General features: G+C 58.9%; 155 protein-coding genes and 12 pseudogenes (1 of these 167 only partly in view). 97 read left to right on the top strand and 70 right to left on the bottom strand.

The window, feature by feature from the left end; translation table 11 throughout:
- Positions 1 to 333: 333 nt before the first annotated feature.
- The gene (locus tag QA648_RS32065; protein ID WP_260304584.1) at positions 334 to 699 is read right to left on the bottom strand and encodes a DUF488 family protein; all 366 of its coding nucleotides are present in this window, start codon (positions 697 to 699) and stop codon (positions 334 to 336) included.
- A gap of 202 nt (positions 700 to 901) precedes the next feature.
- Here QA648_RS32065 and QA648_RS32060 point away from each other — a divergent pair, with 202 nt between their 5' ends.
- Positions 902 to 1,051, top strand: coding sequence for an entericidin (locus QA648_RS32060; protein WP_104827804.1), 150 nt, complete (start codon positions 902 to 904; stop codon positions 1,049 to 1,051).
- 134 nt (positions 1,052 to 1,185) lie between these two features.
- Positions 1,186 to 1,902, top strand: a complete 717-nt coding sequence (locus tag QA648_RS32055; RefSeq protein WP_283052996.1) for a hypothetical protein — start codon at positions 1,186 to 1,188, stop codon at positions 1,900 to 1,902.
- On the opposite strand, the gene QA648_RS32050 is transcribed toward QA648_RS32055, so the two are convergent.
- Positions 1,840 to 2,700 carry a tetratricopeptide repeat protein gene (locus tag QA648_RS32050; protein WP_283052994.1) on the bottom strand — a complete coding sequence of 287 codons (861 nt, stop codon included), beginning with the start codon at positions 2,698 to 2,700 and terminating at the stop codon, positions 1,840 to 1,842. The genes QA648_RS32055 and QA648_RS32050 overlap by 63 nt on opposite strands.
- Before the next feature lie 220 nt (positions 2,701 to 2,920).
- Here QA648_RS32050 and ftsZ point away from each other — a divergent pair.
- A pseudogene (gene ftsZ, locus QA648_RS32045) lies at positions 2,921 to 3,874 on the top strand (cell division protein FtsZ); the annotation flags it as partial.
- Positions 3,875 to 4,065: 191 nt separating this feature from the next.
- A complete protein-coding gene (locus QA648_RS32040) occupies positions 4,066 to 4,281 on the top strand; it encodes a hypothetical protein (RefSeq protein ID WP_260304580.1) in 216 nt (71 codons plus the stop codon).
- A 34-nt stretch (positions 4,282 to 4,315) separates the two neighbouring features.
- Here QA648_RS32040 and QA648_RS32035 read toward each other — a convergent pair whose 3' ends face one another.
- Positions 4,316 to 4,906, bottom strand: a complete 591-nt coding sequence (locus QA648_RS32035) for a YigZ family protein (RefSeq protein WP_104828001.1) — start codon at positions 4,904 to 4,906, stop codon at positions 4,316 to 4,318.
- 323 nt (positions 4,907 to 5,229) lie between these two features.
- Positions 5,230 to 5,838 (bottom strand): TetR-like C-terminal domain-containing protein, encoded by a 609-nt coding sequence (locus tag QA648_RS32030; RefSeq protein WP_283052993.1) that lies wholly within the window; start codon positions 5,836 to 5,838, stop codon positions 5,230 to 5,232.
- 110 nt (positions 5,839 to 5,948) lie between these two features.
- Between QA648_RS32030 and QA648_RS32025 the strand changes: the two genes are divergently transcribed.
- The 4 genes and pseudogenes from QA648_RS32025 to repC form a co-directional block, all read left to right on the top strand.
- Positions 5,949 to 6,638 carry a PspA/IM30 family protein gene (locus QA648_RS32025; RefSeq protein WP_104827798.1) on the top strand — a complete coding sequence of 230 codons (690 nt, stop codon included), beginning with the start codon at positions 5,949 to 5,951 and terminating at the stop codon, positions 6,636 to 6,638.
- A 37-nt stretch (positions 6,639 to 6,675) separates the two neighbouring features.
- Positions 6,676 to 6,957, top strand: coding sequence for a YiaA/YiaB family inner membrane protein (locus QA648_RS32020; RefSeq protein WP_104827797.1), 282 nt, complete (start codon positions 6,676 to 6,678; stop codon positions 6,955 to 6,957).
- Between the two features lie 90 nt (positions 6,958 to 7,047).
- On the top strand, positions 7,048 to 10,443 hold the full coding sequence (locus tag QA648_RS32015) for an acyl-[ACP]--phospholipid O-acyltransferase (protein ID WP_283052990.1): 3,396 nt from the start codon (positions 7,048 to 7,050) through the stop codon (positions 10,441 to 10,443).
- Between the two features lie 79 nt (positions 10,444 to 10,522).
- A pseudogene (gene repC / locus QA648_RS32010) lies at positions 10,523 to 10,675 on the top strand (replication initiation protein RepC); the annotation flags it as partial.
- Here repC and QA648_RS32005 read toward each other — a convergent pair.
- The 15 genes from QA648_RS32005 to QA648_RS31935 form a co-directional block, all read right to left on the bottom strand.
- On the bottom strand, positions 10,672 to 11,556 hold the full coding sequence (locus QA648_RS32005; RefSeq protein WP_283052989.1) for an MBL fold metallo-hydrolase: 885 nt from the start codon (positions 11,554 to 11,556) through the stop codon (positions 10,672 to 10,674). The pseudogene repC and the gene QA648_RS32005 overlap by 4 nt on opposite strands.
- A gap of 202 nt (positions 11,557 to 11,758) precedes the next feature.
- Positions 11,759 to 12,997 carry a phosphoglycerate dehydrogenase gene (gene serA / locus QA648_RS32000; protein ID WP_283052988.1) on the bottom strand — a complete coding sequence of 413 codons (1,239 nt, stop codon included), beginning with the start codon at positions 12,995 to 12,997 and terminating at the stop codon, positions 11,759 to 11,761.
- Positions 12,998 to 13,258: 261 nt separating this feature from the next.
- Complete coding sequence (locus tag QA648_RS31995) at positions 13,259 to 13,897, bottom strand: YcxB family protein (protein ID WP_283052987.1); 639 nt, start codon at positions 13,895 to 13,897, stop codon at positions 13,259 to 13,261.
- A 417-nt stretch (positions 13,898 to 14,314) separates the two neighbouring features.
- Positions 14,315 to 15,685: an MATE family efflux transporter gene (locus QA648_RS31990; protein WP_283052985.1), complete on the bottom strand. Its 1,371-nt coding sequence runs from the start codon at positions 15,683 to 15,685 to the stop codon at positions 14,315 to 14,317.
- Between the two features lie 92 nt (positions 15,686 to 15,777).
- Positions 15,778 to 16,581, bottom strand: coding sequence for a MoaF C-terminal domain-containing protein (locus QA648_RS31985; protein ID WP_283052983.1), 804 nt, complete (start codon positions 16,579 to 16,581; stop codon positions 15,778 to 15,780).
- A 38-nt stretch (positions 16,582 to 16,619) separates the two neighbouring features.
- Positions 16,620 to 18,257 carry an ABC transporter ATP-binding protein gene (locus tag QA648_RS31980; protein WP_283052981.1) on the bottom strand — a complete coding sequence of 546 codons (1,638 nt, stop codon included), beginning with the start codon at positions 18,255 to 18,257 and terminating at the stop codon, positions 16,620 to 16,622.
- Between the two features lie 20 nt (positions 18,258 to 18,277).
- Positions 18,278 to 19,174, bottom strand: coding sequence for an SMP-30/gluconolactonase/LRE family protein (locus tag QA648_RS31975; protein ID WP_283052980.1), 897 nt, complete (start codon positions 19,172 to 19,174; stop codon positions 18,278 to 18,280).
- 11 nt (positions 19,175 to 19,185) lie between these two features.
- Positions 19,186 to 20,082 carry an SMP-30/gluconolactonase/LRE family protein gene (locus tag QA648_RS31970; RefSeq protein WP_158704621.1) on the bottom strand — a complete coding sequence of 299 codons (897 nt, stop codon included), beginning with the start codon at positions 20,080 to 20,082 and terminating at the stop codon, positions 19,186 to 19,188.
- Complete coding sequence (locus QA648_RS31965) at positions 20,079 to 20,933, bottom strand: ABC transporter permease (protein ID WP_104827788.1); 855 nt, start codon at positions 20,931 to 20,933, stop codon at positions 20,079 to 20,081. The genes QA648_RS31970 and QA648_RS31965 overlap by 4 nt, the downstream gene beginning before the upstream one ends.
- A complete protein-coding gene (locus tag QA648_RS31960; RefSeq protein WP_245464135.1) occupies positions 20,930 to 21,946 on the bottom strand; it encodes an ABC transporter permease in 1,017 nt (338 codons plus the stop codon). The genes QA648_RS31965 and QA648_RS31960 overlap by 4 nt, the downstream gene beginning before the upstream one ends.
- Before the next feature lie 5 nt (positions 21,947 to 21,951).
- Entirely contained in the window at positions 21,952 to 22,548 is a 597-nt protein-coding gene (locus QA648_RS31955) for an isochorismatase family cysteine hydrolase (RefSeq protein ID WP_260304572.1), read from the bottom strand.
- Positions 22,549 to 22,556: 8 nt separating this feature from the next.
- Positions 22,557 to 23,384, bottom strand: a complete 828-nt coding sequence (locus QA648_RS31950; protein ID WP_283052976.1) for an SMP-30/gluconolactonase/LRE family protein — start codon at positions 23,382 to 23,384, stop codon at positions 22,557 to 22,559.
- Between the two features lie 52 nt (positions 23,385 to 23,436).
- Positions 23,437 to 23,733 carry a hypothetical protein gene (locus QA648_RS31945; protein ID WP_158704619.1) on the bottom strand — a complete coding sequence of 99 codons (297 nt, stop codon included), beginning with the start codon at positions 23,731 to 23,733 and terminating at the stop codon, positions 23,437 to 23,439.
- A 1-nt stretch (position 23,734) separates the two neighbouring features.
- Positions 23,735 to 24,511, bottom strand: a complete 777-nt coding sequence (locus QA648_RS31940; RefSeq protein WP_104827784.1) for an SDR family oxidoreductase — start codon at positions 24,509 to 24,511, stop codon at positions 23,735 to 23,737.
- A complete protein-coding gene (locus tag QA648_RS31935; RefSeq protein ID WP_283052972.1) occupies positions 24,508 to 26,079 on the bottom strand; it encodes an ABC transporter substrate-binding protein in 1,572 nt (523 codons plus the stop codon). Before QA648_RS31935 ends, QA648_RS31940 begins: the two co-directional genes overlap by 4 nt.
- A 414-nt stretch (positions 26,080 to 26,493) precedes the next feature.
- On the opposite strand from QA648_RS31935, the gene QA648_RS31930 reads away from it, so the two are divergent.
- The 18 genes from QA648_RS31930 (at position 26,494) to nuoG (ending at position 46,648) form a co-directional block, all read left to right on the top strand.
- Positions 26,494 to 27,498: a helix-turn-helix domain-containing protein gene (locus tag QA648_RS31930; RefSeq protein ID WP_283052971.1), complete on the top strand. Its 1,005-nt coding sequence runs from the start codon at positions 26,494 to 26,496 to the stop codon at positions 27,496 to 27,498.
- Between the two features lie 353 nt (positions 27,499 to 27,851).
- Complete coding sequence (locus QA648_RS31925; RefSeq protein WP_283052970.1) at positions 27,852 to 28,934, top strand: substrate-binding domain-containing protein; 1,083 nt, start codon at positions 27,852 to 27,854, stop codon at positions 28,932 to 28,934.
- A gap of 80 nt (positions 28,935 to 29,014) precedes the next feature.
- Positions 29,015 to 31,270 (top strand): ABC transporter permease, encoded by a 2,256-nt coding sequence (locus tag QA648_RS31920; protein ID WP_283052969.1) that lies wholly within the window; start codon positions 29,015 to 29,017, stop codon positions 31,268 to 31,270.
- Positions 31,263 to 32,045 carry an ATP-binding cassette domain-containing protein gene (locus QA648_RS31915; RefSeq protein WP_283052968.1) on the top strand — a complete coding sequence of 261 codons (783 nt, stop codon included), beginning with the start codon at positions 31,263 to 31,265 and terminating at the stop codon, positions 32,043 to 32,045. The genes QA648_RS31920 and QA648_RS31915 overlap by 8 nt, the downstream gene beginning before the upstream one ends.
- A 189-nt stretch (positions 32,046 to 32,234) precedes the next feature.
- Positions 32,235 to 32,735, top strand: a complete 501-nt coding sequence (locus QA648_RS31910; protein ID WP_283052967.1) for an NADH-quinone oxidoreductase subunit J — start codon at positions 32,235 to 32,237, stop codon at positions 32,733 to 32,735.
- Positions 32,735 to 33,037, top strand: coding sequence for an NADH-quinone oxidoreductase subunit NuoK (gene nuoK, locus QA648_RS31905; protein WP_104827778.1), 303 nt, complete (start codon positions 32,735 to 32,737; stop codon positions 33,035 to 33,037). The genes QA648_RS31910 and nuoK overlap by 1 nt, the downstream gene beginning before the upstream one ends.
- Before the next feature lie 4 nt (positions 33,038 to 33,041).
- Entirely contained in the window at positions 33,042 to 34,505 is a 1,464-nt protein-coding gene (locus QA648_RS31900) for a monovalent cation/H+ antiporter subunit D family protein (RefSeq protein WP_283052966.1), read from the top strand.
- Positions 34,502 to 34,756, top strand: a complete 255-nt coding sequence (locus QA648_RS31895; RefSeq protein ID WP_283052964.1) for a hypothetical protein — start codon at positions 34,502 to 34,504, stop codon at positions 34,754 to 34,756. Before QA648_RS31900 ends, QA648_RS31895 begins: the two co-directional genes overlap by 4 nt.
- Positions 34,749 to 36,524 (top strand): Na(+)/H(+) antiporter subunit D, encoded by a 1,776-nt coding sequence (locus QA648_RS31890; protein WP_283052962.1) that lies wholly within the window; start codon positions 34,749 to 34,751, stop codon positions 36,522 to 36,524. Before QA648_RS31895 ends, QA648_RS31890 begins: the two co-directional genes overlap by 8 nt.
- Before the next feature lie 8 nt (positions 36,525 to 36,532).
- Positions 36,533 to 38,008: an NADH-quinone oxidoreductase subunit M gene (locus QA648_RS31885; protein ID WP_283052960.1), complete on the top strand. Its 1,476-nt coding sequence runs from the start codon at positions 36,533 to 36,535 to the stop codon at positions 38,006 to 38,008.
- Positions 38,005 to 39,444: an NADH-quinone oxidoreductase subunit N gene (locus tag QA648_RS31880; RefSeq protein ID WP_283052959.1), complete on the top strand. Its 1,440-nt coding sequence runs from the start codon at positions 38,005 to 38,007 to the stop codon at positions 39,442 to 39,444. The genes QA648_RS31885 and QA648_RS31880 overlap by 4 nt, the downstream gene beginning before the upstream one ends.
- 150 nt (positions 39,445 to 39,594) lie before the next feature.
- Positions 39,595 to 39,960: an NADH-quinone oxidoreductase subunit A gene (locus QA648_RS31875; RefSeq protein WP_104827772.1), complete on the top strand. Its 366-nt coding sequence runs from the start codon at positions 39,595 to 39,597 to the stop codon at positions 39,958 to 39,960.
- The gene (nuoB, locus tag QA648_RS31870) at positions 39,948 to 40,451 is read left to right on the top strand and encodes an NADH-quinone oxidoreductase subunit NuoB (protein WP_283052957.1); all 504 of its coding nucleotides are present in this window, start codon (positions 39,948 to 39,950) and stop codon (positions 40,449 to 40,451) included. The genes QA648_RS31875 and nuoB overlap by 13 nt, the downstream gene beginning before the upstream one ends.
- Positions 40,448 to 41,011, top strand: coding sequence for an NADH-quinone oxidoreductase subunit C (locus QA648_RS31865; protein WP_104827770.1), 564 nt, complete (start codon positions 40,448 to 40,450; stop codon positions 41,009 to 41,011). Before nuoB ends, QA648_RS31865 begins: the two co-directional genes overlap by 4 nt.
- Before the next feature lies 1 nt (position 41,012).
- Positions 41,013 to 42,227 (top strand): NADH dehydrogenase (quinone) subunit D, encoded by a 1,215-nt coding sequence (nuoD, locus tag QA648_RS31860; RefSeq protein ID WP_104827769.1) that lies wholly within the window; start codon positions 41,013 to 41,015, stop codon positions 42,225 to 42,227.
- A gap of 16 nt (positions 42,228 to 42,243) precedes the next feature.
- Positions 42,244 to 42,756 (top strand): NADH-quinone oxidoreductase subunit NuoE, encoded by a 513-nt coding sequence (nuoE, locus tag QA648_RS31855; protein ID WP_104827768.1) that lies wholly within the window; start codon positions 42,244 to 42,246, stop codon positions 42,754 to 42,756.
- A 2-nt stretch (positions 42,757 to 42,758) separates the two neighbouring features.
- A complete protein-coding gene (gene nuoF, locus QA648_RS31850; protein WP_283052955.1) occupies positions 42,759 to 44,024 on the top strand; it encodes an NADH-quinone oxidoreductase subunit NuoF in 1,266 nt (421 codons plus the stop codon).
- A gap of 32 nt (positions 44,025 to 44,056) precedes the next feature.
- Positions 44,057 to 46,648, top strand: a complete 2,592-nt coding sequence (gene nuoG, locus QA648_RS31845) for an NADH-quinone oxidoreductase subunit NuoG (protein WP_283052954.1) — start codon at positions 44,057 to 44,059, stop codon at positions 46,646 to 46,648.
- A gap of 50 nt (positions 46,649 to 46,698) precedes the next feature.
- Here the strand turns inward: nuoG and QA648_RS31840 are convergent, their stop codons facing one another.
- The 3 genes from QA648_RS31840 to nuoH are packed head-to-tail and all read right to left on the bottom strand — an operon-like array spanning position 46,699 to position 48,766.
- A complete protein-coding gene (locus QA648_RS31840) occupies positions 46,699 to 47,139 on the bottom strand; it encodes a CBS domain-containing protein (RefSeq protein WP_104827765.1) in 441 nt (146 codons plus the stop codon).
- 43 nt (positions 47,140 to 47,182) lie between these two features.
- Positions 47,183 to 47,749, bottom strand: coding sequence for an NADH-quinone oxidoreductase subunit I (locus tag QA648_RS31835; protein WP_104827764.1), 567 nt, complete (start codon positions 47,747 to 47,749; stop codon positions 47,183 to 47,185).
- A gap of 30 nt (positions 47,750 to 47,779) precedes the next feature.
- Positions 47,780 to 48,766, bottom strand: a complete 987-nt coding sequence (gene nuoH / locus QA648_RS31830) for an NADH-quinone oxidoreductase subunit NuoH (protein WP_104827763.1) — start codon at positions 48,764 to 48,766, stop codon at positions 47,780 to 47,782.
- A 153-nt stretch (positions 48,767 to 48,919) separates the two neighbouring features.
- On the opposite strand from nuoH, the pseudogene QA648_RS31825 reads away from it, so the two are divergent.
- Positions 48,920 to 49,138: pseudogene (locus QA648_RS31825) on the top strand (acetyl-CoA hydrolase/transferase C-terminal domain-containing protein); the annotation flags it as partial.
- A gap of 83 nt (positions 49,139 to 49,221) precedes the next feature.
- Here QA648_RS31825 and QA648_RS31820 read toward each other — a convergent pair.
- Positions 49,222 to 49,947 (bottom strand): GntR family transcriptional regulator, encoded by a 726-nt coding sequence (locus QA648_RS31820; protein ID WP_283052950.1) that lies wholly within the window; start codon positions 49,945 to 49,947, stop codon positions 49,222 to 49,224.
- Between the two features lie 96 nt (positions 49,948 to 50,043).
- Here QA648_RS31820 and QA648_RS31815 point away from each other — a divergent pair, with 96 nt between their 5' ends.
- From QA648_RS31815 to QA648_RS31805, 3 genes are all read left to right on the top strand, one after another.
- Positions 50,044 to 51,123, top strand: a complete 1,080-nt coding sequence (locus QA648_RS31815) for an amidohydrolase family protein (protein WP_283052949.1) — start codon at positions 50,044 to 50,046, stop codon at positions 51,121 to 51,123.
- Positions 51,120 to 52,013: a VOC family protein gene (locus QA648_RS31810; RefSeq protein ID WP_283052743.1), complete on the top strand. Its 894-nt coding sequence runs from the start codon at positions 51,120 to 51,122 to the stop codon at positions 52,011 to 52,013. The genes QA648_RS31815 and QA648_RS31810 overlap by 4 nt, the downstream gene beginning before the upstream one ends.
- Before the next feature lie 315 nt (positions 52,014 to 52,328).
- Positions 52,329 to 52,724 (top strand): VOC family protein, encoded by a 396-nt coding sequence (locus QA648_RS31805; protein WP_283052948.1) that lies wholly within the window; start codon positions 52,329 to 52,331, stop codon positions 52,722 to 52,724.
- On the opposite strand, the gene QA648_RS31800 is transcribed toward QA648_RS31805, so the two are convergent.
- Entirely contained in the window at positions 52,721 to 54,634 is a 1,914-nt protein-coding gene (locus tag QA648_RS31800) for a sigma-54-dependent Fis family transcriptional regulator (protein ID WP_283052946.1), read from the bottom strand. The genes QA648_RS31805 and QA648_RS31800 overlap by 4 nt on opposite strands.
- Before the next feature lie 228 nt (positions 54,635 to 54,862).
- Between QA648_RS31800 and QA648_RS31795 the strand changes: the two genes are divergently transcribed.
- Both QA648_RS31795 and QA648_RS31790 read left to right on the top strand, forming a co-directional pair.
- Positions 54,863 to 55,915 (top strand): NAD(P)-dependent alcohol dehydrogenase, encoded by a 1,053-nt coding sequence (locus tag QA648_RS31795; RefSeq protein ID WP_283052944.1) that lies wholly within the window; start codon positions 54,863 to 54,865, stop codon positions 55,913 to 55,915.
- Between the two features lie 103 nt (positions 55,916 to 56,018).
- A complete protein-coding gene (locus tag QA648_RS31790) occupies positions 56,019 to 56,312 on the top strand; it encodes a ribbon-helix-helix domain-containing protein (RefSeq protein ID WP_349254310.1) in 294 nt (97 codons plus the stop codon).
- 75 nt (positions 56,313 to 56,387) lie between these two features.
- Here the strand turns inward: QA648_RS31790 and QA648_RS31785 are convergent, their stop codons facing one another.
- Positions 56,388 to 56,564, bottom strand: coding sequence for a hypothetical protein (locus QA648_RS31785; protein ID WP_260304561.1), 177 nt, complete (start codon positions 56,562 to 56,564; stop codon positions 56,388 to 56,390).
- A 30-nt stretch (positions 56,565 to 56,594) separates the two neighbouring features.
- Positions 56,595 to 57,176, bottom strand: coding sequence for a hypothetical protein (locus QA648_RS31780; RefSeq protein ID WP_283052943.1), 582 nt, complete (start codon positions 57,174 to 57,176; stop codon positions 56,595 to 56,597).
- A gap of 199 nt (positions 57,177 to 57,375) precedes the next feature.
- Between QA648_RS31780 and QA648_RS31775 the strand changes: the two genes are divergently transcribed.
- The 7 genes from QA648_RS31775 (at position 57,376) to QA648_RS31745 (ending at position 63,881) form a co-directional block, all read left to right on the top strand.
- Entirely contained in the window at positions 57,376 to 57,594 is a 219-nt protein-coding gene (locus QA648_RS31775; protein ID WP_283054342.1) for a hypothetical protein, read from the top strand.
- A gap of 96 nt (positions 57,595 to 57,690) precedes the next feature.
- Positions 57,691 to 58,776: a 2Fe-2S iron-sulfur cluster binding domain-containing protein gene (locus QA648_RS31770; protein ID WP_260304556.1), complete on the top strand. Its 1,086-nt coding sequence runs from the start codon at positions 57,691 to 57,693 to the stop codon at positions 58,774 to 58,776.
- Between the two features lie 55 nt (positions 58,777 to 58,831).
- Entirely contained in the window at positions 58,832 to 59,890 is a 1,059-nt protein-coding gene (locus QA648_RS31765) for an aromatic/alkene monooxygenase hydroxylase subunit beta (protein ID WP_283052942.1), read from the top strand.
- Positions 59,891 to 59,906: 16 nt separating this feature from the next.
- The gene (locus tag QA648_RS31760; RefSeq protein ID WP_260304554.1) at positions 59,907 to 60,275 is read left to right on the top strand and encodes an MmoB/DmpM family protein; all 369 of its coding nucleotides are present in this window, start codon (positions 59,907 to 59,909) and stop codon (positions 60,273 to 60,275) included.
- A gap of 73 nt (positions 60,276 to 60,348) precedes the next feature.
- Entirely contained in the window at positions 60,349 to 61,371 is a 1,023-nt protein-coding gene (locus tag QA648_RS31755) for an amidohydrolase family protein (protein WP_260304553.1), read from the top strand.
- Between the two features lie 5 nt (positions 61,372 to 61,376).
- Positions 61,377 to 62,180, top strand: coding sequence for an iron-sulfur cluster assembly protein (locus QA648_RS31750; RefSeq protein WP_283052940.1), 804 nt, complete (start codon positions 61,377 to 61,379; stop codon positions 62,178 to 62,180).
- A 69-nt stretch (positions 62,181 to 62,249) separates the two neighbouring features.
- The gene (locus QA648_RS31745; RefSeq protein ID WP_283052938.1) at positions 62,250 to 63,881 is read left to right on the top strand and encodes a molecular chaperone GroEL; all 1,632 of its coding nucleotides are present in this window, start codon (positions 62,250 to 62,252) and stop codon (positions 63,879 to 63,881) included.
- Positions 63,882 to 64,032: 151 nt separating this feature from the next.
- Here QA648_RS31745 and QA648_RS31740 read toward each other — a convergent pair whose 3' ends face one another.
- From QA648_RS31740 to QA648_RS31725, 4 genes and pseudogenes are all read right to left on the bottom strand, one after another.
- Positions 64,033 to 65,865, bottom strand: a complete 1,833-nt coding sequence (locus QA648_RS31740; protein WP_283052937.1) for a sigma 54-interacting transcriptional regulator — start codon at positions 65,863 to 65,865, stop codon at positions 64,033 to 64,035.
- Positions 65,866 to 66,187: 322 nt separating this feature from the next.
- Positions 66,188 to 66,670, bottom strand: a complete 483-nt coding sequence (locus QA648_RS31735; protein ID WP_260304549.1) for a hypothetical protein — start codon at positions 66,668 to 66,670, stop codon at positions 66,188 to 66,190.
- 191 nt (positions 66,671 to 66,861) lie between these two features.
- Positions 66,862 to 67,178, bottom strand: a pseudogene (locus tag QA648_RS31730) (transposase); the annotation flags it as partial.
- A 124-nt stretch (positions 67,179 to 67,302) separates the two neighbouring features.
- Positions 67,303 to 67,422 (bottom strand): annotated as a pseudogene (locus QA648_RS31725) (IS630 family transposase); the annotation flags it as partial.
- A gap of 91 nt (positions 67,423 to 67,513) precedes the next feature.
- Here QA648_RS31725 and QA648_RS31720 point away from each other — a divergent pair.
- Positions 67,514 to 67,885, top strand: a pseudogene (locus QA648_RS31720) (acetolactate synthase large subunit); the annotation flags it as partial.
- Positions 67,886 to 67,887: 2 nt separating this feature from the next.
- On the opposite strand, the pseudogene QA648_RS31715 reads toward QA648_RS31720, so the two are convergent.
- Positions 67,888 to 68,017: pseudogene (locus QA648_RS31715) on the bottom strand (recombinase family protein); the annotation flags it as partial.
- A 415-nt stretch (positions 68,018 to 68,432) separates the two neighbouring features.
- Here QA648_RS31715 and QA648_RS31705 point away from each other — a divergent pair.
- The 3 genes from QA648_RS31705 to QA648_RS31695 all read left to right on the top strand — a co-directional run bounded on the left by QA648_RS31705 (position 68,433) and on the right by QA648_RS31695 (position 71,004).
- Positions 68,433 to 70,199 (top strand): rhomboid family intramembrane serine protease, encoded by a 1,767-nt coding sequence (locus QA648_RS31705; protein ID WP_260304548.1) that lies wholly within the window; start codon positions 68,433 to 68,435, stop codon positions 70,197 to 70,199.
- 245 nt (positions 70,200 to 70,444) lie between these two features.
- Positions 70,445 to 70,696 (top strand): antitoxin, encoded by a 252-nt coding sequence (locus tag QA648_RS31700; protein ID WP_260304546.1) that lies wholly within the window; start codon positions 70,445 to 70,447, stop codon positions 70,694 to 70,696.
- Positions 70,693 to 71,004: a type II toxin-antitoxin system RelE/ParE family toxin gene (locus tag QA648_RS31695; RefSeq protein ID WP_260304545.1), complete on the top strand. Its 312-nt coding sequence runs from the start codon at positions 70,693 to 70,695 to the stop codon at positions 71,002 to 71,004. The genes QA648_RS31700 and QA648_RS31695 overlap by 4 nt, the downstream gene beginning before the upstream one ends.
- Before the next feature lie 433 nt (positions 71,005 to 71,437).
- On the opposite strand, the gene QA648_RS31690 is transcribed toward QA648_RS31695, so the two are convergent.
- The 3 genes and pseudogenes from QA648_RS31690 to QA648_RS31680 all read right to left on the bottom strand — a co-directional run bounded on the left by QA648_RS31690 (position 71,438) and on the right by QA648_RS31680 (position 75,114).
- Positions 71,438 to 72,703 carry a glycerate kinase gene (locus QA648_RS31690; RefSeq protein ID WP_260304543.1) on the bottom strand — a complete coding sequence of 422 codons (1,266 nt, stop codon included), beginning with the start codon at positions 72,701 to 72,703 and terminating at the stop codon, positions 71,438 to 71,440.
- A complete protein-coding gene (locus tag QA648_RS31685; RefSeq protein WP_260304542.1) occupies positions 72,700 to 73,794 on the bottom strand; it encodes a tartrate dehydrogenase in 1,095 nt (364 codons plus the stop codon). Before QA648_RS31685 ends, QA648_RS31690 begins: the two co-directional genes overlap by 4 nt.
- Before the next feature lie 22 nt (positions 73,795 to 73,816).
- A pseudogene (locus tag QA648_RS31680) lies at positions 73,817 to 75,114 on the bottom strand (MFS transporter).
- Between the two features lie 129 nt (positions 75,115 to 75,243).
- Between QA648_RS31680 and QA648_RS31675 the strand changes: the two are divergent.
- Positions 75,244 to 76,158 (top strand): LysR family transcriptional regulator, encoded by a 915-nt coding sequence (locus QA648_RS31675; protein WP_260304540.1) that lies wholly within the window; start codon positions 75,244 to 75,246, stop codon positions 76,156 to 76,158.
- A gap of 80 nt (positions 76,159 to 76,238) precedes the next feature.
- On the opposite strand, the gene QA648_RS31670 is transcribed toward QA648_RS31675, so the two are convergent.
- The 7 genes from QA648_RS31670 to QA648_RS31635 all read right to left on the bottom strand — a co-directional run bounded on the left by QA648_RS31670 (position 76,239) and on the right by QA648_RS31635 (position 83,747).
- Positions 76,239 to 76,973: an SDR family oxidoreductase gene (locus QA648_RS31670; RefSeq protein WP_260305271.1), complete on the bottom strand. Its 735-nt coding sequence runs from the start codon at positions 76,971 to 76,973 to the stop codon at positions 76,239 to 76,241.
- Positions 76,970 to 77,701, bottom strand: a complete 732-nt coding sequence (locus QA648_RS31665) for an SDR family oxidoreductase (RefSeq protein ID WP_260304539.1) — start codon at positions 77,699 to 77,701, stop codon at positions 76,970 to 76,972. Before QA648_RS31665 ends, QA648_RS31670 begins: the two co-directional genes overlap by 4 nt.
- Before the next feature lie 20 nt (positions 77,702 to 77,721).
- Positions 77,722 to 78,825: a mandelate racemase/muconate lactonizing enzyme family protein gene (locus tag QA648_RS31660; protein WP_260304538.1), complete on the bottom strand. Its 1,104-nt coding sequence runs from the start codon at positions 78,823 to 78,825 to the stop codon at positions 77,722 to 77,724.
- Positions 78,826 to 78,864: 39 nt separating this feature from the next.
- Positions 78,865 to 79,416 (bottom strand): TetR/AcrR family transcriptional regulator, encoded by a 552-nt coding sequence (locus tag QA648_RS31655; protein ID WP_260304537.1) that lies wholly within the window; start codon positions 79,414 to 79,416, stop codon positions 78,865 to 78,867.
- A gap of 877 nt (positions 79,417 to 80,293) precedes the next feature.
- Entirely contained in the window at positions 80,294 to 81,319 is a 1,026-nt protein-coding gene (locus tag QA648_RS31645; protein ID WP_283052931.1) for a betaine/proline/choline family ABC transporter ATP-binding protein, read from the bottom strand.
- Positions 81,320 to 81,329: 10 nt separating this feature from the next.
- A complete protein-coding gene (locus QA648_RS31640) occupies positions 81,330 to 82,295 on the bottom strand; it encodes an ABC transporter permease subunit (RefSeq protein WP_260304534.1) in 966 nt (321 codons plus the stop codon).
- A gap of 501 nt (positions 82,296 to 82,796) precedes the next feature.
- On the bottom strand, positions 82,797 to 83,747 hold the full coding sequence (locus QA648_RS31635) for a LysR substrate-binding domain-containing protein (protein WP_260304533.1): 951 nt from the start codon (positions 83,745 to 83,747) through the stop codon (positions 82,797 to 82,799).
- Between the two features lie 192 nt (positions 83,748 to 83,939).
- On the opposite strand from QA648_RS31635, the gene QA648_RS31630 reads away from it, so the two are divergent.
- The 7 genes from QA648_RS31630 (at position 83,940) to QA648_RS31600 (ending at position 92,382) form a co-directional block, all read left to right on the top strand.
- Positions 83,940 to 85,490, top strand: coding sequence for a trimethylamine methyltransferase family protein (locus QA648_RS31630; protein WP_283052928.1), 1,551 nt, complete (start codon positions 83,940 to 83,942; stop codon positions 85,488 to 85,490).
- A 40-nt stretch (positions 85,491 to 85,530) separates the two neighbouring features.
- Positions 85,531 to 86,661 carry a helix-turn-helix domain-containing protein gene (locus tag QA648_RS31625; protein ID WP_283052926.1) on the top strand — a complete coding sequence of 377 codons (1,131 nt, stop codon included), beginning with the start codon at positions 85,531 to 85,533 and terminating at the stop codon, positions 86,659 to 86,661.
- A gap of 214 nt (positions 86,662 to 86,875) precedes the next feature.
- Positions 86,876 to 87,853, top strand: a complete 978-nt coding sequence (proX, locus tag QA648_RS31620; RefSeq protein ID WP_260304530.1) for a glycine betaine/L-proline ABC transporter substrate-binding protein ProX — start codon at positions 86,876 to 86,878, stop codon at positions 87,851 to 87,853.
- Between the two features lie 108 nt (positions 87,854 to 87,961).
- Entirely contained in the window at positions 87,962 to 88,621 is a 660-nt protein-coding gene (locus tag QA648_RS31615; protein ID WP_260305270.1) for a GntR family transcriptional regulator, read from the top strand.
- Positions 88,618 to 89,529 carry a dihydrodipicolinate synthase family protein gene (locus tag QA648_RS31610; protein ID WP_283052924.1) on the top strand — a complete coding sequence of 304 codons (912 nt, stop codon included), beginning with the start codon at positions 88,618 to 88,620 and terminating at the stop codon, positions 89,527 to 89,529. The genes QA648_RS31615 and QA648_RS31610 overlap by 4 nt, the downstream gene beginning before the upstream one ends.
- Positions 89,522 to 91,039 (top strand): aldehyde dehydrogenase, encoded by a 1,518-nt coding sequence (locus QA648_RS31605; RefSeq protein ID WP_260304528.1) that lies wholly within the window; start codon positions 89,522 to 89,524, stop codon positions 91,037 to 91,039. The genes QA648_RS31610 and QA648_RS31605 overlap by 8 nt, the downstream gene beginning before the upstream one ends.
- Positions 91,036 to 92,382 carry an FAD-binding oxidoreductase gene (locus QA648_RS31600; RefSeq protein WP_283052921.1) on the top strand — a complete coding sequence of 449 codons (1,347 nt, stop codon included), beginning with the start codon at positions 91,036 to 91,038 and terminating at the stop codon, positions 92,380 to 92,382. The genes QA648_RS31605 and QA648_RS31600 overlap by 4 nt, the downstream gene beginning before the upstream one ends.
- 494 nt (positions 92,383 to 92,876) lie before the next feature.
- On the opposite strand, the gene QA648_RS31595 is transcribed toward QA648_RS31600, so the two are convergent.
- From QA648_RS31595 to QA648_RS31585, 3 genes are all read right to left on the bottom strand, one after another.
- Positions 92,877 to 93,290 carry a curlin gene (locus QA648_RS31595; RefSeq protein ID WP_283052920.1) on the bottom strand — a complete coding sequence of 138 codons (414 nt, stop codon included), beginning with the start codon at positions 93,288 to 93,290 and terminating at the stop codon, positions 92,877 to 92,879.
- 174 nt (positions 93,291 to 93,464) lie between these two features.
- Positions 93,465 to 93,863, bottom strand: a complete 399-nt coding sequence (gene csgH, locus QA648_RS31590; protein WP_283052918.1) for a curli-like amyloid fiber formation chaperone CsgH — start codon at positions 93,861 to 93,863, stop codon at positions 93,465 to 93,467.
- A 65-nt stretch (positions 93,864 to 93,928) separates the two neighbouring features.
- A complete protein-coding gene (locus tag QA648_RS31585) occupies positions 93,929 to 94,366 on the bottom strand; it encodes a curlin (protein WP_283052916.1) in 438 nt (145 codons plus the stop codon).
- A gap of 83 nt (positions 94,367 to 94,449) precedes the next feature.
- Here QA648_RS31585 and QA648_RS31580 point away from each other — a divergent pair, with 83 nt between their 5' ends.
- The gene (locus QA648_RS31580; protein WP_283054321.1) at positions 94,450 to 94,728 is read left to right on the top strand and encodes a DUF1778 domain-containing protein; all 279 of its coding nucleotides are present in this window, start codon (positions 94,450 to 94,452) and stop codon (positions 94,726 to 94,728) included.
- On the top strand, positions 94,725 to 95,219 hold the full coding sequence (locus QA648_RS31575; protein WP_283052914.1) for a GNAT family N-acetyltransferase: 495 nt from the start codon (positions 94,725 to 94,727) through the stop codon (positions 95,217 to 95,219). The genes QA648_RS31580 and QA648_RS31575 overlap by 4 nt, the downstream gene beginning before the upstream one ends.
- A gap of 485 nt (positions 95,220 to 95,704) precedes the next feature.
- Here QA648_RS31575 and QA648_RS31570 read toward each other — a convergent pair whose 3' ends face one another.
- Positions 95,705 to 96,631, bottom strand: a complete 927-nt coding sequence (locus QA648_RS31570) for a hypothetical protein (RefSeq protein WP_283052913.1) — start codon at positions 96,629 to 96,631, stop codon at positions 95,705 to 95,707.
- Positions 96,632 to 96,932: 301 nt separating this feature from the next.
- Between QA648_RS31570 and QA648_RS31565 the strand changes: the two genes are divergently transcribed.
- From QA648_RS31565 to QA648_RS31550, 4 genes are all read left to right on the top strand, one after another.
- Positions 96,933 to 98,558, top strand: a complete 1,626-nt coding sequence (locus QA648_RS31565) for a winged helix-turn-helix domain-containing protein (RefSeq protein WP_283052912.1) — start codon at positions 96,933 to 96,935, stop codon at positions 98,556 to 98,558.
- Positions 98,559 to 98,861: 303 nt separating this feature from the next.
- The gene (locus QA648_RS31560) at positions 98,862 to 100,673 is read left to right on the top strand and encodes a ShlB/FhaC/HecB family hemolysin secretion/activation protein (RefSeq protein WP_283052910.1); all 1,812 of its coding nucleotides are present in this window, start codon (positions 98,862 to 98,864) and stop codon (positions 100,671 to 100,673) included.
- Between the two features lie 10 nt (positions 100,674 to 100,683).
- Positions 100,684 to 108,048 carry an MBG domain-containing protein gene (locus QA648_RS31555; RefSeq protein ID WP_283052909.1) on the top strand — a complete coding sequence of 2,455 codons (7,365 nt, stop codon included), beginning with the start codon at positions 100,684 to 100,686 and terminating at the stop codon, positions 108,046 to 108,048.
- A 95-nt stretch (positions 108,049 to 108,143) separates the two neighbouring features.
- A complete protein-coding gene (locus QA648_RS31550; RefSeq protein ID WP_260304518.1) occupies positions 108,144 to 108,680 on the top strand; it encodes an invasion associated locus B family protein in 537 nt (178 codons plus the stop codon).
- Between the two features lie 273 nt (positions 108,681 to 108,953).
- Here QA648_RS31550 and QA648_RS31545 read toward each other — a convergent pair whose 3' ends face one another.
- Together QA648_RS31545 and QA648_RS31540 are read right to left on the bottom strand one after the other, a co-directional pair.
- The gene (locus tag QA648_RS31545) at positions 108,954 to 110,138 is read right to left on the bottom strand and encodes an IS481 family transposase (protein WP_283052908.1); all 1,185 of its coding nucleotides are present in this window, start codon (positions 110,136 to 110,138) and stop codon (positions 108,954 to 108,956) included.
- 150 nt (positions 110,139 to 110,288) lie between these two features.
- Entirely contained in the window at positions 110,289 to 113,234 is a 2,946-nt protein-coding gene (locus QA648_RS31540; protein ID WP_283052906.1) for an EAL domain-containing protein, read from the bottom strand.
- A 1,237-nt stretch (positions 113,235 to 114,471) separates the two neighbouring features.
- Here QA648_RS31540 and QA648_RS31535 point away from each other — a divergent pair.
- Positions 114,472 to 116,682, top strand: coding sequence for a GGDEF and EAL domain-containing protein (locus tag QA648_RS31535; protein WP_283054320.1), 2,211 nt, complete (start codon positions 114,472 to 114,474; stop codon positions 116,680 to 116,682).
- Positions 116,683 to 116,958: 276 nt separating this feature from the next.
- Here the strand turns inward: QA648_RS31535 and QA648_RS31530 are convergent, their stop codons facing one another.
- Positions 116,959 to 117,828 (bottom strand): substrate-binding domain-containing protein, encoded by an 870-nt coding sequence (locus tag QA648_RS31530; protein ID WP_260304514.1) that lies wholly within the window; start codon positions 117,826 to 117,828, stop codon positions 116,959 to 116,961.
- 612 nt (positions 117,829 to 118,440) lie between these two features.
- Here QA648_RS31530 and QA648_RS31525 point away from each other — a divergent pair.
- The 7 genes from QA648_RS31525 (at position 118,441) to QA648_RS31495 (ending at position 125,342) form a co-directional block, all read left to right on the top strand.
- A complete protein-coding gene (locus QA648_RS31525) occupies positions 118,441 to 119,415 on the top strand; it encodes an AraC family transcriptional regulator (protein WP_260304512.1) in 975 nt (324 codons plus the stop codon).
- 697 nt (positions 119,416 to 120,112) lie between these two features.
- Positions 120,113 to 120,250: a hypothetical protein gene (locus QA648_RS31520; RefSeq protein WP_260304511.1), complete on the top strand. Its 138-nt coding sequence runs from the start codon at positions 120,113 to 120,115 to the stop codon at positions 120,248 to 120,250.
- Between the two features lie 274 nt (positions 120,251 to 120,524).
- Complete coding sequence (locus QA648_RS31515) at positions 120,525 to 121,013, top strand: hypothetical protein (protein WP_283052902.1); 489 nt, start codon at positions 120,525 to 120,527, stop codon at positions 121,011 to 121,013.
- 30 nt (positions 121,014 to 121,043) lie between these two features.
- Positions 121,044 to 121,646: a hypothetical protein gene (locus QA648_RS31510; RefSeq protein WP_283052900.1), complete on the top strand. Its 603-nt coding sequence runs from the start codon at positions 121,044 to 121,046 to the stop codon at positions 121,644 to 121,646.
- A gap of 117 nt (positions 121,647 to 121,763) precedes the next feature.
- A complete protein-coding gene (locus tag QA648_RS31505; protein ID WP_283052898.1) occupies positions 121,764 to 122,039 on the top strand; it encodes a hypothetical protein in 276 nt (91 codons plus the stop codon).
- Positions 122,040 to 122,449: 410 nt separating this feature from the next.
- Positions 122,450 to 123,322, top strand: a complete 873-nt coding sequence (locus QA648_RS31500) for an undecaprenyl-diphosphate phosphatase (RefSeq protein ID WP_283052897.1) — start codon at positions 122,450 to 122,452, stop codon at positions 123,320 to 123,322.
- A 592-nt stretch (positions 123,323 to 123,914) separates the two neighbouring features.
- Positions 123,915 to 125,342, top strand: coding sequence for a diguanylate cyclase (locus QA648_RS31495; protein ID WP_283052895.1), 1,428 nt, complete (start codon positions 123,915 to 123,917; stop codon positions 125,340 to 125,342).
- Between the two features lie 535 nt (positions 125,343 to 125,877).
- Here the strand turns inward: QA648_RS31495 and QA648_RS31490 are convergent.
- On the bottom strand, positions 125,878 to 126,510 hold the full coding sequence (locus QA648_RS31490) for a TetR/AcrR family transcriptional regulator (RefSeq protein ID WP_283052893.1): 633 nt from the start codon (positions 126,508 to 126,510) through the stop codon (positions 125,878 to 125,880).
- 203 nt (positions 126,511 to 126,713) lie between these two features.
- On the opposite strand from QA648_RS31490, the gene QA648_RS31485 reads away from it, so the two are divergent.
- The 4 genes from QA648_RS31485 (at position 126,714) to QA648_RS31470 (ending at position 130,094) form a co-directional block, all read left to right on the top strand.
- On the top strand, positions 126,714 to 127,172 hold the full coding sequence (locus QA648_RS31485) for an SRPBCC family protein (protein ID WP_283052891.1): 459 nt from the start codon (positions 126,714 to 126,716) through the stop codon (positions 127,170 to 127,172).
- 437 nt (positions 127,173 to 127,609) lie between these two features.
- Positions 127,610 to 128,425, top strand: a complete 816-nt coding sequence (locus QA648_RS31480) for an MBL fold metallo-hydrolase (RefSeq protein ID WP_283052889.1) — start codon at positions 127,610 to 127,612, stop codon at positions 128,423 to 128,425.
- Positions 128,426 to 128,856: 431 nt separating this feature from the next.
- On the top strand, positions 128,857 to 129,606 hold the full coding sequence (locus QA648_RS31475) for an SDR family oxidoreductase (RefSeq protein ID WP_283052888.1): 750 nt from the start codon (positions 128,857 to 128,859) through the stop codon (positions 129,604 to 129,606).
- Between the two features lie 104 nt (positions 129,607 to 129,710).
- Positions 129,711 to 130,094 carry a DoxX family protein gene (locus QA648_RS31470; RefSeq protein WP_283052887.1) on the top strand — a complete coding sequence of 128 codons (384 nt, stop codon included), beginning with the start codon at positions 129,711 to 129,713 and terminating at the stop codon, positions 130,092 to 130,094.
- A 60-nt stretch (positions 130,095 to 130,154) separates the two neighbouring features.
- On the opposite strand, the pseudogene QA648_RS31465 reads toward QA648_RS31470, so the two are convergent.
- A pseudogene (locus QA648_RS31465) lies at positions 130,155 to 130,361 on the bottom strand (carboxymuconolactone decarboxylase family protein); the annotation flags it as partial.
- A gap of 263 nt (positions 130,362 to 130,624) precedes the next feature.
- A complete protein-coding gene (locus QA648_RS31460; RefSeq protein ID WP_283052886.1) occupies positions 130,625 to 130,960 on the bottom strand; it encodes a hypothetical protein in 336 nt (111 codons plus the stop codon).
- 95 nt (positions 130,961 to 131,055) lie between these two features.
- On the opposite strand from QA648_RS31460, the gene QA648_RS31455 reads away from it, so the two are divergent.
- Positions 131,056 to 131,837 (top strand): IS5 family transposase gene (locus QA648_RS31455; protein WP_283052884.1). Its coding sequence is split into 2 segments (ribosomal slippage): positions 131,056 to 131,380 and positions 131,380 to 131,837, totalling 783 coding nucleotides; the frame shifts between segments, so codons are not numbered across the junction.
- Positions 131,838 to 132,000: 163 nt separating this feature from the next.
- Here QA648_RS31455 and QA648_RS31450 read toward each other — a convergent pair.
- Positions 132,001 to 132,243, bottom strand: a pseudogene (locus QA648_RS31450) (nitrilotriacetate monooxygenase); the annotation flags it as partial.
- A gap of 258 nt (positions 132,244 to 132,501) precedes the next feature.
- On the opposite strand from QA648_RS31450, the gene QA648_RS31445 reads away from it, so the two are divergent.
- The 3 genes from QA648_RS31445 to QA648_RS31435 are packed head-to-tail and all read left to right on the top strand — an operon-like array spanning position 132,502 to position 135,046.
- Complete coding sequence (locus QA648_RS31445) at positions 132,502 to 133,455, top strand: sulfonate ABC transporter substrate-binding protein (RefSeq protein ID WP_283052882.1); 954 nt, start codon at positions 132,502 to 132,504, stop codon at positions 133,453 to 133,455.
- Complete coding sequence (locus tag QA648_RS31440) at positions 133,455 to 134,291, top strand: ABC transporter permease subunit (RefSeq protein WP_283052880.1); 837 nt, start codon at positions 133,455 to 133,457, stop codon at positions 134,289 to 134,291. The genes QA648_RS31445 and QA648_RS31440 overlap by 1 nt, the downstream gene beginning before the upstream one ends.
- The gene (locus QA648_RS31435) at positions 134,288 to 135,046 is read left to right on the top strand and encodes an ATP-binding cassette domain-containing protein (RefSeq protein WP_283052879.1); all 759 of its coding nucleotides are present in this window, start codon (positions 134,288 to 134,290) and stop codon (positions 135,044 to 135,046) included. Before QA648_RS31440 ends, QA648_RS31435 begins: the two co-directional genes overlap by 4 nt.
- A 76-nt stretch (positions 135,047 to 135,122) precedes the next feature.
- Here QA648_RS31435 and QA648_RS31430 read toward each other — a convergent pair whose 3' ends face one another.
- Positions 135,123 to 135,968: a VOC family protein gene (locus QA648_RS31430; protein WP_283052878.1), complete on the bottom strand. Its 846-nt coding sequence runs from the start codon at positions 135,966 to 135,968 to the stop codon at positions 135,123 to 135,125.
- A 469-nt stretch (positions 135,969 to 136,437) separates the two neighbouring features.
- On the opposite strand from QA648_RS31430, the gene QA648_RS31425 reads away from it, so the two are divergent.
- From QA648_RS31425 to QA648_RS31370, 12 genes and pseudogenes are all read left to right on the top strand, one after another.
- Positions 136,438 to 138,063 carry a TIGR04028 family ABC transporter substrate-binding protein gene (locus QA648_RS31425; RefSeq protein WP_283052877.1) on the top strand — a complete coding sequence of 542 codons (1,626 nt, stop codon included), beginning with the start codon at positions 136,438 to 136,440 and terminating at the stop codon, positions 138,061 to 138,063.
- 60 nt (positions 138,064 to 138,123) lie between these two features.
- Positions 138,124 to 139,065, top strand: a complete 942-nt coding sequence (locus QA648_RS31420; RefSeq protein WP_104825383.1) for an ABC transporter permease — start codon at positions 138,124 to 138,126, stop codon at positions 139,063 to 139,065.
- Positions 139,065 to 139,982: an ABC transporter permease gene (locus QA648_RS31415; RefSeq protein WP_283052875.1), complete on the top strand. Its 918-nt coding sequence runs from the start codon at positions 139,065 to 139,067 to the stop codon at positions 139,980 to 139,982. The genes QA648_RS31420 and QA648_RS31415 overlap by 1 nt, the downstream gene beginning before the upstream one ends.
- Positions 139,979 to 141,658: an ABC transporter ATP-binding protein gene (locus QA648_RS31410; RefSeq protein WP_283052874.1), complete on the top strand. Its 1,680-nt coding sequence runs from the start codon at positions 139,979 to 139,981 to the stop codon at positions 141,656 to 141,658. The genes QA648_RS31415 and QA648_RS31410 overlap by 4 nt, the downstream gene beginning before the upstream one ends.
- Positions 141,659 to 141,662: 4 nt before the next feature.
- Positions 141,663 to 142,712 (top strand): putative FMN-dependent luciferase-like monooxygenase, encoded by a 1,050-nt coding sequence (locus QA648_RS31405; RefSeq protein ID WP_283052871.1) that lies wholly within the window; start codon positions 141,663 to 141,665, stop codon positions 142,710 to 142,712.
- Positions 142,713 to 142,741: 29 nt separating this feature from the next.
- A complete protein-coding gene (locus tag QA648_RS31400; protein ID WP_283052870.1) occupies positions 142,742 to 143,371 on the top strand; it encodes a CMD domain protein in 630 nt (209 codons plus the stop codon).
- Between the two features lie 23 nt (positions 143,372 to 143,394).
- Positions 143,395 to 143,997, top strand: a complete 603-nt coding sequence (locus QA648_RS31395) for an alkylhydroperoxidase domain protein (RefSeq protein WP_104825388.1) — start codon at positions 143,395 to 143,397, stop codon at positions 143,995 to 143,997.
- A gap of 44 nt (positions 143,998 to 144,041) precedes the next feature.
- A pseudogene (locus QA648_RS31390) lies at positions 144,042 to 144,199 on the top strand (transposase); the annotation flags it as partial.
- Between the two features lie 293 nt (positions 144,200 to 144,492).
- Entirely contained in the window at positions 144,493 to 146,046 is a 1,554-nt protein-coding gene (locus QA648_RS31385) for an ABC transporter substrate-binding protein (protein ID WP_283054319.1), read from the top strand.
- Positions 146,027 to 146,977, top strand: coding sequence for an ABC transporter permease (locus tag QA648_RS31380; protein WP_283052868.1), 951 nt, complete (start codon positions 146,027 to 146,029; stop codon positions 146,975 to 146,977). The genes QA648_RS31385 and QA648_RS31380 overlap by 20 nt, the downstream gene beginning before the upstream one ends.
- A complete protein-coding gene (locus tag QA648_RS31375) occupies positions 146,974 to 147,849 on the top strand; it encodes an ABC transporter permease (protein WP_283052866.1) in 876 nt (291 codons plus the stop codon). Before QA648_RS31380 ends, QA648_RS31375 begins: the two co-directional genes overlap by 4 nt.
- Entirely contained in the window at positions 147,846 to 149,564 is a 1,719-nt protein-coding gene (locus QA648_RS31370) for an ABC transporter ATP-binding protein (RefSeq protein WP_283052865.1), read from the top strand. The genes QA648_RS31375 and QA648_RS31370 overlap by 4 nt, the downstream gene beginning before the upstream one ends.
- 205 nt (positions 149,565 to 149,769) lie before the next feature.
- On the opposite strand, the gene QA648_RS31365 is transcribed toward QA648_RS31370, so the two are convergent.
- The 6 genes from QA648_RS31365 to QA648_RS31340 all read right to left on the bottom strand — a co-directional run bounded on the left by QA648_RS31365 (position 149,770) and on the right by QA648_RS31340 (position 157,416).
- Positions 149,770 to 151,095 carry an NtaA/DmoA family FMN-dependent monooxygenase gene (locus QA648_RS31365; protein WP_283052864.1) on the bottom strand — a complete coding sequence of 442 codons (1,326 nt, stop codon included), beginning with the start codon at positions 151,093 to 151,095 and terminating at the stop codon, positions 149,770 to 149,772.
- Positions 151,096 to 151,115: 20 nt separating this feature from the next.
- On the bottom strand, positions 151,116 to 152,807 hold the full coding sequence (locus QA648_RS31360; RefSeq protein WP_283052863.1) for an ABC transporter ATP-binding protein: 1,692 nt from the start codon (positions 152,805 to 152,807) through the stop codon (positions 151,116 to 151,118).
- Positions 152,804 to 153,595, bottom strand: a complete 792-nt coding sequence (locus QA648_RS31355) for an ABC transporter permease (protein WP_283052862.1) — start codon at positions 153,593 to 153,595, stop codon at positions 152,804 to 152,806. Before QA648_RS31355 ends, QA648_RS31360 begins: the two co-directional genes overlap by 4 nt.
- A gap of 74 nt (positions 153,596 to 153,669) precedes the next feature.
- On the bottom strand, positions 153,670 to 154,686 hold the full coding sequence (locus QA648_RS31350) for an ABC transporter permease (RefSeq protein WP_283052859.1): 1,017 nt from the start codon (positions 154,684 to 154,686) through the stop codon (positions 153,670 to 153,672).
- Positions 154,687 to 154,747: 61 nt separating this feature from the next.
- Positions 154,748 to 156,370, bottom strand: coding sequence for an ABC transporter substrate-binding protein (locus tag QA648_RS31345; protein WP_283052858.1), 1,623 nt, complete (start codon positions 156,368 to 156,370; stop codon positions 154,748 to 154,750).
- 44 nt (positions 156,371 to 156,414) lie between these two features.
- Entirely contained in the window at positions 156,415 to 157,416 is a 1,002-nt protein-coding gene (locus tag QA648_RS31340; protein ID WP_283052856.1) for an MsnO8 family LLM class oxidoreductase, read from the bottom strand.
- Positions 157,417 to 157,661: 245 nt separating this feature from the next.
- Here QA648_RS31340 and QA648_RS31335 point away from each other — a divergent pair, with 245 nt between their 5' ends.
- The 5 genes from QA648_RS31335 (at position 157,662) to QA648_RS31315 (ending at position 163,081) form a co-directional block, all read left to right on the top strand.
- A complete protein-coding gene (locus QA648_RS31335; protein WP_283052854.1) occupies positions 157,662 to 158,288 on the top strand; it encodes a GNAT family N-acetyltransferase in 627 nt (208 codons plus the stop codon).
- A 92-nt stretch (positions 158,289 to 158,380) separates the two neighbouring features.
- Complete coding sequence (locus QA648_RS31330) at positions 158,381 to 159,388, top strand: LLM class flavin-dependent oxidoreductase (RefSeq protein WP_283052852.1); 1,008 nt, start codon at positions 158,381 to 158,383, stop codon at positions 159,386 to 159,388.
- 18 nt (positions 159,389 to 159,406) lie between these two features.
- A complete protein-coding gene (locus QA648_RS31325) occupies positions 159,407 to 160,720 on the top strand; it encodes an LLM class flavin-dependent oxidoreductase (protein WP_283052851.1) in 1,314 nt (437 codons plus the stop codon).
- Between the two features lie 162 nt (positions 160,721 to 160,882).
- Positions 160,883 to 161,602 (top strand): gamma-glutamylcyclotransferase, encoded by a 720-nt coding sequence (locus QA648_RS31320; protein WP_283052850.1) that lies wholly within the window; start codon positions 160,883 to 160,885, stop codon positions 161,600 to 161,602.
- A gap of 126 nt (positions 161,603 to 161,728) precedes the next feature.
- Positions 161,729 to 163,081: an FAD/NAD(P)-binding protein gene (locus QA648_RS31315; RefSeq protein WP_283052849.1), complete on the top strand. Its 1,353-nt coding sequence runs from the start codon at positions 161,729 to 161,731 to the stop codon at positions 163,079 to 163,081.
- 7 nt (positions 163,082 to 163,088) lie between these two features.
- Here QA648_RS31315 and QA648_RS31310 read toward each other — a convergent pair.
- The 10 genes and pseudogenes from QA648_RS31310 to QA648_RS31265 all read right to left on the bottom strand — a co-directional run.
- Positions 163,089 to 163,263 (bottom strand): annotated as a pseudogene (locus QA648_RS31310) (alkanesulfonate monooxygenase); the annotation flags it as partial.
- A 33-nt stretch (positions 163,264 to 163,296) separates the two neighbouring features.
- Positions 163,297 to 164,493, bottom strand: coding sequence for an MFS transporter (locus QA648_RS31305; protein ID WP_283052848.1), 1,197 nt, complete (start codon positions 164,491 to 164,493; stop codon positions 163,297 to 163,299).
- Between the two features lie 84 nt (positions 164,494 to 164,577).
- Entirely contained in the window at positions 164,578 to 165,993 is a 1,416-nt protein-coding gene (gene chrA / locus QA648_RS31300) for a chromate efflux transporter (RefSeq protein WP_283052847.1), read from the bottom strand.
- A gap of 16 nt (positions 165,994 to 166,009) precedes the next feature.
- Positions 166,010 to 166,993, bottom strand: a complete 984-nt coding sequence (locus QA648_RS31295) for a chromate resistance protein ChrB domain-containing protein (RefSeq protein WP_283052846.1) — start codon at positions 166,991 to 166,993, stop codon at positions 166,010 to 166,012.
- A gap of 581 nt (positions 166,994 to 167,574) precedes the next feature.
- Positions 167,575 to 168,267 carry an amino acid ABC transporter permease gene (locus tag QA648_RS31290; protein ID WP_283052845.1) on the bottom strand — a complete coding sequence of 231 codons (693 nt, stop codon included), beginning with the start codon at positions 168,265 to 168,267 and terminating at the stop codon, positions 167,575 to 167,577.
- 19 nt (positions 168,268 to 168,286) lie between these two features.
- Positions 168,287 to 168,994, bottom strand: coding sequence for an amino acid ABC transporter permease (locus tag QA648_RS31285; protein ID WP_283052844.1), 708 nt, complete (start codon positions 168,992 to 168,994; stop codon positions 168,287 to 168,289).
- A gap of 56 nt (positions 168,995 to 169,050) precedes the next feature.
- Positions 169,051 to 169,869 carry an amino acid ABC transporter substrate-binding protein gene (locus tag QA648_RS31280; protein WP_283052842.1) on the bottom strand — a complete coding sequence of 273 codons (819 nt, stop codon included), beginning with the start codon at positions 169,867 to 169,869 and terminating at the stop codon, positions 169,051 to 169,053.
- 14 nt (positions 169,870 to 169,883) lie between these two features.
- Positions 169,884 to 170,624: an amino acid ABC transporter ATP-binding protein gene (locus tag QA648_RS31275; protein ID WP_283052840.1), complete on the bottom strand. Its 741-nt coding sequence runs from the start codon at positions 170,622 to 170,624 to the stop codon at positions 169,884 to 169,886.
- An 8-nt stretch (positions 170,625 to 170,632) separates the two neighbouring features.
- On the bottom strand, positions 170,633 to 172,102 hold the full coding sequence (locus tag QA648_RS31270; protein WP_283052838.1) for an NAD(P)/FAD-dependent oxidoreductase: 1,470 nt from the start codon (positions 172,100 to 172,102) through the stop codon (positions 170,633 to 170,635).
- On the bottom strand, positions 172,099 to 173,097 hold the full coding sequence (locus tag QA648_RS31265) for a LysR family transcriptional regulator (RefSeq protein WP_283052836.1): 999 nt from the start codon (positions 173,095 to 173,097) through the stop codon (positions 172,099 to 172,101). Before QA648_RS31265 ends, QA648_RS31270 begins: the two co-directional genes overlap by 4 nt.
- Before the next feature lie 145 nt (positions 173,098 to 173,242).
- Here QA648_RS31265 and QA648_RS31260 point away from each other — a divergent pair, with 145 nt between their 5' ends.
- Both QA648_RS31260 and QA648_RS31255 read left to right on the top strand, forming a co-directional pair.
- The gene (locus QA648_RS31260; RefSeq protein WP_283052834.1) at positions 173,243 to 173,725 is read left to right on the top strand and encodes a hypothetical protein; all 483 of its coding nucleotides are present in this window, start codon (positions 173,243 to 173,245) and stop codon (positions 173,723 to 173,725) included.
- On the top strand, positions 173,722 to 174,297 hold the full coding sequence (locus QA648_RS31255; RefSeq protein ID WP_283052833.1) for a peroxidase-related enzyme: 576 nt from the start codon (positions 173,722 to 173,724) through the stop codon (positions 174,295 to 174,297). The genes QA648_RS31260 and QA648_RS31255 overlap by 4 nt, the downstream gene beginning before the upstream one ends.
- Before the next feature lie 874 nt (positions 174,298 to 175,171).
- On the opposite strand, the gene mgrA is transcribed toward QA648_RS31255, so the two are convergent.
- On the bottom strand, positions 175,172 to 176,215 hold the full coding sequence (gene mgrA, locus QA648_RS31250; RefSeq protein ID WP_283052831.1) for an L-glyceraldehyde 3-phosphate reductase: 1,044 nt from the start codon (positions 176,213 to 176,215) through the stop codon (positions 175,172 to 175,174).
- Positions 176,216 to 177,166: 951 nt separating this feature from the next.
- Between mgrA and QA648_RS31245 the strand changes: the two genes are divergently transcribed.
- The 5 genes in view from QA648_RS31245 to QA648_RS31225 are tightly spaced (at most 27 nt apart) and all read left to right on the top strand, a layout consistent with a single transcriptional unit that may run on beyond the window.
- Entirely contained in the window at positions 177,167 to 177,970 is an 804-nt protein-coding gene (locus QA648_RS31245) for a MetQ/NlpA family ABC transporter substrate-binding protein (RefSeq protein ID WP_283054318.1), read from the top strand.
- Positions 177,958 to 179,118, top strand: coding sequence for an ATP-binding cassette domain-containing protein (locus QA648_RS31240; RefSeq protein WP_283052829.1), 1,161 nt, complete (start codon positions 177,958 to 177,960; stop codon positions 179,116 to 179,118). The genes QA648_RS31245 and QA648_RS31240 overlap by 13 nt, the downstream gene beginning before the upstream one ends.
- A complete protein-coding gene (locus QA648_RS31235) occupies positions 179,099 to 179,752 on the top strand; it encodes a methionine ABC transporter permease (RefSeq protein WP_283052827.1) in 654 nt (217 codons plus the stop codon). The genes QA648_RS31240 and QA648_RS31235 overlap by 20 nt, the downstream gene beginning before the upstream one ends.
- A gap of 27 nt (positions 179,753 to 179,779) precedes the next feature.
- Positions 179,780 to 181,039: an SfnB family sulfur acquisition oxidoreductase gene (locus QA648_RS31230; protein WP_283052825.1), complete on the top strand. Its 1,260-nt coding sequence runs from the start codon at positions 179,780 to 179,782 to the stop codon at positions 181,037 to 181,039.
- An 11-nt stretch (positions 181,040 to 181,050) separates the two neighbouring features.
- Positions 181,051 to 181,329, top strand: the 5' end (the start) of a protein-coding gene (locus QA648_RS31225; RefSeq protein WP_283052823.1) for an SfnB family sulfur acquisition oxidoreductase. The gene runs 960 nt beyond the window's last position; only the first 279 of its 1,239 coding nucleotides appear in the window; it begins with the start codon at positions 181,051 to 181,053; its stop codon lies beyond the right edge, outside the window.

Here is a 181,329-nt window from a genome sequence, read left to right as displayed (position 1 = left end):
CTGTCCCTCTTGGCGGCCTACACTCGTTCTATCGGCCGCCACCCGCTAACAAAGGCCATGATTCTGTGTTTTCGTCCAGCAAAATAAGGTTAGAGCAATCCTAACGCCGTTTCCCGGCTAAACAACGAATCACGATTCTCCCTGTTTTCTCCATCGGTTAGCCGCATTGCCCGATGAAGCGCCCATCTTGATTAGCGCTTTGGCATAAAGAGAAATGGTTGCGTTCGAGCGACCGAATTCGCCTTCGAGCCTCCAAACATTATGATGAGTCGCGACTCATTTTCGTGTCGATCGACCGCTAACATTCCTCGTTTCCTGTTTAAACCGCGCTGGTCACGAGCCCCGATCTTCCAAGGTCTTCAGAAACTCCAGAAGCACCACTGCATGGTTGTGAACCGGATCCTTCGCGCCATACAGCAGTGTCACCGGTCCATCCTCAAAATGAAGCAATGCCTGCACCGCCGGATTCGACGCCAGTTCCTGCCGGTATCTTTCCCGAAAGTCCATGAACCGCTCCGGCCTGTGATCAAACCACTTCCGGAGCTCCGGCGATGGAGCCACTTCCTTGATCCAGTCGCTCAGTTCCGCATCTTTCTTGGATAGACCGCGTGGCCACAACCGATCGACAAGCACCCTGCGACCGTCTTCGTTCGAGGGTTCGTCATATACCCGTTTCAGTTTCAGAAGCGAATGAGCCATTCCGAAAGCCCTCGCTATTTCAGAGCCTATTGCCGATTACATAGCCCGCAACCATCACACCGGCAATCCGAGATGCTGCCATCTTCATACCCTCCACGTCCGTTGAGAATCGACCCCTATGCGAGTTTCGGATCGGCCTTCCTTGAAAAGAAAAGATGCGCGGTTAAATTGAATCCATACCATTCCATGGGGAGATTTAACGATGCTCAAAGTCTCACTCGCCACTGCAATGCTGGTCCTGTTGACGCTATCGTCTTGCGCAAACACGGTAAAGGGAATGGCGAAGGATGCAAAAGAAACCGGCCAGGCGATGGATTCGAGTACGCATCGGGTGCTGAAGGCATCGAACTAGCCTAGTTCTCTGACGCCGGCCGCAAATTGCTCTGCGGGAACGAGCGCACGGCCGTGTATCAATGCGAAGATTCCCATGATAGCGTCCCCCAACTCGTCGGTCTTGACCGGCGGACAGCACTGGAGGCGGGCGCAATGCGTATTATTTTCCGATGTGACCCGGCCTTGGCCGAATATCTGCCGCGTCCCGTCCTTGCTCGCAGTGCGCTGCCGGACTGGCTGCGCACTATGCCCAACACCGCCTATTCGGCAATTCACGGTCGCGACGTGCGCACTTTGAAGCAGTGCCCTCCCGTGGTCGATGCGATGGCGTATGGCTTCACGATACTTTTGCCGTGCGATGTGCTTGTGGATAAGGGTGCCTTTTCCTGGAATTGGGATATTCCGTCGCCAACCACCGAGCGACATCCTCGATCGCCGCTCAGTTTTCATACGCCTGGGCAATTGACCGGCAGCCCGTTTGAAATCGCCGGGCAGGCGGCGGTCAAATTCAACAGTTTCTGGACAATCCAGCTCGATGATGGCTGGTCGCTCTTTGCAACACATCCCATCAACCGTGCCGATCTTCCCTTTCGGCTTGTCACAGGCCTTGTGGATTCCGACCGGTTTACTGACGGCGGGATCAATTTCCCGGCAATTTGGACTGAACCTGAATTCTCGGGGATCCTGGCCCGCGGAACGCCGGTCGCACAGTGTTTTGCGGTTCCACGCAGCATGCCCGAACTTGTTTTTGAGGAGTTGGATGAGCAACGGCAGGAAGCGTATACGCAGACGGTTGCCACCGTGCTTTCAACACCGGGCGTCTACCGCAAGCGATTTCGGGCCAAGCGCGGTCGCTCCGCTAACCAATGATTGACGCAGAACCTCCTCGTCGAGCCACAGCCGACCGCACGGCGCCGAGGTAAGAGCCATGGCAATGACGCCAAACGTGGATGCGTCCAGCGCATAAGCCGTCGAGAAGGCCGCCATCGCCTCGTCCATTCTGCCCGCCTCTTGCAATACGACACCCAAGTTGACGGCCGCCTCCGGCGCATCTGCGTTCATTTCGAGCACACGTTGGTAAGCCTCGGCTGCGCCAACCAGGTTCTGCAGATCGTGCCGCACGAGTGCTAACTCAAACCAAATTTTTGGATGGTCTTCGAGGGCAACGGCGCGTTCGAGCAGTTGCTCTGCTTCAACGAGGGCGCCACGTTCTCTCGCTAGCGAACTGAGCCGATTCAAAGCTTCCAGGGATGTCGGCTTGGCATTGAGAACCATGCTCCAAGCATCGCGTGCAGCCGACTTGTTGCCCATCTGGTCGAAAATTCGGGCTTTCTCGACAAAAATCTCTAGCCGGACTTCCAGGCTTGCCGCTTTCTCAAGCTGCATCAATGCCGCTTCCAGTTTATGCTCTGCTCGATAAATTTTACCGGCGAGAATGAGGGCGGGGGCGTTCCTTGGTTGAGCTGCAAGACTCTTCTCTATTTTTTCCCGAGCACCGGAAAAATCTTCTTCTGCAAACAGAATGGCTGCCAAAAGATGAGAGAGCGACGGATCCGATGGAAACTGATTTAAACCGGCTTCGCAAAGCTGCTTTGCCAGCTCACGATTGCTCTCATTGAACGCCGCTATCGCGTTCGCAATGATCGCCAAACGCTCACTTTCTTTCATGCGCAAGCCATCCAGATGCTCCCGACCGCAATACCCCGTATCGCCATGACGGAGTTATCCGCCGCCGATATCGAGCCGTCAATTGTGGAATTTCATCCGCCCGATTGCGCTCAAACGGTCGGCCTTTGCCCTGTCAACGCCTTGTTGCGCTTCTACGATGAACCGCGACTCGCTGTTCGAAGCGATAAACGTGCGACCAAGATGGATGAGGGAAGTAAACATGACGGACGCCAAGAGCGGCATCTCTGGCCTAAGGCCAAACATTACTGTCATTGGCGTAGGCGGTGGCGGCGGAAACGCGATCAATAACATGATTGCTGAAAATCTGGCGGGTGTGGACTTCATCGCGGCAAACACGGACGCCCAGGTCCTCGCGACATCGAAGGCAGCTCGCCGCATCCAGCTCGGAGCAAATGTAACCGAAGGTCTCGGTGCAGGTTCGCTGCCGGAAGTTGGCCGCGCGGCTGCCGAGGAATCGATCGATGAGATCATGGATCATCTGAGCGGTTCGCACATGTGCTTCGTCACCGCCGGAATGGGCGGCGGAACGGGGACGGGTGCGGCGCCGGTGATCGCACAAGCTGCCCGTTCGGCTGGCATCCTAACCGTCGGCGTGGTCACCAAGCCGTTTTCGTTCGAGGGCAATCGCCGCATGAAGACAGCGGAGCTCGGCATCGAGGCGCTGCAGCAGGCAGCCGATACCGTCATCGTAATTCCCAATCAGAATTTGTTTCGCATAGCCGATGCAAAGACCACTTTCGCGGATGCCTTCATGACCGCCGATCGCGTGCTTTATTCCGGCGTTGGATGCATCACCGATCTCATCGTCAAGGAAGGCCTGATCAACCTTGATTTCGCTGACGTGAAATCGGTCATGCGAGGTATGGGCCGAGCTATGATGGGCACGGGCGAAGCGACCGGGGAAAACCGTGCGATGAGAGCGGCCGAGGCGGCAATCGCGAATCCGTTGCTGAACGACGTTTCAATGAGAGGTGCGAAGGGTGTTTTAGTCTCGATCTCCGGCGGCTCGGATATGACGCTCTTTGAGGTGGACGAGGCAGCGAGCCGCATTCGCGACGAAGTGGAAGGCGATGCGGAAATCGTCATCGGTGCGATCTTCGACCGCAATCTCGACGGTAGGTTCCGCCTCTCTGTTGTGGCGACCGGATTGGATGGCCGCAGAATGCTTGAACCGATGGACGCCTTTGTTCGGGATTTGGATCCGAAGCATACGCTACAGTAGCATGCGAGATTTTCGATGGGGCGGGAGAGAATTGAACGCCGAGGTGCCGGTCGGTCGCTTCGGCAGGCGACGGTCCTGCGAGGTGATGCTAGGATCAGGGCGGCAAAGATAAGGGAACTGAGATGCGCAAGTTTAACGTTATCGTCGCGAACGAAATCGAAGCTGATACCGCCGAAGAGGCCGCCCTGCTCATGTACCAGGAGCTGACGAAAGGGCAGCCACCGCTTCATTTTTCGGTCATGGATGACTCAAACTCCACTACCAGCATAACGCTGGATCGTGAAAAGGCAGATGAATTTGCCAGCATCGACCATACCGCAGACCCCGGCAACTGGTAACGAGATAGGTTCAAGAGGAGCGATCGAATTAAGATCAGTCGTCCATACGAAGCGACGAGCGCCCGTTTGTAAGATCATTTATGAGTTGTGCGACGGCTTGGACATCCTCTTGAGGCAATTGGATTGTCGCGTCGCAACCTTCGTCGGTGAAGTGCTGTTCGACAATGCGAACCTGATCGAGCGAGGCGAGGCGTGCCTTTACGAGAGCCAGATCGCTAAACTGAATTTTCGCTTGTCCGGCGATCATCGGCGTAAAAGCGATGAGCTTCGCTGCCCGCAGGCAGGCTGCGGCGCTCCCGCCATAGGCTCGCACGAGACCTCCCGTCCCAAGCAGAACGCCGCCGAACCATCTGGAAACGACCAGAATCACACGGTCAACTGACTGCCCGTCGATTGCAGCCAATATCGGCTTTCCGGCTGTCCCGCTCGGCTCGCCATCATCCGAAAAGCGGTAGGCTTGTCCGATGCGCCAGGCCCAGCAATTGTGATTGGCCCCTGTTGCTGTGGCGACGGTCTGAAGAGCCAGTTTCGCGGTCTCCTCGGTATCGACCGGGATTGCGACGGCGCGAAACGTGCTCTTCTTGATGATCTGTTCGAAACTGCACTGCTCTTCAAGGCGAAACATCTTAATCCCAGCGATATGGAGTGCGGTGCTTGGTTCCAAATCCATCGCAGGAACCATGTGCAGCAACCATAGTTTCTCCATAAATGATGGAGGCGCAAATGTATCGCGATTTAAATGGGTTCTATGGAGGAGGAGGGAGCCCTCGGAAGCCGGAAAGAAAGCCTCCGCACTTGACGCCGGGTCAGCAGAAATTGCTGATGTGGGCGCTCGGACTTGAACTCCTGCTCCTATTTTTAGCCCCGATCGGCGGCGTCTCTGTTGTCAGCGCGTTACTGTACATAGCGCGATGATCGGGCACGCCATTCCCAATCCCCTGGCATGCTTTAGCCCTGCCTTGCCGCGGCTCCGGCCGCGACTGTCAAGATAAAGTCGTCGAGCTCCCGTTCCAGGCTTTCGACCGGCAGGCCGACGAACCGCCCTTCGAGGCTGATGCTGACGACGCCGTGAACGGCGCCGAACAAGGTTCGCGCACGGATGGCGCGCGCCGTCTCCGACATGGTCGGCTGCAGTTCGGCAAGCGGCTCGGCAATGATGCCCATCAAAAACATGTGCTCTTCCAGATGCCATTCGGGGCTCGGACGATTATCCGGCGGCCGATGGTCGAAGAGCGCCTTCCATAGATTGCGATGAGCGACCGCGAACCGCAGATAACCGCGTGCGAGGTTGCGCAGGCGGTCCGTCGGCGTGTGATCCTTGACCTCCGCCAGCGTCAGCGAGGCTTCAAGCGCCTTCAGCGTCGACGAATTGACGTGAATGACGAGATCGTCGAGATCGGCAAAGACCGTATAGAGACCTCCAAGAGCGCAGCCGACATCCTGCGTGACGTCGCGTGCCCTGAGGTTGGAAAGGCCGTCGGCCGCGATGCGATTTCGCGCCGCCTCGATCAGCCGCAACCTCAGATCCTCGCGCTTTTCCAGGGTTTTTCTCGCCATTAACCATTCCAATCCGATTTTTGAACGTCGTTCAAAATTATTCTTGAACGTCGTTCACGATTCTGGCATACATCGTTTCATGAACATCGTTCATAAACGGGAGACGACAAATGTTCAATTCAATTCTGACGCTCATCCGCGGCCGGGCCTACGATGCGGAGCAGGCGTTCATCGATCGCAATGCCGTGCCGCTGCTTGCGCAGCAGATCCGCGACGCGGCGAGCGCCATCCAGTCGGCGCGGCGAGCAGTGGCGGTTGCCATTGCGCAGAATGAGCAGGAAAAGAGCCAGCACATGGCGATCACCGCGCGCATCGCGGATCTGGAAACCCGGGCCATTGCCGCCCTGCAGAAGGGCAGTGACGAGCTTGCCCGGGAAGCGGCAGAAGCGATTGCCCAGCTCGAGGCCGAGCGCGATGCCTCCGAGAAGGCGCAGGCGCAATTCATCCAGACGATCGGTAAGCTCAAGGCAACCGTCCGCGCATCGGAAGCGCGTCTGCAGCAATTGCAGCGTGGCGAGCGGCTGGCTCGTGCCACCGAACAGACACAGAAGCTTAATGCCGTTAGCGACGCCGCCGCTGGCCTGGTTACGCTCGACGAGGCCGAGGAAACGCTTGCCCGCCTCCAGGCCTATCAAAATCGCTGCGAGATCACCGCATCGGCCATGAAGGAAATGGACGCCGCGAGCCGGCCCGAAATCGTCATCGAAAAACTCGCCAGCGCCGGCTTCGGCGCACCGCTTGGCCCCTCGGCCGATGGCGTGCTCGCCCGCCTTCGCGAACGCATGAATTCAGCAGCCTGAAACCAAACACATCAAACACATAAGAGAGGATACGATCATGAACGACAGCTTCCAGAAACACTCCCAGGCTTGGGTCAGCTTTTCCTACATCTCCTTCGGCGCCGCCGCCTTCATGCTGTTCGTCGGTCTCTACATGATGCCGATCGATCTCTGGGGCAAAGGCTATCTCGCCATGGGCATCCTGATGCTGGTGCAGACGGCGGTCAACGTGACCAAGACGATCCGCGACAATGCCGAGGCTGACAGGCTGATCCGCAAGGTAGAGGATGCCCGCACGGAAAAGCTGCTGGTTAAGTTCAATCGTGACGGTCAGGACTAAACTTTATTAACGACGCCGCAGAGTTGTATCCGCGCTCAACCTTTGCGTAATAACTCTGTGGCGTCTTGTTGGCTGAATGAGGGGTACGCCATGCAAAAGCACTTAATGAGATCGAGGAAGTTCGCGCCGCTGTTTTGGACGCAGTTCCTCACCGCTTTCAACGATAATTTTCTCAAGCAGACTCTGGTTTTTGTCATTCTAGCGCAGATGGCGACGGAGGGTGCGGCGCTGGTGACGCTTGCCGGCGGCATCTTCATCGTGCCGTTCCTGCTCTTGTCGGCGATTGCCGGCGAACTCGCCGACAAATATGACAAGGCGAAGATGGCTGAGCTTCTGAAGCGATGTGAGCTTGGCGTGGCAGCGATATCCGTCGTCGGCATCGGCTTCTCGTCCATCTGGATCCTGATGCTCGCCCTTTTCGGCTTTGGCGTCATCTCCTCGCTCTTCGGGCCGATCAAATACGGCATCCTGCCGGATCATCTGGAAAGCCGGGATCTTCCCAAGGCCAATGCCTGGATCGAGGGCGGCACTTTCATCGCCATTCTCACGGGCACCATGGTTGCGGCAGTCGCCTTCCGCGAGGGCGAGAATGTCTGGATCTTCGGCCCGATGATGATGGGGCTTTCCATCCTCTGCTGGTTTGCTGCACGCATGATCCCCTCGACCGGTTCCAAGGCGCCGGATCTGGTCGTCGACACCAATGTCGTGCGTTCCAGCTACAGGCTCGTGAACGAACTTCGCGCCGATAGCCGCATCTGGCGCGCCTCGTTGATGAACTGCTGGTTCTGGTTCGTCGGCTCGTTCATCATGTCGATGCTGCCGGTCATGGTGACCGACATTCTCGGCGGCTCGGAAATTGTCGTCCCTGCTTATCTGGCGATCTTTGCCATCTCCGTTGCCATCGGCTCGGCCATCGCCGGCTGGATGGCTGCAGGCCGCATCGTGCTGCTGCCGGCGCCCGTGGGCATGCTGATTGTTGCGCTCTTCGGTCTCGATCTCGCCTGGAACCTGTGGGGCCTTCAGTCGACCGCCCATGCCGAAACCATTCTTGCCTTCTTCGCCGGGCCGAAGACCATTCGCGTTGCCATCGACCTCGCCGGCATGGCGATCGGTGGTGCCTTCCTGGCCGTTCCGACTTTCTCGGCCATGCAGAGCTGGGCACATGAGGATCGCCGCGCCCGTGTCATCGGCGCATCGAATGTCCTGTCCGCTCTCTTTATTGCCGTTGGCTTGGCGCTCGTCGCTGTCCTGCAGGCTATCGGCCTGTCTGTTCCGGTCATCATTCTCAGCATCTCCGTGCTTAACATCGCGATCGCCTGGGTCATGCTGAAAATGCTGCCGACCAACGCCTTCCGCGATCTCATCTCCATCATCTTCCGCGCCTTCATGCGGCTGGAAGTCGAAGGTCTTGAAAACATCCGCAAGGCCGGCCCGGCGCCGATCATCGCGCTCAACCATGTGAGCCTGCTCGACGGTGCTCTGGCGCTTGCCATCACCGAGGAAGAGCCTGTCTTTGCGATCGACTATGCCTTCGCCAAGAAATGGTGGGTGCGGCCGCTTTTGACGAAGTGCAAATTCCTGCCGCTCGACCCGACGAAGCCGATGGCGACGCGCTCGCTGATCAAGGTGATCCAGGATGGCAGCCCGGTCGGCATCTTCCCCGAGGGTCGCCTGACCGTCACCGGCACGCTGATGAAGGTCTATGACGGCGCGGCCATGGTCGCAGACAAGACCGGCGCGATGATCGTGCCCGTTCGCATCGATGGCCTGGAAAAGAGCTACGCCTCCTATCTGACCTCGAGTCACGTTCGTCGCCGTCTCTTCCCCAAGGTCAAGGTGACGATCCTTGAGCCGGTCAAGCTCGACGTTCCGGCAGAACTCAAGGGCAGGAAACGGCGCATCGCGGCCGGTGCCGCTCTCTATCAGATCATGTCGACGCTGATGTTCCGCACCGCCGACACCGACAACACCGTCCTCGGCCGCGTCATCGAAAGCGCCCATGAATATGGCGGCAAGAAGCTCGCCGTCGAAGATCCGATTGCCGGCAAGCTGTCCTATGCCAAGCTCCTGACCGGTGCTGCGGTGCTGGGCGCGAAGTTCCGGAAGATGTTCCCGAACGAGAAGACGCTCGGCGTCATGCTGCCGAACGCCAATGGCACGGCCGCGACCGTCCTCGGCGTCATGTCGGCGGGCAAGGTTCCGGCCATGCTGAATTTTACGGCCGGCGCTACGAACATCCTGTCGGCCTGCCGGACGGCAGAGGTCAAGCATGTGCTCTGCTCACGCGCTTTCATCACCCAGGCCAAGCTCGGCCCGGTGGTCGAGGAACTCGAAAAGCACGTGACGTTCGTGTGGCTGGACGAACTGCGCACGCAGGTCACCTCGCTCGACAAGATCGTCGGCCTCGTCCGCAAGTACCGGCCGCTGGTCAAGCGCAGTGCCGATGATCCGGCCGTTATCCTCTTTACCTCCGGTTCTGAAGGTGCGCCGAAGGGCGTGGTGCTCAGCCACCGCAATATCCTCTCGAACGCAGCCCAGGCGGCCTCGCGCATCGACTTCCACCCCGGCGACAAGGTGTTCAACATTCTGCCGATGTTCCATTCCTTCGGCCTGACGGCGGGCACGATCCTGCCGCTGGTTTCGGGCGTGCCGGTGTTCTTCTATCCGTCGCCGCTGCACTACCGCATCGTGCCGGAGCTGATTTACGTCTCGAACGCCACCATCGTCTTCGGCACGGATACGTTCCTGAACGGCTATGCGCGCACCGCTCATCCTTACGACCTCCGGTCGATCCGCTACATCTTCTCGGGCGCCGAGCCGGTGAAGGCGTCGACCCGCGAGGTCTATATGGAGAAATTCGGCCTGCGTATCCTGGAAGGCTATGGCGTGACCGAGGCAGCCCCAGTGATCTCGCTGAATACGCCGATGTACAACCGCACGGGAACGGTCGGCAAGATCATGCCGGGGATGGAATGGAAGCTCGATCCGGTTCCCGGCATCGACGAGGGCGGCCGTCTTCTTATTCGCGGCGCCAATGTGATGGCCGGCTACCTGCGCGCCGACAATCCCGGCGTCCTCGAGCCGCTGCGGGAGGGCTGGCACGATACCGGCGACATCGTCACCATCGATGAGGACGGTTTCGTCAAGATCCGCGGCCGGGCCAAGCGCTTTGCCAAGATTGGCGGCGAAATGATCTCGCTTGCCGCCGTGGAGACCCTTGCCGCGCAGCTCTGGCCTGGTGCTCTCAGCGTCGTATCGGCTATACCGGACGCGAAGAAAGGCGAGCGTCTTATCCTGCTGACCGATGCGCCGGATGCGAACCGAAGCGATTTCCTGGCATTCGCTAAATCGAAGGGCGCCACGGAAATGATGGTCCCTGCCGAAGTCACCGTCGGCAAGGTGCCGGTACTCGGCTCTGGCAAGATCGATTTCGTGACGGCGCGCGCCGTGGCGATGGAAGGACTGTCGCAGTCGCAAGCGGCGTGAGTTTCGTACCTGGGCAGCAAAGCGGTCGGTGGTTAACGCCTGCAATGCGCCCGGGCCGAAAACCGCGACCGCGGTGACGAGGGCAGGGCACATCAACAATGCGGGTGGTTATTTGCGTAACTTCACCCGCAAAGCGGAACGAGGCGAGTTTTCGCTTGGACCGATGTTGATGGTGTGTTTCAGGTTCCTGCTTAATCGAGCGGATAGGCCGACAAAAGCCTATCCGCACTAAATGAACGCAAACGTGGCTTTTCGCGCTTCGACAGCCGCGCGAAGGTTCGATTTGTGGCAGTTCTCGTAGAAGACGACGGTCTCCGCCGGCATCGCAGCCGGGACGTTGACAAAATCCTGTAGTCGTAGGCCGGGTCGCTCGTTTAGAGCCGGATCAGCCAAGTGTTCATCAGCTAGTTCGGCGACGCGGTCGCGCAATGCTGCGAAGTAGGAAAGGTTTTCGTCCACGATAGCAGGTGCAGAGGTTTGGCCGTGCGCGAGGACAACGTGATTTGCCTTCAAATCACGGATCCGCTTCAACGACGAGCAAAGCGCACGTAGGTCAGCCGGAGCTTTGCTCCAAACTTCCGGAATCGGCGTCTCGACTGCGTCGACGGCCAGGCAGACACCGATCTCGGGAATCCACACAGACACATGATCGGGAGCGTGGCCGGGCGTATGAATGAGCTCCAGCGTGAGATCCCCGCCATGAAGCGTCATCTCCTCGCCCGCAAAGGTGATATTGGGGGTGATGATCTCGATATCATGGAACCGCGCGCTTTCCTGCATCTTGTCGCTGAGAGTTTGTCGGGATGACGGATCACGCAACCGCTCGAGTGCTTTGGCATGCGCGACGATCGGCACTCCGCCGGGGAGTGCCGCATTGCCCCAGAAATGATCCCAGTCCATATGGGAGTTGACGACAACGAGCGGTCGATCTTGCAAATGTCCGCCAAGCAGTTTGAGTGCCCTCGCACAGAGGGCCGGGGTCGCCAGCGTGTCAATCAGAACATTGAATCTCTCGGTGCGGACGAAGACGCTGTCGACTTCGTCCGCTGCTCTGATAATGGCGATGCGATCGTCGAGATCGGGATAAGAACACAATTCAACGGTGATATCCATCAAGGGCAGCTTTCAGTGGTTTTCGGCATAAGGCCTGTCGAAAGATCGCAATGCCGCGCCAGAGCGCATATCACTGTTCTTCCACACTATCGGCTTTTCTTAAGTGACGGGACTCGCCCCTTGCGTGAATCTTAGCCTGATTGGGTCGCTGGCGACAAAGCTCTCTCAGAAACACCTAGAGAATGCCAATTTCCCACCGGCGTCAGTAAACCAATCGAGCTCGTATCGTCCCCGGAATCTGGCGAAGCGCGTCAAGTATGTCATCCGGCGTCTCGCCAACGTCCTCGACTTCAATGACCACGTAACCCGTTTCGCCGTAGGTCTGCAGGAACTCACCGACGATATTCAGTCCACGGGACGAAAAAATCGTATTCAGATTGTTCAGGATGCCAGGGCGATTTTCATGAACATGGATGAAACGCGTTCCATTTGGACGTGGCGGCAATTGAACCTGGGGAAAATTGACCGCGCCCAGCGTCGAGCCGACGTCGGAATACTCGACAAGCTTCCTGGAGACTTCCCTTCCAATGCGCTCCTGGGCTTCTTCGGTCGACCCGCCGATGTGCGGAGTGAGAATGACATTATCCAAGCCTTGCAGCGGCGTTTCGAAGCGCTCGCTATTTGATGCCGGCTCCTTCGGGAACACATCCACAGCCGCACCCGCGAGATGTCCTTCTTTCAAAACCTTGGCAAGCGCTTCGAGATCCACCACGGTCCCGCGCGAATTGTTGATGAAAATGGCTCCCTTTTTCATCCTGCGCAGTTCGGCTTCAGTGATCATGTTTTGCGTCGAACTGGTTTCCGGAACATGCATCGTCACATAATCCGAGATTTCGAGAAGCTCGCCGAGCGTTGCCATCGACTCTGAATTGCCGTGGCGAAGCTTATCTGAAGGATCGAAATAGCGCACGATCATGCCCATGCTTTCCGCAAGGACGCTAAGTTGCGACCCAATGTTGCCGTAGCCGACGATGCCCAGCGTTTTCCCGCGCACCTCACGACTGCCTACGGCCGATTTTTCCCACCCACCTTTGTGGGCGGATGCTGAACGCGGGAAAATCTGCCTCGTCAGCATGATGATTTCGCCGATCACAAGCTCTGCAACCGAGCGCGTATTCGAATAAGGCGCGTTGAATACGGGGATTCCGCGTCGACGCGCTGCATTCAGATCGACCTGATTTGTCCCCACGGAAAAACAACCGACGGCGATAAGCTTTTTGGCGGATCTGAAAATTTCGTCTGTCAGATGTGTGCGTGAACGAATTCCGATAATATGCGCATCGGCTATATGACTTTTGAGATCCTTGTCATCCAGAGCCTTCGGCAAATGCGTGAGATTGACGTAGCCGGACGACGAAAAGTAGTCCACGGCGCTCTGACTGATGCCCTCAAGCAGAAGTACGGAAATCCGATCGCGCGGAAGAGAAAGATGTCGGGTCATTTGAATTGCCTTCGATTGTCGCATTCGATTAAGCCGAGGTCGCTTGTCGGCCAGAGAAACGCACAGATATGGCAACATGCTTTAGCGACCATCCGGCGGACAGCGCAAGAACAAACTCAACCATATTTGGCGGCAAAGGACCACGCCCATGGTCGACGACTTTTGGGGAATCGGCTCATAACCGATCGAAGATGAGAAAGCACGTTCGGCGATGTTTTGCGAGCGAGCGCAAGTGTTGTCGCCGCCCGAGGCTGCGTTCCTTCAATCGGGAAGATTGGCCCGTCCGCCAGCGCCGAGTCTGGCGAGAACTGGCGGCGAGGCGATCGGACGCCTGGACCACTTCAAAATATAGTCGCGGAAATGCTGTCGTTCCTCTGCGGAAGCGAAAATGCGATCAGGCCAGACATGCGCCCATGTCTTGGACATCCAGAAATAAAAAGTGCCATCTTCTTCCTCGATCGCGCGGAGCGACGGCCACGGGCAGCTCAGCGTCTGACCGTTCGCTGTAAAGCGGATACCTTCCTGATCCACCCATGCCTCGACCGGTACGCCCGCGCCGCCATTTTTGACCAGCCTTCGACGATACATGGCGCGCAGCAGCCCGCGCGCCGGCTTGATCAGGACGACCGTTGCCAGAGCGCATAGAGCCACCGTCGCGGCGACTACCAAGACAAACCGCACCACGTTGCCGGAGCGCCAGCTATCGTAGCTTGTGATGAGAGCGACGAACAGCGCAATGAACGAGATGGCAAGCACGGAAGACCGCAGTGGCAGTAGCTGGCGCGTCGTGTGCTGAATCGCCAGATGATCATCCAGGGTTAGTTCAAACACCTTATGGAAACCCGGCTCACGGCTTGCCGGCCAGATTTTGGGAACCGAAGTGCGGGGAATCTCAGACATAAGATGACCTATTGCAGAGTGGAGACTTCTTTTCCTGACACACATGGCCGAGGTGGATCGTGCAATGCGGGGTAGCAGAGCGACCATCTCTTGCTCGGATTATTTCGACAAGCCCCTGGTTAAATACGCGGGCTATTTTTGTCACGGAAACCGAACCGCGAAAGTCTTAATTTTCATCAATACCTATTTAGAAACCTACAGCCGATAGACTCCCTGCCGTCTGAGTTAATATGGAAACGCGGAGTGACATGCTGATTGGCTACATGCGCGTCTCGACCGGCGAGCAGAATCTCGATCTCGCCGGCGCGATCCCTTTCCAATCCAGTCAATGAGGTTCAGGTACTCGTCACAGCCGTGGCAGCAAACAACTAATACTTGTCTGCTCCGGGCGCGGCCGTAGTTTACTCAGCCAGCCCTTCATCGAGGTCGCCGAGCAAGTATCGCGAAGCGAACGATCAGCGAAACGGCGGCAGCACCGAGACCGGCGACGAAACCAAACCATATCCCAATGCCGCCTAAGCCGAGCGGGAATGCGAGGACGTAGGCGCCGAGGAAGCCTATACCCCAATAGCTGGCGATTGCGAGTGTCATCGGCACGACCGAATCCTTCAGGCCGCGAGTGAGACCCGCCGCGACCGTTTGCAGGCCGTCGAACAGTTGAAAGGCGCCCGCAAGCGTGATGAAGGGTATTGCCAGCTCGACAACCTTCCCGGCGTCGGGCGCGGATGCATCGATGAAAAATCCCGCGAGAAGCCGTGCTTGCGAAAGCAGCAGGCTACCGCTTAGCAATGCGAATAGCGCTGCCATGGCGAGTGCGGTGATCCCGGTCCTGATGATGGCGCTGCGGTCGGCGCGGCCCGCTGCCAATCCAACTCTGACGGTTGCGGCCTGCGAGAGGCCGAGCGGGACCATGAACGCAATGGCGGCCAATTGCATGGCGACGCCATGTGCGGCGAGTTGAAGTGTGTCGATCCAGCCGATCATGATGGCTGCTACGGAAAACAGGCTCATTTCCGACAGGATCATCATGCTGATGGGTATGCCGTGGCGGAGCACTTCCGCGAGCGCTGGCCAATTCGGCGTGAGCATCTCCTTGTGAAGCGCAAATTTCCTGCACTCCGGAACAAGTGCGATGTAAATGGCGAGACAGAGTGCGAACAGCACTTCCACTGCAACGGCAACCCAGGCCACACCCTTCAGGCCGTATGCGGGAAAGCCAAAATGGCCAAGCGCAAATGTGTAGCCAAAGATCGCGTTGAAGACGACACATATGAGGTTGACGTAGAAGATGATGCGTGTCCTGCCCATGACACTCAAGAACGACTTCAGCACCATGAACGCCAATGCAGGTGCAACGCCGAAGCCCATGATCGTCAGATAGGACGCAGCCTTCGCGACCACGTCAGGCTTCTGTCCCATCCAGAGCAAGACGGGCTCGCAAAACAAAAATAACGGCAAAACCAAAACGGAATAGGCCAGCGAGGCCCATACTGCCATGCGGATAAAGCGGCGCGCGCCATCCCTGTCTCCGCGTCCAATGCCTTGGGCGACGAGCGGCAGGATTGCGATCGAAAACCCTGAGCCAAAGTACAGGATCACGAAGAAGTATTGGATCGACAGCACGATGCCGGCCAGGTCCATTGCACCCAGACGACCGACAATCATGACATCCGTCGTATTGATGGCAAGCTGCGCCAATTGTGCGCCGATGAGAGGCAGGCCGAGGCGGAGCGTTCCGGAAAAGTGTTCGCTCCAACTTTGCCGGTGCGCATTGTTCGATTGATCCATGTCTAACCGCCTCGCTCGCCGTGACGTCGGACGACGCGCGGCTGCCCCCTTGCTGCTCTTTTGATTTCGGCAGGCGCCGTCGGCATGTTCGGCTACGGAGCGAGCGCCGCCGGTTTCACAAGCGGTTCGGGATAGTTTGTCTGGCTGAGGATCATTCCGTACGCGCCGAAGGTGAAATGGGTGATCTCGTTCGTCGCAGGATCCCGCCCGAGTGCCGCGCAGTACGAACGCAGCCCGGAAAAGTCCAGTACCATGCCAGCGGCCATGACCATCACTTTCTCGGAAAATGTGAGGAGATAGATGTCTTCCCGCAGCCTGAACATCTGGCAAGGATCGATGTCGGCCTTCGGATATTCCTCACCTTTGAGGCAGTGCCACGCGTACCATTCGGCGTTGAGGTATATATGTTCGTAAACGTCGTCCTCGCTGTAGATCCACATCGCGCGACGACCAAACAGATCGCTCGTTTGCGCAATCTTTTCCCCCTGCAGCGCCTGGTCGGCGACCCTGCCGAGCGTGACGGTCTGAATGACGGCCGGTTCATTGCCGATTTTTTCACCCACGACGTTCTGAATGAAGACGACTTCGCCGGAACGGAGATCAGCGACAAAGCTCATCGATGTGCGAAGATCGTCCGCATGCTGGAAGGCAATGAGAAACAGATCATCGGCGACCCTCTGTGCTTCATAGGTTTCGTCGCGCTTGACGGCCGCTCCCCGCGAGCTCCAACGCATCTTCTCCGCATCGACGAACTCGAAAGAAAAATCCTGGCCGTTGCTCAGTTCGAGATCGATCTTTCGCCCGGCAAGCTCGGCGCTGCGCTCAGCTTTGTTGGCAGTAAAATTCGCACCAAGGCCGAGGGCATTGTCGGACTGCGGCATTACCTGTTCGTTCATCGCAATGTTCCTTTACGGGATGTGAATGTTTGGCAGGCCTATCCGGCAGTCAGCGCCGACTTTCCCCATCGTTCCTGCGAAATGGTGGAAATAGACAGCGTGTTCGCGAGTAGGGACCGGGTGTAAGGATGGCTTGGTCGTGTCAGCACATCCTCAGTCATGCCAATTTCCGCGGTCCTGCCCTTGTCCAGGACCAGAACCCGATCCGCAAGATTGCGAACGACCGCCAGATTATGGGTGACGAAAACCATCGCCAGCCCTTCCTCGTCCCGAAGCCTGGTCAAGAGATCGAGTATGGCTTCCTGTACAACGACGTCGAGAGCGGAGGTGATCTCATCGCAAACGAGGACTTTGGGCTTGCAGATCAGCGCGCGTGCTATGCAGACACGCTGACGTTCGCCACCGGAAAGACGATCCGGCCGTAGATTCGCTTGATCCGCGCGAAGCCCGACTTTCGACAGCACTTCAACAATGGCGTCCCGCCGCCTTCCCCGATCGCCTTCAACGAGGTCATAGGCTGCCCCGATGCTCTCGCCGACCGTCCTCCGCGGATTTAAGGCGGAAAACGGGGACTGAAAGACGTATTGCAGCTCCCGCCGCGCTTGCAGAGAACGTTGACGGGCGCGTGCTGGCAGGGCGATGCCTTCAAGCTCTACCAAACCGTTCTGTTGCACGTGCTGCCCGACGATGCTCTTCGAGAGGGTGCTTTTTCCCGAACCCGATTCGCCGACAACGGCCAGGCACTCGCCCGCATGGACATCGAAAGTGACTCCGGTCAGCACCGAGATCGTGCCGTAGTGCGCCGCAAGGTCAACGACCCTCAACACCGGTCTTGCGGACGCATCACCGCCCGGCCGAATGTTCCTGTGCGGTCCGGTGAGTGCGACATCCGGGGCGGCGGCCAAGAGCTCGAGGCTATAGATATGTGCCGGCGCCTTGAAAAACGGGCCTGCCGCTTTCTCCTCCACGATCTTTCCATCGCGCATAACGACGATGCGGTCGGCTATCGCTGCGACCACAGAGAGGTCGTGCGTCACATAGAGGGCGCCGATGCCATGATCCGTGCAAAGCCGGCGCACGAGCTTCAGCACGACTGCCTGGGTCGCAACGTCAAGGCCTGTCGTCGGCTCGTCGAGCACCAGTACCGCTGGTTCCAGCAGCATGGCGATGGCTATGCCGAGACGCTGAAGCTGGCCGCCGGAAACCTGATGCGGAAAGCGGGCAAGAAATTCCTCGTGGGTGGGAAGGCCAACTTCACCGAGGATCTCGGTTGCCCGGATTCGTGCCGTCCTGCGATCCCAGCCGTGACACAGGGCGACATCGATCATCTGATCGAGGATACGGATGGCCGGATTGAACGCAGAGGCCGGGTCCTGCGCAACATAGGCAATGATCTTTCCGCGAACCGATAGGAGGGATTGCGGTGTCTGAGAGAGAATATCGATCCCTTCGACGCATACGTGACCGGATGCGATCGTTGCGCCGGTGCGGGTGTGTGCCAGGAGGGCGGTGCTGACTGTCGTCTTGCCCGATCCCGATTCTCCAATCAGGCATAGGATTTCGCCGGGCGAGATCTCAAAATTGACGTTCGAGACAATTTGCCGACCGTCCTTCAGCGCGACGCAGAGATTGGTCACCTTTGCGCGGGAAGCCCTTGCTGGATCTTGGTCCGCCATCGTCAGCTCCTCTTCCACGATCATTGCAATGTGATCGCGCCGCGCGCGGTCGAAGCGCCCAGCCGTCCGGTGTGGAGCCTCAGCAGTTGGCCGACCATGTTGTCCGCATCGGCAGCCCGGAAGGCGGCGATCAAGAGACCGTCGCCGTCGAATGCGAGATGCATCGGGTGGCCAGGGACTGGATGGGATATCAGGCTGCTTCCGTCCGGGGCGACTTCATCGATCGAACTGGAACCGAAGGAAGCGATCCAAAGCGTCCCGTCCTCGCCGACGCGGATGCCGTGCGGCGTGTGGCCTTCAGGCAATTGAAAGACGTCTTCGATCCTTCCGTCCTTGCGCAGGCGACGAACCCTGTCCGAATAAGCTTCCGTCCAGACGACGGCCCCATCCGCCTCGACCACAAGTCCGCAAGGGAATGTGCATCCCGTATTGACGAGAAGTTCCGCGCTGCCGTCCGGATTGATCGCGAAAATCCGGCCTTCGCCTTTCCGGTTCTCCTTCTCCCACTCCCAAATGTGGGAGTCCGCGACATAAAGCCGGCCGTCCGGTCCGAAAGCGATATCATGAGGAGAAACAAGAGGCACTCCGGCAACCTCGGTCAGGATGGTTTCGGCTTGATCCTGACCAGGCGATATCTTCTGTATGCAGGGTGCGATCTGGTCATCCGCCGCCCAGAAATTGCCGAGGACACCGCCCGTATGGGCGAGATAGAATGCGTCGTCGCTACCGCGAAGGATGGCAATCGGGCCACTTGTGACCCTGGAAATAACCTCCCGCCCACTCCGCAGCGAATAAGCGACGATCTCGCCAGTCATTACGTCGACCGTGAGGAAGCGTCCATCTTTCAGGGTGTCGCCGCCCTGCGGCATCTCACCGAAGTTCCGCTCCAGGATATGAACCGTGTTTTGATCGCTCATTTTGGTGTTCCTCATAACCTCATGAAGCCGCGCGTCATCGGCATGCCCTTGGCATCGACGCGCATGCGAAGTAAGCGGCCCGGTCGCAGCGAGTCCTCATCGCCGGGATCGACCGGCGATCCGAAATCGGTAACGTAGAGCCAGTCATCGACAAACGTGCAATTGACGGGTACGCCGCCGACTTCGATTTCCCTGAGCGTCCTGCCGTCGCGCGAAAGGACCGCGACAAGCCCTGCTTCGAACGTCGTGATCCAGAGATTTCCCTCGCTATCGATGGCAACACCCTCGGGGGTCTGGCCGGCGGGCAGGCGAGCGACGACTTCGCGTCGGCCATCGGGACGCAATCGTCCGATCACCCTCGTGTAGGATTCGAGCCAGATGATCGACCCGTCCGCTTCGCAGCCGATGCCGTTTGCGAAAACAGGTCCGAGATCAATGATCTTCTCGGCCAAGCCATCCGCGCTTACGGCGTGGATGGCGCTCGATTGTGTCGGATTGTCCGGTTCCCAGAGGCCGGAATCGGTGAAATACAACCGTCCGTCCCGTCCCCAGACCAGATCGTTGGGTGCGAAATATGGCTCGCCATTTGATGCCGAGCAAACCGACTGCACGACAGCGCCATCCGGCGAAATTCGTTGTATCGAAGGCATCTGCGGCCGCGGAAGGGCATGGCCGCCGTAATTGGCTCCACTTTGGGTGACATAGATCCAACCGTCGGAGCCGAGCGTGGAGCCGTAGGGAGCGCCACCTGTGGCGGCAAGCGTTACAACGGCTCGATCCGGATACCATACGCAAACCCGGCCGCTATCGGCCTCGACGAACAGGATACCGCCATCCCGCAAGACATCGGGACCTTCCGGATGGCCAAGGCCCTCAGCCAGAATTTCGATTTCCACGACCGCTGTCACAGCACGTCTCCGATACCGAGTATGTCGCTGACGGCATCCGTCAGTGAATTCACTGCCAGCGCGAAGAAGGCGATCATTGCGATCGGTGCGATAGTTCCCCACGGGGCGATCATCAGGCCGCTTCGGTTCTCGTTGACCATCAGGCCCCAATCGGCATTCGGCGGCTGAATGCCGAAACCGAGGAAGCTCAATCCCGCGATGATGCCGATGGACCAGGTCAGGAGCGCTCCGAATTGGACGATCAGCGGCGTTGTGACGTTGGGCAGGACTTCCTTGAGCAGAATTTTGTAGCGAGGCATCCCCACGAGCTCCGCCCAGGCGACATATTCCTGATGGATGACAGACAGCGCCACGCCGCGGCTAAGCCGCGTCACCGTCGGAAGCCAGCCTATGGCGACGACCACGACGATCAACGACGGATCGTGGCCGAGCATGGACAGAAACAATATGACGAGGACGATCAAGGGAAACGCCAGCAGAATGTCGTTAAACCAGCCAACTGCCGTGTCGACGAGCCCGCCTGCATAGGCCGCGAACAAGCCGAGGGCGGCACCGAAGACGATCGCGATGAGGCTTGCCAGCGTGGACATCCAGACAACCGACCGGCCTCCGCACAGAATTCGCGAGAATATGTCTTGCCCGAGGTAGTCGGTCCCGAGCCAGACACCGACGCCTGCCACGTCGAAGGGTATTCCGACAATATCAGATGGCTCGTGGGGTGCGAACAAAGGTCCGAGATATGCGATCGCCAGCAACAGAAACGTCGCCACAGCCGCACGGCGTACCCGCCCCGAGGCAAGCAGTTTCCGACAGAATCCGGTTCCGGTCGCGTCGTAGGATGGATTACTCATTTGCTCCACTCGATGGTTCGCAGGCGGGGTGTGAGCAGGATCGTCAGCAGATCCGCGACGATGTTGAAGATGACGACGCCGGTGGCGAAGATCAGGGTCACGGCCTGCAGGACCGGCAGGTCACGAAAGCGGACCGCATCATTCAGCAACCCTCCGAGACCGGGATAGTTGTAGATGTATTCGATGACGACAACGCCACCGAGGAGATAGCTGAGCATCAGGGCGCTTCCCTGCACCATCGGCACCAGGGCATTCGGAAGCGCATGCCGCCACACCACTCGCCGTTCGTTGATGCCGCGCAGCCGCGCCTGGACCACATATTCCGATTCAAGCGCCTCGATCATCGCGGCCCGCATTTGGCGTATGAGATAGGGCGCGGTGATCAGCACGCCGGTCAGCACGGGCAAGACGAGCTTGTAGGGATGTCCGAAGCCGTTTTGCCCCGGTGGAATCAGAGAAACGGCGGGAAAGATCTGGAAGACGAGCGTGGCGAGCGAAATCAGCAATATGGTGCCGATCACGAAATCCGGCAGCGCCATGAGGCTGAGAAAAACCAGCATTAGCGATCTGTCCACAATGCGGTTGCGCCAGACCGCCATTGCGACGCCCACAGCGATGGAAAGCGGAATGAGAATTGCCGCTGAGAAGATGAGAAGAGCCAGAGAATTGAGAAGCCGGGCTCCGATCAAGGAGACGACAGGCTGCTTTGCCGCAATCGAAACGCCAAGATCGCCCGTCAGGAGGCCGCCAAGCCAAGAGACGTATTGAACTGGCAACGGACGGTTCAGCCCGAGCTGTTCCCTCAGATTGGCCAGGAGTTCGGGTGTCGCCTGCCGGCCCAGAATGGTCTGTGCCGGATCCGAGGGCAACGCCTGGGTGGCTACAAAAATCAGAATGGAAACGACAAAAAGAACGAGGACGCCGCTCAACATCCTCCGGAACAGCCATTTGAGCTGTGCCGCTGCGTCTGAACTCGCCGGCATGCTTACGGTTCTTGCTTCGGCGTCAGACATTGGCTTCATCGCAGCGCACCAATCACCTCGTCGCAGGTCGCTATTTCGGCAAGCATGGACAGGCCGCCGCTCAATGCGATCTCGTGCATTTCAGCGCTTTGCGATGCTGTGCCATCACTGGCGATGATTACGCGATACCCGAGATCGCTCCCGTAGCGCGCGGTCGATTCGACCGAAAGATTAGTCCATGCGCCAGTCAAGACGAGGGTGTCGATCCCCATCGCCCTCAGCGTCTGGTCGAGATCGGTGCCGGCGAAAGCGCCCGCCCGCTGCTTCTCGATGACGATATCGCTAGGGCCTACCGAAAGCTCCGGCAGCATCTCCAGTCCAGGGGCGCCCGGCTGAAGATCGGGATCATCGGCGATCTCCCGAAACAGCGCGCTCATCATGCCGCGTGCCCTCAGGCCCCGTGGCCTGCGATGATGAATGAAGACGACGGCGACGTCTTTCTTGTTTGCTGCGTCACGCAGAGCGACAATATTGGCGACCAAATTCTGCTCGGTCGCGTGAGGTTGTGCATTTCCCTCCGGGCCGACGATGCAGACGTGCATGTCCAGAATGATCAGTGCCGTGCTGGCTGCGTCAATGTCTTGCAAACGCATGACTTTCCTCACATGTCGATCGTTGAGCGAAAAGCCGGCCAGGGGCGGGCATCGCATTGCACCGCTTGAATACGGCCGAGAAATTGTGGAGCCGGCTGGCTTTCGTCGAATGGCCCCAAGTCGGCAACGTAAAGTCGTCCGCCATGAAGTGTTCCGTTCAGCGGCAAACCACCGGTTGGAATGAAGCCGATGATTTCGCCGTTTGGCGTGATGATATCGAAGCCCGCGGCTTCCAGGGCAGCGACCCAGAAATTGCCATTCTCGTCGATTTTGAGCGACTCCGGCGTATGGCCGGGAGGCAAGGTGCAAACCTCAGCCGGCGAGCCTCCCTTTTTCATGCGCATGATCCGCCGAGTATAACATTCCGCCCAATAAACGGTCCCGTCCCCGGCAAGTGCGATTCCGCTCGGGAACACATGGCCGGTGTCGAGGATCAATTCGGCATGCCCGCGTGGCGAAATGGCAATGATGGCACCGGGTTCCGTATCTCCGTCGGGAGCCCATGTCCCTGAATCTGTCATATACAAGGATCCGTCCGGACCCCACGCCAGATCGTGAGGGGCAAGTAGAGGCCGTCCCCCCACTTCGCGGCAGATTTCCGTCACCTTGCCAGTGGACATGTCAAGGCATTCTAGTGCCGGTGGGCGTTGATGGTCGGCGCGCCAATCACCCGCCTGTCCGCCATTCTGCGTGAAATAGACCTGCAGGTCGCTTCCGAGCAGCACCGCATTTGGTCCTCCGCCGCAGCGATAAAGCTCGGACAGTCGTCCCGAGGCGCTGCACAGCATAAGACGGGACCTGTATGTTTCCGCGAAAATCACGGTGCCGTCGTCCATGACGTCAGGTCCTTGAGGATGCCCGAGCGACTCCGCAATCGTAGCCGCAAGTTCAGGCATCGACAGGCACTCCTGTTTCCATCGAAATGATTTCGACCTTGTCGTACCATTCCTCGAGCAGCGGATGGTTTTCGTCCACGGCCTCAAGCGATGCCGCGTCAGTCCACAAAACGACGTCGAGAAACGTGCCATCGGCCATCTGATAGAAGGCGTTGGAAATGAAGCCGGGTGTCTTTTCCCTCAAATCGCTGCAGAAGCGCGGGCGCATGGCCAGGATCGCGTCGGCCATGCCCTCTTTCGGGCGAATATGCACGACTTCGACCAGGCCGGTTTTCTCTGATGCTGTCATTTCATCCATCGATTACGTGGTTCATGATAGTTTGACCGCCATCCACCGTGATGGTCGATCCGGTGAGGAAGTCCGGGGCGTCCACCACCAGGAACCGGACCACTTTCGCAACTTCGTCAGGGTTAGCCGCGCGTGCCTGAGGGTTCATGACCGAGAGTGCGCCGGGGGGCAGGGATTCCACGAACTCTCCGATCATGGGCGTGTGAATCCAGCCCGGGGCGACAGAGTTCGCAACGATGCCGTCGGAGGACAGGTCGACTGCAAGGGACCGCACGAGCGCGTCGACGCCCGCTTTCGCCGCGCAATAATGCGCAAGACCCGGATCGGCGACACGCGCGCTGATCGAGGAGATGAACACCATGCGCCCATGCGTACCGGCGGCGAGAAAGGCCTTTGTCGAAGCCATGGCGATCAAGGCCGCGCCGCGAAGCACGGTGGCGTTCATGTCGTCCCAATCCTGCAACTTCATATCTTTGAAATTGGCGACATGAAGGGCAGCCGCTGCACTGACAACAGCGTCCAGACGGCCGTAAGCGCTTGCCGCGCGAACGAAAACCGCATCGACATCGGACGAGTTGGCGACGCTGCCGCTGACCGTTTCTATTTCCGCGTCGGCGACCGTGCTGAGGATGGAGTGCGCCGCCTCATCGAGTGTGCGTTGACGCCGGCCGTTGATGACAAGCCGATATCCGGCCAAGGCGAGTGACCTAGCACAAGCAAGGCCGATGCCGCTTCCGCCACCTGTCACGATCGCTACGGGCTTCCCGGTCCTCGTCATTGCTCTTCAATCCAGAGATCTGCGGACCGGTAGGTGGAGAAACCGGACACATCAGGTGCGATTCCAGCCACACCACGAGTGAAGTCGACTGAATTTTGGAAGCCCCAGATAATCGTGCCACCTTTTTGGTATTGGATTTCCTGCATACGATGGGCCATCGATGTCCGCTTTGCATCGTCTGCTTCAGCAAGCGCCTTGTAGAACAGGCCGGAGAATTCCTCGTCATTGAAATGCGAGAGATTGAGGCTCGAAGTCGGACCGTCCGCCTGCATCAGTGTGACGAAATAATTGTAGGGCGGCTGAAGGTTCGGAGAAAAGCTCCACTTTCCATACTGATCGCCATAGAATGCGGCGGAATCCACCTTGTTCAGCTTCACGTCGACGCCTGCCGATCGCGCCTGCGCAGCGTATAGTTCGGTCGAGGTGAGCACGCCGGAGCCGAGATCGCTGGTCGTCAATTCGACTTGAAGATTTTCGAATCCAGCCTGCTTGAGCAGGAACTTCGCCTTATCGGGATCGTGCTGACGCTGCGGCAAATCCTTATTGAACAAGGGATCAAGAGGCGCATAGAGATCGTTAGCGATGCGGCCTTCGCCCAGATAGGCACCCTTAACCATGGCATCGCGATCAACGAGCAGTTTGAGTGCTTCGCGAACCCGCACATCGTCATAGGGCTTCTGGTCGACCCGCACGTTGAGTGGGATAAAGCTGACTGTCTCGCTGCGATTAATCTGGAGGCTGGTGTCCGCAGCGAGGACGCGGATCAACGGGAAGGATACGAAATCGGCCATGTTGATCTGGCCACCTTGCAAGGCATTGATCCTTGCGGTTTCGTCGTTGAAATTGACATGCGTAATGCCGTCCACATAGGGACGTCCATCGCGCCAGTAGTTCTCGTTCCGCACCATGACGGATTGCTGGCCCGGCACAAAGCTTTGCAGTTTGAATGGACCGGTCCCGACTGGCTTTGCGAGGTCGAAGTCCGTCGGGACGATCGGTAAGGCAAGTGATGCGGCCTCCGGAAAACAAATCATGCCGGATTTGAGCTTGAAGCGCACCGTGCGCTCGTCGAGCTTCTTCGTTTCCTTCAGATCGAGCGTTGCCAGCAGACCGCCATATATGGCTCCCGTCGCCGGATCGAGGCAGCGCTGGGCACTGTAGATGACATCGTCGGCGCTCAGCGTCTTGCCGTGATGGAACTGAATTCCTTTCTTGAGACGGATTGTCCATTCGTCCAGCGTTGCGTTCGGTTCGCCCGATTCAATCAGCCACGGATCGATCGTATAAGCCGCGGAAGCCGACCATAAGGTCTCGTAAAGTGCCGTGAACCGCGCGTAGTCCGCCGCCGAAAGCACCTTGAACGGATCGAGTGAATCGCCGGCGCTGCCGCCCTGAATACCGTGGATCAGCATGCCGCCGCGCTTTGGCGTTGCGGCCCGGGCCTCTGTGACAAGCGGATTTCCAAAATGATCGACGAAGGAGGTCCCGCCGGCGAGGGCAGCGCCCGCTAACGCCCCGGCTTTCAAGAAGTCGCGGCGCCCGTAATTCCCAGTCAAAAAATTCTTCATTTCCTCTCCCCCATATTATTCTCCCTCCCCGGAGAATGCCGGCTCTATGCCGGCCCTCGACTATATACGTCACATGGCGTTGACCGCCTTCCTCGTCCGGCGCGCAGGACCGATGCACCGTATTTTCAAACAGCAGGCAAGCTGCCGCACAACGGCACGAGCGCGTCGGCTATGGATTGACCCGGATTTGCCTTGAATGCGGCTCGTTTCTCACGACTTGCGAGCGCGTTATTTGTCTCGCTTGCGCGTGCCGAATGGGGTTTCATTACGGCTATTTAAGACCAATCGTTTCATGTAAGCTTGGTCAAAAGTGACGGAAAATGCGGACTGTAGCGACAGATCGTGTTTTCAGTGGGCATGTTGACCCAAATGCGGTCGCGGACCGACTGGTACGATAAACAGGATGTGCACATAATGTCGGACATCGGGGCTTTCGAAGCGGATTTGCGCAAGATGTGCGGCTACTTCGTCCTTTTGAGTGCCCGCAACAAAAAGGCTGAGGGCCAGGTATCGATCGAGATCGGCGCAGGCATCAGCTTCGTGGAGGTGTGCTCCAATCTCCAGCAGGCGTCGAGAAGTCGGCGGGAGATAAACCTCGATTTCAGAGATGATTTCTTCCTCGTCATTCAGCGGGAAGGCAATGCTTTGGTAAGCCAGCATGAATTGTCTCACTGGCTGCAACCCGGGGACATGGTTCTCGTCGATAGCCTCGAACCTTCGGAATTCACCTTCTTCGGGGAATTCAACAAGCTCTGCTTTGTCATGTTGCCTCGCGGCGATGTCTTGGGCAAGGCGTTAGGCGGATCGGTGGTCGGTGGAAATTTTCTTCCACGGCTGGATCCGATCAACGGCGCGATTTCTGCAATGCTTCAGAAAATGAGGCAGACGACATCATCGGAAAACGGGCTCGATAGCCTGCTGCGTGATGCCCTTCTTAGCGTTTTGACCATCATGCTTCGCGAGACGCCAGACCGCGAGCAGGAGTACAAGAGCCCTGCGGGCAATGGCATGGATCACGCTCTCAGAATAAGCCGGCAATATATCAATAGCCGCTATCGTGATCCCGACTTCAAGATAAGGGAAATGGCAGACACGCTACGCCTGTCGATGCGGCAGGTTCAACGTAGCTTCGCCTCGTTGGGAACGACGCCGACGAAGTATTTGCTGATAAAGCGGCTCGAGCATGCCAGAAAGGAAATAGACCAGATTATCGCGGGAAGGCGAGTCGAGCTCATATCCACAATTGCCTTCGAGGCCGGCTTCTCGGATCTATCCTACTTTCAGCGAACATTCCGAAGAGCGTTCGGAAATACGCCACGGGACTACCTCTCTGGTATAGCCGAAAGGGTTCATATCGATCTGGACGCCTCCCTCAACCATGATGGATCGGGTTCAGTTAAAGTCACATTGGTCGCGTGAGGGACCAGCGAGTTGCTGTTGGCGGCATACGAACCCAAACGAGCCTTCGCGCAGCGGCGAACTCCGCTCGGATTCTTCGGCTTGGGCTCGCCCGTCAGATCATAAATCGGATCGGGGAACGCGGTCGGAACTGACCCGCCGGAATCTTCTCCAGGCTTGCCGACCTGTCGAATTCCGCGAAAAACGATCATCGGGTGTTTTTGGGGCGAACAAATTCGCCAATACGATGAGTTGACCGTTTACTTGCATCAGAATTGCGAAGAATATTAGCAAATGGGAAAAAGCCTTCGGCCCCATTCCCGATAAATTGCGCTCGAACGGCTTTTCTCCCTCGGTTCAAGGGAGGACCAATCATGAGGCGGATTTTGCTGTACACGGTATCGGCCGCGGCACTATCACTTGTCATCTCGCATGCATTTGCGCAGTCCGGCAGCGTCGAGAAGGCGGTTGGCGGCTACAATTTCGCTGAAGCCGCCAAGGAAGATCCCGGCACGAAGAATTTCCATTCGGCTGATGGTCATTTGACCTTCGCAATTGTAACGCACACAGCGGGCAACGGCTTTTTTGACCCTGTCTATGTCGGCGCGACCGTTGCCGGCAACATGATCGGGGCTAAGATATTGCTGCTGGGTTCGGAATCGCCCGTGGACGATCCCGCCCGCGAGATCGAGATCCTCAACCAGATCGTTCAAGATCCGACCATTGACGGGATTATCATGACGACGCCGCAGGTCGGCGCCTATAATGATATCGTCAAGGCTGCCGAAGCGGCTGGTATCCCAGTTGCCACAACCAACTCGTTCGATGCGAATCTCCTGGACCGGAGCAGCATAAGCCATACCGGTCAGGATGCGTCGGCGGCGGCAATCGGCGGCGAGGCGCTCGCAAAATGCGTGCTCGCAAGCGGAGCGACCAGCGGCTCGATTGTCCTGCCGTCCTCCACTGCGATGGGCAACATCGAGGTGAACAATCGCGTGACCGCCGCTTTCAACGCCATCGTCAAGACGCTGAAGGACGCCGGCAAGCTCGACGCCTTCAAGGTTGACGCGGGTCCGGAGAATGTCGGCATCGACACCAACCCGAACGATCCGGTCAACGCACTTGTTTCGCTGTTCGAGTCCCGCGGCGACGTAGTCGGCGCCTTCACAGCCAACAACGTCTTTACGCCACCGCTCGTCAAGGCAGTGGCTCAGATGGGGCGAACCGGCAAGTTCTGTAGTTTTGGTTTCGATCTCGGCCCGGCGCAGCAGGAAGGTATTGCCGCTGGAAATCTGACCGGCTCGCTGGGACAGCAACCTTTCCTGCAGGGCTTCTGGCCTGTCATGCAGCTCTATCTGCAAATTGATCGTGGCATCGCGGCCGCCAATCTCGACACGCGAGCCCAACTCGTGACGAAGGACACGGTCGCAAAGGTTGGCAAGCGCTTCGAAAACTAAACCGCTCGAAGCATCTGGAGAATGCGGGAGGGCACAAGCCCTCCCGCAACGCGGGTGGCAAGGATTGGTCGGTAGAAATCATGGCGCTTACTGCGACGACATCGCTGGGCCGTGCGCCACCTCAGCTCGCTGGTGGCTGGGAGGTCGGGCTGCTGATCTTCCTTGCGTTGCTCTATCTTGGCGGCACTCTCGTCAATCCGGCGTTTTTCGGATCAACCGAAGCCCTGCATGCGCTTCTCCGTGACACTTCCCGTGTGGGAATCATCGCGGTAGGAATGACGTTTGTGATCGCCAACAGGGATCTCGATCTTTCGGTCGGATCGACATATGGCCTGGTCGCTGTCGTCTTTGCCAGACTCTTTGCCCCGAACTTTCTCGATTTCAGCGTTACGACGTCGGTGATCCTCTGTGTGCTGCTGGGCACGGCCATTGGCCTGATCAACGGCGCGCTTGTTACGATCCTGAAGGTACCTGCGTTCATAGCGACATTGACAATGCTTTTCATTGGTCGTGGCTTCGTGCTTGCGTTCACGCATGGACAGGCGATCTACTATTCCGACAAGGCGAAAGACCATCCGCTGCTCTTCCACCTGGGGGAGACGAATGCTTTGGGGTTCAACAACCAGATTGCGATCTTCTTCCTCATCGCTGCCATCGGGGCCTATGTGCTTGCCGGGACCCGCTGGGGTTACGAGACTTTCGCCACCGGGGGAAACGAACAAGCGGCAGTCTATGCCGGCATTCGCACGCGCTGGGTGCGCATTCGCGCATATCTGCTCTCGTCGCTTTGCGCCACACTTGCCGCTCTCCTGTCGGCCGCGCAGGACAAGGGCGTGACGCCTCTCTACGGCGTAAGCTGGGAGCTCACCGTCATAGCATCCGTCATTATTGGTGGTGCGTCGATCCTTGGCGGGCGCGGGCGGGTCATCGGATCGTGCCTTGGCACTGCGGTCGTCGTCCTGATCGACAAGGTCTTGCGTGAAGGCTGGCCGATCACGCGGACTGTCGTTATCGACGGTGAAAGCATTGCGGTCGGCGCCAAGTTCACGCTGTCCGCGGGTGCGGTGCTGGTTTTTCTAGGTCTGCTTCTTGTTATCGCCGTGCTTGTCGAGCCTATCCTCATTCGCCGGCAGATCGCGGGCCGGCTTTGGGCGTGGCTTCGCGGTAGGCCGCCGCCGCCCGCTTATGAAATGGGTGGCGTGGCACTTGAGGGAGTCCAGACCAAGGGAGCTATGGCGACCGATACGGCACTGTCTGCGACGGGGCTCGGCAAATTTCTCGCCCGACGCGACGCTCTCGCGATTATCCTCACAGTCGTGTTGTGGCTGACAGGCCTCGCGTTAAGGCCGGATTACTGGTGGTACCTGTCCAACACCTTTGCCATCCTGCTCAACTACACGGAGCTGGCAATCATTACAGTCGGGCTCACCTACGTCATCGCAGCCGGCGACATCGATCTCTCCGTCGGCGCGGTGCTTGCCCTGGCCGGCAGCACCGCAGCCTATTTCTTGAAGGTGCTGGGTGCCGATCCGCTCACCGCAGTTACGATGGCCTTGCTGGTGGGGATGGTCGCCGGACTCGTCAACGCCGTCGTGACAGTCGGCTTCAAACTCCCCGCCTTCATAGCCACGCTCGGCATGTTTTACATTGCGCGCGGCATGGCCGCCTGGTTTGTCGCCGGACAACAACTGACCGGCTGGCCGGAAGGTTACAATCTTCTTGGTCGAAAAATGAATGACGTTCTCCTCCATTTCGGCCTTACGTTGCCGCCGGGGATAATTCGCACGGTGGCTGAGGTTGTTAGCGTCCAGACGATCTGGATGTTTTTCGTTGCCATTATCGCCGGCATCGTGCTTGCCTACACACCGTTCGGGCTGAAGGTCTGTGCCACCGGCGGCAATGTCCGTGCCGCTGCCTACGCCGGCATCAACACGAACCGGGTACGCTTCATCTCCCTTTTTCTGGCCGCGCTCTGCGCAACGATGGCCGGCATTATCAACGTCGCATACTTCCGCAGCTTCAATCCGGTCGCCGGCCAGTTCCGTGAGCTTGACGCCATAGCTTCGGTCATCATTGGCGGCGGATCAATCTTCGGCGGTTATGGCACGGTGATCGGTTCGCTGGCGGGCGCGGCTGTTATCACGCTCGTTCGGGCGCTCCTTCAGCTCAACGTTCAGGGGTTCAGCATGCCGCAGCACTGGATCAATGTCTTCATCGGCGTCATCCTCATTGTCGCGGTGCTGATCGATATATGGGTGCGCCAAGCCAATATCTTCGGACGCTTGCGGGCGCGCCTCGCAAGGGGTCCGCGAACAGAGGAAGGCATCCATGGCTGACGAGATACCACTACAGCCGATTGTGGAAATGCGAGGCGTCGAAAAAGCCTTTGGAGCTGTGCAGGCGCTACGCAAAGTCGACCTGGTGCTCTATCCCGGGGAAATTCTTGGCCTGGTCGGTGACAACTCGGCCGGCAAATCCACTCTCATGAAAATCCTGACCGGTGCCTATCAACGGGATGCGGGTGAAATCCTTGTTGCCGGGCAAGCGGTGCACTTCAAGAGCCCGCACGAGAGCCGCGATGTCGGCATCGAAATGATCTATCAGGACTTCGCGCTTTGCGGGAATATGGACGTCGGTCAAAACATCTTTCTTGGCCGTTGGCCGCTCAAGGGCCCCTTCGTCAACCGCCGGAAGATGTATGCGGAAGCCGATGGCGTGCTGAAACGGCTCAAAGTCGACGTCAACTCCGTCTATCAAAAGGTTGAGAGCCTGTCGGGCGGCCGTCAGCAATCCGTGGCGATTGCCCGGGCGATCTCGTTCGACCCGCGCGTCGTAATTCTCGACGAGCCGACCGCCAACCTTTCCGTGATGGCGACCGAACGGCTGCTCGAAACCATGCTCGAGTTGAAGAAACAAGGCGTTGCTCAGATCATCATCTCGCACCGCCTGGTCGATATTTTCGCTGTGGGTGATCGCGTTATGGTCCTCAAGCGCGGTGAATATGTCGGCGACCGCTACATCAAAAACACTGACGAGCACGAAGTCTTGGAGATAATTGTTTCCGGCACGCGGGAGACTGCGCTGACAGCCGATGAGGCAAGAAATACCTGATCGGCCACCTTATAGACCTTCGGAGGTGTTTTCATCACATTCGGACCGGCTTGGTTGCTCCGCTAGCGACAACAATCTTGTGAAAAACCTAATACTAGGGCACAATTTGTGAATGCACCTGAAGTGCGGAGCTAACTCGAATCCGGCCATCTCGCGCCGAGTGAGAGCTCGCGTGGGAGGGTCGCGTCGATGGATCAGGGGTTCTTTCTTCTGTTCGCTACGGTGTCCGTGATCGCGGCCCTGATGGTCGTCGTGGCGCGCAATCCGGTTCACAGCGCATTGGCGCTGATGGCGTGTTTCCTGCAGGTTTCCGCAATTTTCGTCTTGCTCGGGGCGCCGTTGCTCGCGGCCATCCAGATCTTCGTCTATGTCGGCGCGATCATGGTCCTGTTCCTATTCGTGATCATGATGATTGATGTGCGCGAAGCGGTGTTGCAGCGGTTCTTGCCGGGTGGCAATCTGCCGGCTCTGGTGCTGCTCGTTCTGCTTGGCGTCGAGATGCTCGTGCTGGTTCTCCGGAGCCCGCGCTTTTCGGCCACGGAGCCCGTCGTTGCGCGTGGCGGCGATGAGATTAGGCAGCTCAGCACGACACTTTTTTCCGACTATCTCCTGCCGTTTGAAGTCGCCTCTGTCATTCTGCTGGCGGCACTGATTGGGGCTATCGTTCTGGCGCGGAAGGAGTCGAGCTGATGGTTCCGCTCTGGTGGTATATTTTGCTCGCAGTGATCCTCTTCGTGATCGGAGCAGCGGGCGTGCTGCTCAGGCGCAATATTCTGGTCGTGCTGATGTCGCTGGAACTGCTGCTCAACTCGGTCAACATCAACTTCATCGCTTTTGGACGTCAATACGACGATTTCCGCGGGCAGATCTTCGCGATCTTCGTCATCGCAATTACCGCGGCGGAGGTTGCCGTCGCCCTCGGCATCTTGGTCGCCCTTGTGAGGAACAAATCCACCCTCAAGGTCGACGACGTTACCATGATGAAAGGATAGCGGCTTGGACCCGGTGATATCGATCCGGCCACTGCTTGCCGTCGCCGTCCCAGGCCTGGCGGCCCTAACAATTCTGCTTCTGAACAACCGCGAGAAACTCCGCGATATCGTATCGCCAATAGCAGCAATTGTTCTGTTTGCGATTGTCGCTTCAATGGCGCCGACGGTGCTGGCGGGCGGGACCGTCGACTTGCGCCTGTTCGAGATCCTGCCGGGGGTCGAGTTCGCTTTCCGGGCCGACGCGCTCGGCATGGTGTTCGCCACTATCTCGTCGCTTTTATGGATCGTGGCCGCATTCTATTCCATCGGCTATATGCGGCACTTGAACGAACATGCGCAGACCCGCTTCTTCGCCTGCTTCGCCACCAGCCTCGCGGCGGCTGTCGGGGGTGCCTTCGCCGCCAATCTGTTCACCTTGGTCATCTTCTACGAGGTGCTCAGCCTCGTTACCTATCCGCTCGTCTATCACCACGAGGATGAAGAGGGGTGGAGGGGTGCCCACAAGTACCTCGTCTATTTGATGGGCGCCTCGAAAAGCGTGCTGCTCGCCGCGCTGGCACTGACCTACTCCATTGCGGGATCGCTCGATTTTAAGGAGGGCGGGCTGTTGGCGGGCGTCAACGCCTCGGCTGCGCTGCTGACGGTCGTCTATTTCTGCTATCTCTTCGGCTTCGCCAAGGCCGCGGTGATGCCGATGCACGCCTGGCTGCCTGCCGCGATGGTGGCGCCGACGCCGGTCAGCGCGCTCTTGCATGCCGTGGCCGTGGTCAAGATGGGCGTGTTTTGCCTGCTGCGGGTGGTGTTCCATGTCTTTGGCGTCAAGCTGGTCGGGGAGCTCGGCCTCGGCATCGCCACGGCCTATCTGGTCTCGTTCACGATCCTCATGGCGTCGATCTATGCCCTGACGCGGGACGACCTTAAGGCGAGGCTCGCCTATTCGACAGTTAGCCAGCTCTCCTACATCGTGTTGGGTGCGGTTCTGCTGTCGCCGGTCGCGATGGTTGGCGGCATTATCCACATGGCTGCCCACGCATTCTCAAAGATCACGCTGTTTTTCTGCGCGGGGTCGATCTATTGCGCGTCCGGTAAGCGCAACATCAGCGATATGGCGGGCATCGGCCGCAGGTTGCCGTGGACGATGGGTGCATTTTTCATCGCTTCGCTGAGCATGATCGGGATACCGCCGACCGCGGGCTTCATCAGCAAGTGGTATCTGACTTTGGGGTCCGTGGAGGCAGGGCAGATCGCGTTCCTGGCCGTGCTCCTGGTGAGCTCGATCCTGAATGCCGCCTACTTCCTGCCAGTCAGCTATGCCGCCTTTTTCGGGGCGGAGGCGGAGGAAAACCCGGCGACGATCCGTGAAATCCCTATGGTCACGATCCCGCTCGTCGCGACCGCCATCCTGTCGGTGCTGATGGGCATCTTTCCCGGCTATTTCCTCACACTGGCGGACGGAGTGGTCAAATGATCAAGCGTGTCATCGACTTCTTTGGTGACGAGGAATATGCGAGGCGCCGGCGCCGGCTATTCTATCTCGTGCTCATTCTGATCGTCGCGGCTGACTTTCTGGTCTCTCACGAACACGCCGAATATCTGTGGGACCACCTGCCTGGCTGGTCCGCCGTCTACGGCTTTGGCTCCTGCATACTGATCATCTTCGTTTCCAAGTTTCTCGGCCATCGGGCCGGGCTGATGCGGCGCGAGGATTATTATGACTGAATTTATCCATCCGGCTCTGCTCTTCATTCTCGGCGCTCTACCGATCCCGTTCCTCAGCGGGTCGATCCGCAAGGCCTATTTGCTCGTAATCCCGGCGCTTGCGATCCTCGCCGTGCTGGCGATGCAGCCGGGTAGCTATGGCGAGATGCGGTTCATCGGGCAGGAAATCCTGATCGCGAAGGTCGACAAGCTGAGCATCGTCTTCGCCACCGTCTTCACCATCATGGCGCTGATCGGCATGGTCTATGCGCTGCACCTGACGGATGCTGGTCAGCACGTGGCGGCCTTCATCTATGTTGGCGGGGCGCTCGGCGTGGTGTTCGCCGGTGATTACCTGACCCTCTACATGTTCTGGGAGGCCATGGCATTCGCTTCCGCCTACCTGGTCTTCGCGCAGCGCGGCGGGCCGGCGATCCGGGCAGGGTTCCGGTATCTCATGGTTCATATCACCGGCGGTGTCGTTCTGCTCGGCGGCATCATCCTCCATGGCCTCGCCACCGGCTCGCTGCTCTTTGGTCCGATGGAGCGGGGGGCGATCGACGGTGGAATGGGCGTGGGCGCCTATCTGATCCTCGTCGGTTTCATTCTCAACGCGGCGGTGCCGCCACTCAATGCCTGGCTGACCGATGCCTATCCGGAAGCGACCGTCACCGGGGCGGTGTTCATGAGCGCCTTCACCACCAAGACCGCCGTCTATGTCCTGGCGCGGGCGTTTCCAGGCACCGAGCTTCTTGTTTGGCTCGGCACGGCAATGGCGCTTTACGGTGTCATCTACGCAGTGCTGGAGAATGACTGCCGCCGGCTTCTGGCCTATCACATCGTCAGCCAGGTGGGCTACATGGTGGCGGGCATCGGCATCGGGACGGAGATGGCCGTGAATGGGGCCACCAGCCACGCCTTCGCGCATATCCTCTACAAGGCCCTGCTCTTCATGGGAGCCGGCGCAGTGATCTATGTTACCGGGCGGCGCAAGCTCACCGAGCTTGGCGGCCTCTACAAGAGCATGCCGCTTACCGTGGCACTCTACATGGTCGGCGCTTTCGCGATCTCGGCATTTCCGTTCTTCTCGGGTTTTGTGACCAAATCGATGGTGATAGCCGCCGCTGGAGCGGATCATCGGGCGCTGGTGGTGCTGGCGCTGACGATGGCGTCGTCTGGAACGTTCCTGCACACCGGGCTCAAACTGCCGTATTACATGTTTTTCGGCACGGATCGGAAAATCGAGGCGCGGGAACCGCCACGCAACATGCTGGTTGCAATGGCCATGGCGGCAGTGCTCTGCATTGGGATCGGAGTGTTCCCCCAGCCGCTTTATGCGCTGCTGCCTTATCCGGTCGACTTCGAACCCTACACCGGCCTCCACGTTACTGAGAGCCTTGGCCTGCTGATGTTCACCGCCCTGGGATTCGTGCTGTTCCTCAAGGCGCTCAATCCCGAGAACACGATCAGCATCGATACCGATTGGTTCTATCGCAAGGGCGCGCGGCTCTTCATGTGGCTCGCCGAAAAACCGGTGGCGCGCTACGAGAAGGCGGTGAGCGACGTGTCCGAGACCGCAGCGCTGCCCTTCCTGCATGGAGCGGCGCGATCGGGACTGCAGATCGATCTCACCGGGGTGGACGCCGCCGTGAACGGCGTTGCTCACTCGATTCTGCGTGGCGGCGGGGCGCTGCGGCGGCTCCAGACCGGGGTCGTCACCCATTACGCGCTGGCGATGATCGTCGGTGTGATCGCAGCTACCGTCGTCTTCGCCGTGGTGTGGCGGTAGGGGGTGCGATGGGTTTCCCGCTTCTTAGCCTGATCGTATTCACGCCCGCCGCGGGTGCTGCGGTTCTGATGTTTCTGCGCAGCGACGAAGCAGCGCGCTGGATGGCGCTTGCCGTCACCATTCTCGACCTTGCTCTCTGCATCGTCATGCTTGCGAACTTTGACACCACCAGCCACGCGATGCAGTTCACCGAGACGCGCCTGTGGGTGCCCGCACTCGGGATCACCTATGCACTTGGCATCGACGGAATCAGCGCGCTCTTCGTGTTCCTGACTGCGCTGTTGGGCTCAGTCTGCGTACTCGCCTCGTGGGTCGCGATCGACCGCAAGGTAAAGGGGTTCATGGCCAGTCTCCTGGTCATGCAGGCTCTTATGTTGGGGGTGTTCTGCGCGCTCGACCTCTTCTTGTTCTACGTCTTCTGGGAGGCCATGCTGATCCCGATGTATTTGATCATCGGCGTCTGGGGTGGTGACGGCCGGGTCTATGCAGCGTTCAAATTCTTCCTCTACACGCTGGCGGGCAGCCTTCTGTTCCTGATCGGTGTCATCGTGCTCTATCTCCAGGGCGGCAAGACCTTCGACATCCTTGCGCTCACAGCACAGGATTTGCCGTTCCGGCTCCAGTCGTGGGTATTCTTCGCCTTCCTGATCGCCTTCGCGGTCAAAGTGCCGATGGTCCCGGTTCATACTTGGCTGCCGGACGCTCATGTGCAGGCGCCGACGGCGGGCAGCATCATCCTTGCCGGCGTGCTCTTGAAGATGGGCGCCTATGGATTCCTGCGGTTCTCGCTGCCGATGCTGCCGCAGGCGTCGGTGTATTATGGGCCGCTGATGCTGGGGCTTTCGGCGCTTGCGATCGTCTATGGCGGGTTGCTGGCGCTGGCGCAGGACGATCTGAAGAAGCTGGTGGCCTATTCCAGCATCAGCCACATGGGCTTCGTGACGCTGGGAATTTTTTCGCTGAATCTCCGCGGGCTCGAGGGCGGCATTCTGCAAATGTTCAATCATGGCATAACGACGGGTGCGTTGTTCCTGTTCGTCGGCCTGATCTACGAGCGGACACATACCCGCAGCATCGCGGATTATGGCGGGCTGATGAAGGTGGCGCCCGTTTACACCGCATTCCTTGGGCTGTTCACCCTGTCATCGATGGCACTCCCGGGAACGAATTCATTCGTGGGAGAGTTGCTGGTGTTGTCGGGTGGGTTTGCGGTCAACCTGGCGGCCGGCGGGGCCGCCGTTTTGGGTGCATTGCTGGGTGCGGCCTATCTCCTTGGCATGTATGGGAAAGTCGCGCTCGGTCCGCCCAGCGTCGGCCTCCGGTTCAAGATACGCGATGTGAATGCCCGCGAAGTGGCTGCTATCTTGCCGCTTGCCGTCTTCGTTCTTTGGGTCGGGCTCTACCCGAAACCTTTTCTCAACATCATAGACGTGTCGGTAAAGCATCTGCTGGCGCACGTACACGGTGAGGGGAATGGCCAATGACCGACGCCGCGCTTTTTCAATCGATCCTGGCGAGCATACCCGAGATCTTGGTGGTCACCGGAGCCTGCGTCCTGCTGATCCTGGGACAGTTTGTGCGAAAGGAGCAGGAATATTTCCTTGTCTGGGCTTCCGTCACGGTCGTGCTGATCGCCGCCCTGGCAACACTCATGCTGGCGAGCGAGGTGCGGCCGGCCTATGCAGGCATGTTCATCGCCGACCGCTTCGCGGTCTTTTTCAAGTTCGTGTTCTACCTAGCCACTATCCTGACATTCCTCCTTTCACGAAAATATGCCGATATCGAAGGGATCGGCAGCAGCGAATACTATGTCCTGCTGCTCTTCGCGCTTTCGGGAATGATGATCATGGCCTCGGCGACCGATCTCCTGTCGATCTATGTGGGGCTCGAACTGATGGTGCTTTGCACCTATGTGCTGACCGGGTTCCTGCGCCAGCAGCGTCGGTCGAACGAAGCGGCGCTTAAATATGTGATCCTCGGCTCGGTCTCGACCGGGATTTTCCTTTTCGGCGTTTCCCTTGTCTATGGGCTCACCGGCACGACGCAGCTAGACGGGATGGCTGCGGCAGTGACCGGTAATCCGCTTGACCCCGGATTACTGCTGGCGGTGGTTTTCATCGTCGCGGGGCTGGTCTTCAAAGTCGGCGCGGTCCCGTTCCATATGTGGGTGCCGGACGTTTACGAAGGCGCGCCGACGACGATCACGGCTTTCATGTCGGTTGGCCCCAAGGCTGCGGGGTTCGCGGTGATCCTGCGCGTGTTCCTCAATCCGCTCGTTGCAGCCTCGAATGTTTGGATCATCGTTGCGGTCATTGCGGTGGCGACGATGGCGCTCGGCAGTTTCGTGGCGCTGGTGCAGGATAATTTCAAGCGCCTCCTGGCCTATTCCAGCATCGCCCATGCCGGGTTCGCGATTTTTGGCGTGGCGGCAGGCGGCCCGGACGGCATCGCCAGCGTGATGCTCTACCTATTGATTTATTCTTTCATGAATCTCGGCATCTTCGGCACCGTCATCATGATGCGGAATGGCGATTTTTCGGGCGAAGTCATCGAAGACTATGCGGGTTTGGCCAAGTCGCATCCGGGGCTGGCACTTCTGATGCTGCTCTATCTCTTCTCGCTGGCCGGCATTCCGCCCACGGCCGGGTTCTTCGCCAAGTTCTACGTGCTGGTCGCGCTCGTCGAGCGAGGTTTCGTCATGCTGGCGGTGATCGCAGTGCTGCTGAGCGCCGTTGCCGCCTACTTCTACATCCGCATCGTCATGGTGATCTATATGCGCGAGCCAGGGAGGGCCTTCGCCCCGGCGCTGACGCCATTGGTGCGCGCCACGCTCGCCTTCACCGCCGCCGGTACAATCGGTATCGGCCTATTTCCATCGTGGTTTCTGAGGCTTGCCCAGCATTCGGTGTTTGGCGGTTGATCAATTGGATTTGCAATGACCCGCCCGACGGAATAAACTGACAATTCAAGAAAGGATTGCCCAAGCCGCTTTCCGGAGCGACGCTTACCGGTCCAAACGAGGTCGGTTTGCCGAGGAAAGCCTCCAAGTGGGTAACCGGTGCAGTGTGCTATGACTGCAATGGAATTCTTGCCGGTTCTTTTCATGGTCGCCGGAGTCGTTCTGGTGGCGGGGCTGACGCTTTTCGTCTCCTCGCTACTGCGCCCATCCAATCCCTATCCCGCGAAGAACATGCCCTATGAATGTGGGATGGACGCGGCGGGGGAGGCGGCCGGTGGCCGTTTCAGGGTGCCGTTTTTTATTCTTGCCATCCTGCTGGTCGTCTTCGATGTCGAAGCAATGTTCCTCTTTCCCTGGGCTGTCGTCCTGAAAGAGATCGGGCTGGTCGGCTATGTCGAGATGTTCGTCTTCATGTTGCTGCTTCTTGTGGGCTTCGCCTACGCCTGGCTGAAGGGAGCGCTGGAATGGGAGGCGTAAACAATGCGATCCGCGACAGCGTGCTTTTCACAACGGCCGACAGCATTATTAGCTGGGGTCGAAGGTCGGCGCTGTGGCCTGAGACTTTCGGAATTGCCTGCTGCGCCATCGAGATGATTTCGGCGGGTTGCGCTCGCTATGATCTTGACCGCTTCGGCGTGGTGTTCCGCCCGTCGCCTCGACAGTCCGATGTGATGATCATCGCCGGTACGGTGACCCGGAAATTCGCGCCCGTCGTGCGGCGGCTTTATGACCAGATGCCGGAACCGCGCTGGGTGATCGCAATGGGTACCTGCGCTATTTCAGGCGGGGTCTACAACACCTACGCCGTGGTGCAGGGGTCGGAAACCTTCGTGCCCGTCGACGTGCATGTGCCCGGCTGTCCACCGCGGCCGGAGGCGCTGATGCATGGCTTCCTCCTGCTTCAGGAGAAGATCAAGAGGTCCCGCGCGCTGGCCGGAACGCCCCTGGACCGGGTTGCAACGTCATGAGCGTGAAGCAGCCTCTCAATCCCGCCCTGATCATGGAGCGTTTCGGAGAAGCAATCGAGGATCTCGGCGTCGCCCACGGCATTCATGCCTTTGCTGTCCCACCTGCCGCGATCGTCGAGTTCTGCCGATTCCTGAAAGAACATCCGGCGCTGCAGTTCAATTTTCTTTCGGACATCTGCGGAGTCGATCATTATCCCGAAACACCGCGGTTCGAAGCGGTTTACCACCTCTATTCGCTATCCAACAGGTGGCGAGTTCGCATCAAATGCCGGCTTGGCGACCCACCGCAGCTTCCCTCGGTCACAGGCGTCTGGCGCACGGCCAACTGGCATGAGCGCGAGGCCTGGGACATGTATGGCATCAGGTTCGAGGGGCATCCCGACCTGCGCCGGATCTACATGTGGGAGGGCTTCGCGGGCTTCCCCCAGCGCAAGGATTTTCCCCTGCGCGGATACAAGGACAAGCTGAATCCCTTTGGTGCCGAAGGCCCACCGCCAACGCAGCCGGACCTCGCCACCAGGGACATTCCACAGGGGGTCCGTTCTACGCCGGAAAGTTGAGATGACCGAAGTCACCGAGCTCAGCAGGCCAGAGGGCGAAGCGCTCAATACCAGGGAAGTGCTTCTCAATCTCGGCCCGCAGCACCCCAGCACTCATGGGGTTCTCAGACTTGTCCTTGAGCTGGATGGCGAGTGCGTCGAGCGCGTAGACCCGCATATCGGCTACCTCCATCGCGGGACCGAAAAGCTGGCGGAGAGCTTCACCTATACCCAGATTTTCCCGCTGACGGATCGGCTCGACTATCTCTGCCCGCCCTCGAACAATCTGGCCTTTGCACTGGCGGTGGAGAAACTCCTCGGCATAGAAGCACCGTTCAGGGCGCAGTATGTCCGCGTGATGATGGCCGAGCTGGCGCGGATATCCGGTCATCTCCTGATCACTGGCGCGTTGCCGATGGACCTCGGCGCCATGACCGCGCTCCTTTACGCCATGCGCGAACGCGAAATGATCATGGACCTGATGGAAATGATTACCGGTGCACGCATGCACACCTCCTTCTGCAGGGTCGGCGGGTTGCGCGAGGACCTGCCTGACGGCTTCCTGCCCAAGATCAGGGAGTTCTGCGACATCTTCCCGAACCGTATCCGCGACTATGAGCGGTTGCTCGAGAAAAATAGGGTGTTCCTCAAGCGCACCGAAGGAGTTGGCGTGATCTCCGCCGAGGACGCTATCGATCTCGGCTTGAGTGGCCCGAACCTGCGCGCTTCCGGAGTCGACTGGGACATCCGGCGCGACGAACCCTATGAAATTTATGACCGGCTCGATTTCAACGTCATCACCCGCAGCGAGGGCGATTGTTACGCACGCTGGAGGTGTCGGGTCGATGAGATGCGCGAAAGCATCCGGATTATCGAGCAATGCATCGAGCAGATGCCCGAGGGGCCGTTCCAGATCGACATGCCGACCATCGCCTTCCCGATGGATAAGGATCGGGTGCACTGTTCGATGGAGGCGCTCATCCAGCATTTCGACCTGTCTGCTTACGGCTTCAAGGTGCCGAAGGGCGAGGTCTATTCGGCGATCGAAGCGCCGAAGGGCGAACTCGGCTTCTACATCATCAGCGACGGGTCACCAAAGCCATTCCGCATGAAGGTGCGAGCACCCTCCTTCGTCAACCTTCAGGCACTTTTCGGGGTCACCAACGCTCGTTACCTGGCGGACATGATCGCCGTGCTGGGCAGCCTCGACCCCGTGATGGCGGAGGTGGACAAGTAGCAGGGATTTGGACGCAATGACCATGCGCGAAAAGATCGAAGAGGCGGCAGTGCGGTATCCCGACCGGCGCTCGGCGATCATGCCCGCGCTTCTGATTGCCCAGAGGGAACATGGCCATCTGCCAGGCTCTGTGTTGGAAGAGGTTGCAGACATTCTCGGGGTCGAGCGGATCTGGGTCTACGAACTGGCGACCTTCTACACCCACTTCCATACCGAGCCGGTGGGGATTTTCCACCTGCAGCTCTGCGACAATGTCTCCTGCATGCTGTGCGGATCCGAGAGCCTGCTGACGCATCTGGAAACGGTGCTGGGAATCAAAAAGGGCGACACCACCCCGGACGGGCTGTTCACGCTTTCGACCGTCGAATGCCTTGGCGCTTGTGAAATGGCTCCGACGATGCAGGTCGGCGACGACTATCACGGAAACCTCGACATCGCGCGGATCGATGCACTCTTGGACCGCCTTCGGGCGACAGCCGAGCGGGCAGCGAGCATTGAGCATGCCTCTGTGCGACCGCCGGGAGCGTAGCCATGTTCGAGCAGGTTCTACTCAAAAATGTCGGAATGCCCGAAGGCCATTTGCTCTCGACCTACGAGGCTGGCGGTGGCTACCAGGCGCTGGCAAAGGTGCTGCGCGAGTCCGCGCCCGACGAGATCGTCGAACTCGTCAAGAAGTCCAACCTGCGTGGTCGCGGCGGTGCAGGATTCCCTACGGGCATGAAATGGAGCTTCGTGCCGAAGCGGGCCGATAAGCCGAAATATCTGTGCTGCAACGCCGATGAAGGCGAACCGGGTACCTTCAAGGACCGGATCATCATGGAGCGTGACCCGCATCAGCTCATCGAGGGGCTGGCAATTAGCGCTTACGCAATTGGAGCCGAGATCGCCTATGTTTATGTTCGCGGAGAATATGTAACGGCGATACGGCGCCTGGAGCAGGCGATCGCCGAGGCTCATGAAAAGCATTATCTCGGAAGGGGCATTCTGGGGTCGGACTTCAGTTTCACCGTACACATTCACTGCGGCGCAGGCGCTTATATCTGCGGCGAGGAGACTGCGATGCTCGAGTCGCTCGAGGGCAAGCGGGCTCAGCCGCGATTGAAACCGCCATTTCCGGCTGTGGCCGGGCTCTATGCCAGCCCGACCGTTATCAACAATGTCGAGACGCTGGTTTGCGTGCCGCATATTGTTATGCGAGGGCCTGATTGGTTCCGCAGCATCGGCCCGGAGAAGAGCCCCGGCCCGAAGCTCTATTGCCTCAGCGGACAGGTGCGCAAACCCGGCCTCTTCGAGTTGCCGATGGGCATCCCGCTTCGCGAACTGGTCGAGGAGCACGCCGGTGGCGCGCTGCCCGGGCGCAAGATTAAGGCGGTGATCCCCGGCGGCGTTTCTGCGCCGCTGATCCCGGAAAGGGGTCTGGACGTTGGAATGGACTTTGACTCGCTGGCGGCTGTCGGCTCGATGCTAGGCTCGGCCGGGGTGATCGTGATCGACGACTCGACCTGCGTGGTCAAGGTCGCCACCAGGATCATCGAGTTCTTCCACCATGAGTCCTGCGGCAAGTGTACCCCTTGCCGCGAGGGGCTGAACTGGGTGGTGAAGGTGCTGCGCCGGCTTGAGGCCGGGGAGGGCGCACCGGGCGACCTGGAACAGTTAAAGGCACTCTGCAAGGGCATTTTCGGCAATACGTTCTGTGCGCTCGGCGACGGCGCGGCCATGGGGCTGAGGGCGGCGCTGCAGCATTTCGAGCCTGAATTCGTCGCCCATATAGAGGAGCGGAGGTGTCCGTTTCACTGAGCAGAGCGTTGGGTGAGACGCGTGAGGAAGCCATGGTTAGCATTACGATCGACACACAAACGCTGGAAGTTGAGGCTGGCTCGACCGTGCTGCAGGCCGCCCAGCGTTTGGGCATCGATATCCCGACCTTCTGCTATCTGAAGCGCCTGCCGGCGCTGGCCTCCTGCCGCATGTGTCTGGTGGAGATCGAGGGGCTGCGGCGGCTGCAGCCGTCCTGCGCCACCGCGGTCACCGACGGCATGGTGGTACGGACGACCACGCCGCTCATTGAGGAAACGCGCTCTTCGATGCTCGACATGCTGCTCGCCAACCACCCTCTCGATTGCCCGATCTGCGACAAGGGCGGCGAATGCGAGCTTCAGAACATGGTGATGGCCTACGGGCCCCGTGAAAGTGGATTCCGCGATGAAAAGCGTGTGTTCCACTCCAAGGACATCCGCCTCAGCCCCGTGATCATCATGAACGTCAACCGCTGCATCCAGTGCCAGCGCTGCGTCCGGATGTGTGAGGAGGTCGTCGGCGCGGTCGCGCTCGGAACCGTCGAAAAAGGCATGGATACCGCCGTCACCGGTTTCGAGGGTAGCCTCGCGAGTTGCGATCAGTGCGGCAATTGCATCGAGGTCTGCCCGGTCGGCGCGCTGATGAGCTTCCCCTATCGCTATAAGGCGCGGCCCTGGGATCTGGTTGAAACCGATACTGTCTGCCCGCATTGCGGCACCGGTTGCCAGCTAACGGTGGGCACGCGCAAGGGCGAGTTCATGCGGGTGCGCTCGAAGTGGGATCAGGGGCTCAACCGCGAAACGCTCTGCGTGCGAGGACGCTTCGGTCTGGATTTCGTCTCGAGCAGAGACCGGATCAAGCGGCCGATGATCCGTCGCGATGGCGCCCTGGTCCCGGTTTCCTGGGACGAGGCGGGGGACTATCTGCGCCGGCGGTTGTCGGACGTCGAGAGTAAGGCTGCCGGCGGGCTGGCCTCGCCGCGTTTGCCGAATGAAGTGCTTTATCAATTCCAGAAGCTGATGCGGACGGTGTTCCGGACCAACAACATTGATTGTTCAACGCGCTGGTCCACGCCCTTCGATATACTCGGCCCGTTGGCGGCAAGCTTCTACAGCCGCGCACCGTTCGAGGAAATGATCGGCAATGACTGCGTGCTGATCGTTGGCGGCAACGTCACCGAAGAGAACCCGGTTACCGAATACCTGCTGCGGGATGGCGCGCGGCGACGCCATACCGGATTGCTGATGCTTTCGGTGCGGCCATCCCGTTTGGACGCCGATGCCCGGGTGGTCGTTCGCGTTCCCCCAGGCGGAGAACCGGCGAGCCTCGCGGCGGTGGTCGCCGGGCTCTTGGCAGCGGCCGACCAGACTTTGCAGCGTGACGCTTTGGCCGACATCAGCGCAAAAATTGGTAGATCGGCGGCGAGTACCGGAAATGACCGGCCGGATCACCTCGTCGAAGCCCTCAATAACGGCGGCAGCGTCAGCGTGCTCGTCAGCGTTGAGCTGCTGAGATCACCCGAAGCGCGCGCTACGCTGCAACAGCTCAACAACCTGCTGCGAGTTCTCCGCATGCTCGGCAAGAGCCCTGCGATGCAGTTCCTCTTCGACCGCGCCAACCAGATGGGCGCCTGGGATATGGGGGTTTTGCCGGCGGCTCTGCCGGGGTTACAGGCGATCCATGATGACGCAGCGCGAGCCACACTCGCACGGAGCTGGGGGACCGAAATCCCGTCTGAATCCGGCGCGGGTCTCGACGCCATGTTGGAGCTCTGCGTCAGTGGGGAGATGGGCGCACTTTACATAGCCGGAGCCGATCCTCTGATCGCTTATCCCGACAGGGATTTCGTGACCCGGGCGCTTGGCGCCGCCGATCTGCTGATCGTGCAGGACACTTTCCTCACGGATACTGCGGGGTTGGCAGAGGTCGTCCTACCCGCGGCAGGTTACGGCGAAGAAACCGGCACCTTCACCAATAATGAAGGCCGGACTCAAACGGTCCGCAAATTTCGCGAACCCGCCTTCGAAGCGCGAGGCAATCTGGCGATCTTCGACTTCGTCGCGGCGCTTCGCAACCAAGCTTTGCGGCCATCGATACAAGGCGAAATTTTTGCCGAGATTACCCAATTGGTTCCCGCCTATCAGGGGCTGACACAGGCGGGGCTTGGCGCCGATGGCGCATTCACCAAGGCAGTCCCCGCAATACCGGCCGGCGAGTTCTTCGCGTCACCACCGGCGCCGAAAGCAGCCGACCGGCTCATGCTCATCACCGGAGACTGCCTATTCCACAACGGGTATCTCTCCGAGCGCTCGGAAATCCTGAATACGGTCGCAGATGACCCTTATGTCGAGATGAGCGCGCAGGATGCCGCTCAACTCGGCCTTTCGGATCTTGATCAGGTCACCGTGCGATCTGCTCGGGGCGAGTTGACGGCGAAGCTCAAGGTCAACAGGCGCTTTCCCGAAGGGCTCGTATTCATTCCCGAAAACTACAGAGCTCTGCGCCTCAACGCATTGATGCGGCGGGGCGAATATCCATGCCCCGTCGACGTTCGAAAGGCGTACGCGACCTTCGCGATTCCCACGGTCGTCGACGGAGACGCAAAATCCAATAGCTTGCGCTGAGGGCTCCTACTGCCAGCCTGGTCCCGCGTCTCTATATCAGGCCGGCATCATCAGTGATAACCGGTTCCGGCAATATAATCATGCAGTGCCTGCTCGTTGCGCAGCGATTCATCGAGCCGGTGCTTGACCACGTCGCCGATGCTCACCACCCCGACAGGGCTGCCGCCCTCCATGACCAACACATGGCGCGTGCGTCGTTTGGTCATAAGCGCCATCACAAAGGGCAGCAAATCCTGTGTCGAACAGGTCGCCACCCTGCGGTTCATGATGTCGGCAACCCGCATCATCGGAGCCTCGGTTCCGTATTCAGCCACCGCATTGCAGCAGTCCCGCTCCGACAGCGTACCCAGGCATTCCCCCGGTTTGCGGCCGACGACCACGAAGCCGATGTTGTTTTCCCTAAACAATCGCAGGACCTCCAACATGGGCCGATCTGGCCTGATCGAGATGAGCTCGGGCGATTTGGTTTTCAAGATTTGGCAAACAAGCATCTGAGCCTCCTGTCTGCGCGCTCCGGCTTGCCCGCGGGCGCGCTCATGTTCGCCGGATATTTCGCCACCAGTTGTAACCCTGCGGATCGTTCGTCTCGACCCGAACGTCCTGTCCGGCGTTCAGGCGCGCAGCGACCACGCCGCCGCCGGTTGTCGCCTTGCCCGGCTTGCCGAGCAGATCCTCGCGTCCGATCACCAGGTCACGGGAGGAAAAACTAGAGAATTCGTACTGCTGGCCAAGCGCGATCGCATCCGCGGGGCAGGCATCCTCGCAAAGCCCGCAAAACAGGCACCGGGCCGTGTCGATCTCGAATTTTGCCGGGTGCCGATTGCCCTTCGCATCCTCGTAGGGGACGACTTCGATGCAGTCGCAGGGACAAATCCGGGCGCAGAGTTCGCAGGCCACGCATTTGATCTCACCCTCGTCGTCGCGCGTCAGGAAGTGGTGCCCACGATAACGCGAGTAGGGCAGCCATTTTTCCTTGTCAGGATATTGCATGGTTACGGATCTGGAGAACATGTAGCCGAAGGTCAAAGCCAAGCCGCCCGCCAGATCGGCGAAGAATGCCCAGCCGATCCATGTTCCAAGTCTGTCCTGTGCGCGCGACATTGTCGCCTCGCTGCGGAGCCGCCGTGGCCCCTAAAAGAAAGCGATACCACTTATGATTATGTTCGCGATCGACAGAGGAAGCAAGACTTTCCATCCGATCGCCATCAGTTGATCATAGCGGTAACGGGGGAAAGTGAAGCGGAACCACATAAACAAATAGACGACGAACGCGACCTTGAGCAGAAACCAGAGGAGTGGCGGCAAGGGGAGTAATATGCCGTTCCAGCCGCCCAAGAATAGGATCACCACCAGGACGGACACCAGCAAGACGATGGCATATTCGCTGACCATGAAGAACGCAAAGCGGATGCCGCTGTATTCGGTATGGAACCCGGCCCCTAGATCGCCTTCCGCTTCCGCCAAATCGAAGGGAATGCGCTGCGCTTCGGCCAGGCCGGCGACGAAGAACACGAAGAAGCCGATCGGTTGATAGACGATGTTCCAAACATCGGCTTGCGCTCGCACGATCTCAAGCAGACTCATGGATTGCGCCAGCATCACCACGCCGATAACCGAGAACCCCATCGGGATCTCATAGCTGATCATCTGCGCGCATGTCCTGAGACTGCCGAGGACTGCATATTTGCTGTTGGCGGCCCAGCCGCCGAAGATGACGCCATAGACCTCGATCCCGATCACCGCGAAGACGAACAGGATCGCCACATTCATGTTGGAGACGTAGAGCGTGATCTTGGTGCCGAGGACCGAGACGGTTTCGCCGAACGGGATCGCGACGAACACCACAAAGGGTGGGACAAGTGCCAGTATTGGCGCCAGTTTGAACAGAAAGCGATCGGCCTCGGCCGGGATATGGTCCTCTTTGGTGAAGAGCTTGATCCCATCCGCCATCGGCTGGAGCAGCCCGTGCCACCCCACGCGCATCGGGCCCATCCGCTGCTGCATGTGCCCGGCAATCTTGCGTTCCAGCCAGGTCAGCGGCAAGGGCAGCAGTAAAAGGATCGCAATGAGAAACGCGACCTTGAAGATGATCAGGCCAAGGGCGACAATAAGTTCCATATCCGCGGCTACTTATTCACGGGTTGAAACGCGATCGGACTTCGGCTCGACTATCAATCGAGCACGCTACGCACTTGTCACCCTACAGAATACAACGGCGAAGCACCTCACACAATTGCCGTCCACCGATGGCGGCTGTGACGGCAAAAACCTGGCCCGCTGCCGCGCATCGTTCCGGCACTGATCGGGCCGGTAACCACATCGCGCAACAATACGCATATCGTCGTCACGGAATATGGATGGACGAACCTCAAGGGCAAGTCCGTAGCCGAGCGAGCAAGGGCACTGATTACGCTGGCCCGGGCAGCCCATGGTGCAGGGTTTTATGCTGATACCGTGTTGAATTCACGAAGCTTTGACAGCCAGCGTTGAGACGAGAAATCCGTCGGTTCGGGTACCCTTCAAGAGCCCGGTTTTTGTTATCCCGTTACCTGCCGAGCTCTTTCATGACGGGATCAGGCTACTCTGCCTCGCGGGTCAGAGCTCACTGTTTCAGCTTCAAGATCAACGCGGATGATCTCTGCCGTCTTCTCATAATGTTGCTGCAATAGCCGCTCAGCTTCAGCGGTATCTCGATCAAGCACGGCTTTCAGGATACGAGCATGCTCGTCGCTGACCTTGCGGACCCGAAAGGCCTTGCGAATTGAAAGGGCTCGATAGCGGTAAAGCCGGTCAGCAAGCTGTTCGCAAAAGCCGATCAGAGGCTTCGATCCGCAGCCGCCAATGAGAAGCGCATGAAAGGCGCGATGGAACCTTTCCCATTCCGGATTGTCTTCAAAATGTTCCGGATTGAGCGAGCGCGGAGTGCGCTCCAGCCGGTGATGCGCCACCAGAAGCGCCTCCTCCCACTCGGGCGTTGCGTTCGCCATGGATTCGCGCAGCGCCAGCCCCTCCACCCAGCAACGCGTTTTCGTCAGTTCGTGTAATTCATCCAGACTGATCGGTTTCACGAAGAAGCCGCGCTGTTCCTTTCCAATGACGAGATCCTCCGTCGTCAGGCGGTTCAGTGCCTCGCGCAATGGCGTCTGGCCGGCATCGTAATGCTCGATCAGAAAGCGCAATTGCAGCTTCCGGCCGGGCTCCAGTCGCGTTGAGAGAATATCGGCCTTTAGCCGCTCATAGATGCTGGTTGCCAATGTCGCGGGGCTTTCGGCCCCTTTCTTCAGCAGGTTGACGTTCATGGTGCTCTCTGGCTTGCAAATCGCTTTTTATATACACGATGAAGCGTCCGCGCGAAATTTATAAATTTTTGCTTTACGCAGAAAAGTTTGTACATTATGAGGGGTGCTGATGAGGGAGGATCCAATGAGCGGAGCGGAAAAGGAGCGCCGGGCGCCTTTTCGAGTGGCTGCACCTGCCGTGGCATCGATATCCATTGCCATGTGGTGCCTGCACGTTTTCCAGCTCTGGCCAACGGTGTGACAGTTCGCGGTTGGCCATCGATGGTGGCCGCGGACGCGTGTCATGCGACTGTCGTCATCGATGACAAGCCATACCGCACGGTCAGCGATGCCTGCTGGGTTGCTGAAAGACGGCTGGAGGAGATGGACAGGACCGGCATTCGGATTCAGGCACTTTCGCCCATGCCGGAACTCTTCGGCTACTGGATCGAAACAAGCGCTGCCTGCGACCTGGTCCGACACGTCAATGATTCGATCGCCGCGATTGTTACCGAAGGAGAGGGGCGCTTTGTCGGACTTGGGGGTGTTCCCCTTCAGGATATCGATCTTGCCATCCTCGAATTGCATCGCATCGTCGGCGAACTCGGCTTTCGCGGTGTTGAGATCGGCAGCAACGTCAATGGTGTCACGATCGGCGATCCGCGTTTTCATTCATTCTTTGCGGAAGCCGAGAAGCTTGGCGCCGCCGTGTTCGTACATGCGGTGCGTCCGACCGGTATGGACAGGCTGTTTGGGCCGGCTCCGCTTCAGCAGGTGCTCGGCTACCCGACGGATCTCGGATTGGCAGCCGCATCCGTGATTACCGGCGGGCTGCTTCAGAAATTCCCGAAACTGCGGATCGCCTTTAGTCACGGCGGCGGCACGTTCGCTTCGCTGCTGCCGCGGCTGGAGCAAGGTTATTCGGCTTTCCCGGCCCTCAATGAGACCATGCCGGATAGGCCTGCGGTGCAGGCACGGCGGCTCTACGTGGACTCGCTGGTCTTCGATGCGGACATGCTGCGCCGCTTGGTTTCTATTTTCGGCGAGGAGCGCGTGCTGCTCGGCACCGACTATCCCTTTAATTTCCGAGAGAACGAGCCTGTTACTCGCATCGAGGAAGCGTTCGCGGATGCAGGTTTGCGCGAGCGCCTGACATTTGGGAATGCGCAAGCCTTCCTGGCTCTGGAGATCCTATGACCGAATTTCCTGTTACCGCTCTGCGCAGCGTGGAACTGGGTACGCCCGATCTTGCGGCGTCGGTCGATTTCTACACCCGCGTGTGGGGGCTGGATGTCGTTGCCGGGGTGGGGAACAAGGTTTTCCTAGCGGCAACGGGCGATGATTTTCATGTGCTGGAATTGAAGCAAAGCGACCGCTCGGAATTGCGCAAGATCAGCTTTCGCGTGAGTACGCCCGAAGAATTGAGATCGCTCTTCGCAAAAACAGTTACTGCAGGCTGCGCAGTCCTGCGCGAAATCGGGCCCGCCGATGCGCCCTCTGGCGGCGAGCGTTTCGTCATCCGCGAGCCACAAGGTTCGGTTCTGGAATTTGTGTACGGCGACCACCGCAAGCAAGGGCATGTGGTCCCCAATCGGCCCGGGCGGCTTGCCCATGTGAATATCAACAGCGCTCAGATCGAGGCGCTTTCGGAATTCTACCGCGATGTTCTTGGTTTCCGCTTGACCGACCGATCGAAGCTTATGGCCTTCCTGCGTTGCAACGACGACCATCATGCGGTCGTGCTGGCTGAAGCACCGGCAAATGGGCTGAATCATGTCGCCTTCCTGATGCCCGATCTCGAATCCGTCATGCGAGGCTCGGGCCGCGTCGTCGATCACGGCTATCCGATCGGCTGGGGCGTCGGCCGGCATGGGCCGGGCGACAACGTCTTCGCCTATTTTGTCGATCCGCAGGGCGTGGTGATCGAATACACCGCGGAAGTCCTGCAGGTGGATGACAGCTACCGAGCCCGAGGTCCGGAGGAATGGGTCTGGCCGCCCGGTCGGACCGACCACTGGGGCATTGCGCCTCCAAAGAGCGACGCCTGCAAGAAGGCGCAGATTTCCATCGGATTTTCCGGCGCCTGATGCGCCCAGTAGACACCGAGTTCGAGCGCGCTTCTTCAGCACGTTTCGTTGCGCCTTCGACGGTCGCGGATATCTGGTCAAGCGCGGCGAGTTGGCGGGCCGCTTCGATGCCGACCTCGAAGGCGGTCGAATGGATCATGTGCGGCATCTTTGTGAAGCGATCTTGTCAGACATTGTTGATTGTCCGAAACCAGCAACTATAGCCGGATACCACCAACCTAGAGGCTTTTCATGTAAGCCATTGCAGCAATCGTGACAAAGTGTGCTCAGCTTGGTCGCGGAACCCCTTAGGGACGATGCTAAAGGTGCAGCGCAATGGCCAAGATGATCCACTCGATGGTCCGGGTGTTAGACGAAAAGCGATCGGTCGAATTCTACCGGCAGGCTTTTAGCCTTGCGGTCGTCGATCGGCTTGATTTTGAAACATTCACGCTCATCTATCTCAGCAACCTCGATACCCCGTTCGAATTGGAGCTAACGGTCAACAAAGGCCGCACAGAGCCATATTCGCTCGGCGACGGTTATGGGCACCTTGCGGTTTCCGTCGCGGATGCGGATGCCGAGCATCTGCGGCTAACCTCGCTCGGACTCCATCCCGGCAGGCTCGTTGACCTCGATCAAGACGGAAGGAAGATGGCACGCTTCTTTTTCATCAGCGATCCGGACGGCTACAAGATTGAAGTTCTGCAGCGGGCCGGGCGTTATCTCTAAGATGCGGCGGGACGACCGGCCAAGCCTTCGAACTCACCGCCGTTTGTCCCTACATGCTTGTAGACAGTCGTTCGGGACACGCCTAGCTCGCGGGCCGTCCGCGAAACGTTCTCACCGGTCCTCTGGTATACGGCGCGGATTTCCTGGCACTTGGTTCGGCTGAGCGGCCGGCCGCGACATTCCTCACAGCAATCCCAAAGGGAGTTTACGACCGGCTCGGCCTCGTCGAAACAACCTTCATCGATATAGTCAGCGCGCCGCCGCAGCAGTGCCCGCCGCAGCACGGTCTTCAGTTCGCGGATATTGCCCGGCCACTGCCGTCGCGACAATGCCACGATCGCTGCATCGGTCACTGGCGTGCCGGGCGCCATGCTGCCCATCAGGAAGCGAACAACGCTGCCGAAATCGGTCCGCGAACGCAGCGGCGGCAGGCGGATATGGAAGCTGTTGAGGCGATAATATAGATCAGCGCGAAACTGCCGCTGCGCCACCATGTTCTCCAGGTCGCGGTTGGTGGCGGAGACGATCTGCACGTCCACCTTCTGCGTCTTCTGCCCGCCAACGGCACGGATTTCCATGCTGTCGAGAAACCTTAGCAGCGAGGTCTGTGCGGCAATCGGAATGTCGGCGACCTCGTCCAGGAACAGCGTGCCGCGGTCGGCAGTTCGCGCCAACCCAGGCGAGCCCTCGGTGCGCGCGTTGGTAAAGGCGCCGCCCTCATGCCCGAATATTTCCGCGATGAATAGATCTTCCGGCACCGCGCCGCAGTTGACCGCAACGAATTCGCCCTTGCGGCCACTCAACCGATGGACATGCCGGGCCATCAGCTCCTTGCCCGTGCCGGTTTCGCCGGCAATATGCACAGGCATGCAGAGCGCCGCGGCTTCGGCAAGTTCAATGAGCGAGCGCTTGATCTGGGGATCGTCGACAACGAAATCTGGTGCATCCTCCTGCCTTAGCAAGACAGGCACCGTCGGAGAGGGGCGTTTTTCGATCGCCGTCCGGCGTTCGCCGATCTGGCGGCAAACCATGAAGACGACACTGCCTGCCCGATCGCGGAGACGGATGACACCTCCGTTCAGCAGGCCGTCTATCGCTGTGCCGAACCCTGCTTCGAACAAACCATCGAACCGATTTCCAGGGGTGGCAGGCAGCCCCGCAAGCAGAGATTTGCCCGGCCGATTGATCGATAGCACTTCGCCATCGAGTGAAACAGAAAGCAGCCCCGCCGACAGCGTGTCGAGATATTCCGCGCGTGGATGGAAGGCCAGGACGAAGCTCTTGGCACTATCCTGGTAGATCAGGCCGTTTTCGATCTGGGCGGCGGCCATCCGCACCAACGCGTGCGTGTGTTCCTGTCGCGCCTCGTGCGCGCAGGAAGCGTCGAGCAGCCCGAGGATTTCTCCAGCGGAATTGAAGATCGGCGCGGCCATGCAGCTTAGGTGCCCGTGGCAGGCAAAATAATGTTCGCGGCCGTAGATTGCTACCGGCTTGCCAGTCATGCCGGCCAGTCCGAGCGCATTGGTACCGCGCTCGCTCTCGTTCCACATGCTGCCGGGGATGATCGACCGTCCGGCCGAGCTATCGGCAAATTGCTGATCACTGATCGTATCGAGCACGATGCCATCGGCATCGCCGAGCGCGATCATGAAATTCGAGCCGGCGATCTGCGAATAGAGAAGCTGCATTTCGGCGAGTGCCAACAGCCGCATCGCCGCATTAGCCTCGCGCCGTCGCTTCACGTCGGCAAGGGCGACGACGCTTTGCCGCGGTCGACCACGAGGATCGAGATCGGCGTCGCGGCAGCGCTGCCAGCTATCGGCAACGATCGGCTGCAAAGTGCCGGCTGGAACTCTGTCGCCCCTCTCCAGCGCACTGCGCGCGCGGTCCATTCCGGAAAGGTGCTGCATGTCTCCTCCTCATGCATCATTTGGTACAAGGTATCAGTACCGAACCGGACCGCGCAATAGACAGAAACTGTACAGTTACACTGTCCATATCGTTCAGCCGGTGAACACCAGCGCCGGTCAATTGACCGCTTATGTCTATGACAACGCTATGAATTCTTATCTGGCACAGCACTTGCTGATCGTTCTTCTGCAGCGGGCATTGGTCCCGACGGTGGAGGAGACAACGATATGAAGGCGCAAGTTCTAACCAGGTATGACGACAACCTGACGGCCGATCAATGGGTTTCACTACAGGAGGTTGCCGATCCGGTCATCAGCAAGTCGACCGACGTTATTGTCCGTATTGGGGGAGCGGGTGTCTGCCGCACTGACCTCCACATCATCGAGGGTGTCTGGCGGCCGCATATGGATCCCGCTGGCGACAATCTCCTTCCGCTGATCATGGGTCATGAGAATGCCGGCTGGGTGGAGGCGATTGGCAAGGAAGTCGAGGGCATCAAAGTCGGCGATCCGGTCATCGTTCATCCCAAGATTTCCGGCGGCACTTGCCTCGCATGCCGCCGAGGTTTCGATATGCATGGGCCCGGAAAATTCCCAGGACTTGATTGCAATGGCGGTTATTCCGAATACCTCTGCACGTCGGAGCGCAACATCGTGCCTCTTCCCAAGACACTGTCGCCAAAGGAGGTCGCGCCCTATGCGGATGCCGGTCTCACCGCCTATCGCGCCGTAAAAAAGGCGACACGACATCTGTTGCCAGGCGAAAGCTGCGTCGTGATCGGCGCTGGCGGTCTTGGTCACATTGGCATCCAATGCCTCAAGGCCATGTGCGCTGCAGATGTAGTCGTGGTCGACAAATCGGAGGCTTCGCTGGCGCTGGCCGACAAGATTGGAGCAGACAAGATCGTCAAGGCAGACGGCAACGAGGTGGAGGCCGTGCTGCAACTGACCAATGGCCAGGGCGCCGAGGCGGTAATCGATTTCGTCGGTGAACGAGGAACAACGACCAAGGGCCTCGCAATGACCCGGCCGATGGGTAGCTACTATGTCGTCGGCTACGGCGAGGAGATCCGCGTGCCGACCGTCGACATGGTGATCACCGAGAAAAACATTGTCGGCAATCTGGTTGGTACGTGGGCAGAACTTGTCGAGTTGATGGCGCTCGCTGACCGAGGCCTGGTCGACTTGACGACGGTCGAATATCGCCTTGCCAATGCCAATCAGGCCCTTAAGGACCTGCATAATGGCAAAATCCATGGCCGGGCTGTGCTCATTCCCTAGCCTCTGACCCCGACTGACCGCCACAATGGTGGCAGATGCTGGTGTGCCCCCGCGCTTTTGCGGGGGAGCCTTTTCGTAAACAATGCAAAGGGAGGAGGGCGCCATGATGTGCAGGGTATTAAAAGCGCAGAGCCCGCAGCGATTCTTGAAAGTCAGCCGGTCGGTCCGGATCTCCGGGCACTCAACAAGCGTACGGCTTGAGGCCGCATTCTGGCAGGTTCTCGAGGACATCGCGAAAATGGAGGGGCTTTCAACGTCCAAACTTATATCCGTGCTCTACAACGAAGCGCTGGAGTTGCATGGGGACATGTCCAATCTCGCCTCGATGCTGCGCACAGTCTGTCTGATCTATCGGGAAGAACGCCGTACGGAGATCGCCGTGCCTCATATCACGTGATGAAAGCTATCAGCCGCAAGCGGCACGCTGCGACTGACATATATATTTCTTGGCCGAGTGGGAAAATATTCGTGCTCAGTTGACTTTCTTTTCAGTGTCGGCGCGGCCTTCGGCGATCCAGCGTGCACCCAGCACCAGCGCACCCATGCTGAATTCTTTGCCATGTGCGGCAACCATTTCCTCGGAGAGCTTCGCAATTCTCTCGAAAAAAGCGTCCTTGCTTTTTTCTTCAATGGTGAGCTTTCTTTGCATGATATCCTCCATTTTCTGTTTGAGTGGCAGCTATTTGAAGAACTGGTTAGGGAAGGTGATGATCGCGGCATTGCCGAGCGCGTCGCCCATGCCAAGCTGTTTGCCATCAGCACTCCATTGAAGTGCAGTGACCGATCCGCCCGTGTCCCGGATCACCAGTTCGTCGGGAGAGCCGATCTTGGCGATGACGATCTTGCCGTTCGCATAACCTGCTGCTACGAGCTTCTTGAATGGGTGAGAAGCAACGGCGTCCACCATCACGAAGCCCGGATGCCCGGTAGCCAGTGCTCCTGTCGAGCTGTTCGAAAGAGGCGGTGTGTCCATTGACCATCCGGCAATGCGATAGGCTCCGGATGCGAAAACTGCGTTTGCGGATTGGCTCCAGTCCAGTGTGCGGATCGGACCGGGGAAATCGCTGAGTATGGCATCACCGCCAGAGGCTATGTCGACCAGGCAAAATCCGCCGGTCTCCAGGCCGCATGCCAACCACCTGTTGTCTGCGCTCCATATCAGCGAAATTGGCCGGGCTGAGAGCGGAATTTCCCGAAATGGCCGCAGGTCGTCCTCCGCGTGGCGAACATTGAGGCTGGTGGCAGCCGCAAGCGCGATCATGCATCCATCGTTCGAAATGGATACCATTTCGCTTATAGGATCGCTGAGAGCGGCTTCTCTGATTGAATCTGTCCTCTTCCATTGTAGGCGCAGCCGATTGGGGAGGACCGCGGCCGTCAGCCCTGTCGACCGGCAATAATCAAAAGCAATGATTGGGCTTTTATCCGCGACTTTTGCCGAAATCTCGCCGGATCGATTGATGCGCAACAGGTCGCCCTTTGCCGTCAAGACCAGCGTTTCACCGCCATCAAAGGCTGTGAGCCTGCCGCCATCGCGAATTCGGGTATTGATCAGGGGCGAGGGCCGCGGCCACATACTGCAATCCCCGCTGACGCTTCTGCGCGAAATGTCGCCGGAGGCCCGCGAACAGCACCTCGCCGAGTACCGTGCCGGCTTCACCATCACGCCCTTTAACTAAGGCGTAGAGCCGCGGGGGCCGGTCCCGGCCTCCGCGACATTCCGGGAAAAGCACGTTTCCCTTCAAGGAAACACGCGGGAATTGGAGGTTGCGTCAATGGCTGAAGCTCAAAAGCTACATCAGCAGGCACACACGGTTCGTCTCGAGCCGGTCGGTGTCGAATTCGAGGTCGAGAACGGCGAAACAGTTCTGAACGCAGCGTTTCGCCAGGGTATCGCTTTGCCGCACGGCTGCAAGGAAGGGCAATGTTCGGCGTGCAAATGCGTCCTGCTCGACGGCGAGGTCGACATGCTCAAATACTCGACATTCGCGCTCAACGACATGGAAAGGGATTCCGGACACATTCTGCTGTGCCGGTCGATCGCCTATTCCGACATGGAAGTCGAGCTCCTGAACTATGACGAGGAGGTTCTCGCAAAGTCGATTGCCGTCAAGACATTCAAGGGCCAGATCACGCATATCGAGAAACTGACCCACGATATCAGAGGCATCGAAATCGAACTCGGTTCCCCAATCAAGTTTTGGGCGGGACAGTATGTCGACATCACAGTCACCACGGAAGAGGGGGAGACGATTACGCGCTCGTTCTCCATGGCAAATACGCCGAGCGAAACCAAAAAACTCTCCTTTATTATCAAAAAATACCCCGCAGGAAAATTCTCCGGCGAGCTCGATTCCGGAGGTATCCGGGTCGGAGCCGATGTCACCGTCGTCGGACCCTATGGAACCTGCTTTCGACGAGAAGACCGACAAGGACCACTAGTGCTGGTGGGGGCGGGATCGGGAATGTCGCCCGTCTGGTCGATCCTCAATGATCACCTTCTAAGCGGTGAGAAACGCCCGGTCTATTTCTTCTATGGTGCGAGGACGGAGGATGACCTTTTCCACCTCGACAGGATCGGTGAGTTGGTGCGTCGTTATCCCGAAGTCACTTTCATCCCGGTGCTTTCGCATGCCGGCGAGAACAGCGGCTGGGGTGGCGAGCGTGGCTTTGTTCACCAAAGCGTGGATGCCAAACTCAAGGAACTGGCAATTGACGGCCAAGGCGATGTCTATGCCTGCGGCCCGCCGCCGATGATCGACGCTCTGCAGCCGGTGCTTTTCATGAACGGCTTCGAGTCCGAGCGCATTTTCTTCGACAAATTTACGACTTCGTCCGGGGGAGGAACTCCGAGCCATTGAGGGCTGGACGAAGAAGAAACAGCAATAGTGCAACTGCAACAAGGGAGTGAGGACTATGCCAGCATTATCGAGTTCAGTGGGGTCGGGCGCAGCCGGAGCGGCAATCTTTGCTGATTCCGATAGCCGGAAATACCGCTATTTCGATCCAAAGGGACAGCGCGCCACACATTACGAGGATGTCACCGTCGACGTCCAACCGGATCCGGAGCGCTATCTGATCCAGAATTGGATCATCTCCTTCGCAAACGGCAAGGGTGCCTATGTCAAGGACAATACGGCAGCGCAGAGCTCCAATTGGCATGCGTTCCGGGCGCCCGATCAGGAGTGGGAACGCACACACTATCAGCGTCAATCGAAGATCGAAACGATGGTGCAGAGCGTGATTTCCAACGCCCGCCGAGCCGGTGCGCCGAAGACGTTTGACAAAGTGTGGATCAAAGTTCTCCAGGCCCATCTCGGAGCCTGGAAACATGCCGAATTCGGGCTCGGCACCTCGCTCATGCAGGCGCAGCGCTATGGCTACACCCAGATGATCAACAACGCCACGCTGACCAACTCGTCCTACAAGCTCCGGCTTGCCCAGGACATCACGCTCTATCTGGCCGAAATCGGCATGGATATTCCTGGTTGGGACGACGAACTCGGCAAGAAGCATTGGCTCGAGGACACTGTCTGGCAAGGCACGCGCGAAGCCATCGAGACAATCATGGGTACTACTGACTATCTCGAACAATATTTCGCGATCAACATCATCTTCGAACCCTTGGTCGGGGAACTGTTTCGCTCAGGTTTTCTAATGCAGGCAGCTGCGGCAAACCATGATTTTATCACCCCACCGGTGATTTCGGCTGCCGAGGCTGACTATGAGCGCAATCTCGCTAATACGATCGATCTGATCTACCTGCTGGCCAACGATGAAAAGCACGGCGTGGCAAACCGCAAGCTTTTCCAGGGCTGGGTCACCAAGCACGGCGCCCTGGCCGACAAGGCCGCACTTGGCCTTCAGCCGATCTGGTCCATGCCGCATTCCAAGCCGGTTTCGTTTCCCGACGTCAGTGCGCAGTCCCAAGAGCGGATTGGCCAGATCCTCGACGAACTCGGCCTCAAGCGCTAACACAGGAGATTTCAACATGTCATCAGTAGCCCGCGACGCGTCTCAATCGAACATCTTCAAATCGATGAAGGACATCACCTTCGAACAGACGATTTCCCACCAGTGTGGCGTCACCATGAATGACTCGGTCGAAGCCCGCGCCATTGCAGAATTCATGAGCAAGAAACCCGGCGTTACCGTTACTTACGCGCCGGCGATGATCCGCATCGACGGCAACGGCAAGCTAATTTTCAGAATGGACGAGATCAGCGAATATCTCGGCCGCGAAATGACTGCGGAAATCTTCGAGGTCAATACGTCTACCCACTACGGGCGGATGGTCCGCATCGATGACAATGAGGTCATCCTGTTCGGCGATATGGACGAGGTCTTCGAGTACATCTGACGAAGCCCAGCGTCGGCGCGCCGACGGAGTGGCGCGCCGGAATGTTCAATCATTTGCAGCGGAGGGAACAACAATGTTCAAGACACCGGAAGGCAAGGAAATATTCGTCGTCGATGGGCATACCCATTTCTGGGACGGCAGCCCTGAGAACCAGCGCAACATCCATGGCAAGCAGTTCGTCGAATGCTTCTACGGCTATCACACGGCGCTCAGTCCCAAAGAGCAACTATGGGAAAAAAGCAAGTTCGAGAAATACAGCGCCGACGATCTCTATAGGGATCTGTTCATCAACGGTCCGGATGATGTCGCCATCGTTCAATCGACGTATCTCAAAGATTTCTACAAGAACGGTTTCAATACCATCGAGCGCAACGCCGAGATGGCCAAGCGCTATCCCGAACGCTTCATCGTCAACGGCTCTTTCGACCCACGCGATGGAGAGAAGGCGCTGGAGTATATCCACTGGATGAAGGAAACCTACGACATCAAGGGCGTGAAAATGTACACGGCCGAGTGGAATGGCGCTTCAAAAGGCTGGAAGCTCAATGATCCCGAGGCCTATCGCTGTTTCGAACTTTGCGAAAAGCTTGGGATCAAGAATATCCATGTTCACAAGGGACCGACCATCATCCCGCTCAACAAGGATGCTTTCGACGTCCATGATGTCGACTATGCTGCGACCGACTTCCAGAATCTCAATTGGATCGTCGAACATTGCGGACTGCCCCGGCTGGACGATTTCTGTTGGATCGCGGTGCAGGAAACCAATGTCTATGGCGGTCTCGCGGTCGCGCTTCCCTTCATTCATTCACGACCGCGCTACTTCGCTGAAGTGATTTCCGAGCTGCTTTTCTGGGCCGGTCCGGAAAAAATCCTATTCGGATCCGATTACGCGATCTGGACGCCGCGTTGGTTGGTCGAAAAATTCTGGGCATTCGAACTGCCGGATGACATCAGGAAAGAAAGAGGTGTCGACCTTACACCAGAGATCAAGGAGAAGATCCTGGGTCTTAATGCTGCGCGCATTTATGACATCGACATCGAAGCCAAGAAGGTCGCACTCGCCAGTTCGCCGTTCAGCGTTGCGGCGGAGTAGAGGCCATGAGCGCGGCCAAATTGTTGGAAAGTCGCCAGAGGGAACTCTGGCGGCGCCTCGAAGGGGTCAACGATCCCGAATTGGATGAACCCGTGACGGATATGGGCTTCATCGAGCGCGCGGAGATTGCGGCCGATGGTCGTGTGGAGGTCGGGTTCCGGCTGCCCACATACTGGTGTTCGCCAAATTTTGCCTTCCTGATGCTAGACGATGTCAGGACCGCGCTGGACGCACTATCGTGGTCTCCGGAATATGGGTTGACCCTACATGACCATATGTTTGCAGAAGAGGTGAACAAGGGCATTCTGGAGGGTAAGAGCTTTGCGGAGATTTTCGGATCGCTCGCGGAGAAGACGGACCTCGAGGATCTGCGTGAGAAGTTCCGGCTCAAGGCCTTCAAGCGCCGTCAGGAAGCGATAATCCTCGATCTTCGCAGCAGCGGGATGGCGGATAGTGAAATCGCCGGCATGACGCTTTCCGTTTTCGATACCCTCGGCTTCGGCAGCGAAGACGTGCTGAAGCGGAGGCTGCGTTATCGGCACGCTCTTTTCTTGCGGTGGCCGGCCCTGCATCCGCGCGACCCGGTAATTCTGAGCTATGACGGCGGTCGGGTTACGACGGAGACATTGCCCGTTCATCTGGCCGACCTTCGAAGTGTCCGGATCAACATGGAGTTCAACGGTGCACTTTGCCGCGGGCTCAAGCATACTCGCTACAAGGAAGTGGAGATAGTCGATGGTGAACCGACGCTGGTCGACTTCATCTTGAACCGGGTTCCCGCTCCCGCAGTGCGCGCCGATACCCCGTAATTGAAAGCAACGGCCTTCCCGAAAGAGGCCCCAAATCAACAAACCGCCCGTCAGGCGGAAGGAGGAGTCATGCCGAAATTGATGTTGCACAATTCCGAAGCGCGCCGTGCGCTTGCCCGGGGCGTCGCTAAGTTGGCGGCCGCCGTGGAGCCCACTTTAGGGCCAAGAGGTATGAACGCAATGATAGACCGGCCACTGGGTACGCCGATGGTCACTCGCGATGGCGTCAGTATCGCGTCCGAAATCGAGCTACACGATCGTTTCGAGAACATGGGCGCACAGATCGTGCGTGAAGTCTCGATGCAGACCAACGAGATTGCGGGTGATGGCACCACGACGGCCATCGTGCTTGCCAATGCGCTCGTTCAGGGTGGCATTCACGCCAATGAGCGCGGCGCAAGATCGGTCGATCTTTGCAAGGGGATCGATCTTGCGGTTGAGACGGTGGTCGAGGCCCTGAAGGCCGGCGCCAAGCCTGCAAAGGGTAACGACACGCTTACCGCGGTCGCCAACATCGCCGCCACTGACCCGAAACTCGGCGCACTGGTTGCTGAAGCCTATGAGCGCGTCGGCACGGATGGCATTATCACCACCGATTTCAGCGTTACGACAGAAACCACACTGGATGTCGTCGAAGGCATGTCCTTCGAGCGTGGCTATCTTTCGCACCATATGGTTACCAACCAGGCAAAGATGGAGGCGGTGCTCGAACGTCCGCTAATCCTCCTCACCGACCTTAAGATTCGCGAACCATCTGCTCTAGATGCAGCGCGCCTTATTGCGGACAAGACGGGTCGGCCACTGCTCATCGTTGCGGAAGAAGTCTCGCCGGACGTCGTCGTGACATTGCTCGGCAAGCAGGGGCCAGGGAAATATCTCGTGGTCCATCCGCCGGAATATGGCCACTGGCGCAAGGCGATGCTGGAGGATGTCGCCATCCTCACCGGCGGGCGGGTGATAGCGCGCGATCTCGGCGGGCGGATCGAGGACGTGACTACAGAAGATCTCGGCTCGGCTGAACGCGTCATAACAAGCTCGACCTATACGACGATCGTTCGCGGAGGCGGTGATCCTTCTGCAATTGTCGCCCGCCGGGCGCAAGTACAGCGGCAGTTCGAGGTCGCACCGCCCAATATCGAACAGGACAAGCTGCGGGAACGTCTGGCCAAACTTTCGGGTGGCACGGCGGTACTTTATGCTGGCGGAGTTACCCCGGTAGAACAGAAGAGAACGATCCAGTTGATCGAGGACTCTCTGCATGCAGTGCGTGCCGCGGCTGAAGAGGGCGTGGTGGCCGGTGGCGGATCGGCTCTTGCCCAAATATCGTCCGTGCTCAATGCCCCGCTTGCGACCGTGGATCATGATGTCGCAGAGGGTATTCGGCTCGTGCAGTCGGTGTTGACACGGCCGCTATGGCGGATAGCGACAAACGCCGGTGGCGATCCCGATACCATTATTGCCGAAGTTACCCGGATCAACAGCGGTCACGGCTTCAATGCGTCGATCGGCAAATATGAGAACATGATTGACGCAGGCATCGTCGACCCGGTCCGCGTGACCTACACCGCACTTAGAAACGCAGCCTCTGTCGCGAAGCTGATCCTGACGACGGAGACGCTCATCGGCGATCTCGCCGAGAATGAAGATCCGACCGCCGGCCCGGCTCTCGGCGGTGGCGCGGAGAAGCTTGGCCGCGCGTAGAGCGGAGGGGGCGACCGGTTGCCGGGAACAACAAAAATGTCCGGCAACCGGCGTGATAGTGTTCAATCAGTTGAAGGAAAAGACGTTCGCACCCACATTGCGAATACCAGGGGGTTTATAGCTCCGCACTGGATAAATTTGGGCTGCCGTGTCACATGAAGCCGCGCTTGATCCCAAATTGCTCCAGCTTGCGGTAAAGCGTCGGGCGCGACACGCCGAGCCGCCGAGCCACCTTGCTGAGATTGCCGTGTTCCGCCGCCAGTGCGTTCCGAATTGCTTGCCGCTCTGCTTCCTCGAAGCTTAAGACGGGCACTTCCGCTCGCGGCAGCGCATCCGTTGCCGACAGGACGTCGATATGATCTCGTGTCCGCTCGACCATATCTGAGGGCAGGTCTTTGAGGTCGACGAAACCGTTGCTTGAAAGCAGATGCAGGCGCTCGACAAGATTTCGCAGCTCACGGACATTGCCCGGCCAGCGATAGGCGAGCAACGAATCAAGTGCATCGTTTGAAAAGCGCAGCGGCGCAGTTCCCTTACGGTGGGCGAGCTTTCGATTGAAATGCTCGATGAGCAACAGGCTGTCACTGCCCCGTTCCCTGAGGGGAGGAACATGAATCGACACCGTGCTGATCCGGTAAAAGAGATCTCTGCGAAACCGACCGGCTGCTACTTCTTCCTTAAGGTCCCGGTTGGTTGAGGCGACGACCCGTACATCGACCGGCCGCGAACGGCTGTCTCCAAGACGGTACACGACCCTTTCCTCAAGCACGCGCAACAGGAACGGCTGGATATCCAGCGGCATCTCGCCGATTTCATCGAGGCTGAGAATGCCGCCATTGGCGAGCTCGAAGACGCCTGGCTTGCCATCTCGAGAAGCGCCGGTGAAAGCGCCACTAACATGACCGAACAACTCGCTGCCGAACAATTCCTTGGTAACGGCACCGCAGTTGAGCGCGATAAACGGGTTGTTCGACGATTTGCGGCTTCCTGCGTGAATGAGCCGGGCAAAAAGCTCTTTACCAACGCCGGTTTCGCCTTCGATCAGGAGCGATGTTACTCCTTCGGCTTCGCTGACCCGACAGGCGATATCGATGGCTGCCAGCAACGCCTCGCTTTCACCAACGATAAGCGCGGATTCGTCCTTGAGCCGTTGAGTTCTGCTTTCCCTACCGATCTCGGCCGCTCTGCCGCCCTTGGCCTTGGCAAAGACCAGCGCCGCACCGCGCACTGCTCCGTCCAGCTCCAAGGGGCAAACATTACACGACTGCATGTCCTGTGGGATCGAACCTGCGACGCGATCCAGGAAACCGGAGTTTGTCAACTCCGGCAACCGACAGCTTAGGGCTTCCTGACGAATAGTGTCGCCAAACTGCTTGCTATCCGCAATCGGTATGTTGTTGCTGTAAATTGCGCGTCCATGGCGATCGATGATCATCACCGCATCAGTTGAATGGTAGCTGCCGACAGAGGCGATGAACGCTTCGAGAAGCCGCATCCGCTCTTCATTCTGGGAGTCCGCGAGTGCGCGCTCGATTTCTCGAGCCGCTGCTGCGACGAGAGCGATATTGTGTGGCCGGAAGATATCGGGGTGTCCCGAAAGGTCGACGACACCCATGACTTTTCCATCGAAAGGATCGCGGATCGGCGCGCCTGCACAGGTCCAGGCCTTGATCCCGGCGCAGAAATGTTCTGCGGCATGAACGAACACGGGCTCGCCGGTCCACAGAGCGGTGCCGATGCCATTGGTTCCAACGACGTCTTCGGTCCATTTGCCGCCCACCCCGAGATGAATGTCCATTCCGTCATAGATAGTCTTTTTGTCGCCGATCGCCTGGATCAGTACGCCCTTGCTGTCGGCAAGCATCAGCATAGCGCCGGTTCCGTCCAGCAGTCTTCCCATTGCCGAAAACGGTCGGGCGGCGGCCGCCAGAAGTTCGAAATTGCTTCGTGCGAGCGCCTCGACAGCATCTTTGTCTGTCTCCAAAGGCGCTTCGTTTTGTTGCGCATCAATGCCGCCGTTTGCGCAACGGTGCCAGGACTCGTGAATCGTCGATCTCACAGGTAATGAGGAGGAGGCAGGTTCGGAGCGGCCTTCGAGCAACGCTTCCCACGCCCGCATGGTTACCCGCTCGTCATAGTCTGCGTATAGCGTCAAGTCGGCAGCAATGAGTCGATCCCCGCTGGACGATTGAGCCATGGCGGAATTTCTCCGCGTGTATGAATCTTGTTTCATGTGGCTACCACATTCCTCGCTCTAGCGATTCGACACCACCTCGGCCCTTGCAAGCAGCATATGCCGTTCGTCGTTACGCCTCGGAAGGAATATTGAGCCGAAGACCGATATCGGCTGCCAGATCCGCGCTGTCATAAGCGGGACCAAGCGCGACACCATCGATATCAGCAAGTGCTTCGATCATTGTCTCGTCCAGCGGGGCAATGAAACCGTTGTCGGTAGTCGCTAGCGCAAACATCTTCAGACCGCGGCGCTCGCGCAGCTCTCCGATATAGTGCAGTTGCAGTCCGGAGCTGACGTCGACGGCGATCACACGACCGTTAGGCGTGATCCTGATTTTGGGTTCAGGTTCAGGAGCCGGTTTCGCAGAACCACCGATATGGATAATCAATCCCTCAGCCTGCGGCGCCAGTTTAGGCTTCTTCGATTCCGAATAATGGCCACCGCTGATCTGGTCCGCGAGTTTTGTGATCACATGTTGATTTTGCTGTATCAGGTGCTTGATGCGTGCGTCCTCCCGACGCGGACCGTCCTGCTTCGAAAAGATTTCGACCATGAACCCTCCCAGATCCTGTCTCAATGCGCTTTCGCTAGTCCTATGGCAGTGTGTAGCACTTTTCCGCAGATGCAATAGGGAAGATTACAGGAGCTTTGGGCAGGTGCGGTGGTAGCCCGCTGTGGCAACGCGTAGGGTTGCTGTCGCACAGCTCCCATCCAAGGTCTCCAAATAAATCGCGTCTTGTACGAATGAAGTATGATGGCGAGTTTTCGGGCAACGGCGACATGGGCCTTTTTCATTCCGCTGCGCTAGGCCAGTCGTAATCCCCACGCTTTCAGCGACACCATTTCTTTGTCCGATGCAGTAGTACTGCCGCGGCTTCGAACAGGTAGGTTCGTAAAAGTCTGTCACCCCATTTCGATGTCTTGCCGTTTAGGTCAGTCTCGCCTGATTGCTTTCGTCTTGGGGTCAGACCGAGATAGGCTCCAACGGTTGCGGCTGACCGGAAACGGGTCGCGTCATCGATGGTGTGCCTGAAGGACGGAGAAGCTACAAAAGGTCCAAGGTTATGAAATGGCTTTGACTTGTATTTTGCGCCGATGCTGCCGTGGGCCCTTCATCGAAAGGCAAATATTGAGTTGTTGTTCAAACCAATATCTGCCGTAAAGACCGATCGTGGCGACCCGGACTGCGGAAGAAATCCATCTTATGGCAATGCCGCCCTGCGCCGCCGCCGATCGCGCCGACATGTCATCACGTGACGCTGCCAGAACACGGCTGCGAAGATCATCGCTGAAAGCACGGGTCATATCGCCTCCGACCAAATCACCACTCAGGCAATCGAATTAGAAATCAATTACTAATGGAATCTCAATTCCGATTCCGCGTTCAAGACGCGCTCTAAAGCTGCCGATCGCGAGTGACGCGGCCCTCAATCGCGCATCCGCGCCCATCACAGCGGCGAAACACCCGCTATTCATGCTTGGGGCCGCGGCCTCGCGCCGCCGCTCGACGTCGGACATCGCACAGTTCGTCATCTGCACCGGCATCCCGTTCTTCACGATGCAGATGGGCAAGGGAACGGTTCCAGGCGGAACGGAGCTTTACACGGGCACCGCCGCCTTGTCGGAGCGGGATTATGTCCATGAGGCGATCGAACAGGCTGATCTCATCATCACCATCGGCCATGACACGATCGAGAAACCGCCCTTCATCATGGGTAAGGGCGGTCTGAACGTCGTGCATGTCGGATATCAGCCAGCGACCGTCGAACTGCCGAGCTCGGCGCAAAGATCGGCCACCTTCGTTTCGGGCTTGCCCATTGCCGCCTGAGCGAGCCCGCAATTTCGCGGGTGTCATTTTGAAGGGCGCTCCGCGTTTTCGACCGCGAGCACGGGCTATTGCGTCTTCTTATATCTCTCATAAGTAGCAAATCCTATATTGTCATTGAGCAAAATGCGCGTACAGATATTGATATTGCGTGCGTTGTGATCGAAGCGGAGTTCTCGCTTAGGTTTTAAACTGCGGCAATCGAAAATGGATTTACTTTTGGATATTTCAGCAAAATGCAGATGAACACTGCCGATCACGAATGTGCAGCGCGTGCAGAACCTTGTCTTTCCCGTGACCGCCCGGCTTGACGCCAGCACCATGAGCCTCGAAGGCGATATCGTGCCGCTCTCACCCGGCAGGGCAGCGACCGCCGAGATCAAGACCGGCAAGCGCCGTATAGTCGAATATCTGTTTTGCCCATCGTCGAGGTCACCTTGCAGGCGATGCAGGAGCGATAGAACGCTTTTGAGGAGGTATATCACCGAACATGCATAACCAAGACACAATCTCGCTTGAGAGCTTCTCTGCGGACCCACAAGTGCGGCGAAAAATGGAGTTTGCCTACGATAAGGGTAGGCTCCTATGGCTTGTTTTTTTGGCGCAGGTGATCGCCGTCGCTGTTGCCGGTGGTCCCCTTCTACCCGATAGGCCTGGGCATCCGCACCTCAGTGCTATTTTCTGTTGGCCACTTGCAGCGCTTATCAGCCTTCTAGGGCTCGTCCTGCTCGTCAAAGCTGCTCGGGGCAAACCAGGTCTCATCGCATCGCCGGACGGGATCTACATCGAAACCCATGCCGACGAAACGATCCCGTGGCGATCCGTTCGTGACATCCGCAGATATCAACGCAAACGTGCCGATCAACTCTATGTCGATCTGGATCCGATTGCGGCACGAACCTTGACGAGGCGCGGGCTTATGCGCTGGCTGCCCAGAGCTTTACAAGGGCGAGCTACCCCGGCTGTCGTCTCCTTGAAGCTGCTTCGAGCTGATCCGGATTGGGTATACGCTCAATGCCTTGAATTTCTTGCCAAAAATCGTGAACAGCAGGCGCTGACGGATGGAGGTGTAACTTCCCCGCCGGAAGACCATGCGGCGCCGGTCTTTGACCTGAAAGGACGCCCGTTCTTCACCTACGCCCTTATCGCCGTTCTGGTCGGCATCTACGTTGCTGAGCTAAAGTTCGGCGTTGTGCCGGAAAAACAATATGCGCCAAGCACCCAAACACTGTTGGTCCTCGGCGGGACGTTTCGTCAACGGATTCTACAATATGGTGAGTGGTGGCGGTTGGTGACGGCTTCCTTGCTGCACGGCAACATCCTCCATCTCGCATTCAATTGCTTTGCCTTGTGGCGCGCCGGAATCTTGCTCGAGCGATTGATCGGCTGGCGCTGGTTTGCCGCACTCTTTTGCCTGAGTGCAGTCGGAGGGTCTACGGCATCGCTCCTGATGAACCCTGCAAACATGGTCGGTGTCGGAGCATCCGGCGGCATCATCGGCTTGTTTGCTGCCGTGATCGTCGCAAGCTTCCATTTTCCGGCGGGTCCGCTACCAGAAATTTTGCGGATGGGCGCTGTACAGATCCTCGTACCCTCCATTCTTCCCCTTGTCGGCCAGACTGCTGATGGCATGCATATCGATTATGCGGCCCATCTTGGCGGAGCACTCGCCGGGGGCATTGTTTCGCTCGGCCTGCTCAAGGCTTGGCCAAACAACCGACCTCATCCACGCTTCGGTGTCGTGGCACTCATCAGCAGTGTTGCATTTGCAACGATTGCTCTTGGGTCGATCTGGCCTGTCAGTCAGCTGCGTGCTGGATACCTTGGGGACCCTTTCGTGCAATATTTTCAGGGGCAGTATCAACGGGCAGCAGACGATTTCGTAGCAAGGATTAAACTGAACCCGGACGCTACGCCATATTACCATCTCTGGCGCTTCCTTGCGCAAACACGGGGTAATGACAGCCAAGCAGCATCGGATCTCCGCATGGCGGCCGGCAAGCTGGATCAAAGCAAGTGGCCCTATCCGGTCTATAAGCTTTTCCTTGGAGAATTCACGCCGGAAGAAGTCACCGCAAAGGCCACAAACAACGACAGTCTTTGTGAAGCTACATTCTACGTTGGCGAATGGCACCTGCTGCGTGGGGAGAGTGCCGAGGCTATTCCAAAGTTCAACGCGGCCCTGCTCTCATGTCCGAAAACATTCATGGAGTATGAGGGTGCGCAAGGTGAACTGCTGCAACTTAGCCGACATTGAGAGCATGTGCGGATTTAATGATGCAATCGCCACTTTATATCGCATCAAGGCGCATAGGCGGATCGGCATCTTTTTCGCGATTGAGACAGCAGACCCATTCGGACAGAGGAAAAGCCCGCTTCGCTCAAAACTCGCAAAACTCCACAGCGGCATATCAAGCGACATTAGGAAGATAAGGAGCATCGCGGCGGCCATATACCCACATATGTGTTAATGTGGGTTTTCTCTGTTCGGGAGCGTTTTAGATGAGCCGATTGACAATCGACATAACTGACCAGCAACATCAAAGCCTAAAGGCGCTCGCCGCTTTGCAGGGCAAGACAATCAAGCAGTACGTGCTTGAGCGCCTCTTTCCCGGTGACACAGATGGAGAACGAGCCTGGGAGGAGTTGAAGACGTTGATGAACACGCGCATCAATGACGGGCTCGCCGGAAAATTGTCGACCAAGACCGTAGGTGAGATCCTCGACGAGGAGATTGCCGAGGGTCGTGCTTGAGGGCCTACATTCTTACCGCAGAGGCGGAATCGGATCTACGTTCGGTAATCCGCCATACACGTGCGCAATGGGGTGCCGCTCAGGTACGCCGTTACGTCTCAGATTTGGAGCGAGGTATCGCAAACCTGGCCGAGGGCAAAGGTCCTTTCAAGGATATGAGCGCGCTTCATCCGGCGTTACGAATGGCGCGGTGCGAACATCACTACGTCTTTTGTCTGCTTCGCGAGGATGCGCCCGCCTTGATCGTGGCGATTTTTCATGAACGAATGGATCTTATGCAGCGTTTGGCTCGTCGTCTGAACGAATGATATTTGGATGAAGGCGAGATTGCGTGAGCGCAAAGTCAATAGATCATTATTGTCGGGTAGTTAAGCGGGATCGCCAGTTCTGATCCCTTCAAGGCGCCCGAGACGATCTAAGATGCATCACCCGAGTAATGCTTAGGTTTTGTATGTGGCAGCCGCCATGTTGCATGCGACTTACTGACCAAAGTATAAACCAAGATATTGGCAAATGGCCCGATTTGTCGCTTCAGAAGCGCTACTCGTCTATCAGGCCATCAAACACTTCCAACATCGATGCGCAGAGGTCCTCGGCACATGTCGTCTAGACGCCATGTGCCTTTCATATGGATTGGGTATCCTTAGCGGTTGCCTGCAGTCGGTGGGATTTTCAGAGCTGGGTCGCCTCGACCGTCGCGACGATCTTGGCTCGGCGAGCGCTTCGAATGACATAACGGTTTCATCCGATTAGAATTGCCCGAATGTCGTTGACATTCGTAAGTGTTGGGCCCGTGATAACGAGGTCACCGATCGCATTGAACGCCGTATAGCTGTCATGTCGCGCAAGAGCCGAGCGAGGATTGATGCCGGCCTGGCGCATGCGGACTATGGTGTCGGGTGATATGATTGCTCCTGCTGCGTCCTCGACGCCATCTATCCCGTCAGTATCGCCGGCAATCGCCCAGACGTTCTCAGCCCCATTCAGGCCGATGGCGAGGCTGAGCAGGAATTCCGTGTTACGGCCTCCGCGGCCCGATGAATCGGCGGCAAGCGATACGGACGTTTCTCCTCCAGAAAGAAGCACGGCGGGTCCTGCGATCGGCAGTCCCTTCTTGCGCGCCGAAAGTGCAATGCCCGCGAAGACGGTGCCGGCCTCCTTGGCCTCTCCCTGCACGGCGTCCCCTAACACGAGTGGTCGAAGTCCGGCAGTGCGGGCCTCATTCGCCGCAGCTTCCAGCGCCACGGATGGGGACGCAATCAGCCGGACTTCCGAGTTCATTGGGCCTGGATACGCGTAACCTCCCCGGTCCAGCAGGTCCTGTGCAGCGGCGGGGAGTGCCAGGCGATAGCGCGAAACGATCTCCCTCGCATCCTCCACCGTCGTTTCGTTGGCGACCGTTGGACCGGAGGCGATTTCCGATGGATCATCCCCCGGCACATCGGAGATGAGCAATGTGACAACACGGGCCGGATAGGCGACCTGTGCGAGGCGTCCGCCCTTGATGCCGGAAAGCTGCTTGCGGACGGTATTCATCTCCGAAATGGTCGCGCCGCTGGCAAGCAGTGCCTGGTTGACGATTTTCTTGTCCGCCAGTGTCATGTCGCCTGCCGGCGAGACCATCAGTGACGATCCTCCCCCCGAGATGAGGGCGACGACCAGGTCGTCCGGCCCAAGGTCTCGCACGCATCCCAGGATGCGCATGGCGGCTTCGACGCTCATTTCATCCGGAACCGGATGGGATGCCTGGATGATGTCGATGCGGCCGGCCGGCACTGCATGGCCGTAGCGGGTGACAACAATGCCGGACAAATCGACGTCCGACCAAGCGATGTCCAATGCCGCGGCCATTGCAGCGGATGCCTTACCGGCGCCGACGACGATGCAGCGGCCGCTCGGGCGCTCGGGAAGATGCCGCGCAACAACCTTTACCGGATCGGCGCTCGCGACCGCTGCGTCGAACATTCGGCGCAGCGCGCTTCGGGCGGACGTATCGTCCCAGCTCATTCTGCAGCAGCCATCTTCAGGATGTTAGAGCCGGCAATGGCCGCGCAGACGGCATCCGTAACCTGCTGCGTCGTGGCGGTTCCGCCGACGTCGGGGGTGAGGATGCCGGCTTCGGTTACCCGTTCGACCGCGCCAAGCAGCCTTGTGGCGGCCTCCCGCTCGCCGAGATGTTCCAGCATCTGGGCCGCAGTCCAGAAGGTTGCGATCGGATTGGCGATGCCCTTGCCGGTGATATCGAAGGCCGATCCGTGGATAGGTTCAAACATCGACGGGAAACGGCGTTCCGGATCGATATTGCCGGTGGGGGCGACGCCGAGCGAACCTGCAAGCGCGCCTGCAAGGTCCGAAAGGATGTCGGCATGAAGGTTGGTCGCGACGATCGTATCGAGGCTCTGCGGCTTGAGCGTCATGCGCACCGTCATGGCATCGACCAGCATCTTGTCCCAGGTGACGTCCGGAAATTCCTTTGACACTTCCGCGGCGATCTCGTCCCACATGACCATACCGTGGCGCTGTGCGTTCGATTTGGTTACGACGGTCAGCAGCTTGCGGGAGCGGGACTGGGCGAGCTTGAACGCGTATCGCATGATGCGGGTGACGCCGACACGGGTGAATATTGCAACTTCGGTTCCCACTTCCTCAGGCAGGCCTCTGTGAGCACGCCCGCCATGGCCGGAATATTCGCCTTCGGAGTTTTCGCGCACGATGACCCAGTCCAGATCGCCCGGCCCGCAATTGCGCAGCGGCGGGGTGATGCCAGGCAGAATCTTGGTCGGGCGAACGTTGGCATATTGATCGAAGCCCTGGCAGATCGGCAGCCGCAAGCCCCAGAGCGTGATGTGGTCCGGCACATCCGGTGCACCAACGGCGCCGAAGTAGATCGCATCGAACTTCTTCAGCGTATCAAGTCCGTCAGCCGGCATCATGACGCCGTGCTTCTTGTAATAGTCCGAGCCCCAATCGAAGGTCTCGGCGTGGATCTTGAAGTCGCCGCTGCGCTTTTCCAGTGCTTCCAGAACCTGCAATCCTGCTGCGATTACTTCCGGGCCGATACCATCGGCGGGAATGGCTGCAATCTTGTATTCACGCATGGTATTTCTCCAGTTCTATATTTCAGTGTTGAACGGATGCCTTGCGTCCGGCCTCGCGGGCTGCGCCGCGCGCGAGAAGCAGGGTGACGACTGCCGAGACCACGAGCAGCGCGGCGACAAAAAAGAGGCCGCCGGCGAAGCTTCCGGTCGTGTCCTTGATCCAGCCGATCATCGACGGACCAACAAAGCCACCAAGGTTGCCGATCGAGTTGATCGTTGCAATACCCGCGGCTGCGGCCGGTCCGGACAGGAAGAGGGTCGGCATGCTCCAAAGAGGCGGCTTGGAGGCGCTGATGCCGATATTGACAAACGTCAGGGCGACAAGGACGGTAAATACGCTCGCAGCACCGGTTGCAAAGGCAAGCCCGGCAGCTGCGAGAAGGCAGGCCCCGACCACATGCCAGGTGCGCTCGCCGGTCCGGTCGGAATTGCGAGCCCAAAGGATCATGCCGATGACGGCGAAGATGGCCGGAATGGCGTTCATCAGGCCAACCTGGAAGGAGGAAAGTCCGAAACTCTTGATGATCTGCGGCCCCCAGATGCCCAGCGTGTAGAGCCCTGCGGACGTGCCGAAGTAAACCAGCGACAGTGCCAGCACGCGCAGGTCTGCCAAGCCTGCCCAGATGCTGTGGCTGGCCTTCGGCTTGCCGGCCTGTTCCTGCTCCATCGATTTGACCAACCAGGCGCGCTCGTCTTCCGAAAGCCATTTTGCCTTTTCCGGTCGGTCGGTGAGGTAGAAGAGGACAATGACGCCGAAGACGAGGGCCGGAATGGCTTCGATGATGAACATCCACTGCCAGCCGGCGAGGCCTAAGATGCCATGCATCTCAAGCAGCGCACCAGAAATCGGCGAGCCGATTGCGGTGGATAGCGGCGCGGCGGCCATGAACATCGCCGTCACCGCCGCACGGCGACGGGCCGGAAACCAGTAGCTAAGATAAAGAATGATACCGGGGAAGAAGCCTGCTTCAGCAACGCCGAGAAGAAAACGGAGAGCATAGAAGCTCGTCGTGCCCTGAACGAGCGCCATGGCACCGGATACGATGCCCCAGGTGATCATCACTCGGGCGATCCAGATCCGTGCCCCGACCTTGTTCAGGATCAGGTTCGAAGGAATCTCGAACAGGAAATAGCCAAGGAAGAAGATGCCGGCACCAACGCCGAATACGGTCGAAGAAAATCCGAGATCCTGGTTCATCGTCAGCGACGCAAAGCCGATGTTCACGCGATCGATGAAGGCTATGAGATAAAGGACCATGATGAATGGCACGATGCGCAGGTAATCTTGCGCAATACGCGCCCTTCCAGCTCGCTCGACATAGCAAGCTCCTCCCTTGTTCGAGTGATGCAGATGCGCGTCCTCTCGCGCATTGGGCCGACGCTATTTCCTTCTTTCCCAAGAGCCAATGCTCATATAATTATATAAATAAATGAAATAATGAGGGGACGATGGAACTGGAGCAGTTGAGGTGTTTCGTGGCAGCGGCGGAGGAGCTGCATTTCGGTCGTGCCGCACAGAAGGCTGGCATGTTGCCTGCGTCGCTCAGCCGGCACATCCGGTTGCTTGAAGAATCGCTCGGCGTACCGCTGTTCAGCAGAACGACCCGCAGCGTCGGATTGACCGAGGATGGCATCTTGCTGTTGCAGGAGGTGAGGCCCATCCTTGCCCGCCTCGAAAAGGTGGCCGAGAAATTCCGGAGCGCGCGTCATCAGCCGGCGTCCGTCCTGCGCATCGGTGCGATCGACAGCGCCGCGGCAGGTCTCGTCCCGCTGCTTCTCCAGGATTTTCGAGAGCGGTCACCGAACACCGTTACGCAGCTTGTGGAAGATAAGTCGATCCGGCTCATTCCGAAGCTGCTGGCCGGCCGGCTGGACCTCGTATTGATCAGGCCAAGGGAGGGGCTTAGCCGCAGCTTGGCCGTACAGCCACTGCTCTTCGAAACGGCGGTGGTGGCGTTACCTGCCGATAGCCCTCTTGCAGAGAGAAGCGAGATTTCTATCGAGGATCTGGCGGGTGAGCCGCTGATTGTTCCTGAGCGGCGCTCGAGACCACACAGTCATGACCTGACGATGGGGCTGTTCACCGAGCTTGGAATGCGTCCACGCATCGCACAGATTGCCGACGAAAAGCAGACAATCATCAATCTCGTCGCCGCGGGTATAGGCTCCGCCATCGTGCCACGTTGGACATCCAAGCTGGCCGTCACTGGTGTCAGCTATGTCCCTCTGGCCAGGAATGCCGATTTTCCGATGCATAAGCTTCCGTTGGCAGTCGCCTGGATGAAGGCGGTGAGGGACCCGGCACGCGATATCATGGTAGAACTCTTGCACCAGAACATGGCTCGTTACATCGAGTTCGCGTGAGTTGCGCGATCCGCGAAAAAGAAAGCACCCTAGAGTTTGGTTGCTGAACATCTCTGCCGCGCGTGCCATCCGGCATGCGCTCAGGGTAGACTGAGCTTTGCCATGCGGCCACCATCGATGGTCCAGACCTGACCTGTGACGAAGTCCGCTTCCGGCGAGGCAAGCCAAGACACGAGGGCGGCCACTTCTTCCGGCTTTCCTGTCCGTCCGACGGGATGGATTCGCCCGATTTCGCGGCGGAAAGCCTGCGGATCAGGCATGCTCTCGATGAAACCGACGTTGAGTTCCGTATCGATCCAGCCCGGCGCAACCGCATTGCAGCGAATGCCCTCGGCCCCGTGATCAATCGCGATTGCGCGCGTCAGGCCGTGGAGCCCCGCCTTGGAGGCGCAATAGGCCGCGTGCTTCGGGTTCGACCCCAGACCCTCGATCGAGCCGATATTGACGATGGCGCCCTTCGAAGTTCTAAGATGCGGCAGGGCGGCCTTGATCAGCATGAAGGGCGTGGTGAGATTGACGGCGATGTTCCGCTCCCAATCAGCCAGCGTCATGTCCTCCGCGAGGGCCTCTTGCATCATGCCCGCATTGTTGACGAGCACATCCAGCCGCCCAGCGTTTTTGACCACGCTTTCAACCGCCTTGCCCGCGCTGGCTGGATCGGCGAAATCGACCGGAAAGCTTTCGAATTCCTGGTCTTCGCCACGTTGCGCGGTAAAGACCCGCGCACCCTCATCCTGCAATCTCCGGGCAATCGCCTGACCGATGCCTGAACGGCCACCGGTGACCAGCGCAACCTTTCCTTCGAAACGCATCAGCCCACCGCCTTTCCGCCGTTCACCTCGACCACCGTGCCGCAGAGGTAACGGGCGGCGTCCGAAGCGAGGAAGAGCACGACATCGGCAATATCCTCCGGTTCGGCGATGCGGCCAAGCGGCACGGTCTTCCCAAGTTCGGCAACCGCCGTATCCGGATCGAAGCCGCGCTTAATGAAGCCGGTGCGCAGCATCGGCGTGTTGACCTCATTCGGGCAAACTGCATTGATACGGATGTTCTGGTGGGCGTGGTCCATGCCCATGCATTGGGTGAGCGAGGCGATGGCCGCCTTTGTCATGCAATAGACGGCGTGGTTCGGGCCGGGGCGAAGACCCCAGCACGAAGCGGTGTTGATGATCGCCCCGCCGCCGCGAGCGGCCAAAAGTGGGATTGCCGCACGACTTATCCGGAATGGCGCCTGCATATTGACACCAACGGAGAGGTCCCAATCGGCATCCGTGGTTTCGGTCACCTTGCCACGGGTGATGACACCGGCATTGTTGACGACGATATCGAGGCCGCCGAGCGCATCGAAGGCGGCCTGTGGCAAGCCGTCGGCATAGGATGCCTCCAGCAGGTTGCCCGGCAGGTAGGCATCCGCCTCGACTGCGGACACATCGCGATCAGCTACGGCCACCCGGGCGCCCTCGGCGCGAAGCTGCTTGACGATAGCGGCGCCAATACCGCCGGCAGCGCCGGTGACAAGAGCCAATTTGCCTGAAAATCTCATGTTACCCTCCAGGTCTTAGTTTAAAAGCTGGCGACTGGGTTGCCGAAGACGCCTTCTTCCGGCGTCACGCCAAGACCAGGACCCTTCGGCAGAGCGATATGGCCACCCTCAATCCGAACGCCATTTTTGGTATCGTAGTGGCCCTCTATGTATGGGGAAGCGATCCACACTCCTTCGCAATTCCTGGGGTTGATCGTTGCGCCTGCCTGCGCGCAGGCAGCATTCATGATATCCCCACCCCAGGCGTCATCGCAGGTATGCGGAAGGTTGCGGGCGGCGCAGATATCTCGGAAGGTCGCGAAATTGTGCAGTCCGCCGATGCGCGTCACCTTCATGCCGAAGCCGTCGACGAGTCCGGTGCCGACAGCCGTGATGACGGTTGCGAGATTCACGCTGTTTTCATCCATGTAGATGCCATGGTGCACCTGCGGCCGGATTTTCTGCAGGTCTTCAATCGTGTTGCACGGCTGCTCCATGATGAAGGGAATGTCCGGGCATTCACGGCTGATGCGCAACGCATCACGTGTGGTCCAGCCGCGATTGGCATCGACTGCAAGGCGCATACCCGATTTTCCGATGACTTCCCAAACCTTACGGACTACTTCGATATCGACTTCCACCGGCCGGCCACCCACCTTGACCTGAATACGGGGATAGCCCTCCTCCATCTTCTCGCGGGCGATGCGGGCAATGTCATCCGGCGTGCCTACTCCGGTCGCATAATACGACGGAACCTTGTCGGTGGCAGCGCCACCGAGCAGCTGGGCCACACTCAAACCCAGCTTCTTGCCGATCAGGTCGTGGGCCGCCATGTCGATGGCTGCCTTGGCGTAGTTATGGCCATTCAGCAGGCTGTCCATCTTGCGCTGAAGTGCAAGCGGCCAGACATCCGAGCCGACGAGTCCCGGAGCCATTTCCGTGAGTGCCGCGACGGCACCGGCGGCATGAGATTCCGCATATGTCGGGCCGACTGGGCAGGTCTCGCCCCAGCCCACAGTATCGTCCACACCGACGAGCCGGACAAGCGTCGTCTTCAACGCCCAGACCTGGGCATTCGCCATGGTATAGGGTCCGTTCTTCACGGGTAGATCATGGCTATAGATATGAATTTCTTTAATCTTCATGTTTGCCTCCCAATGGGGTTAGAATTCGTGGACAAGAGTTCAGGCGATACCTTCAGCCGCCAGTGCCGCTTTCGCCGCTCGCAGCGCCGCTGCCGTCGCTCGGTCTCGTCCGTGCAAGCGCGCGGTCTGTGTCATGCCTTCGTGAAGCAGGAAAAGCGTTTCGGCGAGCTGATCGATGTCTTTGTCAGGAGCGATGGTTTGAAGACGAATGCGAAATTCATCTGCAAGCCGTTCCTTATGGTCCAAGACCACGTCGCGAATTGGGGCGCTGTCGGGATGTTCCGCTAAAGCATTCAAAAACAGACAGCCTGTATTCGCTACTTCGCGCAACCAGTCACCAAGCCGAACGATTGGGTGTAGGACGTGGTCTACGCCGCTCTCGGGTCCGCCCGCGAGCCAGTCGAAGTACGCTTTATCGCGATACTCCAGCGCACCAACCACCATCGCTTCGCGGCTCGGAAAATACTTGTAGAGCGTGCGCAAAGACACATCGGCTCCCGCCCGCAACGCTTCAACGCCTTGCTCGGCAAAACCCATCTCTGCAAATTGGCGGTCGAGGTCGCTGGCGATTTTTTCTTTTCTCGATGTCATAAGAAAAATGGTAGAGCGATCGTTCTACCCATGCGGATTGGAAAGCGACCATGGACGGGACGGAAAGCGACGTGACCGTGTGTCGCTTTGCGATATCGGTGCCCGAAAAGGCAAAGCCGCACGCTGGACCGGCAACGGGCACGGGTTGATCTAAATTGCATCGCGTAAAGCGAACAGCGGCTCAAACTCTGTCGCAGCCTTCGGGTGACGAACCGTTCTCGAACATATTGACATAGAGTTATTTGCGTCGTGAGAAGTCGACGCAGTAATGTGCATCATGGAAGTCACGCGCCAACTGATCGCGTCCGAAAGCCATTAGTGCACAAAACTGTTTCCAATTGCTCGCACGGGGTCCAGTTGCAGCAATCCTCTGGGTTAACGTTGCGGTGGGACGAGCCGGAGGTATGACTCATTGGTGTGCGTCGGTTCGGCCATAGCACGGACAGTACGATGGAGAGCAGCTGACGGTGCCTCTGTCGTGTCATCAAGCGTGAACTCGTCAATGAGCTCGCGAAGTTTGGCAGCCTCGTTTGCCAGTGAGCTGGAGGCTGCATTGGACTCTTCCACCATCGCCGCATTTTGTTGCGTAGCCACCACCGATCCGGTGTTCAGAGCGAGTGGGAAAAAATTTTGAAACTGCAATGTCATGCGCGGCTGAAGAAAACAGAGGATTTTCTAGCGAAATCAGAATGTTGAGAAATGCGAAGCCCCGCAGGCGAGCTTTCCGAAGTTACTTAATCCGCCGCATTGCCGTGATGTACGAGCCGATAAAAAAAGCCGGCAATGAGCCTGTCATTGCCAGCGAAGCGCTTGCCGGGAACTAGGAATGATCCGACAAGTGGGAACGCCTTGGGAGCGCCTAGTAGCTTGATTAAAGTCAGCCGCCAATCGCATTCAAAAGATCATATCTCGAAATTTGGCCGACTGGTTGTTCTCCGTTTGTGACAGTGATCACGCCGTCGTGCTCTTTGGCGATCTGCAGAATTTTCGATAGCTTGTCGGTTGCGAGCACGGACGGACCCAAACCTGAGGATGACTGCGCATCCGTGAAGGGTCGCATTACTTTTCCAGCCGAAACCAGCTCCAAGCGGGAGATTCCCTTCACGAAGTCCGCGACGTAGTCATCAGCGGGCTCGGTGACAATCTCCTCTGCGGTGCCGACCTGCACGAACCGTCCATCCTTCATGATAGCAATGTGGGTCCCCAATCTGATTGCCTCATCGAGGTCGTGGGTGATGAACACGGTCGTCTTCTTGAGCACCTTCGACAGATCGAGGAACTGCTCCTGCAATTGCCGTCTGATGAGAGGATCGAGCGCCGAAAATGGCTCATCCATCAGCAATATTTCCGGATCGGCGGCCATGGCGCGAGCAAGACCGACGCGTTGCTTCATGCCACCCGACAATTCGTCTGGAAAGCGGTCGCCCCAACCATCAAGGCTCACGAGCTTGAGTTTTTCTAATGCGACCTGGTGCCGTTCGTCCCGGCTCATCCCACGCAGTTCAAGACTCAGCGCGACGTTGTCGATCACGGTCCGATGTGGGAGCAGCGCCATATTCTGGAAGACCATTCCCACGCTTTCGGACCGCAATTGCCTCAGTTGCGGTCCTTGGAGAGCGTTGACGTCTTGGTTGGCTACGCGAATGACGCCAGCCGTCGGCTCGACGAGACGATTGATGTGGCGAACAAGCGTTGACTTTCCGGATCCGGAAAGCCCCATGATGCAGAAAATCTCTCCTCTGCCCACAGTGAAGGAGACGTCTGCGACGCCGACAACGCAACCATATCGCTCCAGAATATCCTTCTTGCTCAGCCCATGGTCATTGACGGCCTTGTAGGCATCTTTCGATTTCTCGCCGAAAATCTTCCAGACATTGCTACATTCGATAACTGCATCGGTCATTAGCACCACCTCAGTTCTTGATGGCCGACGATTGCGGCAGGTCCTGACCCGTATGGGCGTGGGAGGTTTTCATGAAGGACCGGACGAGCCCGACCGGCCCCCGCGTGAGCCATTCACCTTTTTTTCGCGGTTTGGCGAGCGCTTGCGTCAAACGGTCCAACACAATCGCCAAAGCGACAATCCCGAGGCCGCCGACCGTCGCGATGCCAATATCGAGACGTCCGATGCCGCGCAGCACCATCTGGCCAAGGCCTTGGACGGCGATCATCGAAGCGATGACGACCATCGACAGCGACATCATCAGTGTCTGGTTGACACCTGCCATGATCGTCGGCAGGGCGAGCGGCAATTGCGCTTTCCAGAGCAGCTGAGATTCCGTCGCACCGAATGCGCGCATCGCTTCGACCACATCAGGCGGGACTTGCTTCATACCAAGATATGTCAATCTGATAACCGGTGCGACCGCGAAGATGACGGTGACGATGACTCCCGGCACATTGCCGATCCCGAAGAGCATCACGACGGGCACCAGGTAGACGAAAGCCGGGATCGTCTGCATCCCGTCGAGCAGGGGCCGGAGGATCGCATAGAGCGTATCGGAGCGCGACGCCCATATACCGAGCGGAAGACCAATGACGATGGAGAAGAGCAGCGAGGTCAGAACGATGGCCAAGGTGAGCATCGTCTCGGGCCATACGCCGATGAAGCCTACGAAGATCAAGGTGACCGTCAATGCGATAGCCAGCCGGAAGCCGGCAATTTGCCAGGCGACCAGCATGACCACGACAACAACAAAAGTGGGCGGCACGGTGCTCAACGTGGTTGCGAAGGACTGCAGCATCGAGTCGATGGGAGTCTTCACGGCCTGGAAGAAGGGGCGGTAATTGTCCACCAGCCATCTGAGGCCAACAGTCATCCAGTCAGCAAGTGGAAGCTTACTACAAGCAAACGGATCGAGAATTCCGCATTCAGCCATCTGTTCCCTCATTTAGTTCGTTATTTGATTATCAGTTTAATTATCACATCGTTGGCTGATTACCCGGCGCAAAAAAGTAGCGTCCCAGGTGACTTTATTTCGACAGCCAATTCTTGGGAGGTCGCATCTTCGGCACTCGGCGGTGAAGACTACGACGAAACTGACCCTAATCACCGCTAACGATGCGGATCTTCCCGTTACACGCAGAGGCGTCGGGGAATTTGGTATCGTTTCCTACAAAAGCGGCGGCCGATCGTGCCGCCTACGAATGCATCATGGGTTGCCACTGCACCGAAGCAACAACGCCAATCTAGTCACCGCGAAAGTGCCCAAAAAGCAGCCGCGCACTCGCGGACGCCAGCTCCAAAGTCTGTCCAAAGATTCACGTCAAGATCGCCGGCCGGCAGGTCAAAGGAGACATTGCGACGCCGCGCCGCGTAGATAAGGTCATCAAGTTCGGTCCTTCGCATCACTACGGCGCCGGACAAGGCGAAGTCCGGCTCACCAGTTATGTCTTTTGGCCGATTTTAAGTCGTCCATGACGATATTGCGCTCCTGCTCAGCCATTTCCAGAAGCCAGTCTCGAAGGACAATAGCTGCAGTCGATAGCTCGCGGTTGTTGTTGGTAGTCAGGTAATAGGCACCTGGCGCTGGGATAGATAATTCGGTGAGCCTCACCAACTTTCCCTCCTCGAGCAGATGACGGACAAGGCGCCCCCATCCAACTGCGACACCCTGGTCTGCCATGGCGGCCTGTATGGCAACAAAGAACTTCCCAAATCGCCGTCCGGCACTCAGCGAGTGCGGAATGCCCGCTCGCAGTAGTACCTCTTCCCATCCAGCCCAATCGGGATCAACCCAATCAACATGCAAATGTGGCAGCTCCGCGAGTTCGCGCGCGGTGGCGCCCTCGTGGGCGGCGGCGAAGGCGGGCCCACAGACAGGATAGATCGTGTCGTCGAACAGCAGTTCTGCGGTTTCGTCGAGCCACGCACCGAAGCCGTAGCGTATCCGAAGATCGACCTCGGCTCTGCGATAGTCCTTTGCGTCGTCCGAAATGAGATGATCTACCGCGATTTCGGGGTGCCGCCGCCAGAAATCAGCCATTCTGGGGATCAGCCACATGGTGGCGAACGCGTCGCTGCAGGCGATCGTCACATTTCGGGCCCGATCGCGTCGTTTGATCGAACGGACCATCTCCGAAGCCTTGGAAAATCCGTTGGCCAAGACGCCGTAGAGTTCCTCGCCGGCATGGGTGAGAGCAACACCTTTTCCGTTTCGAATAAACAGCGGAACTCCTATTTCCTCTTCGATCGTCTTGATCTGGCGACTGACAGCACCCGGCGTCACGTTCAATTCGCTAGCGGCCAGCTTGAAACTAAGATGACGCGCAGACGCCTCGAACACAGCCAGTGTGGTGAGTGATGGAAGGTCATAAAACCTGCGAACCATGTGCCCACCTCCTTCCAAAGGCAGAGAAGAGTCGCGACGCTAGCATAATAGTCAACTGACACGTGAGACTTTTGCATTTGGTCATTCCAAGAGCCTCGGTCATCATTCGATTTCGTGTGCGGCGTTGAGCTTCCCGTACATAATAGTCAAGAATTCCGAACACAAGAGTACATTATTGGGAGGGCAAGCGTTATGAACGTGCAATCCACTGGGGCAAGAAGAGGCGGCCGGGACGCTCGCCGGGCGCTGTGGACTACTCCGAAATTCCAAATGCTTCCCACATTGAGGCGCGGGCTTCCGAACATTGAGCCGATGGACGAGGAGCAGATCGAGCGCATTCATAACGCTTCAATGGACATCCTCGAAGAGGTGGGCGTTGTGTTTCGCGACCCAATTGCCCTTGAGGATTGGAAGCGCGCTGGCGCCGACGTGCGGGGCGAACGGGTTCATCTTGACCGCGCACTCGTCATGGAACTCATAAAGACGATTCCCTCCGAGATCAAATATTACGCCCGGAATCCGGAGAACAATGTCGACCTCGGCGGCAAGAAGTCGATCTTCGTGCCAATGACGGGTGCACCCTATATGCGGGACCTCGACGATGTCCGCCGTGGCCCGACGATCGCCGACCTTGGGACGTTCCACAAACTAGCACACATGATGCCCGCGCTGCACTCGTCCGCGCATCACATTGTTGAACCGATGGATATCGTGGTGGCGCATCGTCATCTCCACATCACCTATTCGTCGATGAAGTATTCGGACAAGATGTTCATGGGCATGACGACATCGCCCAAGAACGCCGAAGACGTGCTTGATATGTGTGCCATCCTATTCGGCGCGGATTTCATGGAAACGCATGCCGTCGCCACCGGCAACTGCAACGGCAACTCGCCGCTTGTCTGGGACCAGACCATGCTTGGCGCCATGCGAGCGTTCAATCGCCGCAACCAGCCGGTTCTCTGCTCTCCATTTGTTCTGGGAGGCGCGAACACCCCTGCTTCGACGGCTGCGGCCGTTGCCCAGCTCAACGCCGAAGCGCTTTCTGCGCTAGCCTACACTCAAGTTGTGCGCAAAGGATGCCCTGCGATCTACGGGCACTACCTCTCGACGGTTTCGATGCAGTCCGGTGCGCCGATGGCCGGAACGCCCGAGATTTCGCTGATGAATTTCATGATTGGCCAGATGGCGCGGCACTATAATGTCCCGTGGCGCACGTCAAACCTGTTGGGCGGCGCCAAGATGTTCGATGCCCAGTCGGGCTACGAGAGCGCGATGACGATGATGGCGGTGCTGATGTCGGGTGCGAACTATATCTGGCATTCGGCAGGCTGGAACGAGGCAGGGATGCATTGCTCGATAGCGAAGTTCATGGTCGATTCCGAGGTCTGCGCCATGGGTTATCGCATGGCTGAAGGCATCAAGTGGGATGACTTTGACGAAGCGTTGTCGGCCGTTCGAGATGTCGGGCCGGGCGGTCACTATCTCGGCCACCCACACACCCAGGCGAACTTCGAAAAGGCGTTCTTCATTCCGAAACTGTTCGACAACAATTCCATCGAACAATGGGTGGCGGACGGCTCAAAGGACATCAAGCAGCGCGCACTGGAGCAGGCCCGTTATCTGCTGTCGGAATACCAGGAACCGAAGCTTGAGGAATCCGTCGACGAAGCATTGCGCGCCTATATCGACCGCCGCAGCCGCGAAATCCCGGCGGTCGACGCACTTAACGAGGATCATTGACTACTTCGGACAGCGGCCGCTTTCGGAAGGGAACTCAAACATGAGATCAATATCGGAGTGGGCGGGCGATGGAGCCATAAACGTGGCGGGCCAGGCGACCATAGCACCCCTTCCGGCTGCTAGAAACTCACGCGACACGGCTACGATCGCGGTGCTTCTATTCCCCGGCTTCTCATTGCTCAGCCTATCCTCGTTTCTCGCGCCGTTCGAAAAGGCCAACGCGATTTTGGAACGGCAGAGGTTCCGCTGGGTCTTCGCCAGCAAATCGGGGATTTCCGAAACCTCCAGCCTCGGCGTCTCGATGCCGACCCAATTTCGGTTCGCCGACGTCATGCCCAAAATGACATCGTCCCCTCGCACGGAAATGGTTGTCATGATCGCGGACGGGATCAGCCAACTCATGCCGTGCGCAGAGCTATCCGGTGCGGTGCGCCTATGTATCCGCCAAAACATTCCGGTGGTCGCTCTCGGAACGGCCACGTGGCTGCTCGCCGAGATGGGGGCGCTGAACAACACTGAGTGCACTATTCATTGGGAGCAATTGGCCGCATTTTCGGAGACATTCAACGGACCCAAGGTGAGTGACGCCATCTATACCGGAGATGGCGGGATATGGAGCTGTGCGGGAGAAACCTCAGCTTTTGATCTCGCAATAGCGCTTCTTGAGCATACACTTGGCACATACCTTACGGTCGACGTCTGCAAACGCAATGTCTCGGATGGAGCGAGAGACCGGACGCAGCGGCAGACGGGTTGGTCTCCTTGGGCCGCCTATTGCGCAAGCGACAAACTGCCTCAAGCGGTCGCGCTGATGGAGGGGAGCTTGGACGAGCCGCTTTCGCTTCAACAGATCGCAGATACCCTGACGATTTCTAGGCGACAGCTGGAGCGCTTGTTCGAAACCTATCTTGGTACCTCTCCACATAAATATTACCTGACATTACGCCTAGATCGAGCGAGACAGCTCATAGAAGCCACCAGCAAACCGATCGTCGACATCGCGGTGGCATGCGGCTTTGTTTCAGCCACTCACTTTTCTAAATGCTTCCGCATTCAGCATGGGCGCAGCCCTCAGCAAACCAGGCTCGAACGCATGAAGAAGGTGCTGCCAGCGAAGGAGACTAGGCATCGCAGTGCGCGTCGAATCCCTGCCGCGCGAAACGCTCCATAGTATTAGTGGCCGCCGTCTTTTTCTAAAACAATGCAAGGAGATCAGTGCATTAAAGTCACCTGACGGTCTACTTTTTTGCGGCGTTGCATTCGAAAAACATGTGTTACCAATCAGACCATTCCTCGGGAGGAAGAACTGAGATGCAGGGCTAAAGACGCTCAGCGCTGCGCGGTTTTGGATGGTCGAGCGTTAATCAAAAGAGGGAACTGGCATCATGAAAATCAAGACGATCGCCGCCTTGGCGGCCGCATCATTCTTAACGATTACAAGCGCGGCATCCGCGGCCGATAAGGTCATGCCAGCATGGTCGGGCATCACCGAAGAACTCTTTCAGACCTATGTCGTGTCGGAGGGGCTGAAGCAACTAGGCTACGACGTGGCCGAACCGACACAAACTCAGGTGCAGCTCGCTCATGTGGCGGTCGCGAACGGTGATCTCACATTCTATGCAGCGCACTGGGAACCCTTGCATGAGGCCTATTGGAAAGAAGGCGGCGGCGATGACAAACTCGTGCGCCTCGGCAAGCTTACGAGCAATAGCCTTCAAGGCTATTTGATCGACAAGAAGACCGCCGACGCCACCGGCATCAAGTATCTCGAGGATCTGAAGGACCCCGAGAAGGCCAAGCTGTTCGATACCAACGGCAACGGAAAGGCCGATCTCTATGGCTGCGAGCCCGGCTGGGGCTGTGAGCGGGTCATCGAACACCAGCTCGACGCCTACGGGCTCCGTGACACCGTCGAGCATCAGCAGGGCGGCTATTTCACGATCATCCCTGACGCGATCGAGCGGATCAAGGAAGGTAAGCCTACGCTTTATTACACCTGGACGCCGCTATGGGTGTCGGCCGTGCTGCGGCCGGGCAAGGAGGTCGTCTGGCTCAACGTCAAAAAGACCGAGCTTCCCGATGGTAAGACGGATAACACCACGGTGCCTGGCCTTGGGAATCTCGGTTTCCCGGTGAACGACCAAATGGTCATCGCGAATACGGCATTCGTCAAAGCGAACCCTTCGGCGAAGAAATGGTTTGAACTCGTGAAGATTCCGATCGAAGACATCAATGCCGAAAACAAGCTTGTGAACGACGGGGAGAAGTCGAACGGGCAGATCATGAAACACACCACTGATTGGATCGCCGCCCATAAGTCCGATTGGGATAAGTGGATCGCCGAGGCCAAGGCGGCAAAATGATCCATCTAAGAGCTGCTGGGTTTGACTCAGCAGCTCTTTTCAGTGGAGTCTTCAGTGAAGAGTGGCAAGAACGATCTCTACGGCGATTTGAAGCGCCAGATCCTGACGATGGAGCTGGATCCTGACGCCGATCTTGATGAGGTGAGCCTCAGCGTGCGTTACGGCCTTTCCCGCACCCCGGTTCGCGACATCTTCCGGCGGCTGGCGGGGGAGGGCTATATCGATATTCGCGAGAACCGCGGGGCTCGGGTCATTCCGATGAACCATGCGACGCTCAGGAACTTCTTTCTGGTTGCGCCGATGATTTACGCGGCGATCGGCCGCCTCGCGGTACAGAACTTCAAGCCGGCCCAGCTTGCCGATCTGAAGGAGACGCAGGAGCGTTTTCGCCAGGCCAGCGTGGACATGGACGCGTTTACGATGGTTCTCGAGAACAATCGTTTCCACGAAATCTTCGGCGAGATGTCGGCCAACGTCTATCTGCAGCCGAGCCTCGGCCGGCTCCTGATCGACCATGCGCGCATCGGGCACACCTTCTTCCGTCCGAGAAATCAGGACATGCGGCGCCGCCTGCAGGTGGCGGTCGAGCACCATGACAGCTTCATCGAGGCCTTGAGCGCTCACGACGAAGACGCCGTCGTCGACCTGGTCTTCGAGCATTGGGAACTGTCCCGCGAGAACATGGAAATGTTCATCGCGCCACAAGGACTTAAGTCGGACGCCATGATCGGCGGTCCGAGCGTGCAATCATTGGAGAAACTGCCGTGAAGTTTGAAGGTATCTACACGCCTGCGATCACGCCGCTGAGCTCGGACGGGCAGATCGACCGGGCCGGGTTTGCTGCGGTCCTGGAATCCCTGATCGATGCCGGCGTGCATGGCATCATCGTCGGCGGATCGACGGGCGAATATTATGCCCAGAGCAGCCAGGAACGTTTCGAGCTCGGCGCATATGCCAAGGAGGTGATCGGCAACCGGTTGCCGCTGATCATCGGCACCGGCGCGACGCGCACCGAAGATTCGGTCGAATACGCCAAGGCGGCCAAGGACATCGGCGCCGATGCGATCCTGGTGTCGTCGCCTCCTTATGCCCTGCCGACCGAGCGCGAAAACGCCGTTCATGCGCTGACCGTCGACCGCGCCGCCAACCTGCCGATCATGCTCTACAACTATCCCGCCCGCATGGGTGTGATGATGGGCGAGGAGTATTTCTCCCGCGTCGGCAAATCCAAGAACGTGGTGGCGATCAAGGAAAGCTCCGGCGACATGGGCAACCTGCATCGGCTCGCCCGCAAGTTTCCGCACATCGCGCTGTCCTGCGGCTGGGATGACCAGGCGCTCGAATTCTTCGCCTGGGGCGCTAGGAGCTGGGTCTGCGCCGGCTCCAATTTCCTACCGCGCGAACATGTCGCGCTCTATGAGGCCTGTGTCATCGAGAAGAACTTCGACAAGGGCCGGGCGATCATGGCGGCGATGCTGCCGCTGATGGATTTCCTCGAGACCGGCAAGTTCGTCCAGTCGATCAAGCACGGCTGCGAGATCATCGGCCTGAAAGCCGGTCCGGTCCGCGCGCCGCTGCGCGGACTGAACTCCGAAGAGAAAAGAACCCTTGAGACCGTTGTGTCCACCTTGAAGCGCACGGTCGCCCAGATCACCTCGGGAGCCAATCATGCATGAACCCTTGACCGCAGCCGAATACAAGGCAATCGCCGCCGGCCTTCAGTTCCCGACCAATGCCTTCATCGATGGCAGCTTCCGTCCGGCCAATTCCGGCAAGACGTTCAAGACGACCAATCCGGCGACCGGCGAACTTCTGGCGGACGTTGCCGCCTGTGATGCAAGCGATGTCGATTACGCCGTCCTCAAGGCAAGAGAGGCGTTCGAGGATGGCCGCTGGCGGCAACTGTCGCCCGGCGAGCGCAAGGCGACGCTGATCAAGTTCGCCAAGCTGCTGGAAGACAACCGCCATGAACTGGCGGTGATGGAAAGCCTCGACAGCGGCAAGCCGGTTCGCGAATGCCAGACCGTCGACGTGCCCGATACCATCCACACCCTTCGCTGGCACGCCGAGGCAATCGACAAGCTCTATGACAACACCAATCCGGTCGGCCCGAATGCGCTGGCGATGGTGGTGCGCGAGCCGATCGGTGTCGTCGGCTGCGTCCTGCCCTGGAACTTCCCGCTTTTGATGCTCGCCTGGAAGATCGGCCCGGCATTGGCTGCCGGTTGCTCGGTCGTCGTCAAGCCGGCGCAGGAGACGACGCTGACGACGCTGCGGGTTGCCGAACTTGCGCATGAAGCCGGCATCCCGGCCGGTGTCTTCAATGTCGTCACCGGCAGCGGCCGGGAGGTCGGCGAGCCGCTCGGCCTGCACATGGATGTCGACATGGTGGCCTTCACCGGCTCGACGCCGACCGGCCGGCGCTTCCTGCATTATTCCGCCGATTCCAACCTGAAGAAGGTCGTGCTCGAATGCGGCGGCAAGAACCCGGCCGTGGTGCTGGAGGATGCAGAGGATCTCGATCTCGTCGCCGAGCAGGTGGTGAATGGCGCCTTCTGGAACATGGGCGAAAACTGCAGCGCCAGTTCCCGCCTCATCGTCCATGCCAAGATCAAGGACGAGCTTTTGAAGCGCATCGGTGCCTATATGCGCGAGTGGAAGACGGGCGATCCGCTCGATCCGGAAAACCGCGTCGGTGCTCTCGTCAGCAAGAACCACTATGAGAAGGTCACCTCCTTCCTCGACGACGTCAAAAGCGAGAAGCTGACGATCGCCCATGGCGGCGAAACGCATGGCGGCATCTTCGTCGAGCCGACGGTGGTCGACGGCGTTACCTCCTCCAGCCGGCTGTTCAAGGAAGAGATCTTCGGGCCGATCCTGTCGGTGACGACCTTCAACACGCTGGCCGAGGCGGTCGCCCTTGCCAACGACACCAATTATGGCCTGACGGCATCGGTCTATACCGGCAGCCTGAAGCATGCGATCCGCCTGTCGCGCGACATCCGGGCCGGCCTCGTCACGGTCAACTGCTTCGGCGAAGGCGACGCGACGACCCCGTTCGGCGGCTACAAGGAATCCGGCTTCGGCGGCCGCGACAAGTCGATCTTCGCACACGACAACTATTGCGAACTCAAGACCATCTGGATCGACATCTCCGATCGCTCCGTCGACGAGACCATCCGATGATTGAGAAGACGGTAAAGCGGCTTCCCGCGGAGAACGGCGTGTCGGGGTGGACTGCGATCAGCAAGCGCACCTTCCCCGTCCGCGTTCTCGAGGGCAATGTCACCGCCGATTGGGTGATCATCGGTGCAGGATTTGCCGGGCTGTCAGCGGCCCGGCGCCTTACACAAGTCAGGCCTGGCGACAAGGTCGTCGTACTCGATGCGCGGGAGGTCGCCGTGAATACCGCGGGACGAAACTCCGGCTTCATGATCGACGTCCCGCATAATCTTTCATCCGGAGAATATGCCAGTGGTGGTGCCGACGCCTCCAGAGTGGAAATGGCACAGAACCGGTTCGCCATCGGTTTTGCGGCTGACATAGCCGAAGAGTTTGGCATGTCGGCCGAGACGTTCAATAGATCGGGCAAGATCAATGCAGCCGCGACTGAGCGCGGGATGAAGCTCAATGAGAGCTTCGGGCACTCTCTGAAAGCCAATGGCGAGCCGCATACCTTCCTCGATGCGGTCGAAATGCGCGAACTTGCGGGAACCTCGTATTACCAAGGGGGCCTCTTCACGCCGGGTGCGGTAACGATCCAGCCTGCCGATTACATCCGGGGACTCGCAGCCGGTCTCGCGACCAAGGTCGATCTCTTCGAAAATTCACCCGTGACGTCGCTGAAACGGCAAAACGGGGTTTGGACGGCGACCTCGTCGCGGGGCACCGTCACGGCACCAAACGTCATCCTCGGCGTCAATGGCCATATCGAGGATTTTGGGCATTTCAGCCGGCGATTGATGCATATCTTCGCCTACGCATCGATGACCGCCCCCTTTCCGGCGGACCAGCAAGGTTGCGTTGTTTCGGGCCGAGACCGGTGGGCGCTGCTACCTGCAGATTCCATGGGGGCGACCCTCAGAAAATTCACCATGGACGGCCAATCGCGCATCGTCATCCGCACCAAATATACCTATGAGACCACCATCACGGCATCGCAGTCCCGCATGATGAAGATGGCCAAAGGCCATCGCCGCGCTTTCGACGCTAGATTCCCCGGTCTTACGGGATTGCCTTTCGAACACACCTGGTCCGGCCGTCTATGCCTGAGCCGGAACCATGCGCCCGCGTTCGGAGAGATAGAGGAAGGGCTGTATTCCGCCTGTTGCGAGAACGGTCTCGGTACGGTGAAAAGCACGCTGGCGGGTATCATGGTGGTCGATCTTGCCACCAGGAATATTTCGCCCGAACTTCGCCAGTTCATGGACAATCCAGCGCCCTCGAAGATTCCGCCGGAGCCATTCGCTTGGCTCGGCATCAATGGGGTGATCCGCTACCAGGAATTCCGTGCAGGCCGCGAAGGATGAGGCCGGACGTCTGAAGTCGGTATCGTGAGCAAGAATAGGACGCCTCTGAGCTTCGCGGCAGACGGTGGTTGACCCTGTGAGGACGGCACTACGGAAGCCCATAAACTCAACGCTCACATGACTTTTTTCTGCGCGCTACTACGGCTCTGGAGTTCTGCAAGTCGATGAAGAATAGTTGGTATATCCGCGCAAGGAGGAGGTAATGACGACCACAGACAAAAAAGACGGCGTGGTGACAGGGACGGCCGGAGGTGTTGATTTCCGCGCAGAACTGAGCCGGTTTTTCCACCGAAAAGTGAGCCACCTCTAAGTATGGTTTTCTGATCAGGGTTTGGTCAAGGGGTTGGCTTTTTCGCAGGGTAAAGGTCTTGCCGATCCGTCGTCTGAAGGCAGGAATTGTCTGCGAGGAGGGCTTTTATCTGAATTACGGGCAAGCCTTGTCCAGGCGTTGATGAAACAACGTGACATCGCCTTCGGGACTGTTGTGAACTGCCTTACCAGCCATAGCTGAAGGTAGCGCCACTGCCGTTATCCCCATCCTGCACCACGTCGGTTTCAGTATTTCGCCCATACTGGAAAATGCCATAGGCATTGTTGTTGCCATTCTGCCGTAAGGTTGCGGAATGACCATTGCCCCGTTGCTGGATGAAGCCGAGGTTGCCACGGCCAACCTGGGCAATGCCAGCGGCGTTACTCCGGCCCAGCTGCCGGATGTCGGCGTCTTTCAGGCCGCGGTAGAGCGAATAGACGCGCAGCCCGGTTGAGAAAAGACCCGCGTCCTCGGCATTGTCCGGCGCGAGGTTGAACGAGATCCGGCCGCCGGCATAGGCTGGTACAGACAAGGCTACTTGCCCCAGGCTTGCGGCAAGAAGAGTGACGGTAAGGATCGTAAGCACGTTGCGGGTCATCTTGATCTCCATTTGCCGGCTGCCTTAGCCGATGATCAACTTTCGCATCTTTAAGCTGAACTCAGTCGGAATTGCCCGTTCAGTTATCGTTCAGTCGTTGCGGCCTGATCGAAAGCAAAAAGGGCGCCAGAAACCGGCGCCCTTTTGAAGAGATCTGCAGGGTGTGGAGGCCGATCAGTTGCCGTGGATCTGCTTCGTGCAACTGAAACTCTTATCCCCGATCACGATATCCAGTGTCGCCTTGTATTCGGTTCCCTTGGAGCCGAGCGAGACGGAGCTGAGGGTTGCCGCATGTCCCCCCGTCGCATCAAAGTCGCCGCTCTGATTGATCGTAGAGCTTCCGTCATCTCCTGATTTCTCGACATGGAAGGTGTAAGTCCCGCCGACATGCTTGTCGGCGTGGACGAGCGCATCCAGTCTCACCATACCTGCTCCAGGTGTTGCTTTGATTTCGCAAAGCTGCTCCTCGTCAGATTGGTTGGCAGTCGTCACGGCCGCAACGGCGCCGACGGGAAGCAGGACCAGCGCGACAATCGCCATCAGGCGGCGTGGATGTGTGACGCTATTTGGCATGGGTCGTCTCCCCTAATGGTCTGCTGTTGCGATCTTGACCTCATTTTGCGTCATCGCGCGGCCGCTTACGGGCAGGCCTGGACGAAGGCCGCGACATTGCCGTTGCCACCCTGACTGACATTGGCGCTGCAGCCACGACCGACCTGGACACCAGCCGCGATGTTGCCATTGCCGTCCTGGGTAAGGATGGTCGTGTGGTTGGAACCAAACTGGCCGATACCGGCCACGTTGCGGTCGCCGTTCTGATAGGTGGCGCCATAGTTGTCATTGCCTTCCTGACCGACAGCCGAAAGGTTATGACGCCCATATTGATGGCCGATAATCCGGTTGTAGCCACCGTTCTGGTAGGTTCTGATCCGGTTTCCGTACCCTTCCTGCGCGCCACCGGCAGAGTTCGACCAGCCATATTGTTCGATACGCACATCGTTGGCCATGGCGGGAGCTGCGGCGGTGAGGCCAACGAGTGCGACGAGTGCGGTTGCAATGAAAGACGTGCGGATCATGACTGTGTTTCCTCAGGCGGATAGGACCGCGGTTGAACGTCTTTCTTCTAGACGCCCGCGTTGGAACGGAAGCTGAAGGCACCATTCAGTCGGGGTTCATTCGCAAAGATCGGAGCCCGCTGAAACCGCGGACGACCCGCAACTTGATTGATCGCGCCGCTGAGTTGCTCGGTAAGACGCGCACGGATTTCATTTTGGAGGCGTCCGAACGCCGTGCCGAAGAGATGCTGCCCGACCGCACTATCTTCACGGTAAGCCCCGAAATCTATGCCGAATACCTTGCCCGGCTCGATGCGCCTGCGCAGCTCAATGAGCGTCTAACACGCACCATGTCGACTAAAGCGCCATGGGATGAGGCGTGACCCTCAGCGCACCGGCACCCCTAGCCGATCATCATGAGCTGGCCGAATTCAATTCCGGCGTCCCTGAACTGGACGACTGGCTGCGTCGCCGCGCCCGTTCCAATCAAGCAGGCGGGGCGCGGACCTTCGTCGTGTGCGAGGGAAGCCGCGTTATCGCCTATTACGCGCTCGCCTCCGGCGCGGTAAGACAGCCGGAAGCACCTGGCCGTTTTCGGCGCAATATGCCTGATCCAATCCCGGTCGCTGTGCTTGGACGCCTCGCCATTGATCAATCCTACCAGGGGCGTGGTTTTGGCAGGGCATTGGTGCGCGACGCGGGCCTGCGCCTGCTCAATGCCGCTGAAATACTAGGCATCCGAGGCGTGCTGGTTCCTGCGATTTCAGATGACGCACGAGCCTTCTATGAGGCTGTCGGCTTCCTGTCTTTTCCGTCCGACCCCATGATGCGGATGGTCGGATTGCCCGACCTCAACAATGCACTGAACCCCTAAGCGGAACTCATCAATAATTTCGGTTGAGTGCATTCCATCTCGCATCTAAACCGCTGAAATTGCGGCAGAACGTCCCGACATGAAATGAGGCGCCGTGAGTTCTGATCTCTTCAAGGTGATATATCTGTTCTGCTGTCGCGGCTGCCACCGATCTCGGTCTTTCGGGTGAATGTACAGGCCACCTCAGTTCGAATATTCGCCCTAGATGAACACGATCCGTCGCCTTCCAATATTGTTCGGATTGCGCTGGCAGTGCTTGCTTTTCAGTTCGTCGCCTCGTTCAAAACGCACCAGAAGCTCGTTCTACGGATGCTGCCCCCGCGAGTTCGTAACACCCATTCCAAGTGCGGCGCGAGCCATCCTGCGTTGGATTGGCAACAAAATCGTTGTGCGTGGCGCGCCGTTACCTCTGATGTCGCTGGATATACGTCTGGCGTTGGAGATACAGCACACCTCAGGCACCGAAAAGAGAAGCTCTGCCGAGACTATGAAAAAACGGCACAATCCTCGTCGTTCATTTTTGACGCTCGCCCTTCGATCTCTGCGAATGCCTCTTGGAAGATGATGAGCTTGTGCGCCTGCGCCATCGCGTATTCCGTATAGAAACCTTCCGAAATCCAGATGCGCGAGCGCCCGCGACGGCCATTCCAGCCTAAGCCGCCGATCGATTCCGCTTCGGCGAACTTCCGGCTGGTATGCGCCCGTGAAAGCGCCAGGAAATCGGCGAGATGCGTGATCGATCTGACATCCGTGAGGTAACCGCCAGGCTGCGATGCGTGTCGGTCGATGCCTGCGACAAGCCGGTCCATCAAATGCCCACCTGCATCGCTCCAGGCGAAGATCCGGTAGAGCGGCCCGGGCATTCGTATCTCAGGGCTCGCCAAGAGGCGATCTCCTATAGCCGGCACGAGGAGAGGAAGCAGCCGTTCGGGCGCGCTGCGAAAGCGGATGCTCCTATCCCCCCCGTCGATACAGTCGAGAGCGGCAAGATGCACCTCATACCACCCGCCGAGCACCGGCAGTGCTTCGGGTGCAGGCACCACTTCCCCCGCGCGGCTCCCTTCGAGCGCCGGAAGGACCAGACGGTACTTCAGGATTTCGTCGAAAAAGGCATAGGCGGTGTTGCGGCTGGAAATGTTGTGCTGGACGGCGAGATGCCCAATAACCCGCCGCGACACGCCCGGTCCGCCTACTTCTGCGGCGCGAAAATGCCGTGTGAGCGCCGCCTGGGAGAGCAGCCATCGCTGCTGCGAGGCGAACTGCGCCGATGAACGCGGCGCGGCCACGTGGCTTGCGACGAAATTCTGAGCCAGCAACCCGATCGCATCGTCAAAGGCTTCCGCCGCCATCAAACGGTCGATCCCGCTCGCTTCCGGCAGAAGGCGGAAGCGCCGCTCAAGCATGGACGTCATCGCAAGCCACTCGAGCGATATAGAGCCATGACAGACAGATCTGCACTCTCTTCTTTTTATCAGGCACGGTCATTCCCCGGTCACAAGCCGCCACCCTGCGACCCGTTCGACAGATAGCCGGGATGGCGGCGCAACGTCCTGAAGGCAGGCCGGAGGAATTCTGAAATTTTCTGATTCTTTTCTGAAATTGCCCGCCGGCACTGGCCGCGCCAGGCCGTCCCCACACGCCCGACCCTACCGGTTGACGGATCCGCCGGGTGCTCATTATGGTGCGCCGTGTTGCGAAAGGCGTGGGGGGCACTTGTTCTTATTTTCGGGCTTCGTTCTGGATCCGGACCGTGCCGAATTGCGCGCGCCCGACGGGTCCGTGACCCGGCTGCGCCCAAAAGCCTTCGAACTGCTGAAACTGTTCGTTGCCAACAGCCATCGCGTGCTCGGCAAGCAGGACTTGATGGAAGCCGTCTGGCCCGGCATCCATGTCGGCGAGGACAGCCTCTTCCAGTGCATCCGCGAAATCCGCACCGCGCTCGGTGATAGCGAGCGGCAGATGATCAAGCTGGTCTCGGGCCGAGGCTATCTCTTCGCCCTCGAGGTCACCAACGGACAGGGGCACGAGAAGGCGGCGCCGCAGCTCCCGCAAGCGGGAAACCGGCCGAGCACAAGGCCACGCCGGAGACTTCGCGCCGCGATGCTCGCCAGCCTCGGCGTTCTAGTTGTAGCGCTCCTCATTCTCTTCAGCCGTTCCCTTCTTTTCCAACCATCCCGGCCTGTGCTGGAAGTACTGCCGATTACTGATGCCGCCGGTAGTCCCGAGGGTGTCGCGCTCTCCCGCAACATCACCGCCGAGCTGATCGGCGGCCTTTCCAAGATCGAAGGCATCGATCTCGTCGTAAACGAGGGATCGAACACGCGTGCCACCTACAGGGTGCAAGCTGATCTCAGCAAAACTGCACAATCCTGGACCATTCAGGCGCGCCTTATCAATGTCGTCAGCGGTGAGATCCAAACAGTCGCCGAGATATCGGTGAACGCGGGGGAAACAGATCCACAACGTCTCCAGTCCCGCCTTGCGGCGGGCGTCGGCTATGCGCTGGCCGTCCGGATGAACAATCTTGCTCAACCGGACAGTACGCATAGGACAGGCGCGGATATCGCGATCCAGCAGGCCGTCGCGTCGATCAACCAGACGACGCGCGAGCGTTTCGCAACGGCACGGGAGATTCTTGAGAAGTATCGCGCCGCCGATCCTGAAAACGTCGACCTGCGAGTGGCGCTTGTCGGCCTGCATCTGCGCGCTGTGCAAATGGGCTGGTATAGCGCCGCCGAAAGCGCCGCCGCCGAAACCGATGCCCGCGCCTTGCTGGAAGATGCTTTACGGTCGCGACCGCAATCCATACCCGTGCTGGGCGCATACTGCCGCTTCCTGACGGCGACCAACCAGTTCGCCGAAAGTCTTGTCGCCTGCGCGCGCGAGCTGACGCTCAATCCCTGGGACGGCGCGGCGCTCTATCAGATCGGTCTCGCAGAGGTCCAACTCGGCCGCTTCGACGATGGACTGCGGACATTCACCGAGGCCGACCGCTTCGATACGCCGGCGGTCTCCCGCTGGACCTGGCTGCTCGGGGCTGGCTGGGCGAACCTGCTGCTCGATCGCAACGCAGAAGCAATCGGATTGCTGGAACGCTCGATTGCCATCACTCCTGGCTCCGGCCGCTCCTACATGCTGCTAGCGACCGCCTACCGGCGCCTTGGCCGCAAGAAGGAGGCATGGGAAGCGTTGCTGAAAGGCATGGCGCTACGTCCCGACTTCACCGTCCGCACTCTCCCCTTGTCGAGTCACAACGCGAGCGACACCTACCTCAACGCCACCCAGGCCATTCTGCGAACGCTCGTCGAAATCGGCCTGCCGACCGGCGACCCTCGATAGACGCCAAATACCACTTGGCACTCAAGCCGCTACGGCGGCAACGCTCTGCAAGCGACCCCTGCGTGATCGCATAGGTTCCGACGTTGTTCGGCAGCAGTCGGTTCAAGCACCCCCTGACGCGTAGTGAATCGCGGATGCCTGTTCACGGGCAGTCAAAAATGGACGCAGACAATCGCGGAGAATTTTTCTAGCTCTTGCGCGGAAGAGGTTCCCTCGAACGGCCAGTTCTCGCGATTGCAGGCAAAGTAGCCGCTTCACGGGCGGATAAAGCATGCGGGGGAAACAGGTAGGTCGGGGCTAAATTTGATTTCGAGATATGACGATGCGCGGCGGGCCGCGCTGCTCGCCGGAGCGGCGATCATGCTGTTTTCGGTGGGACCGGTTCTGGCGCAGACCGCCTCGCAGGTGACGCCGCAGACGTTCGAACCACAATTGCAGAAGCAAGCGCGCGGTATCGTGATTCCCGAAGGCGCGGGGCAGACCGCACCCTCCGGTGCGGAAAAGCTCAATGTTCATATCGGGAGTGTCGTCATCGAGGGCGGTCTGCCGGCGCTGGCGGAAGACGCGGTGAAGCTAAAGGCGGAACTTGCCGGCAAGACGGTCACCGCTGCCGATCTCTTCGCCGCCACGACCCGTTTGCAGGCAGTCTATGCCGCAAAAGGTTATCCGTTGGTGCGCGTGCTCCTGCCGGCGCAACGCCTGGTGAACGGCGCGACCTTGCGCATCGCCGTCATCGACGGCTTCCTGGAAAGGATCGACACTTCGCATCTGCCGGACAACATCCGTGAACGCGTCGCGAAGCTGCTGGCGCCCCTGGTAGGTAAGAGAAGCATCACCAATGCCGAGATCGAACGACGCGTGCTGCTGGCCGGCGACCTGCCGGGCGCCGTGCTGCGCTCTACTCTTTCCAGGGGGACGACGGCTGGCGGCAGTGTGCTGACGATCGAGGCCCGTTACAAGCCGGTGCTCTTTTCCCTCAACACGGACAACCGGCAGTCGGACCAGCTCGGCAAATACAATACGGGCATGGGCATCGACTTCAATTCGGTGTTCGGTTTCGGGGAACTCATCTATCTGCGCGCCTCCGGCGCACCGCGCTTCGATGGCGACACCGGCTTCTTCTCGGGGTCGCCGCGCAACCGCATGCTGGCCGGCGGCGTCACCGTACCGCTCGGCAATGACGGACTGAGCCTCAATCTGGAGGCGACGGCCTCGCGCACCGCGCCGGAAGCCGAGGCCGGCAGCAATGCCTTCCAGTCGGACTTCACCCGCTATTCCGCCAGGCTCAACTACCCGCTGATACGGTCGCGCAACCTGACGCTCAACCTGACCGGCGCATTCGACGCGCAGGACGAGGAGCTGAGCGCCATCAATCTTGGCGGCGTCGCTCTGTCAAAGGACCGGTTGCGCATCCTGCGCACCGGGGCGGACATTTCTTGGTATGTATTCGGTGATTCGCTGTTCTCGGCCGGGCTGACCGGCTCCTTCGGCATCAATGGGCTGGGTGCGCGCAGTGCTGCGGACGCTGCCGCCAGCGATACGCCGCTGTCGCGGCAGGGTGCCGACGACGATTTCCAGAAGCTCGAACTCACGCTTGGCTATCGCCAGCCGGTCGCCGAACACCTGACCTTCGATCTGGGCGCCACGGCGCAGACCTCCTTTGGCCAACCGCTGCTCAATTCCGAGCAGATCGGGCTTGCCTCGACCACCGGCCTTTCGACGTTCCCGTCCGGCCTGATGCAGGGCGATGACGGCTTCGTCGTCCGCGCCGAGGCGCAGTTTCCGTTCACGATGCCGTTCAGCCTGCCGTTCGCGCTTCCCGCTTTCCCGGCACAGCAGGGGACAGGCTTGCCGGCGGACGGAGCGTCAAGCGGCGCCTTCCTCGTCTCACCCTATCTGTTCGGCGCCTATGGCGGTGTGCTCCTGCACGACCCCACCGCGCTGGAAACAGCCTGGACGCAAGGGGCGTCCTATGGGGCGGGCCTGCGTCTCGGCGCCGCCGAGCAGGCGAGCTTCAATTCCACGACCCTCAGCCTCGAATACGGCCGCACCGAGCGCTTCGGTGATGGTTCGAACGACAATCGCTTCACGCTCTCGGCAGCGTTCCAGTTCTAGGACCATCGCCATGCTGCACGTCAAAGACCGCCGCTCCATCGTCCGTCCCGTCCGCACGAGGACCAGGCTCATCGCCCTTCTTGCCTCCACGGCACTGGTCGGGGCCAATCCGGCCTTCACCCAGTCCTTGCCGACGGGCGGAAGCGTCGCGGCGGGCAGTGCGACGATCGGCACGCCATCAAACGGCACGCTGACGATCAACCAGACGAGCGCCAATGCCGTCGTCAACTGGCAGAACTTCAATATCGGCCAGGGCAACGGCGTCACCTTCGTCCAGCCGAATGCTTCCTCGGCCATCCTCAACCGCGTCACCGGCTCGACCACGACGACGATTGCCGGCAGCCTCACCGCCAACGGGCAGGTTTATCTGGTCAACCCCAACGGCATTGCCATCACGCCAACGGGGACCGTCAATACCGGCGCATTCGTCGCCTCAACGCTCGGCATCTCCGACGACGACTTCATGGCCGGCAAGCGGACGTTTACCGGCAATGGTGCATCCAGTTCCGTGGCCAATGCGGGCACGATCACCATCAATCGTGGCGGCTATCTCGCCTTGATCGGCGGCTCGGTCGAGAACTCCGGCGTGATCACTGTGCCGATGGGCAAGGCGGCGCTTGGCTCGGGCGAGCAGGCGACGCTTGATCTGGCCGGTGACGGCTTCCTGCAGGTGGCGATCCCGACAGCGGCCGCGGGGACGAAAGCGCTCGTCTCCAACACTGGCAAGATCTCCGCCAATGGCGGTACGGTGCAGCTTTCGGCCGCCGCCGCCAGGGATATGGCGCGCCAGGCGGTCAATATGTCCGGCACGATCGAAGCCAAGGGTGTTTCCGGCACGAGCGGCGACATCACGCTCACCGGCGGCGACGGCGAGGTGGCTGTCTCCGGTGCGCTCGATGCCGGCAATGCCGCCGGCACGGGCGGCAAGGTCACCGTCACGGGCCGGTCGATCAAGCTCGCTTCTGCAAAGGTGAATGCTTCCGGCAAGACCGGCGGCGGCATCGTCAATATCGGCGGCGGGCGGCAGGGCGGCGGCACCTTGAAGCACGCCGAGACGCTGTCAGTCGACGCCAACACCACCATCAATGCCGATGCGGTCACGACCGGCAATGGCGGCAATGTCGTCTTGTGGTCGGATAATCTCACCAGCTTCGCCGGCACCATCACCGCCCGCGGCGGTTCGCTCTCTGGCAATGGCGGCAATGCGGAAGTCTCCGGTAAGGCGCTACTCTCCTATACCGGCTTTACCGATCTTTCCGCCGCCAACGGTTCCTTCGGCGACCTCCTGCTCGATCCGTACAACGTGACGATCTCGACGGCGACGGACAGCAATTCCTCTGGCTTCATGGCTAGCGGCAATGACAGTGTCATCAATGTCAACACGCTGACCAATGCGCTTCAGACGGCGAATGTTACGGTATCGACCGGCGGAGCGGGCTCTGCCGGCTCGCAGGCCGGCAACATCACCATCGCAACACCGCTGGCCTGGAGCGCCAATCTCCTCCAGCTCAATGCCGCTCACTCGATCAACATCGATGCGACCGTCACGGTCGGCGGCACTGGCGCGCTTATGCTGAACACCAATGTCGGAGGAGGGGCGGGCGGCACGGTCGACTTTGGACTGTCGGCGACGGGCTTTGCCGGCCGCATCGACTTCACCGGCACGCCGGGCTCGCAAGCGCTGTTCCTCAATGGCGCACAGCAGACGCTCGTTTATTCAGCCGCGGATCTGCTGAACGTTAGCACAGCAAACTCGGGCAGTTTCGCCCTCGCTAGTAACCTTGATCTTGCGGCAATACCTTTTACCGATGCACCGATCCCAACTTTCAGCGGCAGCTTCGATGGCCTCGGCCATACGATCTCCAACCTGACGATCAACAGCACGACCAATAATGCGGCCGTCGGCCTGTTCGGCACGGTCACGGGCGGCACGATCCGCAATATCGGCCTTGTAGGCGGTTCCGTCAGCGGCGTAGGCATCTCGCCCCAATACCCTAATCCCGTGGCGACGGATGGCGCGCTGGTCGGTCTTCTGACGACGGTCAGCAATGGTACGCAAGCCTCGGTCGTCAATTCGTTTGCCTCGACCAATGTGAGCGGTGGAACGAGCGCCAACGTCGGCGGCCTTGTCGGCGCGACATTGAGCAACGGCGCTCCGGTTACGATCGCCAATTCCTACGCGACGGGCACGGTGGCGGCGGGATCGCAGGGCCTCGCCGGCGGTCTCGTCGGACAGAACTATGCCAAAGCGGGTTCCGCCACGATCACTGGCTCCTACGCGACAGGCACGGTGACGACGGGAAGCCTCGGTTCCGCCGGTGGCCTCGCGGGCTATAATTATGCCAACTCCGATACCGCTGCGATCACCGGTTCCTACGCGACCGGGACCGTCACCGGTGACGCGAACGCCACGCTCGGCGGCCTGGTGGGTCAGAACTTCGCCTACATAAACATGACAGCTTCCATTGCCTCGTCTTACGCGACCGGAACCGTCGGCTCGACGGCGGGACTAATAGCAGCCGGTGGCCTGGTCGGAGTGAACAGCGCTTCGACCAACGCCTCCGCACTGATCGACAACGCGTTCGCGACCGGTGCGGTCTACGGCGGCAGCGCGGCGGGCGGCCTGGTCGGACAAAATTACGCGTTCACGTCCGCTAACGCTTCAATCACCAATGCCTACGCGACCGGTGCAGTGTCCAGCGTGGCATACGGCCAGGCCGGCGGCCTTGTCGGAATGCTTCAGGCCTACGGCGGGACGGCAAGCATCAGCAATGTCTATGCGACGGGCTCGGTCACGGCACCGACCCAATATTTTCAGACCTATGCGGGCGGGTTGATCGGCTGGACCTATCCGCAGAACGGTGGCACGATCTCGGTCAGCAACGCCTATTGGGACACGTCGACGAGTGGCATCGCCGGCAATGGCATCGGCAATGATGGCGCCGGCCAGCAAGGGAATGTAAGCGGGCTTGCTACGTCGGGTCTCCAGACGGCGGGCATCAACCTCGGCTCCGCCTTCGCCGGCGGCACGAATGGCCTGTATCCCTATCTCACCAGTATCTTCCAGAACGGAGTTCAGGCGATCTCTGGCACCGCCTATATCGACAACCAGGTGACACCCGCCGCCTCCGGCCTGAACGGCGCGGTCACCGTGACCGGTCTTGCCAACGGCAGTCGCTTTGGGTCGGCCTCAACAGGCGCCAACGGGTACTATTACATCTTTGGTGCTGCGGGTACCTTTGCGCCCGGCAATGCGCTCATCACCTATACGACTGCCAACCCTGGAACCGGCGCGACCAACTCTGCGGCCTTCGCTACCGCATCCAACCAGCCTGCTCAAACCGGGTTCAATCTCCTCGGCAACACGCTGTCGGGCTCGACGGTTTCGACGCTTTATTCAACCGCTGGCATCACGAAAGACGCCGCCATAGCGGCGAGCGGTAATGATGCAGGCGCCACCGCCGCCATCAACGGTACGTCCAACCTTCTGATCAACGCGCTTGGCACCAGTTTCACGATGGATCAGGCAATGACGATAGGCTCGCTGACCGTGGCGACAGCGAGCGGATCGCCATTGACGGTCGCCAGCCCGCTCACGTTGACGGCAGGTAGCAGTCTCCGCCTGCTCTCAGGCGGCGCGCTCACGATCAATGCTCCGATCACGGTAAAGGGCGCGGGCTCCGTCGCGCTTGCCTACGACAGCTCGTCAGCCAGCAATCTCTCGTTCGGTCTGACCGGCTCCGGCTTCACCGGGAACCTCACCTATCTGAACGCCGATGGCACACTCGCCACATCGAACCAGGGCGGCTCGCTCACCGTCAATGGCGCGGTCTATTCGCTTCTCTACTCGATGGCGGATGTGGCCAACATCACGTCGGTCGGTCTGGCCGGGCAATATGCACTCGCCAACAGTCTCGATGCGTCGGGCGCCACATATACAGATGCGCTGATTGGTCCAAACAACCTCAACTATTTCACCGGCGCGTTCGAGGGCCTTGGCCATACGATCAACAATCTGACGATCTCCAAGAGTGCTGACGGCGCAGGGCTATTCGGTTACAGCAGCGGCCTCATTCAGGACATCGGATTGGTCAACGTCTCGGTCGCCAATACGAATCCCTTTGGACGTTACGTCGGCGGCCTTGTCGGATACCAGTCCGGCAACACCATCAACAACGCCTATGTCACCGGCTGGGTGAGTGGCGGCAGCAACGCCGGCGGTCTCGTCGGTTATCTGAACGGGGGCGCGATCAACAGCGCCTATTCCTCCGCCGCTGTCAGCGGGACCGCAAATGTGGGCGGCCTCGCCGGATTTGTGAACGGCGGTGCCGTCTATAAAGCTTACGCGACGGGCACTGTTGTCGACACGGGCAACAGCGCCGGCGGCCTTATCGGTGGGACCGACTCGTCCTCTCATGGAGTCACGATCACCAACGTCTACGCCACGGGCGCCGTCATTGGCGGCAATAGCGTCGGCGGACTCATCGGGTTCTTATATGGGACGCTGCGCAATGCCTATTCGACCGGCGCGGTCAGCGGCGGCACCGCCGGCGGCCTTGTCGGATATGCCTATGGCGGCTCGATAGCCAATACCTATTGGGACACACAAACGAGCGGGACGACCACGGGTATCGCAAACGATTCCGCTGGGGTATCGGGCAATGTGACCGGCCTCACGACGGCGCAATTGCAGGATGGTTCCTCGAGCACCGGGCTTGGCTCGTCATTCACCGTCTCGCCCGGCCTTTACGCATATCTCACCCCGTTCTATGCCAACGGCGTCCAGGCTATCTCCGGCATCGCCTACCAGAACAGCGGCACGACCGCGCTCGCCTCGGGGGCGGGCGGTGCGGGCCTCGTCAATGTGCGCGTCGGAAATGGCGCGGTGCAGACAGTTACGACGGGGGCGAACGGCTATTACTATGCAATCGTCGCCAATGGCACGATCGATACGACCAACGGCACCGACGTACTGGCCTATACGACCGCCAACGCGATAACGGGTGCGGCCGATGGGGCAACGTTCCGCACGGCGCTTGGTACCGTCAACAATGTCGATGTTTCGGGCGGCTGGCGACGTGACACGACCGCCCTCGGTACGCTGTCGGCGCTTGACGCAGCCTATGCCAACGCGACTGCCGGCACGACGGCATCTGGCCTCGCATTCGCCAATCGCTCCATCTTTGCGGTGAACGATTTCGCCGTCGATACGGCACTTTCGGTCAGCGGCACGGTCAACCTGTCGAGCCCCGGGAATGTCACTCAAACCGCCGCCATTTCCGCCAATACGTTGATGCTGCAGGGGGCAGGCAACACGTTCACGCTCACGAACAACGGCAATCAGTTCAGCCAATTCGCCGCATCCGGCGGAGCTATCGACATCTACGACGCCAGCTCTTTGACGGTTGCGGCGAACGTCAGTGATGCCTGCAACTGCCTCGTCACAGGTGTGACCGGCGATCAGATCAAGATCGCGACGGCGGGCGACCTGACGATCGCATCTGGCGCCGCGATTTCCGGCAGCTCCCCTACGCTCGTGGCCGGTGGTGCCTTCATCAACAATGCCGGATCAAGTGCGGTCGCAGCCACATCCGGCCGCTGGCTGATCTATTCCGCCAACCCGACTGGCGACACGTTCGATGGGCTTGACAGCGGCAACACGGCCGTTTGGAATACAGCGGCTGGTGACGCGGTGTCGGCGACAGGTAATCGCTACGTCTTTGACTATCACCCGACTTTGACCGTGGCAGCTGTCGATTCAAGCAAGACGTATGGCGACGTCGCGACGCTGCCGAATGCCACGATCACCGGCCTGGATGCGGGCGTAACCGGGGCCTATCTTGGCGATACACTTTCAGATGTCGTCTCGGGATCGGCCAGCGTTACCTCGGCCGGCGTGGCATCGTCAGCGAGCGTCGGAACCTTTGATATCATCGCCGCGCAGGGCTCGCTCGCGTCGAGCGGCTATGGCTTCAACTTTGTCAACGGTAGCCTCAGCGTTAACCAGCGCGCGATCACGGTCACGGCGGATGGCATTTCCAGGACCTATGGCGATGCCAATCCGGCGCTGACCTATACCGTCGGTGGGGCGGGCCTCGTCAATAACGACACGCTCGCCGGGTCGCTTTCGACCTCGGCAGGGCAGTATTCGAATGTGGGCAGCTACGGGATCACCATCGGTAGCCTCGGCAATGCCAATTACGCGATTACCTATAATGCCGCCAATCTGACGATCACCCCGCGTGCGCTGACGGTGACGGCCGATGCGCTGTCGAAAGCCTATGGTGACACTAGTCCGACGCTGACCTATTCGGCGACGGGCCTTGTCAACAACGACGCGCTCTCCGGATCGCTTTCGACCACTGCAGGGCAATATGCCAATGTCGGCGCCTATGCGATCACACAAGGATCGCTGGTCAATGCCAACTACGCCATCAGCTATACAGGTGCCAACCTTACCGTGAATGCGCGTGCGCTGACGGTGACGGCAGATGCGGTGTCGAAGACCTACGGCGATGCCAACCCGGCGCTGACCTATACGGCGACAGGCCTTGTCAACAACGACACGCTCTCGGGATCGCTGTCGACTTCAGCGGGGCAGTATTCGAACGTGGGTGCTTATGCGATCGCCCAGGGGACGCTCGTGGCTTCCAGCAACTACGCCCTGACCTATGCCGGCGCCAACTTGAGCGTGAACCAACGGGCGCTGACGGTGACGGCGGATGCGCAGTCGAAGACCTACGGCGATGCAAACCCGACGCTGAGCTACACGGCGACGGGCCTCGTCAACAACGACACGCTCTCCGGATCGCTTTCGACCATGGCGGGGCAATATGCCAATGTCGGCGCCTACGCGATCACGCAAGGGTCGCTGGCAAACGCCAACTACGCCATCAGCTACACGGGCGCAGACCTCACCGTCAACCAACGCGCCATCACGGTCGCCGCCGATTCTCTCAGCCGCCGCTATGGCCTCGCCAATCCGGCGCTCACCTACACGGTCGGGGGTGCGAGCCTGGTCAACGGCGACAGGCTTTCAGGAAGACTCGCTACCTTGGCGACGAGCCTCAGTGCGCCGGGCGCCTATGCGATCACCCAAGGGATGTTGGCCGCGTCCGCCAACTACAGTATGACCTTCCTTCCCGGTGTGTTGACAGTGGAGCAGGCAGCCAACCCTGAACCCGGCACGACGGCGAGTTCCGTCACGATGGCCTTCGATGTGGGCCGCTTCGCACCGCTCCCCCCGGCGCAATCCGACAATACCGAAACTGCCGATGGCAGCCACGTTCTGTTCGCTGACCCGCGCTTGGACGGAACGGTCATCTGCCTCGACAATAGTAGCTGTATCTCGGTTCCGGCGGGGACAAGACATTAACCCTGCCGACCTTCGCAGGCCGCCGATCCCGGACCATTGGCGGCCCCAAACCGTGCTCAAAGGCGATTTGCCTCTAAACCATAGGGCTTGTTAGAATGACTTCATTCCGTTTTCTTTTGCTGAAACGTTCGTGCCTGACGGCGGCGCTCGTTCTCGTCGCCGGTACCGCGATTGCAGCGCCCCTCCCGGGCGGGGCCAGCTCGCTCGTCGAGACCTACGATGATTGGGGCGTCGTGTGCCAGATGCAGGCCAATGCTCCGTCCTGCCTCGTCAGACAGGTCCAAACCAACAACCAGACCAAGCAGACCGTCCTGGCGGTCGAGATCGGCAAGGCCCCCGACGGCAAGTTCCGGGGCACACTGGTGCTGCCGCTCGGGCTGGCGCTGCCCCAGGGCGCTCAGTTGAAGATCGACGATGCCGCGCTCGGCAATATTCTGCCGTTCTCGACCTGCCTGCCGCAAGGCTGCCTCGTACCGCTGACCTTCGAGGCAGACACGATTGCAAAGCTCAGGGCCGGCAAGGCCCTCAACGTCACCGTCTCCGCCGCCAGCCCGGCCCAACCGCTGGCGCTGGCCGTCTCCCTGAAGGGCCTTGCCGGCGCACTCAATCGCATCGCGGACCTCACCAAGTAAAACCTCCCGCTCTCCGGCGGGAAACGACTTTCCAAGCATACGGAAACCCAGAGGCACAAGAGGTCCGTTACCCGTGCCGGCCATAGCCTCTGGGACATTGCCACGGACCTCGGCGTGGGGGCGCCGGGCCGGCAGGGATCGATTAAGCTTTCGTTGTGTTTCAGCTACTTGAGTGCTGATTGGAAGCAACGGAAAGTGTAGTCCTTGGTTCGATTCCTCTTCAAGAGCTTACATCGAGCTGTCCATACCGAAGAGATAGGTAACAGTTTGTCCCTAAGAGATGGGTGACAACCTCGTGCCGAACGGGTTGTCGATGGTTTGCAAGGTCCTCTGTTCCAGGTCGATATATCCCAGATCATAATGCATGAAGCTGACGAGCCAAATGCCGTCGTCGACTTCTTTGATGCCGAGTTTTTGTCCTGCCATAACGGTCGAGATATTGATCTTCTTGCGGTGCATGCAGATGCGGCCGCAGTTGGTGACGAGCGCATCCCTGTCGTGGAAGGGGTAATTGATCTCCGGCAGGCCCTCATAGGATCTCGATGATGAGACGAGGCGGCCCGGCGTTCTCATGTTCAGTGCCTCGTGCGGCCGTTCGGTATTGAATTCGCTGACGAATGCATCGAAGCGGGCCTGCTGCTGCAGGATGTTTCTGGCGGGCGGACGGGTAGCCTCTTTCTTCAGCGTCAGGTGCATACGCTCGTGCCGGCCGTTGTCTTGCGGATGGCCTGGCCTGATGCGTTCGAGCACGATGCCGAGTCTCAGCCACCAAACGGACAGCTTGGACAGATTGTAGAGGCCGTTGGGCGAGGCAAACGGCAAGCCGTTGTCGCTGCGGATGGCGAGCGGCAGGCCGCGCTCGGCAAACAGCCGGCAGAAGGCCTCGAACACGCCCTGCTCGCGCGTTGATTCAAAGGCTTCGCAGGCAAGAAGGAAACGCGAGGCCTGGTCGGTCACCGTCAGCGGGTAACAGTATCCGCCATTGCCAAGTTTGAACTCGCCCTTGAAGTCGGCGCACCACAGATCGTTCGGCATGAGCGCCTGGGATAAGGCCGTTCCCTCGGCTCGATGGCGTTGCCGCTTGCGGGCATGAGCGACCAGCCCGTGCCGGTCGAGAATGGCATGCACCGTGCTTTTGGCGGGCACACGTATATCGCCGGCAAGCTTCCTGACCAATAACTCGCGGATCTTACGCGCACCCCAATGCGGCTTGTCCTTCTTGAGCCGCACGATCATCGCCTCGACCGGCTCGGGCAACTGATTGGCATAGCGCACCGGCCGACGTGACCGATCCGTCAGTGCCTCCAACCCCTCGTCCTTGTAACGGTTGAAGATCTTGTAACCGGTCTTGCGCGAGATGCCGAACGCACGGCACACATCGCTCATGCCTTCGCCCTCAAGCAGACGGGCGACAAATCGAAGACGTTCCTCCATAACCGAAGTCTCTCTCCACGGCATCAACACCTCCCGCAAAGCGAAAAGTGTCACCCATGTCTCCGGTACAAAACGTCACCTATCTCTCAGGTCGGGCAAGCGACGACAAGGGATCCTCCACCGAGACAAAAGAAATTGCCGCCAGTCTTTACATGGACTTGTAAAGCCTACGGATCATGCAGGTGAACGGTGCTCAAAATACTTCGCGAAGTCTTGGAGCGGAACCGGCTTGCCGAACAGATAGCCTTGCCCGATTTCGCAGCCGAATTCGTTTAGACTATCAGCTTGCCCACTCGTCTCGATGCCTTCGGCCACGGTGGTCATTCCAAGCGCATCGGCGATCGACGTGAATGCTTTTATCAGCTCTCTGCTGCGATGATCTTTGGCCATTTGGGCGACGAAAGAACGATCAATCTTCAGAACGTCAATGGGAAAACGACTGAGATAAGCAAGCGCCGAATGGCCGGTTCCAAAATCGTCAATGGCAATACTTAGCCCCATCGTCCGCAGCTTTTCCAGAGTCGCTTGGACACTGGCCTCGTCATCAAGCAGCAAGCTTTCGGTGATTTCACATTCCAACCATTCCGCTCGGCAACCCGTCTGCGTCAAGGCGAGTTCAATCTGTTTTGCAAGGTCGTTCTGCTTAAATTGCCGAGGCGAAAAATTGATGGCGATTTTCAGTGGCTTACTGCGCTTGGAGTTCCAGTCGATAGCCGTTTGCGCGGCTGCTCGAATAACCCAGTCGCCAATCTCGATTATCGTCCCATTTTCCTCAGCGATGGTGATGAAGGAATTGGGCATCAAGAGTCCGAACTCAGGATGCCACCAGCGCAGTAATGCCTCGGCACCGATAATTTCGCCGGACGAGAGGTTCACCTTTGGCTGATAATAGAGTTCCAGCTCATTATTGGCACATGCGGTGTGCAAGGCATTACCGAGCTTCACTCGCAGTCTTGCCTGCACGGTAAATGCTTCATCGTAATACTGAAAATTGTTCCTGCCTCTTGCTTTTGCCTCATACAGGGCGGCGTCGGCGTGAGCAAAGAGATCGCGAGGGGAGGCGCCATCGTCCGGGTAGCATGCTATTCCTAGACTGCCCGACACTAGCATATCGCGGCCGTCAAAATGGAAAGGCCGGGCTATTGCCGTCAACAACCGGTTGGTGATTTCTGTTACATCTTGGCGACGTCTTACATCCTGCAGAAAAATCGCGAACTCGTCGCCGCCAAGGCGGGCAAAATTGTCGGAATGCCGCAGCTCGGCCGAGAGACGCCGGGCGACCTCGCAGAGGAGCTGATCACCTGCCGCATGGCCGAGCGTATCGTTCACGTCCTTGAAATTGTCGAGATCCAGTATGATGAGCGCGAATTGCTCCTTCTTGGCTTCAGCGTCGGCAAGTATGGTTTCAAACACGCGGTTGAACCGGGCGCGATTGGGAAGTCCCGTGAGGGCGTCGAAATAGGCGAGCTTCTGTATATCTTCTCGGTGCGAAACGGCTTCCGTAATGTCGCGCATCAATACCAGAACGGTCGAGACCTTGCCGTCGGTATTGATTTCCGGTGTAAAGCGAGCGTGCAGCCAGTTGTTAGATCCCGAGGTTGACTTGTAGCTCGTCTCCAGTTCGGCCTCTTGGCCGGTCCTCAGGACAGATCGCAGCGTCTCAAGATAATCAGCGGGAATGCCCGTGATATCGCCTTCGGCTGCAGGCAGGCCGATGACCTCTTTTGGATCAATTCCACCTAGAAAGCGGCGCATTGCGGGATTGGCGTGCAATCGGCGAAATTCGCAATCATAACGAATCATCCCATCAGGAGAGTGTTCTGCGAGGGAAGCGATTTCGCGCGATTGCTGCGCCAATGTTTCTTCCATGACCTTGCGGTCATGAATATCCAGCAATGTTCCCACCACACGCAACGGCCGACCATGCTCGTCGCGATCGACGACTTTGCCGAGATCCTCAACCCGCTTGTATGAACCATTTCGTTGGCGAATACGGATTTCCGCTTTTTGCTGAGGGGTATTGCCGTTCAAATGCTGCGTGCGGGTGTCAACGTACTTCTGAAGATCCTCTGGATGGATGCGTGCAAACCAGCTTTCCTCAGAGGAAAGCTCCTTCAGGTCAACGTCGAGGATTTCGCAAGTGCGGGGTGAATAGAAACCTGTATTGTCCTCGCCGTTCCATTCCCATATGCCGATTTCCGCGCTTTCGAGTGCGAGTTCAGAGCGAATCTGAGACGTGTATAGCTCGGCCTGCGTTTTCCGGAGCTCTGTGAGGTCCTGCACGAAGGCAAGAAAGCGCAAGGTTTCATCAGGTCTTGTTATATCTCCTGAGATTGTCGCCATTTCCACTCGGGTATCGATTAAATGCCCATCACGATGGAAATATTGTTTGGAGATTGTCGTCCGTCCGTTACCCGCCTGCAAAAGCGCCTGCATGGCCTCGCGGTTGATACTGATATCGCCGGCCGGTGTGACCTCACGGGCGTAACGCCCGGAAAGCTCCTCACGGGTGTAACCCAGCAATCCCGCGAATGCTTCATTCACTTTCAGATAGCGACCGTGTGAATCGATCAGCGCCGCGCCGAATGGTCCATATTCGAATGCTTCGCGAAACAACCGGTCACGCTGATCTATACTGTCAGGTTCGTGTTCGTATTCATATGCAATTCCTGTGAGGATCATTGAGCGGTGGTGGCGTGCTCCTGCATGGCATTGAAATTGGATGATTTTGCCGGGGCTGTTGGGTGCATCAACCTTTAGTTTTAGGTCTTGCCATTGATCGCCGTCCGACGAAGCGGAGCGCAAGGCAATGGCTTGTAGCCAGGGCGCCAGCGCTCCACCTACAGCCTCCCGCATTTGATGCCGATCAACCTTCTCTGGAAACTGATTGAGAAGCCGATCGAGTTCGCTGGACCACCAAAGGTCACCGGTTCCAACGTCGAATGACCAGGAAGCCAGATTAGCGATTGACAGGTACGACATCTGGCGCGTTTTGTTGCTATCGACGGCATTGGCCCGAACCAATATGTCGGCGTTCTGCGCCTCGGCACACGGTTCGTTCGACAGAACGTCAAACCGCTTCTGGACCGGATAAGCTGTATTGGCGTGCTTTCCACTCATACGATCGATCTACGATAAGCCGAAGCCTATCCCTTTCTAACATTTTTCTATTTGCCTCATGCACTCTCCGGATTTTCCGGATTGAGGCGGTTCTCGTTACTGCTATCAACGCGCTGCACCTATTTGGCCGCTAAGGGCTGAACGTGGTGGTCAACGCCGCCTCTCCACGAAAGAGCGAAAAGGTCTCGCGTGACCAGCAGCAACAAGGCAAAGGTTCTGGCGAGGAAGCCTATTGAGGAAAGGAATGCACGTTTCATCCGATACTCCCGCGGAATGAAGTACAGGAGCTCGTCATAACTCCTGTCTGTGGGGAATTCTGGGAAATGATCCGATCGAGTCATTCGAGCGGTGGGATGAAATGCCGCTTCTGGGGACGTCCAAAGTAAAGCAGGCCAGATAATCTATTTGCCTGAAATCATTTAACGAAATCCTGTTTTCGCTTTGCCTACTCCACCGTTCGCTCGACGAATGAGGGTTTCCATGCGCAAAATGGACTGTTGGCGCGCAAAATGGATGTTCTCGTGTCCAATTAAGCTTTACGCTGTTGGCGACGGTGGACAAGGCCGCCGCCTTGAGCGGAAGTGAGATTATCGTCGACCAAGGTATGTCAAGCAGGTTGGGAGCATTTTGAGCCGGATAAAGGGCGGAAGTATGGGAATATGGTTGCCAAAAAAGCGCCGCCCAAACGGGTTTGAGCGAGGGAAGCAAATGGAGTCAAGCCGGGCCCAAAAGACATTTTAGGATGTGCAATGCCGGCAGTAACAGAGCCGTCCGCAATCTCGCGAGGCAGGTCCATAGCTTTCAAATTCATTCTCAGACCGGTCGCCCTGCGCGACCAAACACTTCCGCGCTACTGAAGGCTGCAAATCGATAATTGTGCTTGGACGCCCGAGCTATGCAGATTAGTATGCCAGCTCTAAACGTCAGATTTCTTTCCATTTTCTCCCCCTGCCGACCACGTATAGGCGGGGCTTTTTTAGAGCATAGTCTAGGTAGATTATTGCCGGTTGGCCGCTTCGAGATCTCAGACATCGCGCCAAACCACACCAATAAGGACTCGTTCACCATAACCGCAGCTTCGTCCCAGTCGTGAATCGACGTTCACCCGAGGATAACTTCGCTGACGCAGAGTGATCTTTCACATCTATTCCGAGGAATTCCCTTGATTAAAGGCGCCATTGCTGACGGCAAACTGCCAGTCTCGATCCCCGAGGCGGAGCTGGCTCCGAACACAGCCATGTTGCGCAGAACGTCGGAGGACTTTCGCCACGAAGCTGACTTGGCTGGACGCCAGCGTTGGCTGGAGAACATGATCAACCAGATCCCTGATTATATATATGCGAAGGATTTGGAAGGACGTTTTCTGTTTGCGAACCAAGCGGTCGTCTTCAACAACGGGCTGTCCCATCTGAAGGATTTGGTCGGGCGGACCGATTTCGACTTTCTGCCGAGCCACATCGTTCAAATAGCCGCCGATGTTGAACGCCATGTGGCCGAGACAGGGCAGCCCCATTTCGGTAGCGAGGAGTTGGCGTTTCGCGGCGATCGGGAACGATGGCTGATGATCACGCGTGTCCCGTTGCGAGACGCATCCGGAAAAATCGTGGGCACTATCGGGGCTTCCCGTGACATCACCGAGCAGAAATCGGCAGAACGACGGATGCGCTCTCAGTCCTATCTGCTCGAAATGATAGCGCGCGGAATGCTCCTCTCCGATTTTCTCGAAGAACTTGCCCGGATGATTGAGGGATTCGCAGACGGTGTGCACGCCGCGCTCCTGACGATTGCGCCAGATACAGGGGAGCTGCGTCTGGCGGCTGCGCCTAGCTTGACTGAGGAATATCGCAGGCGTGTCAATGCGACATTCATTCGTACCATTCCCACAGACCTCACAGCCACCGCCGCGGCACTCAAGCTCGTCTTTGATCAGGCGGGTATCTCTGAACTTGACCATCAGTGCCACTGTTTGGCAATTTCCGACGTCGATGGCCAGGTCGAAGGTGTCCTCGCTCTCTATTCGTCTGAGGGTACACGGTATCAGCCTGGTTTTTCCGATTTTGTTTCGATTGCTTTGCACATGGCCGGGATTGCAATCAGCCGCCATCGCGCGGAGGCTCGGATTGGGTTTCTCGCTGATCATGATCCTCTGACGGGGATGGCCAATCGTGCCTTGCTAGATCGACAACTCACCCTTGCGATGCAAACAGCCGATTCCGTAGGGAGTGAAGTCGCACTGGCATTCCTTGATCTCGACAATTTCAAGCTCGTCAATGATAGCCTCGGTCACTCGGTCGGCGATCAACTGCTGAAGATTGTCGCTGACAGGATCTGCGAGCTGACAAGTGACCAGGGGTCTCTCGCTAGAATTGGGGGGGACGAGTTCGTGATCATTCTTGAGCAAATGGATTTTAACGGCTGCCTAGGTCGATTGTCTGCAATAAAAGAGGCGGTTGCGCGCCCGATCGCACTCAACGATATCGAACTCAGGGTGACCTGTAGCATCGGTGTCGCCAGTTATCCGAGCCACGGCAAGACTGCAGGAGACTTGCTCGCTTTCGCGGATATGGCCATGTATCGGGCGAAGGAGCTGGGTCGGGACGGAATCGCTTTATTCACGCCGGAAATGACCGCCACCGTCCGAAGGAAGCTCTCCCGGACCGACGAACTCCGGCAAGCGCTTCTCCGCGACGAGTTTGTGCTGCACTACCAGCCGCAGGTGGACCTCCAAACAGGCAGAATCGTTGGGGCCGAAGCGTTGGTCCGCTGGAACCATCCGAGCGAGGGTCTTGTCTATCCCGGAGATTTTATTGCGCTTGCCGAAGAGACGGGCCTAATCATGCCCATTGGCGAATGGGTACTCCAGACGGCGTGTAGGCAGGCCAAGGCATGGCAGGACAAGGGGCTCGAACCAATTAGGATCAGTGTCAATGTCTCCGCCAGACAGTTCCAGGAAAAGTGTTTGATGGAGACTGTGGCGAACGCGTTGAGCGAGAGCGGGCTCGATCCAACATGGCTTGAGCTTGAGATTACCGAGAGCCTGATCATGAAGGATCTCGCCAGCTCGATTGCTAGAATGCACGAATTGGAGAAGTTGGGAGTAAAGCTCGCGGTCGATGATTTCGGAACAGGCTATTCGAGCCTCAGTGCGCTTAAGAGATTTCCATTGTCGCGCCTCAAGATTGACCGGTCATTTATCGCTGATATTCCGCACGACGCCGACGATATGGCTATAACCTCGGCAATCATCTCGCTAGCCCAGAAACTGGATTTGGAGGTGATCGCCGAAGGTGTTGAGACGGAGGAGCAGGCTCGGTTCCTCGTTGATAGTGGTTGCAATGAGATTCAGGGGTACCTCTTTAGCCGGCCCGTTGAAGAGGAGCGCTTCTGTCGCTTGGCACTTAATCATGAGAATGCGACCGTTCTAACGACGTTTGACACCAAAATATGAGAATCGTAACGGCAGATTTCCAAGCCTCAATGCACTCTCGCAGGCGATAAGATCCTGTTTTCTTTGAAGTTGGGGGCTCACTTCCAAAGTGTTTGACTATGAAGCACGCCGCAGTCGAAGCTCAGCTTAAATGGAAAACGGCCCGGCGCCGTTCTCAATTTCGATGCCAGTTCTCAAGTTTACTTCAATGCTAACTAACTGATGTCGTTAAGACAGGATTTTGCGATTAGGTGCCAAGTGACAGATAACACCGCTGTCGAGTGATACTGGTCATCCTCAACTCGACGACGCGGTTTTGGCGGGAGGGTCGGATGTTTTACCTTCGGCCCCTGTTCCCTCAACGATCTCAAACTGGAAGAGTTGCTGATCCTTGGTTGCAGGATAGAGCTCGGCAAATGCGGGGATCCGAGAAAGAAGCGCCTCGCCCAATGCAATACCAATCTCACGGGTGTCAAATCGAAACCTTGTGAGCGGTGAGGGGAGGGTGCGTAGGCGGCCATCCTCGAGGCTGATGATGGCGATATCCCGACCAGGCTCCAGACCGCCTTCTCCGAGGCGCCTATAGACGCCCGAAGCCAAAGCCTCGTTGATCAGGATTATACCTGTCGGCGGATCGGCATTCTTGAGGAAAGTATCACAGGCCGCTGATGCACTGGCTTCATCGAGCATCACATGAGCAACAAGCGCCGGGTCGAATGGCATGCCACGCGCTGCCAAGGCGTGTTTGTAGCCCTCCAAAGTGATGCGCCCGAAATTCAACGGGCCGACGGGCACCATCACCGCAATTCTTTTGTGTCCGGACCGATAAAGCCGATCGACCGATTGTTCCGCAAAATTCTCGAAATCGAGGTCGATCCATGCGTGCTCGGGGCGAGACCCAGTTCGCCCCAGGGTTATAAAGGGCATGCCGGCCTGCGCCAAAACTCCAACGCGTTTGTCATTCGGCCGTGTGGCAGAGAGAATGAGCGCGTCGACAAAACGTCGCGCCACAACGTCTCTGACAAAGTCCACGGGATCCTCGTCGGCGCTGCATGGAAGGACGACCAGATTGAGGGCATGACGATGCATCACACTTTGAACACCGTCAGAGATCGACATGAGGAATTGGTCTATGAGTCCGGCAAGTTTCGGATGTGTCTCGATCATAAAGCCAACTGTCCTCGATAGGCCCTGCCGTAGGCTGCGTCCGGACTGAGTTGGCTGATATCCAAGCAGCCGGGCGCATTCGACCACGCGTGTTCGCAGATCCTCGTTAACGTATGGATGACCGTTAAGCGCGCGCGAGACGCTTGCAACGGAGACGTTCAAATGCGCTGCGATGTCCCTGATTCCGACCATAAATTACTCTTAACTTTCGTGGATGCGTGGCCAAGTAACAGTGTCTTGAAATAGACCGTTGACAGCAGAACATACAAGCGTTTATTTGTGTAAACGTTACATATGTAACGTTACTCAATAAGAGGAATGGCCCTGTAAGAGCTATGATGATTGCGAGTAGCCGGTTGGTCATACTCTCACTTGTTAGGCGAGACCCAAGGTGTCCCGCGGTATTGCCTTGGAGGAAGGCGCTCGGCTGATTTGGCTTTAATTGAAGAGTAAAATTGCACCGCGATCCGTTCACCTCTCGAATAAAAACCGGGAAGGGAGTTCTGTGCGGCGCTCCAGGCGTCCCATTGCTGCATCGCGCTAAGTTGATCCGCAATTCTTTATGCGGAGGTGGAAGCGCGAACGGTGTTGCGATTAAGGAGGAACGCAAGCGTGGGTGGTCAAGAAAGGGTTTCCCGTTTCAACGTCAGTGAAGCCGGCGTCGACGAACTCCGTAAGCACTATGCCGAAACCCTCAAACCGGCACTCGTAAACACAATCGCTGGTAGCAAAGCGATTTCTGTCGCAGACCAGCATTTTTCCATTGGTGAATTCGGCATTTGGGCCGGCAATTGTCCCCCCGACATGGAGATCTGTATCTCCGACCCCCCGGATATGTATGCTATGTATCTTCCGCTGACTGAAGCGTTAGAGTTCGAGATACGTGGACAACGACATTTGTTGGCTCCAGGGACGATTTTCGCATGCGACCTCGGGCATTCGAATTCTCTGCGGTTCCGCCCCAATCGAAGCCATATCGGCATTGGATTTAGCCGCAAAGCGCTTACGCAGCAACTCAGCGAGATGATTGACGCGCCCGTCATGCAAGATATCGAGTTGATGGTAACCGCCGACACCCGCAATGGTCCGGGCCGCAAGTTGGCGGCAATGTGCAAGCTACTGTGGACCGACCTTGTGACGAACGCGAATGATTTCATCGCAACGCATTCCAATGAAATGCTTGTTCGCACAATCATGGTGACGCTGCTGGAATCGTTCCCGCATCGATATTCCGCCTTGCTAAATCGTCGTCAGCCCTCGGCCGTTCCTAGACACGTTAAACGAGCGATTGACTTCATGATGGCGCAGATTGCGTCTCCGCTGACGATAGAGGACATTGCCCGTGAAGCTGGCGTCAGTGTCCGTGGGCTACAGGCGGCTTTCCGGCAATTCAAGGACATGACGCCAATGGCCTATCTGCGCCAGCTACGCCTTGATGGGGTAAGGTGTGAGCTCAAATCGGGGAGGTCGCGGGATGTGCTGATCTCCGACATCGCCAAGCGCTGGGGCTTTTCCCACATGGGTCGATTCTCCGCCCTGTATGTCAGAGCCTTCGGCGAGACGCCGCGCCAGACATTGGATCGTTAGAAGTAGCTGCCAATCGGAAACCGCGGGAGGGGCGGCTGAATTGGCGACACCTTTTCTCTTGATGACAGAAAGCATCACCATCTCGGCACACCGCGATGCCGGCAAGAGGAGCATCTAGTATCTCTTCGCCGCCGGCGGTGCCTGCCCGCCATTTGCGGCTTCCCAGCGCATCATCGGTAGCCGTCGGCAGCACGAAGAGTGGACCGACGCCAAAGGTGACACTGCTTCGGCAGAGTGAAGATATCCATCAGCGTCAGGTCGCCAAGCGCGACACATAGCCGTCCGGAGCATCCGGCGAAGCGGCAACAGTCTCCCGGCGCCGTGTTGTTAGTGATTACCGACAGCTTTATTGACTCGGCCTTGCACTCCGTCGAAAAGAGACTTGGCTATGGAGGAGAGGACCGATGGCTGGCGAGAATAATGTGGGCTCCACCACTGGGGTTGCGGAGACCGATGTTCCGGTAAAAGCGGAAGCAAAGAAGCAGCGTGCACCGCGGCGTCCAAAGGCAGCTGTCGAAGCGACTCCCGTCGCATCGGAGGCGGTGACCGCGCCGTCGCCGGCCGCGAGTTCGGTGAAAACCGACGGCGGTCCAGGGGAGGGAGACGCAAATCAACCGAGACGAAAGTCACGGGTGGCGCGCGCGCAGGCAAGGGCGCGCCAAGGAAGCAGACAGCGAAGCCTGTCGAGCAAACGGCAGTGACGTCTGCGCCCGCGATCGATGAGTTGGAAGATCTCATTCAACTCGAGGAAGAGAACAAGAGGCTTCGCAAAATCCTGGCAGAAAAGTTGCGCCAGGAAAACGCCGAGCTGCGCAAGCGGCTTGGGCTTGGTTGATCGACAAGCGGAAGGGCCGGTCACGGCCACGACCCTTAACTGCGCCATTTTCAATGGGGGAGATTCGGCGGGCACGTTTCATCGTGCCGCCGAACAACGAGGGTATAGCAACGGCGGCAGGATCGCGGTCCGGTCTGCGCGAGGTTGAAATGCTATGAAAACACCGTGGAGATTCCTTGCCGACTTGACGTCGCGGCGGCGACTGGCGAAAGCGCAAGAGAGTTTGGTCGGGCATGACACCGATTCCGAGGCTCCCAAGATCGAAGAGGACCAGATGTCCACGCTTCCGTCTCCATCACCGGAAGCGATCGTCACAGCGGACTACGACAAGGATGCTCCGGTCGATCAGGTGTCGGCGGCATCGAATGAGGCGCAAGGTAATCCCGACGTTGTCGTGGAGGCGTTGAAGCCACCGACTGATGCCGAAGAGGCTCGAACAGCTACGCCTGTCGACGTTCCTTACCCGGCGGTCGAAGTCGGCACCTCGGCGCCGCAAAGCGGAGCAAGCACAGAGCCGCAAAGTAAGCCTCCGGTCAAGCGTCGAGCACCCGCGAAGAAAGCCCGGGTCGACGCGGTCGCGCAAAGCACAGGCGTCGCACACAAGGTTCCGCTGGCGCAATCCTCATCGTCCCGAGATCCTTTCTTCGATGAGGTGGCAAGCCTTGACGAGGACATCAAAACGCTGCGCCGCCAACTAGCTCAAAAGCTTCAGCTACAGAATGCTCAGCTCAGGAAGATGCTTGAGCGGTTTGGCGCCTCGTGAGCTTGGTTCGCACTTAATGATTGGACACCTATGAAAACACCGCAACGAAACTTCGTTGTCGAAGTCAAGTCGAAGCGCCGACGGTCGACAACACGGCCCAATTCGATCTGGGGAAACACTGATCTTAAGGCACTCGCGCGTCAGGCCGAGACAGAAGCGCCACATCTGTTCGAAGTCAAAATGGGATTGGAGACGTCAGGTCAGAATGGCGAAATGCGGGTGGATCAAAGACCGCAAGCTCAGCGCGACCGCGGTGAAACCGGTAACCCAATTCAGGTTGCCGCTTCATTGAACGAAGCGGCGCAGATTGATGCATCGCAACACGATAACGATCCTCGCAATTCCATCTCTCGTTCGAAAAAGCGTCCCCCCAAACGGCGGTCTCCAAGAGACTTAACGCGCATACGCGAAATGGGTCTCAAGATCATCCTGATCATACGACGTACGAACACGACGAGCGACCAGCTGCCACTCAGTTTGAAGCCCCGATCGATGACCTGGCTGTGCTTGAAATGGAAAATTCGCGCCTCAAAGCATTGCTGGCTCAACAACTCCGTCAACAGAACCAGCGGCTTCGAAAGATGCTTGAGCGATTTGGTGTCTTCTAAGACGTCTGTTCTCGCTTTGCCATGACCACATTCCCTCCATATTGCATATTGCGAAAATGCAATTTCGACATCGTCGGTCGAGGCGTGACAGGAGACAGCGAATCTGCTTCTTCCTAATGAAAGCATTTTGGAAGGCGCTAATATGAATGGAGCAGAAAACGACCTGCGTTTGATCGCCGTTATGCGGCGCTACTTCGCTGTCAGGGAGGAGCTTGCAGGTTTGAAGTCCGCACTTGAAGACAAACGAAAAGCGGCCGGAATTGCGGTCGGTGAATTTTATCACGTGCGCGCCGAAACCGACCATGCAGGCGATGTCAGTCGGACCGTCACGCTGAGACGGGAGATGGAGTTTCTGATGGGCCTTGCAGAAGGCTGGTCGAGGGGAGACATCGTTCATCTCGGCCTATCAGCCGATTGATCCGGCACTCCCCGGGGTATTGAGGAGGCGGAAGCTGTCCAGTGCCAATCAAAGGCATCGCGGCAATCCATCGCTTCAGGTCAAGGACATGATGAGCGAGCCACATGTTGATTAAGCAGCGTTCGACTGTTTCGCTGACGCCTTCGATCCCTCGTATCCGGGTAAAAATAGGCGAGATACTCGCGCGTCGTCCAGTCTGATGGGCTCTCGCTCGTTTCATCACTGACGAGGCCGATCAGTTGGTGCAGAGCCGGCGGCTTCGAAGCGATGTCATGGCCCCATCGGCGTCGAATGGACATTGCCTTCATTTCTTAAGGTACATTTCAGCTTGATCTGCAAGCACAGGAAATTGGCGCCGACAATCAAACAGATTGGGGCAGCGATACCAGTAGAAACGGAGGTGCTGAAACGTGGCTGACATTTGCACGCAAGGCTTGGATACGGGCTTCGTTGCCCTTGGATATACGCGAACGGCGGCCTTGGGAGTCGTTCAGGGATTGACGGGGCTGCTGCCCATATCATCGACCGCGCATATGCGGCTCGTTCCGGCGCTTCTTGGCTGGCAGGACCCGGGGTCGGCGTTCTCGGCGGCGATGCAACTGGCTGCCCTAGCCGCCATCGTATCCTACTTTTGGAGCGACGTCCGATACGTGGCGTTTGAATCGATCGCCGCGGTAAGGAAGGGACATTGGTCCTCGCCGGCCCTACGGCTCGCCTTTGGCATCGTCCTTGCCACCGTGCCTATCGTGATCGGAGGCCTGTTGTTGTCCTCGTCCCTGAACGCGTGCGCCTCGCCCCTACGGAGCCTATGGGTCATCGGCGTTTCCTGCATCGTCATGGCTGGCCTGCTCGCATTGGCAGAACTCTACAGCAGACATCGACGGAATATGAACAAGATGAGCGTCCTCGACGCCCCGATCGTCGGCTTGGCGCAGGTCGGCGCACTTTTCCCCGGTGTTTCGAGGTCGGGATCGACGCTGACCGCTGCCTTGTTTCTCGGCTTCAAACGGGAAGAGGCGGCCCGATTCTCCTTCCTGCTCGGCATTCCGGCCATTACGCTTGCCGGCTTGAAGGAATTGTTCGAGCTCTACCGCGCGCATCTCTCGCTCGAAGGCTGGTCGATTCTAGCGATCGGGTTGATCGTCGGAAGCATCTCCGCCTTCGTGACGATCTGGGGTCTCATGCGCTTTCTGGAGCGTTTCTCCACTTGGCCATTCGTGATCTATCGCGGCGTCTTAGGCATCATCATCCTGGCAGGAGTGTTCTACGCCGGCTGGAGTTAAGGCGCCATGTGTCCGCATAGGACGTACAAGCGACACTCCAATTTCTTGAACCTGCCCATCGACCCAAAAACCGATCCCGGTTTTTGGGTCGATGGGCTCACCGCAGCGTAGAGTGTGATGGCGAGATCCGTAGCGAGAAGCGCATGATGTAGCGTGCGATCCAGATCGCTTTACGGAATTGTAAGTTTCCGAACAAGACCGCGCAAAGAACCAGGCAAATACTGCGCGCGGCTTCAATGCTCAATGCTTTGTGAGAGGCTGTCCGGTCACCGCCGCGTGGCGGGCAATGACAGGGCGGTCGCTGGCACGTGTGACACGATTATGACAGCGACAGGGCGGGTGGCCTATAGCAGACAATCTGGGCGAGAGGAAATTTATCTTGCTCGTAGCGCGGCAAAACTTGTCAGCAATGCCGACATTGGTGCCAGATAGATCTTTCGCAAGGACAACTAGGCGCGATGCTCAAGGAAGAGTTCAGATCACAGGCGTAAGATGATCAAGGCGACACTCAAAAGAGCCCGATAACGTGATCGTAAGCTCTGCTAATTATTCTAAAGTACACTTGACAAAACATTAGGGACGATCAGCAGCGATGCGCTTCTTACATTTCAGGCTCGTCGGCCCAGCGATTGTCGGCGTAGCATTATTCATCGCTGGAATGGCCACCTTTCCCTACTACGGTGTGAAGCGGATCGACGCGGAGGCACGGCGAAGTCAGGAGATGCTTGTCGAGCGGAATATCTCGTTGTGGATTTCCGACGTCGAATTTTCTCTAACAGCCTGGACCATCTGGGACGAGGCGATTGCAAAGCTGGACAATTCCTTCGACGCAGAGTGGGCCGATAGAAACATAGGCGCTTCTTTGATAGGCACATCGAGGACCCGTTTTGTGGTCGTCCTGGATTCACATGACGCGATCATCTACACCCGGACGGACGATACCGTGAAGGACATGCCCTTTTTCGTGCGTGGTCCGGCGGCGATGGTGAAGGATGCTTCCGAACTTCTGACAACTGTCCGCTCTCGCGAGCATCAACCGAAAAAACCTGGCATTCCGTCACCGCTCGCGGTCAGTCGGATTGTGGTCATTGGGGACGAAGCCGTCCTCCTTTCGGCCAGCCTGTTCCAGCCGGATTTTGGGACATCCAAGCCGAAGGGCGATCGCGCACCTATCCTCATCACAGCCATGCCGATTGGCGGCACCCTGCAGGATTTCTTCGGAAAGCGCTTTCTGCTCAACGACGCGCAAATCAGTCCCCTTCCCGCCGTTTCGCCAGACCGCGCCCGTGCCGAAATCGCAGTGGGAACAGAGGGTGAAGTCGAGGTTCTGTCCTGGCTTCCGCCAACGCCTGCTTCTGACATCCTTTGGCAGTCGCTGCCCCTGATCCTGACTGTGGGCGTGGTACTTATCGCAGGCACTGTCTTAATGATCCGCATCACCCAGACGACAGCGCAGATGCTGGTGAGCAGGGAACGGCAGATGCGGCATGCCGCGACACATGACTTCCTAACGGGTCTTGCCAACCGTTCGCTTCTGCAGCCGGAATTTACCGCTTTGATTGAGAAAGGACCGTTGATGGTCGTCTGCCTTGATCTGGATGGCTTTAAGGCGGTAAACGATACTCGCGGCCATGCCATGGGTGACGAACTCTTGAAGGTGGTGGCTGAGAGGCTGCGAGCAGGTATTCGCGCAGAAGATAGGCTCTTTCGGCTGGGTGGCGACGAGTTCGCTATCATGATGCCGGGCCTATCGGGAGTAGAAGCCGCGGAAGTCTGCCGACATTTGTCAGCCTCCCTTTCAAACAAGATGAATCTACCAGGATGCGAAGTTTCCATCGGCGCTTCGTTTGGGATTAGCGAGGTTGCGACGAACGGAACCAGCTGTGAGGCGGCCCTTAAAGGCGCAGACGCGGCACTTTATTGTGCGAAATCAACCGGGCGTGGAAGCGTTGTGATGGAATCAAGCGTGGAGAAGCACCAATCCGGCTCGCATGCTCTTAAGACGGCCTTGGGTCGTTGAAGTCGCAAGCTATCTATCGCGTTCGATGGACTAAACAATCGGTCCAAACTGCCGACGCCGGCAGTGCGACACGTTGCGAAGTGGCTGACTGCAGCTTAGCGTCTCAATTGTGAAATTTGCAGGTAAAAGCCACACCCGCCGAGGGTTTTTATCTGATTGGTGGCGTCATCGAGAGACGCGGCGATATCATCAGTAGTAAATGCCTGACGCTTATAAAAATACGAGCACAGTAATAGTTGAGAGCATATAGGAGAGCATCTGGGAAGCGTCATCGAGTGCAGCTTCCTACGTTCGAAATTTTCTGCTGGGCCGGCTTCGGCCCTCGTTCAATTGAATGACATAGATCCATCGACCAAATCGTAGTTCTTTTGTTTCAATTGTGTATTCGAAAGGAATTTTCATCGGTGCCATTCGTATTCCATCTCTAAGCTTGCAATCGAAAAGATGGTTATTGATTTATGAATCCAGCGGCAATGCGGAGCGTTGCCATATGACGAGGCGCATGCGCTTGGCTTTGACGGGCGGCGCCACTCCGCTACCCCGATTGGCTTGCAACAAGATACGAGCGAAACATTGTTGTGAGTTGCCTTTGGGCTTCAAGGCCATCGGCAGGCGCCAAAACCCGGTGGCAAAAGGCAGGAACCGTTCCGTACAGGGCGGCGGTTAACGTCTTAGCGAGCAAGCTCGGATCGGCGAAACTGCCATCGGCAACGTTGGAGAGCAGCGCCTCAATTGCCTGCGCACTCCGTTGAGCCGCAGCCTCGATCAGCGCGCGGGCGTCGAGTTCCATAGCGATGCGGTACAGGGAGGGAGAAACCTCGGCTTGCGCCATCTTCGCCTGAAGATAGGCCCCCACAATGGTTTCGGCGATAGCCTCTTTCTTCGGGCATGGGTTTTCTCCGCACGCTTTTTCGATGGCGACCACCAGCATCTCCAGGTGTCGCTCCAGCACCGCGAGAAGCAAGGCCTGCTTGTTCGGATAATACTGATACAGCGTCCCGACCGAAACGCCTGCGCGGTTCGCAACGCGTGTTGTGTTCAGGCGGATCAGGCCATCGCTCAACAAAACCTGAATGGTTGCCTCGAAAATCGCGTCGACGGTGGCGATCGCCCGCTCCTGACGCGGTGCTTTCCGGGGCGTTAGTGGCAGTTGAACGGCGTTTCCCATAAGCGAATCCAAAACCTGAACGATCCTTCGTATATAAAATAGGTTCCCGCTGCTCCAAGATCAAGGCGGTTCTTCCCGGTGTCATCAGGACGATGGCAGCGCAATAGGTCGACAAACCCCTGCCGGTCACCGCAGCGGCCGGCCACGCACTGCGATGGCCAACAGAAACCAGCACTTCAACCCACAAACATGGAGATCAGACCATGGCAAAACACGTCGTCGCGTCCGCCGAGCGCACAATTGACGCCCCCGCGGACGACGTCTACCGATACCTCGCAGACATGCACCTTCACGCTCGGTTCCTGCCGCCCCCCTTCTACGACTTCCAAGTCGAAGAAGGCGGCGTGGGGGCAGGCAACGTCGTCAGCTTCAAAATCAAATCCGCCGGCGGCGTCCGCGAGCTCCGGATGGAGGTCACTGAGCCGGAGCCCGGCCGAACCCTGGTCCAGACTGACATCGGCAACTCAGGCCTCGTCAGGACATTTACCGTGACGCCCCACGGCGAGCAGGCGCTGGTGAACATCACCTCCAGGTTTGATGGCGAGACGGGCATCGCCGGCTTCGTCGAGGGCCTCGTCGCGCCGCGCAGGCTGCATCGCATCTACCTCCAGGAACTCGCCCGCCTCAACGCCTATGCCCGCAAGCAGCGCGACGCATCCTGAAGTGCCAGAGCAAGCTCGCGGACGGTCGGTGTTGCCAAGATCCGAGCCCGCCTGACTCTTGGCGTGGCGTGAACGTCGACCGACCGCATCACCGTCACGCCGCCGATCTCAATCTCGATCACTCCGCGCCGTCGCGTCGTCGCCCGGCAAGACCTGAATGGTTGCCTCGAAAATGGTGTCAAGGGACGCGACCGGGCAATCCCAGTGCGCGGATTTACATGGGGTTAGCGGCGATAGAGGACTGATTCAAATAAGCGAATCCAAAAACTGAAAGATCCTTCATATATAAGATTGGTTCCCACCGCTCCACGATCAACGCGGTTCACATCGGGAGCAATCATTATGAATGGGAGACCAACATGTGTATCGCGTGCTTTATGCAGACTAGGCATCCGACTACCGCAGCAAATCTGGGCAGGCCGATTAGTTCATCGGCCATGGAGGCTTTGATCGATAAGCCCGGGCCGATCGAGGTCGAGACCATCCTGAGTGCGAACTGGGTGGCTCCGCTGTCGGGGCTACTCAATCTGAAGCACCCGGTGGCCGTCAAGGCAGGAATCAGGGATCGCGAGGAGCCGATCGAGATATACACGCATCTCCTGCGGCATCCGAGCCACGGAGCCTTTATGGTTGACACCGGCGTTTCAAAGCGCTTCGTGCAGGATCCTAAAGGGGTCGGGGTCGGCTTGGTGATCCGCAACTTTGCCAAACTCGACAGGATGAAAGTTCGCAACGAGCCCCTGTCGGCTGTGCAGTCCAAAGGTGTCGAGCTCAAAGGCGTCCTGATGACGCATCTCCATTTCGATCACATTTCCGGCATGCCGGATATCCCGACCGATATCCCGTTCTACACCGGCATGGGCGAAGCCAATACCAGGCAGCTTCAGAACCTTTTCTTCCAGGGTATGGAAAACAGGCTCTTTGAAGGCAGACCCGCCATCCGGGAATTTCAATTCACCAAGGATCCAAACGACAGGTTTGACGGTGTCGTCGATGTTTTCGGAGACGGAACGCTTTTTTCGATCCTTACTCCCGGACATACCGCAGGCCATGTTTCCTTTGTGGCGCGCACTCCCGAAGGTCCGGTTCTCTTGACCGGCGACGCCTGTCACACCCGTTGGGGGTGGGATCATGGCGTTGAACCGGGAACCTACACGTACGATCGGGCAAAGGAACGGAAGAGCTTGCTCGCGTTGAAAGCCTTGAGCGAGCGTCATCCCAATATGATCGTGAGATTGGGGCATCAGCCGTAACATCCGGGAGTATTCCGAAATTTCGGACCTGGCCATAGCCGACAGTTGATGAGGACGCAGAGTGCAATACCTGCCCCTCTTCGATGGCACCCAAAGCTTGCTCGGGTCCGACCGCTTCCTCGAAGACAGATCAGGATCAGGTCTGGCGCGGTGTGCTCCTCTAGCACCGTGAGGCAATACGCTGGCCCGGGCGCGCAGTGTTTGGTCGGGTAAGTCCACCTCAAACCTGAATAGCCGCCTCGAACATGAGGGTCGCAGCGGCTGCAAGTTGGCCATGGCCCGTTATGTTTCAATGAGTTGCCGGCGACTGCGAGCGCTCCCGATAAGCGAATCCAAAAACTGAAAGATACTTCATATATATCTCCTGTCCCCCGCGCCCTGCAATAGGGCGGTTTATGTCGGGCGCATTCAAAGACGAATTGGAGATGAATATGGGTAAATTGGATGGAAAGGTCGCTGTTGTCACCGGCGGCAGCGATGGAATGGGGCTGGCGACAGCCAAGCTGTTTGCCCGCGAAGGCGCGACGGTCGTTATCACTGGGCGCGATCAGGCGAGGCTTGATATCGCGGCCCAGACCATCGGAAACGGCGCCGGCGCGATCGCCTGCGATATTTCCAAGATGGCGGACATCGAAGCGCTGCGGGAGTTTGTCGAGAGAAAGCACGGCCGTGTCGACATCCTCTTCGCGAACGCCGGTGCGGCGCGCCCGAACATGTTTGAATACATGTCCGAGGAAGAATTCGATTTCACGATCGCCTGCACGTTCAAGGGAACCTACTTCACGGTGCAGAAGCTTCTGCCGCTCATGACCTCTGGTGGCTCGATCGTTCTCAATACCACGACTTTGACCACGAAGGGCATGCCCTATGTCAGCGTCTATTCGGCGGGCAAAGCCGCTATTCGCTCTTTGGCGCGATCGCTCACCGTGGAACTCATCGACAAAGGCATAAGGGTAAATGCCATGGCGCCTGGCTACATCGATACCGATCAGGCGCGCAAATCGGGCGTGAGCGAGGAAATGATCGAACAAACCAAGGCCCAGGTGCATACGCAAATTCCGATGCATCGCAGCGGCACTGTCGAGGAGATCGCAAAAGCCGTCTTGTTCCTCGCTTCCGACGACTCGTCCTACCTGACGGGCAGCGAACTTTGCGTCGATGGCGGCTGGAATCAAGTCTGAGAACCGCGCCACCTCCAAGCAGAGCAAGTTCATCCGGTCCATTCGAGGTGGATGAGCTTTCAGGTTGGATTGACTAACGCTAATTGGAATGGACGGGAAGTTTCATGGCTAAGGATTCTGTACTGACACCTAGATGGAAGACAACGCTTTGGGTTCTACGCGGGCTCATGGGCTTTGTTTTCATTGCTACGGGCATGATGAAACTGTTGGCAACGCCGATGATGATTGAAGATTTCAACCGTCTGGGTCTGGGCCTCTGGTTCATGTATCTAACCGGGGCTTTGGAAGTTGTCGGCGGGGCGGGTGTGCTGGTGCCGCGTATCTCTCCGTGGGCCGCCCTACTGCTGCTGGTGCCGATCGACATCGGTGCCTTCGCCACGCAGTTGACGGTCTTTCATCACGACTGGATTCATCCGATCGTGTTCGGCCTGATCCTTTTCGGGATCATGTATCTTCAAAGGGGCGCTCTCCGCTTTAAGGCGACTTGATCGGCCAAAGGCCGATCAAGTCTACGGTGTTCAACACTGGTCCAATGTTAAGAAGGCGGTTCACGACGGGATAAATCCTAAGACGTGAACCGGCCACGATGCGGCGCCGGCGTTGAGGGATATTGCGACGCCGAGAGCCTCGGCGATTTTTTCCCGCGTCGTCCCATGTTTGATTACTGTCTCGACGCGGTTCGCGATGCAGCCATCGTATCGAGTTATGACAGCCATGGCGAGGGCTATCGGTTCACGGGTTTTTCCGTCGAGGTGCTTGGCTGAATCTGCGGCCTTTGCCAGTACGCTATAGCCGGAGATGAAGGAATAGAATTTATCGAGGTCGAAACACATCTACAAAATACGATAGTAAGTCTCAAAGCGAAATCGATCGAAAAGCCTCTTCTAAAGATAGTGCCGCTGCAACGCTAATAGCGGCTCAATCATTTGCGCAGTAGTTCAGCCAATCCTCCAATGTTTCGAGTCAATCAGATGACGGCTGTCTGCGATGCAAGCGTAAACTAGGCGGCGTGGACTAATTAGCGGTACTTGGCGAAAAGGTCTCGTTGGGCTTGATTGACTGAATTGTCGTCCCAATCGACTTCGCGCTTTGACGGCGGGATATGGTCCCGCCGATGCTCATTGTCGAAGAACAAGGTGCCATGGATTCCGAGCGCATCGCGCTTCAGGATCGGGCGCCTCCAAAGAGTTGTCAGCACAGAACCTGCGGCCTGTTCGCCCAGCCGCTCGATTAAGTCTTCGATCAACTCGATGTCGCGTCCGTCCGGGAAGATGGTGACGAACTCGCCCTCTGTTGCTTGGAACACACTGAAGGTGGCGTTCGCAGCGCCATCGATGATCTGGATGTTTTTCATGAAGATCGTTTTGGCACTCGAAAGGGTCGGCGGCAATCGAAACTGATTGACGTGAGAAGCAAGCATTGATTCAAGGCTGTATTTTGGAGGCAGGCTTGAGCAGGGGCGATTTGACCGAAGCGGAGTGGCGCGTTTTGAAGGGCTTGCTGCCGATTGAGCCCAAGAGCCGCGGCCGAGGCAGACGCCCCGTGCAGAACCGCTCTATCATCAACGGCATACTTTGGCGGCTTCGGTGCGGGGCTCCGTGGCGCGACGTGCCGCCCAAATATGGCAACTGGAATACGATTTATCGTCGATTCCGACGCTGGAGCGAAGCCGGGGTATGGGAAATAGTGGCCGTGACGCTCGCGGAAGTCATGGCAGACAGCGGCCACTACAGCATCGACAGCACCACGGTTCGTGCCCACGTCTCGGCAGCGGGCGGAAAAGGGGGACTCATCGACGCGCTCTTGGCCGCTCGCGGGGCGGGTTCACTAGTAAGCTTCACTGCCTGGCTGACGCCCTCGGACGACCAATCGCCTTCCACCTAACGGGTGGCGAAGCCGCAGATTGCAAGGCGTATACTGCTCTGATTGAGCTGCCCGAACGGACGCCGGATGCGTTGCTTGCCGACAAGGGTTACGACGCAGATGTGATTCGGGCCGACCTCGCAAAGCGGAAAATCGAGGCCGTCATTCCGGGGCGATCAAACCGCCGCGTGAAGATCGAGCATGATCGGGCGCTCTACAAGCAGCGCAATCGGATCGAGCGCATGTTCGGCCACCTCAAGATCAACCGGGCCATCGCCACCCGCTATGACCAGCTAGCCAACAGCTTCCTAGGCATGGTCCATCTCGCCACAGCAAGATACTGGCTCAAATTTGTCCACGCCGCCTAGGCTTCCTCGGATACTGTGAAGGTGTGAAGCAGATAAGCAAAGCGTGCAAGTTCCATAAATTGCCTCCGCCACATTTCTATTGTTTTCAGTGACTTAGTTGTTGAATGATCAGAGGTACGCTGGTTTGAATCCGTTCAAGGCGTAGGGAGCTATTTGGGCGGTTTTACCGCTTGGAGGGGTGTGGCAGGTTGCAGCGGCCGCGGATTGCCTGGTTGTCATAGGCCGTCCGATAGACGCTACGCTCCCGAAGTATTGGGACGACTTTAGTCACGAATTCTTCAATATCGTCGGGTGCGCGCGGTGGCTGCAGCGTGTAGCCGTCCACAGGACCATCGATCCAAACATCGACAACGGCATCTGCGACCTCCTCCGATGTATTAAGCACCTACCGATGATGATCTTCAGAGTCAGAATTGTCATTTCTCAAGAAGCCGCCGGACCACCCGGAAATCCGAGCATTGATTATTCTGGCATGGATCGATCGCGGCGCAGTCTTCGCAGACGCTGGCGATTTCGCTTTCACGGCGCTCGTACAGATATCTAGGCATCAACTTAGGATAAAAAACTACCCGTGCGGCTAAGCTTAGAACGTAGCGCCTCGAATAGTCGATAAACTCCATAAAATATATGAGTTAGATCGGTTTCTTTGCCTGCGAGGGTGCACATGGAGTTTTCAAGACGTAAGTTTTCGGCCCTGTTGGCGGGGTCTTTGACACTGCCTCTTCTGAAGATCGCCCCGGCGACGGCGGCGGAGAAGGTGGTTCGGATCGGTTATCAGAAATACGGCACGCTCGTCCTGCTGAAGGGAAAGGGCCTGCTGGAGCAGAAGCTCGGCAAGATCGGCTATACGGTGAGCTGGAAGGAGTTTCCGGCCGGTCCGCAGCTTCTCGAGGCGTTGAATGTCGGCGCCATCGACTTCGGCACCACCGGGGAAACGCCTCCGATCTTTGCCCAGGCCGCCGGTGCGCCTCTCGTCTACGTGGCCCACGAGCCGCCGGCGCCGCTGGGCGAAGCCATTCTCGTGCCCAAGAATAGTCCGATCAAATCGGTTGCCGAGCTCAAGGGCAAGACGGTTGTCCTCAATAAGGGCTCGAACGTGCATTTCCTTCTCGTCAAGGCGCTCGAGGAGGCGGGTCTCAAATACAGCGACATCAAGACATCGTTTCTGCCGCCGGCCGATGCGCGTGCCGCCTTCGAGCGCGGTGCAGTGGACGCATGGGTGATATGGGACCCCTTCCAGGCGGCCGCCGAGGTGGCGATTGAAGCGCGCGAACTGCGCAATGGCGAAGGCATCGTGCCGAACCACCAGTTCTATCTCAGCACTAAGAGTTTCGTCGCCGATCATCCACAGGCCGTTGATATCGTCCTTGAGGCGGTCGGTGAAATCGACGAATGGGCAAAGACGAATACCTCGGCCGCAGCCGCGGAGCTTGCTCCGTCCGTCGGCATTCCAGAGGATGTGCTCGCCATCGCGCTGAAGCGCCAGTCCTATGGCGTCAAGGCGCTGGACGCGGCGGTGGTGACGCAGCAGCAGGCAATCGCCGATACCTTCTTCGAGCTGGGCCTAATCCCGAGCAAGATCTCAATCGCAGATGTCGTGCGCAAGGGCGGTGCCTGATGGTGGAGACGTCGGTGGCCGGCTATTCGGCCGGTGAACGCGGCAGGATCAATGTCAGGGAACTCGGGCGCGCATTTGCGCCCTGGGCGCTTCCAATCGTGCTGCTGATCGCCTGGGAGATTGCGGCGCGCACGGGCCTGGTCAACGCCCGCCTGATGCCGGCACCGACGAAGATTGCTGCCACCTTCTGGCGTTTACTGCTTGATGGCTCGCTCCTCTATCACACGCTTGCTTCGACACAGCGCGCCTTGATCGGGCTTGTGATCGGCGGAGGATTGGGTTTCGTCGCCGGCGTAATAAACGGCCTTTGGAAGCCGGCCGAGACCTTTCTCGACAGCACCTTACAGATGGTGCGCAACATTCCGCACCTCGCGCTCGTCCCGCTCGTCATCCTCTGGTTTGGGATTGACGAGGGAGCGAAGATATTTCTCGTCGCGATCGGCGTCTTCTTCCCGATCTATATCAACACCTTCCACGGTGTCCGCACCATTGATCCTCAACTGGTCGAGATGGCCTCCGTCTACGGCCTCGATCGCAAGGCGCTGATCCAGCGCATCATCCTTCCGGGTGCGCTGCCATCGATCCTCGTGGGGCTGCGTTATGCACTCGGTTTCATGTGGCTGACCTTGATCGTCGCCGAAACGATCTCGGCAACCAGCGGCATCGGCTTCATGACGATGAATGCACGGGAGTTCTTTCAGACGGACATCGTGTTGCTCGGCATCATCGTCTATGCCCTGCTTGGAAAGCTGGCCGATATCGCGACCCGAGTGATAGAGCGCCGTGTCCTTGTCTGGCATTCAGCCTATCAGACAGGCGATGGTGCGAAGCGATGAGCGCGGCCGAGATATCAGCAGCGATCGATGCGGATGACGCGGTGGGTGGTGGCCTACCGATCTCGCTGACGCATGTCAGAAAATCCTTCGGCAAGCTCGATGTGCTGAGCAACTTCGATCTCGAAGTTCCGGCCGGTCAGTTTCTGGCCGTCGTTGGGCGGTCTGGCGGCGGCAAGTCGACGCTGATGCGGTTGATAGCGGGGCTCGACGCATCGAGCGGCGGTCATGTAGCGATCGACGGAAGGACGGTCGATCGGCTTCATCCGGCAGTACGCTTGCTTTTCCAGGAAGCCCGTCTCATTCCCTGGCAGCGCGTTATCGAGAATGTCGGCATCGCGCGCGGACTGAACTGGCGGGAGACCGCGCGAGCCGTCCTGGCTGACGTTGGTCTGCAGGAGCGCGAGGAGGATTGGCCGACTGTACTGTCAGGCGGCCAGCGTCAGCGCGTGGCACTTGCTCGCGCTTTGGTCAGCCGCCCACAGATCCTCTTGCTCGACGAACCCTTCGGTGCGCTCGATGCCTTAACCCGCATCGACATGCATCGCCTGCTCGAGAGCATCTGGGCAGACCGCGGTTTCACCACCGTCCTGATCACGCATGATGTCGCCGAGGCGGTTGCGCTTGCGGATCGTGTCGTCGTCCTTCATCAAGGCACGATCGCCCTCGATATAGACATCGATCTGGATCGTCCGCGCCGCGAGCTTGCCGACCCCCGAGCCGTCGACCTGCAGCGGCGCATTCTGGAGGCGGTGTAAGAGGCACCCGATCTTATTCCGGCCGGCCCGGATGCGAGCCGGTCGTTGCCTTTTCAGGATAAAACAGGACTGCGCCCTATTCCTTGAACCAGAGCGCAACGCCATTTGCCGCTTTTGCATCGACAAACAGGCCGTCCTCGAAGGGCAAGGCCGGCTGGCCGCCGGCGGCCAGAACGTCCGCCGTCGTCTTCAACGATCTCACCTTCAGGCCGAGCGCCACCTTGCGTTCGCGACCCTCGAAATGCTGCGGAATGGCCTTGCCGAAACGGGCTGCTGCTCTTTCTTCGGAGATGATGTGGATCGTGACGATGCCGACTTGGATCGCAATGCCCTCGTCGTTGACGCGAGGGGCCGCGGTATTCGGAAATCCTCCAAGCAATTCGGTAATTGCTTGCGGCGCGCGGCTGACGATAAATACGTCGACAATATCGAGAACACCGTTGGGATGGTGCTGATCGGCCGGTTGACACACCAGGTCCGGCGTATTGTGCTGGCAAAAGAAGAAGCGACCGTTGGAAATCGCCTCCTTGCCGAGCTGGAAGGTGCGGAAGCTGGCCGACTTTTCCGTACCTCCTACGTCAACCGGACGCGAAAAATCACGCCATTCCGTCACGGATTTGCCGGCCTTGCCCAATTCGCCTTGCAGGGCGGCGGCATCGGTGGTGCGAAAGGCCAATCCATTCAAACCGACCGGATAGGACCAGAGATCGGCGCGCTTCCTGTCGTTCTCCTGAGGAAATCCCAGCAGTTCCAGATAGTTCTCGCCGAATACGGCAAGGTGATTGATAGAGCCCAGGGTATGATAGCCTCGCGGTGTCAGTGTGAAGCCGAGTTTGCGATAGACAGCGGCAGCCGCATCCAATTCGTCAAGGACGCCAATGACCGCATGATCGAGGATGAGTGGTTGGGCTGTGGCAGCCATAAGTGTCTCTCCCAATATGAAGCTGAACCAAGCGGCTGTGGTCCCGGCAATTTCGTATAAGCGGCAGGTCAGCGTTTCGAGAAATTAATCTATTAATTTGCTGGATTATACGTGCCGCAGATGCGGCCGACTATTCCGGCCGATGCTAAATCGCCGCTTCGCCGCGAAAAAGCATTCTAATACGAGAGGCGGGTTTCTCCAGAACCAGAGACATGCGGTACGCCGTGGGAGTTTTCAAACCATACAGAGGCTGCGTCGCTCACCCGTCGGCGAGCGATTCGACTATTGGTCGTCGCCTCGACGAGTGAGCCACCAGGACGGTGTCACCAAGGTCCGTTGCCATCGCGCTGGTTAGGGGATCGCAATGTGTTCGTTTCTTATGCTTCCTGCAAATTAGAATATAAATTCTATAGATAATAAGATGTCCGGCGTTGGTTGGAGTGCATTTTCCTACAGGGGCTTATACACAATGGGCATCAAAGCCAAACTCAACGCGGCAACTCTATTGACGGCATGGTTACTGGCTGTGCCGGTTGCATTCGCCGATGACCAGCCGGTCAAAGGCGGCACGCTGATTTATCTTGAGCAGCAGGCACACACGAACCTATATCCGCCTGCCGGTGGTTTCTATCCGAACGGTGGTATCCTCAACCAGATCACCGATAAGCTGACCTATCAAAACCCGCAGACGCTTCAGATCGAGCCATGGGTTGCAGAGTCCTGGACAGTCAACGACAACGCTACGGAATATACGTTCAAGATCCGCAAGGGCGTGACCTTTTCCGATGGATCGCCGCTCGATGCCAACGCCGTTGCAAAAAATTACGACACGTTCGGCCTCGGCAACAAGGAGCTGAAGCAGCCGGTTTCGGAGGTCATCAACAACTACGACCATAGCGAAGTTGTCGATCCCTATGCCGTCAAGTTCTATTTCAAGAAGCCATCTCCCGGCTTCCTGCAGGGGACGTCGGTGATCGGCTCTGGCCTGGTTTCGCTGAAAACACTCGCGCTCCCCTTTGATCAGCTGGGCGATGCTACGAAGATCATCGGTTCCGGCCCCTTCGTCGTCGAGAGCGAGACGCTCGGCAAGCAGCTCGCGCTGAAGGCGCGCACGGATTACAATTGGGGTCCGAGCAAGCTGGAGCATCAGGGCCGGGCCTATCTGGACGGCATCAGGTACATCGTCACCGGCGAGGACAGCGTGCGCATCGGTGCCTTGCTATCCGGCCAGGCTGATTTCATTCGTCAGCTCCAGGCGTATGACGAAAAGCAGGTCGCCGATCAGAGTTTCGCGATCTATGCGGCACCGACGCGCGGTGTGAACGACAGCGTTGCCTTCCGGCCCGATAATCCGCTCGTTGCCGACATCAAGGTCCGTCAGGCGCTTCTGCATGCGACGAACAACAAGGAAATCGTCGATACGCTGTTTTCAGCCAATTATCCGCAAGCAAAGTCGGTCATTTCATCGGCCGCGGCCGGATACGCGGATCTCTCATCGAAGCTGAGTTACGATCCGGTGGCCGCCGAAAAGCTTCTCGACGAAGCGGACTGGAAGAAGGGGGCGGACGGCATTCGCCAGAAGGACGGCAAGCCGCTTTCGCTTGCTGTCTATGAATCCCTGCCGCAGCCACAGAACAAGGCCGTTCTGCAGCTGGTCGCTCAGCAATGGGCGAAGATCGGCGTCAAGCTGCAGGTTCTTGCCGGCACATCGGGAAATGTCGTGACCGACAACGTCGATCCTGCGAAGACCCCGTTGGTTGTTGCCGAAGTCGGCCGTGCCGATCCCGACGTCGTCAAGAGCCAGTTTTATCCCAAGAACCGGGATGCTCTGCTGCAGAAGAGCGGTCTCAATCCCAAGGCGACCTTCTTCGACGACAAGCTGAACGGCATCCTCGAGACCGTCGCTTCCGAAACCGATCGCAGCAAGCGGTTGGCTGCGGCCAAGGCCGCGCAGGAATATCTGCTGGATCAGGCTTACGTCATCCCGTTCTTCGAGGAACCTCAGGTTTTTGCAGGTGCACCGTACGTCAAGGGAGTGGCGTTCGAGGCTGTGGGACGCCCGTCCTTCTACAGCACCTGGCTTGCCGAACATTGAGCAAAAAGGGACTGGCCCGGCGTGGTGCCGGGCCTCCTGGCGCGAAGACATGGTAGTGGCATGGCAAGATACATATTATCAAGGTTCGGGCAGGCCCTGTTCGTCTTGTGGGCGGCTTTCAGCGTTTCGTTCGTGTTGCTGCAGTCGCTGCCAGGCGACGCGGTGCTGATCAAATTCCAGAACCCGGATTACGGGCTGAGCCCCGAGCAGCTTGCCGATATCAGGGCGGCTTATGGCGCCGACGGATCGTTCCTGCACCAATATGCCCATGCGGTCTGGAATTTTCTGACGGGGGATTTCGGCTATTCCCTGCAGGCAGGCGTTCCGGTGAGCTCGCTGCTTGCCACCAACCTGCCACCGTCCCTTCTGCTTGCAGCATCGGGGTTTGTGGTGGCGACGCTTCTTGCCGTTCTGATTGCAATCGCCTGCAATCTTTCCGGTCTTGCCTGGCTGCGTGGCCTGATCCAATCCATTCCGTCGCTGTTCATATCGGTGCCGACCTTCTGGCTCGGCATCATGCTCATTCAGATATTCTCTTTCCGGCTTCGCCTCGTGCCGGTCATCAATCCGGGTCCATGGGAGGGTCTTTTCCTGCCCATCCTGACGGTCGCGGTGCCGATTTCGGCGCCGCTCGCGCAGATATTGCTGAAGAACATAGACGAGGTCCTGACGAAGCCCTTCGTGCCCGTGGCACGGGCCAAGGGACTTTCGCATGCCAAAGTCCTGTGGCGGCATGTCGCCAAGAACACGCTGCTGCCGGTTTTAACCGTTGCCGGCTTGCTGTTCGGAGAGCTGATCGCCAGCGCGGTCATCACCGAAACGGTCTTCGGCCTCAATGGTATCGGCGGGCTGACGAAACAGGCCGTGGACAGCCAGGATGTCGCCGTTCTTCAGGCGATCGTCGTTATTGCCGCGACCGCGTTCGTCGTCATCAACCTCGTGGTCGATCTTCTCTATCCCGTGCTCGATCCACGTCTGAAGACCAAGCTGGGAGCCGCATGATGGCGACGATCGAAACCGCCCGACATCATGCAGACCTCGATGCGTCCGACCGGAAAGTCAGTGTATCGCCCGTGACGCTTGAGACCGATTTTCAGGAGAACGCCGGAGCTGGCGGGCGTTTTCCGCGCATGCAGCCTGGTCTCCTCCTTGGGAGCCTCATCCTCGCACTGGCTGTCCTTTGGGCACTTTTCCCAAGCCTTTTTACGATTTATGACCCTGTCCAGGGCCTGCCCGGACAACATCTACGACCGCCCAGTGCCACCCATCTCCTGGGCACGGATTCGCTTGGGCGAGATCTCTATGCCCGCATCGTCCATGGTGCTATCCACTCGCTATCGGGCGCGCTCGCTGCCGTTGGCATCGCGCTTGTGGCCGGCACGACGCTCGGCGTGCTTGCCGGATCGTTCGGCGGCAGGATTGAGACGGTCATCATGAGGCTGGTCGATGTCATGCTGTCGATACCGGATCTTCTCTTGTCGCTCAGCATCATCGTTCTGCTCGGTTTCGGCACCGTCAACGCCGCGATCGCGGTCGGCTGCACGCTGATCGCCAAGTTTGCCCGATTGGTTCGCTCCGAAGTCGTGACGGTGCGCCGAAGCGAATATGTCGAGGCCGCCTTCGGAAGCGGCGGGACATTCCTCAAGGTGCTTTGGCGTCACATCCTGCCGAATTCACTGACCTCGGTGATCGCCTTTGCGGCACTCCAGGCCGGCTGGGCGATCCTGCAGCTCGCGACGCTCGGCTTTCTCGGCTATGGCGCCCCGCCACCGACACCGGAATGGGGCCTGCTGATCGCCGAAGGACGCAACTATATCGCAACCGCCTGGTGGTTGACCGCGGCGCCCGGTCTTGTCGTCGTCCTGGTGGTCATTTCCATCAATCGCATCAGCCGGGCAATCGGGAGCATCGGGAAATGACGGCTCCAATCATTGGAACGATTGGGGAAAACGGTGCACCGATCCTCGATGTTTCGGGCCTCAGAGTTGCCTATCGCGACAAGAGCGGCCAGCGCACGGTTGTCCACGATATTGACTTTGAGGTTCGCGCCGGCGAAGTGGTCGCCCTCGTCGGCGAATCCGGTTCCGGCAAGAGCTCCACGGCACAGGCGCTGATCGGCCTTCTGCCCGAAGGTGGCTTTCTCCAGCAAGGAACCATCCGCCTGAATGGTCAGGATATTGCTGGCTGGCCGCAAAAGCGACTGGACGGCATTCGTGGTTCCATCATCAGCCTCGTGCCGCAGGATCCGGGCAATTCGCTCAATCCGGTGAGGACGATCGGCGAACAGGTCGCCGAAATCCTGACGGTGCATGGCAGGACCTTTGGAGCGGCTGCTCGCGTTCAAGCGATCGAATTGCTGGAACGTGTCGGCCTCAGCCAGCCTCAATTGCGTGCCGGGCAATATCCGCATGAGCTCTCCGGCGGCATGCGTCAGCGCGTGTTGATCGCCATTGCCATTGCGTTGAAACCTTCGCTGATCATCGCCGACGAACCCACCAGTGCCTTGGATGTCACGGTGCAGAGGCACATTCTTGATCTGATCGACGATCTGAGACGGGAATATGGCACAGCGGTCCTTCTGGTGACCCACGACCTCGGGGTTGCTGCCGATCGATCCGACAGGCTGATCGTCTTGCAGCACGGCCGCATCCAAGAGCAGGGACGCACGGCCGATATCCTCGCAAACCCGCAAAGCAGCTATACGCGCCGTCTGCTTGCCGACGCGCCGTCGTTGAATGCGCGGCCAAAGGCCTCGCCTGCACACCCGGTTGCATCCGTCGCGCCGACCGACGACATCGTCGTGGTCGATAGGCTGGTGCAGGATTTCGGTACCGGTAGCAGCGGCAGTTTCCGGGCGGTCGACGATGTCTCTTTTCGTGTTCGCCGCGGCAGCACCCACGCAATCGTCGGCGAATCCGGCTCCGGCAAGACGACGACGATAAGGATCGTTTCCGCCTTTCAGAAGCCGACCTCAGGGCAGGTGCTGATCGACGGGCTCGACCTGTCTTCGTTGCGCGGCGAAACGTTGAGGCTGCTGCGCAAGAAGATCCAGCTCGTCTATCAAAATCCCTATGGTTCGCTCGATCCGCGCCAGACAATTGCAAGGATCGTGGAGGAGCCGTTGCTGAATTTCGAACGACTATCCCGGCGTGAGCGATTGGCGAAGGTGGCGGCCACGCTCGACAAGGTCAGGCTGCCAGTCGACATATCGCAACGTCGGCCACATGCCCTCTCGGGAGGGCAGCGCCAGCGCGTCGCGATTGCGCGTGCCCTGGTGCTCGACCCGCAGATCCTGGTGCTCGATGAGGCGGTGTCCGCGCTTGACGTAACGGTACAGGCGCAGATCCTCGATCTCTTGGACGAGCTGCAGCGCGAGCTTGGGCTGACTTATCTGTTCGTCTCCCACGATCTCGCCGTCGTGCGACAGATCGCGGACACTGTCTCGGTGCTGAACGCCGGGCAGTTGGTCGAGACGGGTCGCGTCGAAGACGTCTTTTCCGATCCCAGGAGCCCGTACACGCGCGAGCTGATCGATGCGGTGCCAGGCAAGAAGTTTCCGCGGGCCACCGAGTCCACCCTTATAAGTGCAGGATGATCCCATGAGTACGCCAACATTACCGAAGAGACTGGGCTTCTTCAGTCGGGTCCTAGACCAGGTGGATGCTGGAACCCGCTACAGGCTGGTTGCCGAGCAGATCATCCACGCCGAAAAGCATGGCTTCGACACGGCCTGGGTGGCGCAGCATCACTTCAACGGAGACGAAGGCGGCTTGCCTGCGCCATTGGTGTTTCTCGCCGCCCTGGCCCCGCAGACCTCGCATATTCGTTTGGGGACGGGTGTCATTACGCTGCCGATGGAGAACGCGGTGCGGGTCGCCGAAGATACAGCCGTGCTAGACAAGCTGCTCGACGGGCGGCTGGAGGTCGGCTTCGGCACGGGCGGTACCCCGCAGGCCTTCCTTCCCTTTGGTCTGGAAAGCAGCCAGCGCTCGGAGGTCTATGGCAATCATCTTGCTCTGGTGCGCGATGCCTGGGCGGGCGGAGAGCTTACGGGCGGCAACCGCCTCTATCCGGCAGCGCCGCATCTGCGCGACCATGTCTGGCAGGCGACATTTTCCGTTGGCGGCGGCTTGCGTACAGGCCGCGATGGCGACGGGTTGATGTTGTCGCGCACACAGCCGCGGCCGGCCGAGACGCCGGACGCCAAGCTCTGGGACCTGCAAGGCCCGATCATCGATGCCTATCTGTCGGCGTTGCCGGCAGGGCGTCAACCGCGAATATTGGGTTCGCGGAGCCTCTTTGTCGCCGACAGCAGGAAAGAGGCTCTTCATTTTGCCGATATCGGCCTGAGGCGGATCGTCGAACACTTCAAGGCAACGGGCTTTGTGATCCCAGGCGAAACCACGGCTGATTTGATTAGAACATTCGATGTTCACGTCGGCACCCCTGAGGACGTTATCGCATCGCTTCAGGCAGACACGGCATTGGCGAGGGTCACGGACCTGGTCTTTCAGGTGCATTCCGTCGATCCGCCGCATGGACATATCCTACGCTCGCTGGAACTGACGGCTGCTCATGTCGCCCCAGCGCTTGGTTGGGTGCAGCAGCGTCCCACCGGAAATGAACGCCGCTTCGCGGCGCAAGCCTAATGGCGGCATCCGAAGAAAAGGCATCGACCATGACTTTGCAGACCAGAGACGTCATCGATTTCCTTGCAGGAATAGATCCTGGGTCCGATCTTGACGGCCTTCGGGCACGACGGCCCGAGACGCGCCTCAATGCCCAGAAGAGCTATGAAGCTCTTTTCGAGCCCGAGCATTGGGGAAGCGTGACCCCGGCGGAGCGCTTTGCCGTCGCCGCCTTTGTTGCCGGCCTCCACAAGGCACCGGAGATTGCGAATTTCTATTCTTCCAAGTTGCGGGATGAGACGCATGGTCCCGAGCTCGTTGCCGTCATCGGCGCGGAGCTGGAGGCCGGCGATACGACCGGACCTTACGGCCATTATCCGGCTGGCCCGCTTTCCCGCGAGGACCGGCCGGGCCTCGTCTATGAGGTTTCGGGTGAAAGGCGGAAACTTCTGGACCTGAAGCTCAGCGCGGCGCTCGAACACAGCCATCTTCTGGTCTTCCGTCCGAGGGAGGCAAGTGCTGCGGCGCTGCAGAAGCTGCACGACGCCGGCTGGACGACCACAGGCATTGTCACCTTGTCACAGATCACGGCATTTCTGGCGTTTCAGATCAGGGTGGTCGCCGGGCTGAGGGCGCTTGCGAAAAACTCGGCCAATATCGGACAGGTCGCGCAAGCCTAGTCGCACGAACAAGGAATCCTTTCATGACCGAAACCGTCATTCATCCCGAAATCGCAGACCGGCCGAATGCCTTTACCCAAGCTGAAATCGGCTGGACGCCATGGCTGCAGCCAATTGACGAAGCCGATCTGACCGAGCGTCATTGGGCCGGTCTTGTAGATGCGTCGCGTGCGAAATCGCCCTATTTCATGCTGCTGGTGCGCGACCCCGATATTCTCCAGGCCCGCACCAAAACGGACAAGGATATCTTCTACAATGTTTCGGAGGGCCTTCCCCGAGCCGAGCGCGAACTGGCTGCTACGGCGGCATCGCGAACGAATGGCTGCATTTTCTGCGCCTCGGTGCACTCCCGTTTTGCCTCCCATCATTCCAAGCGAACGGATGACGTGCAGCGTCTGTTGGATGAGGGTCTTCAAGCCGATTTGGGCAGCCGATGGAATGCTGTAGTTGGGGCGTCAGCTGCACTGACAGCAACGCCATCTCAATTCGGAGCCGACGAGATCGGAAAGTTGCGCGACGAAGGACTTGATGACCTGGAAATCGCCGATGTGATCCATGGCGCCGCCTTCTTCAATTGGGCGAACCGATTGATGCTTTCTCTTGGTGAGCCAACGCCAGCGATCTGAACCCGCTTTCCGGACATGAGTGACACGATCACCCACTTGCCATTATGACCGGTCACAATTCCAAGATAGAACTCCTGTTCAGACCCGAGCAGCGCCGCCGCTTGTCGACTGCCGAGAAGTTTGCCAGCGTTAGGAGACGTATGAGGCGAACGCGACGATCAGCATCGTTGCACAGTGTCATGGTATCCAACCGAACCACGTCAATCGCGTTTGACTACTATCATCTCATCCTCATCATATTGTCCGCCGAACTGATCGGCCTCCATTAAATCGGGCAATTCGGAACCGGAATTTTCCGACATCGGCGCACAAAGAACTAGAATTCCTTTTATCTATTAAATCTATAGACAATTATAACCCCAGTTGTTGCTGCCTTGCCGATATCGGGCAGTCAAAGGTGTTTTGAGAAAACAGGATGGGATCATGAGTGGTAGAATCGTCGGTATTTCGAGGCGCGGCAGTGTTGGCGCCGCTGTGGTGGCTTTCTTTCTGACCATGGCCGCCAACGGTGCCTGGGCAGGTGCCGATGCTGCGAAGCCGGTCGATGGCGGCGTCTTGAAGGTCGGGCTGGGAACGGATACGGCGATCATCGACCCGTCGATTACCGGCAGTTCGATTACGGCTGTGATCACTCGAAACCTCGTCGATTCCCTGGTGGGTCAGGCTCCGGACAACAGCTTCTCCCCGTGGCTCGCCGAGCGCTGGGAAATCAATGGCGATAATACAGTCTATACATTTCATTTGCGCCAGGGCGTGACGTTCAGCGACGGCACGCCGCTCGATGCCGCGGCGGTCAAATATAATTTCGATCGTATTCTCGATCCCAAGACGACCTCCAGCTATGCGAAGTCGCTGCTCGGGCCTATCGATAAGATCGAGGCCCCGGATACGCAAACGCTTGTCATACGCTACCGCCAGTCCTTCGCGCCGTTATTGCAGGGCCTGAGCTTGCCCTATCTCGGAATTCAGTCGCCGGCCTATCTGCAGAAGGCGGCGAGCACTACCAATACGGTCGTCGGCTCCGGTCCCTATGTTCTCGACAGTTTCGTCCAAGGCAGCGGCAGCAAGCTCAGCCGGCGCGCCGACTACAACTGGGGTCCGGGCTATGCGATCCACACCGGGCCGGCGCATTTCAATGAAATTGATTTCAAATACTTGCCGGAAGCATCGGTTCGTCTAGGCGCATTGGCGAGCGGCCAAGTCCAGGCCATCGACGCCGTTCCTCCCGCCAATTTCCGATCCGTGCAAGGCAACGGCACTTTGCAGGTGGTAACGAAAGAGAATCCGGGCGTCAGTAGCTCCTTTCTCCTCAACACATCGAAGGGGCCTTTCACGGACATCAAGGTTCGCCAGGCTTTTCAGAGTGCGGTGAACGTGGCTTCCGTTGTGAAGGCTGCCTATTTCGGTACCCTGAAACCGGCTGACAACATCGTCGGGCCCTCGACGCTCTATTACGATCCCGGCGTCAAGACGAAGTGGGGCTTCGACGTCGCCAAGGCAAACCGGTTACTCGATGAAGCCGGTTGGACTGAGAAGGATGCCGATGGCATTCGCCAAAAGGGGGGCCAGCGCCTGACGGTTCACTATGTCTATGACAGCGCGCAAGTCGGTGACTCCGATATCACGCTCGCCCAGGCGGCGCAGTACCAGGTGCGTCAGGCTGGTTTCGATCTTCAGCTCGATCCGGTTGATGCCGGCGGCTTTACCAGCCGCACTAATGCCAACGATTACGATCTGGTCTCGCTCTACTACGTGCGCGCCGAGCCCGACATCCTGCGCACCGTATTCCATTCCGCCTATGCGCCGCCCAACGGCGCCAATTATGCCCGCATCAACAGTCTTGATGAGAAGCTGAGCAAGGCGATCGGTGCAACCGATGCTGAGCGCAAACGGTTGTATGCTGAGATCCAGGCCGAGATCATCGATCAGGCCTATGCGGTGCCGCGCTATATCCCGGCCTATCAGCTTGGCGCCTCCAAGAAACTGCTTGGCATTAGCTGGGCGACCAACGCCAAACCGAATTTCTACGATGCCTGGCTCAACCCGTAATCTGATCCGTGCCGGCACGAGGCGGCTGGGTGTGATCGTTGCCGTGCTGTGGGGCGCGGCGACGATTGCGTTCATCGCCATCAAGCTAATCCCCGGCGATCCCGTCTCGATCCTGGCCGGCGGCGAGAACGTTGTGGACGGGGCCGAGCGCGCCGCCTTGGTGCGTCAGTACGGATTGGATCAGCCGCTGGCGCTTCAATATCTGCGCTATCTCGGCGATGCGCTGCTCGGCAATTTCGGCCAAAGCTATCAATATCGGCAGCCCGTCATCGAGGTGATATGGGAAGCCGTCGGCCCGACACTGCAGCTAGCAGGCAGCGCCCTCGTTGTCGCGCTGTTTCTGGCGATCATCATCGCGCTGACGACCGCCGGACGCCAGCGAGGGCTTGCGGCGACGCTTTCCGGCATCGAGCTGGTGGTGTTGAGCACGCCGGTCTACTGGATCGGCATCGTGCTTCTGTCAGTTTTCAGCTTTCAACTGCAGTGGTTCCCGGTGACGGGCAATGACGGGCTTTCCGCCCTCGTGCTGCCGGCGATTGCCCTTAGCCTGCCTCTGGCTGCGCTGCTGAGCCAGGTGCTGCGCGACGGGCTGGAAGAGGGCCTATCCCAGCCATTCGCGCTCACGGTGCGTGCTCGCGGCGTCGGGGAGACCCTGCTGCGATTTCGCCATGGGCTGCGTCACGCCGCACTTGCCGCATCGACTTTGACCGGCACGCTTCTCGCCAGCGCGCTCGGCGGCTCCATCCTTACGGAAACGGTGTTCGGCCGGTCCGGCATCGGCCAGATCACATTACAGGCAATCAAGACTCGCGACATGCCGCTGGTATTGGGCTTGGTGATGCTTTCGGCAGCGGTCTTCGCCGTCATCAACCTCCTAGTCGACGCCCTTTATCTCCTGATCGATCCTCGTCTCAGGAGAACGGTACAATGAGCAGCGCGGAATTGTTCGATGCCGCGCTGCGTCGGCGCGGAAATGGTGGGGGTTATGCCAATCCCTGGTTGGCACCTGGCTTATTCGTTCCGCTTCTTATCGTGGTGGTTCTGGCCTTCGCGGTCGCCGCGCCGCAATGGTTTACTGCTTTCGATCCGGAAGCGGTGGATACGGATGCCATATTGCTGCCCCCTGATCTCAGACATTGGTTCGGCACCGACGAGCTCGGGCGCGACCTGTTTTCCCGCGTCGTCCACGGAACATCGCTGTCGCTGGCAATCGGCATCGGGGCCACCCTGATCGCCACCGCAGGTGGCATCCTGCTCGGCACGGCGGCCGCACTTGCTCCGAAGGCGATCGGCCGCCTTCTCGTCCGGGGGATCGATATTCTGCTCGCATTTCCGGAAATGCTGCTGGCGCTGCTTGTCATCGCCGTGCTCGGGCGTGGGCCGTTGAACACGCTGCTTGCCGTCGGGCTTTCCAGCATCGCTTCCTATGCGCGGCTGGTGCGTTCGCAGGTGCTGCAGGTAAAGCTCTCTGGGTATGTCGAGCATGCCGTCACGCTCGGCGAACGTCCCTGGACGATCATTATCCGCCACATCATTCCGAACACGGTTCGCCCCCTGCTGATCCTGGCGACGATAGGGGTAGGGAGTTCCGTTCTCTCCGCATCGGCACTGAGTTTCCTCGGCCTCGGCGTTGTGCCGCCGGCACCGGAATGGGGTGCGCTGCTCGCAAACGGCCGCAACTTCCTTGATGTCGCCCCCTGGACCAGCTTGCTGCCTGCCACGGTGGTCGCCATCTCCGTGATCTCGCTCACTCTTCTCGGCCGCCGGCTGCAGACCTTGTTGTCCAAGGGGGAGATGCCTTGAACCTGAACACCATTCTACCGAGCCGTTCCACGACCGTCCCTTCGGGCAATCCGATATTACTGCAGGTGAAGGGGCTAAGCGTCGCTTTTCCGACGCCGCGCGGCCGTGTTGAGGCTGTCAACGACCTTTCGTTTCAGATCGCGGCCGGGGAAATCCTGGCGCTCGTCGGAGAATCCGGCTCGGGAAAATCGGTGACGGCGCGTACGCTTGTCGGCCTTGCCGGATCACGGGCCGACGTCCGGGCGGAAGCGATGACGCTTGCGGGTCGTGACGGGCGAATGCTCGATCTCCTCAGCCTGTCGGAGCGATCCTGGCGCCGGCTGCGCGGGCGGGAAATCGGCTTCGTACTGCAGGATGCGCTGGTCTCGCTTGATCCCTTGCGCACGATCGGCCGCGAGGTCGCCGAACCGATCCTGGCGCATCGTCTGCTGCCCCGTTCGCAGGCGGCGCGACGTGTTGAAGAACTGCTTGGTGAGGTCGGCATTCCCGACCCCGATCATCGCGCCGCCCAATATCCCCATGAACTGTCGGGCGGATTACGTCAAAGAGCGCTGATCGCTTCGGCGCTTGCCGCGCAGCCACGCTTGTTGATCGCCGATGAACCGACCACCGCCCTCGATGTCACTGTTCAGCGACAGGTTCTCAGCGTCTTCAAGGAATTGGCGCGTGCCGGTCATGCCGTTCTCCTCATCACTCATGATCTCGCCGTGGCGATGCAACTCGCCGACCGGGTGGTCGTCATGCAGAATGGTCGCCTAGTGGAAGCCGGTCAGGCGCGCAGGGTGCTGTCCGTGCCGCAGCACGAGTATACGCGTCGGCTGCTTGCCGCTGTGCCGACCGCGGCAACCCGTGGCCGGTGGCTGAGCAGTGCCGAAGGCGCGCCAATACGCCGCCGAGTTGTGGAATCGGGAGGACCGTTGCTCGAGATCCGCGATGTCTCCGTGAGCTTCAAGCGCCCCGACGGCAGCCGCTTCGACGCGGTTAAAAAGGTTTCGCTTGAGGTCGGGCGCGGCGAGACACTTGGAATCGTCGGCGAGTCGGGTTCTGGCAAGACGACACTCGGCAAGGTCGCTTTAGCGCTGCGGCGCCCGGATAGCGGCGAGGTGCATTTCGAAGGCAGATCTTGGAGCGAACTTGCCGAATCAGAGCGACGGCCGCTGCGTCGCCTTATTCAGACCATCAGCCAGGATCCCCTCGGCTCTTTCGATCCCCGTTTCACGGTGGAGCGCCTTTTAGAGCAGCCGCTGCGGCTGCGCGATGATCTCGATCGGGCAGCGCGCAAGCGGACAATAGCCGAGCTGATTGAACGAGTTGGCCTGTCGTCGGAGCTTCTCGCGCGGCGGCCAAACACGCTTTCCGGCGGCCAGCGGCAGCGCGTCTCCATCGCCCAGGCGCTGGCGGCGGAACCGAAACTCCTGATCTGCGACGAACCGGTATCCGCGCTCGACGTAACGACGCAGGCCCAGGTTCTCGATTTGCTGGTCGATCTCCAGAGCCGATTGGGACTGTCGATGGTCTTCATCTCGCACGATCTCGGCGTGGTTCAGCACATGGGCCATCGTATCGCCGTCATGAAGGATGGCGCGATCGTTGAAACAGGGCCGGTCGAGCAGCTCTTCGAGCACCCTCGGCATACTTATACGCGCGATCTGATCGCGTCCGTGCCGAAGCTTTCTGCCGAAAGACATTCTTTGCTTCCAGCGAAGATTGGATAATCCGCCGTTTGGATCGGCCTAGTGTCGCAGATCCCATCGCCGATTTCTGAAACACGCCTTTGTGGCTATCGAAAGCCCGCGCGGCATGTGCGATCGGCTCGGGTAATAAATTCGATGCTAAAGGCAGGGTTCTCTAGGAAGCTCATCCGCGATGCCGGTACGTCTGGAACCGCCGATGAGTGTGAGCCGAAATCATATTCCCAGATCAAGCGCGTTTTGCCGAACTGAAGGTCCCGTTCGAGGCTGTGTAAGGCGGAAGCTCCAAATTCGAACGGAAATCGTCCCCGACATAGTCTGTGTCGATGAGCGCACGCCTCCGCAATTCCGGCAATAGCCCGTTCACAAGCAGGTCCTCCTGATCGGGATTGCCAAAGCCATGTAGAGACAGGACATCCAGAACACCTGCGCGGAAACGCTCCTCGATCGCGTCGGCCAATCGCTCAGGTGTGCCGGCAACGGACCAGTGTCCGGTTTCCTGGGCCTGGATGATAAGTTCTCGCAAGGTCAGCCCTTCACGGGCATAACGCCGGAAAATCTCCACGCGGCCCCGCCGGCGATTGATACTGGTGACTTCCGGCAGCAGGGTTTCTGGCAAGGGCTTGTCCAGCGGCAAGTCGGAAAGATCAAGGTTTCCACCAAGCATGTCGGCTAGCTTGAGGCGCCCCTGCTCGTAATCGATCCGCTCGTGCTTTTCCTTCAGGCGCCTTGCGACGTCCGCGTCAGAGTCGCCGATGACTGAATGGAAGGAATTCATGATGAAGGGCAGGGCGCCCGCACGTCCGAAACTCGTTGCCCGCTGCCGTAACTCCGTCGCAAAAGCGATGGCGTCCTCGAGTTTGGGCTGAGAGGTATAAACCACCTCGGCATATCGTGCACCAACGCTTACCCCTGCCTCGGACTGTCCGGCCTGAAATTGAACAGGGCGACCCTGTGGCAAAGGCGGCACGTTCAGAGGACCTTCGACTTTAAAGTGCTTGCCGTGGTAGTTGATCGAATGAAATTTCGTCGGATCGATACCAATCGCGCCCGACGTCTTACGCTCGGCCGCATGCCGTTCGTTGGCATCATAAAGTGCATTGACGATTTCGATAAACTCGGCAGCCCGCTCGTAACGCTCCTCCGGACTTGGCAGTGTCTCGCCGAAATTCTCTTCGCCGACCGAGGAGGTCACGGCATTCCAGCCGGCGCGTCCGCCGCTCGTATGGTCCAGCGTGCCGATCTGGCGGGCCAGATTGTAAGGATAATGGAAGGTGGTGGAGACCGTGGCGATCAGACCGATCTGAGAGGTCACCTGGCTCAAGGCCGCAAGTGCAACGATCGGTTCCTGTATCCCTGCGGTTCCCGCAAGCCCCGCCGGGTCGATGTGGAGAAGATCCGCGGTAAACAGTCCGGTGATCTTTTCTGCTTCGGCTTTGCGAGCGAGTTCGACGGCGCGCTTTATGCCGGTGACCGGATTTGTGTCGTTGCCGGCTGAAATGACGCTGCCTGCTCCGGTCAGGGTTTTCAGTCGTCGGGTACGAGTGCTGGTCATGGACGAATTTCCTTGATGGTTCAAAAGCATGCCTCGGATTGCGCCTCTCCGGTCAAAGCCGGAACCGCTTCCAGTAGAGAGCGCGTGTAACTGTGACGCGGGCTGGCGAAGACATCTTCCACCGCGCCTGCTTCGACGATCCGGCCATCCTTCATGACGAGAACTCGATCGGTCAGGTGATGGATGACGCCAAGATCGTGAGAGATGAATAGGAGTGAGGTTCCGGACGCGGCCTGAAGTTCGGCCAGCAGATCCAGCACCTGCGCCTGCACAGATACGTCGAGCGCACTGACCGGCTCGTCGGCGACAAGAAGCCGCGGACGCGGCGCAAAGGCGCGCGCGATGGCGACACGCTGGCGCTGGCCGCCGGAAAGCTCGCGCGGATGACGCTTCAGCAGCGCCTCGCCGAGACGGACCGCGTCCAGCACTTCAAGCACGCGCTGGCGGCGTGCGGCGCCAAAGACGCCGACGCTATCGAGGCTTTCGCCGACGATTCTTTCAACCGTATAGCGGGGATCGAAGGAACTGAGGGCATCCTGTGCGATCAGTTGCATGCTTGCGCGCCTGTGACGGCGTTCTTTCTCGGGGACACTACTCCAGCGCTCGCCGTCGAGGTAGACCGTTCCGCTATCTGGTTCCGCCAGGCCAAGAACGATTTTCGCAACGGTCGTCTTGCCGGAACCGGACTCACCAACGATGCCGAGGGCTTCGCCTGCAGCGAGATCGAAGGATACATCGTTGACGGCAGAAATACCGCCCGATCCGCCGTAGCGTTTAACGAGGTTGCGAGCCGACAGAATGTGGATCTGATGATCGATCGACTTTGTCGGCAGGGGAATCCTGGAGCGGTCACCAGTCTGGGAGTGCTGCTGTGCTGGTGTCGCCCGCAAATTCGCAGCTGTCGCTGGAGATAAACGGAATCCCCTTGAGCTGGCGGATGGCACGGCATCCAGCAATTGCTGCGTATAGGGATGCTTAGGTCGTCTTAGTATCTGTTCCGCCGGACCTGCCTCGACGATCCGTCCGCTGTTCATGACAAGCACACGATCGGCAAGATGGGAGACGACGGCGAGATCATGACTGATCAGGAGGAGCGTATGGCCGGCCTTTCGACGTTCGGCCAGCAAATCGAGGATCTGTTTCTGAACAGTCGCATCCAGCGCGGTCGTTGGTTCGTCGGCGATCAACAGTGACGGTCCACGGGCTATAGCCGTTGCGATGAGGGCACGCTGGCGCAAACCGCCGGAAAGCTGGTGCGGATATTGCGGCAGCCGGCGATCCGGATCGGGGATGCCGACCGACTGCAGTAGGAGGCGGCTGTCTTCGTGTCGCTTGGGTCGGCGAAAAAGGCGGCGTCCGCCAAAGGCGTCTGACAATTGCTGCGAAATTCGTCTCAGCGGATCGAGAGAGACCAGCGCATCCTGAAGAACGAAACCTATCTTTCCGCCGCGAAGCCGCTGCCAGTCTTTTTCGTCGAAATTGCGTACATCGCTTCCATCGATATCAAAACGATCGGCGCGAATGGCTGCGCCTGCCCCGGCCAGGCCGATGATCGAGCGCGCGGTCACGGACTTGCCGGAGCCGGATTCTCCAACAAGGGCGACCGCTTCGCCCCGATTGATCGTCAGGTCAATGCCATGGACGACCGTATTGGCGCAGCCGCCTTTGGGAAACCCGATGGTGAGGTTGCGGATGTCGAGCACGGGGGTCACGATATCCTCCTGCCTTCGAAGGCAAGCTGCCAGCGTCTTCCAAGCACGCTTATGGAAATGACCGTCAGCGTGATGGCGAGACCGGGCCACACGCCGATCCACCAGGCGACGCGCAGATAGTTGCGCGCTTCCGCCAGCATTGCTCCCCACTCCGGTGCCGGGGGCTGCGGGCCCATGCCGAGAAAGCTTAAGCCCGCGGCCTGAATGATGGTCGTGCCGAGACCGATCGTCGCCAGGATCGGCACCTGGGCCAGGGCATGGGGCAGGATGTGGCGAGCCACCAGCACGCTGGGCGTCAGTCCAAAGGTTTTTGCCTGTTCGACATAGCCGCTTTTAGCAATCACGAAGGTTTGCGCTCGCACCACCCGCGCAAATCGCGGCACAGAGGCGACGCCCAGCGCGAAGATGAGATCGACCGTGCCAGGCCCGGTGAACGAGATCAGCACAAGTGCGAGAAGCAGATCCGGAAACGACGAAATGATATCCAGAAAGCGCGTGATGGCTTCATCGACAAGGCCGCGGGCCAGACCGGAGAGAAGGCCAAGAAGAGCCCCGACAACTGCCGCAATGACGACAGCACTGACGCCGATTAGAATGGAGTAGCGTGCTCCATACACCACACGCGAGAAGACATCTCTTCCGAGGTGATCCGTGCCGAACCAATGTTCGACCGATGGCGGCAACTGTGCTTGCAGGGGGTCGGCAGCAATGGGATTGGCGGCAGTCAGAATTTGCGGCCAGATGGTTGCGATCGCCACCAGCAGCAGGAAAATCGCCGAAAGAGTCATCCCCGGATTCGCGAACTGAGGGTAAAGCCGCGGGCGGGGCCAATTGGTTTGCCGCCGTGGAGAGGAGGCGATGCTCAATGGCCTGCCTCCAAGTTCTCTTTGCGAAGACGTGGATCGAGCAAAAGATAAAGCACGTCGATCAGCGTACTGAGGACGACATAGATAAAAGCCGACAGGATTGCGACCGCGAGCACGACAGGTAGGTCGTGCGACAGAACGGCATCGACCGTAATACGGCCCAATCCGGGCCTACCGAATACCGCTTCGGTAATGACAGCGCCCGACAGCAGATTGCCGACCAGCCAACCCGCAAGCGTGACGGCGGGAAGTGCTGCGTGACGCAAACCATGGCGCAGCCTCAGGACGAAATCGCCGACACCCCAGCTTCGGACCGTCAGCATGAAGGGCGCCTCCAGGGCGCGCTCAAGGCCTTCCCGGAGCACCTGTCCGATAACGGCGCCGAGGGATAGGCCAAGCGACAAGGCCGGCAGTACCAATGCCGAGAATGTCCGGTCGCCGGCAACTGGAAAGAGTTTCAAGGTAAAAGAAAATATGAACAGGAGCACGATGCCGAGCCAGAAGGACGGCGTCGAGATAAGGATAAGTTCGAGGCCGCCTGCGATGCTGCGGGGCAGGCGTTTGCCGGCCGTCAGCAGGGCGCTGGCAACGGCAAACACCACCGCCACGACAAGTGCGGCCGCGGTCACCTTCAGCGTCGGCATCATCTGCGACAATACAAGACCAGAGACATCCGTCTGCAGGATGTAGGAACGACCGAAATCGCCATGGAGAACACGCAGCAGATAGGTCAAGTATTGGGTCAGCAACGGTTTGTCCAATCCCCATTCCAGGCGAATGGCGGTCTCCACTTCGGGCGTTCGCAATTGCTCACCGATCAGCAGGCTGACAATGTCGCCCGGTGCAAGGTGCACACTGATGAAACTCAGTGTAACTGCGGCCCATAGAACCGCGATTGCCGATCCGATGCGAACTAGGATCTGCGACGAGAGACCGTTGCGCTTCGATCGGCCTCGGCGTGATGGCCAAGCTGGCGGGGTCCGGTCGAACGCCGTTGCGTTGTCAGCACTCATGATCGGTCGCTCCTACATCGTCCCCACCGCTTGACGCGCGAGAACACGTTGACTGGACGGTTTATTCGTTGCGCCAGAGGTCGTATGCGCTCTCCGGCAGTTGCTTGAAGGGCCGGAAGCTGATCCCCTTTACATAGCTTGCAGCCGCTACCTGGTCCTCGGGCTCGTAAAGTGGCAGGGCGTAGGCCTGATCGAGAATGGCGAAGCGCTGCAGCTTCGAATACAGATCGAAGCGCTTCTTCTGGTCTAGCGTCGAAGCAGCTTCATTCAGCCACTGCGACAGTTCCGGCGCAAAGGCGCGGCTGTAGTTGATGGTGCCGCCCTTATCGACGGGCAGGTAGTGATATTCGATGTCGATCGCATCTGTGGGCGTGTTGGAGTTGGCGATCGAGCCGAATTGGCCGGTCTTGCGTCGATCGGTATAGGTGCCCGCATCCACGAAGACGATCTTGAGATCGATCCCGGCGTTCTGCCGTGCCTGCGCCTGCAGAGCCTGCAGCAGAACGTCACGTTGATCGCGCACGGTCGCTTGCGCCTGGATGACTTCGATGGTCAGCCGCTTACCGTCCTTGGTCCGAAAGCCGTCTGCATCGCGTGCTGTCCAGCCGGCTTCGTCAAGCAATGCGTTTGCGGCCTTCGGATCGGGACCATAGGTCGCTTCGATGCTCTTGTCGTAAAATCGCGGGTCGATCGGCGATGTTATGCCCCATGCCCGCGTGCGTTCGCCGCGATAGACCGCTTTCAGAACCGCATCGACGTCGATGGCGGCGATCAGAGCCTTGCGCACCTTTATATCTTGGGTCGGTCCCCAGGTGACATTGAGGAAAAGCGAATAGGGCGTGCCTGTATTGAGCGCCGTCTGATAACTGAAATCCGGATTGTCCTTGAAGAGGCTGGCATCGTTGCCGGCGATCCCCTCGATCACGTCGACCTGTCCGGACGAAAGCGCTCCCGTTCGCACCGAGGATTCGGACAGGAAGCGATAGATCACCTCATCCAGATGGGCCGGTCCCTGATGAGCGGCCGTCTTGGGTGCCCAGTGGTAGGCAGAATTCTTGACGAACTGGATGTCTTGTCCCTTGGCATAGCGCTTGAGGATGAAGGGACCGGTTCCCGCAATCTCGGGTCCGCCGGATTTCAGTTGCGTCGACGCAAAGGCTGACGGTGAGAGGATTTCCAGGCTCGCGGCGTAGTCGAGAAAGGGCGCATAGACCTGGTTCAACGTAAAGGAGACTGTGTAGTCGTCCAAGGCTTTCGCCTCGACGATGCGGGAGACCGGACCCGCGCTCACGCTGCCGCTATAAGCCGGATCCTTGAGCTTGGTGAAATTGGTGATGACGGCCTGGGCATCGAATGTCTGACCGTCGGTGAAGGTTACATCATCGCGAAGCTTGAATGTATACGTCTTGCCGTCGTCGGAGATGTTATATTCAGTTGCCAGCCAAGGAACGTAGCCGCCATCTGCGCTGCGCGCCAGCAGCGACTCATAGGCATTGCGCAACAGCAGCTTGGTCTTGTCCTGGCCGTTGAGCTGCGGATTGAGCGTGGCCGGTTCCGTCTCGACACCCCACGTCAGTTTGCCGCCACTGATCGGCGTACCCTCCGCCGCAATAGAAAGGCCAGGCAGCGCAGAGGTTGCGAGCATGGCGGCGGTCAGGCCCAGAAAATGTCTGCGAATAAGCATTGATGGATATCTCCTTGTGAAAAATCTGTGAGAGGCCGAGCCACTCAGGCCGCGACGGCCCCGCGTGCGCCCGCCAGGAGCTCGATGGTGTTTAGACGATGAGCACCCTCGGAAAGTGGGCAGTCGATGACGAATTCATCGATGCCGAATCTCCTGTGCAGGCGCTGCAGCTCCGTATGGACGTCGGTGGGCGTTCCGCGGATGACGCGCGGGCTTCTCTCCTCGATTCGATAGTCGGTTGCGCCCGCCTGGCGGACATATTCCAGAGCCTGTTCACGGCTGCCGACATTGACCCCTTGTCCATCCTTGATCTCAAGGCGGAAGCGGCGCGTGTCGCCCAAAAGGCTTTCAGCGAGCGAGGTTGTCTGAGCCGTCACGACACTGACCGCAAGCAGCACCGTACCGCCACCCGCCTGCCGATAGGCCGAAAGCGATTGTGAAATCGCGTCATCATCACCATGGATGTGGCCCGCGTAGACATAGTTCCAGCCTAGATGAGCGGCTAATTTCGCGCTTTCCGGACTTGCGCCGAGCAGGAAGCGACCTGGCGGCAGTTCGGGCGCGGGAAAGGCGGCTAGGTCTTCAGTGGTGCGTTCATTATCCTGTTCATGGCGCAAGAAGCCATCCAGCTCGGCCAACTGCGCTTCGAACGATGGTTTGCGCGTGGGATCATAGGCTTTCTGAAGAGCAGCGGTCGAAAGCGGCAAGCCGCCCGGCGCTTTTCCGACGCCAAGATCGACGCGTCCTGGTGCGAGAGTCGAAAGGAGATTGAAGTTTTCCGCAACCTTGTATGCGCTGTAGTGTTGGAGCATCACGCCGCCGGAGCCAATATGGATGCGGTGCGTATGCGCCAGCAGAAAACCGATCAATACTTCGGGGGAAGAGCTTGCGAGTTTGGCGGAGTTATGGTGCTCCGCTACCCAGAAGCGCCGGTAGCCGAGCTCTTCGGCGCGTTTGGCGAGCGCCAAACTGCGCTGCAATGCTTGCGATGCACGCTCGGGCCCATCAATCGGACTCTTGTCGAGAAAACTCAGGGTGTAAGACATCCGTCCTCTTGGCGGTTGGCGGCAATATCAATCTCGTTAATCTATATTTTTAATGGACTACTAAATCGAGCAATGATGTTTCAATCGTCGACTGCACAATAAAAGATCATGCCGTGCGAAGCCCTCCGGCAATCATGCATCCTAAGAGCGTGAAGCACTGAGCGGCATCGAGAGAGCGACGGGACGGATATCCCGATTATGCGCTATCTCCGGACAGCCTTCAGGTACCATTTGGAGGCGTTCCTATGACCGATATCATTGTCCGTTCTTCTCTTCTGGAGCCGGCAGTTCAGCCGCTGATTGAAGGGCTGGTGAGCGAATATGACGGCAGGTACGGCGCCGCGAGCCGACCGGGTGGCGCGCGCATGGAAATCCTGCGCTACCCCGTCGCGTTGTTTTCTCCGCCGCTCGGCGATTTTCTCCTGCTGCAACGCGACGGCGAAACGATCGCCGGCGGTGCCTTCATGAGCCACGATGACGAAACGGCTGAGTTCAAGCGCATATGGACACATCCGGCGCTACGCCGTCAGGGGCTCGGTCGGCGAATCGTAATTGCGCTTGAGGAAAGCGCCGCGGAACTCGGCTACACCCGCGCCTATCTGTCGACCGGTTTCCGCCAGCCGGAGGCTGTCGCGCTCTATGTTTCGCTCGGCTATCGCCCGCTTTTCGATGTGACTGCGGATCCCGTCTATTATCGCTCCCTGCCGTTTGAAAAGCTGATCGGCGCAAAGGCAGGCAAGATCGGTTCGACACCGATCTATCCGCCTGCAGCCTCTTTCCAGGAGGCGACGGCGCGCGTGTCGGCGCTGAAAGCCACGCAGGAACAGAAGATCACCGCGCGTCTGGCGGCGTACGAGACCTCCGCTGCCTGAGGCTTCCGAAAACCAGAGATGCGATCGCCTCATCCAAAGCGAAGCGCCGGGACGATAGTTTGGCTTTAGATCGTGACAAGACAGGAGCTTACATGACCACCAATGCAAATGGCCTGACTGTCGGCGTCGGTTTTGATGTCGCCGCACGTTCCGGCAACAGGCGCGAAGACCAGCGCGATCATTGGCAAGCCCTCATCGCGCAGATAGACGAGGCTGTCGATTTTGTGACGCTAGATGATGGTTTCGCACGCGCCGAGGGCGATGGTCTGGATGCCGTGCTGCTTGCCAATTGGCTTGCGCCGCGCAGCCGCAATATCGGCATCATCGCCGGAGCACCCGTCAGTTTCCTGGAACCATTTCACGTCTCGACCGCGATCGCGACCTTGGACTTCGTCAGCGGCGGCAGGGCAGGGTTGCTCGTGCAGCAATATCGTGGAGCCCAGGCAGCACAAGCCAAGCATGCGCTTGGCGAACTTGGTGGCTTCCCGCCGGCGCAAGCCACAGCTCTAGATCAGGACGTACGCGATGCGATCGAGGTCATCCGGCTTCTATGGGATAGCTGGGAAGATGGAACGATCATCCGCGACAAGGAGAGCCAGCGCTTTCTCGATGGCTCCAAGCTGCATTACGTCAATTTCAAAGGGACGGGATTCGATATTCTCGGCCCCTCCATTACCCCTCGGCCGCCGCAAGGTCAGCCTGTGATTGCTGTGACCTATCGCCAGGACGAAGATCTTCTCGCCGCGGCGGCGGCTGATATCGTCTTTCTGCGCTTGGAGGCAGCGAGCATCGGAGACGCGGCTGAAAAGATCCGCAGCTCAGCCAGCAGCAAGACAAAAGCCTTTATTGCCGACGTCACCCTTGAGGCCGTGAGGCAAACAACTACTGAACTGGTGGCGCAGATCGCCGGGCTGGCCCGATCGGGCGTCGACGGTATTCGCCTGTTGCTCGCCGATCCCGCAGAGCAAGTGGCTTATCTCGGCAGTGAGCTTTTGCCTGTATTGAGCGCGGCCTTTCCTGTCCGCGCCGCAGCCGGCGGCTTGCTTCGAGATCGGTTTGGCCTGCCACTAGCGGCCAATCGGTTTACGGCGGCGGCGTGAGTTTCAAGGGAGCAGTCCATGGCTAAAAAGCAGGTTATTCTCGGCGCGCAGTTTCCGGGCGTCAACAATTTCACCGTCTGGAGCGATCCGGCGGCAGGAAGCCAGATCGAATTTTCGTCGTTCCGACATTTCGCCGAAACCGTGGAGTGCGGCAAATTCGATTTCATCTTCCTGGCCGAGGGGTTGCGCATCCGCGAGCAGAAGGGCCGATTTCATGAGCTGGACGTTGCTGGCCGACCGAATACGCCGGCGATTCTGACAGCTCTTGCATCCATTACCGAGCATGTCGGCTTGATCGGTACCCTGACGACGACCTTCAACGAACCTTACGCGCTCGCCCGCCAATTGGCGACGCTCGATCTATTGTCCGGCGGCCGGGCTGGCTGGAACGTTGTCACTTCGCCGGGCGCCTTTACCGGCGCGAACTTCCGCCGCGGCGATCATCTGCCGCATGGTGAACGCTATGAACGCGCGCGCGAATTCATCGAGGCGGCGCGGGCAATATGGAGAGGTGGCGCGTTTTCGGTTCGCTCCAAACACTTCGACATCTCCGGATGGTCTGGGCTGGCGCCCTTGCCGCAAGGCTCACCGGTCATCGCCCAGGCCGGAGATTCGGACGAGGGTAGGGACTTGGCAGCCAGTCAGGCGGACCTCATCTATTCCCGGCACGGCTCGCTCGAGGCGGGTCAGTCCTTCTACGGGGATGTAAAAAAGCGTCTGGCGAAATACGGCCGCAGCCCGGACGCACTCAAAATCCTTCCCGGGGCTCACTTCGTGATCGGTGATACGAAGTACGATGCGGAGGAGAGGCTGAACGCGATCCGGCTGCAGCAGGTCAGTCCGAAGAACGCGATCGTGTTTCTGGAACAAGTCTGGAATCGCGACCTATCGAACTACGATCCGGACGGGCCGTTGCCGGAGATCGAACCCGATGTTTCCGATTCGCGGCTCGCCCAGGGGCGGGCGAGCAATCTGGATATCAAGAGCCGGTTGGAGACAGCGCGCCTTTGGCGTGAAATTGCCGATCGTGATCGTCTCAGCATTCGCCAATTGGCCATTCGTGTCACCGCGCGCCAGCATTTTGTCGGAACACCGGATGACATTGCTGACGAGATCAATCGTCATGTGCAGGCAGACGCGGCCGATGGATTCGTCTTTGCGCCTCACTTGACCCCCGGCGGCTTTGACGAATTCGTGGAAAAGGTTGTGCCGCTCTTACAGGAAAGGGGTGTCTATCGCACCGAGTACAGAGAAGAGACGCTCCGGGGCAACCTTGGTTTGCCTAAACAGTTGCCAGCGGCAACCTCATCGGGCTTGGCAGCAGTGGTATGAACGATGGCGCTCTCGCAGACGCTTGCCGGGCAGCCTTGAACCGTCCGCATCACGGAGGGTTTCAGCGGGCAAACTCGGTGGGGAGCCGAACATTGGCTAGCCATGGGCGGAGGTAGGCCGATGGTTCGACGAAGCGCCGAAGTCGTGGCAGGCCAATCCCAGATGGATCTGACGGATGAATTGGTAACTCTAAGCTTGCGAGACGAGATCGACCCGGGCCCAGACCCGCTGCGGATACCGATCACGGACGGGGAACTGGAAGCAATCGCCGAGCGGCTGGACCAGGAATCGCAAGGCGATGCGCTTTGGGTATTCGCCTACGGCTCGCTGATCTGGAAGCCTGATTTCGATGCCGTGGAAGCACGTGTCGGAACAGTCAAGGGTTGGCATCGCTCGTTCTGTCTTCGAATGACACGATGGCGAGGATCGCTGACGCAGCCGGGGCTCATGCTTGCATTGAAGCGAGGTGGGCACTGCAAGGCCGTCGCATTCAGATTGGATGACGGTGATCGCCTGGGCCAGATTCGGCGGATGCTTCGGCGTGAAATCGGCACCCTCGAAGACTCGTCCACCATAAAGTGGATCCGCGTACAGACCGAGCAAGGCCCTGTGCGCGCGCTGGTCTTTTGGGCTGATCCAAAGGGCAGGCATGTTACCTCCAAGCTGACCCTTGAGGCGGTGGCAAGCATTTTGGCAAGGGCATGCGGTGCCAGAGGATCGTGCGCCGAATATCTCTATTTGACGGTGAAACATCTCGAGGCCTGGGGAATTCGGGACCTCAACCTGTGGAGGCTTCAGAAGCTCGTTGCAAGTGAGCTTAGGGCTATTCACGAATTGGGAAGCGTGACAGGCCGGGGCCGTCTCGTGAGTGGAAGCACATAAGACGAAACTGGCATATGCTGGCGACGGAACCATCGCATATTGGATCGGAGATGCACCTGCCCTAGATCAGACGAACGGGGGACATCGGCAATTTTCCCGCACGTCGGAACGCGGAGAGGGCAAGCAATGATCTATGATGCCGTTGTTGTGGGCTCCGGCTTTTCCGCCATCGCCACAGTCTGCAACCTCGTCGAGCTGCTTCCTGAAACGGCATCCATCGCCATTGTCGGCGACGATCCCGGTTTTGGCCGCGGAACGGCTTATCGCACCGAGCTTTATCTACATCGCTTGAATGTGCCTGCTGGACGCATGAGCCTATTTCCAGACCGTCCGGATGCGTTTGTCGAATGGCTGCGTGAGCATAAGCGGCCATTGCACGGGGGAGACTTCGCGTCCAGACAGGATTATGGACTATATATCCGCGACAGCTTGGCCGCCCTTCTGCGCAACAAGAAGCGCTGCTGCCGGGTCGATTTCATCAAGGCAAAGGCTAGCGGATGTGTCGAGCGGTACGGCGCCGCGCTCGGTTTTCTATTAGACAACGGCGGTGAGATTGCCGGCCGAAGCATCGTTCTTTGTCTTGGCGTCGGAAATGCCAAGTTACCGTTCGATCAGTCGCTGTTGTCGGCTAACGCGCGATCGCATATCATCGAAAATCCATGGAGGCTATCTTGGCTCAGACGGGTGGAGAAGACCGACACTGTCTGTATTCTCGGCTCGGGACTGACGATGATCGATCAAGTCCTGGCACTGTTTGCCCACGGATTTATGGGCAAGATAATCGTGTTGTCCCGACGTGGCCTCGTTCCACTCAGTCATCTCAGCCATCCAAAGCCGGCCGTGGAGATCGATGTTGAGGCACTGCCCACACGGACGAGTGAAATCCTGCATACTCTGCGTCGTGAAAGCAGGAATGCCGGCGACTGGCGCAGGGTCATGGATGGTCTGCGCCCGAAAACACAGGCTCTATGGTTAAGATTGCCGGAGACTGAACGCCGCCGCTTCCTACGTCATGCATTGCCATGGTGGAACGTCCACCGTCACCGCGTTGCCCCCGACGTCTTTCGAAGGTTCGAAGACATGATGCAGAGCGGTCAAGTTTCGGTTCGGGCTGGTTATCTGCGGGATGTGGAGGAAGCCGGGGCTCTAAAATTGCACTACCGGCCTCGCGGAGGAGGCCTTGTGGCATCGATGCAAGCGGACTGGATCGTAAATTGCACCGGCATGGAACGGGCTGGCATCGCGCACTCGCCATTGTTGCAGGAGATGCACCGCAAGGGTCTTGTTGAGGCTGATCCGCTTCGCCTCGGCCTAGTCGTTAATGCACAGTCGCGCATCCCGGGGTCGATGGGCGATGAGGCCGTCATCTATGCCGTTGGCGCACTGACCGCGGGGCAGTTCTGGGAAATCACCGCCGTTCCGGATATCCGCATACAGGCAAGTAAGATCGCCCAAGCGATCGCTGACGGATTGCAATGAAGAAAGCTTAGTCGCGTATTAGCGGAAGCAGTTGATCGCCCTGGCGCGTAATCTCGGACAGGTACGGTGTGTCGGAGAGCACGAAGTGCTTGATGCCGAGATCGAAGCGAGCGGGCGACGTCGGCTGCCGGCTCGACCAGCCATGTGGTGCCGGCGCCACCGCCTCCGAACTTGCCTGGCGCGGGACCAGGACAAGGGCAGATGGGTGGGTGCCTTCAACGTTCCTCCGGCGGTTTGTGGTGCCGGAACTGCAATAGCAAGAGCAGGTCATAGGCGATCTTCAGTGTGGCGCAGATGAGGAGAGGCCAAGCGCGATACGATGCGGCGAACAGGGTACCGGCAAGCGCGGGGCTGGCCGCGGCGGCAAGGCTGCGCGGCACCGATGTGAAGCTCGCGGCCGCGGCCCGCTCCGCCTCCGTCACCACCGCCATCACATAGGAGGAGCGTGTCGGCACGTCCATCTGCGAGAGCGCGGCGCGGATCATCAGCAATATCAGAACCAAAGGCAAGCTGGGCGCGAAGGCCGCCAGCATCAGCGCGACGCTCGAGGGTATGTGGGTGAACACCATGGTGTTGATGAGCCCGATCCGCCGCGATAGCCATGCCGCGACAGGGAACGAGAAGGCCGACAACACACCCGTCCAGAAGAAGAATACCCCAGCTTCCGACAGCGACAGATCGAATCGCTCAAACAGCCAGAGCGCGAGCAGCGACTGAACCACAAAACCGCCCGCGAATGCGTCGAGGCTGAAGAGGGCTGCGAGTTTCAGGACGATGGCGCGCGAGGGACCGAGCGCGGCGGCTTCCGTGGATGGATGGTTTGGCCGGCGGGTGGGGATGCGGGAATAGAGAAGGCCGCCGGCCACGCCCACGAGCGCGTAGAGCACGAACATCAGCTTGATGGCGGTCAGTTGTCCAATCCCGACGAACGCCCTGGCATCGGGCAGGGCCGCCGCAAGGGCGCCGACCGCGCTTGCGAGCGCGCCGACGAGGCTGTAGCGCGCGAACATCGTCGTCCGATCGGCATCGCCGACGTCTCGAGCGAGCACTGCGTGCTCCAGCGGTACAAAGACGCTGACGCTGCCGGCGGACGGATTGACCGTGCCGGCGCAGGCGACCATCAGCAGAAGCACGTAGTCGCTGATGACGGACATGGCAGCGCCCGTGGCCACCATCAGGCAGGCCGCGGCCAGAAGCAGGCGGCGCAGATCAAGGCGCACGCCGAGCATCCCCACGGCAATGGTCAACAGCGCCGAGCCCAAAAGGGATGTGGCCGCAAGCACGCCGACTTGCAGCGGCGAGAAGCCCAAAGCCAGCAGATAGACCGGCAGCAGGATGGCCACGAAACCGTCGCCGAAGTCACGCAGGGCGCGTGCAGCAAAGAGATATGTAGCCGGATGGATGCGTTGCAAGGGTGTCCCTACCTCGGATCGTGGACGGTTTTGGTCATGGGAAGGTGCGGCTTCTCTTTCGTGTCGTGCTGACTGGCTCCGGTGTCAGACCCATCCCATGAGTAGTCCATAGCCAAGGCCGAGGACCGAGCAGGCGGCGAGCACCGCCAGCATTCCGACTTTGAAGCGGAACACCGCAACGACGGCGCCCAGTGTCAGGATCATTGACGGGACGTTGACGGAGCTCAGCACCGGGAGATCGACGGCAATGCCGAGGCCGCGCGCTTCCTGAAGTTCGCGGAACAGCACATGCAGCGCGAACCATATCGCGAGATTCAGGATCACCCCGACGACGGCCGCCGTGATTGCCGCCAGCGCCGCCGAGAGCGCCTTGTTGCTGCGCATGGTCTCCATGAACGGCGCGCCAAGGAAGATCCAGAGAAAGCATGGCACGAAGGTCACCCAGGTCGTCAGCAGACCGCCCAGGGTGCCGGCAAGCAACGGATTCAGGAGACCCGGCGCGCGATAGGCACCCATGAAGCCGACGAATTGCGTCACCATGATCAGGGGGCCGGGCGTGGTTTCGGCCATGCCGAGGCCGTCCAGCATCTCGCCGGGCTTCAGCCAGTGATAGTGGTCCACCGCCTGTTGGGCGACATACGACAAGACGGCGTACGCGCCGCCGAACGTGACCATGGCCATCTTGGAAAAGAAAATCGAGATGTCCGTGAAGACGTTGCCCTGTCCGAGAAATATCAGCAGCGCCAGGACCGGCCCGCCCCAAAGCAGCAGCCCGACTGCGGCCACCTTGAGTGACCAACTGACCGGCGGGCGGGCATGGGCGGGAATCTCTTCACCGAGGGCACTGTCGGCGTCGGCAACCTGTTTGCCTCCGACCTTGCCATGGCCGTTGCCTGCGCGGAACGCCGCCCAGCCGGCCCGGCCGCCGACGTAGCCGACGACACCGGCAGCCAGCACGACGAGCGGGAAGGGGGCATGGAACAGGAAGAGGGCAATGAACGCCGCGGCGGCGAGGCCCGCCATCACGTTGTTCCTGAGGGCCCGCCGGCCAATCCGGAGAACAGCCTCGAGCACGATCGCCAGGACCGCGGCCTTCAGTCCGAAGAAAAGCGCCTGGACGGCGCCGACATTGCCGAAGATGGCGTAGATCCAGCTCAGCGCCATAATGGCGACGACGCCGGGCAGCACGAACAAAATCCCTGCTACCAGCCCGCCCCTGGTCTTGTGTAGAAGCCAGCCGATATAGATCGCAAGCTGTTGCGCCTCCGGCCCAGGCAGCAGCGTGCAGTAGTTCAGCGCATGCAGGAAACGGGTTTCGCCGATCCAGCGTTTCTCCTCGACGATGATCCGATGCATCACGGCGATCTGGCCGGCTGGGCCGCCGAAGCTCAGAGCTGCGACGCGTGCCCAGACGCGCACCGCTTCACCGAACGAGATTCCGTGAGCCGGCGTATCGTTGCGCCGGATCGGCGCGGAGTCGAGATGTTCGATCTTGCTCATGCTTTCTTCCTGCGTATCAGCCGCGGTTGGCGCGGAAATATTGGTAGAGATTGTCGAAGATAGGGGCGCCCTGAGCAATCCTCTGCTCGTCCTCGGGATTGGCTGCCGTGATGCCGGAGAGCAGGCTCGCAATGCCGGTCGCCTCCTCGCGGCCGAACTTTCCATCCTTCAGGTCGATGTCATGGACGATCTCTGCGATTGCCTGCAGGGCCGGATCAGTTAGACCGGCGCGCGCCAGCAAAACCTCGAAGCTGCAGCGATCGCCTTCGTGGGTGATCTCGCCTTCGAACATATCGAATCGCAACTCGCCTGGGTTCGGGATATAGCCCTTGCCTGGCACGAAGCGGATGATGGCGTTGGGATCGATGAAGCGGCGAATGAGCCAGGCGCAGGCGATCCGGTCAACATAGACCCCCTGACGGGTCACCCAGGTCCGCCCCTTCAGGTCCGCAGCGGTCTGCGGTGTCGTCTTCATCGGATCTTCGGTCATCCCAGTTTCCTCCGCGAGCCGAGCCTCAAGTGCGGTGATGAGTCCTTCAGCCGAAAGGCGGGCTGTCGCATCGAAGAAGTCGATCGCGACGATCTCCGCCAACCTCTTGCGCAGCCGGGTGATCTGCGAGCGCGTCTCTGCCATCTCTTCCGAGCTTGAGGCGGCCTCGATCTTTTCTTCAAGAGCGCGAGCGTCCCTGATGATTGCCTCGTAGTCTTCGTCGCGCGCAGCATCGAACAACGCGCGCGCCTGCGCGTCGGAAAAGCCGTCGATCAACCGGGCCTCGCACACCATGGCTTCACCGCCGCCTTCGACGATTTCCTTCAGCAGCCACTCGAAATCTTCCTGCGTCTCGGCATTGGCCGGTAGAGCGTAGACCGTGCTTTTAACTGCGACCGCACCGATGCCCTGCAAGCGCCGCCAGATCTTAACCCGAAAATAGGCTGGCTTGCTCGGCAACTGGTGGATCAGCAGCAGCCAGCGCTGCTCGGTCGTTGATTCTACGGTCATCGCAAAACTGTATCATTCAGATATAGAATTGCAACAGTTGTATCATTTTGGTTTGGGTGTATCGTCCCGGTCATCGCGCCGTCGTGACGCGGACACTGATCGGCACGACGTCACGCCGCAATTGCCCGAGTTGCTTACGATCTCCGCAGGGCTTCGGGACGTGACGCCCGATGATCAGGAGGTGAAGAAGCATGGCTTCGTCATCTACGACGCCCTTTGTGCCTGGGCCTCTCGTCGCAAGACGGAGACGCTTAGCTGGCCGCCTACAATGAAGCCTACCGCGGCCTGGATTCGCCGCAGCCCTATTGGCCGTCTCTTTCCGGGAGCAACTGACGCGGCTGCTGAAAACGCGACCGCGACTCATGGCGGTGGTATCGAAATCGGTCGAGGCTACGGCGGGAGCGATCCTGCTCGCAGTGGCAGCCCGCGAAATCGCGTTCCCGTGAAATGCTCGAGATGTGGCCGCACCTCTTCCTGTCATGGGAGTCCGCTCCAGGAAGGACGTGTTCTCTCGTCATTTTTCTAGACCTCACCGCACGCGCTGAACCGTCGACGGCTTGGCGACAAGGTATGGCCCGCCCTCAGGTCCGCACTCTAAGGGCTCCTTCCAGTCGGTCGGCGATTTGGGTGACAATGTAGGCGATCACCATGTAGATCACGACAGCAACGAGGAAGGCTTCGAGGTAGTAGAAGTTCAGCGCGGCGGTCAGTTGCGACTGCGCGAAGATATCGACGACTTCGATGGCGAACCCGAGGGATAGCGCCTTCATGATGACCATGAACGAGTTGGCGAGATCCGGGATCGCCGCGACGATCACCTGCGGGAGCATAACTCTACGGAAGAGCTGGCTCTTCTTGTAGCCCAGCGAGTAGGCCGCATCGGCCTGACCGGTGTCGAAAGAGTTCAAGGCCCCTTTCACAACCTCCGCCTGAAAAGCGGCGACGCAGGCCGTCAGCGCAACGATAAGTGTCACCCAGTTGGGCGTCGAATGGCCGTTGTAGTCGATGCCGACGAGCGAGGTGAGGAACTGCAGCGTCGAAGGCAACCCATAGTAAGCGAGGAAGATCACCACGACCATCGGCACGCCCTTGAAGGCGACCTTGTAGGCGACGACGAACTGCCGGAGCACCGGGATCCGGCGGTATTCGACCATGGCGAACAGGCTGCCGATGATCGTCGAGAGGATAAAGATAGCAAACGCCATGGCGAGCGTCAGCGGCACGGCGCCAAGGATGTCCCAGAAATCAGGGAGAAGAACGTCGATATCGAACATGATGTGTTCCTTCCCTCGATTAGACGCTTGCCATCAGTGTGGTTCGGGCGGGCGCAGCACTTGGAGCGAACTTCGCGGAACGAAGCTCGAAGAAGCGGACAACCAGCCATGCCACCAGGCAGAGGATCGAGTAGAGCACCGCCAGCACGAGGTAGGTCTCGAACTGATACTGGTTGTAGTCGCGCTCCATGATGAGGTGGGCTGTCGCCATCACGTCAGCCGCGCCGATGTACATGATGAGCGCCACGTTATGGATGAGGTAAATGATGGAGTTTCCATAGCCCGGAAGTGCGATATGCACCGCTTGCGGCGCAAGGACACGGACCAGCTTCTGCGGGAACGTGTAGCCGAGGCTGTCGGCCGCGTCGTGCTGCCCGCGCTCGACTGCAAGGTATGCCGGGCGCATGACTTCCGACAGATAGCCGCCGTGGTAGAGGCTGAGGCCCAGCATCGCGGCGATCGTCGGCGATACGAAGTCCTCGACGCCAAACACGCCGACAAGCACCGGAAGCCCATAGAAGGCGACAAACAACTGAAGCACAACGGGCACGCTCCGGGCGTAGGACACATAGAGATCGGCCAGTTGGCTGATCACCGGGATCCTGCGCACCCGGAACGTCGTCGCAATCAAGGCCAGCACGAAGCCGGCAGCCATGGCCGTGAACGTGATCGCAAGCGTCAGCGGCAATGCCGAGAGCAGCTCGGGGATCATTATGGATAGGTCCACTTCGGAGCACCTCCTTGTTTCAGTCCTGGGCCTGGTCGCCTGCCTCGAAGGAGCTGTTACTTCATGTAGGTGGTGATGTCCTCGCCGAACCACTTCTGCGAAAGCTTGGCGAGTGTGCCGTCGGCCTTCAGTTCCTTCAACGCCTTGTCGATACCATCAGCCAGGGCCTTGTTTTCCTCGGAGCGGTGGATGAGCACGAAGGTGTTGTTGATTGCGACCGGCTCGCTCGCCTGCACGTTGAGCTTCTGCTGGTCGATCACGGTCTGCTCGCCAAGGTTCGACGGCAGGACCAGCGCGTCGTACTTGCCGTTCTCGACCTCCTTCAGGCGGTCGGGATATGGGATGCCGGCACTCGAAGCCGTAATCTCGATTTTATAGTTTGGATTCTGTTCCTGCCACGCCGTGGCGAACTTGTAGATGCCGCCGCCCGCCGTGACGGGCACGATCTTCTTGCCGACGAGGTCCTTCATTTCCTTGATGCCGCTGTCCTTGCGGCTGTAGATCTTAATCAGGCTGGCGCCGATCGGTGCCTCCGGAATGAGGAACTGCTTCTCACGGGCGGGCGCGCGGTAGTAGCCGCCGGTCGCGATGTCGTACTTTCCGGTCGCTAGGCCCGTCTCCTGCGCGATGTCGGCCGCGCCTTCCATCACGAACTTGTACTGCGGCAGCTTGCCGTTAATCGCCTTCAGGACGTCGGGCTCGTAGCCCTGCGGTTCGACGCCGATAGCGCCCCAGGAGAGAGGCTTCGACTCCGCCGCGGTGGCGATCTTGATCGTCCGGACGTCCTCGGCGAACGAGGCGGTCGCGAAGGCGATCGCGGCGCCTGCTACGGCGAGACCGAGACCACGGCGCGAGATTGAGTTCATGGAAGTCATTTCAGGCATCCTTTCTACTGGATCGCGCGTTCGGAATTGAGAAACTGAGCGAGGCGCGGGTTGGAGGGTGTGTCGAAGATTTCGGTAGGTGTGCCGTCGGCGGCGACGGCGCCCCGGTCCATGAAGACGATGCGGTTCGAGATGTTCTTCGCGAACTGCATCTCATGGGTCACGAGCAGCGAGGTGATCCCCGAGGACGTTACGTCCTTGATGACCTTCAGGACTTCGTTGACGAGCTCGGGATCGAGCGACGAGGTCGGCTCATCGAAGAGCATCACGTCCGGCTTGACCGCCAGCGCGCGGGCAATCCCGGTTCTCTGCAGCTGGCCGCCGGAGAGCTGCGAGGGATAATTGTCGAGCTTGTCCCAAAGGCCGACCCGCTCGAGTTCCTGGACGGCGATCTTGCGCGCCTCGTCCTTCGACTTGCGCTGCACGACAACGAGCGGGTCCATGACGTTCTGGATCACCGTCATGTTCTTGAAGACGTTGAACTGCTGAAAGACCATCGCCGTGCGCAGGCGGATCGCCTGCACTGCGGCCTTATCCGGACGCTGATAGTCCAAGCGGATCCCGTCGAACTCGATCGTTCCGGCCGACGGCTTGACCAGATGGTTGATGCACTTCAGCAGGGTCGTCTTCCCAGTCCCGCTCGGACCGATGATCGACACGACGTCCCCGCGCTTCACCGACAGGTCGACGCCTTTCAGGATCTGTGTAGTTCCGTAGGACAGCTTTAGGTTCTTGATCTCGAGCATCTGCGGTCTCAGGTCCTTTCGGAGGATAGTTCGGAAAGCTCTTCGTCCTCGGCCCACTCGTCTCCGAGGAGTTCCTGCGTGTCGAAGGCTTGGAGGCTTTCGAAGTGCTTCTCGCGGTCGGCGACGAAAAGCGCCCGGACGATGCCACGCGCCAGGCGGTCGGCACCTTCGCTGATCGCCGGAATGTCGCCTGTCAGTTTGCCGTGGCTGAGCGTTGCCGGGAAATTGAAGCAATGGATCTTCGTCAGAGCCGGGCACGATCCCGGTTCCCTTTCCAGGAACTCGAACGCCTCTCCGAGATCGGGAGAGCCTTCCAGTTCGGCGTTCGGCATCCCGGCGGGTGTTGGAAAGCGGTCGCGCCAGAGCCGGATATGAGGTTCGAAGGCGGCCAGTTCCGGCCGATTGCTCAGGTCGATTTTGAACCCCGTTCCGAAAGTGAGGAAGTCGACTGAATAGCTGCCCCTGGGTGTCGTCACGAGCACGTGGCCGCCTTCCTGTTTCAGGTCCGTGATCGGGCTCTCAAGATGGAGATGAGCCTGCTGGAACGCGCTGACGCGCAGGACGCTCGGCCGAGGCGGTGGAGTCTGCTGGCCCATAGCGTAGTTGAGGAAACGCCACTTCCATTCGTCCGGCAGCCCGGCAAACCCATGCACCACACCCTGGCTGCCGATGCCCGTGAACTTGTTGATGCGCGGCAGTTCCTTGCGTCGCACGAACATGTCGAGGCGAGTAGCTCCTGCTTCGAGCGCGGTCGCGGCATTGTCCATCGCAGAGGCTCCGGCTCCTACGACACCGACCCGTTTTCCGTTCAGGGCCGCAAAGTTGATGTCGTCTGCGGTATGAGCCCAAAACCTGCGGTCGATCTTGTCGGCGATATCAGGTACGAAAGGCCCACCGAGACCGTCGCGGCCTGTTGCCAGCACCACGTGACGGGCGATGATCTTCTCCCTTTTGCCGTCCTCGCTGCAAACGAGGTCGAGCATGCCGTCCTTGCGCGGGAGCACCGCGTCGACTGAAACGCCATTTCGCACGGGCAGTTCGAGCACTTTCCGATACCAGACCAGGTATTCCATCCAGGTCTCGCGCGGCGCGCGGTCGAGAGCGACCCACGCCTCGCGACCGAAGCGGGCTTCGTAATAGGCGCGGAACGTGAGGGCGGGCAGTCCCATCGCAGGGCCTGTAAGCTGCTTGGGAGAACGCAGGGTGCGCATGCGGGCGAAGGTGACCCACGGTCCCTCCTGACCTTCAGGAGCCTTATCGAGGACGACGTGACTGGCGACACCCATGCGCTTGAGCATGCCGGAGGCGACGAGGCCAGCCATGCCACCGCCGATGATGACAACGTCGATCACCCGCAGGCCGTCTGCCTCGCACGGCGGAACCCATGACTTGGCAGGCAGTTCCAGCCAGGAGAGATCCTGGCGAAGGCGCGCCTCAAGCGCGTCGAGGCCATCCGGGAAGGTGGAGAGGTCGCTCATGCGGGCGCTCCTTCGTCAACGATACCCTGTCCGTAAACAGTGTCTGCGAGCGCGTCCGAGCCATTCGCTTCGAGCAGACGTGCGCCTGGCATGGACAAAGCCTCCGCGCGGGCTGCGTCGATCACGGCAGAGACAGTTGGCGTGAGCGGCAGGGCCGCGGCCGAGATCGCGCCAAACAGGAAAGGGATGATCTCGTCGACGGCGCGCATGACGATGCCTTCCAACGGCACGCCGCAGACGGTCGCCGGTTCGACGATGGCGATCCCCAGTCCTGCGCGGACGAGCGAGAGCGCGGTCAGCGACGCGTTGACATCGATGATGCGTTCAGGATCGACGCCCGCCCGTTCCAGCGCCTCGTCTATGCGATGTCGGAGGCGGTATGGATTTGCCAGCGTGATAATCCGGCGATCCGCAAGATCGGCCAAGCGCACCACATCGTTCGCCGCCAGATGATCGCCGGCACCGATGGCGACGACGCATGGCGCTTTAGCGATCCAATGGATATCGAGGCCAGGGTGCTCGAGCGGAAGACTCGATATTCCGACGTCGGCCGAACGCGCGAGCACCGCCTGGACCACGTTTTCGGCCGCAAGCGCCTGAACATGTAGATGGCGCGGGATCAGGTCCGTGGGCACGGCGGCCAGCGCCTGTGGCAGGATCCCGGCGGCCAGCGACGGTGTGGCAGCGACCGTCAACGTCAGCGGCTCGTCGAGGCCGATCGCCTCGGCTCGTTCGCGGATGTGGGTTAGGCTGGCGAGGTGACGTTCGACTTCGGCATGGAAGCGCAGACCTCGCGCCGTCGGCTGGATCCTCGGACCACTACGATGGAGAAGCGCATAGCCAAGATCGGCTTCCAAGTCCTGGATCTGCCGCGTTACGGCAGGCTGCGAGCGTCCGAGCAGCCGGGCTGCCCCGGTTACGCTACCCGCGGACATCACCGCCGCGAAGGCTTCAAGCTGTCGAATGTCGATCGAGTTACTATGCATGTAAGACATCAATCATTCCCCTTCATGTATTGAAAGCATGAGTTTTCTATAATTTCACTAGAGAATAGATAAAAATTTCGCATTCAGATAGCTTATTCATGCCATTTTGACATAATAGAAATGAGACCGCCAGCGAGATGTAAAGGAGCCTGTTTTGACACTCATCGAAACCCTCGCCGCAGTGAGGCCAGGCTCGGCGCTTGCCGAGGCAATGGAGAAGCGCGCGGAGATCCTGCGCTTGAGCGAAGCGGCCCACGACGCCGTTCTTCTTCCCCGTGATCCCGGTGGTCTCTCGCATGGACTTCGGGCAGCTCTCGCCGCTCGCATGGCGCGTCACAATCGCAACGAAGCACTCGCGAGCCATTACGACGATCTGGTCTCGCGCGCCGGCGAAAGCGCGACCGCCTCGCTTGCCACGCCGGGTGCGAACGTGGAAGACGGGCGCATCGCCGAGATCGTCCGTCACGCCGACCGGCTGACCGTCGCGCCGCGCGAAGCGACGCGCGCGCACATCGACGCGTTGCGGAATGTCGGCGTGTCCGACGCCGACATAGTCCGGCTGTCCGAGCTTGCGGCCTTCGTGAACTACCAGGTGCGCGTTGTCGCAGGGTTGGCACTGATCGGAGCAAGACAATGAGCGAAGTCGTTCACACCTTCACCACGAAGGTTCCGCGTTGGCAGCCTTACGTCGTTCCCGTCGACCTGGCGACCGCGACCGACGAGCAGCGGGAGGCGATGCAGGTGACGCCCTCCAACAAGGGCATCTCGCCTTATGTGCTGACGCTCGCGCACGACCCGGAATCTCTCGCTGTCCGATCACCGCTATTCAACCTGATCATGTACGGGAAGGACGGGCTTTCGTCCGGAGAACGCGAACTCGGTGCTACCGCAGCCTCCATCGTCAACCGCTGCGTCTATTGCGCCGCCGTTCATGCCTCCCGCTTCATCAGCCATACCAAGCGGACGGACGTGATCGATGCGATCTTCGGTGACGGTCTCGACGCCGACCTGGAAGAACACCTCGGGGCCATCTTTGACTTCGCCGCACGTCTCTCGCCTACGCCGCCCGAGGCTACCGAAGCTGACGCACAGGCACTAGCCGACGTCGGCCTTTCCGAGCTCGAATCCCTGGACCTCGTCCTGTCGTCGGCCATCTTCGGTTGGGCGAACCGCCTAATGCATACGCTCGGAGAGCCAATGGCAGATTGAACGGGCCGCCGCGTCCTGTCGCTTTAGAGAGAAACATACACTCCTTATTGTCAGGCTGTCACTGCTTGTAACAGGACTGCGACGTTTACAGTCGGAGGTCGGTCGCGAGTGAGAAGTGACAGCCCCCGTTTTCGCATGAGAGCATCCGCAAGCCGCCGTATTGACACGTCGTGGCCATCCGCTGGCGGAGCCAAACGTCGCCGCTGATCAATTGCCACGTCATCATAATCATACATCAGCCATCAGCCAGTGATGGGGGTCACATGCAAGCCGTTCGTTACAGCGCGTGCGCGCCGATGCGGACAGGCTGTTCAAGATCGCTTGCGGATAAATTGCGACAAGACTGGGTATGTTTGGAAGTCGCCGAATGAGCGTTCCGCCGGTGGGCGAGTGGTTCAGCGATTCCAGTCCGCAAACGTTGTCTATGTAACGGTCGAGCTGTTTTGCGGCTGTCACAACACCGCGATGCGCGTATGGTCGGTCAGGGATTTTTGCAAACAACATGGACTATGCAGTGAAGAGGAAGCTCGACTTCTCCAGCTTTTTGGGCAGTTCGCGACGGCTAGTGAATTGCGATACGACGCAACGCACACGCCGAAATGGCGATGATTGCGGACGCTTGAATGGCGGCGTGGCCCTGGGTTTCTCTTGGCGAAACCAGTTAGATAGCAGCTATCGCTTGGTACGAAGTCATAAATGTCGCGTGAATCCGGACGACAGTAGCCGAGGTAAAAGCGGCCGGGGATTGCCCGGCGCGCTGCATGGCATCGTTGCTCGACACCGCCCGATGAGCCACATGTTTCGGCTGAAATCAGGTTCGAGAAGGTCATCAGAAGATATGGCTTGTCTCACTCATGGGGAGCAAAGCAATCTTTCAGACGGCTTCGTCGTGTGACGGCTTTTCCCAAAGATTAATGCCGCCCTCGACGGCATGGCGATCAATCTCAGTCAGTTCTTCCTTGGAGAAGGACAGGTTAGAGAGCGCTCCAAGATTCTCGACGATTTGTTCGGGCGAACTGGCGCCAATCAGGGCTGATGTGACACGCGGATCACGCAACACCCAGGCGATCGCGAACTGAGCTAGGCTCTGGCCTCGGCGCCTTGCGATTTCCGCAAGCGCGCGGGCACGAACAATGTTCTCTTCCTTCAGATGCTCAGGGCGCAGGAAATGGCCTCCCGGTTTATTGACGCGGGCGTTCGCGGGAACACCGTTGAGATACTTGTCTGTCAACAGTCCCTGCGCCAGCGGGGTGAAAGCGATCACGCCGGCACCGACCTCGTCACTCGCAGAAAGCAGGTCCTTTTCGACCCAGCGATTGAAGAGATTATAGGCCGGTTGATTGATGAGAAGCGGCACTTGGCGCTCTTTCAGCAGAGCCGCGATGTCGCGAGTCTTCGTGCCGGAATAGGAGGAGACGCCGACATAGAGCGCCTTGCCTTGCCGCACTGTGCTGGCCAGAGCATCGGCGGTTTCTTCCAGAGGCGTGTCGGCGTCGAAGCGATGCGAATAGAAGATATCGACATAATCGGTGCCGAGCCGCCGGAGGCTCTGGTCGAGGCTCGACAACAGCGCCTTGCGCGAGCCACCGCCGCGACCATACGGGCCTGGCCACATATCCCAGCCGGCCTTGGTCGAAATGATCAACTCGTCGCGGTGGGCGGCAAGGTCACGGCCGAGAATGCGCCCGAAATTTATCTCGGCGCTTCCGGCAGGCGGCCCGTAATTGTTGGCGAGATCAAAATGGGTGATGCCAAGGTCGAAGGCCTTGAACAGGGTCGCTCGCTGGAGGTCTAGCGCTGTCGTATCTCCAAAATTGTGCCAAAGGCCAAAGGAGATGGCAGGAAGAAGCAGGCCACTGCGGCCGGTCCGGCGGAACTGGGCATTTTCGTAGCGATCAGCGGAAGGTCTATAAGTCATTCAAACATCTACCTTAAAGCAAGAATTATGATGTGCGGGCGGCGGTCTTGTGGCAGCTATTGTTGAAGACATGCCAACGACCAGCAAGAGATCGCACCGCTCGAAGGGCGCCCGCCGGGAAAGAGATTTCCTTTCAATCTGGAATGATTAGTCTATTAATTCCATAGAATAAAAATTCATCGAATTAGCCTTATTGTTTTCTCGCCACAAAGGTGGCCAGCTCAATCCGCGCGCATATGCAGGATCATCGAATCCTGGAGGGGCACGCACGGCAATTCATCAGGTATTGGATGTCGAAGGCAAAACCACTGTTTCCGTCCCAAGACGCTGGGCTACACGGCGGCAGCTTCCGTTTCGGCCTGCCGAGCGGAGCGTTCGCAGTGCCGATCTACCAGAGGTCTTCGTTTCAACTGCCGGGAAGCGAGGGCGAACAAGCTCTTTGCACTGGAGGTCCCTGGCCATCGCTGTATGCGGGTTTCCAATCCGGCCCAGCATGCCTTTGAGCAGCCTATTGCGGAGGTGGAAGCGGTATTGCAGTCCCTGCCATGTCTTCCGGACAGGCGGCTTCGGCAATCGAGATCCTTAACCTTGCGCGCGCCGGCGATAACATCGTCAGTGCGACCTGCCTCTTGGTGGCAACTGGGCGCTGGTTGCCGCGAACTTGAAGAGCTTCGGTATCGAACCCGGGTTTCGTGAATGCTACCGATCCCAAGGCCTCTGCTCGTGTGACCGACGAGCGGACCATTATGCTGAATCGCGACCAACCCAGGTGACCTCTCGGCATGCTGCCAGCTTCTGAGAGCCCGGTTCAATGACCTTTGAAAGGCGAGACGGGAGAACAGTGCAATTCGAGCAAAAATATTCCATTTGGGTTCGTTGGCGGGTATTTCCGTCTTTGCCTATAAAATTTGTGATGTTTATCTTCCCATGTCATCGAACCGAGGGGATGACATGAGAATTCGTATTGCAGCTGTTTTTTCCGCAATTCTTATTGCTGCGACAGGGGTAGCGCAGGCGGAGACGATCAAGGTAGGCGTCGTGCCCGGCGTTTATGCCGACTCCATTGAAGCGGTGATCCCCGAGGCTAAGGCTAAGGGACTGGATATCCAGGTTGTCGAATTCAGCGACTGGACGACGCCAAACATCGCGCTGCAATCTGGCGATATCGATGTCAACTATTTCCAGCATCAGCCGTTCCTCAACAATGCGATCAAAGAACGAGGCTATGATTTTGTCAGTGCTGGCACTGGCGTTCTCGCTAATATCGGCATCTATTCGCTGAAGCACAAGAATTTTGCCGATGTGCCGCAAAACGGAACGGTCGCGATCGCCAATGATCCCGTCAATCAGGGGCGCGGGCTGCTCCTGCTGCAAAAGGCAGGCCTCATTAAGCTCAAGGACGGCGTTGGCTTCAAGGGCACGCTCGACGATATCATCGACAACCCGAAGAAGCTGACCTTCAAAGAGGTTGAGGGTCCGCAACTGGCGCGCGTGACTGGCGATGTGGATTTGGCACAGGGCTATCCGCACTTCATCGTCGCGTCTAAGGCCTTCGATCCAAGCTCTGGCCTTATCTATTCGGGCGTCGACGACAAGCAATTCTCCATCATCTTTGCGGTGCAGAAGCAAAAGGTAGATGATCCCGGCATCAAGGAGCTCGTCGGACTCTATCAAAATTCGCCGGCTGTACGCGTAGCGATCAGCAAAGCATTCGCCAATGATCAGAAACTTTATACCCTCCCATGGCTGAACTGATCGAACGGCTGAGGCAGGAGGAGGATCGCAGCACCGCGCCTCGTGGCGGCAGCCCATTGCAGCACGCCGCGGTTGTCGGTGGGCCGCTCTCAGGCTCTTCGGCTGGCTCGGTAGCGTTTGATGGTGTCGAGAAGGTCTATTCCTCGCTAGCTGGCCCGATCCATGCCCTCAAGGGCATCAGTCTCGATATGCCGGCGGGTGCGATCTACGGTATCATTGGGCGAAGCGGAGCCGGCAAATCGAGCTTGCTGCGGACCATCAATCGCCTGGAAAAGCCGACTGGCGGAAGGGTCCTGGTCGACGGACAGGACATTTCGCTGCTTGATGAGGATGCGCTGGTTGCATTGAGGCGGCGCATCGGCATGATTTTCCAGCACTTCAATCTTCTTTCCGCCAAAACTGTCTGGGGTAATGTCGCTCTGCCGCTGATCGTCGCCGGTGTGCCGCGTCCGCAGATCAAACAAAGAGTCGCCGAGGTCCTGTCTCTGGTGGGATTGGAAGACAAGGAACACGCATATCCTTCGCGCCTTTCGGGTGGTCAGAAGCAGCGTGTCGGTATCGCGCGCGCGCTCGCACATCGGCCGGAAATCCTCCTTTGCGACGAGGCGACCTCGGCGCTCGATCCGGAGACGACACTTTCTATCCTCGGGCTACTCAAGGACATCAACCGCCGGCTCAAGCTAACCATCATTCTCATCACTCATGAAATGAGTGTCATCCGCGAGGTCTGTGATCACGTGCTTGTTCTTGAGCAGGGAGAGATTGCTGAAGCCGGCCCGGTTTGGCGTATTTTCGGTAATCCGCAGCATTCCGCCACGCAGGCACTCCTGCGACCGCTCAACCGCGATATCCCGGAGGACATAGCCACGCATCTGCGATCTTCGCCGCGCGACGAGTATTCGGAGGCTATTCTGGAACTGGTCTATACGGGCGAGCACGGGTTGGAACCCGACCTTTCTCGGATAGCCAGCGGGACCGGCGCTTCTGTCCGATTGCTGCAGAGTTCGCTCGACCGTATTCAGGGTCGTGTCCACGGCCGGCTATTGATTGCGGTACGCCGGGTGGCGGGTAAAACGGTGATCCCTGCGCAATTTGCCGATCTTGCTCATCAAGTCAGGATATTGGGTTATGTCGATCATGATGTATGAACGCCTGTGGCAGGCGTTTCTCGATACGATTGCGATGGTCGGCGTTTCCGCTCTAATCGCATTTGCCGCCGGCATTCCTCTTGCCGTTTTCCTAGTGCTTTCGGCGCCCGGTAGTCTCGTCCATGCACCGCGGCTCCATGGCATTCTCGCCGCTATCATCAACGGCTTTCGTGCGACCCCGTTCATAGTGCTCTTAGTGGCGTTGTTGCCATTGACGCGGCTGCTCACTGGAACGACGATCGGTGTGTGGGCCGCCGTCGTACCGCTCTCCATCAGCGCCACACCGTTTTTTGCGCGCATTGCCGAAGTCAGCCTGCGCGAGGTCGACGGCGGACTGATCGAAGCTGCCCAGGCGATCGGCTGCCGCCGCTGGCACATCGTGCGCCATGTGCTTCTACCGGAAGCGCTCCCCGGCATAGTCGGCGGCTTCACTATTACCATCGTCAGCATGATTGGCGCCTCGGCCATGGCGGGTGCTGTCGGCGCCGGCGGCCTCGGCGACATGGCGATTCGCTATGGCTATCAGCGCTTCGATACCACCGTCATGGCTGTGGTCATCATCGTGCTCATCGCCATGGTCTGTTTGGTGCAGTTTGCGGGCGACTTTACCGTTCGACGCCTGCGAGCGCGATAATCTCAGCAATAATATCCGGAGTGACCCATGACTGAACGCGACGCTGTGCTGGCTGCGACCGGATCGGAAGAGGGAAGCACCACCAGGCGCCCATTGCCACCGCACACTCCACGTCTGATCCGCTCGGATGCCGAGGCGCTCGAGATCGCCCATGACCTTGCCGCTCGTTTTGTGGCGGGTGCTGCGGAGCGGGATCGTGTTCGCCGTCTTCCCTGGGATGAAGTGGAGGAATATACCGCGAGTGGCCTTGGTGGCATCACCGTGCCAAAGGAATTCGGAGGCGCCGACGTCTCCTGCGTAACGCTTGCCAAGGTCTTCGAAATCCTTTGCGCAGCTGATCCCGCGCTCGGTCAGATTCCGCAAAACCAGTTCGGTGTGCTGGCGCTGCTGCGCGATGTGGGCTCGCAAGAGCAGAAAGCCCGTATCTACCGCGATATTCTTGCCGGCTATCGCATCGGCAATGCCGGCCCAGAGCGGGGGCAAAAGGCAGTCAATCACAGCTCGACCCGCCTCACGCGCTTGGCAGATGGGTTGAGATTGACCGGGCGGCGCTTCTATTCCACTGGCGCCATCTTCGCCCATTGGATTCCCACGCGCTCCGTTGACGATGACGGACGTGCGGTCCAAGTCTGGGCCGCCTACGATGCGCCGGGCGTGCGTGTGATCGACGACTGGTCTTCTTTCGGCCAGCGCACGACGGCCAGCGGATCGGTAGAGTTTACCGACGTACCGGTCGATGAAACCATGGTTTTCCCGGTCTGGTCCCATGCGACTACGCCCGGTGTCTCTGGTCCAGTCTCGCAGCTTATTCAGGCGGCGATCGATTCCGGCATAGCGGCGGCGGCGGTTGCCGATGCTGTTGCCTTCGTGCGCGATCACGCAAGACCCTGGATGGATTCCGGCCTTCAATCGGCCTGCGAGGATCCGACGATTCTTCATGAAATCGGCGACCTCCACACGAATTTGCACGCAGCGCAGGCACTTCTTTACGAAGCGGCGGCCGTTATCGACGAGGTTGCACAGGCGCCCGTTACTGAGGCGGGGAGCGCCAGAGCTTCTGTAGCCGTTGCCGAAGCCAAGATATTGACCACGGAAGTCGCACTGCAGGCGGCCGAAAAACTTTTCGATGTCGCAGGATCGGCGGCGACGCGGGCGGCCCATAATCTGGATCGACATTGGCGAAATGCGCGGGTGCATACGCTTCACGACCCCGTCCGCTGGAAATATCATCTGCTCGGTAACTATCAGCTCAACGGCATATTCCCGGCCCGCCATCAATGGAACTAGCGAGGAAAACCGTGACTAATATCGATCTTCGGGTCTCTGTCGAACCTGCGCCGGCACCGCTATGGCGGCCCGATCTCATTACCGACGACAGGCAGGCTATCGAGGTTGCAACTGCCCTAGCCGCAGAATTTGCCGCAGACAGCGCCGAACGCGACAGGGATCGCATCCTGCCATGGCGTGAACTGGAGCGTTTCAGCGAAACTGGTCTGTGGGGCATTGCCGTGCCACGTGAATTCGGCGGTGCGGGCGTGTCGACGCACACACTGTCCAAGGTGATCGCCATTATCGGT

The sequence above is a fragment of the Rhizobium sp. CB3171 genome, assembly GCF_029714265.1.
In the GTDB taxonomy this organism is placed as follows: domain Bacteria; phylum Pseudomonadota; class Alphaproteobacteria; order Rhizobiales; family Rhizobiaceae; genus Rhizobium.
Note: the sequence above shows the minus strand (reverse complement) of the source record. Positions and strands in the feature narration are given on the sequence as shown.

What these genes read in the sequence shown, in the direction of transcription:
- QA648_RS32065 (WP_260304584.1), bottom strand. Translation starts at nt 699, where the DNA reads ATGGCTCATTCGCTTCTGAAACTGAAACGGGTATATGACGAACCCTCG.
- QA648_RS32060 (WP_104827804.1), top strand. Translation starts at nt 902, where the DNA reads ATGCTCAAAGTCTCACTCGCCACTGCAATGCTGGTCCTGTTGACGCTA.
- QA648_RS32055 (WP_283052996.1), top strand. Translation starts at nt 1,186, where the DNA reads ATGCGTATTATTTTCCGATGTGACCCGGCCTTGGCCGAATATCTGCCG.
- QA648_RS32050 (WP_283052994.1), bottom strand. Translation starts at nt 2,700, where the DNA reads ATGAAAGAAAGTGAGCGTTTGGCGATCATTGCGAACGCGATAGCGGCG.
- QA648_RS32040 (WP_260304580.1), top strand. Translation starts at nt 4,066, where the DNA reads ATGCGCAAGTTTAACGTTATCGTCGCGAACGAAATCGAAGCTGATACC.
- QA648_RS32035 (WP_104828001.1), bottom strand. Translation starts at nt 4,906, where the DNA reads ATGTTTCGCCTTGAAGAGCAGTGCAGTTTCGAACAGATCATCAAGAAG.
- QA648_RS32030 (WP_283052993.1), bottom strand. Translation starts at nt 5,838, where the DNA reads ATGGCGAGAAAAACCCTGGAAAAGCGCGAGGATCTGAGGTTGCGGCTG.
- QA648_RS32025 (WP_104827798.1), top strand. Translation starts at nt 5,949, where the DNA reads ATGTTCAATTCAATTCTGACGCTCATCCGCGGCCGGGCCTACGATGCG.
- QA648_RS32020 (WP_104827797.1), top strand. Translation starts at nt 6,676, where the DNA reads ATGAACGACAGCTTCCAGAAACACTCCCAGGCTTGGGTCAGCTTTTCC.
- QA648_RS32015 (WP_283052990.1), top strand. Translation starts at nt 7,048, where the DNA reads ATGCAAAAGCACTTAATGAGATCGAGGAAGTTCGCGCCGCTGTTTTGG.
- QA648_RS32005 (WP_283052989.1), bottom strand. Translation starts at nt 11,556, where the DNA reads ATGGATATCACCGTTGAATTGTGTTCTTATCCCGATCTCGACGATCGC.
- serA (WP_283052988.1), bottom strand. Translation starts at nt 12,997, where the DNA reads ATGACCCGACATCTTTCTCTTCCGCGCGATCGGATTTCCGTACTTCTG.
- QA648_RS31995 (WP_283052987.1), bottom strand. Translation starts at nt 13,897, where the DNA reads ATGTCTGAGATTCCCCGCACTTCGGTTCCCAAAATCTGGCCGGCAAGC.
- QA648_RS31990 (WP_283052985.1), bottom strand. Translation starts at nt 15,685, where the DNA reads ATGGATCAATCGAACAATGCGCACCGGCAAAGTTGGAGCGAACACTTT.
- QA648_RS31985 (WP_283052983.1), bottom strand. Translation starts at nt 16,581, where the DNA reads ATGAACGAACAGGTAATGCCGCAGTCCGACAATGCCCTCGGCCTTGGT.
- QA648_RS31980 (WP_283052981.1), bottom strand. Translation starts at nt 18,257, where the DNA reads ATGGCGGACCAAGATCCAGCAAGGGCTTCCCGCGCAAAGGTGACCAAT.
- QA648_RS31975 (WP_283052980.1), bottom strand. Translation starts at nt 19,174, where the DNA reads ATGAGCGATCAAAACACGGTTCATATCCTGGAGCGGAACTTCGGTGAG.
- QA648_RS31965 (WP_104827788.1), bottom strand. Translation starts at nt 20,933, where the DNA reads ATGAGTAATCCATCCTACGACGCGACCGGAACCGGATTCTGTCGGAAA.
- QA648_RS31960 (WP_245464135.1), bottom strand. Translation starts at nt 21,946, where the DNA reads ATGTCTGACGCCGAAGCAAGAACCGTAAGCATGCCGGCGAGTTCAGAC.
- QA648_RS31955 (WP_260304572.1), bottom strand. Translation starts at nt 22,548, where the DNA reads ATGCGTTTGCAAGACATTGACGCAGCCAGCACGGCACTGATCATTCTG.
- QA648_RS31950 (WP_283052976.1), bottom strand. Translation starts at nt 23,384, where the DNA reads ATGGACGACGGCACCGTGATTTTCGCGGAAACATACAGGTCCCGTCTT.
- QA648_RS31945 (WP_158704619.1), bottom strand. Translation starts at nt 23,733, where the DNA reads ATGACAGCATCAGAGAAAACCGGCCTGGTCGAAGTCGTGCATATTCGC.
- QA648_RS31940 (WP_104827784.1), bottom strand. Translation starts at nt 24,511, where the DNA reads ATGACGAGGACCGGGAAGCCCGTAGCGATCGTGACAGGTGGCGGAAGC.
- QA648_RS31935 (WP_283052972.1), bottom strand. Translation starts at nt 26,079, where the DNA reads ATGAAGAATTTTTTGACTGGGAATTACGGGCGCCGCGACTTCTTGAAA.
- QA648_RS31930 (WP_283052971.1), top strand. Translation starts at nt 26,494, where the DNA reads ATGTCGGACATCGGGGCTTTCGAAGCGGATTTGCGCAAGATGTGCGGC.
- QA648_RS31925 (WP_283052970.1), top strand. Translation starts at nt 27,852, where the DNA reads ATGAGGCGGATTTTGCTGTACACGGTATCGGCCGCGGCACTATCACTT.
- QA648_RS31920 (WP_283052969.1), top strand. Translation starts at nt 29,015, where the DNA reads ATGGCGCTTACTGCGACGACATCGCTGGGCCGTGCGCCACCTCAGCTC.
- QA648_RS31915 (WP_283052968.1), top strand. Translation starts at nt 31,263, where the DNA reads ATGGCTGACGAGATACCACTACAGCCGATTGTGGAAATGCGAGGCGTC.
- QA648_RS31910 (WP_283052967.1), top strand. Translation starts at nt 32,235, where the DNA reads ATGGATCAGGGGTTCTTTCTTCTGTTCGCTACGGTGTCCGTGATCGCG.
- nuoK (WP_104827778.1), top strand. Translation starts at nt 32,735, where the DNA reads ATGGTTCCGCTCTGGTGGTATATTTTGCTCGCAGTGATCCTCTTCGTG.
- QA648_RS31895 (WP_283052964.1), top strand. Translation starts at nt 34,502, where the DNA reads ATGATCAAGCGTGTCATCGACTTCTTTGGTGACGAGGAATATGCGAGG.
- QA648_RS31890 (WP_283052962.1), top strand. Translation starts at nt 34,749, where the DNA reads ATGACTGAATTTATCCATCCGGCTCTGCTCTTCATTCTCGGCGCTCTA.
- QA648_RS31885 (WP_283052960.1), top strand. Translation starts at nt 36,533, where the DNA reads ATGGGTTTCCCGCTTCTTAGCCTGATCGTATTCACGCCCGCCGCGGGT.
- QA648_RS31880 (WP_283052959.1), top strand. Translation starts at nt 38,005, where the DNA reads ATGACCGACGCCGCGCTTTTTCAATCGATCCTGGCGAGCATACCCGAG.
- QA648_RS31875 (WP_104827772.1), top strand. Translation starts at nt 39,595, where the DNA reads ATGACTGCAATGGAATTCTTGCCGGTTCTTTTCATGGTCGCCGGAGTC.
- nuoB (WP_283052957.1), top strand. Translation starts at nt 39,948, where the DNA reads ATGGGAGGCGTAAACAATGCGATCCGCGACAGCGTGCTTTTCACAACG.
- QA648_RS31865 (WP_104827770.1), top strand. Translation starts at nt 40,448, where the DNA reads ATGAGCGTGAAGCAGCCTCTCAATCCCGCCCTGATCATGGAGCGTTTC.
- nuoD (WP_104827769.1), top strand. Translation starts at nt 41,013, where the DNA reads ATGACCGAAGTCACCGAGCTCAGCAGGCCAGAGGGCGAAGCGCTCAAT.
- nuoE (WP_104827768.1), top strand. Translation starts at nt 42,244, where the DNA reads ATGACCATGCGCGAAAAGATCGAAGAGGCGGCAGTGCGGTATCCCGAC.
- nuoF (WP_283052955.1), top strand. Translation starts at nt 42,759, where the DNA reads ATGTTCGAGCAGGTTCTACTCAAAAATGTCGGAATGCCCGAAGGCCAT.
- nuoG (WP_283052954.1), top strand. Translation starts at nt 44,057, where the DNA reads ATGGTTAGCATTACGATCGACACACAAACGCTGGAAGTTGAGGCTGGC.
- QA648_RS31840 (WP_104827765.1), bottom strand. Translation starts at nt 47,139, where the DNA reads ATGCTTGTTTGCCAAATCTTGAAAACCAAATCGCCCGAGCTCATCTCG.
- QA648_RS31835 (WP_104827764.1), bottom strand. Translation starts at nt 47,749, where the DNA reads ATGTCGCGCGCACAGGACAGACTTGGAACATGGATCGGCTGGGCATTC.
- nuoH (WP_104827763.1), bottom strand. Translation starts at nt 48,766, where the DNA reads ATGGAACTTATTGTCGCCCTTGGCCTGATCATCTTCAAGGTCGCGTTT.
- QA648_RS31820 (WP_283052950.1), bottom strand. Translation starts at nt 49,947, where the DNA reads ATGAACGTCAACCTGCTGAAGAAAGGGGCCGAAAGCCCCGCGACATTG.
- QA648_RS31815 (WP_283052949.1), top strand. Translation starts at nt 50,044, where the DNA reads ATGAGGGGTGCTGATGAGGGAGGATCCAATGAGCGGAGCGGAAAAGGA.
- QA648_RS31810 (WP_283052743.1), top strand. Translation starts at nt 51,120, where the DNA reads ATGACCGAATTTCCTGTTACCGCTCTGCGCAGCGTGGAACTGGGTACG.
- QA648_RS31805 (WP_283052948.1), top strand. Translation starts at nt 52,329, where the DNA reads ATGGCCAAGATGATCCACTCGATGGTCCGGGTGTTAGACGAAAAGCGA.
- QA648_RS31800 (WP_283052946.1), bottom strand. Translation starts at nt 54,634, where the DNA reads ATGCAGCACCTTTCCGGAATGGACCGCGCGCGCAGTGCGCTGGAGAGG.
- QA648_RS31795 (WP_283052944.1), top strand. Translation starts at nt 54,863, where the DNA reads ATGAAGGCGCAAGTTCTAACCAGGTATGACGACAACCTGACGGCCGAT.
- QA648_RS31790 (WP_349254310.1), top strand. Translation starts at nt 56,019, where the DNA reads ATGATGTGCAGGGTATTAAAAGCGCAGAGCCCGCAGCGATTCTTGAAA.
- QA648_RS31785 (WP_260304561.1), bottom strand. Translation starts at nt 56,564, where the DNA reads ATGCAAAGAAAGCTCACCATTGAAGAAAAAAGCAAGGACGCTTTTTTC.
- QA648_RS31780 (WP_283052943.1), bottom strand. Translation starts at nt 57,176, where the DNA reads ATGATCGCGCTTGCGGCTGCCACCAGCCTCAATGTTCGCCACGCGGAG.
- QA648_RS31775 (WP_283054342.1), top strand. Translation starts at nt 57,376, where the DNA reads ATGCGCAACAGGTCGCCCTTTGCCGTCAAGACCAGCGTTTCACCGCCA.
- QA648_RS31770 (WP_260304556.1), top strand. Translation starts at nt 57,691, where the DNA reads ATGGCTGAAGCTCAAAAGCTACATCAGCAGGCACACACGGTTCGTCTC.
- QA648_RS31765 (WP_283052942.1), top strand. Translation starts at nt 58,832, where the DNA reads ATGCCAGCATTATCGAGTTCAGTGGGGTCGGGCGCAGCCGGAGCGGCA.
- QA648_RS31760 (WP_260304554.1), top strand. Translation starts at nt 59,907, where the DNA reads ATGTCATCAGTAGCCCGCGACGCGTCTCAATCGAACATCTTCAAATCG.
- QA648_RS31755 (WP_260304553.1), top strand. Translation starts at nt 60,349, where the DNA reads ATGTTCAAGACACCGGAAGGCAAGGAAATATTCGTCGTCGATGGGCAT.
- QA648_RS31750 (WP_283052940.1), top strand. Translation starts at nt 61,377, where the DNA reads ATGAGCGCGGCCAAATTGTTGGAAAGTCGCCAGAGGGAACTCTGGCGG.
- QA648_RS31745 (WP_283052938.1), top strand. Translation starts at nt 62,250, where the DNA reads ATGCCGAAATTGATGTTGCACAATTCCGAAGCGCGCCGTGCGCTTGCC.
- QA648_RS31735 (WP_260304549.1), bottom strand. Translation starts at nt 66,670, where the DNA reads ATGGTCGAAATCTTTTCGAAGCAGGACGGTCCGCGTCGGGAGGACGCA.
- QA648_RS31705 (WP_260304548.1), top strand. Translation starts at nt 68,433, where the DNA reads ATGCATAACCAAGACACAATCTCGCTTGAGAGCTTCTCTGCGGACCCA.
- QA648_RS31700 (WP_260304546.1), top strand. Translation starts at nt 70,445, where the DNA reads ATGAGCCGATTGACAATCGACATAACTGACCAGCAACATCAAAGCCTA.
- QA648_RS31690 (WP_260304543.1), bottom strand. Translation starts at nt 72,703, where the DNA reads ATGAGCTGGGACGATACGTCCGCCCGAAGCGCGCTGCGCCGAATGTTC.
- QA648_RS31685 (WP_260304542.1), bottom strand. Translation starts at nt 73,794, where the DNA reads ATGCGTGAATACAAGATTGCAGCCATTCCCGCCGATGGTATCGGCCCG.
- QA648_RS31675 (WP_260304540.1), top strand. Translation starts at nt 75,244, where the DNA reads ATGGAACTGGAGCAGTTGAGGTGTTTCGTGGCAGCGGCGGAGGAGCTG.
- QA648_RS31665 (WP_260304539.1), bottom strand. Translation starts at nt 77,701, where the DNA reads ATGAGATTTTCAGGCAAATTGGCTCTTGTCACCGGCGCTGCCGGCGGT.
- QA648_RS31660 (WP_260304538.1), bottom strand. Translation starts at nt 78,825, where the DNA reads ATGAAGATTAAAGAAATTCATATCTATAGCCATGATCTACCCGTGAAG.
- QA648_RS31655 (WP_260304537.1), bottom strand. Translation starts at nt 79,416, where the DNA reads ATGACATCGAGAAAAGAAAAAATCGCCAGCGACCTCGACCGCCAATTT.
- QA648_RS31645 (WP_283052931.1), bottom strand. Translation starts at nt 81,319, where the DNA reads ATGACCGATGCAGTTATCGAATGTAGCAATGTCTGGAAGATTTTCGGC.
- QA648_RS31640 (WP_260304534.1), bottom strand. Translation starts at nt 82,295, where the DNA reads ATGGCTGAATGCGGAATTCTCGATCCGTTTGCTTGTAGTAAGCTTCCA.
- QA648_RS31635 (WP_260304533.1), bottom strand. Translation starts at nt 83,747, where the DNA reads ATGGTTCGCAGGTTTTATGACCTTCCATCACTCACCACACTGGCTGTG.
- QA648_RS31630 (WP_283052928.1), top strand. Translation starts at nt 83,940, where the DNA reads ATGAACGTGCAATCCACTGGGGCAAGAAGAGGCGGCCGGGACGCTCGC.
- QA648_RS31625 (WP_283052926.1), top strand. Translation starts at nt 85,531, where the DNA reads ATGAGATCAATATCGGAGTGGGCGGGCGATGGAGCCATAAACGTGGCG.
- proX (WP_260304530.1), top strand. Translation starts at nt 86,876, where the DNA reads ATGAAAATCAAGACGATCGCCGCCTTGGCGGCCGCATCATTCTTAACG.
- QA648_RS31615 (WP_260305270.1), top strand. Translation starts at nt 87,962, where the DNA reads ATGGAGCTGGATCCTGACGCCGATCTTGATGAGGTGAGCCTCAGCGTG.
- QA648_RS31605 (WP_260304528.1), top strand. Translation starts at nt 89,522, where the DNA reads ATGCATGAACCCTTGACCGCAGCCGAATACAAGGCAATCGCCGCCGGC.
- QA648_RS31600 (WP_283052921.1), top strand. Translation starts at nt 91,036, where the DNA reads ATGATTGAGAAGACGGTAAAGCGGCTTCCCGCGGAGAACGGCGTGTCG.
- QA648_RS31595 (WP_283052920.1), bottom strand. Translation starts at nt 93,290, where the DNA reads ATGACCCGCAACGTGCTTACGATCCTTACCGTCACTCTTCTTGCCGCA.
- csgH (WP_283052918.1), bottom strand. Translation starts at nt 93,863, where the DNA reads ATGCCAAATAGCGTCACACATCCACGCCGCCTGATGGCGATTGTCGCG.
- QA648_RS31585 (WP_283052916.1), bottom strand. Translation starts at nt 94,366, where the DNA reads ATGATCCGCACGTCTTTCATTGCAACCGCACTCGTCGCACTCGTTGGC.
- QA648_RS31570 (WP_283052913.1), bottom strand. Translation starts at nt 96,631, where the DNA reads ATGACGTCCATGCTTGAGCGGCGCTTCCGCCTTCTGCCGGAAGCGAGC.
- QA648_RS31555 (WP_283052909.1), top strand. Translation starts at nt 100,684, where the DNA reads ATGCTGCACGTCAAAGACCGCCGCTCCATCGTCCGTCCCGTCCGCACG.
- QA648_RS31550 (WP_260304518.1), top strand. Translation starts at nt 108,144, where the DNA reads ATGACTTCATTCCGTTTTCTTTTGCTGAAACGTTCGTGCCTGACGGCG.
- QA648_RS31545 (WP_283052908.1), bottom strand. Translation starts at nt 110,138, where the DNA reads ATGCCGTGGAGAGAGACTTCGGTTATGGAGGAACGTCTTCGATTTGTC.
- QA648_RS31540 (WP_283052906.1), bottom strand. Translation starts at nt 113,234, where the DNA reads ATGAGTGGAAAGCACGCCAATACAGCTTATCCGGTCCAGAAGCGGTTT.
- QA648_RS31535 (WP_283054320.1), top strand. Translation starts at nt 114,472, where the DNA reads ATGTTGCGCAGAACGTCGGAGGACTTTCGCCACGAAGCTGACTTGGCT.
- QA648_RS31530 (WP_260304514.1), bottom strand. Translation starts at nt 117,828, where the DNA reads ATGATCGAGACACATCCGAAACTTGCCGGACTCATAGACCAATTCCTC.
- QA648_RS31515 (WP_283052902.1), top strand. Translation starts at nt 120,525, where the DNA reads ATGTCCACGCTTCCGTCTCCATCACCGGAAGCGATCGTCACAGCGGAC.
- QA648_RS31510 (WP_283052900.1), top strand. Translation starts at nt 121,044, where the DNA reads ATGAAAACACCGCAACGAAACTTCGTTGTCGAAGTCAAGTCGAAGCGC.
- QA648_RS31505 (WP_283052898.1), top strand. Translation starts at nt 121,764, where the DNA reads ATGAATGGAGCAGAAAACGACCTGCGTTTGATCGCCGTTATGCGGCGC.
- QA648_RS31495 (WP_283052895.1), top strand. Translation starts at nt 123,915, where the DNA reads ATGCGCTTCTTACATTTCAGGCTCGTCGGCCCAGCGATTGTCGGCGTA.
- QA648_RS31490 (WP_283052893.1), bottom strand. Translation starts at nt 126,510, where the DNA reads ATGGGAAACGCCGTTCAACTGCCACTAACGCCCCGGAAAGCACCGCGT.
- QA648_RS31485 (WP_283052891.1), top strand. Translation starts at nt 126,714, where the DNA reads ATGGCAAAACACGTCGTCGCGTCCGCCGAGCGCACAATTGACGCCCCC.
- QA648_RS31480 (WP_283052889.1), top strand. Translation starts at nt 127,610, where the DNA reads ATGGAGGCTTTGATCGATAAGCCCGGGCCGATCGAGGTCGAGACCATC.
- QA648_RS31475 (WP_283052888.1), top strand. Translation starts at nt 128,857, where the DNA reads ATGGGTAAATTGGATGGAAAGGTCGCTGTTGTCACCGGCGGCAGCGAT.
- QA648_RS31470 (WP_283052887.1), top strand. Translation starts at nt 129,711, where the DNA reads ATGGCTAAGGATTCTGTACTGACACCTAGATGGAAGACAACGCTTTGG.
- QA648_RS31460 (WP_283052886.1), bottom strand. Translation starts at nt 130,960, where the DNA reads ATGAAAAACATCCAGATCATCGATGGCGCTGCGAACGCCACCTTCAGT.
- QA648_RS31445 (WP_283052882.1), top strand. Translation starts at nt 132,502, where the DNA reads ATGGAGTTTTCAAGACGTAAGTTTTCGGCCCTGTTGGCGGGGTCTTTG.
- QA648_RS31440 (WP_283052880.1), top strand. Translation starts at nt 133,455, where the DNA reads ATGGTGGAGACGTCGGTGGCCGGCTATTCGGCCGGTGAACGCGGCAGG.
- QA648_RS31435 (WP_283052879.1), top strand. Translation starts at nt 134,288, where the DNA reads ATGAGCGCGGCCGAGATATCAGCAGCGATCGATGCGGATGACGCGGTG.
- QA648_RS31430 (WP_283052878.1), bottom strand. Translation starts at nt 135,968, where the DNA reads ATGGCTGCCACAGCCCAACCACTCATCCTCGATCATGCGGTCATTGGC.
- QA648_RS31425 (WP_283052877.1), top strand. Translation starts at nt 136,438, where the DNA reads ATGGGCATCAAAGCCAAACTCAACGCGGCAACTCTATTGACGGCATGG.
- QA648_RS31420 (WP_104825383.1), top strand. Translation starts at nt 138,124, where the DNA reads ATGGCAAGATACATATTATCAAGGTTCGGGCAGGCCCTGTTCGTCTTG.
- QA648_RS31415 (WP_283052875.1), top strand. Translation starts at nt 139,065, where the DNA reads ATGGCGACGATCGAAACCGCCCGACATCATGCAGACCTCGATGCGTCC.
- QA648_RS31410 (WP_283052874.1), top strand. Translation starts at nt 139,979, where the DNA reads ATGACGGCTCCAATCATTGGAACGATTGGGGAAAACGGTGCACCGATC.
- QA648_RS31405 (WP_283052871.1), top strand. Translation starts at nt 141,663, where the DNA reads ATGAGTACGCCAACATTACCGAAGAGACTGGGCTTCTTCAGTCGGGTC.
- QA648_RS31400 (WP_283052870.1), top strand. Translation starts at nt 142,742, where the DNA reads ATGACTTTGCAGACCAGAGACGTCATCGATTTCCTTGCAGGAATAGAT.
- QA648_RS31395 (WP_104825388.1), top strand. Translation starts at nt 143,395, where the DNA reads ATGACCGAAACCGTCATTCATCCCGAAATCGCAGACCGGCCGAATGCC.
- QA648_RS31385 (WP_283054319.1), top strand. Translation starts at nt 144,493, where the DNA reads ATGGCCGCCAACGGTGCCTGGGCAGGTGCCGATGCTGCGAAGCCGGTC.
- QA648_RS31380 (WP_283052868.1), top strand. Translation starts at nt 146,027, where the DNA reads ATGCCTGGCTCAACCCGTAATCTGATCCGTGCCGGCACGAGGCGGCTG.
- QA648_RS31375 (WP_283052866.1), top strand. Translation starts at nt 146,974, where the DNA reads ATGAGCAGCGCGGAATTGTTCGATGCCGCGCTGCGTCGGCGCGGAAAT.
- QA648_RS31365 (WP_283052864.1), bottom strand. Translation starts at nt 151,095, where the DNA reads ATGACCAGCACTCGTACCCGACGACTGAAAACCCTGACCGGAGCAGGC.
- QA648_RS31355 (WP_283052862.1), bottom strand. Translation starts at nt 153,595, where the DNA reads ATGACTCTTTCGGCGATTTTCCTGCTGCTGGTGGCGATCGCAACCATC.
- QA648_RS31350 (WP_283052859.1), bottom strand. Translation starts at nt 154,686, where the DNA reads ATGAGTGCTGACAACGCAACGGCGTTCGACCGGACCCCGCCAGCTTGG.
- QA648_RS31345 (WP_283052858.1), bottom strand. Translation starts at nt 156,370, where the DNA reads ATGCTTATTCGCAGACATTTTCTGGGCCTGACCGCCGCCATGCTCGCA.
- QA648_RS31340 (WP_283052856.1), bottom strand. Translation starts at nt 157,416, where the DNA reads ATGTCTTACACCCTGAGTTTTCTCGACAAGAGTCCGATTGATGGGCCC.
- QA648_RS31335 (WP_283052854.1), top strand. Translation starts at nt 157,662, where the DNA reads ATGACCGATATCATTGTCCGTTCTTCTCTTCTGGAGCCGGCAGTTCAG.
- QA648_RS31330 (WP_283052852.1), top strand. Translation starts at nt 158,381, where the DNA reads ATGACCACCAATGCAAATGGCCTGACTGTCGGCGTCGGTTTTGATGTC.
- QA648_RS31325 (WP_283052851.1), top strand. Translation starts at nt 159,407, where the DNA reads ATGGCTAAAAAGCAGGTTATTCTCGGCGCGCAGTTTCCGGGCGTCAAC.
- QA648_RS31320 (WP_283052850.1), top strand. Translation starts at nt 160,883, where the DNA reads ATGGATCTGACGGATGAATTGGTAACTCTAAGCTTGCGAGACGAGATC.
- QA648_RS31315 (WP_283052849.1), top strand. Translation starts at nt 161,729, where the DNA reads ATGATCTATGATGCCGTTGTTGTGGGCTCCGGCTTTTCCGCCATCGCC.
- chrA (WP_283052847.1), bottom strand. Translation starts at nt 165,993, where the DNA reads ATGAGCAAGATCGAACATCTCGACTCCGCGCCGATCCGGCGCAACGAT.
- QA648_RS31295 (WP_283052846.1), bottom strand. Translation starts at nt 166,993, where the DNA reads ATGACCGTAGAATCAACGACCGAGCAGCGCTGGCTGCTGCTGATCCAC.
- QA648_RS31290 (WP_283052845.1), bottom strand. Translation starts at nt 168,267, where the DNA reads ATGTTCGATATCGACGTTCTTCTCCCTGATTTCTGGGACATCCTTGGC.
- QA648_RS31280 (WP_283052842.1), bottom strand. Translation starts at nt 169,869, where the DNA reads ATGACTTCCATGAACTCAATCTCGCGCCGTGGTCTCGGTCTCGCCGTA.
- QA648_RS31275 (WP_283052840.1), bottom strand. Translation starts at nt 170,624, where the DNA reads ATGCTCGAGATCAAGAACCTAAAGCTGTCCTACGGAACTACACAGATC.
- QA648_RS31270 (WP_283052838.1), bottom strand. Translation starts at nt 172,102, where the DNA reads ATGAGCGACCTCTCCACCTTCCCGGATGGCCTCGACGCGCTTGAGGCG.
- QA648_RS31265 (WP_283052836.1), bottom strand. Translation starts at nt 173,097, where the DNA reads ATGTCTTACATGCATAGTAACTCGATCGACATTCGACAGCTTGAAGCC.
- QA648_RS31255 (WP_283052833.1), top strand. Translation starts at nt 173,722, where the DNA reads ATGAGCGAAGTCGTTCACACCTTCACCACGAAGGTTCCGCGTTGGCAG.
- mgrA (WP_283052831.1), bottom strand. Translation starts at nt 176,215, where the DNA reads ATGACTTATAGACCTTCCGCTGATCGCTACGAAAATGCCCAGTTCCGC.
- QA648_RS31245 (WP_283054318.1), top strand. Translation starts at nt 177,167, where the DNA reads ATGAGAATTCGTATTGCAGCTGTTTTTTCCGCAATTCTTATTGCTGCG.
- QA648_RS31240 (WP_283052829.1), top strand. Translation starts at nt 177,958, where the DNA reads ATGGCTGAACTGATCGAACGGCTGAGGCAGGAGGAGGATCGCAGCACC.
- QA648_RS31235 (WP_283052827.1), top strand. Translation starts at nt 179,099, where the DNA reads ATGTCGATCATGATGTATGAACGCCTGTGGCAGGCGTTTCTCGATACG.
- QA648_RS31230 (WP_283052825.1), top strand. Translation starts at nt 179,780, where the DNA reads ATGACTGAACGCGACGCTGTGCTGGCTGCGACCGGATCGGAAGAGGGA.